At 67.9% G+C, this 227821-nt stretch carries 215 protein-coding genes, 5 tRNA genes, 1 other RNA gene and 3 pseudogenes (1 of these 224 cut by a window edge); 126 read left to right on the plus strand and 98 right to left on the minus strand.

Annotation, left to right across the window (positions count from 1 at the left end; all coding sequences use genetic code 11):
• The first annotated feature begins 87 nt into the window (after nt 1-87).
• The 21 genes and pseudogenes from NHL51_RS05055 to NHL51_RS05155 all read left to right on the plus strand — a co-directional run bounded on the left by NHL51_RS05055 (nt 88) and on the right by NHL51_RS05155 (nt 23566).
• The gene (locus tag NHL51_RS05055) at nt 88-2049 is read left to right on the plus strand and encodes a hypothetical protein (protein WP_434142212.1); all 1962 of its coding nucleotides are present in this window, start codon (nt 88-90) and stop codon (nt 2047-2049) included.
• Entirely contained in the window at nt 2049-3089 is a 1041-nt protein-coding gene (locus tag NHL51_RS05060; protein WP_434142214.1) for an HAD-IIA family hydrolase, read from the plus strand. Before NHL51_RS05055 ends, NHL51_RS05060 begins: the two co-directional genes overlap by 1 nt.
• 4 nt (nt 3090-3093) lie before the next feature.
• Nucleotides 3094-3300 (plus strand): hypothetical protein, encoded by a 207-nt coding sequence (locus NHL51_RS05065; protein WP_434142216.1) that lies wholly within the window; start codon nt 3094-3096, stop codon nt 3298-3300.
• Complete coding sequence (locus NHL51_RS05070) at nt 3293-4168, plus strand: TlyA family RNA methyltransferase (protein ID WP_434142217.1); 876 nt, start codon at nt 3293-3295, stop codon at nt 4166-4168. The genes NHL51_RS05065 and NHL51_RS05070 overlap by 8 nt, the downstream gene beginning before the upstream one ends.
• 123 nt (nt 4169-4291) lie before the next feature.
• A complete protein-coding gene (locus tag NHL51_RS05075; protein ID WP_434142763.1) occupies nt 4292-5188 on the plus strand; it encodes an NAD kinase in 897 nt (298 codons plus the stop codon).
• Entirely contained in the window at nt 5185-6876 is a 1692-nt protein-coding gene (gene recN, locus NHL51_RS05080) for a DNA repair protein RecN (RefSeq protein WP_434142220.1), read from the plus strand. Before NHL51_RS05075 ends, recN begins: the two co-directional genes overlap by 4 nt.
• A 50-nt stretch (nt 6877-6926) precedes the next feature.
• On the plus strand, nt 6927-8207 hold the full coding sequence (locus NHL51_RS05085; RefSeq protein WP_434142222.1) for an AI-2E family transporter: 1281 nt from the start codon (nt 6927-6929) through the stop codon (nt 8205-8207).
• 54 nt (nt 8208-8261) lie between these two features.
• A complete protein-coding gene (locus tag NHL51_RS05090; RefSeq protein ID WP_434142225.1) occupies nt 8262-9956 on the plus strand; it encodes a CTP synthase in 1695 nt (564 codons plus the stop codon).
• 4 nt (nt 9957-9960) lie between these two features.
• Nucleotides 9961-10623, plus strand: a complete 663-nt coding sequence (locus NHL51_RS05095) for an NUDIX domain-containing protein (RefSeq protein ID WP_434142226.1) — start codon at nt 9961-9963, stop codon at nt 10621-10623.
• Nucleotides 10623-11591 (plus strand): site-specific tyrosine recombinase XerD, encoded by a 969-nt coding sequence (locus tag NHL51_RS05100; RefSeq protein WP_434142228.1) that lies wholly within the window; start codon nt 10623-10625, stop codon nt 11589-11591. Before NHL51_RS05095 ends, NHL51_RS05100 begins: the two co-directional genes overlap by 1 nt.
• 296 nt (nt 11592-11887) lie before the next feature.
• Nucleotides 11888-12982 carry a DUF1648 domain-containing protein gene (locus NHL51_RS05105; protein WP_434142231.1) on the plus strand — a complete coding sequence of 365 codons (1095 nt, stop codon included), beginning with the start codon at nt 11888-11890 and terminating at the stop codon, nt 12980-12982.
• A 5-nt stretch (nt 12983-12987) separates the two neighbouring features.
• Nucleotides 12988-14397 (plus strand): FAD-binding oxidoreductase, encoded by a 1410-nt coding sequence (locus NHL51_RS05110; protein ID WP_434142233.1) that lies wholly within the window; start codon nt 12988-12990, stop codon nt 14395-14397.
• Between the two features lie 328 nt (nt 14398-14725).
• A complete protein-coding gene (locus NHL51_RS05115; protein ID WP_434142236.1) occupies nt 14726-15580 on the plus strand; it encodes a ParA family protein in 855 nt (284 codons plus the stop codon).
• Between the two features lie 24 nt (nt 15581-15604).
• The gene (locus NHL51_RS05120) at nt 15605-16429 is read left to right on the plus strand and encodes a segregation and condensation protein A (RefSeq protein ID WP_434142238.1); all 825 of its coding nucleotides are present in this window, start codon (nt 15605-15607) and stop codon (nt 16427-16429) included.
• A complete protein-coding gene (scpB, locus tag NHL51_RS05125) occupies nt 16422-17138 on the plus strand; it encodes an SMC-Scp complex subunit ScpB (RefSeq protein WP_434142764.1) in 717 nt (238 codons plus the stop codon). Before NHL51_RS05120 ends, scpB begins: the two co-directional genes overlap by 8 nt.
• Nucleotides 17139-17244: 106 nt before the next feature.
• Nucleotides 17245-18072: pseudogene (locus NHL51_RS05130) on the plus strand (pseudouridine synthase); the annotation flags it as partial.
• A 489-nt stretch (nt 18073-18561) separates the two neighbouring features.
• Nucleotides 18562-19050 carry an Lrp/AsnC family transcriptional regulator gene (locus NHL51_RS05135; protein WP_434142240.1) on the plus strand — a complete coding sequence of 163 codons (489 nt, stop codon included), beginning with the start codon at nt 18562-18564 and terminating at the stop codon, nt 19048-19050.
• Between the two features lie 25 nt (nt 19051-19075).
• Nucleotides 19076-20164 (plus strand): prephenate dehydrogenase, encoded by a 1089-nt coding sequence (locus NHL51_RS05140; RefSeq protein ID WP_434142242.1) that lies wholly within the window; start codon nt 19076-19078, stop codon nt 20162-20164.
• Nucleotides 20149-20907: a (d)CMP kinase gene (gene cmk, locus NHL51_RS05145; RefSeq protein WP_434142245.1), complete on the plus strand. Its 759-nt coding sequence runs from the start codon at nt 20149-20151 to the stop codon at nt 20905-20907. The genes NHL51_RS05140 and cmk overlap by 16 nt, the downstream gene beginning before the upstream one ends.
• Entirely contained in the window at nt 20904-22433 is a 1530-nt protein-coding gene (gene der / locus NHL51_RS05150; RefSeq protein WP_434142247.1) for a ribosome biogenesis GTPase Der, read from the plus strand. Before cmk ends, der begins: the two co-directional genes overlap by 4 nt.
• Before the next feature lie 236 nt (nt 22434-22669).
• On the plus strand, nt 22670-23566 hold the full coding sequence (locus tag NHL51_RS05155; protein WP_434142249.1) for a DUF817 domain-containing protein: 897 nt from the start codon (nt 22670-22672) through the stop codon (nt 23564-23566).
• Nucleotides 23567-23615: 49 nt separating this feature from the next.
• On the opposite strand, the gene NHL51_RS05160 is transcribed toward NHL51_RS05155, so the two are convergent.
• From NHL51_RS05160 to NHL51_RS05170, 3 genes are all read right to left on the minus strand, one after another.
• Nucleotides 23616-24017 (minus strand): DUF4190 domain-containing protein, encoded by a 402-nt coding sequence (locus NHL51_RS05160; protein ID WP_434142252.1) that lies wholly within the window; start codon nt 24015-24017, stop codon nt 23616-23618.
• 130 nt (nt 24018-24147) lie between these two features.
• Nucleotides 24148-25719, minus strand: a complete 1572-nt coding sequence (locus NHL51_RS05165) for an MFS transporter (protein WP_434142254.1) — start codon at nt 25717-25719, stop codon at nt 24148-24150.
• On the minus strand, nt 25716-26405 hold the full coding sequence (locus tag NHL51_RS05170; RefSeq protein WP_434142256.1) for a TetR/AcrR family transcriptional regulator: 690 nt from the start codon (nt 26403-26405) through the stop codon (nt 25716-25718). The genes NHL51_RS05165 and NHL51_RS05170 overlap by 4 nt, the downstream gene beginning before the upstream one ends.
• Nucleotides 26406-26592: 187 nt before the next feature.
• On the opposite strand from NHL51_RS05170, the gene rraA reads away from it, so the two are divergent.
• Entirely contained in the window at nt 26593-27072 is a 480-nt protein-coding gene (gene rraA / locus NHL51_RS05175) for a ribonuclease E activity regulator RraA (protein WP_434142259.1), read from the plus strand.
• A 74-nt stretch (nt 27073-27146) separates the two neighbouring features.
• Here rraA and NHL51_RS05180 read toward each other — a convergent pair whose 3' ends face one another.
• Nucleotides 27147-28046: an NUDIX domain-containing protein gene (locus tag NHL51_RS05180; protein WP_434142260.1), complete on the minus strand. Its 900-nt coding sequence runs from the start codon at nt 28044-28046 to the stop codon at nt 27147-27149.
• 209 nt (nt 28047-28255) lie between these two features.
• Here NHL51_RS05180 and NHL51_RS05185 point away from each other — a divergent pair.
• Nucleotides 28256-28329, plus strand: a tRNA-Pro gene (locus tag NHL51_RS05185).
• A gap of 202 nt (nt 28330-28531) precedes the next feature.
• Here NHL51_RS05185 and NHL51_RS05190 read toward each other — a convergent pair.
• The 8 genes from NHL51_RS05190 to NHL51_RS05225 all read right to left on the minus strand — a co-directional run bounded on the left by NHL51_RS05190 (nt 28532) and on the right by NHL51_RS05225 (nt 35693).
• The gene (locus NHL51_RS05190) at nt 28532-29755 is read right to left on the minus strand and encodes a tyrosine-type recombinase/integrase (protein WP_434142263.1); all 1224 of its coding nucleotides are present in this window, start codon (nt 29753-29755) and stop codon (nt 28532-28534) included.
• Complete coding sequence (locus NHL51_RS05195) at nt 29742-29951, minus strand: helix-turn-helix transcriptional regulator (protein ID WP_434142264.1); 210 nt, start codon at nt 29949-29951, stop codon at nt 29742-29744. Before NHL51_RS05195 ends, NHL51_RS05190 begins: the two co-directional genes overlap by 14 nt.
• Nucleotides 29948-30592 carry a hypothetical protein gene (locus NHL51_RS05200; protein WP_434142266.1) on the minus strand — a complete coding sequence of 215 codons (645 nt, stop codon included), beginning with the start codon at nt 30590-30592 and terminating at the stop codon, nt 29948-29950. Before NHL51_RS05200 ends, NHL51_RS05195 begins: the two co-directional genes overlap by 4 nt.
• 111 nt (nt 30593-30703) lie before the next feature.
• The gene (locus NHL51_RS05205) at nt 30704-31204 is read right to left on the minus strand and encodes a single-stranded DNA-binding protein (protein WP_434142268.1); all 501 of its coding nucleotides are present in this window, start codon (nt 31202-31204) and stop codon (nt 30704-30706) included.
• Nucleotides 31205-31277: 73 nt separating this feature from the next.
• The gene (locus NHL51_RS05210) at nt 31278-33083 is read right to left on the minus strand and encodes a type IV secretory system conjugative DNA transfer family protein (protein WP_434142270.1); all 1806 of its coding nucleotides are present in this window, start codon (nt 33081-33083) and stop codon (nt 31278-31280) included.
• Between the two features lie 86 nt (nt 33084-33169).
• Nucleotides 33170-33706 (minus strand): hypothetical protein, encoded by a 537-nt coding sequence (locus tag NHL51_RS05215; RefSeq protein ID WP_434142271.1) that lies wholly within the window; start codon nt 33704-33706, stop codon nt 33170-33172.
• Nucleotides 33703-34167 carry a hypothetical protein gene (locus NHL51_RS05220; RefSeq protein WP_434142273.1) on the minus strand — a complete coding sequence of 155 codons (465 nt, stop codon included), beginning with the start codon at nt 34165-34167 and terminating at the stop codon, nt 33703-33705. Before NHL51_RS05220 ends, NHL51_RS05215 begins: the two co-directional genes overlap by 4 nt.
• Entirely contained in the window at nt 34164-35693 is a 1530-nt protein-coding gene (locus NHL51_RS05225; RefSeq protein WP_434142275.1) for an ATP-binding protein, read from the minus strand. The genes NHL51_RS05220 and NHL51_RS05225 overlap by 4 nt, the downstream gene beginning before the upstream one ends.
• 298 nt (nt 35694-35991) lie before the next feature.
• Between NHL51_RS05225 and NHL51_RS05230 the strand changes: the two genes are divergently transcribed.
• Nucleotides 35992-37122, plus strand: a complete 1131-nt coding sequence (locus tag NHL51_RS05230; RefSeq protein WP_434142276.1) for a hypothetical protein — start codon at nt 35992-35994, stop codon at nt 37120-37122.
• Between the two features lie 9 nt (nt 37123-37131).
• Here NHL51_RS05230 and NHL51_RS05235 read toward each other — a convergent pair whose 3' ends face one another.
• From NHL51_RS05235 to NHL51_RS05250, 4 genes are all read right to left on the minus strand, one after another.
• Entirely contained in the window at nt 37132-38598 is a 1467-nt protein-coding gene (locus NHL51_RS05235; protein WP_434142277.1) for an SCO6880 family protein, read from the minus strand.
• 183 nt (nt 38599-38781) lie between these two features.
• A complete protein-coding gene (locus tag NHL51_RS05240; RefSeq protein ID WP_434142278.1) occupies nt 38782-40191 on the minus strand; it encodes a conjugal transfer protein TrbL in 1410 nt (469 codons plus the stop codon).
• A 30-nt stretch (nt 40192-40221) separates the two neighbouring features.
• On the minus strand, nt 40222-40545 hold the full coding sequence (locus NHL51_RS05245; protein ID WP_434142279.1) for a DUF6112 family protein: 324 nt from the start codon (nt 40543-40545) through the stop codon (nt 40222-40224).
• An 82-nt stretch (nt 40546-40627) separates the two neighbouring features.
• The gene (locus tag NHL51_RS05250; protein ID WP_434142280.1) at nt 40628-40921 is read right to left on the minus strand and encodes a DUF6112 family protein; all 294 of its coding nucleotides are present in this window, start codon (nt 40919-40921) and stop codon (nt 40628-40630) included.
• Between the two features lie 86 nt (nt 40922-41007).
• Here NHL51_RS05250 and NHL51_RS05255 point away from each other — a divergent pair, with 86 nt between their 5' ends.
• Entirely contained in the window at nt 41008-41649 is a 642-nt protein-coding gene (locus NHL51_RS05255; protein WP_434142281.1) for a DUF6226 family protein, read from the plus strand.
• Nucleotides 41650-41652: 3 nt separating this feature from the next.
• On the opposite strand, the gene NHL51_RS05260 is transcribed toward NHL51_RS05255, so the two are convergent.
• The 9 genes from NHL51_RS05260 to NHL51_RS05300 all read right to left on the minus strand — a co-directional run bounded on the left by NHL51_RS05260 (nt 41653) and on the right by NHL51_RS05300 (nt 49754).
• Nucleotides 41653-42819 (minus strand): M23 family metallopeptidase, encoded by a 1167-nt coding sequence (locus tag NHL51_RS05260; protein WP_434142283.1) that lies wholly within the window; start codon nt 42817-42819, stop codon nt 41653-41655.
• Between the two features lie 15 nt (nt 42820-42834).
• Nucleotides 42835-43524: a hypothetical protein gene (locus tag NHL51_RS05265; RefSeq protein WP_434142285.1), complete on the minus strand. Its 690-nt coding sequence runs from the start codon at nt 43522-43524 to the stop codon at nt 42835-42837.
• 73 nt (nt 43525-43597) lie between these two features.
• A complete protein-coding gene (locus tag NHL51_RS05270; protein WP_434142287.1) occupies nt 43598-44077 on the minus strand; it encodes a hypothetical protein in 480 nt (159 codons plus the stop codon).
• Nucleotides 44064-45173: a ParB N-terminal domain-containing protein gene (locus NHL51_RS05275; protein ID WP_434142288.1), complete on the minus strand. Its 1110-nt coding sequence runs from the start codon at nt 45171-45173 to the stop codon at nt 44064-44066. The genes NHL51_RS05270 and NHL51_RS05275 overlap by 14 nt, the downstream gene beginning before the upstream one ends.
• Complete coding sequence (locus NHL51_RS05280; RefSeq protein WP_434142290.1) at nt 45170-46003, minus strand: hypothetical protein; 834 nt, start codon at nt 46001-46003, stop codon at nt 45170-45172. Before NHL51_RS05280 ends, NHL51_RS05275 begins: the two co-directional genes overlap by 4 nt.
• Before the next feature lie 259 nt (nt 46004-46262).
• Complete coding sequence (locus tag NHL51_RS05285; protein WP_434142291.1) at nt 46263-46694, minus strand: hypothetical protein; 432 nt, start codon at nt 46692-46694, stop codon at nt 46263-46265.
• Nucleotides 46687-47412: a DUF2637 domain-containing protein gene (locus NHL51_RS05290; protein ID WP_434142292.1), complete on the minus strand. Its 726-nt coding sequence runs from the start codon at nt 47410-47412 to the stop codon at nt 46687-46689. Before NHL51_RS05290 ends, NHL51_RS05285 begins: the two co-directional genes overlap by 8 nt.
• Nucleotides 47413-47477: 65 nt before the next feature.
• Nucleotides 47478-48497 (minus strand): bifunctional DNA primase/polymerase, encoded by a 1020-nt coding sequence (locus NHL51_RS05295; RefSeq protein ID WP_434142293.1) that lies wholly within the window; start codon nt 48495-48497, stop codon nt 47478-47480.
• 123 nt (nt 48498-48620) lie between these two features.
• Nucleotides 48621-49754: a hypothetical protein gene (locus NHL51_RS05300; protein ID WP_434142295.1), complete on the minus strand. Its 1134-nt coding sequence runs from the start codon at nt 49752-49754 to the stop codon at nt 48621-48623.
• Between the two features lie 51 nt (nt 49755-49805).
• On the opposite strand from NHL51_RS05300, the gene NHL51_RS05305 reads away from it, so the two are divergent.
• A complete protein-coding gene (locus NHL51_RS05305) occupies nt 49806-49970 on the plus strand; it encodes a hypothetical protein (protein WP_434142296.1) in 165 nt (54 codons plus the stop codon).
• A 207-nt stretch (nt 49971-50177) separates the two neighbouring features.
• Here the strand turns inward: NHL51_RS05305 and NHL51_RS05310 are convergent, their stop codons facing one another.
• The 5 genes from NHL51_RS05310 to NHL51_RS05330 form a co-directional block, all read right to left on the minus strand.
• Nucleotides 50178-50645, minus strand: coding sequence for a hypothetical protein (locus NHL51_RS05310; RefSeq protein ID WP_434142297.1), 468 nt, complete (start codon nt 50643-50645; stop codon nt 50178-50180).
• A 93-nt stretch (nt 50646-50738) separates the two neighbouring features.
• A complete protein-coding gene (locus tag NHL51_RS05315) occupies nt 50739-51812 on the minus strand; it encodes a DNA-methyltransferase (RefSeq protein WP_434142298.1) in 1074 nt (357 codons plus the stop codon).
• A gap of 261 nt (nt 51813-52073) precedes the next feature.
• The gene (locus NHL51_RS05320) at nt 52074-53075 is read right to left on the minus strand and encodes a helix-turn-helix transcriptional regulator (protein ID WP_434142299.1); all 1002 of its coding nucleotides are present in this window, start codon (nt 53073-53075) and stop codon (nt 52074-52076) included.
• 149 nt (nt 53076-53224) lie between these two features.
• A complete protein-coding gene (locus NHL51_RS05325; RefSeq protein ID WP_434142301.1) occupies nt 53225-54022 on the minus strand; it encodes an ABC transporter ATP-binding protein in 798 nt (265 codons plus the stop codon).
• Complete coding sequence (locus NHL51_RS05330) at nt 54019-55428, minus strand: MFS transporter (RefSeq protein ID WP_434142302.1); 1410 nt, start codon at nt 55426-55428, stop codon at nt 54019-54021. Before NHL51_RS05330 ends, NHL51_RS05325 begins: the two co-directional genes overlap by 4 nt.
• Nucleotides 55429-55481: 53 nt before the next feature.
• Here NHL51_RS05330 and NHL51_RS05335 point away from each other — a divergent pair, with 53 nt between their 5' ends.
• The 5 genes from NHL51_RS05335 to NHL51_RS05355 all read left to right on the plus strand — a co-directional run bounded on the left by NHL51_RS05335 (nt 55482) and on the right by NHL51_RS05355 (nt 61877).
• The gene (locus NHL51_RS05335; protein ID WP_434142303.1) at nt 55482-56150 is read left to right on the plus strand and encodes a FadR/GntR family transcriptional regulator; all 669 of its coding nucleotides are present in this window, start codon (nt 55482-55484) and stop codon (nt 56148-56150) included.
• An 18-nt stretch (nt 56151-56168) separates the two neighbouring features.
• Nucleotides 56169-56729, plus strand: coding sequence for a hypothetical protein (locus NHL51_RS05340; protein WP_434142304.1), 561 nt, complete (start codon nt 56169-56171; stop codon nt 56727-56729).
• Nucleotides 56730-56820: 91 nt separating this feature from the next.
• The gene (gene mobF / locus NHL51_RS05345) at nt 56821-60336 is read left to right on the plus strand and encodes a MobF family relaxase (protein ID WP_434142305.1); all 3516 of its coding nucleotides are present in this window, start codon (nt 56821-56823) and stop codon (nt 60334-60336) included.
• A 27-nt stretch (nt 60337-60363) separates the two neighbouring features.
• Nucleotides 60364-61311, plus strand: a complete 948-nt coding sequence (locus NHL51_RS05350) for an abortive infection family protein (RefSeq protein ID WP_434142307.1) — start codon at nt 60364-60366, stop codon at nt 61309-61311.
• Nucleotides 61312-61511: 200 nt separating this feature from the next.
• Nucleotides 61512-61877 (plus strand): sulfate permease, encoded by a 366-nt coding sequence (locus NHL51_RS05355; protein ID WP_434142308.1) that lies wholly within the window; start codon nt 61512-61514, stop codon nt 61875-61877.
• A 21-nt stretch (nt 61878-61898) separates the two neighbouring features.
• Here NHL51_RS05355 and NHL51_RS05360 read toward each other — a convergent pair whose 3' ends face one another.
• Nucleotides 61899-62153 (minus strand): hypothetical protein, encoded by a 255-nt coding sequence (locus NHL51_RS05360; protein ID WP_434142309.1) that lies wholly within the window; start codon nt 62151-62153, stop codon nt 61899-61901.
• Nucleotides 62154-62260: 107 nt separating this feature from the next.
• On the opposite strand from NHL51_RS05360, the gene NHL51_RS05365 reads away from it, so the two are divergent.
• Entirely contained in the window at nt 62261-63061 is an 801-nt protein-coding gene (locus NHL51_RS05365) for a hypothetical protein (protein WP_434142310.1), read from the plus strand.
• A gap of 106 nt (nt 63062-63167) precedes the next feature.
• Here NHL51_RS05365 and NHL51_RS05370 read toward each other — a convergent pair whose 3' ends face one another.
• The 3 genes from NHL51_RS05370 to NHL51_RS05380 all read right to left on the minus strand — a co-directional run bounded on the left by NHL51_RS05370 (nt 63168) and on the right by NHL51_RS05380 (nt 66397).
• On the minus strand, nt 63168-63971 hold the full coding sequence (locus NHL51_RS05370; protein WP_434142311.1) for a hypothetical protein: 804 nt from the start codon (nt 63969-63971) through the stop codon (nt 63168-63170).
• Nucleotides 63968-64648 (minus strand): hypothetical protein, encoded by a 681-nt coding sequence (locus NHL51_RS05375; RefSeq protein ID WP_434142313.1) that lies wholly within the window; start codon nt 64646-64648, stop codon nt 63968-63970. The genes NHL51_RS05370 and NHL51_RS05375 overlap by 4 nt, the downstream gene beginning before the upstream one ends.
• Before the next feature lie 369 nt (nt 64649-65017).
• Nucleotides 65018-66397, minus strand: a complete 1380-nt coding sequence (locus NHL51_RS05380; RefSeq protein ID WP_434142314.1) for a PLP-dependent aminotransferase family protein — start codon at nt 66395-66397, stop codon at nt 65018-65020.
• Between the two features lie 111 nt (nt 66398-66508).
• On the opposite strand from NHL51_RS05380, the gene NHL51_RS05385 reads away from it, so the two are divergent.
• The 3 genes from NHL51_RS05385 to NHL51_RS05395 all read left to right on the plus strand — a co-directional run bounded on the left by NHL51_RS05385 (nt 66509) and on the right by NHL51_RS05395 (nt 68688).
• Entirely contained in the window at nt 66509-67705 is a 1197-nt protein-coding gene (locus tag NHL51_RS05385; protein WP_434142316.1) for a benzoate/H(+) symporter BenE family transporter, read from the plus strand.
• A 106-nt stretch (nt 67706-67811) separates the two neighbouring features.
• Nucleotides 67812-68276 (plus strand): GNAT family N-acetyltransferase, encoded by a 465-nt coding sequence (locus NHL51_RS05390; RefSeq protein WP_434142317.1) that lies wholly within the window; start codon nt 67812-67814, stop codon nt 68274-68276.
• 205 nt (nt 68277-68481) lie between these two features.
• Nucleotides 68482-68688, plus strand: coding sequence for a DoxX family protein (locus NHL51_RS05395; RefSeq protein ID WP_434142318.1), 207 nt, complete (start codon nt 68482-68484; stop codon nt 68686-68688).
• A 16-nt stretch (nt 68689-68704) separates the two neighbouring features.
• Here NHL51_RS05395 and NHL51_RS05400 read toward each other — a convergent pair whose 3' ends face one another.
• The 4 genes from NHL51_RS05400 to mobF (NHL51_RS05415) all read right to left on the minus strand — a co-directional run bounded on the left by NHL51_RS05400 (nt 68705) and on the right by mobF (NHL51_RS05415) (nt 74894).
• Nucleotides 68705-69394: a hypothetical protein gene (locus NHL51_RS05400; RefSeq protein WP_434142319.1), complete on the minus strand. Its 690-nt coding sequence runs from the start codon at nt 69392-69394 to the stop codon at nt 68705-68707.
• Nucleotides 69395-69411: 17 nt separating this feature from the next.
• Nucleotides 69412-70542 carry a hypothetical protein gene (locus NHL51_RS05405; RefSeq protein ID WP_434142320.1) on the minus strand — a complete coding sequence of 377 codons (1131 nt, stop codon included), beginning with the start codon at nt 70540-70542 and terminating at the stop codon, nt 69412-69414.
• 333 nt (nt 70543-70875) lie between these two features.
• On the minus strand, nt 70876-71205 hold the full coding sequence (locus NHL51_RS05410) for a hypothetical protein (RefSeq protein WP_434142321.1): 330 nt from the start codon (nt 71203-71205) through the stop codon (nt 70876-70878).
• A gap of 152 nt (nt 71206-71357) precedes the next feature.
• On the minus strand, nt 71358-74894 hold the full coding sequence (gene mobF, locus NHL51_RS05415) for a MobF family relaxase (RefSeq protein WP_434142765.1): 3537 nt from the start codon (nt 74892-74894) through the stop codon (nt 71358-71360).
• Between the two features lie 293 nt (nt 74895-75187).
• On the opposite strand from mobF (NHL51_RS05415), the gene NHL51_RS05420 reads away from it, so the two are divergent.
• Nucleotides 75188-76171, plus strand: coding sequence for a DNA cytosine methyltransferase (locus NHL51_RS05420; RefSeq protein WP_417218593.1), 984 nt, complete (start codon nt 75188-75190; stop codon nt 76169-76171).
• A 407-nt stretch (nt 76172-76578) separates the two neighbouring features.
• Complete coding sequence (locus NHL51_RS05425) at nt 76579-77121, plus strand: DUF6611 family protein (RefSeq protein ID WP_434142322.1); 543 nt, start codon at nt 76579-76581, stop codon at nt 77119-77121.
• A 73-nt stretch (nt 77122-77194) separates the two neighbouring features.
• On the opposite strand, the gene NHL51_RS05430 is transcribed toward NHL51_RS05425, so the two are convergent.
• Genes NHL51_RS05430 through NHL51_RS05440 form a run of 3 tightly spaced genes read right to left on the minus strand, consistent with a single transcriptional unit; the run spans nt 77195 to nt 78869 of the window.
• The gene (locus tag NHL51_RS05430; RefSeq protein WP_417218595.1) at nt 77195-77758 is read right to left on the minus strand and encodes a hypothetical protein; all 564 of its coding nucleotides are present in this window, start codon (nt 77756-77758) and stop codon (nt 77195-77197) included.
• A complete protein-coding gene (locus tag NHL51_RS05435) occupies nt 77758-78306 on the minus strand; it encodes a hypothetical protein (RefSeq protein WP_067243081.1) in 549 nt (182 codons plus the stop codon). The genes NHL51_RS05430 and NHL51_RS05435 overlap by 1 nt, the downstream gene beginning before the upstream one ends.
• The gene (locus tag NHL51_RS05440; protein ID WP_345582176.1) at nt 78303-78869 is read right to left on the minus strand and encodes a hypothetical protein; all 567 of its coding nucleotides are present in this window, start codon (nt 78867-78869) and stop codon (nt 78303-78305) included. Before NHL51_RS05440 ends, NHL51_RS05435 begins: the two co-directional genes overlap by 4 nt.
• Nucleotides 78870-79087: 218 nt before the next feature.
• Between NHL51_RS05440 and NHL51_RS05445 the strand changes: the two genes are divergently transcribed.
• The 16 genes and pseudogenes from NHL51_RS05445 to NHL51_RS05520 all read left to right on the plus strand — a co-directional run.
• Nucleotides 79088-79255, plus strand: coding sequence for a hypothetical protein (locus tag NHL51_RS05445; RefSeq protein WP_434142323.1), 168 nt, complete (start codon nt 79088-79090; stop codon nt 79253-79255).
• Nucleotides 79252-79341, plus strand: a complete 90-nt coding sequence (locus NHL51_RS05450; RefSeq protein WP_035731468.1) for a potassium-transporting ATPase subunit F — start codon at nt 79252-79254, stop codon at nt 79339-79341. Before NHL51_RS05445 ends, NHL51_RS05450 begins: the two co-directional genes overlap by 4 nt.
• Nucleotides 79341-81014 (plus strand): potassium-transporting ATPase subunit KdpA, encoded by a 1674-nt coding sequence (gene kdpA / locus NHL51_RS05455; RefSeq protein WP_434142324.1) that lies wholly within the window; start codon nt 79341-79343, stop codon nt 81012-81014. The genes NHL51_RS05450 and kdpA overlap by 1 nt, the downstream gene beginning before the upstream one ends.
• A 3-nt stretch (nt 81015-81017) precedes the next feature.
• Nucleotides 81018-83165: a potassium-transporting ATPase subunit KdpB gene (gene kdpB / locus NHL51_RS05460; RefSeq protein WP_434142325.1), complete on the plus strand. Its 2148-nt coding sequence runs from the start codon at nt 81018-81020 to the stop codon at nt 83163-83165.
• 26 nt (nt 83166-83191) lie between these two features.
• On the plus strand, nt 83192-83806 hold the full coding sequence (kdpC, locus tag NHL51_RS05465; protein ID WP_434142326.1) for a potassium-transporting ATPase subunit KdpC: 615 nt from the start codon (nt 83192-83194) through the stop codon (nt 83804-83806).
• 2 nt (nt 83807-83808) lie between these two features.
• A complete protein-coding gene (locus tag NHL51_RS05470) occupies nt 83809-86304 on the plus strand; it encodes an ATP-binding protein (protein WP_434142327.1) in 2496 nt (831 codons plus the stop codon).
• Nucleotides 86301-86993 carry a response regulator gene (locus tag NHL51_RS05475; protein WP_434142328.1) on the plus strand — a complete coding sequence of 231 codons (693 nt, stop codon included), beginning with the start codon at nt 86301-86303 and terminating at the stop codon, nt 86991-86993. Before NHL51_RS05470 ends, NHL51_RS05475 begins: the two co-directional genes overlap by 4 nt.
• A 22-nt stretch (nt 86994-87015) precedes the next feature.
• Nucleotides 87016-87411 carry a hypothetical protein gene (locus NHL51_RS05480; RefSeq protein ID WP_434142329.1) on the plus strand — a complete coding sequence of 132 codons (396 nt, stop codon included), beginning with the start codon at nt 87016-87018 and terminating at the stop codon, nt 87409-87411.
• Nucleotides 87412-87638: 227 nt separating this feature from the next.
• Nucleotides 87639-88126 (plus strand): annotated as a pseudogene (locus tag NHL51_RS05485) (transposase); the annotation flags it as partial.
• A gap of 137 nt (nt 88127-88263) precedes the next feature.
• Nucleotides 88264-89286 carry a tyrosine-type recombinase/integrase gene (locus NHL51_RS05490; protein WP_434142330.1) on the plus strand — a complete coding sequence of 341 codons (1023 nt, stop codon included), beginning with the start codon at nt 88264-88266 and terminating at the stop codon, nt 89284-89286.
• A gap of 135 nt (nt 89287-89421) precedes the next feature.
• On the plus strand, nt 89422-91077 hold the full coding sequence (locus NHL51_RS05495) for an N-6 DNA methylase (RefSeq protein WP_434142331.1): 1656 nt from the start codon (nt 89422-89424) through the stop codon (nt 91075-91077).
• Nucleotides 91067-92101, plus strand: a complete 1035-nt coding sequence (locus NHL51_RS05500; RefSeq protein WP_434142332.1) for a hypothetical protein — start codon at nt 91067-91069, stop codon at nt 92099-92101. Before NHL51_RS05495 ends, NHL51_RS05500 begins: the two co-directional genes overlap by 11 nt.
• Before the next feature lie 230 nt (nt 92102-92331).
• Entirely contained in the window at nt 92332-93117 is a 786-nt protein-coding gene (locus NHL51_RS05505) for a hypothetical protein (RefSeq protein WP_434142334.1), read from the plus strand.
• 39 nt (nt 93118-93156) lie between these two features.
• Nucleotides 93157-93795 carry a hypothetical protein gene (locus tag NHL51_RS05510; protein ID WP_434142335.1) on the plus strand — a complete coding sequence of 213 codons (639 nt, stop codon included), beginning with the start codon at nt 93157-93159 and terminating at the stop codon, nt 93793-93795.
• A 594-nt stretch (nt 93796-94389) separates the two neighbouring features.
• Nucleotides 94390-95277 carry an RNA polymerase sigma factor SigJ gene (sigJ, locus tag NHL51_RS05515; RefSeq protein WP_434142337.1) on the plus strand — a complete coding sequence of 296 codons (888 nt, stop codon included), beginning with the start codon at nt 94390-94392 and terminating at the stop codon, nt 95275-95277.
• A gap of 100 nt (nt 95278-95377) precedes the next feature.
• A pseudogene (locus NHL51_RS05520) lies at nt 95378-95617 on the plus strand (alcohol dehydrogenase catalytic domain-containing protein); the annotation flags it as partial.
• A 54-nt stretch (nt 95618-95671) separates the two neighbouring features.
• Here NHL51_RS05520 and NHL51_RS05525 read toward each other — a convergent pair.
• On the minus strand, nt 95672-95944 hold the full coding sequence (locus NHL51_RS05525) for a hypothetical protein (protein ID WP_434142338.1): 273 nt from the start codon (nt 95942-95944) through the stop codon (nt 95672-95674).
• A gap of 77 nt (nt 95945-96021) precedes the next feature.
• Here NHL51_RS05525 and NHL51_RS05530 point away from each other — a divergent pair, with 77 nt between their 5' ends.
• The 3 genes from NHL51_RS05530 (at nt 96022) to NHL51_RS05540 (ending at nt 97350) form a co-directional block, all read left to right on the plus strand.
• Entirely contained in the window at nt 96022-96249 is a 228-nt protein-coding gene (locus NHL51_RS05530; RefSeq protein ID WP_434142339.1) for a zinc-binding dehydrogenase, read from the plus strand.
• A 62-nt stretch (nt 96250-96311) separates the two neighbouring features.
• Nucleotides 96312-96749, plus strand: a complete 438-nt coding sequence (locus NHL51_RS05535; protein ID WP_434142340.1) for a carboxymuconolactone decarboxylase family protein — start codon at nt 96312-96314, stop codon at nt 96747-96749.
• A gap of 148 nt (nt 96750-96897) precedes the next feature.
• Entirely contained in the window at nt 96898-97350 is a 453-nt protein-coding gene (locus NHL51_RS05540) for an SRPBCC family protein (protein WP_434142341.1), read from the plus strand.
• 9 nt (nt 97351-97359) lie between these two features.
• Here the strand turns inward: NHL51_RS05540 and NHL51_RS05545 are convergent, their stop codons facing one another.
• Nucleotides 97360-97716 (minus strand): DUF2200 domain-containing protein, encoded by a 357-nt coding sequence (locus tag NHL51_RS05545; protein WP_434142342.1) that lies wholly within the window; start codon nt 97714-97716, stop codon nt 97360-97362.
• Nucleotides 97717-97817: 101 nt separating this feature from the next.
• Between NHL51_RS05545 and NHL51_RS05550 the strand changes: the two genes are divergently transcribed.
• A complete protein-coding gene (locus tag NHL51_RS05550) occupies nt 97818-98804 on the plus strand; it encodes a diaminopimelate dehydrogenase (RefSeq protein WP_434142344.1) in 987 nt (328 codons plus the stop codon).
• A 258-nt stretch (nt 98805-99062) separates the two neighbouring features.
• Here NHL51_RS05550 and NHL51_RS05555 read toward each other — a convergent pair whose 3' ends face one another.
• From NHL51_RS05555 to NHL51_RS05580, 6 genes are all read right to left on the minus strand, one after another.
• Nucleotides 99063-99668, minus strand: a complete 606-nt coding sequence (locus tag NHL51_RS05555; protein ID WP_434142345.1) for a YczE/YyaS/YitT family protein — start codon at nt 99666-99668, stop codon at nt 99063-99065.
• On the minus strand, nt 99665-100405 hold the full coding sequence (locus NHL51_RS05560; protein WP_434142346.1) for an aspartate/glutamate racemase family protein: 741 nt from the start codon (nt 100403-100405) through the stop codon (nt 99665-99667). The genes NHL51_RS05555 and NHL51_RS05560 overlap by 4 nt, the downstream gene beginning before the upstream one ends.
• Before the next feature lie 105 nt (nt 100406-100510).
• Nucleotides 100511-101974: an NCS1 family nucleobase:cation symporter-1 gene (locus tag NHL51_RS05565; RefSeq protein WP_434142348.1), complete on the minus strand. Its 1464-nt coding sequence runs from the start codon at nt 101972-101974 to the stop codon at nt 100511-100513.
• A 58-nt stretch (nt 101975-102032) separates the two neighbouring features.
• Nucleotides 102033-103271, minus strand: coding sequence for a M20 family metallo-hydrolase (locus NHL51_RS05570; protein ID WP_434142350.1), 1239 nt, complete (start codon nt 103269-103271; stop codon nt 102033-102035).
• Between the two features lie 11 nt (nt 103272-103282).
• Nucleotides 103283-104665 (minus strand): dihydropyrimidinase, encoded by a 1383-nt coding sequence (hydA, locus tag NHL51_RS05575; RefSeq protein WP_434142351.1) that lies wholly within the window; start codon nt 104663-104665, stop codon nt 103283-103285.
• A gap of 28 nt (nt 104666-104693) precedes the next feature.
• Nucleotides 104694-105638: an N-carbamoyl-D-amino-acid hydrolase gene (locus tag NHL51_RS05580; protein WP_434142352.1), complete on the minus strand. Its 945-nt coding sequence runs from the start codon at nt 105636-105638 to the stop codon at nt 104694-104696.
• A gap of 208 nt (nt 105639-105846) precedes the next feature.
• On the opposite strand from NHL51_RS05580, the gene NHL51_RS05585 reads away from it, so the two are divergent.
• Nucleotides 105847-107424: a PucR family transcriptional regulator gene (locus NHL51_RS05585; RefSeq protein WP_434142353.1), complete on the plus strand. Its 1578-nt coding sequence runs from the start codon at nt 105847-105849 to the stop codon at nt 107422-107424.
• Between the two features lie 73 nt (nt 107425-107497).
• On the opposite strand, the gene NHL51_RS05590 is transcribed toward NHL51_RS05585, so the two are convergent.
• Nucleotides 107498-107929 carry an OsmC family peroxiredoxin gene (locus tag NHL51_RS05590; RefSeq protein WP_434142355.1) on the minus strand — a complete coding sequence of 144 codons (432 nt, stop codon included), beginning with the start codon at nt 107927-107929 and terminating at the stop codon, nt 107498-107500.
• Nucleotides 107930-108228: 299 nt separating this feature from the next.
• On the opposite strand from NHL51_RS05590, the gene NHL51_RS05595 reads away from it, so the two are divergent.
• Genes NHL51_RS05595 through NHL51_RS05605 form a run of 3 tightly spaced genes read left to right on the plus strand, consistent with a single transcriptional unit; the run spans nt 108229 to nt 110480 of the window.
• Entirely contained in the window at nt 108229-108873 is a 645-nt protein-coding gene (locus NHL51_RS05595; RefSeq protein WP_434142766.1) for a GTP pyrophosphokinase, read from the plus strand.
• Nucleotides 108874-108911: 38 nt separating this feature from the next.
• Nucleotides 108912-109673, plus strand: coding sequence for an aminoglycoside phosphotransferase family protein (locus NHL51_RS05600; protein WP_434142356.1), 762 nt, complete (start codon nt 108912-108914; stop codon nt 109671-109673).
• Nucleotides 109674-109718: 45 nt separating this feature from the next.
• Nucleotides 109719-110480 carry a hypothetical protein gene (locus NHL51_RS05605; protein ID WP_434142357.1) on the plus strand — a complete coding sequence of 254 codons (762 nt, stop codon included), beginning with the start codon at nt 109719-109721 and terminating at the stop codon, nt 110478-110480.
• A gap of 9 nt (nt 110481-110489) precedes the next feature.
• On the opposite strand, the gene NHL51_RS05610 is transcribed toward NHL51_RS05605, so the two are convergent.
• Nucleotides 110490-111281, minus strand: a complete 792-nt coding sequence (locus tag NHL51_RS05610) for a CPBP family intramembrane glutamic endopeptidase (RefSeq protein ID WP_434142358.1) — start codon at nt 111279-111281, stop codon at nt 110490-110492.
• 245 nt (nt 111282-111526) lie between these two features.
• Here NHL51_RS05610 and NHL51_RS05615 point away from each other — a divergent pair, with 245 nt between their 5' ends.
• The 6 genes from NHL51_RS05615 to NHL51_RS05640 all read left to right on the plus strand — a co-directional run bounded on the left by NHL51_RS05615 (nt 111527) and on the right by NHL51_RS05640 (nt 119767).
• A complete protein-coding gene (locus NHL51_RS05615; protein WP_434142360.1) occupies nt 111527-113140 on the plus strand; it encodes a peptide ABC transporter substrate-binding protein in 1614 nt (537 codons plus the stop codon).
• A gap of 190 nt (nt 113141-113330) precedes the next feature.
• Complete coding sequence (locus NHL51_RS05620; protein ID WP_434142361.1) at nt 113331-114257, plus strand: ABC transporter permease; 927 nt, start codon at nt 113331-113333, stop codon at nt 114255-114257.
• On the plus strand, nt 114250-115203 hold the full coding sequence (locus tag NHL51_RS05625; RefSeq protein ID WP_434142362.1) for an ABC transporter permease: 954 nt from the start codon (nt 114250-114252) through the stop codon (nt 115201-115203). The genes NHL51_RS05620 and NHL51_RS05625 overlap by 8 nt, the downstream gene beginning before the upstream one ends.
• On the plus strand, nt 115200-116924 hold the full coding sequence (locus NHL51_RS05630; protein WP_434142363.1) for a dipeptide ABC transporter ATP-binding protein: 1725 nt from the start codon (nt 115200-115202) through the stop codon (nt 116922-116924). Before NHL51_RS05625 ends, NHL51_RS05630 begins: the two co-directional genes overlap by 4 nt.
• Before the next feature lie 223 nt (nt 116925-117147).
• The gene (gene typA, locus NHL51_RS05635) at nt 117148-119052 is read left to right on the plus strand and encodes a translational GTPase TypA (RefSeq protein WP_434142364.1); all 1905 of its coding nucleotides are present in this window, start codon (nt 117148-117150) and stop codon (nt 119050-119052) included.
• Nucleotides 119053-119131: 79 nt separating this feature from the next.
• Nucleotides 119132-119767 (plus strand): maltokinase N-terminal cap-like domain-containing protein, encoded by a 636-nt coding sequence (locus tag NHL51_RS05640; RefSeq protein WP_434142365.1) that lies wholly within the window; start codon nt 119132-119134, stop codon nt 119765-119767.
• A gap of 115 nt (nt 119768-119882) precedes the next feature.
• Here NHL51_RS05640 and NHL51_RS05645 read toward each other — a convergent pair whose 3' ends face one another.
• Nucleotides 119883-120194 carry a hypothetical protein gene (locus NHL51_RS05645; protein ID WP_434142366.1) on the minus strand — a complete coding sequence of 104 codons (312 nt, stop codon included), beginning with the start codon at nt 120192-120194 and terminating at the stop codon, nt 119883-119885.
• Between NHL51_RS05645 and NHL51_RS05650 the strand changes: the two genes are divergently transcribed.
• The gene (locus NHL51_RS05650) at nt 120181-120720 is read left to right on the plus strand and encodes a hypothetical protein (protein ID WP_434142367.1); all 540 of its coding nucleotides are present in this window, start codon (nt 120181-120183) and stop codon (nt 120718-120720) included. The genes NHL51_RS05645 and NHL51_RS05650 overlap by 14 nt on opposite strands.
• Nucleotides 120721-120832: 112 nt before the next feature.
• Here the strand turns inward: NHL51_RS05650 and NHL51_RS05655 are convergent, their stop codons facing one another.
• On the minus strand, nt 120833-121480 hold the full coding sequence (locus NHL51_RS05655; RefSeq protein WP_434142368.1) for a hypothetical protein: 648 nt from the start codon (nt 121478-121480) through the stop codon (nt 120833-120835).
• 147 nt (nt 121481-121627) lie between these two features.
• Nucleotides 121628-121704 (minus strand) — tRNA-Pro (locus NHL51_RS05660).
• A 233-nt stretch (nt 121705-121937) separates the two neighbouring features.
• On the opposite strand from NHL51_RS05660, the gene NHL51_RS05665 reads away from it, so the two are divergent.
• Both NHL51_RS05665 and NHL51_RS05670 read left to right on the plus strand, forming a co-directional pair.
• Nucleotides 121938-122333, plus strand: a complete 396-nt coding sequence (locus NHL51_RS05665) for a low affinity iron permease family protein (protein WP_434142369.1) — start codon at nt 121938-121940, stop codon at nt 122331-122333.
• A 31-nt stretch (nt 122334-122364) separates the two neighbouring features.
• Nucleotides 122365-122868, plus strand: coding sequence for a CinA family protein (locus NHL51_RS05670; RefSeq protein ID WP_434142370.1), 504 nt, complete (start codon nt 122365-122367; stop codon nt 122866-122868).
• 156 nt (nt 122869-123024) lie between these two features.
• Here the strand turns inward: NHL51_RS05670 and NHL51_RS05675 are convergent, their stop codons facing one another.
• From NHL51_RS05675 to mvk, 11 genes are all read right to left on the minus strand, one after another.
• Nucleotides 123025-125274, minus strand: a complete 2250-nt coding sequence (locus NHL51_RS05675; protein WP_434142371.1) for a hypothetical protein — start codon at nt 125272-125274, stop codon at nt 123025-123027.
• Between the two features lie 303 nt (nt 125275-125577).
• A complete protein-coding gene (locus NHL51_RS05680; protein ID WP_434142372.1) occupies nt 125578-128913 on the minus strand; it encodes a LuxR C-terminal-related transcriptional regulator in 3336 nt (1111 codons plus the stop codon).
• A 117-nt stretch (nt 128914-129030) separates the two neighbouring features.
• The gene (locus tag NHL51_RS05685; RefSeq protein WP_434142373.1) at nt 129031-129927 is read right to left on the minus strand and encodes a DUF4822 domain-containing protein; all 897 of its coding nucleotides are present in this window, start codon (nt 129925-129927) and stop codon (nt 129031-129033) included.
• 159 nt (nt 129928-130086) lie between these two features.
• On the minus strand, nt 130087-130713 hold the full coding sequence (locus NHL51_RS05690; RefSeq protein WP_434142374.1) for a response regulator: 627 nt from the start codon (nt 130711-130713) through the stop codon (nt 130087-130089).
• The gene (locus tag NHL51_RS05695) at nt 130710-131909 is read right to left on the minus strand and encodes a sensor histidine kinase (RefSeq protein ID WP_434142376.1); all 1200 of its coding nucleotides are present in this window, start codon (nt 131907-131909) and stop codon (nt 130710-130712) included. Before NHL51_RS05695 ends, NHL51_RS05690 begins: the two co-directional genes overlap by 4 nt.
• A gap of 28 nt (nt 131910-131937) precedes the next feature.
• Nucleotides 131938-133140 (minus strand): hydroxymethylglutaryl-CoA synthase, encoded by a 1203-nt coding sequence (locus tag NHL51_RS05700; protein ID WP_434142378.1) that lies wholly within the window; start codon nt 133138-133140, stop codon nt 131938-131940.
• Nucleotides 133137-134219, minus strand: a complete 1083-nt coding sequence (locus NHL51_RS05705) for a hydroxymethylglutaryl-CoA reductase (protein ID WP_434142379.1) — start codon at nt 134217-134219, stop codon at nt 133137-133139. The genes NHL51_RS05700 and NHL51_RS05705 overlap by 4 nt, the downstream gene beginning before the upstream one ends.
• Before the next feature lie 64 nt (nt 134220-134283).
• On the minus strand, nt 134284-135408 hold the full coding sequence (gene fni / locus NHL51_RS05710) for a type 2 isopentenyl-diphosphate Delta-isomerase (RefSeq protein ID WP_434142381.1): 1125 nt from the start codon (nt 135406-135408) through the stop codon (nt 134284-134286).
• Nucleotides 135401-136522 carry a phosphomevalonate kinase gene (locus NHL51_RS05715; RefSeq protein WP_434142383.1) on the minus strand — a complete coding sequence of 374 codons (1122 nt, stop codon included), beginning with the start codon at nt 136520-136522 and terminating at the stop codon, nt 135401-135403. The genes fni and NHL51_RS05715 overlap by 8 nt, the downstream gene beginning before the upstream one ends.
• Complete coding sequence (gene mvaD / locus NHL51_RS05720) at nt 136519-137508, minus strand: diphosphomevalonate decarboxylase (protein ID WP_434142385.1); 990 nt, start codon at nt 137506-137508, stop codon at nt 136519-136521. Before mvaD ends, NHL51_RS05715 begins: the two co-directional genes overlap by 4 nt.
• Nucleotides 137505-138563 (minus strand): mevalonate kinase, encoded by a 1059-nt coding sequence (mvk, locus tag NHL51_RS05725; RefSeq protein WP_434142386.1) that lies wholly within the window; start codon nt 138561-138563, stop codon nt 137505-137507. The genes mvaD and mvk overlap by 4 nt, the downstream gene beginning before the upstream one ends.
• 169 nt (nt 138564-138732) lie before the next feature.
• Between mvk and NHL51_RS05730 the strand changes: the two genes are divergently transcribed.
• Nucleotides 138733-139125 carry a TfoX/Sxy family protein gene (locus tag NHL51_RS05730; RefSeq protein ID WP_434142388.1) on the plus strand — a complete coding sequence of 131 codons (393 nt, stop codon included), beginning with the start codon at nt 138733-138735 and terminating at the stop codon, nt 139123-139125.
• A 48-nt stretch (nt 139126-139173) separates the two neighbouring features.
• On the opposite strand, the gene NHL51_RS05735 is transcribed toward NHL51_RS05730, so the two are convergent.
• On the minus strand, nt 139174-139599 hold the full coding sequence (locus NHL51_RS05735; RefSeq protein WP_434142390.1) for an NUDIX hydrolase: 426 nt from the start codon (nt 139597-139599) through the stop codon (nt 139174-139176).
• Nucleotides 139596-140456: a nitrilase-related carbon-nitrogen hydrolase gene (locus NHL51_RS05740; protein WP_434142392.1), complete on the minus strand. Its 861-nt coding sequence runs from the start codon at nt 140454-140456 to the stop codon at nt 139596-139598. The genes NHL51_RS05735 and NHL51_RS05740 overlap by 4 nt, the downstream gene beginning before the upstream one ends.
• Before the next feature lie 75 nt (nt 140457-140531).
• Between NHL51_RS05740 and NHL51_RS05745 the strand changes: the two genes are divergently transcribed.
• Nucleotides 140532-141107: an NUDIX hydrolase family protein gene (locus tag NHL51_RS05745; protein WP_434142393.1), complete on the plus strand. Its 576-nt coding sequence runs from the start codon at nt 140532-140534 to the stop codon at nt 141105-141107.
• A gap of 398 nt (nt 141108-141505) precedes the next feature.
• On the opposite strand, the gene NHL51_RS05750 is transcribed toward NHL51_RS05745, so the two are convergent.
• The 5 genes from NHL51_RS05750 to NHL51_RS05770 are packed head-to-tail and all read right to left on the minus strand — an operon-like array spanning nt 141506 to nt 144840.
• Complete coding sequence (locus NHL51_RS05750; RefSeq protein ID WP_434142394.1) at nt 141506-141970, minus strand: SprT-like domain-containing protein; 465 nt, start codon at nt 141968-141970, stop codon at nt 141506-141508.
• A complete protein-coding gene (locus tag NHL51_RS05755; RefSeq protein WP_434142768.1) occupies nt 141963-142790 on the minus strand; it encodes a spermidine synthase in 828 nt (275 codons plus the stop codon). The genes NHL51_RS05750 and NHL51_RS05755 overlap by 8 nt, the downstream gene beginning before the upstream one ends.
• Before the next feature lie 44 nt (nt 142791-142834).
• Nucleotides 142835-143098 (minus strand): glutaredoxin domain-containing protein, encoded by a 264-nt coding sequence (locus tag NHL51_RS05760; RefSeq protein ID WP_434142395.1) that lies wholly within the window; start codon nt 143096-143098, stop codon nt 142835-142837.
• 10 nt (nt 143099-143108) lie between these two features.
• Complete coding sequence (locus NHL51_RS05765; RefSeq protein ID WP_434142396.1) at nt 143109-144137, minus strand: hypothetical protein; 1029 nt, start codon at nt 144135-144137, stop codon at nt 143109-143111.
• A 22-nt stretch (nt 144138-144159) separates the two neighbouring features.
• On the minus strand, nt 144160-144840 hold the full coding sequence (locus NHL51_RS05770; RefSeq protein ID WP_434142397.1) for a phosphatase PAP2 family protein: 681 nt from the start codon (nt 144838-144840) through the stop codon (nt 144160-144162).
• Between the two features lie 359 nt (nt 144841-145199).
• On the opposite strand from NHL51_RS05770, the gene NHL51_RS05775 reads away from it, so the two are divergent.
• From NHL51_RS05775 to NHL51_RS05830, 12 genes are all read left to right on the plus strand, one after another.
• Nucleotides 145200-148697, plus strand: a complete 3498-nt coding sequence (locus NHL51_RS05775; RefSeq protein ID WP_434142398.1) for a DNA-directed RNA polymerase subunit beta — start codon at nt 145200-145202, stop codon at nt 148695-148697.
• A gap of 44 nt (nt 148698-148741) precedes the next feature.
• Complete coding sequence (locus tag NHL51_RS05780; protein WP_434142399.1) at nt 148742-152635, plus strand: DNA-directed RNA polymerase subunit beta'; 3894 nt, start codon at nt 148742-148744, stop codon at nt 152633-152635.
• 162 nt (nt 152636-152797) lie between these two features.
• Nucleotides 152798-153829, plus strand: coding sequence for a hypothetical protein (locus NHL51_RS05785; RefSeq protein ID WP_434142401.1), 1032 nt, complete (start codon nt 152798-152800; stop codon nt 153827-153829).
• Nucleotides 153826-154311: a hypothetical protein gene (locus tag NHL51_RS05790; protein WP_434142403.1), complete on the plus strand. Its 486-nt coding sequence runs from the start codon at nt 153826-153828 to the stop codon at nt 154309-154311. The genes NHL51_RS05785 and NHL51_RS05790 overlap by 4 nt, the downstream gene beginning before the upstream one ends.
• Entirely contained in the window at nt 154308-154943 is a 636-nt protein-coding gene (locus tag NHL51_RS05795) for a spermidine/putrescine ABC transporter substrate-binding protein (protein WP_434142404.1), read from the plus strand. The genes NHL51_RS05790 and NHL51_RS05795 overlap by 4 nt, the downstream gene beginning before the upstream one ends.
• Before the next feature lie 201 nt (nt 154944-155144).
• Complete coding sequence (gene eno / locus NHL51_RS05800) at nt 155145-156425, plus strand: phosphopyruvate hydratase (RefSeq protein WP_434142406.1); 1281 nt, start codon at nt 155145-155147, stop codon at nt 156423-156425.
• Nucleotides 156426-156458: 33 nt separating this feature from the next.
• Complete coding sequence (locus NHL51_RS05805; protein ID WP_434142408.1) at nt 156459-156974, plus strand: FtsB family cell division protein; 516 nt, start codon at nt 156459-156461, stop codon at nt 156972-156974.
• A complete protein-coding gene (locus tag NHL51_RS05810) occupies nt 156971-157453 on the plus strand; it encodes a DUF501 domain-containing protein (RefSeq protein ID WP_434142409.1) in 483 nt (160 codons plus the stop codon). Before NHL51_RS05805 ends, NHL51_RS05810 begins: the two co-directional genes overlap by 4 nt.
• Nucleotides 157454-157638: 185 nt before the next feature.
• On the plus strand, nt 157639-158985 hold the full coding sequence (locus NHL51_RS05815) for an NAD(P)/FAD-dependent oxidoreductase (RefSeq protein ID WP_434142410.1): 1347 nt from the start codon (nt 157639-157641) through the stop codon (nt 158983-158985).
• A 137-nt stretch (nt 158986-159122) separates the two neighbouring features.
• On the plus strand, nt 159123-160100 hold the full coding sequence (locus tag NHL51_RS05820) for a methyltransferase family protein (RefSeq protein WP_434142412.1): 978 nt from the start codon (nt 159123-159125) through the stop codon (nt 160098-160100).
• Between the two features lie 140 nt (nt 160101-160240).
• Entirely contained in the window at nt 160241-160399 is a 159-nt protein-coding gene (locus NHL51_RS05825; RefSeq protein ID WP_434142413.1) for a DUF5993 family protein, read from the plus strand.
• Nucleotides 160399-161025, plus strand: a complete 627-nt coding sequence (locus NHL51_RS05830; RefSeq protein WP_434142415.1) for a disulfide bond formation protein B — start codon at nt 160399-160401, stop codon at nt 161023-161025. Before NHL51_RS05825 ends, NHL51_RS05830 begins: the two co-directional genes overlap by 1 nt.
• Nucleotides 161026-161032: 7 nt before the next feature.
• Here the strand turns inward: NHL51_RS05830 and NHL51_RS05835 are convergent, their stop codons facing one another.
• Complete coding sequence (locus NHL51_RS05835) at nt 161033-162502, minus strand: helix-turn-helix domain-containing protein (protein WP_434142416.1); 1470 nt, start codon at nt 162500-162502, stop codon at nt 161033-161035.
• A 116-nt stretch (nt 162503-162618) separates the two neighbouring features.
• On the opposite strand from NHL51_RS05835, the gene NHL51_RS05840 reads away from it, so the two are divergent.
• From NHL51_RS05840 to NHL51_RS05850, 3 genes are all read left to right on the plus strand, one after another.
• A complete protein-coding gene (locus NHL51_RS05840) occupies nt 162619-164457 on the plus strand; it encodes a phosphoenolpyruvate carboxykinase (GTP) (protein ID WP_434142417.1) in 1839 nt (612 codons plus the stop codon).
• Between the two features lie 142 nt (nt 164458-164599).
• Nucleotides 164600-165175, plus strand: a complete 576-nt coding sequence (locus NHL51_RS05845; protein WP_434142418.1) for a transporter suffix domain-containing protein — start codon at nt 164600-164602, stop codon at nt 165173-165175.
• Nucleotides 165144-165518 (plus strand): MarR family winged helix-turn-helix transcriptional regulator, encoded by a 375-nt coding sequence (locus NHL51_RS05850; protein ID WP_434142419.1) that lies wholly within the window; start codon nt 165144-165146, stop codon nt 165516-165518. Before NHL51_RS05845 ends, NHL51_RS05850 begins: the two co-directional genes overlap by 32 nt.
• A gap of 300 nt (nt 165519-165818) precedes the next feature.
• Here the strand turns inward: NHL51_RS05850 and NHL51_RS05855 are convergent.
• Nucleotides 165819-165892, minus strand: a tRNA-Leu gene (locus NHL51_RS05855).
• A gap of 78 nt (nt 165893-165970) precedes the next feature.
• Nucleotides 165971-168109, minus strand: a complete 2139-nt coding sequence (locus tag NHL51_RS05860) for a copper-translocating P-type ATPase (RefSeq protein WP_434142420.1) — start codon at nt 168107-168109, stop codon at nt 165971-165973.
• 238 nt (nt 168110-168347) lie between these two features.
• Here NHL51_RS05860 and NHL51_RS05865 point away from each other — a divergent pair, with 238 nt between their 5' ends.
• The 6 genes from NHL51_RS05865 (at nt 168348) to NHL51_RS05890 (ending at nt 172296) form a co-directional block, all read left to right on the plus strand.
• Nucleotides 168348-168773 (plus strand): protease inhibitor I42 family protein, encoded by a 426-nt coding sequence (locus NHL51_RS05865; protein ID WP_434142421.1) that lies wholly within the window; start codon nt 168348-168350, stop codon nt 168771-168773.
• Between the two features lie 93 nt (nt 168774-168866).
• A complete protein-coding gene (locus NHL51_RS05870; RefSeq protein ID WP_434142422.1) occupies nt 168867-169130 on the plus strand; it encodes a hypothetical protein in 264 nt (87 codons plus the stop codon).
• Nucleotides 169127-169288 carry a hypothetical protein gene (locus NHL51_RS05875; RefSeq protein WP_434142423.1) on the plus strand — a complete coding sequence of 54 codons (162 nt, stop codon included), beginning with the start codon at nt 169127-169129 and terminating at the stop codon, nt 169286-169288. The genes NHL51_RS05870 and NHL51_RS05875 overlap by 4 nt, the downstream gene beginning before the upstream one ends.
• 59 nt (nt 169289-169347) lie before the next feature.
• Nucleotides 169348-169917 (plus strand): LemA family protein, encoded by a 570-nt coding sequence (locus tag NHL51_RS05880; protein WP_434142425.1) that lies wholly within the window; start codon nt 169348-169350, stop codon nt 169915-169917.
• 9 nt (nt 169918-169926) lie between these two features.
• Entirely contained in the window at nt 169927-170799 is an 873-nt protein-coding gene (locus tag NHL51_RS05885; protein ID WP_434142427.1) for a M48 family metalloprotease, read from the plus strand.
• Between the two features lie 57 nt (nt 170800-170856).
• Nucleotides 170857-172296: an MFS transporter gene (locus NHL51_RS05890; RefSeq protein WP_434142770.1), complete on the plus strand. Its 1440-nt coding sequence runs from the start codon at nt 170857-170859 to the stop codon at nt 172294-172296.
• 44 nt (nt 172297-172340) lie between these two features.
• On the opposite strand, the gene NHL51_RS05895 is transcribed toward NHL51_RS05890, so the two are convergent.
• The gene (locus NHL51_RS05895) at nt 172341-173201 is read right to left on the minus strand and encodes a fumarylacetoacetate hydrolase family protein (protein ID WP_434142428.1); all 861 of its coding nucleotides are present in this window, start codon (nt 173199-173201) and stop codon (nt 172341-172343) included.
• Nucleotides 173202-173311: 110 nt separating this feature from the next.
• Here NHL51_RS05895 and NHL51_RS05900 point away from each other — a divergent pair, with 110 nt between their 5' ends.
• Together NHL51_RS05900 and NHL51_RS05905 are read left to right on the plus strand one after the other, a co-directional pair.
• Complete coding sequence (locus tag NHL51_RS05900) at nt 173312-173683, plus strand: FKBP-type peptidyl-prolyl cis-trans isomerase (RefSeq protein ID WP_434142429.1); 372 nt, start codon at nt 173312-173314, stop codon at nt 173681-173683.
• 330 nt (nt 173684-174013) lie between these two features.
• Nucleotides 174014-175462, plus strand: coding sequence for an NCS2 family permease (locus NHL51_RS05905; RefSeq protein WP_434142772.1), 1449 nt, complete (start codon nt 174014-174016; stop codon nt 175460-175462).
• A gap of 86 nt (nt 175463-175548) precedes the next feature.
• Here the strand turns inward: NHL51_RS05905 and NHL51_RS05910 are convergent, their stop codons facing one another.
• Both NHL51_RS05910 and NHL51_RS05915 read right to left on the minus strand, forming a co-directional pair.
• Nucleotides 175549-176232: a type 1 glutamine amidotransferase domain-containing protein gene (locus NHL51_RS05910; RefSeq protein ID WP_434142430.1), complete on the minus strand. Its 684-nt coding sequence runs from the start codon at nt 176230-176232 to the stop codon at nt 175549-175551.
• Complete coding sequence (locus NHL51_RS05915; protein ID WP_434142431.1) at nt 176229-176870, minus strand: TetR/AcrR family transcriptional regulator; 642 nt, start codon at nt 176868-176870, stop codon at nt 176229-176231. Before NHL51_RS05915 ends, NHL51_RS05910 begins: the two co-directional genes overlap by 4 nt.
• Nucleotides 176871-176972: 102 nt before the next feature.
• Here NHL51_RS05915 and NHL51_RS05920 point away from each other — a divergent pair, with 102 nt between their 5' ends.
• A complete protein-coding gene (locus NHL51_RS05920) occupies nt 176973-177902 on the plus strand; it encodes an NAD-dependent epimerase/dehydratase family protein (RefSeq protein ID WP_434142432.1) in 930 nt (309 codons plus the stop codon).
• Between the two features lie 79 nt (nt 177903-177981).
• Here NHL51_RS05920 and NHL51_RS05925 read toward each other — a convergent pair whose 3' ends face one another.
• Both NHL51_RS05925 and NHL51_RS05930 read right to left on the minus strand, forming a co-directional pair.
• Nucleotides 177982-178803, minus strand: a complete 822-nt coding sequence (locus NHL51_RS05925) for an inositol monophosphatase family protein (protein ID WP_434142433.1) — start codon at nt 178801-178803, stop codon at nt 177982-177984.
• 9 nt (nt 178804-178812) lie between these two features.
• Nucleotides 178813-180024 carry an ammonium transporter gene (locus tag NHL51_RS05930; protein WP_434142434.1) on the minus strand — a complete coding sequence of 404 codons (1212 nt, stop codon included), beginning with the start codon at nt 180022-180024 and terminating at the stop codon, nt 178813-178815.
• Nucleotides 180025-180275: 251 nt separating this feature from the next.
• Between NHL51_RS05930 and rpsO the strand changes: the two genes are divergently transcribed.
• Together rpsO and NHL51_RS05940 are read left to right on the plus strand one after the other, a co-directional pair.
• Entirely contained in the window at nt 180276-180545 is a 270-nt protein-coding gene (gene rpsO / locus NHL51_RS05935; RefSeq protein ID WP_434142435.1) for a 30S ribosomal protein S15, read from the plus strand.
• Between the two features lie 178 nt (nt 180546-180723).
• Nucleotides 180724-181599: an ABC transporter substrate-binding protein gene (locus NHL51_RS05940; protein ID WP_434142436.1), complete on the plus strand. Its 876-nt coding sequence runs from the start codon at nt 180724-180726 to the stop codon at nt 181597-181599.
• A gap of 17 nt (nt 181600-181616) precedes the next feature.
• Here NHL51_RS05940 and mmuM read toward each other — a convergent pair whose 3' ends face one another.
• From mmuM to NHL51_RS05960, 4 genes are all read right to left on the minus strand, one after another.
• Complete coding sequence (gene mmuM / locus NHL51_RS05945) at nt 181617-182522, minus strand: homocysteine S-methyltransferase (protein ID WP_434142437.1); 906 nt, start codon at nt 182520-182522, stop codon at nt 181617-181619.
• A gap of 121 nt (nt 182523-182643) precedes the next feature.
• Nucleotides 182644-183147 carry a hypothetical protein gene (locus NHL51_RS05950; RefSeq protein ID WP_434142438.1) on the minus strand — a complete coding sequence of 168 codons (504 nt, stop codon included), beginning with the start codon at nt 183145-183147 and terminating at the stop codon, nt 182644-182646.
• Between the two features lie 84 nt (nt 183148-183231).
• Nucleotides 183232-184626 carry an aspartate aminotransferase family protein gene (locus tag NHL51_RS05955; protein WP_434142439.1) on the minus strand — a complete coding sequence of 465 codons (1395 nt, stop codon included), beginning with the start codon at nt 184624-184626 and terminating at the stop codon, nt 183232-183234.
• Between the two features lie 2 nt (nt 184627-184628).
• Nucleotides 184629-185096 (minus strand): Lrp/AsnC family transcriptional regulator, encoded by a 468-nt coding sequence (locus tag NHL51_RS05960; protein WP_434142440.1) that lies wholly within the window; start codon nt 185094-185096, stop codon nt 184629-184631.
• A gap of 339 nt (nt 185097-185435) precedes the next feature.
• Between NHL51_RS05960 and NHL51_RS05965 the strand changes: the two genes are divergently transcribed.
• Entirely contained in the window at nt 185436-186854 is a 1419-nt protein-coding gene (locus NHL51_RS05965) for an APC family permease (RefSeq protein WP_434142441.1), read from the plus strand.
• A gap of 18 nt (nt 186855-186872) precedes the next feature.
• Here the strand turns inward: NHL51_RS05965 and NHL51_RS05970 are convergent, their stop codons facing one another.
• Entirely contained in the window at nt 186873-187526 is a 654-nt protein-coding gene (locus NHL51_RS05970; RefSeq protein ID WP_434142442.1) for a YczE/YyaS/YitT family protein, read from the minus strand.
• A 62-nt stretch (nt 187527-187588) separates the two neighbouring features.
• On the opposite strand from NHL51_RS05970, the gene NHL51_RS05975 reads away from it, so the two are divergent.
• The 6 genes from NHL51_RS05975 to NHL51_RS06000 all read left to right on the plus strand — a co-directional run bounded on the left by NHL51_RS05975 (nt 187589) and on the right by NHL51_RS06000 (nt 194168).
• Nucleotides 187589-189025, plus strand: a complete 1437-nt coding sequence (locus NHL51_RS05975) for a PLP-dependent aminotransferase family protein (RefSeq protein WP_434142443.1) — start codon at nt 187589-187591, stop codon at nt 189023-189025.
• Nucleotides 189026-189049: 24 nt separating this feature from the next.
• Complete coding sequence (gene prfB / locus NHL51_RS05980) at nt 189050-190159, plus strand: peptide chain release factor 2 (RefSeq protein WP_434142444.1); 1110 nt, start codon at nt 189050-189052, stop codon at nt 190157-190159.
• A 128-nt stretch (nt 190160-190287) separates the two neighbouring features.
• Nucleotides 190288-191472 carry a cell division ATP-binding protein FtsE gene (gene ftsE, locus NHL51_RS05985; RefSeq protein WP_434142445.1) on the plus strand — a complete coding sequence of 395 codons (1185 nt, stop codon included), beginning with the start codon at nt 190288-190290 and terminating at the stop codon, nt 191470-191472.
• On the plus strand, nt 191469-192383 hold the full coding sequence (gene ftsX, locus NHL51_RS05990; protein WP_434142446.1) for a permease-like cell division protein FtsX: 915 nt from the start codon (nt 191469-191471) through the stop codon (nt 192381-192383). Before ftsE ends, ftsX begins: the two co-directional genes overlap by 4 nt.
• A gap of 183 nt (nt 192384-192566) precedes the next feature.
• The gene (gene smpB / locus NHL51_RS05995) at nt 192567-193046 is read left to right on the plus strand and encodes an SsrA-binding protein SmpB (RefSeq protein ID WP_434142447.1); all 480 of its coding nucleotides are present in this window, start codon (nt 192567-192569) and stop codon (nt 193044-193046) included.
• A gap of 267 nt (nt 193047-193313) precedes the next feature.
• Nucleotides 193314-194168 carry a hypothetical protein gene (locus NHL51_RS06000; RefSeq protein WP_434142448.1) on the plus strand — a complete coding sequence of 285 codons (855 nt, stop codon included), beginning with the start codon at nt 193314-193316 and terminating at the stop codon, nt 194166-194168.
• Nucleotides 194169-194257: 89 nt separating this feature from the next.
• Here the strand turns inward: NHL51_RS06000 and ssrA are convergent.
• Nucleotides 194258-194629, minus strand: a transfer-messenger RNA (tmRNA) gene (gene ssrA / locus NHL51_RS06005).
• A 159-nt stretch (nt 194630-194788) separates the two neighbouring features.
• Here ssrA and NHL51_RS06010 point away from each other — a divergent pair.
• Together NHL51_RS06010 and gap are read left to right on the plus strand one after the other, a co-directional pair.
• Nucleotides 194789-195727, plus strand: a complete 939-nt coding sequence (locus tag NHL51_RS06010; protein ID WP_434142449.1) for a GlxA family transcriptional regulator — start codon at nt 194789-194791, stop codon at nt 195725-195727.
• 157 nt (nt 195728-195884) lie between these two features.
• Nucleotides 195885-196886 carry a type I glyceraldehyde-3-phosphate dehydrogenase gene (gene gap / locus NHL51_RS06015; RefSeq protein ID WP_434142450.1) on the plus strand — a complete coding sequence of 334 codons (1002 nt, stop codon included), beginning with the start codon at nt 195885-195887 and terminating at the stop codon, nt 196884-196886.
• 96 nt (nt 196887-196982) lie between these two features.
• Here the strand turns inward: gap and NHL51_RS06020 are convergent, their stop codons facing one another.
• From NHL51_RS06020 to NHL51_RS06040, 5 genes are all read right to left on the minus strand, one after another.
• Entirely contained in the window at nt 196983-197390 is a 408-nt protein-coding gene (locus NHL51_RS06020; RefSeq protein ID WP_434142452.1) for a DUF3054 domain-containing protein, read from the minus strand.
• Nucleotides 197387-198217 carry an inositol monophosphatase family protein gene (locus NHL51_RS06025; RefSeq protein WP_434142454.1) on the minus strand — a complete coding sequence of 277 codons (831 nt, stop codon included), beginning with the start codon at nt 198215-198217 and terminating at the stop codon, nt 197387-197389. Before NHL51_RS06025 ends, NHL51_RS06020 begins: the two co-directional genes overlap by 4 nt.
• Nucleotides 198218-198296: 79 nt before the next feature.
• Nucleotides 198297-198369, minus strand: a tRNA-Lys gene (locus NHL51_RS06030).
• 114 nt (nt 198370-198483) lie between these two features.
• Nucleotides 198484-199746: a Na+/H+ antiporter NhaA gene (gene nhaA / locus NHL51_RS06035; protein WP_434142455.1), complete on the minus strand. Its 1263-nt coding sequence runs from the start codon at nt 199744-199746 to the stop codon at nt 198484-198486.
• A gap of 179 nt (nt 199747-199925) precedes the next feature.
• On the minus strand, nt 199926-200135 hold the full coding sequence (locus NHL51_RS06040; RefSeq protein ID WP_434142456.1) for a hypothetical protein: 210 nt from the start codon (nt 200133-200135) through the stop codon (nt 199926-199928).
• Between the two features lie 111 nt (nt 200136-200246).
• On the opposite strand from NHL51_RS06040, the gene ilvD reads away from it, so the two are divergent.
• The 7 genes from ilvD to NHL51_RS06075 all read left to right on the plus strand — a co-directional run bounded on the left by ilvD (nt 200247) and on the right by NHL51_RS06075 (nt 208675).
• Nucleotides 200247-201938: a dihydroxy-acid dehydratase gene (gene ilvD, locus NHL51_RS06045; protein WP_434142458.1), complete on the plus strand. Its 1692-nt coding sequence runs from the start codon at nt 200247-200249 to the stop codon at nt 201936-201938.
• A gap of 56 nt (nt 201939-201994) precedes the next feature.
• Nucleotides 201995-203818 carry an acetolactate synthase large subunit gene (locus NHL51_RS06050; RefSeq protein WP_434142773.1) on the plus strand — a complete coding sequence of 608 codons (1824 nt, stop codon included), beginning with the start codon at nt 201995-201997 and terminating at the stop codon, nt 203816-203818.
• Nucleotides 203819-203820: 2 nt separating this feature from the next.
• Nucleotides 203821-204330 (plus strand): acetolactate synthase small subunit, encoded by a 510-nt coding sequence (ilvN, locus tag NHL51_RS06055; RefSeq protein ID WP_434142459.1) that lies wholly within the window; start codon nt 203821-203823, stop codon nt 204328-204330.
• 92 nt (nt 204331-204422) lie between these two features.
• A complete protein-coding gene (ilvC, locus tag NHL51_RS06060) occupies nt 204423-205487 on the plus strand; it encodes a ketol-acid reductoisomerase (protein WP_434142774.1) in 1065 nt (354 codons plus the stop codon).
• Nucleotides 205488-205699: 212 nt separating this feature from the next.
• Nucleotides 205700-206893, plus strand: coding sequence for an SHOCT domain-containing protein (locus NHL51_RS06065; RefSeq protein ID WP_434142461.1), 1194 nt, complete (start codon nt 205700-205702; stop codon nt 206891-206893).
• Between the two features lie 34 nt (nt 206894-206927).
• Nucleotides 206928-208271, plus strand: coding sequence for a TFIIB-type zinc ribbon-containing protein (locus NHL51_RS06070; protein WP_434142462.1), 1344 nt, complete (start codon nt 206928-206930; stop codon nt 208269-208271).
• Complete coding sequence (locus NHL51_RS06075; protein ID WP_434142463.1) at nt 208268-208675, plus strand: hypothetical protein; 408 nt, start codon at nt 208268-208270, stop codon at nt 208673-208675. Before NHL51_RS06070 ends, NHL51_RS06075 begins: the two co-directional genes overlap by 4 nt.
• Before the next feature lie 13 nt (nt 208676-208688).
• Here NHL51_RS06075 and hrpB read toward each other — a convergent pair whose 3' ends face one another.
• Entirely contained in the window at nt 208689-211322 is a 2634-nt protein-coding gene (gene hrpB, locus NHL51_RS06080) for an ATP-dependent helicase HrpB (RefSeq protein ID WP_434142464.1), read from the minus strand.
• Between the two features lie 271 nt (nt 211323-211593).
• Here hrpB and NHL51_RS06085 point away from each other — a divergent pair, with 271 nt between their 5' ends.
• The 5 genes from NHL51_RS06085 (at nt 211594) to NHL51_RS06105 (ending at nt 216327) form a co-directional block, all read left to right on the plus strand.
• Complete coding sequence (locus NHL51_RS06085; RefSeq protein ID WP_434142775.1) at nt 211594-212382, plus strand: siderophore-interacting protein; 789 nt, start codon at nt 211594-211596, stop codon at nt 212380-212382.
• 53 nt (nt 212383-212435) lie between these two features.
• Nucleotides 212436-212897 carry a hypothetical protein gene (locus NHL51_RS06090; RefSeq protein ID WP_434142465.1) on the plus strand — a complete coding sequence of 154 codons (462 nt, stop codon included), beginning with the start codon at nt 212436-212438 and terminating at the stop codon, nt 212895-212897.
• A complete protein-coding gene (locus NHL51_RS06095) occupies nt 212897-213220 on the plus strand; it encodes a hypothetical protein (protein WP_434142466.1) in 324 nt (107 codons plus the stop codon). The genes NHL51_RS06090 and NHL51_RS06095 overlap by 1 nt, the downstream gene beginning before the upstream one ends.
• A gap of 178 nt (nt 213221-213398) precedes the next feature.
• The gene (serA, locus tag NHL51_RS06100) at nt 213399-214988 is read left to right on the plus strand and encodes a phosphoglycerate dehydrogenase (protein WP_434142467.1); all 1590 of its coding nucleotides are present in this window, start codon (nt 213399-213401) and stop codon (nt 214986-214988) included.
• A 478-nt stretch (nt 214989-215466) separates the two neighbouring features.
• Entirely contained in the window at nt 215467-216327 is an 861-nt protein-coding gene (locus NHL51_RS06105) for a hypothetical protein (protein ID WP_434142468.1), read from the plus strand.
• 221 nt (nt 216328-216548) lie between these two features.
• Here NHL51_RS06105 and NHL51_RS06110 read toward each other — a convergent pair whose 3' ends face one another.
• Complete coding sequence (locus NHL51_RS06110; protein WP_434142469.1) at nt 216549-217094, minus strand: MarR family winged helix-turn-helix transcriptional regulator; 546 nt, start codon at nt 217092-217094, stop codon at nt 216549-216551.
• A 128-nt stretch (nt 217095-217222) separates the two neighbouring features.
• Here NHL51_RS06110 and NHL51_RS06115 point away from each other — a divergent pair.
• From NHL51_RS06115 to NHL51_RS06130, 4 genes are all read left to right on the plus strand, one after another.
• Nucleotides 217223-217294: transfer RNA gene (locus NHL51_RS06115), tRNA-Gln, on the plus strand.
• 122 nt (nt 217295-217416) lie between these two features.
• On the plus strand, nt 217417-218865 hold the full coding sequence (gene glmU / locus NHL51_RS06120) for a bifunctional UDP-N-acetylglucosamine diphosphorylase/glucosamine-1-phosphate N-acetyltransferase GlmU (protein ID WP_434142470.1): 1449 nt from the start codon (nt 217417-217419) through the stop codon (nt 218863-218865).
• A 36-nt stretch (nt 218866-218901) separates the two neighbouring features.
• Nucleotides 218902-219879 carry a ribose-phosphate diphosphokinase gene (locus tag NHL51_RS06125; protein WP_434142471.1) on the plus strand — a complete coding sequence of 326 codons (978 nt, stop codon included), beginning with the start codon at nt 218902-218904 and terminating at the stop codon, nt 219877-219879.
• Nucleotides 219880-220033: 154 nt separating this feature from the next.
• Nucleotides 220034-220897 carry a CPBP family intramembrane glutamic endopeptidase gene (locus tag NHL51_RS06130; protein WP_434142472.1) on the plus strand — a complete coding sequence of 288 codons (864 nt, stop codon included), beginning with the start codon at nt 220034-220036 and terminating at the stop codon, nt 220895-220897.
• 11 nt (nt 220898-220908) lie between these two features.
• Here NHL51_RS06130 and aroQ read toward each other — a convergent pair whose 3' ends face one another.
• Complete coding sequence (gene aroQ / locus NHL51_RS06135; protein ID WP_434142473.1) at nt 220909-221349, minus strand: type II 3-dehydroquinate dehydratase; 441 nt, start codon at nt 221347-221349, stop codon at nt 220909-220911.
• Nucleotides 221350-221467: 118 nt separating this feature from the next.
• On the opposite strand from aroQ, the gene trmB reads away from it, so the two are divergent.
• The 3 genes from trmB to NHL51_RS06150 are packed head-to-tail and all read left to right on the plus strand — an operon-like array spanning nt 221468 to nt 224537.
• A complete protein-coding gene (gene trmB, locus NHL51_RS06140) occupies nt 221468-222214 on the plus strand; it encodes a tRNA (guanosine(46)-N7)-methyltransferase TrmB (RefSeq protein WP_434142475.1) in 747 nt (248 codons plus the stop codon).
• Between the two features lie 47 nt (nt 222215-222261).
• The gene (locus NHL51_RS06145) at nt 222262-223128 is read left to right on the plus strand and encodes a flavin reductase family protein (protein WP_434142476.1); all 867 of its coding nucleotides are present in this window, start codon (nt 222262-222264) and stop codon (nt 223126-223128) included.
• Entirely contained in the window at nt 223125-224537 is a 1413-nt protein-coding gene (locus tag NHL51_RS06150; protein WP_434142477.1) for an MFS transporter, read from the plus strand. Before NHL51_RS06145 ends, NHL51_RS06150 begins: the two co-directional genes overlap by 4 nt.
• Before the next feature lie 160 nt (nt 224538-224697).
• Here NHL51_RS06150 and NHL51_RS06155 read toward each other — a convergent pair whose 3' ends face one another.
• The 4 genes from NHL51_RS06155 to NHL51_RS06170 form a co-directional block, all read right to left on the minus strand.
• On the minus strand, nt 224698-225435 hold the full coding sequence (locus NHL51_RS06155) for a FadR/GntR family transcriptional regulator (protein WP_434142478.1): 738 nt from the start codon (nt 225433-225435) through the stop codon (nt 224698-224700).
• 99 nt (nt 225436-225534) lie between these two features.
• Nucleotides 225535-226326 (minus strand): 3-oxoacyl-ACP reductase, encoded by a 792-nt coding sequence (locus NHL51_RS06160; RefSeq protein WP_434142479.1) that lies wholly within the window; start codon nt 226324-226326, stop codon nt 225535-225537.
• Between the two features lie 47 nt (nt 226327-226373).
• The gene (locus NHL51_RS06165) at nt 226374-227729 is read right to left on the minus strand and encodes an aldehyde dehydrogenase family protein (protein WP_434142480.1); all 1356 of its coding nucleotides are present in this window, start codon (nt 227727-227729) and stop codon (nt 226374-226376) included.
• Nucleotides 227726-227821, minus strand: the end of a protein-coding gene (locus NHL51_RS06170; protein WP_434142481.1) for a gamma-glutamyl-gamma-aminobutyrate hydrolase family protein. It continues 726 nt past the right edge of the window; the window shows 96 of its 822 coding nt (coding positions 727-822); the start codon falls outside the window, past its right edge; it ends in the stop codon at nt 227726-227728. Before NHL51_RS06170 ends, NHL51_RS06165 begins: the two co-directional genes overlap by 4 nt.

A 227821-nucleotide genomic window follows, 5' to 3' on the forward strand; every position in this document is an offset into this window, starting at 1 on the left:
CGCCCTCACTTATATGAACAGCGATAGAATTCCGAAGCGTATGCCCGGTCATACGCTCGAACGCCACGGGCCCTGGAGGCAATTAGTATGAACGAACGCTCATCGCGCGATTACTCGTCGGATCGCGGACCCCGCCAGGGCGGTCACGGACCCCAGGACCGCAGCGGATCAGGCCGAGGCAGCTACCGCCCCGAGAACGAGCGCCGGGATCGGGAGCAAGGCCGTGACCGCGGCTATCGCAGCGGCGATCGTTACGACCGCGGCCAGCGCGGCGACGGCGGCACCCGCGGCGACCGCGAGCAGAACCGCGATGGCGGTTACCGCGGCGATCGAAACCGCGGTGACTTCCGTAGTGATCGTCCGCGCAAGCAGTACGGCCGCGACGATCGTCAGCGGCCGGCTTCCGAGGGCCGCGAGGATCGGGGCGCCCGTCGCCCCTACGAATCCCGCGACGACCGTCCGCGGAAGAACACCGGCGCAGGCCGTGAAGGGCGTGCCGGCTCCGGCGAGCGCACCGGTGGCCTCCGCAAGCCCTACGCCAATAGGAATGATCGCTCCGCGGGGCGGGGAGCCGGTGACCGCGATGAGCGTCCGGGCAAGCGCTACGACGACCGCGCCGACGGCGCGCAGCGCCGCGGCTTCGGCGGTCGCGATGACCGCGAGCGCCGTCCGTACTCCGGCCGCGACGACCGCGCTGGTCGCGGTGAGCGCGACGATCGGCCGCGCCGCAGCTCCGGCGACCGTTACGAACGCGATGGCGGCCGCGGCTCGTACGGCGACCGCCGGGGCAGCGACGATCGCGGCTCCGGTGGACGCCAGCAGCGCGACGAGCGCGGCTCGAACGGCCGCGGCTCCTACGATCGCCGCTCGAACGATCGCGGCGCGCAGGATCGCGGCCCCCAGGGGCGCGGCGGCACCCGCGGGGGAGGCCGGAGCGACCGCGGCGGCGCAGGTCGCACGTTCACCGAGGCCGAACGGCTGCAGCACGAACTGCGCCCGGTGCGCTCGGAGCATCAGGATCCCTGGATCCCTGAGGAGATCGAGCCCAAAGATCTGTACCCCGCAGCCCGCAACGAGCTCAAGACGCTGCAGACCGACGTACAGGAGCGCGTCGCACGTCACCTCGCGACGGCCCTGATGCTCCTCGACGAGGATCCGGCGCTCGCGCACGAGCACGCGCTGTCGGCCAGCCGCCGCGCGGGCAGGATCCCGGTCGCTCGCGAGTTCCTCGCGATGACCGCGTACCGCACCGGCGACTTCGCGCTCGCCCTGCGCGAGCTGCGCACCTACCGCCGTCTCAGCGGCCGCGACAACCACGTCGCCCTCATGGTCGAGTGCGAGCGCGGCCTCGCGCGGCCCGAGAAGGCCGTCGAGACCGGCCTCGAGATCGACGCGTCGAAGCTCGAGACCGAGCAGCGGGTGCACCTCGCCATCGCGATGTCGGGCGCGCGCCTCGACCTCGGCCAGACGCAGCAGGCGCTCTTCGAACTCGAGATCCCCGAACTGAACCCCGACCGCGGGTTCTCGTGGAGCCCCGAGCTCTTCGCCGCGTACGCAGCCGTGCTCGAGGAGCTCGGCCGGGCCGACGAAGCCGCCGTATGGACGGAGCACGCGCTGCGCGCCGAGCGTGCGCTCGAGCAGCACTTCGGCGGCTCCGACGAGATCGACGTGATCGAGATCGTCGAATACGAGTCGGCGACCGAGAGCGAGTACGGCGGTGGACCCGACGCCCCAGAACCGTCCGAGAAAGCGGAAGGTGCGAGCGGATCCGCTGAACCGGCCGAAGCGGTCGCCAGCGAGGCCGGTGCAGACGAGGCGCCTGCGGAGGGCGCGGAAACCGTCGCGACCGTACCCGACACGCTGGCGGAGCCCGCTGGCGCGCCCGTGACCGGGGCCGCGACCCCGCCCGAGGGCGATACCGCGGAGGAGCCCCAGTCGTTCGACGCCGCGATCGCCGCGGAGGTCGACGAGCTGCTCGCCGAGGCCGGTATCACCGACGACGGCTCCGACGATGGGCGCACGGACGCGGAGGAAGGGAAAGCGGACTGATGGGTCTCTTCGGGAGGAAGCGCGATGAGACCGGGCCCGCGCCCATCGACGGTCGCGAGCTCGTGCTCGCCGACCTCGACGGCGTGGTGTACCGGGGCGAAGGGGCGATCCCTGGAGCCATCGAATCGTTGAATCTCGCGGCCGAGAGCCTGCGGGTGGCCTATCTCACCAATAACGCGTCGCGCACCGATCATACGGTCGCCGAGCACCTGCAGCAGCTCGGGCTGCGCCCGACGGCGGAGGACATCGTGACCTCGCCGCAGGCGGCGGTCGCGCTGCTCGCGGAGTTCGCGCCCGCGGGATCGAAGGTGCTCGTCGTCGGCGGCGACGGTCTCATCGACGAACTCGAGAAGGCCGGCTACTCGTGGACGCGCACCGCGGAAGACGGCTTGGCGGCCGTGCTGCAGGGATTCGCGCCGCACGTCGGCTGGGAAGACCTGGCGGAGGCGTCGTACGCGCTCGCCGAGGGGCCGAACGGCGAGCAGCTGCCCTGGATCGCAACGAACACTGACTGGACGATTCCGCGGGCGCGCGGCATCGCCCCGGGCAACGGCACGCTCGTGTCGGCCGTGCATACCGCCGTGCAGCGCCTCCCGGTGTTCGCGGGCAAGCCCGAAACGCCGATCTACGAGGCCGCGTTCGACCGCTTCGGCACGCGCAACGCGCTGATGGTCGGCGACCGCCTCGACACCGACATCAAGGGCGCCGTCGCAGCCGGCATCCCGTCGCTGCAGGTGCTCACGGGCGTCGATCGCCCGAAGCAGCTCCTCGCGGCGTCGAAGGACATGCGGCCCGACTTCATCGTGCCGACGCTCGCCGAGATGCACGAGCCGTACCCGGTCGCCGAGACGCTGCGCGATGGCACCGTGCGAGTGGGGTCGGCGAAGGTGCGCATGGACGGGCATATCGTCGTCGTGGTCGCCGAGGGCGAATCTCCCCTCGACCTGCTGCGCGCCGGCTGCCTCGCGATCTGGGCATCCGGGCTGGCGATCTACGGGCTGAAGGTGCCCGAGATCCTCATCGAGGACCACTGGCGCTGAGACCATGGGCGAGACGCAGATGAACGACGACCGGGCCGATAACGGTGCGCAGGCCGACAGCGGCGCACGGGCCGACGGGCGCGGCGAGGGCGAGCTGCTCGGCCGCATCGAGCTCATCGAGTCGCAGCCGCTCGCGCAGCGCGCCGCCGGCTTCGAACAGGTGCACGACGAGCTGCTCGCCGAGCTGCAGCGCAGCGATCACGATGGCTGACAGTGCCGCGGGCGCGGCACCGGCCGTGCGATGGCAGGGATCGCCGGAGCGCCTCGACCGGGTCGTCGCCGAGACGGGGCTCGCGCGTTCGCGCAGCCGCGCCGCCGAGCTCATCGCGGCAGGCGAGGTGCGCGTCGACGGCCGGCCCGTCACGAAGGCCGGAACGAAGGTGCCGAGCGGCGCGCTCGTCGAGGTCGCCGTCGCCGACCGCTACGTCGGCCGCGCCGCGGGAAAGCTCGTCGCAGGGCTCGACCGCTTCGGCATCGACCCCGCGGGCCGGCTCGCCCTCGACCTCGGGGCGTCGACCGGCGGCTTCACGCAGGTGCTGCTCGAGCGCGGCGCACGAGCGGTGCAGGCGATCGACGTCGGCCACGACCAGATGGTGCCCGAGCTCGCCGCGGACCCGCGCGTGCACCTCGTGGAAGGCTGCAATGCGCGCGAGCTCGACCGGACCCTGCTCGAAGCGCGTACCGGCGAGACCGAGGCTCCGAGCCTCGTCGTCGCCGATCTCTCGTTCATCTCGCTCACGCTCGTGCTCCCCGCGATCGCGCGCTCCGCGGCCGCCGATGCCGACCTGGTGCTGCTGATCAAGCCGCAGTTCGAGGTCGGTCGGGTGAAGGACGGGGTCGTCACCTCGCCCGAGCAGCGGGCGGAGGCGATGCGCAGGGTACTGGCGGCGGCGGCGGCCCACGGGTACGACTGCCGGGGCCTCGAAGCCTCACCGGTCGTGGGCGGCGCGGGCAATCGCGAGGTTCTTGCGCACTTCGCGCGCGGCGCATCGCCGGATCCGACACAATGGGAGGGGCGGATCGCTGAACTGCGCGGGCCCGACGGCATCGTCGGCCCGACCGCGAACCGCACGACCTGACGGAGGAGACGCATGAGCGACGTGCACGACGCAGACGGCAGCGAAGAACGCGCAGCGCTCGACCGGCCCGCGGTCGCCGATGCAGCGGAGCCCTGCGCCGCGCGGGAGCCGTCTTGCAGGCGCATGCTCGTCGTCTCGCACGCGCACCGTCCGGAGGCGATCGCCGCGACCGTCGAGGTGGTGCGCGCCCTCACCGAGGCCGGTGTCGTGCCGGTGCTCGACGCGGAGGACCGCACGGCTTTCGAACCGCACTTCGACATCACGCGAACCGAGACGCTCGGGCGCGACATCGCGGTGGTCGACCTCGAGGTCGCGTTCGTACTCGGCGGCGACGGCACCATTCTGCGTGCTGCCGAGATGCTGCGCGGCTCGGAATGCCCCATCGTGGGCGTGAATCTCGGCCATGTCGGCTTCCTCGCCGAGATGGAGAGCCACGACCTCAGCGCCACGATCGAGCGCGTCCTCGCCCGCGACTACACGGTCGAGGAGCGGCTCACGGTCGACGTGCAGGCGATCTCGGCGGAGGGCGAGACCATCGCCGACACCTGGGCGCTCAACGAGGCGAGCGTCGAGAAGGGGCGGCGCATGCTCGAGGTCTCCGTCGGCGTCGACGGGCGGCCCCTCACCAACTTCGCCTGCGACGGCGTCGTGCTCGCGACTCCGACCGGCTCCACGGCGTACGCGTTCTCGGCCGGCGGGCCCGTCGTCTGGCCGGGCGTGCAGGCCATGCTCATGGTGCCCATCGCGGCGCATGCGCTCTTCGACCGGCCGATCGTCGTCGATCCCGAATCCGAGCTCACCGTCACGATCCTGCCCGAGAACATCGGCCCGGGGGTCTTGTGGTGCGACGGCCGCCGGCGCACCGAGCTGCCGGCCGGCTCCGTGGTGCAGGTGCGCCGCTCGGCGCTCACAGTGCGGCTCGCTCGACTCGACCGGGCCGTCTTCTCGGAGCGCCTGGTGCGCAAATTCAAGCTGCCGACCACGGGGTGGCGCGGGGAGCGCGGCGGAGGCATCGCGTGATCGAAGAACTCCGGATCAGGGACCTCGGGGTCATCGCCGACACGACGCTGCCGCTCGGGCCGGGGTTCACCGCGATCACGGGCGAGACCGGCGCCGGCAAGACGATGGTCGTGAGCGCGCTCGGCCTGCTCATGGGCGAGCGCAGCGACGCGGGCGCGGTGCGCGGCGGGGCGGCGCAGGCACGCGTCAACGGCATCGTGCAGACCGCCGACGCCGAGGTCGCCGAGATCGTCGCCGATGCAGGCGGTGACATCGAAGACGGCGAGCTCGTGCTCGGGCGCACCGTGAGCGCCGAGGGGCGCAGCCGCGCGATCGTCGGGGGAGCGAGCGCTCCGGTCGGCACGCTCGGGCGGCTCGCGGGCCGTCTGTTCGCAGTGCACGGCCAGGCCGATCAGCTGCGGCTGCGGTCGGCGGGCGAGCAGCGCGATACGCTCGATCGTTTCGGCGGCCCCGCCCTCGCGGAGGTGCTGACCGAGTACCGGGCCTGTCACGCGGAGCGCGGGGCGCTCGCCACCCGGGTGGCGGAGCTGACCGCCGCGCTCGATGAGCGCGCCGCCGAGGCGGTGCGCCTGCGCGCCGAGCTCGAGGAGATCGCCGCGGTCGACCCGCAGCCCGGTGAGGAAGCCGAGCTGCAGCAGCGCATCGAACTGCTCGGCAACCTCGAGGCGCTGCGATCGGCGACGTCGACGGCGCACGACGCGCTCGAGAGCGAATCGGACGACCCGTTCAGCCGGGACGCGACCGGCCTCGTCGATGCGGCGCTGCAGGAGCTCGATCGGGTGAGCGGCTATGACGCGCGGCTGGCAGGGATCGCCGACGTGCTGCGCGCCGCCGCCTTGCAGCTCGCCGAGGCCGCGCGCGAGCTCGCGGTCTACGCGGGCGACCTCGATGAAGACGGCCCGGGCGAGCTCGCCGCCGCCAATGAGCGTCTCGCCGCGCTCGCTCAGCTCTTCCGGGTGCACGGCGGAGACGCGGAGAGCGTCCAGGCGTACGCCGAGCAGGGGGCGAGGCGCCTCACCGAACTCGACGGCGACGATGACACCGTCGCCGCACTCGCCGACCGGCTCGATGGGCTCACGGCCCGCGAAGCGGACCTCGCCGCGCAGCTGTCGCAGCTGCGGCATGAGGCGGCCGCCGAGCTCTCGCGCCTCGTGACCGTCGAACTGCGCCAGCTGGCGCTGCCCGATGCGGAGTTCGTCGTGCAGGTGACGCCGCTGGACGCGCTCGGTTCGAGCGGGGGAGACGAGGTGCAGCTGCTTCTGAGCCCGCACCCCGGTTCGGCGCCGCGCCCCATCGCGAAGAGCGCCTCCGGCGGCGAGCTGTCGCGCGTCATGCTGGCACTCGAGGTCGTGGTCGCGGGCGTCGACCCGGTGCCGACCTTCGTGTTCGACGAGGTCGACGCCGGCGTCGGCGGCGCGGCCGCCATCGAGATCGGCCGACGGCTGGCGCGGCTGGCGCGCACCTCGCAGGTGATCGTCGTCACCCACCTGGCGCAGGTCGCGGCCTTCGCCGGCAACCACGTGCGCGTGCTGAAGGACACGGCGGGGGGCTTCACCGAGTCGAGCTGCGTCGTGCTCGACGGCGATGACCGTCTCGCCGAGATGGCGCGGCTGCTGTCGGGTCTCAGCGACTCGGGGAGCGCTCTCGAGCACGCCGCCGAACTGCTGGCGCTGCGCGAGACCGCATAGCCGGTGCGCCGCCGTTCCCCGTGTCGGGGGCGAGTGCTACTCTCGCCAGCATGGCGAAGATTTTCGGGCGCAGGCGGTCCGCCGCCGACGGCGCCGTGACGACCGGCGAAGTGCCGGCCCTCGATGACAGCCCGACGGTGAAAGCCGCGTACCTCGAGGCGCATCCCGACGTCGTGCACGCCGACCTCGAGCAGATGGACGCCGAGACGCGCCAGATGTACCGGGACGCCCGCGAGGCCGCCCAGGACGCGGCGGAGGAGCGGTCGCAGTCGCGGGCACGGGAGTTCGTCGTGCAGCATCCGTTCCAGCTCGGCTTCACGGTCACGCTGGGCGTGCTGACCGCCGTGCTCGTCGGGGCGATGATCGACCAGCTGAGCACCATCATCATGTACGTCGTGGCGGCGCTGTTCGTCGCGCTCGGCCTCGACCCCGTCGTGCGCATGCTCGAGCGCAAGGGGCTGAAGCGGCCGCTCGGCATCGGCGTCGTCTTCGGCGGATTCGTGCTGCTCATCGCGACGCTGCTCGCCATCATCATCCCGATGCTCACGAACCAGATCGCGCAGCTCGTGCGCAGTGCCCCGATGCTCTTCAGAGACATCACCCATCAGGACTGGTTCATCGATGTCAATTCGCGCTTCGGCCAGTTCGTCGACTTCGACGGCCTGCTGAAGACCGGGCAGGAGCTCGTGGGCAATCCCGAGAACTGGGCATCGGTCGCGGGCGGCGTCTGGCAGGCGGGCGTGGGCATCGCGAACGGGCTCACTGCGGCGCTCATCGTGCTCATCCTCAGCCTGTACTTCCTCTCCGCGCTGAAGACGATCAAGCGGGCGTTCTACTCGCTCGTGCCGCGCTCGGGGCGCGCGAAGGTGATGGACATCACCGAGCAGGTCACGAAGTCGGTCGGCGGCTACGTCAACGGTATGGTCGTGCTCGCGTTCATCAACGCGGTGCTCGGCTTCATCATGATGTCGATCGTGGGGGTGCCGTTCGCGGGCCTCGTCGCCGTCGGCGTCTTCCTGCTGGCCCTGATCCCGCTCATCGGATCGGTGCTGGCCACCGTGCTGGTCGGCTTCGTCGCCCTCTTCGACTCCCCGATGACCGCGGTGATCGCGGTGGGCTACTACCTGATCTACATGCAGATCGAGTCGTATCTGCTCACCCCGCGCATCATGAACCGCGTCGTCTCCGTTCCGGGCGCGCTCGTGGTGATCGGCGCGCTCGCGGGCGGCACCCTGCTCGGCCTGCTCGGCGCGCTGATCTCGATCCCTGTGACCGCCATGGTGCTCATGATCATCAAGCAGGTGTGGGTGCCCCGGCAGGAGCTGCGCTGAGCCGCCCGCCGAAGCCTCGACGTCGACGAATGACACCTGATAGGATTGAAGCCCGTGGGAATAGAGCAGAGCGCCGATACGTCAGGCACGACCAAGCACATCTTCGTCACGGGGGGCGTCGTCTCCTCTCTGGGTAAGGGGCTGACCGCCGCGAGCCTCGGAAACCTGCTGACCGCGCGGGGCCTCCGCGTCGTCATGCAGAAGCTGGATCCGTACCTCAACATCGATCCGGGCACCATGAACCCGTTCGAGCACGGCGAGGTCTTCGTTACCGACGATGGCGCCGAAACCGATCTCGACATCGGTCACTACGAGCGCTTCCTCGGCATCAACCTGTCGCAGGCCGCGAACGTCACCACGGGCCAGATCTACTCGGAGGTGCTGCAGAAGGAGCGCCGCGGCGACTACCTCGGCGCCACCGTGCAGGTCATCCCGCACATCACCAACGAGATCAAGCGCCGCATGCGCCTGCAGGCCGAAGAGGATCCGCGCCCCGACGTGATCATCACCGAGATCGGCGGCACCGTCGGCGATATCGAGTCGCAGCCCTTCCTCGAGGCCGCCCGCCAGGTGCGCCACGAGTACGGCCGCGACAACGTCTTCTTCGTGCACGTCTCGCTCGTGCCATACATGGGCGCCTCGGGCGAGCAGAAGACCAAGCCGACCCAGCACTCGGTCGCCGCCCTCCGCTCCATCGGCATCCAGCCCGACGCGCTCGTGCTGCGCAGCGACCGGCCCGTCACCGAGGACAACCTGCGCAAGATCGCGCTCATGTGCGACGTCGACGAGGATGCGGTCGTGAACGCCGTGGATGTGAAGAGCATCTACGATCTGCCGCGCCTGCTCAGCGACCAGGGCCTCGACCGCGCGATCCTCGACCGCCTGCGCATGGAAGGCCGCGCCGGCGAGATCGACTGGAGCGGCTGGCAGCCCGTGCTCGACGCCGTGCACGAGCCGAAGGGCGAGGTCACGATCGCGCTCGTCGGCAAGTACATCGACCTGCCCGACGCGTACCTCTCGGTCACCGAGGCGCTGCGCGCCGGCGGCTTCGCCCACGCGACCAAGGTCAACATCAAGTGGGTGCCCTCCGACTCCTGCGAGACCCCCGAGGGCGCACGTGCGCAGCTCGGCGAGGTCGATGGCATCTGCGTGCCCGGCGGCTTCGGCATCCGCGGCATCGAGGGCAAGCTCGGCGCGCTGCGCTTCGCCCGCGAGAACGGCCTGCCGACGCTCGGCCTCTGCCTCGGCATGCAGTGCATGGTCATCGAATACGCACGCAATGTCGCCGGGCTCGCATCGGCGTCGTCGACCGAGTTCGACCCCGAGACCGCGCAGCCGGTCATCGCGACCATGGCCGAGCAGGTCGACATCATCGACGGCGGCGACCTCGGCGGCACCATGCGCCTCGGCCTGTACGAGGCGAAGCTCGCCGACGGATCGCTCGCCGCGGAGCTCTACGGCGCCCCTTCGGCCTCCGAGCGCCACCGCCACCGCTACGAGGTCAACAACCGCTACCGCGACCAGATCGCGGCCGCCGGGCTGAGCTTCTCGGGCACGAGCCCAGACGGCGAGCTCGTCGAGTACGTCGAGCTGCCCCGCGAGCGGCACCCGTTCTACATCGCGACCCAGGCGCACCCCGAGCTGCGCTCGCGCCCGGGCACGCCCCATCCGCTGTTCGCCGGTCTCGCCGCTGCCGCGATCGAGCGCCGCGACGCCGCGCACCTGTTCGAGGTCGAGGAGGCCGAGTAGCGCCATGACGCTCGGGCATCAGGCGGTTCCGGGGCGGCTCGCCGACGAGGTCGCAGACGATGTGCGGGTGATCGAGAGCGAGAAGCTCGTCACCGGGCGGGTCTGGGATATCAGGCGCGATCGGTTCGAGCTGGGCGGGCACGAGATTGTGCGCGACTACGTGGATCACACCGGCGCGGTCGCCGTGCTCGCGCTCGACGAGGCGGGGCGCGTGCTGCTCATCAAGCAGTACCGCCATCCCGTCGCGCACCGCGACTGGGAGATCCCTGCCGGCCTCATGGATGCGCCCGGCGAGAGCGGCCTGGTGTCGGCGCAGCGCGAGCTCGCCGAGGAGACCGACCTGCAGGCCGCGCGCTGGGACCTGCTGCTCGACCTGTTCCTGTCGCCCGGCGGTTCGAGCGAGGCCATGCGCATCTTCCTTGCCAGGGATCTCTCGCCCCTCGAGCACGACTACGTGCGCACCGAGGAAGAGGCCGAGATCGAGCCCCGCTGGGTCGACCTCGACGAGGTCGTGGCCGCCGTGCTCGACGGCCGGGTGCAGAACGCCGTCACCGCCGGCGCGGTGCTCGGCGCTGCGGCCGCACAGGCGCGGGGCTGGGACACGCTGCGCGACCCGCTGCTGCCCTGGACGGGGCGGGAGGCCGTGCGCGGCGAACGGTCGCGCTGATGGCCCTCGCGCCCGCGGCCGGCATCGAACGGTACCTCCGCCACGTCGCTCTCGAACTCGGACTGTCGCAGAACAGCCAGGACGCCTACCGGCGCGATCTGGGCGCGTACGCCGCCTGGCTCGAGCAGCGCGGACTCGAGGCACTCGACGACATCGTGCCCGGCACCCTCGCCGAGTACGTCGCCGGCCTCGGGGGCGCGGACGGCGAGACCGCCCGGCTCGCCCCCGCCTCGATCGCCCGGCGCCTGTCGACCGTGCGCAGCATGCACCGCTTCCTCTACGACGAGGGGCTGCTGGCCTCGAACGCCGGTAGCGCCGTGCGCACCCCGAAGCGGGCGCAGCGGTTGCCGAAGGCGCTGCCCATTGCAGACGTCGAAGCGCTGCTCGCTTCCGCCAGCGGCGACGACCCCGTGTCGCTCAGGGATCGCGCCCTGCTCGAACTGCTCTACGCCAGCGGCGCGCGCGTCAGCGAGGTCACCGCCCTCGACCTCGACGACCTCGTCAGCGGCACCGAGCACGGCGACGCCCTGCAGCACCCGCTGGAGGCGCTCGGCGAGGGCGGGTTCCTCCGCGTGCTCGGCAAGGGATCGAAGCAGCGCTTCGCCCCGTACGGCAGTTACGCGGGCCGCGCTCTCGCCGCCTATCTCGTGCGCGCGCGTCCCGGCATGGTCGCACGCGGTAGGGGCACTCCGGCGCTCTTCGTCGGCCCGCGAGGCGCCCGGATGTCGCGCCAGAGCGTGTGGCTCGTGATCCGCGCCGCCGCCGAGCGTGCCGAGATCACGGCGGAGGTGTCGCCGCACACGCTGCGCCACTCCTTCGCCACCCACCTGCTCGCGGGCGGCGCTGACGTGCGCACTGTGCAGGAGCTGCTCGGTCACTCCTCGGTCACCACCACCCAGATCTACACCCAGGTCACCGCCGACACGCTGCGCGAGCACTACCTGACGGCGCATCCCCGGGCCCGCTGAGATCCGCAGTGGTGCGGCGGTACGGCGGTGCGCCCGTGCGGCTCCGCGGCGGTGCGCCCGCGCGGTGCGTTGCGCTCTCGTGCCGCGGATCGTGCGAGGTGTGGAGTCGTATGCACCATCAGCCCGACCCGGGTGGTGCATTCGGCTCCACGCCAGCGGGTATGTGAGGCGGGGCGGAGAAAAGATCGAGCGCGATGAGTTCCTGGCGAGAGACGTGCCGGGTTGTGCGAGTCGTGAGGCCGCCCCGATAGCTTGGAAGGGCACATGCAGTCCAAAAGCGAGGAGCTTCGCCCGACATGACCCCGATTCAGCCACTGCCGGCACCGGTGCTCACCGAGGTGCAACGGGCGGATCTCGCCCGTGCGAAGCGTGCCGCGAGGTGGCTCGGAATCATCGGGCCGCTCGGGGTGATTACGATCGGCGTCATCGTGCTTCTGGCGTGGCTGCCGCGGATGCCCGACCCGGCGGGTACCCACTGGGGGTTCAGCGGCGGCCCCGACGGCTTCGGCGCGCCCGCGACCTTCGTGTGGTTGCAGGCAGGCGTCGGCTACGTCGTCGTGCTGCTCATGGGAGCGATGGCGGCCGTCGGCCCGATGAAATCCGGGCAGCCCGTGTGGGGCGGCTACCAGCGCTTTCTGGCGGCCTTCGGCGCGGGGTTTGCCGTCTTCACCACGATCAATAACCTCACGAGCGCGGGCGTGCAGCTCGATGTGGCGGATGCGGCGAAGGCCCCTGGCATCGGCGGCATGATGGCCGTGAGCTTCGTATCGTGGGTGGTCGTGGGCGCGATCGTGTGGTTTGCGCAGCCGGGCGTCACCGTGCACCCTGCGCGCACCGCAGCGCAGTCGGCGGCACAGTCGGTCGATGCGGTTGATGCAGGGGCGCATCCCAGCGCAGAAGCTGGCGCGGTCGATGCCGCCTGGCAGGGCAGGGTGAATCCCAGCCGAGGCTACCTGTGGCTTGTCGGAGGCACAGTGGCGCTGCTTGCGGCCGTCACGGTGCTCGTGGTCGTTCTGCCGGGCAGTGAACGCGTGGCCATGGCGATCTCCGCGGCCGTGCTCGTGATCGTGGTGGCGCTGCTCGCAACGATGTCGTGGTTCACGGTGCGCATCGACGCCTCGGGGCTCGAGGCGCGCTCGAGGCTCGGCTGGCCGGTGTTCAGGCTGCCCGCGGACGGCATCGCGAAGGTCGAAACGCAGCACATCTCGCCGTTCGCCGAGCTTGGCGGGTGGGGCGTGCGCGTGGCTCCCGGCCGCTTCGGTATCGTGATGCGCGACGGGGCGGGCATCGTCGTCACCCGCGAGAACGGCAAACTCTTCTTCATCACGCTCGACGACGCAGCGGCCAGGCTCGCAGAGGCTGCTGCGGCGGCGCACCACGAGAAGGGCTGACGCACATGGCGCACCGAACGGCGATCAACACCGCGATGAACACCTCGCTGAACAGCGCGCTCCGAGAAGCGCTGTCGGGCGACACCTCGCGGCTGGTCATCGAGGCCGAGGCGCTGCGCGCGCACGAGAGCGACCGGTCGCTCCAACGACAGGGCTCAGCGGCAGCGCTGGTCGTACCGCTCACGACAGCAGAGGTGCAGGCCGTCGTGCGCGCGGCCAGCGCCCACGCGGTGCCGATCGTGGCGCAGGGCGCTCGCACCGGCCTCGCCGGCGCAGCCTCGGCCGCCGCAGGCGCGATCCTCATCGACTTCTCGCGCATGAACCGCATTCTGCGCATCGACCCCCTCGAGCGGCTCGCCGTCGTGCAGCCCGGCGTGATCGTCTCGGACCTCGCGGCGGCCGTGGAGGAGGAGGGGCTCTTCTACGCGCCCGACCCCGTGTCGGCGCAGTGGGCGACGGTCGGCGGCACCATCGCCACGAACGCGGGCGGCATGCGCTGCATCAAGTACGGGGTGACGCGCGATTCGGTACGATCCCTCGAGATCGTGCTCGCCGACGGCAGCGTCGAGCGCACCCGCCGCGACACCGTCAAATCGGTGACCGGCCTCGACCTCACCTCGCTCATCGTCGGCTCGGAGGGCACGCTCGCGCTCGTCACCGAGATCACCGTGAGCCTGCGCTCGGCGCCCGGACCCGCACGCGGAGTCGCGGCCATGTTCCCCGACCCAGAGTCGGCGCTCGCCGCAGCGAACACCATCGCGGCGGGCGCCGCACTGCCCGCCGTGCTCGAAATGCTCGACGATGTGGCCCTCGACAGCATCCGCCGCACCGCCCCCGAGGCCTCGGCACCCGCGGCAGCGCGCGCCTGGCTGCTCGCCGTCACCGATGCCCGGGTCGGCGCCGACGACGAACTCGACGCGTTCGAGCGGGCGTTCGCCGATCACGGCGCGATCTCCACGAGCCGCGCCGACACACCCGATGCGCTCGAAGAGCTCTTCGCACTGCGCCGTCTGCTGCAGCCCGCCATGCAGGCCTACCGCGGCGACGCCCACCACGGCGACATCGCGGTACCCCGCGCGGCCCTCGGCGAAGTAGTGCGCCGTGCCGACGAGATCGCGCGGCGCCTGGACGTCATCATCTCGATCGGCGGTCACGTCGGCGACGGCAACCTGCACCCCATCATCGCGTTCGATCCGCACGATGCCGAGCAGGTGCGTCGCGCGCACGAGGCGCACGACGAACTGCTCGCCGCCGTGCAGCAGCTCGGCGGCACCGTCTCGGGGGAGCACGGCATCGGCACCGAGAAGCTCGCGGCCCTCGACGGCGAACTCACCCCGCGGGTGCGCGAACTGCAACGGGCGATCAAGACCGCCTTCGACCCGCAGGGCATTCTGAACCCCGGCCGCAAGCTGTAGGTGACCGGGGCCCGGCCCCGCGCTCGGGGCCCGGCCCGAGCTTCGACCTCGCGCCCGCCCGAACTTCGACCTCGCGCTCACCCGAACTTCGGCTCTCACCCGAACTTCGGATGGAAAACGCGGTTCTGCTCCGAACGACGGGTGAGAGCCGAAAATCGGGTCGCGAGGTCGGCTTCGCGATGGTGCGGATCGAGGAGCTCCGCTCCTCGCGGTATTGTTTCGGCGCCGTGTGCGCCGACTTCGCGTGCGGATCGAGGAGCTCCGCTCCTCTCCTGCCGCACGCGCGATAGGATGGGGCGTTAGCGACGGCGAGCGGTAAGGAGCGGGAATGGCGGACACTCTCTTCGAGTTGGGCCCGACCGGGCGACCCGAGCGCATCATTCCGGCGCCGAAGAAGCTCGACCGGCACGGCCCGGCGCGCATCATCGCGATGTGCAACCAGAAGGGCGGCGTCGGCAAGACGACTTCGACGATCAACCTCGCGGCGGCGCTCGCGCGCTACGGGCGCCGGGTGCTCGCCGTCGACTTCGACCCGCAGGGCGCGCTCTCGGCCGGCCTCGGCGTCACGGCGCACGACGTGCCCACCATCTACGACCTCATGCTCGGCAAGGTGAAGGATCCGCAGGAGGCGATCCAGAAGACCGAGACCGACGGGCTCGACGTGATCCCTGCCAATATCGATCTCTCGGCCGCCGAGGTGCACCTCGTCACCGAGGTCGCCCGCGAGCAGATTCTCGCCGGCGTGCTGCGCAAGGTCTCGGGCGACTACGACGTCATCCTCGTCGACTGCCAGCCGTCGCTCGGCCTGCTGACCGTGAACGCCCTCACCGCCAGCCACGGCGTGCTCATCCCGCTCGCCTGCGAGTACTTCGCGCTGCGCGGCGTCGCCCTGCTCGTCGAGACCATCGACAAGGTGAAGGATCGTCTGAACCCGGCGCTCGAGCTCGACGGCATCCTCGCCACCATGTACGACGCCCGCACCCTGCACGCGCGCGAGGTGCTCGAGCGCGTCGTCGACACCTTCGGCGACAAGGTCTTCGACACCGTCATCGGCCGCACCGTGAAGCTGCCCGACGCGCAGATCGCCGCGAAGCCGATTCTCGACTACGCGCCGGCGAACCCGGCGTCGGAGGCCTACCTGAAGCTGGCCCGCGAGCTGGTGCAGCGCGGTTCGGTCGCCTGATGAACGGCCCGGAGCGCGAGAGCCATGGCCACCGCGACTGACCCGGCACCGGAAGCACCCGAGAACAGCGGGTTCCATGTCTCGCTCGACATGTTCGACGGGCCGTTCGACCTGCTGCTGAACCTCATCGGCAAGCACGAGCTCGACATCACCGAGGTGTCGCTCAGCCTCGTCACCGACGAGTTCATCTCGTACCTCGACACGCTCGAAGGGGAGGGCATCGGCCTGCTCGACCGCGCCTCCGAGTTCCTCGTCGTGGCGGCGACGCTGCTCGACCTCAAGATCGCGAGCCTGCTGCCCCAGGGCGAGGCCGTCGACGCCGAGGACATCGCGCTGCTCGAGGCGCGCGACCTGCTCTTCGCCAGACTGCTGCAGTACCGCGCCTTCAAGCAGGCGAGCGCCTGGTTCCGCTCGCGCTTCGACACCGAGAGCGCACGGCACCCGCGGCTCGTGCCGCTCGACACGAAGTACCGCGAGCAGGCGCCGGAGCTCGTCTGGCAGCTCACTCCGGAAGATTTCGCCGCCGTCGCGATGCTCGCGTTCGCGCCGCGCGAGATCCCGACCGTCGGACTCGAGCACCTGCACGCGCCGCTCGTGTCGATCCGCGAGCAGGCCGCCGTCGTGGTGTCGATGCTGCGCACGGGGAGCGCTCGCAGCTTCCGCGAGCTCATCGCAGGAGTGTCGGAGCGCGGCGTCATCGTGGCGCGCTTCCTCGCCATCCTCGAACTGTACCGCCGCGCGGCGGTCACCTTCGACCAGGCCGAACCGCTCGGCGAACTGCACGTGCAGTGGAGCGGTGAGAGCTGGTCCGACGACGAACTGGCTACGCTGGGCAATGACTATGACTGAAGAGCACGAACCGATCGCGGCGGCAGCGGGGGCAGGGATCCCTGTCGATGCCGCGCCCGACGAGACCCCCGAGACCGCGCTCGAGGAGGCGCCCGGCACCGAGGCGCCCGACACCGAGCTTAGTCGCGCCCGTGACGCCCACACGCTGCAGCAGCAGCTCGAGGCGCTGCTCATCGTGGCCGATGAGCCGCTCAGCGCGGTGGCGCTCGCGACGGCGACGGCCCGGCCGATGCGCGAGGTGCGCGCCGCACTGGCCGCCCTGATCGCCGACCTCGACGGCGCGGGCACCGAGCTCGGCAGCAGCACGAACCCCCGAGGCTTCGAGCTGCGCGAGGTCGCGGGCGGTTACCGCTTCTACGTGCGCGAGAGCCTCGACCCCGTCGTCGCCGATTTCGTGCAGCAGCAGACCCCGTCGAAGCTGTCGCAGGCGGCGCTCGAGACGCTCGCCGTGATCGCGTACCGGCAGCCGATCTCGCGCGGAGCCATCGCCTCGGTGCGCGCGGTCAACGTCGACTCGGTCGTGCGCACTCTGCTCGGCCGCGGTCTCATCACCGAGGTCGGGCACGACCCCGAGACGACGGCGACGCTCTACGGCACGACCGAGGCGCTGCTCGGCCACCTCGGCATCGGCGACGTGTCGGAGCTGCCGCCCATCGCCCCCCTCCTCGATGACGGATCGGAAGGATTCGAGCATGAATCATTCGCATGACCGCGACCGCGACCGCGCCCGCGCCCGTGACCGCGACCGCGACGCGGGCGGACGGGCCGGGAGCGGCGGGAGCTTCGAAGTCGATGGTCGGGCGATCGAGATCGACATGGCGGAGTGGGGATGGGACCGCCCGGTCGCGGCCGCGAGCTCCGAGGCCCCGGAGGAGGACGACGGCCGGGTGCGGCTGCAGAAGGCGCTCGCACATGCCGGTGTCGCTTCGCGCCGCGCGTGCGAGGCGTTCATCACCGGCGGCCGCGTCACCGTGAACGGCGAGGTGCAGCGCGAACTCGGGTCGCGCATCGACCCCGAGCGCGACGATGTGCGCGTCGATGGCGTCGTCGTGCAGCTCGACGTGTCGAAGCGGTACTTCGTGCTGAACAAGCCCCGCGGCGTCGTCTCGACGATGCACGACGAGAACGGGCGCCCCGACCTGCGCGAGTTCACGAACTCGGTCGAAGATCGGCTTTACAACGTCGGTCGCCTCGACACCGACACGAGCGGACTGCTCATCCTGACGAACGACGGCGAGCTCGCGCATCGTCTCGCGCACCCGAGCTTCGGCGTGCAGAAGACCTACATCGCGAAGGTGCGGGGGCGCATGACGCCCGCGACGATCCAGCAGTTGAAAGACGGCGTCGAGCTGAAGGACGGCCCGATCAAGGTCGACCGCGCGAAGCTCTTGCCCGGCGGCGCGAGCAAGTCGCACTCGCTCGTGGAGGTCACGCTGCATTCGGGGCGCAACCGCATCGTGCGGCGCATGCTCGCCGAGGTCGGGCACCCGGTCGACGAGCTCGTGCGGCGCCAGTTCGGGCCGCTGCATCTCGGCACGCTGCGCGTCGGCGAGATGCGCGAGCTCTCGGCCGCCGAGCGCGGTGCGCTCTTGAGCGCCGCGGAGGACGGCGGCGCCGGCGACGCGAAGACCGGGGCCGGCGATGCCGGTGCCGGCAAGGACAGTAAGAACGGCAAGACCGGGGGAGCGAAGCGCGGTCGCGGCGCGGTCACCGGCGGAAGGCCGGGCGACGGAGTCGGCGCCCGAGGCATGCGCGGGGTCGCCGCGAAGGGAAACCCGCATAACCGTCGCGGCGCTGCCGCGGGCGGGAAGCGGCGGAAGCCGCGCCCGCCCGCGAATTCGTAGGCCGTCGGGCTGCGGTGGGCCGCACTGCGTGACGCCACCGAGGAAGTCTCGAAGAGCGCGCTTGCGCGGTATCGACGTGCGAGCGGGGTGGTGCTCGGTGTTGTCTGCCGATGCGACCGGGGTGCTGGTCTCTCGGCGTCGCTCGCGCCTGGTGCGGCGGTCTGCGGTGAGAAGCGGTGTGGTGTTCGCTTCCTGATGATCATTTAAATAGTCTCGAGCGAATCGCACAAACGACTACTCTTAGATTGAGCATTTTGCATAGTGAAGCCTCGAGGGGAGTGGCAGAAAATGGACAAAGTGACGGAGCTCGACGGCATCGACCGGAGAATCCTCGAGCAGCTCGATATCGATGCCCGCATGCCGGTCGCGATGATCGCCCAGAAGCTCGGTCTCGCCCGCGGCACGGTGCAGGCCCGGCTCGACAAGATGCAGGAGCGCGACGCGCTGCGCCCCCACAGCGCCCGGGTGAAGCCGGCCGCCCTCGGCCGCCCTGTCGCGGCGATGGTGCAGGTGCAGCTCGACCAGCACCTCATCGCCGAGGCGGTGCGCGCGCTCGCCGGCATCCCCGAGGTGCTCGAGTGCTTCGCCCCCGCCGGCGACACCGACCTGCTGCTGCGCGTCGTCGCGCGCGACCCCGACGATCTGTACCGCGTGAGCGAGGAGATCAGGCTCTGCCCGGGCATCAATCGCACCTCGACCAGCCTCTACCTGCGCCAGGTCATCCCGTACCGCGTCACCGGACTGCTGCGCGAGGGGGCCGGAGTACGGCAGAATTGAACCGGCACGGCGGGAAGGGCGGTCTATGAACGAGCTGCAGGCGCGCACACAGGGATCGATCCACATCATCGGCTCCGGACTGCTCGGGGCGAGCATCGGCCTCGGCCTCCGCGAACGCGGCGTCGACGTGACGCTCGAAGACCTCTCGCCGACGACCGTCGCGCTCGCCGCAGACTACGGCGCGGGCCGTCCCCGCGCCGCCGACGACGCCCCGCCCGCCCTCGTGGTCGTCGCGACGCCGCCCGACGTCGTCGCGGACGTCGTCGAGCGCGCGCTCCAGGCCTACCCCGACGCGATCGTCACCGATGTCGCCAGTGTGAAGCTCGCCCCGTACCGCGCGCTCATGGAGCGCGGCGTCGACCTCGTGCGCTACGTCGGCTCGCACCCCATGGCCGGGCGCGAGCGCGGCAGCGCGATCATGGCCCGCGCCGACCTCTTCGTCGGCCGGCCCTGGGTCATCTGCCGCGACGGCGAGACCCCCGCGGCCGCGCTCGCCCTCGTCGAGGGCATCGCGCTCGATCTCGGCGGTGTGCTGCTCGAGATGGCGCCCGAGGAGCACGACCGCTCGGTCGGGCTCGTCTCGCATCTGCCGCAGGTCGTGTCGAGCCTGCTCGCCGGCCGCCTCGTGCCCGCGAGCGAGCCGGCGATCGCGCTCGCCGGCGCCGGCCTCCGCGACACGACGCGCATCGCCTCGAGCGACCCGGAACTGTGGGTGCAGATCCTCGCCGCGAATCGCGAACCGATCGTCGGGCTGCTCGATGCGCTCGCCGCAGACATCGCCGGGTTCACGGAGGCGCTGCGCGACCCGTCGCAGGCGGGCGCGAAACGGCGCATCGCCGACCTGCTCTCGGCCGGCAACCGCGGCGTCTCGCGCATCCCGGGCAAGCACGGCTCCTCCGAGCGGTTCGCCACGATCTCCGTCATCGTCGACGACCGACCCGGCCAGCTGGCGCGCCTGCTCACCGAACTCGGAGAACTGGGCATTAATATGGAAGACTTGCGCCTCGAGCACTCGCCGGGCGCTCAGATCGGTTTCGCGGAGATCGCGGTGCTGCCCGAGGTCGCCGAACGCGCTGTCGCCGATCTCGCTGATCGCGGATGGAGGACCTTGTGAATGTTGCGCATGCGGCCGATGCCACGGCCGGCGCCGTCGCGCCCATCCTCGTCGCGATCGACGGGCCCGCGGGCAGCGGCAAATCGAGCGTATCCCGCGAGGCCGCTGCGCGCCTCGGGTTCGGCATTCTCGACACCGGCGCGGCGTACCGCGCGCTGACCTGGGCCTCTGCGCATACAGGGATCGACCTCGACGACGAGGCGTCCGTGGCGGGCCTCATGGAGCGCTGGAACTACCGGACGACGCTGCTCGGCGAGCAGCGGGTCGGCGTGCTGCTGCCCGGTGGGCGCAGTGACGAGACGCACGACCTGACGGCGGCGATCCGCGACCCCGAGATCAGCGGGCAGGTGAGCCGCGTGTCGAAGCACCCCGAGGTGCGCGAGCGCCTCAACGCGATGTTCCGCGCCATCGTCGCGGAGTCGGGGCTGCCCGGCGTCGTGATCGAGGGGCGCGACATCACGACCGTCGTGGCCCCGGACGCACCCGTGCGCATCCTCATGACGGCATCGCCCGAAGTGCGGGCGCAGCGCCGCGCGGGGGAGCTCGACGGGCTGTCGCACGAGCAGGTGCTCGCCGACATCGTCGCACGCGACGCACGCGACGCGCTGGTCGTGGACTTCTTCAACCCGGCGCCGGGGGTCGAGCTCGTCGATACGAGCGACATGGATTTCGAGCAGTCGGTTCAGGCTGTGGTCGACATCGTAGGAGCGGCGCAGCGCGCCGCAGAAGAGAGTAAGAGATGAGCACCGAGCACACCGAGGCGGAGTTCCCCGGCGACGACATCATCGAGGGCGAGGGCTTCGACGCCGCGCTCGCAGGCGATGACGTGACCGACGAGGAGCGCCTGCGCGCCATGCGCTCGAGCCTGGACGGTTTCGATCTCGAAGAGGACGATCTCGCGATCATCGGCGAGAACGGCGAGTTCTTGGGCTTCGAGCACGCCCTCACCGAGGCGCTGCCGGTCGTCGCGATCGTCGGCCGCCCGAACGTCGGCAAGTCGGCGCTCGTGAACCGCATCCTCGGCCGCCGCGAGGCCGTCGTGGAGGATGTGCCGGGCGTGACGCGCGACCGTGTGAGCTACCCTGCGGAGTGGAACGATACGCGCTTCACCCTCGTCGATACGGGCGGGTGGGAGCCCGACGCGAAGGGCATCGACGCGTCGGTGGCACTGCAGGCCGAGGTCGCCATCGAACTCTGCGACGTCGTCTTGTTCGTCGTCGACTCGCGCGTCGGCCCGACCGCGACCGATGAGCGCGTCGTGCAGCTGCTGCGCCGCACGAAGAAGCCGGTCTTCCTCATCGCGAACAAGGTCGACGATGCCGCGTTCGAGCCGGAGGCGGCGCAGCTGTGGTCGCTCGGTCTCGGCGAGCCGCACGCCGTGTCGGCGCTGCACGGTCGAGGCGTGGCCGATCTGCTCGACCGCGTCATCGACGCGCTGCCCGAGGAGTCGGCGGTCGCGCAGCCGAAGCTCGCCGGCCCGCGCCGCGTCGCCATTCTCGGCCGCCCGAACGTCGGCAAGTCGAGCCTGCTCAACAAGGCCGCCGGCGAGGAGCGCGTGGTCGTGAACGACCTCGCGGGCACCACGCGCGACCCGGTCGACGAGCAGGTGGAGATCGCGGGCAAGGTGTGGACCTTCGTCGACACCGCCGGCATCCGCCGCCGCGTGCACCTGCAGAAGGGCGCCGACTTCTACGCGTCGCTGCGCACCGCGACCGCGCTCGAGAAGGCGGAGGTCGCGATCGTCGTGCTCGACGTCACCGAGGAGATCAGCGACCAGGATCTGCGCATCATCGATCTCGTGCTCGAGTCGGGGCGCGCGCTCGTGCTGGCGTTCAACAAGTGGGACCTGCTCGACGACGATCGTCGCCGCTACCTCGAACGCGAGATCGACCAGGATCTGGCGCACGTCGCCTGGGCGCCGCGAGTGAACATCTCGGCGCGCACCGGCCGCCACCTCGAGAAGCTGGTACCGGCGCTCGAGGTCGCGCTCGAGTCGTGGGATACGCGCATCTCGACGGCGAAGTTCAACGCGTTCATCGCGGAGCTGACGCAGGAGAACCCACACCCGCTGCGCGGCGGCAAGCAGCCCCGCATTCTCTTCGGCACGCAGGTGCAGAACCGCCCGCCGACCTTCGTGCTGTTCACGAGCGGCTTCCTCGACCCCGGCTACCGCCGATTCGTGCAGCGCCGCCTGCGCGAGAACTACGGTTTCGAGGGCACCCCCATCCAGATCAACATGCGCATCCGTGAGCGGCGTCTGCGTCGCTGACGCCGCTCCTCGGAGGCCATTTCTGGCCTCCGAGAGGATGCGCCGCGCGGCTCTGCTCGCGCGGTGAGCATCGCGTAGCGATTCCGTAGAACCGTGAGCGCAGGCTGCGGCGGTAGCCGCGGCCCGCGCTCCGCGATCCCTGTCGAGCCTCGCGTGCCCGATCTGATGCACAATCGCACCGGAATTCCGCACTATTTCCTGCATTCGGTCAGGGAGGCCCCCGTTACTCTCGGAGCATGGCCGAGGAACCCCGTGAACTGACCCGCCTCGAACAGGCGATCGACCGGGCGGCGCACCGCATCCTCGCGGGCCGGCCCGAGAGCGGCCCCCGGGCCGTCGCGATCGAGTGCGCGGTGTTCGTGCTGAAGCAGGCGTGGGCGTGCGTGTTCGGCGCGCTGCTGCTCGCGGTGATTGTCGCGGCCAGGCTCTGGTACCCGGACGACGCGGTGCTCGCCCGCAACGACGCCCTCACGATCGCGGCGATCGCGATCCAGATCGGCATGCTCGTGTTCCGGCTCGAGAGCGGCCGCGAGCTGTGGGTGATCGTGCTGTTCCACATCACCGGCACCGTGATGGAGCTCTTCAAGACCGACGTCGGCTCGTGGAGCTACGGCGTCGAGGGGGTGCTGCGCATCGGCGCGGTGCCGCTGTTCAGCGGGTTCATGTATGCGGCGGTCGGCTCGTACATGGTGCGCGTGACACGCCTGCACGCGCTGCGCTTCACGCGGTATCCGCCGGTATGGGCGACGGCGCTCGTCGCGGCCGCCATCTACGCGAACTTCTTCACGCACCACTTCACCGTCGATCTGCGCTGGGCGCTGCTCGCCGCCGTCGTCGTGCTGTGGGCGCGTACGACGATGGTGTTCCGGGTGTGGCGGTCCGAGCTGCGGGTGCCGCTGCTCGCGGTGTTCGCGGGCGTCGCCGTGTTCATCTGGTTGGCCGAGAACATCGCGACGTGGGGCGGGGCCTGGCTCTACCCGCACCAGCAGGGCGGCTGGGAGCTGGTGTCGCCGCAGAAGCTCGTCTCGTGGTTCCTGCTCATGATCATCTCGGTCGTGCTCGTCACGTTCGTCTACCCGCCGCGACCGCCCGCGGTCGGGCAGGCGCCCGGCGGCGCGCGGCGGTCCCGCTGAGGCGAGCACAGAGATCGCGCCCAGCGGGACCGGGGAGAACGGCGGCCGGTCAGCTCGCCGCGAGCGGCAGCGCGATGAGGCCGAAGCCGACGACGGCAATGACCGCGACGATCGCGATCGCGACGAGCGCGAGCAGTACCCCGTTCAGCCAGACGCCCCAGAGGGCCAGCGTCCGTTCGGCGGTGCCGCGACGCAGGGCGAGCATGCCGAGCACGAACCCGACGATCGGCACGAATAACGACCAGCCGGCGGCGATCGAGACGATTCCGATGACGAAGCTCGCGAGAGCGAAGGAACTCGCGCGCGACTCATCGGCCGCGGGGGTCTGCGTCGCGGCGGGGGCGGGGGCGGGTGCGGGTGCGACGGACGCGTCCGGTGCGGCCGAGCGGTTCTGGAGCTCCAGTTCGACGGTCTGGTCGGGGAGGATCGCGGTCACTGCGGTGGTGGTCATGTCGACGCCTTTCGTGCAATCGCAGGGCACTGGGTGCGGCCCCTGCGTGATGATTCCACGTTACGAGCGTGCGGCATCCGGGCGCGTCCTGCCCCGGTATCGGCCGGGTGGTACCGCGGTACCGTCTCGCTCAGACTGCGCGCGATGCGGTATCGGGCAGTGCGGATGCCGCTTCCGCTTCTTCGGCCCCCGACACGTCGGTGCCCTTCGGCGTGACGCAGAAGACGAGCACGGCGACGGCCACCATGAGCAGCCCGCCGACGATCCCCGTGAGCTGCAGCGAGCGGGTGAACGCCTCGCCCGCCGAGGCGATGAGCTCGGGGGATGCGGCGTGCTCGCCGATCGCCACCGCTGCGCCGAGCGATTCGCGCGCCTGCCGGGCGAGCTCGGCGGTCAGCCCGTCGAGCGATGCGCCCGCCGCGAGCTCGGTGCGGTAGACGAGCGCCGAGACGCTGCCGAGGATGGCGACGCCGAGCACCGACCCGAGCTCGTACGAGGTCTCCTCGAGCGCTCCGGCACTGCCCGCCTTCTCGAGCGGCGATCCCGACATGATCATCGCCGAGCCGATCGCGAGCGACCCCATGCCGATGCCGATGAGGGCGAGCGACAGCAGCACCGCCACGAGGTTCAGCCCGCCGGGAACGACCCCGAGCACGAGCATGCCGAGCCCCGCCGTCGCGACGCCGCCCGCGAGCACGGCGCGCGTGCCGATGAGCCGTGCGAGCGGGGGAGCGGCGAGCGACCCGAGTGCGCTCGTGATCGCGATCGGCAGCATCTGGATGCCCGCCTCGAAGGGAGTGGCTCCGCCGACGAGCTGCAGCCACTGGGCGAGCAGCAGCATCGCGGCCGCCATGGCGAACATCGAACCGAGGGCGGCGATGATCCCTGCCGAGAAGACGCGGCTGCGGAAGAGCGCGAGGTCGATGAGCGGATGCGTGCTCCTCGCGCAGCGCGCCCCGAACCAGGCGAGCAGGGCGAGGCCGATGAGCCCCGCGACCCAGGCGGCGGGGTCGGCGAGCGTCGCCAGCTTGCCGAACGTCTTCACCGACCACACGGTGAGCGTCATGCCGCCGAGAGCGAGGGCCGCCGCGACGAGGTCGAGGGGGCCGGGGTGCGAGACCCGCGACTCGGGCAGGATGACGATGCCGGCGACGAGCGCGACGAGCATGAGCGGCACGTTCACGAGGAACGCGGCGTGCCACGAGAAGTGCTCGAGCAGGAAGCCGCCGAGCAGCGGGCCGGTCGCGGCGCCGAGGCCCGACACCGCCGCCCAGATCGAGAGCGCCGTCGCGCGTTCGCGCGGGTCGGTGAAGATGACGCGGATGAGGGAGAGCGTCGCGGGCATGATCATCGCGCCGCCGAAGCCGAGGAAGGCGCGCACCGCAATCACGGCCCCGGCGGTCGGGGCCCACAGCACGAGGAGGGATGCGACGCCGAAGATCGTGTAGCCGAGCAGCAGCATGCGCTTGCGGCCCCACCGGTCGGCGACCGCGGCGAGCGGCACGAGGAGCCCTGCGAGGATGAGGGAGTAGACGTCGATGATCCAGAGCTGCTGGTCGGAATCGGGGTGCAGCTCGGCCGCCATCTCGGGCAGCGCGATGTTCAGGATCGTCATGTCCATCATGATCACGAGCAGGCTCGCGGTGAGAACGGCGACGGCGCTCCAGCGGCGGGCGCGGCTGAGCTGGTTCGCGGGGGTCATGGTCGTGCTCCGGTAGTGGGTGCGGGGTCGTGCATGGTGAGGATGGCCTGCAGAGCCGTGGTGAGCTCGTCGCGGCCGAGGGGTTCGTCGTTGATGCCGGCGTGCACGGTCGCGCCGTCGAGATAGACGGTGACGGCTGCGGCGCAGGCCTGGCCGAGGTGCGGGGCGAGCATGGCGGTGAGGCGGTCGTTCCAGCGGCGGGCGAGACTGCGCATGCGCGGGTCGACGGTGGCGCTCGAGATGAGGGCGAGGTCGGCGGCGACGGCGCGGCGGTCGAGGAGGAAGTCGTGCAGCGAGTCGACGAACCGGTCGAGCGCGATGCCGGTGGCGGCCTCGGGGTCGCGTGCGGTGCCTGCGGCGGTGCCGGCGGCGGTGCCTGTCGTAGTGTCGGTGGCGGTGCCGGCCGCGGTGCCGGCGTCGATGCGGGGGAGCAGCGCCTGCACCTCGGCGAGCTGCTCATCGACATCGTCGGCGAGCAGCTGCAGGGCGAGCTCGCGCAGCTCGTCGAGCGATGCGAAGTACTGCGTGGTCGAGCCGAGCGAGACGCCGGCGCGTTCGGCGATGCTGCGGTGCGAGATGCCGGCCGGGCCGTTCTCAGTGATGAGCTCGGCGGCGGCGCGCACGATGGCGCGTTTGCGGCCCTCGGGGTCGCGGCGGCCGGGCGACGGGAGCGGTGCGGCGGTCATGGTGCTTTCTCGACAGGGATCATCGTGTACAAACGTACATGTACATTTGTACACGAGTTCGTTCGCGTGGGCAATCCGCGGGTCCGGGCGCGCCGGAGCAGGGCCGAATATTACGGGCCGCATCGCGCAATGTCAGCGGCGGCATGTAGCGTTACTCGGACGCAAGCAACCTCCGAAGGAGCACCCCATGGTTCTCACCACGCCGCTCAGCACCGCCGACCTCTACGACGAGCGGGGCAGCGAGCTCGACTCGGTATCGCTGCAGTTCCTGGATCTCGGGGGAGTGACCGCGTTCAGCGGCCCGGTGCGCACGGTGCGCTGCTTCCAGGACAACGCGCTGCTCAAGAGCATCCTCGGCACGCCCGGCGACGGCGCTGTACTCGTGATCGACGGCGGCGGCTCGCTCGAGACCGCGCTCGTCGGCGACATCATCGCGGGCCTCGGCGTCGACAACGGCTGGGCCGGGCTCATCGTCAACGGCGCCATCCGCGACCGCGTCGCGATCGGCACCCTGCCCATCGGCGTGAAGGCGCTCGGATCGAACCCGGCGAAGTCGACGAAGACCGGCGCCGGCGAGGCCGACGTCACAGTCACGATCGGCGGTGTGGATTTCACTCCGGGGGCGACCGTGTGGGCCGATGAGGACGGTATCCTCGTCGAGCGCTGAGCTCGTGCCCCGCGCAGGCGAGCGCGCCCTGCCGGCGCCGATGAGGACTGTCGAACGGCGATCCCTGGCGAGCGCTACGAGACGCGACCGAGCTGCTTCAGCAGCTGCTTCGAACCGCGCACCCCGGTGACGCCGGCGGAGAGGCAGCGTGCCCGCAGTTCGGCATCGCTCGTGGCGACCGTGACGCTGCGGCCGCGGGCGATCTCGGCCTGCGCCTGAGCGACGATCTCGTCGTCGCCGATCTCGACCGCGTCGACCACGCGCACGTGCGGGGTGCTCTCGATGCCGCGAGCGACGCCCTCCGTCACGAAGATCCAGCTCGGGAAGGCCCGATCGAGCCCCGGTACCACGGTGGCGGGCAGCTCGACGAACCCGGCGCGAATGCCCTTCCCGGTCGCCGCACGCTTCTCGATGCGGTCGCGCAGCTTGGCGGCCGCGCCGCGACGATCCTTCCACCACCCGTCGGGCACCGCGCCCACGACGTTCGCGGCATCGACCACCACGGTCGGGCGGGCGGCGAGCAGCGGGCGCAGCAGCGGCCAGCTCGCCGCGAACGCCGGGTGCAGCTCGCGCCCGTCGACCTCGTCGACGCGCACCCACTCGAGCGCGTGGCTCTCGGCATCCGTGATCTCGGGCTCGAACGGCTCGACGACCTCGGCGATGAGGGTCGTGTACGTCCAGCCGCCACGGTCGAGCACATGCGTGAAGAGCGGTTCGACGGCGCCGTCGGGCACCCCCGCCTCCTCCTGCGATTCGCGGATCGCGCCGACGATCGCGGCCTCGCCCTCATGCCGCGCACCGCCCGGGATGCCCCACGTGTCGCCATGGTCGCTCCAGGTGACCCGATGCTGCAGCAGCACGGCGTCGAGGTCGCGGTCGTAGGCGATCATGCCCGCCGCGCCGTAGCGGCCCCAGTAGCGAACCCCGTCGTCGGCCGTCACCCATGCGTCGCCGGGGTCTCGAAGGTCGCTCATGGGCTCCAGCGTAGCAACGCGATTTCGTGGGTCACATGTATCTTCCGGGCGCGATCGACCGAGTGGTCATTCGCGCCTCCGAAGTATGAGTAAGATAGAGGAGTTGTCTCGCAGAGGCGTGATGGCAACGGGCTGTGGCGCAGCTTGGTAGCGCACTTGACTGGGGGTCAAGTGCGGTAACGACTCGGTACGGCTCGAAAATAGAACAACGGGATGTGGCGCAGCTTGGTAGCGCACTTGACTGGGGGTCAAGGGGTCGCAGGTTCAAATCCTGTCATCCCGACAGAAAAGCCCAGGTGAGAGCAGGTTTCTCACCTGGGCTTCGTCGTTTCTGTTGTCCTTTTCGGAGGGGTTTATGGAAGCATCCGACCGCGGGTGCTGATGCCTTCCGAGATGCTTGGATTGCGGCTGTTGCGACGAGCCGGGACCTGGCCGGGACCTGGCCGGGACCTGGAGCCCGCTTTGGCTGAGATCCGCGACCGTTTTCATCGCCGAGGCGCAGTCGTTCGAGCGGAAATGGCGGGGGCCTCGCGGTCGGGGTTCTCGTGTCCGTCGAGGAACGCGTTGGCGCGTGCGGCAGCGTCGGTGAGGTGCCTGGTGTCGGGGTGGAGGTAGCCGCGGGTAGTCTCGATCGATTTGTGGCCGAGGATGCCTTGGAGGACATGGAGTGGGATGCCTGCGTCGGCGAGCCAGGTCGCTCCGGTGTGGCGGAGCCCGTGCCGGGTGAGGCTTGGTAGCTCGAGCTCGGTGACGAGCTGGTCCCACTTTGTCGCATCTCGCACGGACGCTGTGGTGAGGACTCCGCCGCGGGGACCAGTTAACAGGCGATCCTCGGGCTCACGGTCGTTGGTGAGACGTTCCAGTACGGGTGTGAGGGCTTGCAGGATGGGGACGTGGCGGATGTCGCGGCCCTTGGTTTGTTTGGTGACGAGGCCGCCTGCACCGGGGTAGGTTTGGCGGCGGATCGTGACGATGCGTTGATCCCAGTCGATGTCGCCGACTTGGAGGCCTGAAATCTCGGAGCCTCGCGCGGCGAGGAGAGCTCCGAGCATCACGAAGTCGGAATAGCTCTGATGCACCTCCCCACACCGATCCGCCAGAGTCGTGAGGGTCGCGAGGTCTTTGAGCGCGTGCACGCGTGGCGAGAGGTCGTTCTCTTTGAGAGTGAGAGCTGATTTACCGAGAGAGCGCCGGGAGCGGTTGCGGGCGGGGTTGCTGGGCAGGAGGTCGTCGCGGACGGCTTCATCGAGGACACGGACGAGGGGCGCGATGGTGTTCTTGATCGTTGACGCGGAGTGCTGGGTCTCCCACTGGTCGATGGTGCGGTCGATCATCCCGGCCGTGATCTGCGACAACGGCAAATGCCCCAGTGCGGGGAGCACGCGGAGGCGGAGGCCGAGCTTGTAGCCGTCGACGGTGGAGGTGGGGTCAAGACCGCGCTGCCACCGGTCTCCGATCATCTCGACGTAGTCAGAGAGCAGGATGCGTTTGTCGATCCCGAGCTCGGCGGAGGCTTGCAGGTACTGGAAGAACTCGTCCGCTGCTTCCTCGTCGGGGACAACGAGTGCGCGGGTCACGCGCTTGCGGGTGTGCGGGTCGATCCAGCGGGCGCGGGCACGGATCCCGGAGGTGCGGTGCTCGAGATCGGTGGTGACTTTCACCCCGATCGGTGGCACCGGCAGCCGCGCGGTGGGTTCAGGCGTGCTCATCGGTATCGAGGGACGCAAGCCAGTGTTCGACCTGTTCGATGCGATACCTCGTCACACCACCGATCCGGATGAACGGCGGCCCCTTCTTCTCGGCCCGCCACCTCGACAGCGTCGATTCTGAAACCCGCAAGAACGCCGCAACCTCGCGGCTATCCCGCAGCGGTGAAACGAGCACGTCATTTGCCGGTTCGGTCATGACTGTTCACTCCAATCGATGTTCACGATCTCCCGGATCGTCGCGTCCTGCTCCGCAGTCCGGGCCGCTACTTGCTCCTCGACGAACGCAAGGAAGTCCTTCGCGCGTTCGGTCACGGGCCGTTCGGTGGTGTCGGGCGCGACCCAGCCTTCGGCCTCACCGCCGGGCCACGCCGTGACGCGGGTGGGACGGTCGCGGTCGAGGCGAGTACCCGAGATCGTGACCCAGTCGCGCAGACGTTCCCTAGCGATGGCGAAGTCGTGGTGCCAGGCGAGGGCCTGGTTGCCCTTGGCCTGCGGGTCGAAGGAGAACAGCCAGTGCTGCCTGAGTGCCGATAGCTCCCAGAGTAACTCTGGGTGGCGGTGCCACATTGGTGGCACGACCTGGGCGGGGAGCCCGTAGGTGTGGCGGAGCCAGTCGATCCAGGCGTTCAGATCGAGGAGTTCTTGTTCGAGGTCATCAGGTGGGAGGGTGCGCCAGTTGATCGGGCGAGGCACCGCGCCGAGCGTGGCGGCGATGTCGTTCGCGTAGGCCTGCCTCGCGATCTCACGAGTCTTCGCCTCGATCTCAGACGGTAGTGCCGGGCCGTCGCCGTCTGGACGATCCCCGGTTTCATCGGAGGGGGTGGTGTCGGCGTTCATCAGAAACCTCCAACGAGAGAAGGAAAAAAGGGACGCACCGGCAGTCGGTGCAGGAATCTGGCGGGTGCGGCGACCACGAGGAAGCATGGATCGGTGGTCGCCGCACCCGGGTCAGCGGGCCACGGCTTCGCGCTGCACTTGGCCCGTGCTCGCGGTCGCTGCCGCTTCGGGGTCCAGTTCGGCTTCTCGCTCGGCGAGGGCCTGCTGCACCTGCTCACGGCTTGCGGTGTCGCGCTGCGCGGTATCGCGTTCGGGACGGCTACGGTCAACGTTGTAGCGAGTGATGTTGTTGTCGTGGCCGATACGCGAAGCGACGAACTGGTCGCGTTCCACCTCTCCGCCGTCGACGGTCTGGGTGTAGCTGCGGGTCTCGCCCTCGGCGATGAAGTTGTCGCCCTTGCGGAACTGGTCGTGTGCGCGTTCGGCAGACTTGCGGAACATCACCAGGTCGGCGAACGTCGGGTCGAGGGTCGTGAAGCTGCCGTCGTCTTCGAGTCGTGATTGCGGTTGCCCGATCCGCATGTACAGGCGTGCGTCGCCCTTGCTCGTGAACGTGAGCTCCGGGTCGGAAGCGATGAATCCGGAGAGGGATTCCTTCGTATGGATCGCCATCAGCGTTACTCCTTGTCTCGCGCCCCGTCACCGTTGTGCGGGATCATGAGACAGGTAGGAACGACGACCGGGCCTATGCCGCCTCGTCCTCCTTCGCGTCGGGTCGTGCGTCGTTCGAGGAGCCCTGCTGCAGGGCCAGTTCGATCTCGGCACGGTCGGCGCGGAGCTGCTTCGCATCGGCACGCGAAGACCAGGGGCGAAGCCTCGTGATGATGGGGCGTGCGGTGCGGAGCATCACCACCCCGGTGCCGAACGGGAGGGTCCGCAGCACATCCGGTGGGAGGATCGGCACGCGCCGGATCGATCGCTGATTCGAGTGCGAACCATATGCGTCAGTTGTGACGGAATCGGTGGTCTCATCTCGCTCACCGATCAGGGTCGAGAGGTCTTGCAGATCGCGGGAGTTGGATGCGCCGCCGAGGATGATCTTCACGATCGCGGCATCCCAGATCGCGCTCGCCTGGTTCTCGCCCCACTTCTCCCGCGCCTGCGCGAGGGACTGCAGCACCGGCAACGGCGTAATCCCGGTTCCGCCGCCTTCCGCCATGAGCGTCGGGAGCGAGGGCAACGGAGCCAAGTTCCCGATCTCATCGAGGGCGAGTAGCAGCGGCGGATCCAGGCGTGCGCCGGGTGAACGGGCGGCGATCTTGCGGGCGGTCTCGACGAGGTCTTCGATGAACGCAGCCACCAGCGCCGACGACGCACCAGCCCCTGCCCCCGTCGCCAGCAGGTACAGCGTCCCGTTCCCGAGGAGGAACTCTTCGGGATCGAACTCCTCACCCGGCGCAGGGCTGACCGCGTCGAGCACGCGCGGATCCGCGAGCGCAGAGAACGCCAAGGACACGCCTTGCCAGATCGAGTCTCTCGTACGAGGGTCGGCCTGCACCATCGCATCCAGGGAGTCCGCCCATCCTTCTGCCGCGCCCGGATGGGATGAGAGGATCCTGACCGCGTCGGCTGCGAGCGTCGGGTTCAGCGCCCACTGATACAGCGTCTTCGCATCCCGACCGTCGAGGGCTGCAGCGTGCAGGAGGCATTGGATCGCGGCGGTCGTTTTCCCTTCCCAGAAGCCCGCGTCCTGCACCCCACCGAACCCGGTCGCGGTGGCGAGGCCTTTCGCGCGGATCATCGCCGTGAGCGGATCTTGACACCCGCGCACGGGCGACCAGCGCATCCCCGCCGGGAGGCCGAGCGCGAGCTGCTGCGGATCGAACACCGCGACCTTGCCCTTGCGGGCGCGGGCCTGCATCGTCGCGGTGAGATTGTCGGGCCGCGTCGAGGTCGTGATCACCGCGCCAGGAGCATCGAGGATCGCATTCACAGCGACCAAATATCCTTTTCCTGCACGCGGTGGCCCAATGAGCAGGATCGAATCCTCCACGGTCGCCCAGACCTGCCCGCCCTTCCCGTAGCCGAGGAGATACCCGACCTCCTGCGGCGACACTTTCCCGGTGAGTGAGGGGCGCAGCGTCCGGGCTTTCTGTATGAGCACCTTCGGGGATGCGACCCGTGCGATCTCGATCGCGGTCGCGGTGCCCTGCAGTCGGTGCGGATCCGTCGTCGCACGGGCACGCAGGATGGCTCGCGCCACGAGGAACCCCGCCCCGATGAGGGTGAGGAAGAACACCGCGACGACGATCCAGTACAGGATCGGGCTCAGCCCTTCCGCGCCGAGCGCCGCTCCCGGATCCAGCGGGGTGGCGAGCACGCCGAGGCCGGAGGTCAGCCCGCCGGAGGGCTCTGGGAGGCCGGTGAGGAACGCGGTCACGGAGCCCGCGACGCGCAGCAGCCCGGTGAACCCGGCCGCGGTGATGAGTGCGCCGAGGGCGAGATTGATGAAGACGTCGTTGGCGGGTTTCGCCTGCACGGGTCCGGACATGACAAAGCACCTGCTTCCCGACCCCGAGGAAGAAGATGAGTGGGGTCAGGAAGCAGGTGCGGCAGCAGCCAGGGACCAACCTGCGGTTAGTCGATGCGCTGCACCGACACGGTGCCTGAGATCCTGCCGAGCAGCAGCACCTCGCCTGCAAGCTGCGGGATCTCGCCGCGATCCACAATGGTGCGTGCGGCACCGGTATGGTCGGCGGAAGCGTGGCGCACAATGAGCGCGAGCGCGACGTCCTCTCCGGGAATGAACCCCTCCGCGGTGAACTCCACCAGGTTCGGCACCGAGACCGGGCTCTCAGCATGTTCGGGCGGTGCGAACGGTGAGCGCGGGGCAGGTGGCGTGAGGATATCCGCTTGCACGCTGCCGTCCATCTCCCGCACCTCGACCCGCGTCGGCGACCCGAGACGCGCAACGAGCTCGGTCACGGTCTGCGCGATCGCGTCCCTGCGGATCGGGGTCGCGGCGAGCTTGTTGCCATTGACCGTCACGATCAGCGTGTCTGCGCTCACGGCCTCGAGCAGGATCTGCGGCAGCACCGGAGGCACCACCACCGCCTGCATCTCGGATACGGAAGGTGAAGGGGTCTGCTTACGGGGGCGACGTCGAAGGCTCATGTCAGGAAGGTGCGGCCCTCGAACTCCTGCGCGACCGAGGACTGTTCGACAGCTTCGGGTGAGAGCGACACCTCTCGCTCGGCAAGCGCATGGATGGCCCCGGCCCAGCCCTCCGCGATGTTCAGCAACCTGGCATAGTCGGCGGAGGCGACCTCTCCTTCCGCCAGCGTCACCCAGGGATGCCCGTGGCCCGGCTGGGTGACTCGGGCTTCTGCTTCCCAGCTCCACGACGTCGGGACGCGTTCGTCGTCTGACCAGTCAGTGCCCGCGTACTGCTCCGTGATGGAGAGGCGCACCGTCGACCCCTCGACAGGGTAGAGCACATAGTGCCCGGCCCCGAACACGACCGGATCCTCATCCCGCAACTGCACATGCTCACCGAACGTCTCCGTGATCCGGTGCAAACCGGCATCGAGCGCCATCATGTTGCGCGTCAACTCGTCGATCGCCGCGTCGTTCATCGCTCGCCACCCGCCTCGCCTGGATCCGCCTGTTTCCGCGGATTTTGGCCCTGCGTCATACGCTGAGTCGTGTCGAAGGCCCGAAACTCATCCGGGTGCAACTGATGCTGAACGACGTAACTGGATTCCTTGATCCGCCACAGCCCCTGACCTGTCCCCAGCGACGGGAGGAGCTTCTGCTCGGTGCCCGTCAAGCCCAGGGTCTTCCCGGTGGTGCCGATCTGGTCGGACTCTTGCCGGTAGATGATCCGCGACTCTGCATTCGCCAGCAGCGAGTTCGCCAGCGACCGCATCGCGGAGCCCTGGTCGCCGACGTTATCGAGGTCGGTGAGCTTGTGGAAGATCAAGAGGTTCGCGATTCCGTAGTGGCGGGCGAGCCGCCAGTGCGCGTCCATCCGCTTCAACAGTGCGGGATGCGACATCAGCCGCCATGCCTCGTCGTACACGACCCAGCGTTGCCCGCCGTTCGGATCCAACAGCGCCGACTCCATCCACGCGCTGGAGCACGTCATCAGCACCGAGATCAGCGTCGAGTTCTCCACCACCCGCGAGAGATCCAGCGTGATCATCGGCAGCGTCGGATCGAAGCTCACCGTCGACGGGCCATCAAACAACCCGGCAAGATCGCCGGAGACGAGCCTGCGCAGCGCATGGCCGACCATGCGGCCGTCTTCCGCGAGGCGTTCATCGCCACCCGCGTCAGGGGTGAGGATGCGGTCGACGACCATCGGGAGGATCGGCACCGACGCAGAGGCGACGACCGCTTGGAGTGCGATATCGATGACCGTGTGCTCCAGCGGCGACAAGGAACGCTCGAGCACCGTCTCCGCCAGCGCCCCGATGAGATCGCGACGGCGGGACGCGACGGTCGCCGCCCACTCGCTGTCGGAGATCCCGGCAGGACGGTACCCCTCGTCCAGTGGGTTGAGGCGGTTGCGGAGTCCATGCCCGAGGACGATCGCTTTCCCGCCGACAGCTTCGGCGACTGCGGTGTGCTCGCCTTTCGGGTCCCCGGGGACATAGACGCGTCGCCCGAACGGGATCGACCTCGTGTACAACGACTTCGCAAGCGACGATTTCCCCGAACCGACAATGCCTGCCAGGACGAGGTTCGGGGCGGTGATGATGCCGCGCTGGTAGAGCACCCACGGGTCGTACACGAACGAGCCGCCCGAGTACATGTCCTGCCCGACGAACACGCCCTGGGAGCCGAGTCCGCCCTCTGCGAGGAACGGGTATGCGCCCTGCAATGCCGCAGAGGTGTCCTGATGGGTGGGCACTCGGAATCCGCGATAGGAGCGGAGCGCTGCAGCGCCAGGGTCGCCGCCTTTGGGGAGGTAGTTCGTGGAGCGGGCCTCGGCACGTTCGGCTGCGAGCTTCGTTCGGATCGCGTGCCGTTGCTCGGCGTGCTCGCGGGCGATGACCTGTCGGGCGGCGCGCTCACGTTCGTGGCGGGCGCGCCGCCCGGTGCCGTCCTCGACAAGAACGGTGGAGTAGAGCCTTCTTGAGCCGTCTTCTGCGTGCATGGTCATCTGCCTCTCAGCTATCGGGATACGCACCAGGTACGTCCGCAGGGGCAGTTAGGAACAGGCAACTTGCAAGTTGGATAGGGTGCTCTTAACGCACTGCAAGAACCTGACGACTCCACGAACAAACGCTCGAAACCCTCGAAACGCTACGGAGTTCAAGGATGAGGAAGGCCTAATGGACGCTGATAGAGCCATCGAGCTTATTTGTGAAACGTTGCTCGTGAGGGCTTCAGTAGATTTCCAACAAGTTACTCTCACGAGTCGAAGGAACCTGAGCGGTTCCAGGACTATACCTATGGTGGATATTGAAGGGGTCCTTGAAGAAATAGGCCACTACGACCTCAACGAAGAAACCCAGATTTTTAACGAAACGGCGGCAGAATTTCTTGTTGTTTACTCCGGCCCGCCACGACCAGTCTGGTCACGAGCCGACCTCGAGATAGAAGATGAAGTAGACGGGTACAAGTACCGGCTTGGAAAGCCGTCCCTGGCCTTTGCGCTTGCGATTGCGGACAGGATATATAGCTCAGATGCGGAGTTTGCTAGGCGACATCGAGCACCATCGCCCATGGCACGTCAAAGGTTCTTCGATAGCGAGGACGCGCCTCTCGACCTCTTCGTTGACAACCTCCGCATCACCTCATTGCGTATCGAATCAGATGAGAAGACTTCACACAGTACTTTTCAGGCATTAGCGGATTCGTTCTATTTTCATGTTGGTTACAACTTGGACTACCCAGTCGTACCGCGGCCAACCTTGCAAGAGAGCCTCCGTCGCCATCGCATCCAGTATCTGCGAAGAGGAAAAGCAGATAGCCTCGACGCCCCACACAAGAGATACATTCCGGATCTAGTCCACAACTACCAGCTTGCGCTGTCCACCGACAGCCCAATGCTTTCCTATATTTCTTATTATCATGTCGCCGAACACTGGTTCGAGGAAGTGTTTCAGAACGACATCGCAGTCAAACTGCAAGCAGTGATTACATCACCCGGCTTTTCATACAGACGGATGAAAGACATGCGGCGCTTGATTAAGACTGTCAGCGAGGAACTCAAAACCAGAGATGACGAGGTCGTGATTAACGAGCTCAGCGCCCTCAAGCTAACCCTCATGAGGTATGTCAATATTTCCGAATTGGCAGATTCCATCGACGCATTTGATTCATCACTTCTTAAGCACTACTCCGATGGCGCTGTGGCTTTCTCTGGTGGCGATGCCGTCAACTTACGAGATACACCGGATGAGAAACTCTACGGGAGGTTGGCGCGCAGAATCTATAAGAACAGGAACGCGCTCGTACACCGCAAGAATGGGGCGAAGAGCAGGTTCGCGCCGTTTCGGGACGACCACGCACTGGATCCGGAGGTGCCCATAATGCGATTCATCGCGGAGCAGATCATTATCTCAAGCGCGACAGTCTAGCTCGGTGGCTCAGATGCCGCGGCAGAGCGGCAGTGCCGCCGCGACGAACGCTTGCGCCTGCTGACCGACGAGACGCCGCGTCTCGCAGGACGCCTGGATCGCTGCCTGCTCGATCGCTGACACCGCCGCCTCGAGCTCGTCCTCGGTGGTAGCCGAGACTGCGATGAGGCCGGTGTAGCGCAGCACGCCGTGCCCGCTGGTGAGGTCTGACTCCTGTTGGAGGACGTCCTGGTATTCGGCGGTCTGCTGGGCGTCTTCGATCTGCCCGACCTTCTGCCTCTGGGCCGCGTCGGAGATGTACTCGGTCTTCTTCTTTCGGATATCGCGGGCTGCCTGATCCGACCGCACCGGGTCGCACAGCAGGGTGAACGAGCGGCGGATCCCGCTGGAGAGCAGCAGCGGGGCGAGGAACCCGGGGTAGACGAGCGAGCGCGGCCATTCACTGATCCACAACACCGCATGATGCGCGCTATCCGATCGCAGCCCGTCCCACGTCTCCTCAACTGCGACCGGGCCTGCGGCGGCGAGTTCCTGCCCGATATCGCCTGAGCGCTCCAATGTGGCGGCGATCGCGGGATCGTAGGCGCTTCGGAGCATGACGGCGAGCTGTCCGGGCGTGTACCAGTCCGACGGTTTCAGGTCTGCGGTGCGCAGCGCGGTGGTGAGGGTCTGCATCTCCTGCCGGAGCACGACCGCAGCACCTTTCAGGCCTCCGCCTGCGGTGCGGATCGCGCGGGATGCAGTCTTCATGTCCAGGGAGAGGGAGATCGTGGAGATGTGCCGTTCCCCGGCGGGGCCTGCCCGGTCGATGAGCTCACGGTAGGTGCGGGCCACCCAGGAGTCGTCATCGTTGCCGTGCTCCGCCCACCATTGCGCGAGCCCGGAACCAGAGTCGGGGACGGTGCGCTCGAGCACCTGCAGGCGGGCGATCCGGGTGGAACGGCACGCGGTGGAGAGCACTCGGCCCCAGGCGTGGACGCGGCGTTCCTGCTCTCCGGGGTCGAGGAGGATGAACGAGGGATGCGTCACCTCCAGCAGCGCCGTGAGGGTCTGTTCGTGCGGGTCGTGCACCATCACCGCGCCCGACTCGGGATCCTGGTACTGCCGCAGCGGTGCCGCATCCCCGGGCAGTGCGAGGGTCCCCGCGGGCCGGGGCTTGACCACTCGTTTCCGGTACTGGGTTTGCCGCAGGGCCTGCCGGAGCAGCCAGTGCAGGGTGATGGGCACCCATTCGACGAGCTTCCTCCCACCGACCGGCACCGCGGCCAGGGCGAGGGCGGTACCCCAGATCGGGGCCGTGTAGAGCGCGGCCGGGCCGCCCGCATAGAGCGAGGCTACGAACACGGCGACCGCGACACTCAGGGCGATCACTTGCGGGAGGGAGAGGCCGAGGATGATGCCCCGTCGGGTGAGGCGGGAGAACTTCACCGGGGACAGTTCGAACTCGGTCGACGTGGTGGAAGCGGTAGTCGCCATGAGGATGCTCCTGAACAGGCAGAGAAGTACGGACGCCGATCAGGTACGAGCACCAGCAAGGGAAGGGCGATGGTGCGGGACGCCGTCGCAGACCAGGTCGCTAGTGACCTGCGAAGACTGTTCCCGCACCACCGCCCTCATCGACGGGGTTCCACCTCCTTTCCGAGCTGCTCGATTGACGGTCTAGGGTTTCGGGTCGCCAGATGGTGGCGGGCTGCTCGTTGGCGGTGGGGCCGCAGGCTTGGCAGTCGACTGCGCGGGCGCGTTCGGCGGTGGCGCCGACCGATCAGGTGGGGGCGGCGGGCTCTGTCCTTCCGCGGCGGCTCCCGCATGCCCGTCGGCCGTGCGTCCGATCGCGCCGCCGAGCTTGGGGCCTGCCTCCGCTGCACCCTTGGCGACTTTCGCGCCCGCGACCGCGACGAGTCCGATCGGGCCTGCTGCAGCGCCTGCCCCGGCCCCGCCTGCCGCAGCACCGCCACCACCCGCCGCAGCACCACTGCCACCCGCCGCACCGCCACCGGCAGCGCCGCTACCTGCAGCACCAGCGCCAGCTCCGCCTCCGGAGGGAGGCTTCGGCGAGGTCTCTGGGGGCGGCGGGCTCCCGCCTCCCTTGGTGTCGCTTCCGCCCTCGAGCACCTTCTGAGGCTCCTTACCGCCGGATTTCCCGGGCATCGGGACGGGCCGGTTCATGGCCTGTTTGGACTCCTGCTCTGCGCTCATGACGTGATACATGTCGAAGCCGACGAAGCTGATGAACTTGTAGACCATGTACGGCGCGAATGCCGCGATGAACATGAGCACGATGCCTGCGATTGGATCCGCGATCGAGGCGAGATCGAGGTCGATGGGGGCGTTGACCTGGTTGATCGCGACGAGGAACACGATCACGATCACGAGCTTCGAGAAGATCAGCGCGAGTACGAACGACGCCCATTTTCCGAACCAGCCCTTCGTCGCGTCCCACGACGCCCCGGCGAGCGCGATCGGTGCCATCACGACGGCGACGAGGATGAGGGCTTTGCGGATCAGGAGCGAGAACCAGACGATCGCTGCCGCGCAGATCGCGAGGAACGACAGGAAGATCGTGATGATCGCTCCCGCGCCGGGTGCGGTGAGGTTGATCGCGGTGAGCCCGGCGACGAGGACGCCGATCTTCCCGCCCATCTCCTCGAGCGTGGTGCCGGTGGCTTGGATGATGCCGATGCAGAGCTGATCGACGACCTCGAGCAGTGTCGCGGTGATGGTGATCACCAGGAACGAGCCGAGCACGCTCTTGGCGAGCCCGAGGGCAGCGCGGGAGAGGGCTGCGGGGTCGCGTCGGATGAGGCCGGTGATCAGTTGCAGGCAGAAGAAGATCAGCATGATGAAGATCGCGATCCCGAAGATCACGTTGTACACGCCGATGTAGCCGCTGCCGGTGATATCGACCAGGGTCGTCGTATCGAACAGTGCCCACACGCCCTGGAAGATCCACGACGCGGCCTGCCCGATGGCGTGTGCGAGCCAGTCAAACGGTGCCGAGATCAGCGTCGCCGCAGTCTCACCGACGACGTCGCAGACATTGCTGATGATGGGGACGTCACAGAGAGCCACAACACCCCTCCCTCCTGTAGATCGGGCCGGTTAGGAGACGGTCTGGCCCACGTTCCAGAAAAAGTTGATGAGCGTCACCGATGCGCCGGTGATGATCGCCGCCCCGCAGGAGATCAGCACCCCGACCTTGCCCCGCGAAGCCAGGTGCGGGTTCGAGCTGTTCGAGCCGAACCCCCAGACCACCGCCGACACGATGAGCGCGAGCACCGACAGGATCAGGCCGATTGTCATGACCGCTCCGACGACGGTGCGCAGCGCGCCGATCCCGGGCAACCCGGAATCGTTGGGGCTGATGTTGATGTTCGCGGGCAGCACCGCAGCGACAGCGGTGAGGGTGTCGAGGATGACAAGCATGATGGGGCTCCTTCTAGGCGTGCGCCCCGTCCCCGGATGTAGGGAGGGGTCACCTGGACAGGTGCGATCCGAACCGGATGAGTTAGAGGGTGTCGCCGAGGCGCAGCAGGAAGTTCATCCACGCCACCCCAGCACCTGCGAGTGCGGCCGCGCCGAGCGCGACCAGCACCCCGACCTTGCCCTTCTGCGCGGCCTGCGCATTCCCGCTCGAAGACGACACCGCCCACACGACACCCGAGATGATGATCATCAGCACCGCGACAATCAAGACGAACGTGAGCAGCGCGCCGACGATCGACACGAGCGTGGTACGGCCTCCGACACCGGACAGATCCGGGTAGACGTTCTCCGTGAGAACCAGGGCGAGAGATAGCATGTGGGGCTCCTGACGTTCGGGTGCATGCGTGCACGTCAGGTGCGTGCCTCCCGGTCGCCCCGCTGGTTTCGCGAGATGATGGAGGGGTGAGTTCCTACCTGCGCCCCGTGATCGACGCGCCCGTGTTTCGGGACGCCGACGGGGTCGTGATTGAGTACGGGAACCGATGGGCTGGTGGCTCCCCGCCGGAAGAGACCTACTCGGTGGACAAGCATCCCGAACGCTTCGCCCCGATCCACGCCATCGCTGACGCGCTCATCGCTCACCTCAACGACGTCTACGACGTCGAGCTCACGGCCCATATCGAGGTTGCCACCGATCTGATCCATCCGGCACCAGATGTGACCCGAGCGGTTCGGGTGACACCGAACGACCCCTCGTGCGCGGCGTTGACGTTCGTGTTCACCTCGTACCCGGGCGTATTCCTGCATGCCGGGCTGCTGCATGATTTCCACTACCCGGTATGTGGATGCGACGCCTGCGACGAGACGTGGGAGTCAGTGGCGGACGAACTGGAACAGCAAGTGCTCGCGGTGGCGACCGGGAACTATCGAGAAATCGTCGAACGGGGGCTGCGCCCCGGAGTGGGGTACGCCTTCACCTACCCGGACGGGGCCGCGTCCGGGCGAGCCCGCGCACAAGATCTCCCCAAGCCTCGCCTCCAGAAAGCGAAGCCCCTCCTCCAGGCACTCCGCGACGGGTGGAGCGCCTGGCCACGACGCTCCTGAGCTCTACGCAGCGCAGCCGGGGCCGCCGCCGGTGGGTGCGTCGATGCCTTCGACGCCGCGACCTGCGAGCCACGGCTCAGCATCGATCGCGGGTGAGCCTGCGCCCCCGGGGTGGACTTGGAAGTGCAGGTGTGGGCCGGTCGAGTGCCCGCTGCTGCCGACGTCGCCGATGTGCTGCCCCGCGGTGACGCGGTCGCCCGCAGTGACGTGGATGCCGTGCGACCACATATGGATGTACTTCGTCGCGACCTTCTCGCCACCGATGGTGTGTTCGATGGTGATCTGCCCGGAATAGCCATCGACCATGCCCGCGTAGGTGACGAGCCCGTCGGCGAGGGCGAAGATCGCCGTCCCATCGGGGGCTGCCCAGTCGGTGCCGGAATGGAAGCTCGCCTCCCCCGTGATCGGGTCGACCCGCGGCCCGAACTGCGACGTCCTCACGTAGGAGCCGGTCGGCAGCGGGAACACGAGCCGCGTCGTTTCCGGGATCGTCTCATCGCCCGGCACACCGCTGCCGCCTCCGCCCGGAATGGTGAGGGCATCAAGGATCGTGCGGGCAACGGGCTCATAGTTCTGATACCTGTCCGGGTAGGCGCTCACCTCGACGGCTTGCGCCGCTTCGCCCTTGTCCATCTGCTGCCAGCCAGGAATGTCCAAGAGCCCTCTGGGGCTGGGATAGTTCGGGCCGTCGGGTCCGCCGTAGAACGCGCGCGCCTGATACGTCGTATCCATGAGCTCTGCGACGGTGCCCCACCCGGCCTGGGGGCGCATCTGGAACAGGCCCAGCGAGTCATGATCTGAGCCGTTGCCATCGTTCGGGTAGTCGCCGGACTCGGGGTAGGTGCCGGTGTTCGCGAGCTGCCGCAGCGTCGACTCGGTCAGCGCCGCCATCAGCGCGATGAGGATCCCGTCCCGGCCGACCCCTGGGATGTTCGCGCCGACCGTGATGATGGTGCCCGCGTGGGTGAGCTGCTGTCTGTTCAGCGTGAACGTGGTGCCGTCTTTCGTGGTCACCGTTAGCTCGTCGGGGATGGGGCCGAGGATCACGCCGGAGGCGATGCAGTTTGCCTGGTTCGTGACGGCGGGATTCATCAGCACCCCGATGCTGAGCAGCCCCAGCATCGGGGCAAGCAGCATCCCGACAATGCCGAGGGCGAGGAGCTTTTTCATGCGCGCGGCCCTCGTTTATCGGAGGGGGTTGTCGAGCTGGGACAGGCGCAGCAGGTGGCAGCGGTCGAACACCGGTTCACAGGAGATGAACAGGGTGAACGCGACCGGATGCGCACTCGTCACGGGGTCGTCGTACCAGACGCCTGCCCGGTGTCGGGTGCCCTCGATCGTGTAGGCGATGGTGCCGTCTGCGATCTGCCCTGCCGATGCTGCGACTGCTTCCTCCCACTGGGCGGGGACGTAGATGCGGTCGATCTCCAGGTGCTGGCGGGTGCGGTACTCGGCGAGATCCCGCCAGGTCGACGCGGACGGGAAGTAGCCGTCGAGGTCTGCGATGAACCCCGGGGTTTCGGTGCCGGTAGGGTCGGCGTCCTCGATCAGCACGGCGCGATGATCGGCAGGCGTCAGGAGCGTGAAGGTGTCCCAGTCGAACAGCGCCAGTGCGACCGCCCGCGCATACCGCTCCGGATCATTCGTGCGCGGCAGCGACGGCAGTACGGGAGCGCCGGGCTCTTCACCTGGCGTCTGCGGCGCGGTCGGTGACGTGCGCGGCGCATCGCTGTCGGGTGCGGACTGGGTGGGGCCGGTGATCAGGCCGTAGATCCCGATTCCGGCAAGGATGAGCAGGATCAGGCCAGCGGCGATCAGGGAGATGATCAGGCGACGGCGGCTGCGCAGACGCTGATCGGTGTGCGGTGAGGACATGGCGGCGGGCCTTCCGGGAAGTCGGGCATCGGTCAGCCGATAGGTGCGGCACCCGCCGGGAGCCCTCACCGGGTCAGCGGGTCACGCCTCGCCCAGGCTCCGGCCCATCACCCGTGGATGGCGGCTCCACGCCGAGCTCTGCCTCCCGGTCGCGGAGCGCGTCGACGAGTGCGGTCAGGTCTTCTGAGCTGATGACGCGGGATGGGGGTTCGTGCCAGGCGATGCGCCCGTTCTCGCCCTGGGCGCGCATCACGAGGTCGACGACCTGGTTGAGGGATGCGGCAGCGACCTGCAGCCAGCCGCCCGCCTTCTCCGCGTGCTCGTGCCCGGCCTCAAGGTTCCCGTCGTCGGTGGCCGCGTTCGTGCGGTGCTGGTGATGCCAGGACGCCAACTGGTTCAGTGACTGCTGCACGTTCGTGAGCGCGTAGTGCAGGGAGCCGAGCATCTGGTAGGTGTCTGCCGGGCGGTCGATGTGCCGGGTGGTGTGCGCGAGACTGCGGGCGACTTCGCCGAGCTCGTCGGCGTCCTGCTTCGGATCCTCATACGACGGCATCAGCGGTCTCCGTTGCGCGGGCGTCTCGGGCGATATCGAGGAACCGGCCCGACTGGGTGATGCTGGTCTCGACGAGTTCCCACTGCTCCTCGTCGGCATACTTTCCGAAGTCCTCCGGGGTGTAGCGGTCCCACCAGCCGTGCTCGCGGCGCAGCAGATCGACGAGCTTGCGGATCTGATGCTTCTGGCGCAGCAGCGGGTCGACGTCCTTCCACCCCTCCCGCGGAGCAAGCGCCGCAGCGTCTTTCCGCAGCTGGGTGAGGCGTGCGATCGCACGCGTGGCTTCTTTCAGCGCGTCTTTCGGGTGCTCCTGTGCCTGCACCTGGGCAAGCTCCGCTGCTGCCGCGTGACGGATCGCGTCGGGCTCGTCAGGATGCTCCGCCCAGCGGTTCAGCAGGGTGATGGCTTGGAGGAGTTTCACGCGCAGGTAGCGGCCGTTCACTTTCCCGTCGGTGTTGAGCTCCAGCAGCGCTTCGGCAGCGGCTTGCCGCACCTCGGGGTGTTCGTCGTCTGAGGCGGCGATCTGTTTCAGTTCGACGACCTGGTCGAGCATGCCGTGCGAGTCTCGTCCGGTGACGGCTTTCGCCGCCTGCACCCGCGTCTTCTGCCCCTCACCCCGCGGGGCGGTGTGCGGTGGTGTCGAATCGACACCACCGCTCTCACCGCCCGGAGTGTTCGCCGGAACCCCGGCTGCGGGAGCGCGGGATGCGGCACCGAACTGGGTGGCTTCCTGCTTGCGGGTGTTCTCTTCCGCGTAGAGCTGCTTGAGTTCGTCGTAGAGTTCGGCCTGCTCGATCGGGGTGAGCATCTTGTGCAGCGTGTTCTCGTCCTGGATCGCGAGCACCGTGGAGAGCTTGTCCGACACCCCGGGCACTACCCACACCGGCACCGTCCGAAACCCGAGCGTACGCATCACAGCGAGGCGACGGTTGCCGGAGATCAAGACGTTGCCGGTGGTGATCACGATCGGTGAGAGCAGCCCGAACCGTTCCACCGACTCCCTGAGCTCGGCAAGGTCGCCGAGGTCGCGCCGGTAGGAGTGCCCGTCGATGATCTCGTCGATGGTGTGCTCGAGCACCAGATGCCCGCGACTCATGACCCACCCCCGGCTCCGTCCTGCCCGCCTGCCGGGGCGCTGCGCCTGGAAGCGGTCACGAGCGTCTCGTCACGCAGCAGGTCTGCGACATCGTCACCGAGGAGCACCCGAGCGAACAGCCCGTACTGGCCGCGCTGTCGTTTCCCGGTCTGCGTACCCACGACCAGGCGCACCAGCGCCGCCCACGCGTCGGGGGTGTAGCCGAGCCGGATCGCGATATGCAGTTCGTTCGACACGATCTCCATCGCAGAGCCGCCCGAGGAGAGCCCGGTGACGCGGTGCGCGATGTAGTCCACCGCCTGCTCCACCGGGCGGGCAGGCCAGTCGGTGAGGACGAGGAACACGCAGGTCGCCCGGATGACGCGGTCGACGGAATGGTCTTCGCCGCCGTGCTGCACTAGCGAATGGGCGTGCGGGTGCACGTCGTAGAAGAACTCCTCGTAGTGCCCGGCGCGCATCGGTTCCTCTTTGGGGCGCTTCGAGGGGCGGCGGGCCTTGTCCTGGCTGGTCATATTGCGGTCGGCGTGCACCTCGGCGGCGATGCCGAGCGCGACCGCGCGGGTGATGACCGCCCACGGATCGTCCGCTCGCAGCGTGGTCGGGGTGCGCATCGCGAGGAACGCTTCATAGGCGGCGTCCGAGGGGTCGCGGTGCCAGGCCTTCGCGATCGGCGTGTACTTCTGTGTGGCGTAGAGCATGAGCTCGGCCGCGACCGGGCTCGTCGCCCACGCGTTGTGCTCATTCAACTCCGTGAGCAACGCTCGCAAGCCTTCACCCGTGGTGAAATCCGGGGCGTGGTCGTGGGACTGGTGGTGAGGATGGGGGTTCATAGCGACTCCTGAAGAGAAAGATCCGTCGATGGAAGAGAGGTACGACCCCCTACCGGCAAATCGGATTCACCGCGTCAGATTCGCTCGCAAACGGCAGCACAGAGCATCGCGCGGAGGCAGCACGAACCAGCCAGACCGCCCTATCGGAAGGTCTGTCGTCGTGCCGTCCCCGGGATTCTTTGCGTCCTGGGCGGCGTGATTGGTGGTTAGAGGGTCTGGGGGTTGTCCGGCACTCGGGTGGTGCCGGGCCACGAATCGGTCATCGGCTCACCCCCGTCCTCCCGGCCACGCGATGCTGCGCCGTGTCTCGGGTCGTTGTCTCGGGGTCGAGTTCGTGCTGCCTGCGCGTGAGACGCTCGTGAAGCTGGGCGCGGCCCTCGCGGATGCCATCGAGGGCGGCGTCGTGCAGGTGCGTGTTCCACTCCGCTCCCTTGCCGACGACCGCGCCGCCTGCGCGAGCAGCAAGATCGGTCGGGCGCACCCACTGCACCCCGGAACGTTCCGCCTCTGCGCCCTCCGCGTCTTGGGTGAGCGTGGGGTCTCCGTGCGTGGCGAACTGCGACGCCCGCTCCTCATCGCGAGTCCTCGCGGTCGTGTCCGTGCGATCGGTCTGCGCCGCGTCGCTGCGGTCAGCTCCGTGTCGGAATGCTGCCGCGCTGCGGAGAGGGTCGGTTCCGGTCGGGTTAGTCATGATGTGCTCCGTCCTGTCGCATCTCAGGTGCGTTCACCCAGCGGCCCACCGTCGTTGGATGGACCCCTTCTTCTGCCGCGATCTCCCGCAGCGGGACGCCCTGCGCGTAGCGTTCCAGCGCACGAGCACGCGCCTCTTCCCGTCGACCCGAAGAACGCCCGCGCGATGCCACCGAAGTCGCCGCTGGCTGGCTCGAACCCGGTGCGAGAGTTCTCGTCGCGGGCCGATCCGCGCCGGTCACGGGTGCCTCCGCGACATCGGCATCTGCAGCGACCTCCGGCCAGGCCGCGTTCTCACCCGGTGCAGCGGTCTTGGGTGATGGGCTGGCGTTGCGGGTGAGTTCGACGGTGAGATGTGTCATCGCCAATAACACCAGCGGTGGGATCGATGCGACGACGGCCGCGATGAGTGCGGGCACGCGGATATCGGAGCTGATGACCGCGTGCGTGACATTCGCTGCGACCGACACTGCGGCCCCGGCTGCCAGGAGCAGCCACGCGAAACGGCGCGCAGCAGGCGCAGAGTTACGGAGGGCGACGACGCTGATCGTGGCCTCCAGAATCACGCCGTCCACAATGAGCGGCCACACCCAGGCCTGCCCCGCCGGGATCCCGGAGAGGATCGCGAGGTCTTGGAGGGTGGTGAACGAGAGCCAGAACGCCCCGAGCGCGAGCAGGATCGTGCCCGTCACTGCGAGCCCGATCACCAACTTGGACACTCCCGTCTCAGGCGTGCCGCCCCGGTACGGCTGGTGTTCGTGCAAGTCCGGGGCATTCATGACGGTTACCGACTCAGTCCAGTGAGCGCACCCGGTGTGTCGGGTATCGCATCTGCGGGACGGTAGGCGAGCTGTGCGGTGCGATACGCGGAACGGATCGTCGCGACGATCTCCCGGGTCTCCAACGCGGTCGCAGCCGCAGCGGGCTCGAGCACACCGCGCAACTCTGGCTCGGTGAGACCGGCCTCTGCAAGACGGCAGGCGGCCCAGAACAGGCCCGAGTTCCGGTTCCCCTCGGGGAGCCGCGACACCCAGTTCGCCAACCGTCCCACGCTCTCCACGCTGCGCGGGAACACGACGGGCCTGGGCAGGGCGGGCGGCGGCGGGGTGAGGAGTGCACGGATTGCGTCGGCATCGAACAGGCGTGGCGTGCGGCCATGCGCGATCACCTCGTACCGTCGTAGCCCGTGGCCGGTCGCGATGCGTGAGGGCGGGGCGATGATGTAGCCGCCGACGCCTCGGAAATCCATATGCGAGGTGCCGCGCGACCACGATCGCTGCTCCCGGTCAGGGTCGGACGGATAGTAGAAGTGCACGCCACCTGACGGGGAGCGCACCGCCTGCCCCCAGCCGCCGATGAAATCCTCACGCTGCAAAGTGCGCAGCACCTTGAACCCGGTGCCGATGGCATGCACATCCACGTCGAGCACATCGAACCCTGTGCCGGTGGCGATACCGATGTTCGCCTCCGGGGTGCGCCACCACCACCGTCTCACCCGCGCAAGATCGGTGCTCGCATCACGGTAGCCGTGCGTCGTCAGCGGATGCTTCGCGCCCGGCACGCAGGGGAAGACCGGGAGGCCTGCCGCCGCATACGCTGCGGCAGCGTCCGTGAGTGTGCCGGGCAGATTCCGGGGCAGCGGCCACACGGTAACCTCGTGATGAGACACGAACACCACCCCCTCCTTCTTCCTCGACGTCGCAGCGGCTGTGCGGCTTGTGAACGGCGTCTTCCAGAAGGTGCGGCAGCGCTGCTGCGTCGGCTTGGGGAGAGTCCGCTGGCAAGCATTCTCTGAGACCTCCACCCTTACCCGGCAGGTGCTGCCTGGGCGAGCGTTCCGGGGCAGGATGCGCCGAATCGTCAAGAACCTGCGCCGCACAGTCAAACCCGCCGACCCTCATCTTCCGGGCGACAGCGGGGTCGTGTGCTACAGGTTTCGCTCTGGCCCCGCCCCCGGCGAGCGCGGCTCGGGGCCATCGGAGGGGTCGTCGAGATGTTGTTCACGTTCGGCGAGTAGTTCGTTCAGTAGCACGCCCTGCTCGAGCTGCGTCAGTGGTTCCGGCGCATGGTCGAGGTCGGTGGGCAGCGCTCCGATGCGGCCGGTGCGCTCAATGGCCGCGTTGACGCGCGCGAGCACCATCTGGGGGTCGTGGAGTTCGGTGTCGTGTTCGAGGATGTGGGCGATCTCGCCGAGTACGGCACTGTCATGCTCGGCTACAGGGAAGGCCGCGGATGCGGTGACATCGTCACCGGCCGGGACAGAGCCGACGACGAGTCGGAACTCGCCGGTGCCTTCCGGCCCGGTCGCCTCGTACACCCCGGGCGGCAGCCAGTCATGCGCTTCCGACGCTGGCCCCGCATAAAGCTCGACCCCTGCGGGATCGTCGGGGGCGGTCACGCGGATCTCGGGATCTGAGGCGGCCAGGAGCGCCTCGAGCATCTCCGACTGCTTCGGTTCGATCGGTACCCCGAGTCCTGAGTGCTCCGCGTCAACGATCGAGCGCAGCGTGTGCAGCGCGACGAGGTCTGCAGGGATCCATTCGCGGTGGAACTGCTCGGGCAGATACGTTGTGCGTGGGCCGCCCTCAGCGATCATGCCTCGCAGTGCGTGGTCGTGGCGCTTTGCGGCGGCGGTGAAGTCTGACCGCCACTGGGAGTGATCCCATGCGAACCGCATGTCTTCGAACTCACCCTCGAACGACGGCGCGACCGTCACCAGGTAGTCTTCCCGGCGCGGTTCCAGCGGGAGCGGGTCTCGCTCGAGCAGATCGATGACTGCATCCCGCACCTGCTCAGCCTGCGTGATGCGAGCACTCCGCTCCTGCACGTTCTCGAGATTTTCGAGCTGTCGCAGGATCTCTGGCAGCCGAGCGGCCTGGAACGCGAGCGTCAGACACTCGTCTCGCCAGTCCTCGTAGGCGGCGGCGAGACTGTCCTCGTCGACACTGCCGTCGGGTCGGAGATGGTTCTGTCGCTCGGGTTCGGGCGGGAACATCTCGGCGACGATCTCCGGGATCCCTGACTCCTCAAACGGCTCCCACTCCAGCGACGGCACCGCCACCGTTCGCGGTGCCGTCGCTGGAGTGGGAGAGGTCGGTGCCCAGGAGTGAATGTGTGCGACATCGTCGCCGAAGTCTTCCCCGAAGACGCGGTCGCCGTCGGTGCGGAGCTGCTCGGGCGGGCCTGCGAGTTCTTCGATCAGCATCTCCCGTATGAGAGCGTTCGCCTCGGCTCGGGAACGAGCCAGGACATCGAACTCGATGATCACCCGGTGTGAGCTCAGCGGTGCAGGCGTCCCGGGGCCGGGTGGGAGGGTCGGATCGGACATGGGTATACTCTTTCGGTCAGGGAACAGCGGGCTGAAGCTTCAGTGCGGCGATCGCGGGGAATCCTGCCGCTACTACCGGGATAGGGGTGGCAGGCGGGTGCTGTCGAGCAGGTGCGGGGAAGCTGCGTCGTGGTGTCGAAAACTTGCGCGGTATCGTCATCTCTCCAGCGACCGGCCGGGATCCGATCGCAGCGAGGAAGTGTCGAGATCGTCGGGAGCGAGCGCCTGTTCTCGTTCGTGCAGTGCCTGTTCCAGGTGACGGCTTACGGCCAGGTGGCCCGTGCCGTCGACGCCGCCGGTGATCGGTATTTGGTGGAACGAGTACGCGGGATACGGGGTGGTCTCCTGCAACGCGTCCAACCATCTATCGACGTCTTCGGGGAGCAGCCAGTCCTGGGGTGGAGGCTGCTCCGCGAGGAACTGTGTTGCACCCGCGTAGAGGTGCGGGTCGACGAGCATCTCGTGGATCGTCAACGCGACGGCGCGTGCCAGAGCGACGGGGTGCCGGTCGGCGATGACTGTCGGGCCGACCTCTGGGTCGTCTGACCACACGATGACGCCCAGAAACAGGAATCGTTCAGATGGCGGGCGTGCCGCCTGCTCGCCTCGTTCGGTGCTGGTCATAGGTTCCTCCGCTCAGGGATCCGCCGCTCGCTGAAGCGGCGGTATGCCTGACAGGTAGGGCCTCGTTGAGACGGGTCGTGTCGGCACGGCTGGTTACTGCTCCATGCGTGAGCGGATCAGCGGCAGGTAGTCGGCGTTCTTCTCGATCGCGATCACCTGGTACCCCGCCCCTGCTGCGGCCTCCACCGTGGTGCCCGAGCCCGCGAATGGCTCGAGGACGACCCCGCCGACCGGCGCGACGAGCGTGACCAGCCACCGCATCAGCGCGAGGGGTTTCACCGTCGTGTGCGAGACGCCGTAAGCACGCGGGCGTTCACGGGCTGCGGGTTTGTGCTCGAACCGGAAGATCGGGAACCTCCGCGACATCGACCCTTCCTGCCACGTCCCCGTCAGCATGTCGAGCGCGTCAGCCTGTCCTGGGTCGAGTGCGACGTTCGTGGGCCACCGATCATCGGCGAACCGACCGCCGTCGATGTTGAGCCCGCCGACACCGTGTGAAAGGACGTTGCCGACGATGCTCCCGGCGAGGGGTTTGCGGGCGATGATGATCGGCTCAAACGCCGGCCTGAGCGCGGTGCCCCACCCTTCCCAGCGTGCAGCGTCCTCGGTGACCGGTGTGCCCTTGGAGAGCACCGTGCGGGTTGCGCCGAGAACCCCATCGTGCTCACTCGTCTGCACGATGCGATCCGTACGCTGCACGCCGTGGTGCTTATCGATCGCGTGCGAGAGATCCATGCTCTTCGGCATCCCGGTGGTGTGCAGCCACGCAATCTGATCGCGAATCTCAAACCCTGCATTCTCCAGGCCGCGCACCATGCGATGCCACGTGCGTGCACCACCGAACGCTGCAACATGCGCGCCCGGCTTCAACGCGCGCAGCGCCCCCGCAGCCCACTCCGTGCACCACACCTCGAACACTTCGGGTGCGCTCATCGCCGTAGTGTCGACGTGCGGAATCGACTCACGGAACCCGGCCGCATCGTCCCAGGCCTGCCCGTTGAAGCTCAACCCATACGGCGGGTCCGACACCAGCGCGTCGACGCTGGCTCCGGGGAGGAGCCGGAGCAGCTCGACGGCATCACCGTGGAAGAGCGTCACCCGCGGGTCGGTGAAGACCGGAGCAGGAAGGATGGCGGCGCGCGGGCCGGGCGGCGTGGGGTCTGGCATGGTGAGGGCTCCCTGCTGTTCGGGTCCTGTTCGCCGCCGTGTGCGACGAACAGGAACACCCAGCAGGTACGAGCCATCCCAACCATCCCGAGCCCCCGTTGCGGCACCGTCACCGAGTCACGAGAACCGAGATACGAAACGACGCAGCCAGTCGCGAGCCGCCTGCACGACCCTGAGATCCAGAGCTCTACTTCTCCCACACACGATCGGCTATCAACGAAATCACACCCTGGAGAGCGTTATCGTGACGAGCCTCGCCCGTCAACGAATGGGCTCCGGCACCACGAGAGACTCAACCGTAGATCGGCGATACGAACTCGCATAGGTGCTTGGCGGCACCCCGTATCGCTGCTTGAACGAGCGCGATGCCATCGCCATATCGTGCCAGCCCACCGCACTTCCCGCGTCACCCACGGTCAAACTCGTGGTCGCGAGGAGTTCCGCCATTTGATCAGCACGGAGCTGACGAAGAAACGCTGCTGGCGAGATGCCGGTCTGGGCACGGAACAGCCGGGCGAGATGTGACGGCGATACGGCGACTTCGCGGGCGAGTTCTTCGATCCTCCAGGCGCGGGCCAGATCGGAGCGCAAGAGCGCGATTGCCGTGGCGACCTCGCGTCGCGGGAGCGTCCTTGCAGTGTCGATGCTCCCAGTGCGCATGCCGCTCAATCGGCCGACTGCATCGAACACGTCGAACGCCATCGAGAGTCGCGCGAAGTCTCCGACATCCGCGGAAGCCTGCGACAAGCGTGCAAGCACTGGAGCGAGGTCATGCATCGCAGCAGCGGGAAGCTGCAGGGTGTGCAACCGCGGGACGCCCTCGAGAGCGCGATGCAGATGGTGCACCAGCGGATGCGACAGCGGTAGCCATCGCATTTGATCAGCCAGATACTCGGGCTCCAGATAGAACGTCATTGTCCGTGCGTGCCGTGCAGGAACGCCTTGGCATTCGAGATTCGCAGGGATCGTGAGAATGGTGCCTGGCTCGAGGAGCACTTCGTTGAACGGTGCTTGCACTCGAGCCCATCCCGAGATCGTGAACACGACTTTCACTGCAGGCGTCGACGTTCTGCCCGAGGGCGTATGCGCGGTGTGGTCTCGCACTATGAGAGGCGGCCCGCCCGGTTCGAACAAGCCTGCAGTCGATGTGATCTTCACGGTTCCCACCCGCCTCGATCGGGCGAATGGCAGCATGAACGCCGGGCCGCGGCGAGCTCGGATGAGGTCGTCGCAGCCGTCCGGCACGCCGCGAATCCCGGGCATCCTCCATGCGTTTGAGGATGCGACCGCGATCGTGGGTACCAGGCGAACGACATGATCCGTGCTCCGTTAACTCATCAGAGGGGATCCTCGATTGGGAGCACGAGCGCCAGCGTTCGGGCTGTCTGGCGTTACGGGCATGACGTCGGCATTCATCTCGGCACCGACGCTCGGACGGCACGGGCCTGCCAGCGCTGGTCGCGGTACTCGATCTGAATCGGATGCTCGAAGCTCTCGGACACGAGCTCAGTGGTGAGTACTCCGCGTGCGTCACCAGCGGCGAGCACGCGACCGTTCTTGATGAGTGCCGCGTGCGACGTGGTTTCCGGCAGTTCCTCGAGATGATGGGTGACCAGCACGGTTGCAAGCTCCGGCTGTGAGCGGTGCAGGTGGTCGACGGTCTCGAGGAACTGCTCACGTGCGGCGACGTCCAAGCCGGTCGAAGGCTCGTCGAGCAGCAGGAGCGGTGGGTTGGTGACGAGCGCCCGGGCGATCAGGGTTCTGCCTCGTTCGCCCTGCGACATCGTGGGCCAGGTCGCGCCCTCGATCGTGTCGAGGCCGAGCATGTCGATGAGATAGTCCGCGCGTTCGATCACCTCACGGCTGGGCTCCCAGCGCGCCATGAGCTCGGTCGTGCCGGTGGCCCCGGTGAGCACGACCTGCCGCACCGTAAGCGCGGAGCGCAGCGGATGGCGCGGGTTGACATGCCCGATCGACTCGCGCAGCTTCCGGATCTCGACCCGCCCCAACTGGTGGCCGAGGACATGCACGGTGCCGCGGGTGGGGTGCTTCTCCGCGCCACACATGCTGAGGATGGTGCTCTTGCCTGCACCGTTCGGCCCGATGAGCGCCCAGTGCTCTCCGGCGTTCACGGTGAGGTTGATGTCCGTGAGGATCTGCCGAGACTGGCGCACGAAGTCAACGTTCTGCAGACGCAGGATCTCCGTCATGCGCGGGCCTCCTCGGTCTCGTCTGCGTCGTCGGCGGTCGTGAGAACGTGATGGGGCTCGATGGAGCGCTCTTTCAGGACGAACGACAGCGCGAAGCCCACCGCAACGAGTACCGTCATGACGACGAACACCAACTGGACGCTGTTGTGGTCGGCGATCTTTCCGAGCAGCGGGCTGACGACACCGCCCAGGGAGAGTGTCAGCCCGAGGGTGACGCCCGAGGCGACGCCGATGCGGTTCGGCAGGTACGAGTGCGACAGAGTGATCTGCGCGGCGAACGGGATGAACAGGCTCACACCCAGCGCGGCGGTTGCGACGATGACGATGACCGAAGTCGGGGCCAGCACGATCGCAGCAGTGGAGAGCGCGGCCACCAGGTAGCCGGTGCGAACTGTGCGCAGGCGTCCGAAGCGGTCGGCCAGCCACCCGCCGACCAGGGTGCCGATCGCTCCGGCAGCCGGGAATAGTGAGAGCGCGATTGAGGCGAACTCGGGCGTGGTGTGGAAGCGTTCGATGGAGTACAGCGACACGAACGTCGAGGTGCCGACGTAGGCGATCGACCACATCGCCAGCACCAGGGTCAGCCATCCGAACGCTCGCCAATCGTCACCGACCTTGACCTGCTTCGCCAGGTCGTGCGTGGCAGCCGCGGCAGGCTTGGTGCGGGCGAACAGGTGCCGCCAGGACATGATCGCGTAGACGAGGCCGAGCACGATCGCTGGTATTAGCAACAGCCAGGTACCGTTCAGTCCGTACCAGCCGACCACGAGGATCACCGCTGAGGGTGCGAGAGCGACGCCGACGTTCCCGCCCACGGAGAACAGGCTCATCGCGCCGCTCGTGCCGCCACCGGCTTCGCGTGCTTCCATCGTCGCGGCGGGGTGATAAGCGGCGACGCCGATGCCTGAGATCGCGATCACGATCCAGACCGCGAGATATGAGTCTGAGACGAGGCCGCTGATGGCGACGCCGATGCCTGCCGCGAGGAGTCCGGCCAGGCTCATCCAGCGCATCCCGTATTTGTCGCTGAGATGCCCGAACATCGGCTGCGCGACGCTCGACAGGGCGGTCGCGGCGAGCGTGATGCCTGCGACGGCGGCATAGGTGTAGTTCGCATGGAGCACGAAGAACGGCAGCAGGGCGGCAACCGCGCCGGTGTAGAAGTCGTTCGCGGCATGGGTCGCCGTCAGCGCCCACAGGCCCGCCCGATTACGAACGGGAGATGCGGTCTGGCTCATGGGGTTCCTTTCAAGATGCGCCGCACGCCGAGCGACCCTCACCGCGCGGGAGGCTCGGTGCGGTGGCGTGGCGGCAAAGCACGCGGGGAAGATCGGCCAGGCGTGGCGCTCCGTAGCAGGGACGCCGATCCGCCTAACCCCTGCTACGGCAGAGAAGAAGTCTTCCAATCATGGGATAAACTATACACAACACCTCAGACAAGTTGAGAAGTGAGGCGAATATGGTGCGGATCAAGCGAACGCCGCTCGCAGACCAGGCGGCCGATGTGCTCATGGAGCGGATCCGTGCTGGCGAGTGGCCGCTCGGCGCGAGACTCCCTGGCGAGACGACGCTCGCGCCGCAACTCGGCGTCGGGCGCTCGACCGTGCGCGAAGCGATCCGGCAGCTCGCGGGCAAGGGTGTGCTTGAGACGCGCCAAGGTGCAGGAGTGTTCGTCACCGCGCTCGACGTCACCGAGGACTGGGATGCTGTCTTGCAGCGGGCGGGGATCATCTCCGTGATCGAAGCCCGCATCGCCATCGAAGCCGAGGCCGCTGCCTACGCAGCCGAACGTCGTAGCCCGCAGGCGCTCCGCGCAATCCGCAAGGCGCTCAGTGACCGCCAAGAACACCGCGGCAGCACAGAGGAATACGTCGATGCCGACATGCGGTTCCACCGCTCGATCGTCGCCGCAGCCGAGAATCCCGTGCTGCTCGAACTCTTCGACAGCTTCGTGCCGAGACTGCGCCAGGCGATGATCGACATGCTCCGCCTCGGCCGAAGCCTCTCCGAGGATGAAGATCATGACGCGCACGCCGATCTGACCGAGGCCATCGCCTCCCGCGACGCCGAAGTCGCACACCGGCTCAGCCGCACCCATCTCGAATCCCTCAAAGCCGCACTCCAATAGACGAACGGAGGACGCACCGTGACCGCGAAACGAACCTGGTCTCAGCGACTTGACGAGGCGCTGATCGCCCCGAACGCCACGCCCGGCGAGCGAGCCTTCGGGTACGGTGCCGCCGTTTTCGGCGCAATCTTCGCCGGTGCGCTCGCGTTCAGCGCTGACTTGAACGTGTGGATCTCGATCGTTCTCATCATCGTCGGCTTCGATATGTTCGGAGGCGTCGTCGTCAACGCCACCGTCTCCGGTTCGCGTAGATTCCATGCACCTGGCACGCCACGATGGAACGCGCTCGGTTTCGTCGCCTGCCATGTCCACCTGCTGGCGCTCGCGCTCCTGATGCCAGAGATGCCGTGGACAACCGCGATCGTCGGCTATGTAGGGCTTATGCTCGCCACGATCGTCGTGACGCTGACACCAGACTCGTTCAAGCAGCCCGTCGCGTTCCTCTGCGCCGCCGTCCTGATCGCAATCACAACCTCGGTGTTCGTCCCAGCCTCAGTTATCGCATGGGTAGCGCCAATCTTGATCGTGAAGCTCCTGCTCTCACATCTCTTGCCACATAAGTCGCCAACCGACGCGTGATTGAACATTGACGCGGTACTATCTCGAAGCGGGAACCCTGCGCTCGATGTAGCTCCGACAGTTCTTCAGCGTCATCGCGCACCTGCCTGGTGTGACGGTGTCGATCAGGGTGATGGCGGCCGGTGATGGGTACCGGTATCTGCTGAACTCTGTCGTCATCGGCGACGGTGACCGCGACGCTGCCTCGGCGCTGACGAGGTACTACCTCGAAGCGGGAACGCCTCCCGGGTTCTGGGTCGGATCCGGCCTCCCCGGTCTTACTGGCGACGTCTCGGCGGGTGGCCCGGTTGGTGAGGAGCAGTTGCGGCGACTGATGGGGCACGGGCAGGATCCCAACACGGGCGAGCAGTTGGGTCGCCCGTACCGGAAGTTCGCAACCGCTGCCGAGCGGACACAGCGCCGCATCGATAAGCTTCCGAAATCCCTCACTACAGGTGACCGAGCAGCGCAGCAGGCCCTCATCGAGGCCGAGGAAGCACAGAAGCCAACGAACGCTCCGGTCGCGGGCTTCGACCTGACCTTCTCCGTCCCGAAGTCCGTCTCGACCTTGTGGGCGGTCGCCGACGGCGGAACGCAAGCACTGATCGCCCAGGCCCACCATTCCGCGATCGGCGACGTGTTCGAGCTGTTCGAGCGTGATGTCGCGATGACCCGAATCGGTGCGAAAGGGCCACGGGGCGCGGTCGCGCAGGTCGATGTGCGGGGCGTGATCGCGACAGCCTACGACCACTACGACTCGCGTGCTGCTGATCCGCAGCTCCATACGCACGTCGTCGTCGCGAACCGTGTCCAAGCCGCACATGACGGGAAGTGGCGCACCCTTGACTCGCGTGCCGTTCATGCCGCGGTGACCGGCCTGTCGGAGCATTACAACGCGGTGCTTTCCGATCATCTCGCCCGGATCCTTGGTGTCGGGTGGGAGGCGCGGGAGCGTGGTGCGGGGCGTTCGACCGCGTGGGAGATCGCTGGGGTGCCGCAGGAGCTGATGGACGAGTTCTCCTCCCGCACCCGAGACATCGAGCAGGTCAAAGACCGCCTCGTCGCCGACTACGCCCAGAAGCATGGCAGACAGCCGTCCCCGAAGCTGTTGTGGCAATTCCGGCAACAGGCCACCCTCGAGACCAGGCCCCCGAAACAGTACCACTCGCTCAGCGACCTCACCGCCCAGTGGCGGGAACGTGCGGCCCGGATGCTCGGTGAAGATCCCCCCACTTGGGCGTCCGCGCTCCTTGCGGGAAGCGTCGCGGAGCCGTTGCTGCGAGCAGATGACATTCCCCTGGAGGATTTGGAGACGGTTGCTGAGGCCGTGGTGGAGCAGGTCGGTGACCGGCGCGCGACCTGGAAACGATGGAATCTCCATGCCGAGGCGGTCCGTCAAACGATGGATCTCCGGTTTGCGTCCCCGAAAGATCGTGACCTCATCACCCGGCAGATCGTCGACGCGGCCGAGCGTATCTCGCTGCGTCTGACCCCGCCGGAGTTGGCGTCGACCCCATCGAGGTTCCGCCGTCAGGACGGGACGAGCGTATTCCGTCCGAAAGCGTCGACCGTGTACTCCTCGGAACAGGTGCTTGCCGCAGAGGGTCGCCTCCTTACCGCCTCGAGTACGCGAACCGCTCCGACGGTGCCGCTCGGGTGGATCGAGCAGGCCGCCCAGACGAAGAACCGAGACGGGCACACCCTCTCACCGGATCAGGAACAGGCGATCGCGAAGATCGGCGTCTCCGGCCGCGCTCTCGACGTTCTGGTCGGTCCGGCAGGGACAGGGAAAACCACGACGATGTTGGCCCTGCGCCGTGCGTGGGAGAGACGCTACGGAGCAAAGTCCGTCGTCGGGCTCGCGCCGTCAGCTGCCGCTGCCGATGTGCTGGCTGGGGATCTGGAGATCGCGACGGAGAACACCGCGAAATGGTTGCACGAGCACCGCCGCGGGAACTGGAACCTCACGGCCGGGCAGCTCGTGATCATCGATGAAGCCTCCCTCGCAGGAACCTTCGCACTCGACGCCATCACCGCACACGCCCAAGAAGTGGGTGCGAAAGTGCTGCTGGTGGGTGACTGGGCGCAACTCGCCGCCGTGGATGCGGGCGGCGCGTTCGGGATGCTCGCCCGTGACCGCGGCGACGCCCCGGAACTCGCCGATGTGCGCCGGTTCCAGAACGAGTGGGAGAAGCAGGCCTCGCTACAGTTGCGGATCGGCGACACCGACGTCATCGACACCTACATCGCGCACCAGCGGGTCACGCCAGGCGGGTACGACGAGATCCTCGAAGCCGCCTACCAAGCCTGGAAGACAGACCAGGCTGCGGGGAAGAAGACCGTGCTGATCGCGGAAACCCTCGACACGGTCTCCGAACTCAACACCCGTGCCCGCACCGACCGGATCCTCGCAGGCCAGGTCGCCCTCGGCGGAGTGCGGTTGCACGACGAGAACGAAGCCTCCCGCGGGGATCTCGTCATCACCCGCCAGAACGAGCGCCGCCTGTCCTTGGGACGGGGCTGGGTGAAAAACGGTGACCGTTGGCAGGTCGCCCGCGCGAACGATGATGGATCGCTCACGGTACGGCGGGCAGGATCGAAGTGGCGCACCACGATCACCCTGCCCGCAGCCTATGTCGCCGAGCATGTCGAACTCGGGTACGCCGTCACCGCACACCGCGCCCAAGGCTCCACCGTCGACACCGCGCACGCAATCGTCCACTCACCAGAAGTCACGAGGGAATCCCTGTACGTTGCGATGACGCGCGGCAAAGAATCCAACCGGGTCTATGTCGCAACCGACCAGCATCACCTCGAAGAGCACCAGCACCGGGACGACCTGCAGAACACTGCCCGAAGCATCCTCTACGGCATCCTCCAGCACCCTGGCGCGGAACTCTCCGCGCACGACACGATCGTGATGGAGCAAGACTTCTGGGGGTCGCTCGAGCAACTCGCCGCCGAGTACGACACCATCGCCCAAGAAGCCGGGCTTCAACGCTGGGTCAATCTTCTCGAAGCCGGGGGTCTCACTCCGGAGACGATCGACGAGCTCGTCGACTCCGACGCGTTCGGGATCCTCACCACCGAGCTACGCAGGCTCGAAGCCGACGGCCACCACATCGATGACCTCCTGCCGCGCATCATCCAAGCCGGAGGCCTCGACGACGTTCACGACCTTGGCTCCCTCCTGCGCTACCGCCTCCAACGCATCACGACGGCATACCAGCCCTCCCCGCAGCGCGCCGCCGGGCTGATCGCTGGCCTCATCCCACGCGCCACCGGGATCACCGATCCCGACATGCAGCAGGCACTTACCGAGCGCGAACAGCTCATGGAGCAGCGCCTCGACGCACTCACCCAGAAACTCCTCGACGACGAAGCACCGTGGATGGCAGGCCTGGACGATCTGCCACCGGAATCGCGGACGGCGGCGGTGCGAGTAGTAGCGGCGTATCGGGATCGTTGGGGCATCACCGCGTCCACTCCGCTGGGTGCGAGCCCGCTGGATGATGCACAACGCATCGATTACGAACGCACCCATATTCTGCTGGTGAAAGCTCTGCAGAACGAGCACAGTCACCCCGACACCCCGCCCAGCCGGAGTCAGGGGCGCGCGATCCTCTGACACTTCATTGGCCGATATTCTGAGGGTATGACGTCAATGAGCCCCGCGGGAATCAGCCGCGACACGCGCTCCAACGTGCTCGACTGGTTGTCGCTATCCGAGTACGACTGGTCGGGGCGGCTCGAGCATCCGCAGTTCCTTGCCCGTATCTACGATCTTGATGCACTGCCGAGCAATGACTACAGATATAAGAATGCGGCCGGTGATATACGCCAGCACATGGTCAACAACTGGGACTGGGAAGACGACTGGGTTTTCGACGACGAACGCTTTCAGCTTCGTGACGGGGACGATGAGGTCTTCCTCAAGTTTCTCGTCGAGACAGTCCACCCGAGAGTGCGTGACGACAGGGACGCTGCAGCGGCGATGGTGGCTGCCTACAACGACACCCTGCGCCGTGACGGATACGAGTTGTTCGAGACAGGCCGCTTCGGAGATCGCATCATTTACGGATGGCGTCAGATCGCCGCATATCACGCTCCGGCAACCTTGAAATTGACTCAGACACCAGACCTCACTGAGAACGCCGTCCTCCGTCGCCACCTCGACCTGATCGAGCGCGACTTGAACTCAGATCCCGCCGCAGCGATCTCATCATGCAAGAACCTCCTCGAAAGCCAATGCAAGATTGTGCTCACTGACCTCGAGGTCGAGTTCTCTGAACGTGATGAACTCCCAGGTCTCTTCTCGAGCGTCGCATCCGCGCTCGCCATTAACGCCGGATCTGTGGACGGCAGCAAGCGCGGCAGTGAGGCAGTGCGCAAGGCCATGCGTGCTCTCTCCACGCTTGTACAGTCCGTCGCCGAAGCACGGAACTCAATCGGCGACGGGCACGGCTCAGTGAACGAAAGCCCGGCCACATCTCGACACGCGCGTCTCGTGTTTAACTCGACCGTAGCTGCGGCTCAGTTCATCGCTGATACCTGGCACGAAACTTCTCCCAAGCAAAGCGAGAACGTACCCTTCTTTACGTAGTACCTCAACGTATTCGGCTTACAGCCCACGAGCGCAGCACTTCCGCCCTTCGAAGAAGCGGCGTAAAGTGGATGACGGCAGGAAGAACCACGCGCCGAGCTCCTCACAGAGGGGCGGAGCAGACCGCCCGGGCAGGCTCGGGCACTCACTCACACAGGGCCAGCCACATCGAAGTGTTTCCGTGTGAAAGTGAAGCCATCATGAATCTCATACAGCGTCTGTGGAACGCGAGCATCCGCACCCGAGCGTTCTTACGCCGCAGGATGCCGACAAACATTCTCCTCGACAAGATCCCCACCCGCCGAGGCCTCAAATGGGGAATCCCGGCCATGCTCCTCGGCGGCATCTACGTCTTCGCCGCAGCAATGTGCATCACCCTCATTGAGCATGGCTGGAGCGGCTGGCTGTATCTGCTGTTCGCGCTGCTGCTGTGGAACGGGCTGAAGTTCCTCTTCATGGGGCCGTGGAGCCTCATCCTGCTGCTACGCGTGCGCAGGCAAGAGGCACGCGCCCGCAAACGAAACCGCGCCACACCCACCCACGTCGCTACCGCGTCAGCGGAATAAGCCCCGATCCTGGCCGGAGGGTCAGGGCTCTCGGCCCACCTCGCCGCTCGTGGCGAGCAGGCGCTCCCAGTCGGTTGGGTCAACGATGCCTGGCATGGTGGGCTCGATGCGTCCGGTGTCGATGACGTACTCGTGTTCGCGGCGGGTGGCGTGAAACGTCGCAAGCACGGCCTCCCGCGGAGCCGTAATCTCGTAGATCTGATGGTCGCGACCGCCGAGCGCACCCAGACGGGTCGCGAACCAATGCGCACGCTCGAAACTCAGCGTCCACGACAACCCCGTCTGATGCCCTTCTGCAGCCGCTCGGTACAGGTGCACCGTGTCCGGCAGCAGTGCCCGGGAAGCAGCGCGACCGTAGGAAACGCGAGGACCTGGCAACCACGATGACGCGGCTCGCAGGAATGCTGAGGATCGCTCCACCTCATGTGATCGTGCCGTGGGAGATCAAGCGGGCGCTGATTGACTCTTTCGGCCTGGATGTCCCTGTTGAGGAGCTCGACCTGTTCGGTCTTGGGGTCGCTCACGCGGCAGCATCACCAAGCCTGCGGTACGTGGCACCCACCGAGTATCGCGGGCTACCTCTCCCCGCAGATGTGCGGCAGGAGATTCAGCGCCGAGCTGAGCCAGAGTACGAGCGCGTGATCCTGGCCGGCGCGACACCGGACGGGATGCCTGATGACCGACGCATCGTGCTGAACGACATGAAGCACCTCACCGACGACCGCTTCGTAGACGGCCAACGCAACGTCGCGGATGTACTCAAGAGCCTCGGGAGAGGCCGCCTCAACGATGTCATGGTGGCAACAGCGATCGCCGACATCATCGACCCCCTGCTGCGGATTAGCGGACAACTCGGCGTAGATTTCGACGAGATCGTTGATCGACTGGCGCATCTTGTCGAAGCCATGCCATCTCGCTGGGTCGAGATGAGCCTCAGACAAGCACGGCAGGCGAACCCGCAGAAGGAGTGGAGCGGGAACGATCTCAACGACGTCACCGCCCTCGTGATCGCCGTGCCCTACTGCGACATAGTCGTCACGGAAAAGTCATGGGCTGCGATGCTCACAGATGCGAAGGTTCCTGCACGATTCGGCCATGTCGTCACCGCAAGTCTCGATGAGCTCGTCAACCACCTCACGGCCACGCCGCACCCGCGATCGCAACAGGCGAACGTCGAGGAGTGAGGACGGATCATCTTGGCTGTCGTTCGCCGCTCCTCGCACCAGGATTAGCTGCAGACGTCCCGTCGCTGTTCGTCCAGAAGGTGCTTCGCATGAGCAGTTCGCTCCATCACGCGGTTCGACTAGCGTCCTCTGTTGACTGATTTCGTGGTGGGAAGTCGATCCATGCCCACAGGCCGTTGCGGAACGAGAGGTAGCGGTGCCAATAGTTGGACCAGATCCAGAGCGCATCGATGGACTCGAAGCCGGCCGGCGTCGAGGTCGGCAGTTGGAAGTCGTCGGCGAAGAACCGGGCGGGCAGCGCGTCGTCCGTGGGGACCAAGAACAGGTGACGTTCCGAGACGTCTGCTGTGCGCCCTAGTTTGTTGAGATGCGACGCCATGTGCGGTTTGCCATGCCAGGTCTCGACGACCCGAGCGAAGTCGGAGGGGGCGCTATCTACGAACTCTGCGCGTACGGACTGGTAGATGACCACACCCGGATCAAGACGAGTACGTCGAAGCGCACCGAGATCGTCGGCAAGGAACCGCGCCAAGTCAACTTCTGCATCAAGCACCACCGAGGGCAAGTCGGAAGGTTTGTCTACCCCGTAGGTATCGCATAGCTCAACAGCCCGCAGGACGGCCTGCCGTACGAACCTGTACGGGAAGCTCGTCGCAGCAGCGCGGAACTCCCACGAGCTGGTCGCCGGCCAACGCCAGCCCTCTTTCATCGCCATCCCTTGCCAGGCGATAGATGCCTTTTCAGTGACGAGCGTGACCTCAAGAGCACCCCGCCGTCCGTCGGGCCATTCAAGGAGGAAGTCCACTGCCGCCTGGCGGCCGTCCGTGTCGTGAAGGTGTACCACGGCGCCGGTTTCGTAGCCGACCAAGTAGGCCGCGATTTGCTCGGCCCTGTCAGCAAGCCCCGTCACGCACGCGCCTTACCTCGGAGGCTGGCGAAGTACTCAGTGGTCCAATGATGGTCGTGGAACCCGGAACTGTTGAGGCTGTGCATCGCGGGAACGATCGTGGGCGAGGTGAGAATGGAATCGCACAGTGGCGTCAGGGCATCTACAACGATCTGGCCAGGATATCCAAGGATCTCGATCTGCCCAGTGGTGTTGCCCAGCAGCACGGGACTCATCTTGCTCATCGCTTCTTGGCCGTCTTCCTTCGGGTCACCAAAGTGGACTCCGCCTTCAACGTGGGCGTAGTAGCGGATGACCAGCTTGGCCGAGAGGTCACGACCCTCAAGCAGACCGACTCTCGCCGCAAGGAACTGGTCCGCCGTCAGCGCCTCAGTCTCAGCGTCGCCGACGAGCTCGCGCCCGCTCAGTCGAACCAGATACTCAAGCGAATCGTCGGCGCCGACAGGCGCCTGCCACGGTCTGATTCGGAACTCGGTCTTGACTTCCTGTCGAGCCCGCTTGACCGTGGCAAGTAACGGCTCGCCGCGATCAGTAAGGAGTTTCCGAAGCAACGGCGCAATGCCGAGCAGCTCGTACCGGCTCCGAGAAGCTGGGGCATCACTGCGGTCGCGCAGATCAGCAACTGTTTCCACAAACAGCCATTCAGCCAACATCATTTGCGGACCGATGTCTCGTGCCACCGCGGCCTCCTCCCGTCCGCAGGCTGGCCTACCGCTTGGATGGCGTAGGCGCTCTCAGGTGTGCAGGATCGCCCGTAATCGACATCGAACCGGCTGGACGAGAATCAAGACCAGTCACACCCCGCGCTTGGCCTGCGCTCTCAGTTTACGAGCGCATCGCGCGTCTCAACTCGTGCCACAGCCGCCCGAGTCATTGCAGCGCCGTTGTAGCGCTTCGGTTCCTATCAGCAAGGAATGGAAAGTACACCCCGATGTGTGCTACCAGTTTACGCGAACGACCACCCTTGGATCTACGACTGCGTAGCTTGCGTTCGTTCAAACGAACAGGGGTGAAATCGAGCCGTTGAGCCGTGTCGATTCGGCGGCGCGTTAGGCGATGATGCGAGCGAGTCGTGCGATGCCTTCAGTGATCTGGGCGGGGGTGGCTGCGCCGTAGGAGAAACGGAGGAACGGGGCTGGGGGCTCGTCGACGAAGAAGTGTCGCCCGTCTCCGACGATTACCCCGACGGCGTAGGCGTCGGCGCTAATCTGCCTGGTATCGGCCCCGTGAGGTAGTCGCACCCACAGGTGGATACCTCCGCTCGGTACGCTCTGGATTCGAACGCTCGGCAAGACCTGACGGATCGTAGCAACCAGGGCGTCGCGGCGTTCTGCGAGTTCGGTGCGCAGGCGCTTGAGGTGTCGTGGCCAGATGTTCGAGGTGAGCAGGCTCAGGGCGATCTCTTGCACCATGGGAGCGACGCAGAGGTCGTCTGCGGTGCGGGAGGCGCGGAGTCGGTCACCGGCGGGGCCGCGTGCGATCACCGCACCGAGCCTGAGCCCTGGAGAGGCGGCCTTCGAGAGCGTGGTGACGGTGACGACGTGGCCGTTGGCGTCTTCGGTGATGAGCGCTGGCGGTGTGCGCCCGTCGATGCCGAGGTTCCTGGCCCAGTCGTCTTCGATGATGAATGCCCCGTGTTGAGCTGCGAGTTCGAGTACCTGGGTGCGGCGTTCCGGGTTGAGCACCGCGCCGGTCGGGTTCGCGTAACTGGGTTGCAGGTAGATCACGCGGGCGCGGGTGCGTTCGAGCGCGTCAGCGAGACGCTCGACGATGATTCCCTCTTTGTCGGCAGGTACGGACGCGATGGTGAGGCCCGCACTTTGTGCCGCGAGGATCGCGCCGGGGTAGCTCGGACTCTCGGTGATCACGGTAGAGCCCGGCTCGGCGAGGGTGCGCATCGTGAACACGAGACCCTGCTGACCTCCAGAGACGATGAGCACGTCGCTGGGATCAGCTCGATACTCGGCGGCGAGTACGCGGCGAAGCTCCGGCGATCCTGCGGGCGAGGTCATCATCCATGCCCTGTTGCTTTTGGCCGCTCGCGAGCCGATCCTGTGCAGGTCGTCGTGCGGGAGGAGTTCGGGGGCGAGGTACCCCCATGAGAGCGGGATGTGCTCGGGCGTGCCGTAACCGCCCAGGCGCGATGCCCGGTCGGCGTCTACACGGGCGGGGCCGAGCGCCTGCGACTGCCACGCGAAGTCCGGCTCGGCGAGCCGCATGCGCTCGGCCACGAAGGTACCCCTGCCGGGCTCGGCACGCACCAGTCCCATGGCGCTGAGCTCGGAGAGGGCAGCGGAGACTGTGGCGGCGCTCGCCTGGAATTCCCTGGACAGTTCTCGCACCCCGGGGAGCTTCTCTCCGGTAGGCGCCGCTGCTACCCGCTGGTGCAGCCGAGCCGCGATCTCCGACGCTCTGTTATCATTGGACATGAAGCTAGTAGATAACGTTACTCACTATTTGACAAGTCCGTTACCGCCATGCCCAGTTGTCGTCACGGGGTCTGCACGGGTATGAGCCGGGTAGCTGCTGTCCTGCGGGATGTGTCCATCTCCGCCGTGGTCGCGGGGTTCCTCTCGGCACTCATCAACTTTGCCGGGCCATTCTTGATCGTGCTCGAGGCGACCAGAGCGGCGGGCCTTGATGAAGTGCAGACGGCTTCCTGGGTGTGGGCGTTGTCGATCGGCAACGGCGTCTGCAGCATCGTGCTCAGCCTCTTCACTCGCATCCCGGTCATCGTGGCCTGGTCGACGCCGGGAGCCGCGCTCCTCATCGCCTCCCTCGGCGGCTTCTCATTCGCCGAGGCCGTCGGCGCATTCCTCGTGGCGTCGGTTGCTGCGGCGGTCGTGGGGTTCACGGGTTGGTTCGGGTGGTTGCTCGCCAGGGTGCCGGGCCCCGTGTTGCAAGCGTTGCTCGCCGGCATTCTGCTTCCCTTTGTTGTGACCGCGGCGGGAGCGTTCGCGAGTGCTCCGCTGATCGCGGGCAGCATCGTGGTCACGTTCTTTCTCGGTAAGCGTTTCTTCGATCGCTTCGCGGTGTTGGCGGCGCTCGTGGCGGGTCTCGCAACGACCTGGGCCTCCGGGGCGTTCCATGACGTCGCGCCAGTGCTCACCCTGGGTGGCCCGGTGTTCACGATGCCCGTCTTCACGCCCGCCGCGCTGGTGAGTGTGGCACTGCCGCTGTTCATCGTCACGATGGCGTCGCAGAACGCGCCCGGCCTCGCGCTGCTGCACTCGCAGGGCTACAAGCCGAGCGACCGCCTGCTCGTTGGCACGATCTCCGCAGTGTCGGCGGCCTTGGCGCCGTTTGGCGCGCACGGCATCAACCTCGGCGCGATCACCGCCGCAATCGCGCTCGGCCCCGAATCCCACCCCGACCGTACCAAACGCTACATCGCGGGCCTCTCGGGTGGCCTCACGTATCTGCTGGTCGGCTCGTTCGGCGGCGTGCTGGTCACCGGGTTCCAGGCGATCCCCAGCGAAACCGTCGCTGTTGTTGCCGCCGTCGCGCTGCTGGGTTCAGCGCTCACCGCGCTCACGAGTGCGATGAGCGGTGACACCCGCACGGGCATGGCCGCGATCACGACACTCGCGGTCACCATGTCGGGGGTCGTCATCCTCAGCGTGGGCGCGGCGTGCTGGGGTCTGCTCGCGGGCAGCGCCGTCTACCTCGTGCTGGCCCCGCGCCGAGAGCATGCGCAACGGCCCAGCGCGGGAAACGAGGCTGTCATGACGCAATAAGCGAGCAACCACAATCCCACTTCGAGGAGTCGGCGCTCATCACACGCCCGCTCCGCGGGACGCCGTTGCAGCGGCGGCCCACAACCCACCACTGAAGGACCCCTCAATGACTACCACGATCGCACCGACCGTTCGTTTCCTCTCGTCCGCCGATGAGGATCAGTGGCGCGTCCTCTTCCGCGCCTACCGCTCGTTCTACAAGCTCGAAGCATCCGAAGAAGTCGTTTCCCGCGCATGGGGCTGGTTCATGGATCCGACCCACGAGTGCAAAGCACTCGTCGCCGAAGCCGACGGCGAGATCCTCGGCTTCGCACATCACCGCCGATTCTCGTCGCCCTACACCGGCACGAGTCACATTTTCCTCGACGACCTCTTCACCGTTCCCGCCGCTCGCGGCCACGGCGTCGGACGGGCACTCATCGGACGCCTCACCGACATGGCCGCCGCAGAGGGGCACGCTGGGGTGCAGTGGATGACAGCGGAGGACAACCACCAGGCCCAAGCCCTCTACAACACCCTCGCCACCCGAACCGCCTGGGTGACCTACGACGCCGAGTCGACACGAAAGTGATGCGTGAACTTCGCCGAATCATCGCCATAGTCAGCACCGACGAGGAGCTCCCGTCATGATCTTGATCCCCGATCCCTGGTGACTCCCGGCGATTCTCGCCGCCGCGCTCCTCTTCGACGTTATCGCCTCGATTCAGCCACCGAAGTCCATTCGAGACTGTCTCGACGGGGTCGGCGTGCCCTGAGACTGGTGGTGGGCACTGATCGTGATCAAGAATCTTGCAACCGTCGGCCTGATCGTCGGCATCTGGGTGCCGAGGATTGCCTTCGCGGCCAATGTCGGGGTCGTGGTCTACCTCATCGCGGCGGCCGCCGCACACATCCGAGCGCGGTTCACCGGTCAATCTTTCTGGGTGAACTGCCTGGGCATGCTCACTCTTTCCTTCGCTGTGCTGATCTTCACTTTCCTGTAATCGAATGGGCCCGTCGTCAAGTTCGCAGGGTACCTTGCAGTCCGCGTGCGAATTCGGTGAGCGCTTTCAGAGTCGCGATGGCGTAGGAGACGATCTGGCTCCGCAGGACACCGTCGATGTCGCGGGGCACGCCTTGGCGTGTAAGTACCCAGATCGCGCTGTTCTGAACGCCAACGTCGTCCCCGACGATGTGGCCGGAGATGGTGTTCCGTATGAGACGCAGAGTCTTGTTGAACTCTTTGTCATCCCTCATCTCGGACATCGCCTGCTTGAACGCGCGGACTGCTTCATCGAACTTCGCAATATCGAACAGATGGGCGCCGGTGTCATTGGGGAGACTCCGCATGGCCTTGGATACGGCATTGACCATTCTCCCGGCTGACTCTTCCGCCTCTTCGAGTGTCAGGGCAAGGAACTTCTCGGCGGTGAGCCGGTTCTGCGGGTCCGCGAGTAACGCACGGAGCATGACCCGCATGTCGAAGTCGACGGTAAGGATGAAGAACTGGAGCTGCGTGAAGCGGCGATAAATCTCGGAGTCCCGTTCGAGGCCAAGCTTGACGTTCTGAGCAGCCTGTTCCAGCACGCGCTCCTGCTCAGGCAGTATTGCGTCGAACCCCGCGATAATGTCCGCGGCACTGCCACCCGAACTCTCACTCATTCTCGTTCTCGCTCCCGCGCCAATGTCGCTGTCGATATGTGCCTGCACTGCTGTTCCTCGCCTCGTCAGATGACGGGGTCGCGTTCCCAGTTTGGCGATCGCGGGAAGTCATCGTCTGAGCGCCACCCCGCTGCGTTCGCCCACGGTGATGCGCGGGGCACATCGAACGCGTCCCATCGCCATACGTCAGGATGTCGTCGTTCGGTGCTCGTTGTCGGACGAGCCGCGTAACCGAGTGTCTGTCCCGCGGGGACGGTGTAGTGCCACCAGCAGCCAACCTGATCTTGGCCTACGGCGAATGAGTCGGGATCGAGGTTGTGTTTTCTGGCAACCTCTATGAGCGTCGCATGCACGTCGAACGGGCCGGGGCGAAGCAACACAGCGTTGAGGTACTCGGTGTCGAAGTCGTAGGCAAAGTTGAGCAACTCAGGGATGTGCCGATCATCGACCAGCCGACCAGACTCATCAAGTTCTCGCGAGCCCGCGACGGACTCTTCATGAAGCCTGCGCAGTCGAGCGCCGGCGTCGTCCGCAATGCGCGGGAAATACTCGGCCAGCGCGGCGACGAGCACGATCGTCTTGGTCGAGTTCACCCGTGTCGCGTAGCCAAGGTCTCGGCCGTGTAGGACGCCGTGGCGCGAGACGAGGCCGAAACTGCCGGACTCATCGACGTTCTCGGAAAAGACACGGCGGACGACCGGCAGGTTCGCTTCAATCCCCGCCAGTGTCGCGTCATCAAGATAGGGGTCCGCGTTGGCCTTGGAGAAAAAGGACTGCCCGGTAAGATCGCGGCTCATCCCATCGATCTGCGCGAGGATGATTGGGATCGACGCCTCGTAGGCTCCCGCGAGATGATGCTGAATCGCCTTCTCGATGAGCGCGACACGATCCCAGATGACCTGCTTGAACGGGTAGTGAGAGTTTGACCACCGGCGTATCGGTGCCGCTGCATGCCGGAGAAGAACCTGATTGTCGGAGTTCCAGACCTCAGTGATCGCCTCATCAATGGCCGTGGGCCCAGCACCCTTCGCGGCGAGGCGTAGGACCCCGACTGTACCGGCCTGATGCCAGCGATCGCACATCGCCCACCCCAGCGGGGCAAACAGCGCGACCGCCTCGGCGATCTGAGCGACGGCGGGGTGCGCGACGACTCCGAGGCGTCGCGCCACCTCAGCCGCCAACTCAGCTTGCGTCATGTTTCATCCCTCCGCTCAACGGTCTCCCTCAAGGATGACAGGCCAATGCGATCCGCCCCAGAGCCCGCGCCCGCGAGTCATCTGCCTGACACCGACGGTCCTTCTCCGACGCCTCGTACGATGGGACAGCTACTGCGCTCGACCATGCTTCCGATCAATCAGATCGCCGCAGATGTGGGATGGGCGGATGCCGGCTTCGCGGCCCGCCAGTTCCGACGGAGCCTTGGGGTAACGCCAGAGGCTTACCGGCAGTTCGTGTGTGGCGCCGGTTCGGACGACGCGACGTAGCGGTGCCGCAGTGGTCTGTCAGACCGCTTGCTTGACCAGTTCGGTTCATGCTCGTCGTTCGGCGCGAGCGGCCACGGCCTCCCGCACACGAGTACGGGCGAGCAGGATCAGGCTGATGGGTCCCATGATGACGAGCTTCATCGTGTTCCACAGGCAGAGGAGGACGAGGAAGTTGAGCCATCCGGGTCCGCCGTCTGCGATGAGGGTGGTGAAGGTGCTCGCGGCTAGGAGGTAGGGCACGGCGAGGAGCATCGCGGGGACTCCCCATTTGAGTCCTCGGCGGGTGCGGATGGCGTCGAGGAGGATGTTGGTGGGCATGTAGCGGCGCAGGAATGCGTGGGTGTAGACGCTGAGGGTCCAAAGCTGGCGGATCATAACGGGGGTTACCTCTCACATGCACGACGGATCGTCGGAGGCGGTGCGTGTGTGAGTGGCCTTGCGGCCTGCCCCGAGGAGCGTCATATCAAGGAGAAATCCGCCTCACCACCAGGGTACGACGCACCAGCGGCATTCGGAAGGGCAACCGATCACAGGCCCCGGCTCGCACCCTCGCGCCGCATCACCCGCGACGGAGCATCCTGACCATCACTGCTAGCCAGGTCGCGGAGCCTCGCAAGTGCTGCTTTCGCCCGTGCCGCGTCGATCTTCTGCGCATCGCTATCGAGGGCGGGGCCGAGCGGAGTGCGTGTGGTGATGCCGTAGCGGTCGCGGTACGCGGCGACGGTCCGTGCCTGCCGTTTCCACGCTGCCGCGGCTCTCGTCTCTGCCGGTGTGTCTCCGAGCGCGAGCGCCCATTCCTGCCGTTCGGCGATGGCCTGGTCGAGGACGGCTTCGGCACGTTGCTGGATCAGCTCGCCCCGCTCAGTGAGGGCCTTCCGCATCTCGGAGCTCATGGGTCCGGTTGCTTCGGGGATGAGGCCGGCGATCAGACGGGGTGCCTTGCGGGTACGACCAGAACCCACCGGCCTCTCGGTGGCGCGGGCGAGGCGGTAGTGAAGGACGGAGGCGATGTCATCGGCGTCACCGAAGCCGCGGACCGCGACCAGCCGTGGCATGAGGGCGTCGATGTCGTGGTGGTTCGCTTCCGCCCGCCGCAGTTCGGCGGTGAGTGCGCCGAATATATCGGAGTGGATCGTGTCTTCAGCTTCCTCTGGGGTGAGGCCGGATTCGCGGATGAGGGTGGCGAAACGGTCGTGTTGGGCGGCTTGCGCGATCGTCTCGTACTCAGCCGCGAGCTGCCCCACCGACCCCCAGGCTTCTTGTTCGGCGGTGATCGTCTGGTGTGCGGAGAGTTCCGCGCCGGTGTGCTGCAGGACCCCGTAGAGGATGCTCCGCGCGGTCGCATCAGGATCATCCGCGGGGTGCGGGGTGGTGTGGTTGTCGTCGGGGCGGTCGGTGGCGACGTAGACGAGGTTCGTGTGCCGGCCGCGAGTCATCGCGACATATAGGTTCTCCCGCGTCGTAGACGGATCAACGAGCACACGAGAGGTGTCGGTGGTGATGCCTTGCGCCCTATGCGCGGTCACTGCGTATCCCAGATTGACGTGGTCGGAGATGTAGTCGGCGGGGAGGATCACGGTGCCGCGGCTGTCGGCGCGTCGAGCGGTGAGTGATCCGTCGTCGCGAATGTCAGTGACGGTCCAGCGGTCCCCGTTGCGCACCCAACCTCGCGGGGTGCGGAGCCGTCGGTCGTTCTTCCTTGTGATGATCGTGTCCCCGACCCCGGCGCGAGCATCTCCTTGGAGTTGGACTTCGCGGCGGGCGTTCACGGTCCCGTCGAGGATGAGGTCGGCGCGGGCGCGCTGGTTCAGGGCGTGGACGGATTCGTTCGAGTCCGCGATCAATACGGTTGAAGCCCCGGCGAGAGTGTCGGCTCGCCAGGCGGTGTAGGCGGCGTCGATCATTGCCTCGGTGTTCCCGCCGTTGATGCGGTCGTGGGCGGTGTAGGTGTCGATGGCTTCTGGGCGGCCGTGGCGGAGGTCGAGGGAGGTGGACTTTTCCCAGTCGTTGACGAAGCGGTGCACGTCGAGCAGTTCGGGGGCGTCGTTGCGGTCGTGGACGAGGAGGGAGAACGCGCCGCCGGCGGTAACGGATTGCAGTTGCGCCCAGTCACCCACCAACAGCACCTTCGCACCCACCTCCACCGCGTGCGCCGTGAGTCGATCGAGTGAGAGGGTGCCTGCGAGGGAGGCTTCGTCCACGATCACGAGCTGGCCCTTACGGAACGATGCACCGGTGTTCTGGTGGTCGTGCCACCATTTCGCGGTGTTCTCCGTCCGGATGCCGAGATCATCGGCAAGGGCCTGCGCGGCAACCGCGGACGGTGCCAACCCGACGACGCTGCCGCGCCCATGCTCCCGCTCCCACGCGGTGCGCAGGGCGCGCATCGCCGTTGTCTTCCCAGCCCCCGCCGGGCCAACCAGCACATCGACTGCGCGACCGGAGATCGCGACCCCGGTGAGGGCTACTGCTTGATCATCGGCGAGGAACCTACCGTCGCCGTCCGGGCGACGGGTGACCTTCTCGATCACCTCGACCGGGACGGTGGGTGAGGTCATGCTGCGGGCGCGCTCGAGGAGCCTATCTTCCGCCGCCAGGATTTCAGGCGACGAGTACACCGTCGACGCGACAGGCCGGAACCTGCTGCTGCCGTCGGCCCGACGGAACACGGCAGGGCTGGACGCGAGCTCGGGCGGAGTGAGCTGGATCGATGCGCGCTCGGCACCGTCGACCACCATTCCAACGACAGCTTCACGATCCTGCGTGGTGGCGAACCGGTACGGCATCGTTAGCCGTGCGGCTTCAGCGGTGAGGTTCCATCGCCGCCAGGTCGACCGCTTCTCACCAACTGTTTCGACCACGCTGCGCCCGAGCAGGTCGAGCACATCCAAAGGCACATCATCAGCACGCAACAACAGCGGGGCGTCGTTGGCGGTGACGGTGCGCGCCCAGCGGGTGGCGTCTTCACCAAGAAGGTGCGACGCACGATCTCGCCACTCACCGGTAAGTTCCACGAGGGAACGGACCTGCTTCTCCGGCCTGGTTGCCAACGTCGCCTGCGCACGCAACTTGATGACCGTCGTCAACGACGGTTGCCGACCGTGACGCGCAACGTACTCGGCAATGAGACGGTTCTTCTCCTCGTCAATCTGCCGTGACCTCGATGAGAACTCCGCAACCAGTCGCTCCGGCACCGTCGTGATCGCCCAGGCAGGGTTGCGGTCACGTCCCATGTCGCGCGCTTCCCACTCGACGCCGAAGGTGCGGGTGAGGTGGTCGGCGAACACGGCTTCGTGGAGCTCGGAGAGAGCGACGGTGGCGACGTGGAGGGGGCGTCCGTCGAGGGAGCGCCATTTGCCGTCGTGGACGGTCTGCACCTTGTTCGAGATCACCACATGCGTGTGCAGATGCGGATCACCCGCCCGCGAATCGTAATGATCGAACGCGGTGGCGATCACCCCGGACACATCAGCCTGCGCAACCGCCCCATTGCGTCCAGCCGCACCGACACGAGTTGCCGCAACCTCGCGCTCGATGAACGCAACCATCTCCGCAACCGCTGCGTGATGCGCGTCCGCAATCAACGATTGCGTACCCGCATCCGACACCGCCCACAGCACCGACGCAGACTTCGGAATCGAGAACGTGAAATCAAACCCCGCAACCGCCTTCCGCACCCCACGAGCGCTCTCCTCCGCCTCGATTGCAGCAACCGCCTCGGCACGCTCCGTCACCGGGAGGTCGACGTCGAGCCTTGCGGTGCGACGTTCGATCCGCTCGGCCACCGTCGGATACTTCCGATACGGACTCCCAAGCGCCTGATCAGTGACGGGATCGCACCCCTGCCCAATCAGCCGTTGAAGCTGCTCCTCCGTGACTTCATCGTCAACGACGATCGAACCGCCACCGAGCGCGGTGACCGCTGACCCAATCCACCGCCCAGGGGGTGTTCCTTCCTCCGTGTAGTACCTCGTGAGCGGCGTGGAGAGCACCCGGTCGCCGTCACCGGTGGCGACAGTGCGCAGGAGGTACTTGTAGCCGTCGCCGGCGGACATCACCCGCATCGAAACCGTCACCGCTCACCGTCCTGTCTTGGTGAGGAGGTGAGCGTCAGGACCCGCCGGCACGGTCAACTCTGAGTTGACTCACGCGACGGCGCGAACCTCGCTTGCAAGACGCGTGACAACCCGTTTGAGCGAACCGCGAAGGGGTCAGACGAGCGAACTTTTGGGCGCGGCACGCGGGGGCGTGGCGAGCGGCCTGGGCGTAGGCCGGTGGGGCCGACCGTGCACCTCGTTTGTGACCAGCTCGGAGCAGCATCACGGCTCCGAGGATCACCGACCCAGGAGGCTCGCCGATGGCAAATATGGTTCCAAGCGACCCGGCCGCGCCGCTACGCGTCGGGTCGCTGTTCTCTGGCTACGGCGGACTCGATCTCGCCGTCGAGGAAGTGTTCGGGGCGAAAACGATCTGGTTCTCTGAGATAAACGAACCCATTGCCCGCGTCTTCTTCCACCACTGGCCCGACGCCCCCAACCTCGGCGACATCACCACCATCAACTGGAACACTGTCCCGCCGGTGGACATCCTCTGCGGCGGGTTCCCCTGCCAAGACGTATCCACGGTCGGGAAGATGGCCGGCCTGAAACTCGGCACTCGATCCGGACTCTGGGCGCACATGGCAGCAGCGATCGACGTTCTGCAACCGGAACGGGTGGTGATCGAGAACGTGCGCGGGCTGCTATCTGCACCCGCGATCCGCGCGATTCCCGAAGGAGACAACGATGAGCAGCGCAACCCCAAAGACGCAACCCCCAGCGACGCAGCCTCTCGCAGTGTGGAATCCGATTCGTGGCATTTGGGAGAAACCGCAACTCGACCTCTTCGGGCAGCGGGAGCAGTTTTGGGAGACCTGGCCGACCTCCGGTATGACGCGCAATGGATCGGTTTACCCGCTTCCGCTATCGGCGCACCTCATCCCCGATACCGGGTCTTCATCCTCGCCCACCGCGCTGTTCCGGACCCCACTCGCGTCGGACGCGTCTCGGGGCGGGGAGACCCTGCAACAGGTGAAAGCACGGCGGGGCACGATCGCTCTGAGCCATCAGATTATCGACCTCGCCCTCCACGGACCACACGGATACCCGCGCACCCAGGAGCCCGAGAGCCTGTGGTCGTTGATCGGGCAGCTCTTCGACGCTGGGGACGATACGCCGAAGCCGTGACCAGATGGGAGCGAATCACTGGCCGCTCCGCTCCGTCACCGGCGCTTCTGAGCGACAAGACCGGTCCGCGTCCGGCGCCCCCGTTCGTCGAATGGGGCTACCGGCCGGATGGGTGACCGATGCGTGTCATGGGCTGACCGCCAACCAACAACTTGCGTCGCTCGGGAACGGTGTTCTCCCGAGGCAAGCTGTCGCGGCTTTGGGAACGGCCCGGAAGATGCTCAACTTCTGAGATACACCAGCACTGTGAGGACCTGCTTGTTGCCAGCATGCTCACCGACGCGGAGCATGGCGAAGCTGCTGCCGATATCGCGCTCGATCCGTACGCGAGAGCCAAGGGATTGGGAACGATCAGCGGCTCCGGCTGCCCCCTGCGGCGCGGTGCTCGGGCGTCGGATGTGCCCGGTAAACGGGGGCGTTAGTGTTGGGAATGCGTTAGCGAACCGCGGTGATCTGCCGGTTTGCTGCATGGGCTCCGTATGGCGCTCTCGCGGCGGTCCCGTGAGCGGGTGAGCATCAGTGCATGTCTCGTGTAAGTCCCACAGCTGGCCGGTCGCGACAGCCCAGCGGTTCCCGGTTGCCGCGACCCGTGCGCTGGGGATCCGTTTGTCACACTGTCGCGCGTCACGGTGTGGGGACGTCCCGCCTGGTCGTGTATTCGCCGGTGTCGTCGGAGCGTGAACGGTTCTGGGCACGGTTGGCGAGTGCTTTCGTGCCGGCGGCCCTGAGCATGGGTCTGCTGCTGTGGCTTGTGCTTATCGCGGTTGGCGCGTCTCCTGAGGTGTCGGCGGTCGGGATCGTGCTGGTGGGGGTGTCGGCCGGAGTGTTCCTTTGGTGGAAGGCACGTCCGCTTCGTGGACGGGTGGCAATGGCGTGGTCGAGCCGATTCGTGTTCTGGCCTCGTCGTGATGATGAGGATCGTGAAGAGATGATCACGACGCTGTCGTTGCTGATGGAGCGCGCAACAGAGGATCTTCGTCACGGGAGGATCACGCGAAGCGTGTACGACCGCGTGTGGATGGCCGTCTACGAGGAGACGCATGCACTGTCTCCCGCGCGAGATTAGTAAGCACGCGGATTCGCGCTGGGAGCTGGCGCCCGTGACCATCGATGGGTCCACGGGTAGGGATTCGGCGACGCTAGAGAAGTGCTTCTGCGGCGGCGGCGGCAATGGATCTGTGTGCGATTTGGTCCCAGGAGGTCGCGTAGTAGCTCTCGAAGGGTGTGGTGGTGATCCTTTGGTGTACGCGTTCGGTGAGTGTCACGGGGTCGGTGTGGGGGGTGGTGATGATTCCGGTGATGCAGATGTCGCGGCCGTGGCGCATTTCGATCTCAGCGTGGTGTGCGCAGATCGCTGCGGACAATGCGTTGACGGCGCGGTCAGGGGTCGGTGAGTCAGACGGGACTTCGACGATGTAGAAGATGTGCCGCACCAGGGGGTGCGTGCGCAGCGGCTTCGTGAGGATGTCATGCGCTGCCCGGAGCTGACTCCGGAGCGCTTGCCGAGGGTGGTTCGTGTCGGGCACGCGGATTCCCACGATCATGGTTCGCGCTCTCCGGTTGTCGAGTGCGTCGTGATCGTAAGGAACGGGCATGGCAAGATAGGCGAGGCTGTCGAGCGAGTCGCCGTAGAGGAGCAAACGAGCCTTCCCAGACTGCGGGCCTGCCGGGGACGAGCGGGTGGTGTGTCGGATGGTGTCCATTATTTGAGGCACCTGCCTTGCCACTCCTCGTCGTCACTGCCCGGGTGGATGCGGGTGGGGTGGCTGGTGATCTGCCCGAGTGCGATCGTGCCTTCGCAGGTGAGGGCGAGGAGGTCACCGGGGGCGCAGGTCTGCGGAAGCAGCACCCTGATGGCGGTCTGCGTGTGCGGGGAGCGCAGCAGGGTCGTCTTGCGGTGCCGCGCGTTCGGGCACTGCAGGGGCAGGACGTCGAGGACGCGGGAGTCGAGGGCGGCCAGGTCGCAGTCGACCGTCAGTTCCAAGGGGTGCCGCAGCCCGCGGCGCGATGTGCGGGCGAGGATGGTGGTGACGATGACGGTGCGGTACTCTTCTCCTCGCGCCGACGCGCTGCTGGGCGCGATCAGGACACAGGGGGTGCCGCGCTGTGCTGCGAGGGCGGTGAGTGATTGCGCGCCGATGCTGATGTCGCGGTCGGCGAAGGCGGTGTCTGCGGGCCAGGGTGGGCAGTCCTCGTACAGGGCGGCAAGAGCCATCGCCCGGGACGAGATCAGGGTGTGCATGATGCTCATCGGGTCACCGCGAGTTCCCGGACCTGATCTGCGCGTACGAAGGCTTCCTGTGGGCGTGGGCGCACGTCGCTGAGCGTGACCGCGCCGGCGCAGGGGACGGCGAGAAGGTCGCCTTGGTGGATGTCTGCGGGAAGGGTGACGATCGGGTACGGCCACGGCGCAGACCCGGTTTCGCCGGGGATGAGTTCGATGGTGGTGTTCTTCGCCGTCGACGTGCGGCCGATGAGCCGGCACTCGTCCCAGTAGGGGGCCACCCGGTCGAATCCGCAGTCGGTGAGGGCGACGCGTTTATCGGTGTCGGTGTCGACGCGGAGGGTGACCTGGAAGACCAGGACGGTGACGTCGTTGCCGATCCCCTGGGCGTGCGCCTGGGCCGGTTTCGGGTGCGGCAGGTCCCCGGTGAGTAGCGCCGGGGTGCCGGTGATGTCCACCAGTCGCCTCAGGGACACTCCGCCGATCACGACATCCGAGACCGTGGGGACGGTGTGCTCGGGCCAACGTCGGGGTTGGAGAGGGTCGGGGATGCTGCGTCTGAGGGAGGGGAGGATGGCGGTGAGGGTCATGCCTCCACTTCTACGCGGCAACCACCGGGCAGGGAACAGCCCCTCACGGAACTCATGCGCCTTCTCGGCCTGCCGCTAACAGCACCACGCAGAGGGCGCGGCCACTCGCGTCCGTGCCGTCGGCGCGCTCTGCGAGCCTGTCGTGTTAGCGGCCCGTCAGAGTCCGCCCGATCCTCGTATGGGTTCTGTTAGGACGCCTGTTTCGGGCGTGTGGGCGGGTGTTTGATCGTGAGTTGCACCCGCTGTTTCGGGTTGCGCGGCTAGTGGTCCTGCTGTCGCTTGTTATCCGAATGGAGCTTGTTGTGCTTGACATCGTCTACGCGCTCGGCGTGATCGCCTTGTTCGTCGTCGTCGGGCTGCTGGGGAAGGCGGTGGAGAAGCTGTGATCGTCTTCGAACTTCTCGCCGCCGGTCTCGGGGTCGCGGCGATCGTGTATCTCGTGTTCGCTCTCGTGAAACCGGAGCGCTTCTGATGACCTGGGTGTACGCGCTTCTCGCCCTCGCCACCGTCGCCATCATCCTGGGCATCCTGCACCGCCCGTTCGGTGACTACATGGCCTGGGTCTACACATCCCGCAAGGACTGGAAAGTCGAACGCGGGATCTACAAGATCATCGGCGTCGATTCCAAGACCGAGCAGACCTGGCAGGCCTACCTGCGCAGCGTGCTCGCGTTCTCCGCGATCGGCCTGCTGATCGTCTACGGCCTGCAACGCCTCCAACAGTGGCTGCCGTACTCGCTGGGCCTGACGGCTCCCTCGGAGCATCTGTCGTTCAACACCGCGGCATCGTTCGTCGGCAACACGAACTGGCAGTCCTACTCGCCGGAGCTCACCGTCGGCTACACCGTCCAGTTCGCCGGTCTCGCGGTGCAGAACTTCGTGTCCGCCGCAGTCGGTATCGCGGTCGCGATCGCTCTGGTGCGCGGTTTCGCCTACCGGCGCTCAGGCACGATCGGGAACTTCTGGGTCGACCTGATCCGCGGCACCCTGCGCATTCTGCTGCCGATCGCCGTGGTCGGTGCGATCGTGCTGATGATCGGCGGAGTGATCCAGAACTTCAACGGGTTCACCACCGTCACCACGATCACCGGCGCCACACAGACGATCCCCGGCGGGCCGACGGCGTCGCAGGAGGTCATCAAGCTGCTCGGCACCAACGGCGGCGGGTTCTTCAACGCGAACTCGTCTCACCCGTTCGAGAACCCCACCGCGTGGACGAACGTGTTCCAGGTGCTGCTGATGCTCGTCATCCCATTCTCCCTGCCCCGCACCTTCGGGCGGATGGTGGGTGACAACCGTCAGGGTTACGCGATCCTCTCCGTGATGGCGATCCTGTACGTGGCGTCGTTCAGCATCCTCACCGCGCTGGAATCGGCCGGCATGGGCACCGCCCCCGGCCTTGCCGGCGGCGCGATGGAAGGCAAGGAGCAGCGGTTCGGGATCATCGGATCGACCCTGTTCGCCACCACCAGCACCGGCACCTCCACCGGCGCGGTCAACTCGATGCACGACTCGTACACCGGCCTCGGCGGGATGATGCCGATGCTGAACATGATGCTCGGCGAAGTCACCCCCGGTGGCGTCGGCTCCGGGATCTACGCGATCCTGATCCTCGCGGTCATCGCCGTGTTCATCTCGGGTCTGCTGATCGGACGCACCCCGGAATACCTGGGCAAGAAGATCGGGCCGCGCGAGATCAAGCTCGCCGCGCTCTACATTCTCGTCATGCCCACCCTGGTGCTGGCCGGCACGGCGCTGAGCTTCGCGATCCCCGGCGTCCGGGAAGAGGTAGAAAGTACGTCGATCTGGAACCCCGGCATCCACGGCATGTCTGAGGTGCTGTACGCGTTCACGTCCGCGGCGAACAACAACGGTTCCGCGTTCGCAGGGCTCACCGCGAACACTCCGTGGCTGAACACCACGCTGGGGCTTGCGATCCTGCTGGGTCGATTCGTACCGATCGTGTTCGTCCTCGCCCTGGCCGGCTCCCTCGCAGCGCAGGATAAGGTTCCGACCACCTCCGGCACCCTCCCCACGCACCGTCCGATGTTCATCGGGCTGCTGACCGTGGTCACGATCCTGGTGACCGCACTGACCTTCTTCCCCGTTCTCGCGCTAGGTCCGCTAGCGGAAGGGCTGATGTAAACCATGTCCACCATCACCGAACCCCGCCCGAAAACCGCGGGCACCCCCACCCGGAAGGGCGGGTTCACCTGGGAACAGGTCCGGGCAGCCCTGCCCGGAGCATTCCGCAAACTCAACCCCAAAGAGCAGTGGCGCAACCCCGTCATGTTCCTCGTCTGGGTCGGCGCCGCGCTCACCACGGTCCTCGCCGTCACGGAGCCGTTCATCGGCGGACCCGCCGATTCCGGCGGCACGGTCGTGCCGTGGTCGTTCACCTGGGCGATCGCGGTGTGGCTGTGGCTCACCGTGCTGTTCGCGAACCTCGCCGAGTCCGTCGCCGAAGGTCGCGGTAAGGCACAGGCGGAAACGCTCCGCAAGACCCGCACCAGCACCATGGCCAACCGCGTCACCGCCTACGACCCGAAGGCGGACGCCGCCGCGGAGCGGGCCTCGACCACGCAGGTATCGTCCTCGGACCTCACCCTCGGCGATGTCGTCGTCGTGACTGCGGGCGAACTGATCCCCGGCGACGGGGACATCGTGTGGGGCATCGCCTCTGTCGACGAGTCCGCCATCACGGGCGAATCCGCCCCGGTGGTGCGCGAGTCCGGCGGCGACCGTTCCGCCGTGACCGGTGGCACCCGAGTGCTGTCGGATCGGATCGTGGTGCGGATCACCTCCAAACCGGGTGAGACGTTCGTGGACCGGATGATCTCCCTCGTCGAAGGTGCCGCACGGCAGAAGACGCCGAACGAGATCGCGTTGAACATCCTGCTCGCGTCCCTGTCGATCATCTTCGTCGTCGTCGCGCTCACCCTGAACCCGATCGCGTCGTACGCTGCCGCCCCCGTGAGCGTCACCGTCCTGGTCGCGCTGCTGGTGTGCCTGATCCCGACCACCATCGGGGCGCTGCTGTCGGCGATCGGTATCGCCGGGATGGATCGGCTCGTACAGCGCAACGTGCTGGCGATGTCCGGGCGCGCGGTCGAAGCCGCGGGCGATGTGACGACGCTGCTGCTGGACAAGACCGGCACCATCACCTACGGCAACCGGCGCGCGAGCGAGTTCGTCCGCCTCGTCGGAGTGAGGGAGCAGGAGCTGATCCGCGCGGCCGCGCTGTCATCGCTGGCCGACCCGACCCCGGAGGGCGTGTCGATCGTCGAGCTCGCCGAGCAGGAGCACGGAGAGTTCGACCGGAACACCACTGGGGAGATCGTCCCGTTCACGGCGCAGACGCGCATGTCGGGCCTGGACCTGCCCGATGGCACCCAGATCCGTAAGGGCGCCGGCTCCGCCGTGATGGCGTGGCTGGAAGAGGGCGGGAACCGGTTGCCGTCGTCGCTGGTCGCGGAGCTCGACGAGCATGTCGAGCACATCTCCCAGTCCGGCGGCACCCCGCTGGTCGTCGCCACCAAGGACGCGACCGGTGCGGGGCACCTCCTCGGGGTTGTGCATCTCAAGGATGTCGTCAAGGAGGGGCTGCCGGCGAAGTTCGCCGAGATGCGGGCGATGGGTATCCGCACGGTGATGATCACCGGCGACAACCCGCTCACTGCGGCCGCCATCGCGAAGGAAGCCGGTGTGGACGATTTCCTTGCCGAAGCCACCCCGGAGGACAAGCTCGCCTACATCCGTAAGGAGCAGGAGGGCGGGAATCTGGTAGCGATGACCGGTGACGGCACCAACGACGCGCCCGCGCTCGCGCAGGCCGATGTCGGGGTCGCGATGAACTCCGGCACGTCGGCGGCGAAAGAGGCCGGGAACATGGTCGACCTCGACAGCGACCCTTCCAAGCTCATCGACGTGGTGCGGATCGGGAAGCAGCTGCTGATCACCCGGGGAGCGTTGACGACGTTCTCGATTGCGAACGACATCGCGAAGTACTTCGCGATCATCCCCGCCATGTTCATGGGCGTGTTCCCGCAGCTCGCCGCACTGAACATCATGGGCCTGCACTCGCCGGCCTCGGCGGTGCTGTCGGCGATCATCTTCAACGCGATCGTGATCGTGTTCCTCATCCCGCTCGCACTCCGCGGAGTGAAGTACCGGCCCGGGAACGCGTCCAGCATTCTCGGCCGCAACCTCGCCATCTACGGGCTGGGCGGCGTGATCGCCCCGTTCGTCGGGATCTGGCTGATCGACCTGCTCGTCCGCCTCATCCCCGGCTTCTGACACACCTTCGGAAAGAAGAGAACATCATGAACACGCAAGCTCGTGGAATCGGGCGCACCATCTGGGTAGCCACCCGCGCCATGGCGCTCCTGACCCTCGCCCTCGGTGTCGGCTACACCCTGCTGATCACCGGCATCGGGCAGGTCGCCCTGCCCGCCCAAGCCAACGGGTCGATCATGACCAACCAGGACGGCGACCCGGTCGGGTCGTCGCTGATTGGCCAGTCCTTTACCGATGCGGACGGCAACCCGCTGCCGGAGTACTTCCAGCCGCGGCCCTCCGCCGCAGGCGACGGGTACGACGGCGGCGCCTCCTCCGGGTCGAACTACGGTCCGGAGAACGAGGACCTGATCGCCGCGATCACCGAACGCAAAGCCCAGGTTGCGGAGTTCAACGGCGTCACCGAGGCCGAAGTACCCGTGGATGCGGTCACCGCGTCCTCGTCGGGACTGGACCCGCACATCAGCCCCGCCTACGCGCAGATCCAGATTGACCGGGTCGCCGACGCACGCGGGATCCCCGCCGAGCAGGTGCGGGAACTCGTCGCGGCACACACCCAGGGCCCGGATGCAGGGTATTTGGGAGAATCGAGGGTGAACGTTCTGGAACTGAACCTCGCCCTGGACGAGTTGGAGGACTGATCATGCCGAAACGGGGGCAGCTTCGGGTGTTGCTCGGCGCTGCCCCCGGCGTCGGCAAGACCTTCACCATGCTGGAAGAAGGGCGACGCCTCCTCGGGAACGGGAAAGATGTCGTCGTCGGGATCGTGGAAACCCACGGCCGCGCCGCGACGGCGGCGATGACCGCGGGAATCCCAGCCGTCCCGCGCACACGCATCGAACATCGCGGGGTCACGCTCGAGGAGATGGACCTGCAGGCGGTGCTGGACCGCCGCCCCGAGATCGCGCTCGTCGACGAGCTCGCGCACACCAACGCGCCCGGCTCGAAGAACGACAAACGCTGGCAAGACGTCGAAGAACTCCTCATCGCAGGCATCGACGTCATCTCCACCCTCAACATCCAGCACATCGAATCCCTCAACGACGTCGTCGAACAGATCACCGGCGTCCCCCAGCGAGAGACCGTCCCCGACAGCTTCCTCCGCGGCGCGGAACAGATCGAGGTGGTCGACCTCGCACCGCAAGCGCTCCGCGACCGGCTCAGCGGGGGGGTCGTGTACCCTGCCGAACGCATCGACGCAGCCCTGTCCAACTACTTCCGCCTCGGGAACCTCACCGCGCTACGCGAACTCGCCCTCATCTGGCTCGCAGACGAAGTCGATCAGGCGCTGAAGGGATACCGCAAAGACCACGGCATCGACAGCACCTGGGAAGCCCGCGAACGCGTCGTCGTCGCCCTCACCGGCGGCCCCGAAGGCGAGACGCTGCTGCGCCGCGGCGCGCGGATCGCGGCCCGCTCCGCCGGCGGCGAGCTCATCGCCGTGCACATCACCAGTCAAGACGGACTCCGCACCGGGAACCCGGCGACCCTTGCCGAGCAGCGTGCGCTCGTCGAAAAACTCAACGGCACCTACCATCAGGTCATCGGGGAAGACATCCCCACCGCGCTGGTGGAGTTCGCCCGTTCTGTCAACGCCACCCAGCTCGTCTTGGGTGCCAGCCGCCGTGGACGTGTCACCGCTGCGTTCACCGGCCCCGGGATCGGCGCGACCGTCGTCCGTGAGTCCGGCGACATCGACGTGCACATGGTCAACCATGCCGCAGCCGGCAGACGTTTCGCCCTGCCCCCGCTGACCGGGGCGCTCACCCGCAAACGCCGCATCCTCGGCTTCGTCGCTGCGCTCCTGGGCGGGCCTGCGCTTACCACCCTACTGAGCGTGTTCCGCAGCGAGGATTCGATCACCACGGATGTCCTCAGTTTCCAGCTCCTCGTCGTCGTCGTCGCGCTCGTCGGCGGCATTTGGCCGGCCCTGTTCGCTGCGGTGCTGTCGGGGATCACACTCGATTTCCTGTTTATCGAGCCGCTGTTCACGATTCACATTTATCAGCCGCACCATCTCGCGTCCTTGATCCTGTATGTCTTGATCGCGAGCCTGGTGAGTTTCGTCGTTGACCGGGCGGCCCGGTACACCCGCGCCGCCCGCCGTTCCGCCGCCGAATCCGAACTCATCCAGACCATCGCTGGCAGTGTGCTGCGCGGAGACAACGCGATCCAAGCACTCGTAGACCGCATCCGCGAAGCCTTCCAACTCCCCGGGGTCCGGCTGATGCGCGGCGAGGACGTCCTCGCCCGGTCCGGGGAACCGCTCCCGAATAACCATCACGCCAGCATACGGATCACCGACGACACCACCTTAGAACTGCACGGTCGGGACCTTGCCGCGTCCGAGCAGCGCCTCCTTGCCGTCGTCACCGCACAACTCGCCGCAACCCTGGAACACGAGCACCTCACCGAGACAGCGAGACAGATCGAGCCGATCGCTGCATCGGATCGGGTGCGCGGCGCGCTCCTCTCGGCGCTCAGCCATGATCTGCGTCGCCCACTCGCGGCCGCGTCCGCCGCTGTCGGGGGTCTCAAAGCGGCAGGACACGACTTGGCGTCCGCGCAGAAGAGGGAACTGCTCGACACCGCCGAAGAAAGCCTCGGCGCACTCGCGACTCTGGTCACTGACCTCCTCGACGTCAGCAGGCTGCAGGCGGGCGTACTCACTATCGCGGAGATCCCGACCGATCCCGCCGAGACCATCGCGCCCGCCCTCGACGAACTCCACCTCGGCCCCACCGATGTGACCCTCGCGCTCAATCACGGTGACGCGGTCGCGCACGCCGACCCTGTCCTGCTCCAACGCGTGCTCGTCAACCTCCTCACCAATGCGCACCGCTACAGCCCGGCCGGCACCCCCATCCACGTCAGCACCAGCACGTTCGCAGACCGGCTCGAAATCCGCATCATCGACCGCGGCCCCGGCATCCCGCCTGAGAAACTGGACGACATCTTCCTGCCCTTCCAACGCCTCGGCGACACTGACAACACCACCGGCCTGGGACTCGGCCTCGCCCTATCTCGCGGATTCATCGAAGCCATGCACGGCACCCTCACCCCCGAAGACACCCCCGGTGGCGGACTCACCATGGTCATCTCCCTCCCTACGATCCGCACGAGCCAGGAGCCGTCATGAAAATCCTCATCGCCGACGACGACCCCCAGATCCTTCGCGCCCTGCGCATCACCCTCACCGCTAAGGGGTATGAGATCTTCACCGCAGCTGACGGTGCCCAGGCGATCGCTGCCGCCATTGACCATCACCCGGACATCTTCCTCATCGACCTCGGCATGCCCGAACTCGACGGTATCGAAGTCATCCACGGCATCCGCGGCTGGTCCCAGGCGCCTATCCTCGTCGTGTCCGGGCGTGCCGGCGCCGCCGACAAGGTCGAAGCCCTCGACGCCGGCGCCGACGACTACATCACCAAACCCTTCGCCGTCGAAGAACTCCTCGCTCGCATCCGCGCCCTGACCCGACGTGTTCCCCAAGAAGACGCCACGCCCGTGGTGCACCTCGGCAGCGTCACCATCGACCTCGCCGCCCGCAGCGTCACCCGCGACACCTCCGAAGGGGAACGTCAAATCCGGCTGACCCCCACAGAGTGGCAGTTCATCGAGATCCTCATCCGCAACGCCGGGAAACTCGTCACCCGCCAAACCATCCTCACCACCATCTGGGGCACCGAACACGCTGAAGACACCGGATATCTCCGTCTTTACGTCTCCCAACTGCGACGGAAGCTCGAAGAAGACCCCACCAGTCCCGTGCATCTCCTGACCGAGCCTGGCATGGGATACCGTCTCGATGGCATGACCACCTGACCTTCATGACGTGCCGGCAACGATGAGCACCCTCGACACCATTGGCATCATCGGTGAGATGCTTGCTTGGGTCGGTGCGATCATCGGCGTCCCCGTTCTTGCCGCCGGTCTCATCATCCGCACCGTCGGTGGAGCCCGCCTCCCCACGAACGTCACGATCGTCGATGATCTCGACCAGCAACCGATCGCGATATGGAGTGTCAAAGACCGCACCTACACGCGCCCCGTCACAGCACACGACGATCTCCACGTCGAGGACTCGACGAGCGTCATCGGGTTCGTGCCAGAACGCGATCCCCGTCGGCTTGACTTTCACAGGCGCTCCCACGCCGAGCGCCTGTGCCGTACCCTCGCGATCACCATGCTCAGCACCTCGACAGTGGGGTTCCTTGTTTCGCTTCTGCCGATGTTCTGGTGACGAAGTCAGTCCTACATTCACGCGGCCAAGTCCAGCGTCAGCTCAGCGTTAGGGTTACCGGCGCGTGGCGCATGAGTACCGTTAGGGGTACTCGATTCTTCACTGCGGCTCGCCTTCGATTAGCAACTATGACGGTCGATGGTCTGGGCTGACCCCGTTTCGTAGGTCCGGCGGTTCTGAGAGTCGTCCTGTTGCCCGAGGGTTCGGGCAGGGAGACTGGTCAGATCATGTCGAACAGTAGGAAGCGTCACACCCCGGAGCAGGTCGTCCGCAAGCTCGGGCAGGCCGACAGGTTGCTCGCCCACGGGCAGGACGTCGCGGCGGTGTGCCGGGAGCTCGGGGTGTCCGAGCAGACGTACTACCGGTGGCGTAACCAGTTCGGCGGGTTGAAGGCCGACGACGCGAAGCGCCTGAAGGAGCTCGAGAAGCAGAACGCGACGCTCAAGCGGCTGCTCGCGGAGGCGGAGTTGGAGAAAGCCGCGCTCAAGGAGCTGGCTGAGGGAAACTTCTAGGCCCGGGCAGGCGCCGTGCCGCCGTCGCTCACCTGATCAGGACACTGCAGGTGAGTGAACGGATGGCGTGCCGTCTGGTCGGGCTGTCCCGCTCCGCGTACCGCCGCCCACTCAACGCCGACACGGTCACGGACCCGGACCGGGCGTTGCGGGACTGGCTGCGTGCCTGGGCGAAGAGCCACCCCCGCTACGGGTACCGACGGGGTCTGCTGAAGCTTTGGTTGAGTCCGCGCGCACCCCCGGCGGACGCTACGTCGCTCGCACCCGATATCGCGACTGGGACGGGAAGAGCCGACATGTCCAAATCACCGGAGAAACAAGGCCCGCTGCCGAACGGTCGTTGAAGAAGAAGCTCGCCGAACGTGACCTGTTCCAACCCGGATTCTCCGGAATGACCGCCGACAGTCCGTTCCCAGCGTTGGTGTCGTCCTGGCTCGAAGACATGGATCTGGAAGACAGGCTCTCGCGGACGACGAAGCTGCTGTATGAACGCAACATGCGCACCCTCGTGCTGCCGTTCTTCAAGGACGTCACACTCCGCGAGATCGGGGTCGCCCGCTGCGACTACTTCCTCAAACAGCTCGCGAAGCAGAGCTACAACCGGGCACGCCAAGCCCGCGTCGTCCTCCGCCTCGCCCTCGCGCTCGCGGTACGCCACGAAGTCATTCCACGCAAACCGATGGATCATGTCTCCAGGCTCCGCCGCCCGGTCCGCACGCCCGACATCTTCTCCTGGGACGAGCTCAAAGCCATCCGTGCAGGCATTAGCGCTTGGGAGCACCGCCCGATCAAGGCAGGCCCGAAACCCGACGGGCAACTCAGCCAGATCGTGGAAGTCATGCTCGGCACCTCAGCACGCATCGGCGAGCTCCTCGCGATCCGCCTGGGAGACCTCGACCTTGAGGCCCCGATCCCGTCGGTACGGATCTCCGGAACGATCGTCAGCCGGAAGGGAGAACCCACCCATCGGCAGGATCACCCCAAGACAGCCCGCTCTGTGCGTCGTATCGCTCTGCCCGGCTTCGCGCTCCGAGCGATCCAGGAACGGCTTCGGACGATCCGTTTCACCCACCCAGACGCGTTGCTGTTCTCCACCCGCGTCGGGACACCACACACGACCAACAACATCCGCAGGCAGCTTCGCGACGTGATGGAGAAAGCCGGGGTTGCTGACGTCACCCCGCACCGATTCCGCCGCACCGCAGCGACCGCGATCAACGAGATCGGGGGACTACAGCTCGCCTCCGAGCTCCTCGGACACAGTGACCCCTCGATCACGAGGGAGCACTACATCCGCCGCAACGAGACTGTGAACCCGATCACCGCGGACTTCCTTGAGCAAGCGTTCGGAAGACCAGCGTGATGGCGCGGCAGATCGCGGCCAGGGCGTGCGAGCTGGCGCGTTTCGTCGCGCAAACTGGCGGTTTTCCGCTGGCGAGAGCACGCCATGCTGAGCAGCATCCCCGTGTCTGTCGGGGGTGTGCGGCAGAATGGAGGCATGCTTGAAACCGCCGCACCTCCTGCCGACACGGCAGAACTACGCAAAGCTCGCGGCGCGTTCTTCACGCCCGATGCGATAACGCGCTATGTGACCGACTGGGCGATCCGAAGCTCAACGGACACCGTCCTCGAACCCTCCGCTGGTGATGCTGCGTTCCTCGTCCAAGCAGTGCGCCGCCTCCAGGAGCACGGCTCTGGCACGCCCGTCGTAGACGGTGTCGAGATCCACGAGCACAGTGCTGTAGTCGCACGCCGTCGGGTTGAGGAAGCCGGGGGCAGCCCAAGCATCACGGTTAGCGACTTCTTCCTCGTCGAACCAGAAGCCCGTTACTCCGTCGTGGTCGGCAATCCGCCTTACATCCGCTACCAGGACTTCACCGGCGAGTCTCGAACCAGGTCACGCGCAGCAGCCCTGAAAGCCGGAGTCTCTCTGACCGCGCTGGCATCAAGCTGGGCAGCGTTCACGGTCCACTCCGCCCTCTTCTTGAAGGACGGCGGGCGGATGGGGCTCGTGCTCCCCGCAGAACTTCTCAGCGTGAACTACGCGGCGGCTGTTCGACAGTTCCTCTTCGACCGATTCCGCAGCGTTGAACTCGTTCTATTCACCGAGCAGGTCTTTCCCGAAGCGGAAGCCGATGTCGTGCTGCTCCTCGCAGACGGGTTCAACGAGGGACCGACCGATCACGCGACGATCTACCAGGCTCAAGACGCCGATGCTCTCGCGTCTCTGAGTGGTTCGCTTACCTGGAAACCTACCGATCCATCAGCGAAATGGACGGGACTACTGGTAGACCCTGACGCGGTGGAGCCCCTTCGCACGCTCCGAGCAGAAGGCCACTTCACAAGCCTTGACACCTGGGGTGACACCACTCTTGGAATGGTCACTGGCAATAACCGGTACTTCGCACTCTCACCGGCACGAGTCAAAGAGCTCGGTATTCCTCGCAAAGACGTCGTGCGGCTCTCGCCGCCAGGGAGCTCCCATCTCAGAGGCCTTGAACTCTCAACTGGTGCAATGACCAAGCTTGGGCAACAAGGCAAATCCACCTGGCTGTTCCGCCCAGCTGGCAAGCCGTCTCCGGCTTCGCAGGCATATATCGATGCTGGACATCTCGCGGGCGTCGATGAAGCATACAAATGCCGTGTGCGGAAGCCGTGGTACCGAGTGCCGCTGCTGCCACCCGCCGACTTGATGCTGACGTGCATGAACGCCGACACTCCCAGGCTGACAACGAACACGGCGGGCGCGCACCACCTCAACTCTGTCCACGGCGTCTACCTCAATGAGCAAAATCGGGAGCTGGGGCGCGACCTTCTGCCTATCGCGAGCCTCAACTCGGTTACTCTTCTCAACGCCGAAATGGTGGGGCGCTCGTATGGGGGAGGGATTCTCAAGCTCGAGCCGCGCGAGGCCGACGTCTGGGCGATGCCCTCACCCGCACATGTACAAGCTTGCGCCGAGCAACTGCGTCTCATCAAGCAGGACGTCGCGAAGCTCCTCCAACAAGGAGACCTCATCGCAGCAGTCAAGCTCGTGGACGACGTACTGCTCATCGACCCCAAGCTCGTTACAGAATCCGAACTCGACCATGTGCGAGACGCCCACGCCGCCCTGGCTGGCCGACGCCAAGCAAGGGGACGAAGTGGCCACTGAACCATCGACAAAGGCGAAAGCGTGGGCGATTTTTGATCGCATCGTCGCTGATGCCGCCCCCAGCGGGGAGCACAGCAACCCTTGGGTAAGAGACGAGAGCGGAGCTCTCTCTTATGAGCCCGACTATGACACGCTCATCAAGCTTCTTGGCGTCCCTCTCTACCTGAAAGCCCCCACTACAACCGGCGTACCCGCTCTCGCGTTGGACGTCTGGCTTTCGTATGAGCTCCGTCGCTCCGGGTTCGATGCTGACGCCGCTTGGCCGCGTCCTTCGGCACCGCGAATCTTGCCCGGCCCCATCGTGAGCCTGCTCAACAAGGTCACGGCCAAGGAACGCGATGCGCTCTGGAAGAGACTTCAGGCAAAGACACCACCCACCGGAGCAGCCGCATCCTCGGCAAACATCCTTGGCAAGAACTACCTCAAACAGGTCGACGTCGTCATGTCGAACTGGGCGGCAGGACCAGAGCTCCTCATCAGCACAAAACGGATGGACTCCAGCTTCGGTAAGAACGCCGCCAACCGGGTAGAAGAATCATACGGCGATGCGAAGAACCTCCGCCTCCGCCACCCCCTCGCCGCACTCGGCTTCGTCTACGGGCTCCGATCCACCATCTTTGACGAGTCGCCCGATAAGGCGGAATGGCTCATCGACCTGCTCCAGAAGCTCGGACGAGAAGACGACGCCTATCACGCAGTCTCCCTCATCGTCATTGAGTACGGCAGTCACCTCTCCGTTGAAGAATCGGATGATGATCAGGGTGATGGCGAAGATCCACTCGCCGAGGCAGGTGTCGAAGGCAGCGAAGACTCAGACGACGACATCGAAGAACATGTCGAGCAGTCGGATGTCGAGGTGGCACTATCAAGCCTTCCTCCGGTGCACCTTCCTTGGGGTAAGGTGCCGGTTGATTTACGACCCGACCGATTCATCGCTGAAATGGTCCGCCGAGTGATCGACGCAACTCCAGTGAACATGCACACAGAGGCCCGTTCCCGGCGTGCTCGAGCTTCACTCCGGTAATAGTCACGAATGTTGCGAGGATGGCGCGGCAGTGCTGAAAGCTACTATGAGCCTTACTGGGTGCTTTTGTGCCCGAGCAGTGCCTTGTACATCGCTGTTGATGTATATCCCCGCCGTGGGGCAAACCGATTGGAAGTGAATTGGCTAGAAAACGTACCCAGATGAGAAGCGTCGCGGCTTACTCAATTCATGGTCGAGACGCGTCTGGAGTAATTGATTACCCAGAGTTCGTGAATGTGGTTGCAGATCTTGCTTCCGCGCGCGAGAGCCGCAAGGTCGTGCTCGGACAGGTTGTCGCAGTGACGCAGACCAGCCGCATCAGCGAGGACGTCACGGCTCTGAGGTTCATCTCTGGCAGTGAAGATCAGGTGCCGGTCTTCTACAACGAACGGACTGGCTCCGAAGAGTCGGTCGAACGAGATGAAGGCGTATTTGCGGTCGCGGTCTGGGCGATTTTCAACACGACCTCGCGCCTCGTTGCGATTGAACGTAAACGGCCAGGCGTCTCCACCGCAATCATCGAACGATACCTGCAGGCTCTTGGGCGAGATGCCGGTTATGACAGGCTGACGATCGACCTCAATCAAGTCACCTCCGAGGAGTTTGATAGGGCGGTTCAAGAACTCGAGACGGTCAAGAAGGTAACCGTTGCCGTTAACCAGCCCAACTTGGACTGGTCAGACGACAGCAACGAAATTCATAAATATGCTGAAGAATCCAGTGCGGCAAGTGCTCGCGTTGAACTTGTCGCACCAAGGGGTGAGGGCCTTTCAAAGAAGAAGGGTATTGTGCAGGACATTTTGGGTCTTGCTCGCAAGAAGATTTCCTCGCTGAAGAACGTCATCGTTGTCGGCCAAGCTCCCGGTGAAGCCGGGAACAAGACGATCAACCTTGAGAGGTATGCAAGGAAGACTCAGGTTGAGGTTGAGCGAGGAGCTACCGCGTTCGAGGAGCTCGATGCGATCAGGGAGTCCTCTTTGGAAATGATCGCAGAAGACGAAGGTGCAACTGCGTAGTCAATTCCGTTGCTCATCGCGCAACCAAGGAGGTGGGGCATGGGAAAAAAGCGGACGCAAGGTTTCTGGAGTGGAGAAGTTTGGGGAAGGCGTAAACAACTCCTGAAGGATCCCGCGCTCTGGGTCTCTTTGGTTCTCGCCTGCGTTACAGGCCTTATAGCGCCATTTATTCCGCTCGGTGCACTGTATGTTCAGGACCTAGCGAATTATGCACTCCTCTATGCTGCGCTGAGTTTTGGAGCTGCGATCGCTGGGGCGGGTATCGCGTTGGGTGTTCCTGGTGATAAACGTGTTCGCAGGTGGTCAAATCTGAAGCCTCAAGGGTCCAGGTACTCCTCTTTTCAGAATTTGCTTTTCACCTTCGCCTGGTCGGCAATGATCCAGATCGGTCTGGTCTTAGTTTCGTTTCTGGCGATCGCGTTCGGGACGGGATTCACAGTAATCCCACTCGGAGTTGCGTTTTCTGACGCCTGGTTTCACTACTTCGCGGTTTATCTAGCGTTTTGGCTTTGGTGGTATGCATTGTTCGAGCTATCGGCCGTAGTGAGGATTTTCATGCAGGTCGCTGGCGCGATCGTAAAGGAGAATGTGTTGAACGTTGATGAGGGGGGCAAAGAAGAGTCGGCTACCGGCGGAGGGCCGGAAGCGAAGAAGTCTCTCATCTTGCCGCATGATTAGTGTTAGATTCGGGACAGGCGATTGCTAGCGTCCAGGGTTCGCAGTCCCGACTGTCGCGACCCACGATCGCGGAGCACGCCTTCCCAGTCGGAGACCTTCGGCGGTGTCTCCGTAAACCCCACGTAAACCCCTGACGAATCTGTCATTGGCTACCAAGAGCCGGGACCTGATGCATGCAAACCATGCAATCCATGTGAACCGCCCTGGGTTTGTTGGCCCCTGACGGATCTGCCGGTGGCTACCAAGAGCCGGGACCTGGCCGGGACCTGACGCATGCAAATCATGCAATCCATGACGTGAAAAGGGACCTTCTGAGGGGCAGAAAAGCCCGGAAAATCAAGGATCTGGGCTGAACCGTCTACCTGGGGGTCAGGGGGTCGCAGGTTCACACCCTGTCAGCCAGACAGAAAACTCTGATGAGAGAAAATTCTCGTCAGAGTTCTGTCGTCTCTGCAGCTTCGAAGACTGGTTATGCGCAGCGCCCGGTACGGCAGGTGCCCGGCGCCATTGGTTCAGTTCTTCGCGGCCCAAACGCGCGACTTAATGAGAAGCTGGTGTCATCAGCGCGGTGTCGTATCGGAGAGTAGAGGCGTGATGGCGGGACCAGACCGAGAAGCCGAGGCCGCACGCGAGCATCTCATGCGCGTCGCGTTCCGCATGCTCGGCACGGTCGCCGAGGCCGAAGACGCGGTGCAAGAGGCGTACGTGCGTTGGGTTCGTCTGAGTGACGATGAACGCCGGGGCATTCGCAATCCGGCCGCCTGGCTCACCACGGCAACGACCCGTGTCTGCCTCGATATGCTCGGGTCGGCTGCCCACCGCCGCGAAGCCTATGTCGGGCCGTGGCTGCCCGAAGCGCTGCCGGTGCGCACGCCGCTCGTCGACGGCGGCGACCCCGCCACTCGGGCGCAGCTGCGCAGTTCGGTGAGTACGGCATTGCTGCGGCTGATGGAGCAGATGACCCCGGCCGAACGGGTGGCGGTCGTGCTGCATGACGTCTTCGGGTACTCATTCGCCGAGATCGGCGAGATGCTCGCGCGCTCCGCCGGTGCCGCACGCGAGCTCGCGTCATCGGGGCGCAAACACCTTGCGGCTCACAAGCGGAACGACGTCGACGCGAAGCTGCACCGCGAAACCGTCGCGGCCTTCCGCGGTGCCTCCGAAAGCGGGGATGTTACCGAGCTCGTGCGGCTGCTCGACCCGCGGGTCGTGCTCACCTCGGACGGCGGCGGGCTGGTCCGCGCAGCGCTCAACCCGATCCACGGCCCCGACAAGGTCGCGCGCTTCCTCCTCGGTGTCGCCCAGCGCCGCCCGGATGTGCGCACCGCGCTCGGCGAGACCGCCGACGGCGCCGCGGTCCTGTTCATCGACGGCAGCGGCGTGAGCGCCGTCGTGAACTTCGAGGTCGGCGAGGCGGGCGTCACGCAGGTGTGGATCCAGTGGAACCCGCGGAAACTGGGGGAGTGGGCGAAGCGAACCTGACATTTCCTCCGGCTGCGTCGTCGAAACAGTGACGGCACATTTCAGAAGGAGACCCATGCAGGCAATCATCGTCACCGACCGAGAAGCGGGTACGGAAGGGATGCGGCTCGCCGAGCGCCCGCATCCCCACGCCGCTGAGAACGACGTCGTCGTGCGCGTCAGAGCGGCGGGCTTCACGCCTGGCGAGCTGTCGTGGCCGGGCACCTGGGAAGACCGTGCCGGCAGGGATCGCACCCCGTCGATCCCTGGACACGAAGTCGCCGGGGTCGTCACAGAACTCGGCTACGGGACCACCGGCCTCAGCATCGGGCAGCGCGTCGTCGGGTTCACCGATTGGACCCGAGACGGTTCGCTCGCCGAGTACGTCGCGGTGGAGACCCGAAACCTGACAGCGCTACCGGCCGACATCGACTTCGTCACCGGCGCGAGCCTGCCGATCTCCGGACTGACCGCCTGGCAGGGGCTCTTCGTGCACGCGGGAGTACAGCCCGGGCAGAGCATCATGATCCACGGGGCGGCCGGCGGGGTCGGTTCGGCCGCCGTGCAGCTCGCGCGCGAGGCCGGCGCCTACGTGATCGGCACCGGGCGCGCCCGGGACCGCGAGACGATCCTCGGTCTCGGCGCCCACGAATTCCTCGACCTCGGCGCCGAAGACTGGCAGACGCACGAACCCGTCGACGCCGTCTTCGACGTGATCGGGGCGCGATCGGCGAGGCCTCGCTCGCGCTCATCCGCACGGGCGGCGTGCTGGTCACGATCGCCGCGCCGCCACCCGGGCGCCCCGAGGGCGGCCGGGCGGTGTTCTTCGTGGTCGAGCCGAATCGGCATCAGCTGCAGCAGATCATCGAACGCGTACGCGCGGGCCGGCTCCGCGTCGCCGTCGGAACCGTGGTCCCGCTCGCCGAAGCCGCCTCCGCATTCACGACCGGTAGCCGCGTGCCCGGGAAAACCATCATCGGTATCGATTTGTAGACCCCGGCAGCCAGCAGCCGCATCCCCTCACGAAGAAGAACAGAGAAGAAGGAACATCAGCAATGAACACCGTGAACATCACCAAGCTCAGCCCCGCCGCCTACCGCAAGGTGCTCGAACTCGACGGAGCGGTCGGCGAAGCGATCGCCGCAGCGGGCCTCGACGAGAAGCTCGTCGAGCTCGTGAAGATCCGCGTCTCGCAAATGAACGGCTGCGCGTTCTGCCTGCGCATGCACACGCGCGACGCGATCGCGAAGGGCGAGACCACCGATCGTCTCGCGGTCGTCGCGGCCTGGTGGGAGTCCCAGTACTTCACGCCCCAGGAGCAGGCCGCGCTCGCGCTCGCCGAAGAGGTGACCGGGCTGCCGCGCCCGGCGCGGGCCGAGTGGGACGACGGATCCCTCACGCCCGAGCAGGTGTCGGCCATCAGCTGGCTCGCGATCGTGATGGGAGTGTGGAACCGCGTCGCGATCCGCAGCCACTACGCGGTCGCCCCTTGAGCTGACCGGTGTCGGCAGCTTCGAGGAGGCGGGTCGCGACGCATTCGACAGCGGTCAGCGCCGGACCTCTACGCGTCGCACAAGGGGAGCGCGCTGAAGCTGATCGAGGCGCTGGTGCACGGCGACCCGGGCCGGTAGGTTTGAGCGCATGACAGGGATCACCGACGACGGCATCCGGATCGACCGCGAGATCGCGGCCCCGCCCGAGGCGGTGTTCGCCGCCCTCACGACGGCCGATTCGTTCGCTCGCTGGTTCGGCGGCGACGCGGTGCAGGTGCCCGCCGACCGGCTCGACTACCGTGCCGAGGCCGGGCGGGGTTGGGCGGCCGTCATGGTGCTGCCCGATGGCGGCACCATGGACTGGGCCGGAACGTTCATCGAGGTCGACGCGCCGATGCGCCTCGATATGACGATCACCGACCAGCCCGACGCCGAGAACGGCGCCCGGCTGACCTTCGAACTCGCGGCCGCGGCAGACGGGGAGGGGACTCGGCTCATGATGACGCAGCAGGCGCCGGGCTTCTCAGACGAGCAGAAGCACGCCACCATCGCAGGGTGGCAGGGCTTCCTCGACGTGCTCGCGCAGATCGCCGCGGCCTGAACGCCAGGGCTACGCGCGCAGGATCTTCTCCATCGGGCGCCCCTTCGCGAGCTCGTCGATGAGCTTGTCGAGGTAGCGGATCTCGCGCATCAGCGGGTCCTCGATCTCCTCGATCCGCACACCGCAGATGACGCCTTTGATCAGGTCGCGCGACGTGTTCAAGAGCGGGGCCTCGCCGAAGAACTGCTCGAGGTCGACCGGGTTGCCGGGAGCGATCAGCTCGTCGAGCTGCGCCTGCGTGTAGCCGGTGAGCCAGCGGATGATCTCGTCGACCTCCGCCTTCGTACGCCCCTTGCGCTCGGCCTTCGCCGTGTAGTTCGGGTAGAGATCCGAGAAGGCGAGCTTGTAGATGCGATGTCCGGCCATGAGCCCAGCATAGATCGGATCCCTGTCGATGCCCCGACCGCATCGCTAGAATTGTCGCGTCACGCCCGCCAGGGCATCTTCTCGGCTGAAAGGCAGCATTCGTGAGCGCTCCGATCCGCATCGGCATCGTTGGTTACGGCAACCTGGGGCGCGGCGTCGAAACCGCGATCGGCCTGAACCCCGACATGGCGCTCGTCGGCGTCTTCAGCCGCCGCGACCCCGCGAGCGTCGCCACCGTGCACGAGAGCACCCGGGTGTTCTCCATCGCCGATCTCGACAGGGATCGCGACGACATCGACGTGCTCGTGCTCTGCGGCGGTTCGCGCAGCGACCTGCCCGAGCAGAGTCCCGCGCTCGCCGCACGGTATTCGATCGTCGACAGCTACGACAACCACGCCCACATCCCCGAGCACTTCGCCGCCGTCGATGCGGCGGCGACCGCCGCCGGTACCGCGGCCGTCATCTCGACGGGCTGGGACCCGGGCATGTTCTCGCTGAACCGCGTCTTCGGCGAGGCGCTGCTGCCGCAGGGATCGACCTACACGTTCTGGGGCCGCGGGCTGAGCCAGGGCCACTCCGACGCGCTGCGCCGCGTGCCGGGCGTCGCCGGGGGAGTGCAGTACACGCTGCCGTCCGAGGACGCGATCGCGCGGGTGCGCGCCGGCGAGAACCCCGAGCTCTCCACCCGCGAGCGGCACACTCGCGAGTGCTTCGTCGTGCTCGAAGAGGGCGCCGACGCCGAGTCCGTGCGCGCCGAGATCGTGGGCATGCCCGACTACTTCGAGCCCTACGACACGACCGTCCACTTCATCTCGGCCGAAGAGCTCGCCCGCGATCACCAGGGCATGCCGCACGGCGGCTTCGTGATCCGCAGCGGCCGCACCTCCGACGCACAGCGGCAGGTGATCGAGTACCGCCTCGCGCTCGATTCGAACCCCGAGTTCACCGCGAGCGTGCTCGTCGCCTACGCGCGTGCCGCGGCGCGTCTCAGCGCCGCCGGTCAGCACGGGGCGAAGACGGTCTACGACATCGCGCCGGGGATGCTGTCGCCGAAATCGGCGGAGGAGCTGCGCGCCGGCCTGCTGTAGGCCGGCATCTCCGGTGCGCTGTAGGCCGGCACCTCCGGCGCGCTGTAGGCCGGAACCTCCGGCGCGCTGTAGACCGGCACCTCCAGCACGCTGTATAGCTTTCGCACGACCGTGTAGGCGAAGCGCGGTGATCGGGCTACACGGCGGTGCTTCGCCTATACACCGGGCAGGTGCCCGGGCCGGCACCGAGCCGGCACCGGCCCCGCTGCCGGAGCCGGCACCGGCTCGTGTGCGTGCGGGCATGCAGAACCCCGGGCCCTACACCCCCTTGACGGTGAAGATCTTCAAGAAGTACTGGCAGAGCGGCCCGATCGTGAAGACGAAGACGACGGTGCCGATGCCGACGAGCCCGCCGAGCAGCCAGCCGACGGCGACGACGCCCACCTCGAGGGTCGTGCGCACGACCCAGATCTGCAGGCCCGTGACCCGGTTGAGCCCGGTCATGAGCCCATCGCGCGGGCCCGAGCCGAACTTCGCTCCGATGTACATGCCCGTCGCGGCTCCGAGCAGTACGAGCCCGATGAGGTAGTAGAGCACCTGCACCCACAGGTTCGGCGCCTCCGGGATGAGGAGCAGCCCGACATCCGCCGACGGCCCGACGAGCAGCGCGTTCAGCAGGGTAGCGATGCCGGGTCGCTCGCGCAGCGGGATCCAGAGCAGCAGCACGATCACCGAGACGACGACGTTCATGACGCCGAAGGTCAGCGGGAAGTGGTTGATGAGACCGAGGGTGAGCACATCCCACGGGGCCGCTCCCAGCTCGGCGACGACCATGAACGCGATGGCGATGCCGTAGAGGAAGAGCCCGAGCAGCAGCTGCACGATGCGGCGGGGCAGCTGCCGATGGGCCCGCGGCCCGGTCAAGCGCCGAACGCTCTGCTGAAGTCGGGCATGCCCACGTACTCCTTCGCGGGCGGCGAGGAGTACGACAGCACCTTGCTGGTCGAGACGCCGTAGCCGATGCACGCCTCGGCGAGTTTGACCGCGCACCCGCAGCCGTCGAGCACCGGCACCCCGAGGCGGGCCTGCAGCTCTTTGTCGAGGGGGCCGAGCCCGGCGCATCCGAGCAGAATGGCCTCCGCGCCGTCCTCCTCGATCGCCCGTCGCGACTCCTGCTCCATCGCGGCGAGCGTGGCGTCGATATCCTCTTCGAGCCCCAGCACCGAGAGATCGATGGAGCGCACCGAGGCGCAGCGGTCGGCGAGCCCGGACCGGTCGATCGTCGCGGCGATCTGGTGCTCGAGTCGGCGCATGACGGTGACGACCGAGAATCTGGGGGCGACGAGCGCCGCGAGGTGCGCCGCCGCCTCTGCGATGCCGATGACCGGTACGTCGACGATCTCGCGGATCGCCATCAGCGCCGGGTCGATGAAGCAGGCGACGATGATGGCGTCGTATCCGTCCTCCCGGTGCTTCAGCACCGCATCGATCGTGGCCGCCGCCGCGATGGCGTCCTCGGTATGGGTCTCGATCGATCGGGGGCCGTACTCCGGCGAGATCGCATCGATGATCGTGCCGGGAGCGGCGACCTTGCGGCATTCCTCGGCGATCGCCGCGGTCATGCCGGCCGAGGTGTTGGGGTTGATGACGAGAAATCTCATGCCGTCCTCATCGTCGGTGCGGGTATTGACAGGGTCGTGTGCGGGGAGACCGGCGACGGCGTCTGCCGTCCGTGCAGGAACGGCAGACGCCGCCGTACCGAGCCGTCAGATGACGACGTTGATCTCTTCGGTCACGGTGCGGGCCTCATCGACCGAGATGCGGTCGTTGCGGCTGAGCAGGTAGTACACGCCGCCGGAGACGATGACACCGACGGGCCAAGCGAACGGCGCGACCATCGAGATCGCGGGAATGATGCTCATGATGATGGTGAGCACGCCGCCTACGATCAGTGCGGCGATCGCGCGCGGGTTGTAGCCGCGCCGGTAGTAGTAGCGACCGCGCGGGTCTTCGGTGAAGAGATCGCTCTTCTTGAAATGGCGTCCCTGGATGAAGTAGTAATCAGCGACGACGATGCCGACGAGGGGGCCCATCAGGGCTCCCACGCCGCCGATGAACTGATTGACGAGCACAGGGTTCGAGAACAGGTTCCACGGCAGGATGACGATCGACAGGATCGCGACGACGGCGCCCGACGTTCGGAACGTGAACGCCTTCGGCCACACGTTGATGATGTCGTACACCGGCGACACGTAGTTCAGGATGATGTTGATTCCGGCGGTCGCGATGCTCACGGCGATGATGGCGATGAGCAGCAGTGCGACGCTGTCGATATCGCCCATGAGATGGATCGGATCCTTCAGCGCATCGCCGTAGACCTTCAGCGAAGCCATGGCGATGACCACCGAGATGATGCCGAACGCCGTCGCGTTGATCAGCAGGCCGAGCGCATTGCCCTTGCGCACCATGGCTTCGCTCGGCGCATTGCGGGTGAAGTCGGCAAAGTTCAGCGTGGGGCCGGCCATGTAGGCGACGGTCAGGAAGACCGCGGCGAGCATGCCGTAGGTCTGCAGGCCCGGCGACACGCCTTCGGAAAGCCGTGCGCCGAGGTCGATGGACCAGTCGGCCCTCGCCAGCATCCAGATGGCGAGGGCGAACATCGCGATCCAGATCGTGGGGCCGGCGAAGTCCGACAGCCGGCGCACCGACTCCATGCCGAGCATGAGCACTGCGAGCTGGACTGCGGAGAGCGCGAGGAAGCAGATCCAGCCGAGCGCCGAGAGGCCGAGGAAGCTGTTCTCCGCCATCCCCGCGGTGCCGGGGAACACCTTCACGATCAGCAGCATAACTGCGGCCGAAGCGAGGTAGGTCTGGATCCCGTACCAGGCGATCGCGACGATGGCGCGCAGAATCGCTGGGATGTTTGCGCCGAAGATGCCGAAGGAGCCGCGAGCGAATACCGGGAACGGTACTTTCTCCCGCTGTCCGGCCGTACCCGTGAGGTTGTTCACGAAGTAGAGGATGAGCACGCCGATTGCGAACGCGATGATGACTTGCCAGCCGGAGATGCCGAAGACCAGCAGGCCGATGGCCATCGTGTAGCCGCCCAGGCTGTGCCAGGCCGACATCCACCAGTTGAAGAGGTTGACGGTTTTCCAGGTACCGGTCGCTGATTCCGGTGTGAGTTCGGTGTTGTACAACCTCGGTGAACGAGGATGGCGTTCGGACATTGAAATACTCCTTCGTATTCAGGCGAATGGGCCGGTGTTCATGAGACTAGCGAGAGAATTACCGCAGGCGGTCGATTTCGACCAGGGATCCCGCGAGCATCGCCGTGCCCGCGGAGATATCGGCGAGGTCGGTCCATTCGTCGGGGCAGTGGCTGCGGCCGGCTGCGGACGGGATGAAGATCATGGCGGAGGGGACCAGGGCGCCCATGATCGCCGCATCGTGCTCCGCGCCGCTGTAGAGCTTGGAGGCGGTGAGGTCGAGGTGCGCGGACGTCGCCTCGATGGCCTGCTGCAGCGGCTCGGCCATAGGCACCGGCGCCTGGGTGGGCAGCCAATCGATGGCGACATCGACGCGGCGCTTAGCGCCCTCGGCAGCCGCGGCCTCCTGCAGCTGATCCTGTGCGAAGCTCAACCACTCATCATCCGGGCTGCGGAATTCGCCGGTGATCAGCGCCTCCTCCGAGACGACGTTGACGGCGTCGGGCGTGAACAGCACCTGCCCGGTGGTGCCTCGGCCTGTTTCGTGGGCGCCGGCGATGCGCTCGACCGCGAGCACGACGCCGGCCGCCGTGCAGCCGGCGTCTCGACGGTCGAGCATGCTGGTGGTGCCGGCATGGTCCTGCCGCCCGCGGAAGAGCGCCTCGAAGCGGGTGACGCCCGTGATCGAGGTCACGATGCCGACCTGGCTGCCGACGCGCTCGAGCACCGGGCCCTGCTCGACGTGCAGCTCCACGAACGAGCGGAGGTTCGAAGCCTGCAGATACGCATCGACCCCCAGCATGCCGCTGGGGTCGATGCCGACCCGCTGCAGCGCGTGGCCGAGCTTCTCGCCCTGCTGGTTCTCCCGGTCGAAGTAGTCCTTCGGCAGCGCGCCGGTGAGGGCGCGCGAGCCGAGGCAGCTGGTGCCCCACGAGTTCGGCTCCTCGTTGAAGAACACGATGATCAGCAGATCGTGGTTGAGGCGAATGTCGTTCTCGCGCAGCATCCGCACGGCTTCGAGGGCGCCGATCACTCCGACGATGCCGTCGAAACGGCCACCGCCTTCGACGGTGTCCGTGTGCGAGCCCGTGGCGATCGCCCCGAGCTCCGGATGACGGCCCGGAAGGCGGCCGATGATGTTGCCCGCCGCATCCTCATGCACTTCGAGGCCCTCGGCCCGCAGCTGATCGGCGGCCCAGTGGCGGCCGACGATGTCGAGCTCGGAGAACGCCGCCCTGGTCCATCCGGGCATCGAGGTGTCCGTCATCGTCGCGAGCGACTCGAGGTCGTGCGAGATGCGTTCGGTGACTGGTTGCATGGCCCGGCCCCTCAGTAGCCGCTGCGGTGCAGGTACTGGCCGTGGCCCGCTCTGCCGACGAAGTTGCCGTTGTCCGCGACCAGGGCGCCGCGCGAGTAGACCCGTTTGATCCTGCCCGGCAGCGACCAGCCCTCGTAGAGCGTGTAGTCCATGTTCTGGAACTGCGTCTTCGCCGAGATATCCGTCGTGCCGTTCTCGTCGAAGACGACGATATCGGCGTCTGCTCCGACACCGATGTGGCCCTTACGCGGGTACAGCCCGAATTGCTGGGCCGGGGTGGTCGAAGTGAGGTCGACGAACCGTTCGATGGTCAGTTTGCCGTCGGCGACACCGCGGGCGTATACCACCGACATGCGATGCTCGACCCCGGGACCGCCGTTCGGGATGGTGCGGAAATCGTCGCCGCCGAGCTTGCGCTTGTCTTCGAAGCAGAACGGGCAGTGGTCAGAGCTCACGACGCTCAGGACTCCGGAGTTCAGGCCGCGCCAGAGCGCCTCGCGGTGCTCGAAAGTGCGCAGCGGCGGTGTCAACACGGCCTTTGCGGGTTCGAAGCCGGGCTCGTCGTAGATGGAGCGGTCGAGAGTCAGATAGTGGGTGCAGGTCTCGGCTGCGACCGGCTGGCCCACTGCGCGGGCGGCTGCGACCGCTTCGACCGAGCCCTCGGTCGAGAGATGCACGAAGTAGATCGGCGCCTCTGCGATGTCTGCGATGCGGATCGCCCGTTCGACCGCCTCGACCTCGGTCTTCGGGGGCCGCGAGATCTCGTGGTACCCCGGCCCGATCTTCCCCGCTGCCGCGAGGTCGGCCGACATCCGGTCGATGATGTCGCCGTTCTCGGCGTGGATGCACACTTGGCTGCCGGTCTTCTTCGCGCCGCGGAGCACGTCGAACAGCTCCCCGTCGTTGATCATGAGGCTGCCGCGGTAGGCCATGAACACCTTCAGGCTGCTGACCCCCTCCTCCTTGATCGTCGAAAGGTCTTCGATCGCGCCCTTGTACAGGTTGTTCACGACCATGTGCATGCCGTAGTCGATCGCGGCCTTACCGGCCGCCTTGTCGCGGTGCGCCTGCAACGAGTTCGGCAGTGTCTCGTCGGGCAGCTGGGAGGCGAAGTCGACGACGGTGGTGGTGCCGCCCATGGCCGCGGCGATCGTGCCGGTCTCGAAGTCGTCGGCGGTCGTGGTGTTGAACATCGGGGCATCGAGATGCGTGTGCACGTCGACGCCGCCGGGCAGGAGCAGCATGCCGGTGCAGTCGACGATCTCGGTGTTCTCGGGAGCGACTCCCGGAACCTCGCCGACCGCGATCACGGTGCCGTTCGATACCAGAACGTCGGTGCGGGTCTTGCCCGTGCTGCTGACAACGGTGCCGCCGCGGAACAGGGTGTAGGTCATGTGTTTCTCCTCGTCGCAGTGCTGGGGGCTAGAATCCGGGGACCGGGAGCGGTTCTCCGCGGCCTGTGCGTTCGGTGATGAGCGAGTAGAACTCTGGGCGGCGATGCGCCGCGAAGTCGAAGACGCTCTCGCGGAACGGGGTCGATAGGTCGAGATCGATATGCGAAACGAGCACTTCGTCGCCGTCGGAGATCGCCTTCGCCACGATCTCGCCGCTCGGCGATGCGATGGCCGATCCGCCGATCATATAGACGCCATCCTCGGTGCCGCTCTTGCCGGCGGCCGCGACCCAGAGCGCGTTCTGGTAGGCGCCCGCGGCGAGCGACAGCAGGTGGCTGTGCATCTTCGTATGCGGCTCCTCCTGCCAGCCGGGCACCACCATCGGGGTATTGAACCCGAGGACGACGAGATCGGCGCCCTGCAGCGCGAGCATGCGGTAGACCTCCGGCCAGCGGCGGTCGTTGCACAGCGCCATACCGATCTTGAGCCCCTGGGACTCGAATACTCCGAAACCGAGATCGCCGACCTCGAAGTACTTCTTCTCGAGGTGCTGGTGCGGGAGCTCTGCGCGGTTGTCGTCGTGGCCCGGCAGATGGATCTTGCGATACTTGCCGGTGATGCTGCCGGTGCTGTCCACCAGGATCGAAGTGTTGTAGTGGTGGCCGTCCGGAGTGAGTTCTGCGTAGCCGAGGTAGAAGCCGCACTTCAGCTCTGCCGCCGCAGCGAAGAGCGGCGCCGTCTCGTCGCTGGGCATCTCCCGCTCGAAGTACTGGTCGGCTTCGCCCTGGTCCTCGAACCAGTAGCGCGGAAAGAACGTCGTGAGGGTGAGTTCGGGGAAGACGACGAACTCCGCTCCGCGCGCGCACGCCGTGCGCAGGTGGGCGACCAGGCGGGCCACCACATCGGTACGGCTGTCCTCAGGCTGAATGCCGCCGATCTGGACGACTCCTAATCCGAGTGTGCGTGGTGACATGTGCTTCCTCCTCGAAGCTTCGGGTTCGCGGGCCTGCGGGGCCGCCTGCACCGGTGCGGCGCGGCCGTCTGCACTGGTACGGGCAGGGGCCGCCTGGCCTAGGCGAACGATTGTGCTGCACTCACTCTAGGTACGGCGCTCGCCATAAACTCTGGTGATTCGACTAAAGTTCAGAGCAGAAAAACAGTCGATCGACCAAAGGAAGTGAATGGAGCTCATCGCGCTGGCGACACCGTTGCCGCTCGGCCGCATACTCGATGCGCTCGAGGATCTGCCGGAGCAGGTCTCGCTGCACCGGCGCCCGGCGCCCGTGCAGCGCATCGCAGTCGAGACGCGAACGCTCGCGGGTGCCGCCGAACTGCGGGATGCGTACGGGCAGGCATGCGCAGCCGGGGCGGAGCTCGTCATCGTCGTGGGCGCGAAGCCCCTGCTTCCGGAGCTGGGGCCCACGGACACCCCCGTCATGGCGGTTCGAGCCGAAGCGACACCGGCCTCGATCTCCCGCCTCGTGAAGCAGCTCAAGTACGACTCTCCGGTGCCCGGTATCCTCGAGGACGAGCAAGCGCAGAGCGAGATCGTGGATATCGTCGATCGCGCCGCGGACTCGCTACGGGGCCACATCATCGTGGAGGACCAGGACTTCCAGATGCTCGCGTACTCGCGTTTTGCGGCGCCGATCGACGAAGCGAGGCGCAACGCCATCATGCAGCGGCGCATGCCCGGATACCTGCAACAGGTGTTCAACGCGCAGGGCGTTCAGGCCAGCCTGATCCGCGGCGAGGACGTCCTTGAAGTCGCGCCCGATGCAGCCGCGGGCCTCGGGCCGAGACTGGTCGTCGCGATCCGGTCGCGCGGACGGCTGGTCGGGACGATCTGGTTCGCCCGCGCGTCGCCGGCGTTCGCCGAGGACGACACCGCGACGCTGCAGGCGGCAGCAGCGCAGATGAGCGAGATCCTCGTGGCCGACCTGCGGCGGCGCGAGGACGAGCGGATCACCCGGGACGACGCGGCGCTCGATCTGCTGGCGGGGAGACGAGTGGAGGCGGCGCTGCTGGAGCTGGGCGTCACCGGGCGCTCGTTCGGCCGCGGGGCGCACGTCATCTCCTTCACCGTTGCACCCGAGCATCCGGAAGCCCAGTCCATTCGCCTCGCCGACTTCCGCGTGCTCGTCGCCAACTCCTCATGGTCGGTGCAGAACGAGGCGGTCACGGTCGCCGACGGCGACCGCCTGCACATCGTGCACTTCGACTGCGGCGGCGACCCGCACGAATGCGACGCGACAGGCGCGCGCCTGCTCGCCGGCTACTTCGTCGAGAGTCTGCAACGCGTCGACATCGAAGTCGCCGTCGGTATCGGAAGTCATGCGAATGCCCCGCACGACGTCGCGGGATCCGCCGCCACCGCCGACCGCGTGCTGAACGCGCTGCTGCGCGAAGGGCGGAGCGGGGTCGCGACGCCGGGAGAGTTCTGGGCTCCACTGCTGCTCGATCAGCTCCTCGCCCAGCAGCTGCCGATCCGCGGCCGAGTGCCCCGCGGGCTCGAGCAGATGCTTGCGAGCAATGTCGCGAAAGACCGCGACCTGCTCGCCACCGTGCGGGTGGCGATCGATCACTGGGGCGATATCGGGCGAGCGGCGCGGCGCCTGCATGTGCACCACAACACCGTGCGATACCGGTTGCAGAGATTCGCGGATCTCACCGGTGTCGATCTCGATATCCCGGACATGCGCTTCGCCGTATGGGCGCTGCTGCGGCAGCCCGAGACGGCCCCTGCGATCGCGCCCTGAAACGGCGACGGCCGCCGGGCCTCGAACACCGAGGTCGCGGCGGCCGTTCGGCGGGCGCAGCCCGCGATGATCCCTATGCCAGCGACGCCGTCAGCGAGATGTCGACCGCGGCGAGCGCCTTCGATACCGGGCAGTTCACCTTCGCATCGTTCGCGATGCGCGCGAAGTCCTCTGCGCTGATGCCGTCGACGGTGCCGACGACGGTGAGGCGGATCGCGGTGATACCCGTGCCCGGGGTGAAGTCGACTTCAGCCGCGGCGTTCAGCTGCGTCGGGGGAGTGCCGTTCTCCGTGAGCATGTTCGAGAACTGCATGCAGTAGCAGGTCGCGTGCGCCGAGGCGATGAGCTCTTCCGGCGTGGTCGTCGAGCCCGATTCCTCACCGCGGGCCTTCCAGCTCACCGAGAACGTGCCGGCTCCCGAGGAGTCGAGGCTGGTGGTACCCGAGCCGGTGAACAGCTCTCCGTTCCAGACGGCGCTGGCCTTGTTCACGATGGTGTTCGGCATAATTCCTCCAAGCGAGAGCGTGCTGAGTTCGTGCCGGGCCCGTGGCGACGGTACCCGGTCATCGCCACGCTAACAGAAGCGGGTGGCCGAGAGGCAGACTCTTCCCCGCAATCCCGGCCGATCATGCTGTGAGCGAACCGTCGGCCGCGATTCCGGGCCCATCGTCAGTGGCGGGGGCTACCCTGGACGATATGAGCAGCTCAGCGACCGGCCCGTTCGATGCGCCGCAGTTCGACAGTGCAGGCGAAGGCGACGAGATCACGATCTCGGCGAGCGCGCTGCGGACTCTCGGCGATCAGATGCAACGGTTCCTGCTCGAGTACCGCTTCGCGATGCAGGAGGTCGAGACGAAGCTCGCGATCCTGCGCGAAGAGTTCTTGCACATGCACGAGTACAACCCCATCGAGCACGTGTCGAGCCGCGTGAAGAGCGTCGACAGCCTGGTCGAGAAGATGGACCGCCGCGGCGTCGCCACCGACTTCGACGCCATTCGCGGTCAGATCTACGACATCGCCGGCGTGCGCGTCACGTGCGCCTTCATCCGCGACGTCTACCGCCTCTTCGACCTGCTCACGCAGCAGGACGACATCACCATCCTCGAGGTCGAGGACTTCATCAAGCACCCGAAACCGAACGGCTACAAGAGCCTGCACACCATCATCTCGGTGCCGGTGTTCCTATCGAGCGGCCGCGTCGATGTGCCGGTCGAAGTGCAGTTCCGCACGATCGCGATGGATTTCTGGGCGAGCCTCGAGCACAAGATCTACTACAAGTACGCCCGGCATGTGCCGAGCACCCTGCTCGACGAGCTGAAGAACGCGGCCGACACTGCGGCCGAGCTCGACACCCGCATGGAGCGACTGCACGTGCAGGTGCACGGGCTGCCCGAAGCGGCCCCGGCGCTCTCGCTGCGCGAGGTCGAGGAGCAGGTGCACCGCACCTGAACGGACGGCGCGCAGGCGGCACGCATTACAGTCGAACTGTGACGAGCGAAGAACACCTTCCGGGAGGGTCGGGCGGAGTCTGGCGCATCCAGAACTCCGACGGCACCGTCAGCGTGCACCGGCCCGTCGGCCCATGGACGACGGCGGTGCATGCGCTGCTCGCCCACCTGCACGAGCGCGGCCTCGACGGCATCCCGCGGGTGCACGGATTCGACGACGACGGGCGCGAAGTGCTCGACTACTTGCCCGGACTCACGCTCGACCCCGAGAAGCAGCAGCCCGATGACCGCGCGCTCGCCGCAGCGGCCGCCTGGCTCAGACGGTTCCACGACGCCGTCGCCGACTTCGACGCGCGGGGCCTCGAGTGGCGCCAGGGGGCTCGCCCCCTCGACCCCGGCGAGATCATCTGCCACAACGACCCCGGCCTCTACAACTGGGTGGTCGTCGACGGGGAGTTCTCGGGCATGATCGATTGGGATCGGGCCGGCCCCGGTCGCCCGATCGACGACCTCGCCTTCCTCTGCTGGTCGGGAGTTCCGCTGTTGCGGGAGATCCCGACCGCGGAGGCCGCGGGTCGCATCGGCCTCGTCTGCCAGGCGTACGGCGGGGTGGCACCCGGTGAGCTGCTCGATGCCGTCGACACGCGCATGGCGCTCATCGCCGAGCGGTGGCGGGCGGGAATCGAACGGGGCGACGCCGGCACCATTGCGCTGCGCGACGCAGGAATCATGGACCGCCATTTCGCACGGGTCGCGGGCTTCGCAGCGCGGCGCGAGACGATCGGCCGGGCGTTCTCCTAGGCGCCCGATGCGGAATATGAGCTGTGGCAGGGTTAGGGTGGGGGCGTGAGTAAGGACCCATTCGAGGAGCTCTTCGGCCCGGCGGAGCCCGCAGCCGGCGAGTCGCAGCCCGTGCCCGCACGCGACCGGCTCGCCTTCGAGCAGGCCGAGCGCATCAAGACGTCGCCTCTGCCGACCACGAAGCCCGAGCAGCCCGAGGGCGCCCCGGGCCCAGCGCAGCCGCCGGCGAAAACTCCTCGCGGCGGAGGCAGCACGCGATCGGCGAACGCGAAGCCGTGGATCATCGTCGGCCTCGTGACGGTATTCGCACTCATCGCATCGATCGTCGTGATGAATCTCGCGCGAGCGGGCGACGATGCGGCCACGGCCGAGACCACTGCCCCGGCGAAGACTTCGGAGCCCGCGACGAGCGCGAAGCCCACGACGGAGACCGAAGGCAAGGCCGACGGCGAGAAGAAGGACACAACGAAGACCAAGGAGGCGGCCGACGAGCCGCCGGCGGTCGACCCCGGCCCGACCGGCGACATGAACGTGCCCCTGTGGGGCATCACGGCGCAGATCTCGGGCAAGTTCGGCTGGCCCCAGTACGAGATCAGGGGCGAACAGCTCGTGCTCATCGGTTCGCCGCTCATCGACCAGCTGCCCGATTCCTGCTCGGCGATGCGCGAGCAGTGGGGCATCGAGCGCACGGCGACCGGCTCGTACACGGTGCTGAAACCGGCGCACAGCTGCGCCGCGGCCCCTGAACTGTACGACGAGATCTGGGGCCTTACCGCGGCCATGGTCTCGACGATCCAGCCCGGGTAGCGATCCGCGCTACGGCGTCGGCGCCGCGAAGACGCCCGGCCACAGGGCGAGCGCGACCGCGTAGCCGGCGAAGCTCACGATGTCGAGCACCCAGTGCGCGACGATGAGGGGCAGCGATCGCCCCCATCTGCGATACGCGTAGCCGAAGACGAGACCCATCACGACGTTGCCGATGAACCCGCCGAAGCCCTGGTAGAGGTGGTAGCTGCCGCGCAGCAGCGCGCTCGCGACGATGGTCGCGAGCGGCCCGACGCCGAGCCGGCGGAGCCGGTCGAAGAGGTAGGCGACCACGATGAGCTCCTCGCCGAGGGCCGCCTTCAGCGCCTGCAGCACGAGCACGGGCACCGTCCACCAGTAGGCGTCGAGCGCCGCGGGCACCACGGTCGTGTTGATGCCGATCTGCTTCGCGAAGACGTAGAAGACGAGACCGGGGACGCCGATGATCGCGGCGAGGGCGAAGCCCGCACCGGCCTCGCTCGGCCAGCGCCACCGGCCGCCCGCGCTCGGTGCTCCGAGGCCGAGTCTCCCGAGGCGAGGCGCGCGTTCGCGCCAGAGCAGGAACACGACGAGCGCGACCGGCGCGAGCCCGAAGACGAACGAGAGCAGCTGGAAGATCAGATCGAATACCGGCCGCTCGGCGAGCGATGTGTTGATGCTCGCGGTCTGCTCGGCCAGCGCGGTGTCGCGCGTGACCCGTTCGACGATACGTACGATCGCGTACACGCCCGAGGCCCCGAACGAGAGGGCGAGCACGATAGCGACCTCCCACCGGAGGCGATTGCGGATTGCGGGTCGGTGCACTGCCCCAGCGTATCGTCGAAGCCTCGAGGAATGTCGGATTCGCACAGTTCCCGAGCGGTCGTCGGGTCGCCTTTTGCAGGGTTCTGCACAACCGAATCACGATGGAGTCACGGCTCCAGGAAGTTCGCAGGTGCGGCTCCACCGGAAAGCTAGGGTGGTCCCCGTAACAATCGATACCCATCGGCGAATAGGCGCGACAAAGACTGTCCGCCGCGACCGGATGGGGATTTCAAGGAGGAAACGAAGTGAAGCGATCACGGAAGGGTCTCGCGTTCATCGCGCTGGCCGCTGCCGGCGCACTCGCGCTGTCGGGCTGCTCATCGAGCGGTGGCAACAGCAGCGAGGGGACCTCGGGCAACGTCATCACCGTCAACAACACGGAGCCGCAGAAGGCTCTGATTCCGGCGGCCACCTCTGAAGTCGGCGGCGGCAAGGTCGTCGACGCGCTCTGGGAAGGCTTGGTCTACTACGATGCCGACGGCGCGACGCAGATGGGCGTCGCCGAGTCGATCGAGCCGATGGACGATGCGAAGACCACCTGGGAAGTCAAGCTGCGCGACGATGCCGTGTTCTCGGACGGAACCCCGGTGCTCGCCAAGAACTTCGTCGACGCGTGGAACTACTCCGCGAACATCGACAACGCGCTCGACAACCAGTCCTTCTTCGGCACGATCAAGGGCTTCAGCGAGACCGAGCCCGTCGAGGCCATGGAAGGCCTGAAGATCGTCGATGACCACACCTTCACCGTCGAGGCGAGCCCCGACTTCCCGGACCGACTGGGCTACTCGGCGTTCTACCCGCTGCCCGATGTCGCATTCGAGGACATGGAGGCCTACGGGCAGGCGCCCATCGGCAACGGACTCTACAAGTTCGCGAGCGACGACGCCTGGAAGCACGACGAGTCGATCAGCCTCGTGAAGAACGACACGTACGTCGGCCCCCGCAAGGTGGCGAACGACGGAATCGAGTTCAAGGTCTACGCATCGCTCGACGCGGCGTACACCGACCTGCTCGCCGGCAACCTCGATGTCCTCGACCAGATTCCCGACACCTCGTTCGCCGTGTTCCAGGACGAGCTCGGCGACCGGGCGATCAACCAGGCGGGCGCACTGACTACGACGCTCTCGATCTCGACGAACCTCGAGCATTTCAGACTGGACGAGGAAGGCAAGAAGCGGCGTGCTGCGCTCTCGATGGCCCTCGACCGCGAAGAGATCATCGACGTCATCTTCGAAGGCACGAACGTGCCCGCCGAAGACTTCACCTCCCCGGTGGTCGACGGCTACGCCGAGGGGCTCGCCGGCTCGGAGAAGCTCGACTTCAACCTCGACGAGGCCAAGAAGCTGTGGGCAGAAGCCGACGCGATCAGCCCCTTCGAAGGCACGCTCGAGGTCGCGACGAACTCCGACGGCCCGCACCAGGTATGGGTCGAAGCCGTAGCGAACCAGTGGTCGACGAACCTCGGTATCACCGCCGCACCGAAGCTCTACCCGACGTTCGCGGCGTTCCTCGACGATCGTGAAGCCGACACCGTCGGCGGGCCGTTCCGTGCCGGTTGGCAGGGCGACTACCCCGGTGCGTACAACTACATGCAGCCGCTCTACTACACGAACGCCAGCTCGAACCACGGCTTCTACGCGAACCCCGCGTTCGACCAGGTGCTCGACGAGGCGGTGCAGGAGAGCGACCCGGCAGCCCGCAATGAGAAGCTGAACCAGGCGCAGGAGATCCTGTTCGAGGACATGCCTTCGATTCCGCTCTGGTACCAGGGAACCACGGGCGGCTACGGCGAGAACGTCGACAACGTCACGTTCGGCTGGAATTCGGTGCCGATCTTCAACGAGATCACGAAGAAGTAGCGCACCCACCCAGAAACGGAGGCCCCGGGCGCTGAGCCCGGGGCCTCCGCGCTGGACGAGACGTCGAATCCGTCTCGTCCAGCCCACGTACCGGCGGGATCGGACAACGTCGTCCGCGGCCCGGCTCGCATAGCGATTGCGAAAGATCGACAGACATGTTCAACGACCTCACGGAGAAGGGCAGCGCAACATGCTGAGATACCTCTTCTTCCGAATTCTCCAGGTGGTCCCGGTGCTCCTCGGCACCACCTTCCTCATCTACTTCATGGTGTTCGCCATGCCCGGCGACCCGATCGCCGCGATGTTCGGCGACAAGCAGCCGAGCGAAGCGGTGCTCGAGCGCCTGCGCGAACAGTACCACCTCGACCAGCCGTTCTTCGTGCAGTACCTGCTGTACCTGAAGGGCATCCTGGTCGGCGACTTCGGTACGAGCTTCTCCGGCGAACCCGTATCCCAGATCCTCGCCCGGACGTTCCCCATAACGATCAAGCTCGCCGCGATGGCGATCGTCATCGAACTCGTGCTCGCGGTCGTGATCGGACTCTTCTCGGGACTGCGCAAGGGCAAGCTGTTCGACAACGTGAACCTGATCATCGGGCTGCTATTCCTGAGCATCCCGATCTTCGTGATCGCGTTCATCGCCCAGTTCGGGCTCGGGCTGAAGCTGGAGTGGTTCAGCCCGACCGTCGGCTCGGGCGCACCGACGCAAGACCTGATTCTGCCCGCGATCGTCCTCGGTACGAGCCTGTATGCGACGAGCATGCGACTCACACGTTCCTCGGTGATCGACACGCTCAATCAGGACTTCGTGCGCACGGCGTACGCCAAGGGCCTGAGCCAGCGACGGGTCGTTCCCGTGCACGTGCTGCGCAACTCGCTGATCCCGACGATCACGAACACCGCGACCGACTTCGGCGTCCTCATGGTCGGTGCGACCGTCACGGAGGGCATCTTCAACGTCCCCGGTGTCGGCAATGTGCTCTTCCAAGCCATCCTCAAGGGCGAGAATGCGACCGTCGTCTCATTCGTCACCCTGATGGTGCTGATCTATCTCGGCGTCAATCTCGTCGTCGACCTCCTCTACGCCGTACTCGACCCGAGGATCCGTTATGCCTGAGCCGCAGCGCCCCGCCCTCGTCCATTTCGTCGCTCCGTTCGAAGAGACCCCGGTCGACGCCGTCGACGCCGTCAAGATCGACGACAAGAAATCGAACCTGTGGCTCGATGCCTGGCGCGACATGCGCCGGCGCCCCATGTTCTGGATCTCGGCCGTGATCATCTTCGTGGTGATCCTCATCTCCCTGTTCCCCTCGGTCTTCGCTCACGTGGACCCGAGGGCCTGCACCTTGGCGAACTCGAACGGCGACCCGAGCGCCGGGCATCCGCTGGGATACAACAAGCAGGGCTGCGACGTGTACTCGCGCATCATCTACGGCACTCCCACATCGGTATCCGTCGGCCTGATCGTGATCATGATCACCTTCGTCGTCGGAACGATCATGGGCGCCCTTGCCGGATTCTTCGGCGGGCCCCTCGACTCGATCCTCTCCCGCATCGGCGATATCTTCTTCTCGATCCCGTACATCCTCGCCGCAGTCGTCGTGATGAGCGTGCTCTCGGCGCACCGCAACCCGCTCGTCATCGCGCTCGCGATCGGCGGGTTCTCGTGGCCCATCACCGCCCGCATCGTGCGAGGCGAGATCCTGCGCGTCAAGAACGCGGACTTCGTGATGGCGTCCCTAGCGCTCGGCCTGTCGCGTTTCGCGACGCTCCTGCGTCACGTGCTGCCGAACGCGCTCGCCCCGGCGATCGTCGTGACGACGCTTTCGCTGTCGTCCGCGATCGTCGCGGAATCGGTGCTCTCCTTCCTCGGCGTCGGCCTGCCGCCCGGGCAGTTCATCAGCTGGGGCAACGACATCAGCGCGGCGCAGCTCTCGCTGCGCACCGATCCGATGCCGCTGCTCTACCCCTCACTGGCGCTCTCCATCACGGTGCTCGGCTTCGTCATGCTCGGCGAAGTGGTGCGCGACGCCCTCGACCCGAAGGCGAGGGCCCAGCGATGAGCGAGACGACCGAGAACAGCAAGGGAGCCATGGTGGAACCGCTGCTCAGCGTTCGCGACCTGCGCGTCGCGTTCGGCAAGAAGAAGGACCCCAACGAGGTGCTCCACGGCGTCGGCTTCGACGTCTACCCGGGTGAGACGGTCGCGATCGTCGGCGAGTCGGGGTCGGGCAAATCGACGACCATGCACGCCGTCATCAACCTTCTGCCCGGCACCGGGCGCATCACCGACGGTTCGGTGCTCTGGAAGGGGAGCGAGATCGCGAACCTGCCGCGACGCGAGATGGAGCGGCTCCGCGGCCGCGAGATCGGGCTCGTGCCCCAGGACCCGATGTCGAACCTCAACCCGGTCTGGTCGATCGGGTTCCAGGTCGAGGAGGCGATCCGCGCCAACGGCGTCGCCACGGAGCGCAAGGAGGTCAAGCGGCGCGCCGCCGAGGTGCTCGAGCAGGCCGGTCTGCAGAACGCTGCGCAGCGGATGAAGCAGTACCCGCACCAATTCTCGGGCGGCATGAAGCAGCGCGCGCTGATCGGCATCGGTCTGGCAGCGAATCCCGACCTGCTCATCGCAGACGAGCCCACATCGGCGCTCGACGTCACTGTGCAGAAGGTGGTGCTCGACCATCTCGCGTCGCTCACCAGCGAGACCGGCACGGCAGTCGTCTTCATCACGCACGACCTCGGCCTCGCGGCCGAGCGCGCCGAGAAGCTCATCGTCATGTATCGGGGCGACATCGTCGAGTCCGGGCCGAGCCGCGAGATCCTGCAGAACCCGCAGCATCCTTACACGCGCCGACTGGTCTCGGCGGCGCCGAGCCTCGCCTCGCGCCGCATCGGAACCGAGCCGACCCTGCCGACCGCGCCCACGTCGACGTTCGACCTCGCGGCCCTCGCCGAGACCGAACGGCCGCAGGCGGGTCATGGCGAGCCCGTGATCGAGGTCTCCGGCCTCGGGAAGATCTACAAGCTGCGCAAAGGCAACTTCGGGTCCGAGGATTTCCACGCCGTCGCCGATGCCTCGTTCACCGTGAACCGCGGCGAGACGATGGCGCTGGTGGGCGAATCCGGTTCGGGCAAGTCGACCATCGCCAAGATGGTGCTGCAGATCGAGAAGCCGTCGTCGGGTTCGATCCGCATCGCGGGTCAGGAGACCGCGGGCCTCTCGGGCCGCAAGCTCTTCGATCTGCGGCGCACGCTGCAGCCGGTGTTCCAGGATCCGTACGGATCGCTCGACCCGCTGCACAACATCGGCAACACGATCATCGAGCCGTTGAAGATCCACGGCGTGGGCGACCAGACGAGCCGCAAGGCGCGCATGCTCGAGCTGCTCGACCAGGTGGCGCTGCCGCGCGAGCTCGCGACGCGCTACCCGAACGAGCTTTCGGGCGGCCAACGCCAGCGCGTCGCGGTCGCGCGCGGTCTCGCACTGAAGCCCGACATCCTCGTGCTCGACGAGGCGGTCTCGGCGCTCGACGTGCTCGTGCAGGCGCAGGTGCTCGACCTGCTCGCCGAACTGCAGCGCGATCTGGGGCTCACCTACCTCTTCATCACGCACGACCTCGCCGTCGTGCGCCTAATCGCCGACCGCGTCTGCGTCATGCAGCAGGGCCGCATCGTCGAGCAGTCGACGACCGACGAGGTGTTCGAGTCTCCGCGCACCGAGTACACGAAGAATCTGCTCGCGGCGATCCCTGGCGCGCAGATCGAGCTGGGAGCGGGTTAAGCACCCGACGAGCCGCGCACGGGGAGTGCGGGCGAGCGGCGGCGGGCGGCCCGTCGCATCGCGCCCGCATTCCCCGATTCCGGTCGAAGCTGGGAGACGAAACGCCCCGCGATCCGTTAAGATTGTACGTCGGCCTTCATTGTGCCATGCGGGAATCGATCCCCATCGCGCCCGGCATCCCGCCACGCCGACGCTCCGCCCGTCTCGTTAGGACTCCACTTCTATGGCTCTCGCAACTCGCGAAGACCTCCGTAATGTCGCAATCGTCGCACACGTCGACCACGGCAAGACCACTCTGGTCAACGCCATGCTGACGCAGACCAACTCGTTCGACGCTCACGAAGAGGTCGGCGACCGCGTGATGGATTCGAACGATCTCGAGCGCGAGAAGGGCATCACGATCCTCGCGAAGAACACGGCCATCTCGTACGAGGGGCTGCACGCGGAGAACGGTGCCATCACCATCAACGTGGTCGACACCCCGGGCCACGCCGACTTCGGCGGCGAGGTCGAGCGCGCCCTCTCGATGGTCGACGGCGTCGTGCTGCTCGTCGACTCGGCCGAGGGCCCCATGCCGCAGACCCGTTTCGTGCTGCGCAAGGCGCTCGAAGCGAAGCTCCCCGTGATCCTCGCGATCAACAAGACCGATCGCCCCGACGCCCGCATCGAGGGCGTCGAGAGCGATGCGCAGGATCTGCTGCTCGGTCTCGCCTCGGATCTCGCCGAGGATCACCCCGACATCGATATCGACTCGGTGCTCGAAGTGCCGACCGTCTACCTCTCGGGCCGCGCCGGCGCAGCGTCGCACAACCGCCCCGCTGACGGACAGCTGCCCGACAACCCCGATCTCGAGCCGCTGTTCGAGACCATCCTGGCCCGCGTGCCCGCCCCCGTCTACGATGACGAGCACCCGCTGCAGGCGCATGTCACCAACCTCGACTCCTCGCCGTTCCTCGGCCGTATCGCGCTGCTGCGCGTGCACCACGGCGAGATCAAGAAGGGCGAGACCGTCGCCTGGATCAAGCACGACGGCTCGGTGCAGAACGTGCGCATCACGGAGCTCATGCTGACCAAGGCGCTCACCCGCTACCCGGCCGAGCGCGCCAGCGCGGGCGACATCGTCGCCATCGCGGGCATCGAGGACATCACGATCGGCGACACCATCGCCGACGCCGCCGATCCGCGCCCGCTGCCCATCATCACGGTCGACGAGCCGGCGATCTCGATGACCATCGGCGCGAACACCTCGCCGCTCGTCGGCAAGGTGAAGGGTCACAAGCTCACCGCCCGCATGATCAAGGATCGCCTCGACCGCGAGCTCATCGGCAACGTGTCGCTGCGCGTGCTCGACACCGGCCGTCCCGATGCGTGGGAGGTGCAGGGCCGCGGCGAGCTCGCCCTGTCGATCCTCGTCGAGAACATGCGCCGCGAGGGCTTCGAGCTCACCGTCGGCAAGCCCCAGGTGGTCACCAAGGTCGTCGACGGCAAGACGCAGGAGCCGTACGAGCACCTCACCATCGACACCCCCGAGGAGCATCTCGGCGCGATCACCCAGCTGCTCGCGGCGCGCAAGGGCCGCATGGAGAACATGGTGAACAACGGCACCGGCTGGGTGCGCATGGAGTTCATCGTTCCGTCTCGCGGCCTCATCGGCTTCCGTTCGGAGTTCATGACCGAGACCCGCGGCACCGGCATCGCGAACGCGATCGCCCACGGCTACGGCGAGTGGGCCGGCACCATCACGACCCGCCACAACGGTTCGATCGTCGCCGACCGCGCCGGTGTCGTCACCCCGTTCGCGATGATCGCCCTGCAAGAGCGCATGAGCTTCTTCGTGGAGCCGACCGCCGAGGTGTACGAGGGCATGGTCATCGGCGAGAACTCGCGCGCCGACGACATGGACGTGAACATCACCAAGGAGAAGAAGCTCACGAACATGCGTTCGGCGAACGCCGACAACTTCGAGTCGATGACGCCGCCGCGCATCCTCACTCTGGAGGAGTCGCTCGAGTTCGCCCGCGAGGACGAGTGCGTCGAGGTGACCCCTGAGGTCGTGCGCATCCGCAAGGTCGCGCTCGACGCGACGACCCGCGCCCGCGCGGCATCGCGCCTCAAGAACCAGAAGTAGGTTTCCTCGGCCGAAGGCCCCGCACCCCGCCCGTTCGCGGCAGGGTGCGGGGCCTTCGCGCATGCTCTAGGGTCGAGTCATGGCACTGATCTACGAGACCACCATGAGCCCGTCGAAGCTCGAACTGCTGGCGGCCTGGCTGCCCGAGCAACCCTGGTTCACCGGCGATATCGCCGCGCTGACACCGGTCGGCGCCTACCGGTTCGACGACCCCGATGGCGAGGTCGGCATGGAGGGCCATCTGCTCACCGCCGGCGACGGCACCGTCTACCACGTGCCCCTCGTGTACCGCGGCGCTCCGACGGAAGCGGGGGAGCGGTTTCTGCTCGGCACCTCTGATCACGGGGTGCTCGGCGAGCGCTGGATCAGCAATGCCGTCGGCGACCCCGTGTTCCGTGCGGTGCTCGCCCGCACCATCGCGGTGGGCGGGCGCGAGGCCGACGAGGTCGGCGTGAACCCGGCAGGCGAGCATCGCGACCGCGAGATCAAGGTGAGGGTGCGCGGCTCGGGCGAGTCCGGTGCCGTCGTGCCCGACGTGACCTCCGCCCAGGTCGGTCTCGACGGCGACGTGTCGGTGCTCGAGAGCGAGTCGGCGACCCTCACCGTGCGGCGTGTGCTCGACGCGTCGTACGTCGAGCCCGAGGGCGTGCTGACGCTGCGCGCGACCTGGCCGGGGCAGGTGCTGCCGGTCGTCATCGCCACGCTGGCGGTGTAGTCGAAGGGGAGTTCCGCCTCAAGGTGCAACCGGAAGCTTGCTGCACGGCCTGTATCCAGCGCGCTCATCATGAGATCGAACCCGAAGCCGTACCTTGCTATGGTCATCGGTGATGCTAGTCTTCGCAATTCCCGTCATTATCATTTTGGTGACGCTTCTTCTGAAGATCGCGGTCCACCCAATTCGGACGCTGTTTCTCGTCTTGCGGGTACTCTTCTTCATATTCGCAGTCGGTGCGTGGGTAATGTTTTTCATTCTGCGCTCCGAGCTGGACCGGCCGGTGGTCTTTCAAGACCTGCTGCTGCCCATCTTGTTCACCATTCCCTGGCTTCTGACGTTCATTCCATCGCGCCGGCAAAAGCAGAGCCAATAGAACTGCTCGAAGCGGGTCGAAACCGATCAGTAAGCGCTGGGTGATTGCCTGCAAATTGCGTGTCGATGGCAAGCCGGGCGTTTGGCGCGAACTTTCCGACGGCGCCGGTGTCATCGGTACCTGGCAACCTGGTCAGCAACTGCACCACGGAGAGGACTGCATAATGCTCGCCTTCTATACGCACTTGAGTTGGACTGACGAGGCCGGCACGGCACACCCTCTGCCCGGCTGGGACTCGGGCCTCGGAACACTCGCCGCACCTGCCTACGTTCACGAAGACGGCAGCTACGTCTACTGCGCCGAGCGCTTCTCCGGTGGGGTCTGCGAGTGCCCGGAACCGCACGAGTGGCGAAGTATCGCTGGGCCGGGCGCACTCCTATCTCATGCCGGCGATGACTTCCCGACGACCTACACAATGCATGTCGACGCGCTGATCGCGATTTACGAGCGGGCGGACGAGTACCGCTTCCGCGCCCTCACGCTCAGCGGAGAGCCGGTCGACGCGGAGCAGCGCATCGCCGAGCTACGCGCGCTGCCAGCGGGTACGGTGGTCACAGTAGACGAATGGGATCAGTCGTAGGTTTCGCACCCCAGCGAGCACTGGTTGTAGAAGTCGACGAGTGGGCTGCCCGCCCGACAGGCGTAGTGAGCGATGCCCGAGACAAGACGAACCGATGGGCTGACATCGGTCTCTAGCCGCGCGTCGCCTGCACAGTCTTCCAAGCGTCGCGCGCGAAATCTCCGCTGATCGTATGCGTCACCGCGATGAGCAGGTCGCCGTCGATCACGATTGCGTCTACGTACCTGTGCTCCGGCGACTGGGACTGTTGGAATGCAGCTTCTGCCCCGTCTGCATCCACTTCGACGTATACGGAGTCTCGGAGGGCGGCAAGGAGCTCGGCCTTCGACGCCTCGTCTATGAGTGCGACGCCCATGTAGGCAATCGCGTCGGAGCGATCGATGCCCCACCCGCAGTATTGCGGCTCGACTCCCGCTCTGATCGTCGCCATCGTCACCGGTCCGAGCAGGCTGGCGAGCTTCTCTTCCGCCGGTGCCCCTTCCATATACAACTGCAGTTGATCGCTGTAGTCGCGCACGATCTCGAGAGGGAGAATCGCGTTGCATCCCGCTGGAACCGGCGCGCCTGCCTCCTCGGCAGAGCTGGTGGGCGCATCCGTGTTCAGCTGAGGCGGCACTTGCGTGCTCTCTGCCTGCTGCGAGATCTTGGGCCGTTGTGGATCGGGCGACGTTTCGGCGCACCCGGTGAGTGTCAGTCCGAAGAGTGCGGTCGTGGAGATCAGGGCAGATAAACCGGCTAGCCGAGGACGAGTTGCGGTCATGGCGCCAGCTTAGCGAGCTCCTCCCGCTGATTCATTCGGTCCGCGGGCGTTAATACCGAACCATTATCGGAGCCGTGCTCCGGCTCCCGGCGAAACGAGAAAAGCCCCGGAACTTCCGCATCATTCTGCGGATGTTCCGGGGCTTTCTGGTCGGGATGACAGGATTTGAACCTGCGACCCCGTCGTCCCGAACGACGTGCGCTACCAAGCTGCGCCACATCCCGATTGCGTTTTCACGCAGGCTCCAGCTTAACGGGTTTCTGTGCGAGTGAGAAATCGGTGCGGTACCGGCGGTCCGTGCGCTGCACCCCGGGCGCGTCATAGCATCACGGACTGCAGCGCATCAAGGGGCTTTCCGGTACGCGAGGGCGGCGGGAGACTCGGAGGAAGCGCCCTGCCGGCGCGGAAACCTGCAGCTCCACAGTGCGTGGAATGCGATGTCAGAGAGGAGTCGCCCATGGCGAGCAAGGCGCCGCAGATGCCACATGAGGTCTCCGATGAGGTCGGTGCTTTCGACCGTTTCGCCGAACGGGCATCGGCACTTGCGAGTAGGGCGTGGTTCTTCTGCTTCTGCGTGCTGCTCGTACTGCTGTGGGCCCCCTCGATCTTCCTGATTCGCAGCATCGACACCTGGCAGCTGATCATCAACACGGTGACGACGATCGTCACCTTTCTGCTCGTCGCGCTGCTGCAGAACAGTCAGAAGAGATCCGACCAGGCGGTGCAGCACAAGCTCAACGCGATATCGGATGCGCTGAGCGACTTCATGCACGAGGACGGGCACGAACGGGATGCCGAAGAGCTCCGAGACGCCGTCGGGATCGAGAACCGAGAGAGCTCCGGCGGTCAGTGAGCGGGCCCGGCGGATCGGAAGGAGCGGTGGGATGGCCGAAAGCGCTCGGAGCGTACGCAGCGATCGTCTCGTCGAGCAGATCGCGGAAGCGGCAGCTCGGCTCGGTGCGACGATCGCCGTCGCCGAATCGTTGACGGGCGGCCAGCTCGCCGCGGCGCTCGCCGCCGGGCGCGATTCCGGCTCGTGGTTTCGCGGGGCGGTCGTGGCGTACCACCCGGAGGTGAAGTTCGGGTTGCTGGGCGTGCCCCGCGGCCCGGTCGTGAACGAGCGCACGGCCGCGTCGATGGCACTGGCTGCGCGAGATCGGCTCGGGGCGGACTACGCCGTGAGCGCGACCGGGGTGGGCGGGCCGGGTGCCGAGGAAGGGAAGCCCGAGGGCACCGTCGTCATCGGGGTCGCGACGCCCGACGGGAGCGTCCGCTGCTCCGAATACTGCTTTCCCGGATCGCCGATCGAAGTACTGCATCGCACCATCGAGTGCGGGCTCGAACAATTGCGGATCGAGATGCGCGCCGGCGCGACGAAGGGCGAATGACGGATGCATCGAGGAGTGCCGGCCGTTCGGTTTCGGGCCGCCGGCGCCCCCACGTTGATGCGGCGAGCCTGCGGGCTACTCGGGCGCTTGCGGCACGAGAAGCGGGGTGTCTCGAGACCGATCGGTCCCGAGACACCCCGCTTCATGCTGTCCGGGCTACCTCCTGCCGATTCTGCGGGTCTCGCGGTATCCGAAGGCGAGTGCGCCGATGCCGGCGAGTACGAGCAGCGCGTCGAGCAGCAGCACCGACCCCTGCGAAGCCGAGCCCGTCGTGGCGAGCAGCCCGGGCGCCGGGGTCTTCACGACCGGGGTCGCGGCGGGCGTCACCGGCGGCGGGTTCACGGCCGGCGGGGTCGCCGGCGGCTCCACCGGGGGAACGACGGGCGGAGTGACGGGGGTCGTCGCGCTCGAGCAGTCGTTGCCGGGGTCGGTGTCGCCGCCGCCGACATCGGCGAGAGCGACCGTCGGCACGACCGGTACGGTCACGCACGCCGTGTTCGTGAGATCGGTCGTGCCCTCGGGCACCGGACCGACGACCGCTTCGAGCACGATCGACGCACTCGCGCCCGCCGCGAAGCTGCCGGAGTACGCGAATGCGATGAGCGCCCCGCCGCCGGCCGAGACCGACCAGCCGGCCGGCAGGCTCACGACCTCCCCGCTCGAAAGGCCTGCGGGGAGCAGGTCGTTCACGACCGGGTCGATCGCCGCGGCCGGGCCCGCGTTCGTGATGGTGAGGCTGTACCGGATGGTGTCGCCCTCCCAGACGCCCGCACCCTCCGCGCTCGCGGTCTTCACGATGCCGAGGTCGTACCCCTGCGGCGGCGGGCACGCTTCGACGTCGTCGCTGCCCTCGGCGAGCACGGTGCCCGAGTCGTCATCGCCCGAAGCGAGGGCCGCGGTGTAGGTGCTCGCGTCTTCGACGTAGAACGTGCGGGTGAGCTCGGAGCCCGGAGCGACGAAGGCGTCGGTCGTTACCGGGCCGTCGCTATCGCTCAGCGTCAGCGTATACGAGGCGCCCGGCTGCAGGCCGGCGAGCACGACTTCGATCGCGCGAATGCCGGCATCGGGTGCTCCCGGTGCCGGGCAGGGCCCCGTCGTCATCACGAGCGTCGGAGCATCGGGGCACGGCGCGAGGTCGACGGTGAAGGGGCTCGCCTCGATCGTGGTCGTGCGGTCCAGGAGCGTGGCGGTGTAGGTGCCCTCGCCGCTCAGCGGCAGGTCGAGGTCTCGCTGCGTGCTCTGCGCGGTGAAGCTCTCGGAGAAGGCGGGCTCGCCGTTCGGTCGTACGACGCTGACGGTGTAGTCATCGCCCACCGTCAGGTTGCGGAGCACGATCTCGCCGGTCGTCGGTAGGCCGCCGCCGGGCACGGTGCACTGATTCACGAGCAGCGCCACTACCGGGGTGCCGGCCGGAACGGGGCAGGGGGTGACGGTGAACGCTGCGCTACTGCCCTGGCCGCTCACCGCATCGGTGACGGTCGCGGTGTACTCGCCGTCGCCGCTGATGTTCATCTGCAGGGTCTCCGTCGCGCCGCTCGAGGTGAACGAGGTCGCGGAGACGACGGCACCGCCCTTCTTGACCACGACCGAGTAGGTCCGGTCGACGCTGAGACTGCTGAGTTCGAGCGTCACCGTCAGCGGCAGAGTCTCGCCCGCGGCGACGCACTGGTCGACGACGACGTCGACAGCGGGGGTCGGGATCGGGGCCGTGCAGTTGTTATTGAAGACGGCCTGGCCCGCGGCGTCCCAGTTCTGGCCGGGGAAGTGGGCCTCGACGCCGTCGTGGGTGTAGTCGAACGGCGGGATGATGTCTCGTCCGTTCTGGTGATGCGCGCCGGCGTGGCCGCTGGCGTCGCCGTTCGCATTCGGCGAGATCACGATGAAGCCGCCGTTGCCGAGAGCGTGGCAGATGGTGATCTTCTTGCCCGGGTTGTCGTTGCCCTTGTTGCCGGATGCGTCGGCGGTGCTCAGGGCGGCGGTGGTCGGGGCCTGCATCGACCGGGTCGATGCGGCCGGGTCTGCGCTCGCAGTATCGTCCGCACTGTCGGCGGTGGTCTTCTGCTCCGCTTCGGGAGCCGCCTCCGCGGGCGCCGGGGCCTCGACCGTGGGCGTCTCGGACGGCGCTGCCGGAGGCGTCTCGACGGGAGCCGGTGCGAGTTCGGGGCCCGGTGCGGGCTCGGGAACGGGGGCCGGCTCTGGTGCCGATGCGGGCTCGGGGGCTGGCTCGGGAGCCGGTGCGGGTTCGGGTGCCGGGGGCGGTTCGACCGGCGCCGTTTCGACGGCCGGTGCCGCCGCATCGGCAGCGACCGTCGCTGCAGCGGCGGGGTCTACGGGCGGCTCATCGGCGAACGCCAGCGTCGCCGGCGCGAAGGTGAGGGCGGCGGCGATGAGCGCTGCGAGGCCCAACCGCCGGTGCTTGCCTCGCGTCGACTTCGTCGTCGACCGTGGAGACGGGTCTGCGAAAGAAGACTTTCGCGCATTACGTGGCATCAGAATTCCCCTTGTTCGTGGTCCAGTGGGTTCCCCGCCGAAGTCAGTACGGCTGACCCGGTTATGCGGCACCTTAGAATTCGGTTGCCGTCGGGCTCGGGCGCTCGTCAGAAGTCCGGTACTCATTGCCAGGTGTTTCGCCAGGGATCGCCGAGCGGCGCTCGGCGGGCAGGGCAAGTCGCACGAAGAGGCGTACCCAGGAGCGGAGCCCGCCCGGGGTCAGAGCGCCGCGAGCTGCCGGCGGCTCGAGAGGCCGAGCTTGCGCAGAATATTCTCGATATGGAATGCGACGGTGCGGTAGCTGACGCCGAGCTCGTCGGCGATCTCCGCATTCGTGCGGTCGGCCTGCGCGAGCCGCATCACTTCGGTTTCGCGCCGGGTCAGCCGTGCCGAGCCGCGGCGCGGCGGCAACACGCTGACGAGCCGCAGCTCCGCGGCGACCCGGGGGTCGTGCAGTTCGCGTCGCGACGCCATGCCGAGCTTCCCGAGCACGTTCGTCATGTGGAAGCCGACGGTCGAAACGCTGATGCCGTAGCGGGCAGCGATCTCGGCGTTCGATGATCCCTGGGCCGCGAGCAGCACCACATCGCGTTCGCGGCCGGTCAGGTGCTCGGCCCCCGGCACCGAAGACATGACCTCGGCGCGCCGATGCTCGATCGGCCCGAGCGCGCTGTCGACCCCCGCGCGACTGCGATCGAGCAGCCCGCCGATGCGCACTGCGGCGGGCACCATGTTCAGCCGCGTGTACGTGTCGAGTGCGCTGCGCAGGTAGCGGCGCGCTCGCCGCAGGTCGCTTCCGACGTCGAGCATGAGCCGGCCTGCGTCGGCCGCCGCCCGAGCCGTCGCCACGGGGAAGGCCGAGTCGTGCCCCACCGAGTTCGCCGCCGCCACATAGGCGCGGATCGCCTCGCGTGTGTGCCCGTAGGCCTCTTGCACCCGGCCTTCGAGCCAGTCGAGCGACCCGTGCACCCCTTCGTAGGCGGGGGAGCGCAGCGCGCGGAGCCGGGCGAGCTCGCGATCGGCTGCTTCGGCCCGGCCCAGGGCCGCGAGCGCGTCGACCTTGAACGCGAAGATGTTCTGCGACCGCAGCAGCCGCTCCGAGAACTCCCCGTCGGCGGCGAATACCGCGAGCTGCGCCGCCGGGTCATCGGTCATGCGCGCATAGGCGACCTGCGCCCACATCTCGAACTCGGCCCCGAAGATGTCGTAGTCGGTCGTGCGCGTCTGCTCCATGAGCTGCGCCGATGCCTGCCAGCCGGCCCCATTGCCGGCCTCCGCAGCAATGACCGCGAGCAGGGCGTAGAACGACGGCCTGCTGACGGCATCCATCGCATCGAGGATCGTGGCAGAGGACTCCTGCACGATCGCGGGGATCTCGGTCGACTTGCCGAGCAGGTAGGCGCAGTAGAGGAACATCGTGCGGCCCGTGCCCTCGCCCCAGCCCGCGACACCGGCTGCGAGCATGGCCTGGGTGCACTCGAGGTCGTTGTAGGCGAGCGCGATGCGTCCCTGGCTCGCGTGCACCCCCGCTCGAATGACGTACGCATCGAAGAGCGTCGCGGTCCGTTCAGGGGCGGCCTCGATGCGCTGCGCGAGCGTGACGTATTCGAGGTGGGCGAGCTCGAAATCGCCGGCGGTGCTCGCACCGTAGAAGATCAGCCCCGTCGCGCGCAGTACGATGTCGGAGGCGCTCGGCAGCCAGCGCAGCCGTCGGTCGACGGCTGCCCAACGCGCGGCCGGCAGCGCGGCGAGCTGCAGTGCGAGCTCCCGGGCCTGACGCAGCGGAGCGAACCCGAAGTCGCTGCGCAGCGTCGCCTGCGGGGCCATCATGCCGAGGATCAGCAGCACGTGGGCGCGGATGTGCAGAGCTTCGAGCAGAGCCGTCTGCTCGGCAGGGGCAGCGCTGCGGAAACGACCGCCGCCGGTGCCGCAGAGTTGTGCGGGGAGCTCGGACAGCATGCGCGCGCCGAACTCGCGCGCCCAGGCGTAGTCGCCCCGGAATTCGCGCATGTGCAGCAGGGCGAGATCTCGCAGCGGCGACGGCGGCATCGCTTCGAGCGTCGGCACGAAAGGGAGGAGCCGGGGCAGCGCCGAGAGCGCCATGGCGAGCGTGTAGAGCTCGAGGACGAGGCCCTCGGCGATGCGCGGCGCCGGCCGGCGTGCGGCGTCGATCGCCAGCTGCATGATGCCCAACACGCGCTCGACGAGCCTGCGCTCGGCCGATTCGGTCACGACTGCGCGCAGCCGCTCGAGGGTCGGTTCGGCAGGCGCTGTGCCTGCGATCCCGTGCGCTTCGAGCGCCCAGACGAGCGCACGATACCTGCTCTCGGCATCGCTCGCGGGCAGCACTTCGGCCGCCGCCCGCAGGATGCGCGCGCGCCGGCGCGCCGACAGGCTCTTCGCGATCTCCTCGGCGAGCAGATCGTGATGCACGACGTACCCTTCGACGGTTGCATCGGCGCCGCGCCGGCCGCTGCGGCCGGCCGCCACGAGCACTCCGTCGGCGATCGCCTGTGCGGGTGAGGCACCCGCGTCGAGCGCCCCGTCGAGCTGCGCGAACGCGCTCTCGGACAACGGGGCATCGAGCACCGATGCGATCTCGACCGCTGCACGGGCTCCCGGCCGGAGCCGCTGCACGTGCTCGTCGATCGGCGACTCGAGGGCGGGCATGGCCTCGGCGATCAGTGCGTCGGTGATGTCCTCGTCGAAGCGGGGCCGCTGCACCCGCTCCGCTGCCTGCCTCCGCTGCCACACCGAATGAAGCGACGCGAGCACGTGGTCGAGCAGCAGCGGCAGCCCCCGCGACACGGCCGTCAGTCGAGTCGCGAGGGCGAGCGAGAGCTCGAGGTCGTGCACGCGCGAGATGTAGGTGCGCGCCTGCGAGGGGTCGAGGGGGAGGAAGTCGATGCGGCGCTTCGCGCCCCACGGGTGCCGCGCCGCCGTCGCGATGATCTCGCTCGTCTGCGGCGTGCGCGGCGTGCGGCCCGCGAGTACGAGGCACAGCCCGGTCGGCCAGTGCTGCGAGACCACTGCGCGCAGCACCTGCAGCGAAGCGTCGTCGATCCACTGTGCATCGTCGATGATGAGCAGCAGTCGGCGCCTGCTCGACAGTCCCTTCGTGAGCGCGCGGCGGCAGTCGTTCGCGGTGCCGTTGATCGCGGCGTCGGAATCGGGGTCGGTCTCGGCGTCGGGATCGGGGCGGGCGCCGCCCGCGGTGACGATGATGCGGCGTGCGAGCGCGAACGGCACCTGGTGGTCGTGCTTCGTCGCGCTGACATGGACGACGCGCCACCGGTCAGCGTGCGTGCGCGACCACGCCCGCGCCGCCTCGTCGAGCTGCTCGGCCCACACCGTCTTGCCCGAACCGGAGGCCCCGGTCGCGCTGAAGAGCGCGGTGCGCGCCTCGAGCGCCTCGGCGAGGACCGCTGCGGGCGCGTCCTGCCAGTGCAATGCGGGCAGTACCGCGCGATGCCGGTTCGGCTTGCGCATCGCCGCCCCGATGGGGTTCTCCACGAGCGTGGCGGCTCCCAGCGGCGGCGTCACCGTGGTTCCCATGGAAGCTCCTCTGCTTCCCCCCTGAGGTCTCCAGAGTACCTCCGAAGCATACGCCGGTCCACAGCGGAGGCTGTGAACCGGCTCTCCGGCGCTTCGGCGTGCGCCCGCAGCCTGCGATCAGATCGCTCGGCGGCGCACCGCACGCACGACGAACATCGCCGCACCGCTGAGCAGCGCGAGCAGTGCACCGCCGAGGGCCAGGCCCTGACCCGCACCGCCGGTGACGGCGAGAGCGCCCGGCTGCTTCGCGCCGGCGTTCGCTGCGGGTGCGGTCGGCGCTTCGGCGGGAGTCTCGCCCGGAGTCTCGCCTGCACCTTCGGCGGGTGCACCGCCGGCGCCGTTCGCATCGTCGGACTCGGCGGTACCGTCGTCGTCGCCGTCGCCGGGTGTCTCGCTGCCGGGCTCGGCGTGGTCGGTGGGGGTGTGGATGATGTCGACCCACTGGGCCGGGTCGCCGGCGTCGACGACGCGGTAGGTGAAGACGCCGGAGTCGAGCTGCACGATCGGGACGATGCGCTGCCAGAGCACGTCGCCGGCAGTGCTCTTCGCGTTGATCCAGCGGGCCAGCTGGCCGTTCACGATGCGCATCTCCCAATCGCCCTGGAGCTTCGGGGTGTCATCGAGATTGAACATCGTGTAGGTGCCGTCGGCGTGGAAGTACGCGTTGCCGACGAAGTTCGCTGCGCGGGGGTCGTCGAGGGCGACGTCGCTGCCGTTCTGGTCAACTGCGCCGGTGGTCGCCCACGGGGTCGCTGCGAGAGCCGCGGCCGCTGCGTCGATATCGACGGGCAGCGCCTGCGGCGCGGAGGCTTCGACGGCGGTTTCGTCTGCCGCAGCGGTTTCCGCGACCGTGCTCTCCGTGCCGGCAAGCCCGGCGATCGCCGTCTCGGTCGTCGCAGTCCCGGCACCGGTCTCGGCGGCGGACGCTCCCGCGGCGGGCAGCACGCAGAGTGCGGCGGCGAGAGCCGAGGCGGCGATGAGCGGCAGGCGCGCGGGCTTCTGGCGGTGGGTCATGTACAGTCCTTCGGTCGGAATCGGGGCAGCGCACTGCCCGGAGGGTCGATCCCAAATTACGGCCGGCGCGAGCACGGGGCATCAACCGATCGGTTGAACCGGCCCGCGGCGCGCTTCCCGGTGACGACCGGCAGCGTTCGCCGCCCGGTACGGACCCCGCTACAGGCGGATCAGCCCGCGCTTCACCGCCACCGCGATCGCGGCCTGGCGATTGTCGGCCCCGAGCTTGATGAAAGCGTGGTGCAGGTGGGTCTTCACGGTCGCCTCGCTCACGTGGATCGTGCGCGCGAGATCCCGATTCGACAGCCCGGAAGCCGCGAGCGTCAGCACCTCGAGTTCGCGGGCCGTGAGGGCTTCTTCGGCGAAGCGGCTGCGGTGCAGCAGCCGCTCGGCGATCGGCGCGGATACCGCGTCGCGCCCTTCGGCGGCGGATCGGATCGCGGCGAACAGCTCGGCCGGTCGGCTGTCTTTCACGAGGTAGCCGGCGGCACCGGCATCGAGGGCGCGCACCACGTCGGAATCGGAATCGTAGGCGGTGAACACGATGACCCGCGTCCCGGGAGAGGCCTGCACGATCGCACGGGTCGCGTCGAAGCCGTCGGGCGCATCGGCTCCGAGGTCGAGGTCGACCAGGGCGATCGCGACCTCCGCGCCCGACACCGCGGTCACCGCTCCGTCTGCGGAGCCGGCTTCGGCGACGACCTCGAAATCGGGCTGGGTGTCGAGCAGGGCTCGCACGCCATGGCGCAGCACGGGGTGGTCGTCGACGAGCAGGATGCGGATCACGGGTGCGGAACCTCCGGGACGGGAACGGGCTGCGGGGTCTCGGGCGAAGGGAGCACCGCGCCGACGACGGTGCCCCGGCCGGGCGCCGAATCGATGGTGAACTCGCCTCCGCGGCTGCGTACCCGCCACTCCATGGCGCGCAGCCCGAACCCTTCCGTCGTACCGTCGTGTTCGAAGCCCGCGCCGTCATCGGCGATGTCGACGCCGACGGCATCGGAGAAGTAGGTGAGCGTCACGTGCACGGCAGCGGACCCGGCGTGCTTGCGCGCATTGATGAGTGCTTCGCGGGTCACCCGCATGAGCGCGTGCGCCACCGGCTCCGCGACGTCGCGCTCCTCGCCGACGAGTTCGTACGCGGCACCGGCCTCGGCGGCCTGCGCCCCGAGCAGCGCCGACAGCCGCTCGGCGTCAGCGCGCGGCGACGCCAGTCCGTGCATGAGCCGGCGAGTCTCGACGAGCGCTTCGCGCAGCGCCTCGCGCACCTGCTCGATGCGCGCCGCGTCGCGCCCGCCGCCCTCCGATTCGAGCAGCAGCAGCGCGCCGGCGGTGCGCTGCACGACGGTATCGTGCAGTTCGCTCGCCACACGGCCGCGTTCGGCGAGCGCCCCGGCCTCGCGCTCGCTGCGCGCCAACTGCTCGCGGGCCTCGACCAGTTCGTCGATGAGCCGCTGCTGCTCGGACAGGGCGCGATCGAGGGCGGATTGCGCGTACGAGAGCACGAGCCCACCGAAGAACGGGCCGAGCACGAGCCCGAGATCCTGCCCCGACGACATGAGGTAGAGGCCGCAACTGACGGCGACGACGATGAGGCCCGAGACGACGAGCGCGGCCCGGCCGCTCAGCACGCGACGCACGGCGAAGAAGAGCGCGAACGCGCACCACCCGAACGACGGCGCCAGCACCACGAGCGGCAGCCAGCACGCGATCGCGACGAGCAGCCCGACCCCGAGACGGGTGCCGAGCATACCGGTCGGGTGCGGGATGCGGGGCCTGCGCGGTCCGGTCACGGCGCAGGCGTAGGCGATCCCTGTCGAAGCCGCGAGCGCGAGCACGACCGTGCCGATGCCCGCGCTCGAATGGTAGGCGAAATAGCGAATGCCGCAGACGACGAGCAGCACCGCGAAGCCGATGTCGACCGCGAGGTCCATGGCCCGCAACCGGGCGAGCGGCTGCGGGTCATGGCGCGGGTCGGTCATCGGCTCGGGCTTCCGGGATGAGCCGGGGTCAGCCTTCGGTGCGCTCGTACTGGCGGGCGCGGCCGCGGATGCCGGCGAAGCGGAACGGGGCCCGGGTCACGCGCGGGGTCTCGAAATCAGGAGCGCTCGGGTAGCTGCGGTCGTGCAGCTCGCGGTATTCGGGGATCTCGAGCGACGCGCGCGCATCGAGCGAAGCGGTCACGGCCGCGGCCGCCTCCGGGCGGAAGTAGCCCGGCTGCACGACGCCCGTGAAGAACTCGCTGACGCTGCCCGAACCGTAGCTGAAGAAGCCGAGGCGACGGCCCGCGAGGTCGGGGTCGTTGTGCAGCAGCGCGGCGAGCGCCGAGTACAGCGACGCGGTGTAGCTGTTGCCGAGGCGACGGTTGTAGATCGACCCGGTGAAGAGCCCCGTGTCGCGCGCCTCGCCCGCGGCCTCCTGCTCGGCCCGCGTGAGCGCCGCGCTGATCGGGCTCCCGGTGTGCTTCGCGAGGTGCCGCTGCCCCTTCTGCGCCATCTTCGTGAACGGCTGGTGGTAGAGCAGCCGGTCGATGTCGTCGATGCCGGAGCCGCCCTGCGCCTGCAGATCGTCCCACGAGCCGCTCAGCGCGTCGAGGTAGGCCGATACCGACAGTGCGCCCTCGACGACGGCGGTCGAGAGGTCGTTCGGCCGCCAGAAGTCGTCGACGTCGGCGGTGTAGAGCCCCGTCGCCCGTTCGATCTCGACGAGTGCCGGGTCGGCGCTGACGAGCATCGCGACCGCGCCCGCGCCCTGCGTCGGTTCGCCGGGGGAGTCGAGCTCGTACCGGGCGACGTCGGCGGCGATGACGAGCACCCGCTCCTCGGGGAATCGGCTGACGATGCCGAGCGCCGCCTGCAGCGCAGCGGTGCCGCCGTAGCAGGCCTGCTTGAACTCGGTGACGCGGACGTGGTTCGGGAGCCCGAGCAGCTTGTGCACCGAGACGCCGGCGGCCTTCGACTGGTCGACGCCCGTCTCGGTCGCGAACAGCAGCGTGCGGATCCCCTCGAAGCCGTTGCGCTCGATGATGCGCTGGGCGGCCGTGGCACCCATCGTGACGATGTCCTCATCGGGGGCCGGGAAGCCCATCTCGTCCTGCCCGAGACCGAGATGGTACTTGTTCGGGTCGGTGCCGTTCGACTCGGCGAGGCGGGCCAGGTCGATCACGTGATGCGCCGACGAGATTTCGAGGTCGTGAATGCCGATCGCGGTCATGCTGACGGCTTCTCCTTCCGCTCCATGAGCAGGTGGGCTGCCATGAGCTCACCGGGGTTGGTCTGGGCTGCGAGGAGCGACAGCTCCCCACAGAGGACGGTGGCGGCCATGAGCGCCGCGAGCCTGCGCGCATTCGCGCCGGGCTCGCGCTCCTCGCGGCAGCCGAGCCGATCGAGGTTGACGTTCACATGCTCCAGGTGCTTGCCGTTGCCCACGGTGCCGACGATGAGATGCGGCAGGGTGCATGAGAAATAGAGCCCGTCGGGGCGCTCCTCGGCGTAGGTGATGCCCTGCGACCCCTCGACGATGTTCGCCGCATCCTGGCCCGTCGCCAGATAGAAGGCGAGCAGCATGTTCGCGTAGTGGGCGTTCGCCGAGCGGATCGCGCCCGCGATCGTGCTGCCGACGAGGTTCTTGCGCACGACCAGGTCGGCGATCTGCCGGGCCGAGCTGCGCAGGCGGCGCTCGACGACCTCGTGGGGCAGCACGATCTCGGCGACGACATTGCGGCCGCGCCCGAGGATGCCGTTGACAGCGGTCGCCTTCTTGTCCGAGCAGAAGTTGCCCGAGATCGAGCCGTAGTCGATGCCGAGGCCCCACGACAGGATGCGCTCCATCAGCGCATCCGCCGACTTCGTGACCATGTTGTGGCCCGAGGCGTCGCCCGTGAGGAAGGCGAAGCGCACGAACAGCAGGTTGCCGACCACCTCGGTATGGGCCTCGAGCAGCTGCGCGTGGAGGCTGCCCGCCGAGGTGACCTCCTGCAGTTCGCCCAGGCGCGCCCGAATGGTGCGCGCCGCGGAGTCCGCGAGCACGGCGCCATCGGCGACGAAGATGACCGAACGCGTCATGCGCTCCCCGAGCACGACGGTGCGGATGCCGCCCTCGATCTCGCGCGAGATGCTCGCGCCGCGGCCGACGGAAGGCCACAGCGGCGTCTCGTACGTCGCGAGCGGCACCGAGATCTCGGCGAAGGGCTCGTCGGCGGTGATGGCGTCGCCGCTGACGCGCAGCGGGCCGACCCAGCGCGTCGGGATGAGCGTGGGCGGCGTCTCGGAGGGGCGATCTCGGTCGGTCACGGCGTCTCTCTATCTGGAAGGGTTCGGGGCATGCGGCGGGTTCGGGGCCGGCAGCGGTCGAGGGTCATGCGGTCGACCTCGTGGCGAGCGCCGCGAGGTCGATGCCGCGCAGTCGGCAGAACTCGCCGAGGCGGCCGCGTACGAGCAGGTCGGTGCGGGCGAGGTCTGCGGGGGTCTGCGCGCCGAGCAGTGCGAGGATCGCGGTCGTCTGCGCGCGCCAGCGTTCGATCGCGGTGATCAGCGCCTCGGCGCCGCCCTCGAGCACGACCTCGAGGAAGGTGCCGGCCACGCCGACCGCCCGAGCGCCCGCGGCGAGCGCTTTGACGACGTCGAAGGGGGTGCGCACGCCGCCGGAGGCGAGGAGCGCGGGGCCCTCCGTGGGCGCGTCGAGCAGGCAGGCGAGCGCCGACTGCCCGAAGCCCGAGAGCATCGAGAAGTCGTCGCCCGCGAGCTGGGCCGCGGATTCGTGGCGGGCGTTCTCGATGCGCAGGAAGTCGGTGCCGCCGCGTCCGCTGACATCGGCGTATCGGGCTCCGAGTTCGACGAGGCGCCGCAGCGTCTCGCGGCTGAGCCCGAACCCGACCTCTTTCACGACGACCGGCACCGGCGAGGCCGCGACGATCTGCTCGACCGAGCGCTGCCACGACGAGAAGTCGCGAGACCCTTCGGGCATCGCCGTCTCCTGCACCGCGTTGATGTGCAACTGCAGCGCATCGGCCTGCAGCAGTTCGACCGCGCGCACCGCGTCGTCCGCGCTGCGGCCCACGCCGATATTGGCCATGACGAAGCCGTGCGGGTTCTCGTCGCGGATCACCTGGAAGCCGGAGGCGGTCTCGGGGTGGTCGAGCGCGACCGAGACGGAGCCGCTCGCCATCGCGATGCCGGTCTCCCGTGCGGCGATGGCGATCTCGCGGTTGATGCGGGTGGTCCACTCGGTGCCGCCCGTCATGCCGTTGACGTAGAAGGGCAGCGGCCAGCGGGCGCCGTCGACGCCGGCTCCGAGCTCGACGCCGAGGTCGACGAGCGAGGCGTCGATGCCCGCGAGCGCGTGATGCACGAACTCGAGGTCGTCGAACTCGTTGAGCGAGCGGGCGTCGCCGTGCTGCGCGGCGGCCAGGCGCACGTGGTCGTCCTTGCGGGTCGCGCGGACCGCGTCGGGCGCCGCGGCGTTCGAGGCGGGCTCAATCATGCTGCCCCTCCGCACTCGCGAGCGCCGGTGCCACGGTGAGCGGCAGCCGCAGAATATCGTTCGATTCCCACTCCCGCAGGATACCGCCGAAGTCGCCGCCGGTGGAGACGAGCGCGATGCCGCAGTCGCCGCCGCCCGCGCCCGACGGCTTGGCGGCGGCGGCGTGCGTCTCCGCGGCTTCGCACAGCCGGCGCAGCTGATCGGTCTCGATCACGATGCCGCTCGTCTCGCCGAGCTGCTGCAGCAGGCGCCGCGCGCGCGACACGGCGCGCAGAGAGCGCGACGGGTCGTCGCCCGCAATGCCCGCCACCAGTTCGGCGACGCAGTCCCGGCTCTGCTCGATGAACGAGAGCTCCTGCCGGCCCGTCGCCGCGGTGCCGGCCGACCGGCCGACCTCGGCGACGAGACGGTCGGTCGAGGCGGGGGAGCCGGTCCACCCCACCAGGAGCTCGAGCGACGCCGGGGCGGCGAGCGGGGTCACCGCGAAGCCGGCCCAGGCCTCCCCCGACCGCAGCGTCGCCTCGACGCCGTGCGCCGCGCGATGCGCGCGCAGAGCGCCGCGGTCGGGGGAGCAGTAGCGCACCCATCCGCCGAACGTGCTCGCCGCGAGGTCTCCGCCCGAAGCGCGCGGCGAGATCTCGATCGTCGCCAGCAGGGCGAGCCGGCAGCGCTCCTCGAGGCCGAGGCCGAGGCCGTAGAACTCGTTCAGCACGGCGATGACCGCGACCGTGACGGCGCCCGACGAGCCGAGGCCGAACTTGCGCCCGCTCTCGTCGTCGAGCTCGCTCACGATCTCGAGATCGAAGTAGCGCGGGGCCACGCCGCGTTCGGCGCGCAGCTCTTCGACCGCGTCGATCGCCGAGAAGACGTAGTCGAGCTGCTCGCGCTCGTGCACGATGCGGCCGGTTTCGCGATCCCTGACCCAGGTCAGCGGGCTGCCCCCGTAGACCCGAGAACGCACGTGACCGGCCCCCTTCGCCTCGACGAGGCGCGCGGTGAGGGTGCGGTCGACCGCGACGAGCACGGCGGGCTCGCCCGGCTCGACGACGGCGTACTCGCCCGCGATGTAGAGCTTGCCGGGAATGCGGGCCTCGATCGTGGGGCCCTCGGTCATGCGGTCTCCGCGCCGGGCAGCAGGTGCGCCCCGCGGCCCGGGCCGACCGCGCGCACCCGGCCGTACTCGCGCAGCGCGTCGGCGACCGTCGCGGCGTCTTCCGGCTGCACCAGCACGGCGATGTTCGGGCCGGCGTCGGCGGTCGAGTATGCCTCGATGCCGCGCTCGCGCAGCCCGACGACCGCGTCGAAGATCGCGACGCTCGTCGGGGTGAGATAGCGCACGGGCGGGTCGTTCGACTGGATCACCGCGTGCATGCGCAGCGCATGCGATTCGGTGATGCGGCCGATGCGCGTGAAGTCGCGATCCCTGCAGGCCTCGAGCATCGCCGCGAGGCTCGCCTCGGTGCTCCTGACCCAGCCCTCGTAGAACGGCGAGGTGAGCGCGCTGCTGCGCATCGCCACGCGGCTCGATACGGCCTTCTGCCGCTCGTCGACCGTCACGATGACCATGTGCATCTCGGGCGCATCGACGGGCTCGGCGAACGACGTCCCATCGCCCTCGCCGGCGTGCCAGACGGCGATGCCGTCGATGACCGAACGCGCGGCCGATCCCGAGCCGCGGCGCGCCAGCCGGCTGAGCGACGGGGTATCGCCGGGAAGTCCCGCCGCTGCGGAGGCCGCCGTGGCGAGCGCCGCGAACCCCGAGGCCGACGACGCGAGCCCCGCGCCCGTCGGCGCCTCGTTCTGAGAGACGACGCGGGCGTGCGCGGTCGACCCGGCGCGCTCGCGCACGAGGTCGAGGAAGCGGGTCACGCGGCTCAGGCTGTCGCCGCTCTGCTCGACGCCGTTCAGCTCGAAGGAGTCGTGCGCCGCGCTGCCCGGCGCATCGTCGAACGCCACGGTCGTCGTCGTCGCGTAGGCGTCGAGAGTCAGCGAGAGGCTGCCGGCGGCCGGGAGCATGAGGGCCTCGTCGCGCTTGCCCCAGTACTTGACGAGCGCGATGTTCGGAAAGGCGCGGGCGGTGGCGGTGCGTGCGGCGGTCATGCGGCGGGCACCGTGGTCGTCCAGGTGCGGCGGGCACCCGCGGCGCGCAGCGCCAGTGCGATGTGCTCGGCCTGCTCGGTCGATTCCGCGAGCGCGAGCACGCAGCCGCCGAGGCCGCCGCCCGTGAGCTTCGCGCCGTCGGCGCCCGCGGCGTGCGCCGCCGCGACCAGGGCGTCGAGCTGCACCGTGCTCACGCCGAGCGAACCGAGCAGCCGGTGCGCCTCGAGCATGCGGGTGCCGAGCGCCGGGCGGTCGCCCAGGGCGAGATCGAGCACCGACCCCTCGGCGATCTCCGCCAGCTGCGAGATGGTGCGGTCGACCGTCGCCGGGTTCGCCGCGCGCAGCTCGCGCACGCCCGCGACGGCCTGCGCCGTCGACCCCGGCACTCCGGAGTCTGCGAGCACGAACGTCAGGGGCGCGCCGACCCCCGTCGGGCGCACCTCGCCGCCGTGGAACCGGATCGGCCCCGAAGCCGCCACCGCACGGGCGTCGATGCCGCTCGGGTTGCCGTGCGCAACGCGCTCGGCGCGCTGCACGACTTCGTGGAACTCGTCATCGGCGAGCTCGACGCCGCGCAGATCGGCGACCGCGCGGGTGATGGCCGCGGCGACCGCGGCGCTCGAGCCGAGACCGCGGCCGTGGGGGATCGCGCTGCGCACGAGCACCTGCACCTCTTCGCTCGCCGCTCCCGTGCTCGCGAGCGCGACGCGCACCGCGGTCACGACCGGGCGCAGCTCATCGGGTGCCGACGACGCGGTGCCCGCGAAGAGCTCGCTCTCGATGCGCATCTCGCCGCCCGGCGTCGGGCGCACGATGGCCTCGACCCCGAGCTGGTGCAGCGGCATCGCGATCGCCGGAGCGCCGTAGACGACGGCGTGCTCGCCGAAGAGGATCGCCTTCGCGTGCGCGGTGCCCGTGCCGGTGCGCGCGGGGGCGACGGCCTCGGCGGTGCCGTGGAACGCGCCGGCAACGGGCGCTTCTGCGGCGAGCGCCGCATCCGCCGCATCCGCCGCGCTCGCCGCAGGGCGCGGGCGCATCGATTGAGAGAGTTTCATGCCTATCCGTTTCGATCGACCTTCGCCCCGGTGGCGCCGCGTCGATGTGGAGGTCGACGCGGCTGCGGTGACGATGAAGGAAGAGGTGGACGGACGCGCCGTCCCTCCTCCGCAAGTCCAGCTGTCTAGTTTAGAGCATGAACCCCGAATGCGAGCATATGCTTGCCGTATGAGCACGCGAGCCGAGACCGTCGAGTTCCTCATCGACCAGTTGAGCGCCCTGCCCGGCATCCGCACCCGCCGCATGTTCGGCGAGTACTGCCTCTACTCCGACGAGAAGCCCGTCGCCTTCGTCTGCGACGACGAACTCTTCGTCAAGCCCACGGAGGCGGGCCGCGCCTACATCGGCGTGCCCGATGAAGCGCCCGCCTATCCCGGATCGAAGCTCTACTTCCGCGTCTCGGGCGACCTCTGGGAGGAGCGCGACTGGCTCTCGGGCCTCATCGCCGAGACCGCCGCGGCGCTGCCGGAGCCGAAGCCCCGCAAGCCGAAGCCCCGCAAGCCGAAGGCCGCGAACGCGGCGAAGGCGGCCAAGGCCGCCGAAGCTCTGCGAACGGAGTAGCCGCAGAAGTTCTGCACGCTGCCCGGATCGCGGAGCGGGCGCGATCGCCTAGGCGGGCGCGGCGCTGCCCGCGAGCAGTGCGGGGAAGACGAAGTCGGTGTTCAGCGGGGCGATATCGTCCCGCCGGGAGCTCGGGTCGACCCATTCGAGGTGCTCGATCTCGGCCCGCGGTTCGGCCGTGAGCGCCGCCTCGAGCAGCGGGTGCTCGAATACGGTCGCCTCGACGACGTGGCCCGGCTCGTTCGCCGCCGCGGCCCGGAAGACGCCGAGCGGGCGCAGCAGCGCGCCGTCGAGCGCCAGTCCGAGCTCCTCGGCGCACTCTCGCACCGCGGTGTCGCGCGGATGCTCGTCGGGCTCGTGCTTGCCGCCCGGCAGCATCAGCGAAGCGGTGCCGCGCTTGCGCACGTTGAGCACGCGGCCGGCGGCGTCGCGCATGACGACCGCGCTGACGCGGATGATGCGTTCGCCGCTCATGCGCGGGCCTCGGGCGCGTCCCCGGCGGCGACGGCCTCGGCGCCGGGGTCGGCCGACAGCGCCGAGTAGTCGGCGAGGGTCAGCCGGTCGGCGATCACCGGGAACTCGGCCCGCACCTCGTCCACGCGGCCCGTATCGATCTCGACGACGATGGTCTCCTCGCCGTCGCCGCACTCGGCCACGACGCGCCCCGTCGGGTCGGTGACCCGGCTGAACCCGCCGAGCTGCACGCCGCCCTGGCTGCCGCAGGCGTTGCAGGCGAGCACCCACAGCTGGTGCTCGACCGCGCGCGCCTGCGTGAGGGTGCGCCAGTGCTCGCGCCGCGCCGCGGGCCAGGCCGCCGGCACCGCGACCGCCTCGGCCCCGCGCGCGCTGATCTCCTGCCACAGGCCCGGGAACCTGAGGTCGTAGCACGTGGTGCTCGCGAGCTCGCCGATGGGGCTCGGTACGACGCTCAGCGTGCCGCCGGGGGTGAGCAGCTCGGTCTCGCGCGACTGGTATCCGAACACGTGGATCTTGCGGTAGACCTGCGCGATGCGCCCTGCCGCGTCGATGAGCGCGGTCGTATTGCTGAGCCCGCCGTCTGGGCCGCGTTCGATGAAACTGCCGAGGTGCACGGACGAGCCGAGATCCTGCGCCACCCGACGCGCCATGGTCACTGTCGGGCCGTCGAAGTCCTCCGCGAGCTCGTCGTAGCGGTCGAACGAGAAGTAGCCGGGGCTCCACAGCTCGGGCAGTACGAAGAGGTCGACGCCGTCGTGCGCGCGCAGCAGCGCCTCGACGCGCGCGATGCGGGCCTCCCGGCTCTCGTCATCGGGGCTGGCGATCTGCAGAAGGGCCACAGTGCTCGTACTCATGCTCCCAGCCTACGACCCCTGCGCTGCATTCTGCAGGGATCGCCGGCCTCTGCGGTCGGGTGCAAGAATGGCAGCATGAGCATCGACACCGCCGAGCTGCCCGAACCGGAGGGGCCCGAGGATCGCCCGTCGCCCCCGGGGAATCCCGGTTGGCTGAGCGAAGACGAGCTCGCGTTCGTGCGCGGCCGATTGCCGGTCGTGTACGTCGAGGCCGTGCCCGTGCGGCTCGACGGCCTCGGGCGGGTCGCCGAGGTCGGCCTGCTGCTGCGCGGCACCCCGGAGGGCGGCATGACGCGGGCCCTCGTCTCGGGCCGTGTGCGCTACGGGGAGACGCTGCGCGAGGCGCTCTTCCGCCACCTCGAGAACGATCTCGGCCCGATGGCGTTCCCGCAGATGCCGTCGGCGCTCGTGCCGGCGCAGGTCGCCGAGTACTTCCCGATGCCCGGCATCTCGGCGTACGTCGACGAGCGCCAGCACGCGGTCTCGCTCGTGTACGTCGTGCCGGTGACGGGGTCGTGCAGCCCGAGGCAGGATGCTCTCGAGGTGACGTGGATGTCGCCGGAGGAGGCGCTGTCGCCCGAGATGCTCGACGAGATGTCGGGCGGCCGCGGCGCGCTGCTCAGGCAGGCATTGAGCACCGTCGGCTGCTGACCCCGTGAGTTCATTCGGATTTGCGATCTCATTCGGATGGAACCCGGTCGAATCGTCCGAGTGAGCTCGCAGATCCGAGGGAACACACGGGCTGCAGCGGGTCGGCCGGCGCCGACCCTTGCTGCGAGCGGCGGACGCTCACGGCAGTGGGCGACTCCCGCGAGGGTTCGGGACCGAAACCGGGTTGGGAGCAGCGGAGAAGTCCGCGGGCATTCCCTCCCCAGCCGCCTTCGGCCCTCGGCAAGCCCTGCGGAGCCGGGCGCGGCAGCCGCACGGTTCGACCCGGCGAGGTGGAGGTTCCCTTCGAAGCGCGGAGCCGTATGCACCACCGTGAGGGGCGCAATGGTGCTTTCGGCTCCACATGAGCCGATGATCGAGCTCGTGGGGGTATTGCGCCCCTACCCCTGGTATTGCCAGGTGATGATGTGCTCGCGCGAGAACCCCTTCGTGCACTGCCCGCAGGAGGTGACGCGGGTGGGTCTGCGGAACCGGTAGTGCCGATGCCCGGAGGGGCAGAGCCCGGCCCAGGGGGCGTGCTCGTGGGCGATGTCGCCGTCGTGGGTGCGACCGCCGACATAGCCGATCTCGCCCGCCGTGCGCTTCCACTTCGCCCCGTGGCCCGCGGCATGGCCGACCATGGCGTGGGCGATCTCGTGCAGCAGCACCTGGTGGATCTCGTCGTCGTCGAACTTCGCGGTGAGGTACCGGGACACCGTGATACGCCGGTCGGTGTAGTTGCAGAGGCCCGCGCGGCGCTTCGCGTGATCGAAGTCGAACGTCCACGAGCCCTCGCCGAAGAGGGGGTCGAGGTGCATCTTGATGAGCGCCCCGGCCCAGACCCGTACCCGTGCGAGGTCAGCCACGTTCGAACAGCTCCTTCGCGGGGAGCGGCGACGCCTGCGCGGTCGCGTCGGTGACGGCCTTCGCGCCGCGCACGAAGTCGTCGAGCTCGCGACCCACGAGCATGCGGGCGGGATGCGGGCCGCCCGCGAGCAGGCGCGGCAGCCAATCGAGGGGCTCGAGCTCATCGGCGGCCGTCGTCCCCGGTGCGCCGGCGGCGACGAGCACCACGTTGCCGAAGCGGCGGCCCTTGAACACCTGCGGTTCGGCGATGGCGGCGACCGCCCCGAAGAGCGTGCGCAGGGTCGCGACCTGGCCGCGCACGAAGTGCTGCCCGGCGCCGTCGGCGGCGTTGATGACGACGACGCCGTCGGGGGCGAGGAACGGGCGCAGCAGCTCGTAGAACTCGGTGCTCGAGACGTGCGCGGGAGTCTGCGCCCCCGCGAAGATGTCGACGACGACCGCGTCCATGGCGCCGTGCATGCCGGCGGGCAGGCGCTCGAGCACGGCTCGCGCATCGCCGCGCCGCACGCGGATGCTCGCGCGGCGCGGCAGCGGGGCCGCCCCGCGCACCAGGTCGACCAGCGCGCCCTCGAGCTCGATGACCTGCTGCCGGCTGCCGGGCCGGGTGGCCTCGACGTACCGGGGCAGGGTGAGGGCCCCGCCGCCGAGGTGCATGACCGAGATCGGCTTCCCCGGGGGCGCGATGAGGTCGAGTACGTGCCCGATGCGGCGCACGTACTCGAAGAAGAGGTCGGAGGGGTCGCGCAGGTTCACGTGCGACTGCGGGGTGCCGTCGACGACGAGCTGCAGGCTGCCCGGCACCCAGCGGTCCTCTTCCATCGCCGCGACGAGGCCCGACGAGAGCACGACGGGCTCGGGGAGGTTCACTCGGGTTCCCGGCCGGCGAGCCCGAGCTCGTCGATCTGCCGCAGCATGTCGGCGTTCGAGGGTTCGACCTGGTGGCTCGAATCGGGGTAGACGATCACCGGGATGTTCGTGCGGCCGCTGATCTCCCGTGCGATCTCCGCTGCGGCGGGTTCGGCGACGAGGTCGACGTAGCGGTACGGGGCGCCCGCGCGATCGAAGATGAGCTTCGCGCGGCGGCAATCGGCGCACCAGTCCGCGCCGAAGATGATGGTCTCGGTCATGCCGTCCAGCCTACGCTCGGCCGCCGGCACGATGGTTCGGCGCTGCCAGAGCCGCGTTGCGTAGGCGGAGCAGTTGTCTGTCTGTGAGGAGGTTCCATCGCCGCCAGACGAGTTTCCCGATGATCAGCGCGATCGCTGCGGTCAGGGAGATCGCGCCGGCGACGATCGAGACGATCGTGCGGTCCGTTGCCGCGACGTCGAGTACCGCGGCGAAGGTGAAGGTCCAGATCATTCCGAGGAAGAGGAGCGTGAAGCACAGTATCGTGCTTCGTTCGAGAGGACCGCCGGATGAGAAGTCTGCGGCGAGGCGCAATGCGAGTGAGAGGCTGATGATTCTCAGGGCGGCTGAGAGCACGGCCGCCCACACGCCGACCTCATGCAGCACGATATCGAAATCGGTGCCGAGGCCGAGGGCCAGGATGCAGAGCAGCACTGCGATGCGCCTATCGGCTCGAGGGTGAGGATGACGGATGCGCCAGAAGTTCTTGACGCGCCTCCGAGCGTTCTCGTTCTCGAGAATTCCCGGGTCGCGCCAGAACGCTGTGAAGAAGCTGCACGTCTCGAAGATGAGGAAGAGCACGAATGCGAGTAGCGATAGGGCCTGCAGCCACGTTCCTTCGAGGAGGAGCGAGTAGCAGATGAATGCATTGAGCGCTGCGAAGAAGACGAGTACGAGAGTGAGGGCGAGCCCGAGGGCCCGGGCGTCCGCGTATTCGCTCTTGATGTCGAGGACATCGTCGGCGTTCGCCTGCGCAGGTGCTCGAACGATCTGCCGCCACTGCTGGAACAGCCGTTCGCAACGACCTGCCACGCGGAGCAGCGAAACCGTGATGGCGACGCCGACCGCTGCCACGCCGGCGACCGCTGACCATGCGGTGCTGTCCCGGGTCTCCGGCTCGGAGAAACCGAGCGAGGACGGATACTCGGGAATGCTCGAGTATGCGATCATCGTGAGCAGCACCGCGAGCATCAATACGATGATGGAAACGGCGATCAAAGCGGGCAGCGCCTGTCCGGGGTGCGAAGTTCGCGAGGTCATACGAGGATTCTCGCGCAATAGGTCAATTCGGTGCGCGTGCGGGCTCGAGGCGAGGGGCCGGCCGAGTCCAGAGCGCGCGGGCGAGAATCGCGGCGGCGGCGCCGAGCAGGGCGCCCCCGATCGTGTCGCTCAGCCAGTGCGCTCCGAGCGCCGTGCGGCTCCACATCATGAGCACCGCCCAGGCGACCGCGGCGACTCCAGCGGCTCTGCGGGTGCGCGCGGATACCCCTTCGGCATATGCGAGGACGAGTGCGATCGACACCGCGAGCGCTGCGGCGCCCATCGAATGCCCCGAAGGGTACGAACTTCCGTGGGTCGGGTAGAGCGCTCCGCCCGGTCGGGGTCGGAGCACGAGCGACTTGAACAGCTCGGAAGCGAGTACGCCGAAGACGAGTGCGGTCGCGAGGGCCGCCGCGTCGCGCGGGCGGCGCTTCACGAGCAGCAGCGCGGCGCCGAGTGCCCCGGTCGCGGCGACTCCGGTGGCCGCCCCGATCTCGGCGCAGAACACGGCGACGGCGTACGGTGCCGATCCCTGCGCAACCGCCGCGACGCCGCGCCACCACGAGTCGATGCCGAGCGGCGATGCGTCGACGAATCTCAGGTACGCTCCGAACGCCGCCACCGCTGCGATCGCGATGATCGCGACAGGGATCGCCGCGGCCGGGAGAGATGGGACGTGCGGGCGGGCGGGGGAGCGGTGCATGCCGACACGATAGCCCGCGGCCGGAACGCCGGGCTGGGAACAGGGGAAGCGCCGATCCCCGGCGAGCCGACCGTCGCCCGCATCTCTGCACCTGTGCCGCGCCCGCTCGGTCGGGGCCCGCGCACCGCCGCTCGGACGGGTATCGGTAGCGCGGCGCAGAATGATAACGACTCGCGCTAGACAGGTCAAGACGAGCGTGTTAGTGTTGATAGCTGCACTACGGACACCAGTGTGCCTTCATATAGCGGAGGGCCTCGGGAGCTGGCGCGAAAGCGCAGATGAGCCTCGCCCGCGTGATCCGATGCACTTCTCGCAATACCAGGTCAACCGGCCCGACGGGGCCCACGGAGGTAGTTTCCTTGGCTGCTGCGCGCAACGCATCGTCAACTGATAACCCGAAGAACGGTCGCAACCACTCGCGACTCTCCTTCGCCAAGATTTCCGACACGCTGTCGGTGCCGAATCTTCTGGCACTGCAGCTCGAGAGCTTCGATTGGCTCGTCGGCAATGATGTGTGGAAGGAGCGCGTCAAACAGGCCCAGGCCGAAGGACGCGACGACATCGCACTCAAGAGCGGACTCGAGGAGATCTTCGACGAGATCTCACCGATCGAGGACAACGCCGGCACCATGCAGCTGTCGTTCGAGAACCCGATCCTCGACGAGCAGAAGTTCACGATCGAGGAGTGCAAGGAGCGCGGCAAGACCTACGCGGCACCCCTCTACGTCGAGGCGGCGTTCATCAACGCCGAGACCCGCGTCGTGAAGAGCCAGACGGTCTACATGGGCGATTTCCCCATCATGACCGACAAGGGCACCTTCATCATCAACGGCACCGAGCGCGTCATCGTGTCGCAGCTCGTGCGCAGCCCCGGCGTCTACTTCGAGCGCGCCCAGGAGAAGACGTCGGATAAGGACGTCTTCACCGCACGCGTGATCCCGAGCCGCGGCGCATGGCTCGAGTTCGAGGTCGACAAGCGCGATCAGGTCGGCGTGCGCATCGACCGCAAGCGCAAGCAGTCGGTCACCGTCTTCCTCAAGGCGCTCGGCATGACGAGCGAGGAGATCCTCGAGGAGTTCGCCGGCTACGAGTCGATCGCGCTCACCCTCGAGAAGGACGGCATCCTCACGCAGGAGGAGGCGCTCAAGGACATCTACCGCAAGCAGCGCCCGGGCGAGCAGGTCGCCATCGAGGCAGCGCGCGCCCTGCTCGACAACAGCTACTTCAACTCGAAGCGCTACGACCTCGCGAAGGTCGGCCGCTACAAGATCAACCGCAAGCTCGGCATCGACGCGCCCATCACCGATTCGGTGCTGTCGCTCGAGGACATCGTCGCGACGATCAAGTACCTCGTCGGCCTGCACGCCGGTACCGAGACGCTTCCGGGCGTGCGCGACGGCAATGAGGTCGAGGTTCGCCTCGACACCGATGACATCGACCACTTCGGCAACCGTCGCATCCGCGCCGTCGGCGAGCTCATCCAGAACCAGGTGCGCACCGGCCTCAGCCGCATGGAGCGCGTGGTGCGCGAGCGCATGACCACGCAGGACATCGAAGCGATCACCCCGAACACTCTGATCAATACGCGCCCCGTGCTGGCCGCGATCAAGGAGTTCTTCGGCACCTCGCAGCTGTCGCAGTTCATGGATCAGAACAACCCGCTCGCGGGCCTGACCAACAAGCGCCGCCTCTCGGCGCTCGGCCCCGGCGGCCTCTCGCGAGACCGCGCAGGCGTCGAGGTGCGAGACGTGCACCCGTCGCACTACGGCCGCATGTGCCCGATCGAGACCCCTGAAGGCCCGAACATCGGCCTGATCGGCGCGCTCGCGACGTTCGCGCGCATCAACGCATTCGGTTTCATCGAGACGCCGTACCGCCGCATCGTCGAGGGCAAGGTCACCGACCAGGTCGACTACCTCACCGCGCACGAGGAGGACGAGTTCCTCATCGCCCAGGCCGGCGCTCCGCTGACCGACGACGGCAAGTTCGCCGATGCCCAGGTGCTCGCGCGCCCCCGCGGCTCCGAGGTGATGCTCGTCGATTCCGAGCGCGTCCAGTACATGGACGTCTCGCCGCGCCAGATGGTGTCGGTCGCGACATCGCTCATCCCGTTCCTCGAGCACGACGATGCGAACCGCGCGCTCATGGGCGCGAACATGCAGCGCCAGGCCGTGCCGCTGCTGCGCAGCGAGTCGCCGATCGTCGGCACCGGCATGGAGGGCTACGCCGCAGTCGACGCCGGTGACGTGATCACCGCGCAGCGCGCTGGCGTCATCGCCGAGGTGTCGGCCGACTTCGTCACCGTCCAGGAGGACGAGGGCGGCACGAAGAGCTACTTCATGCGCAAGTTCGACCGCTCCAACCAGGGCACGAACTACAACCACCGCGTCATCGTCAAGGTCGGCGAGCGCATCGAGGCCGGCGAGGTCATCGCCGACGGCCCCGCGACCGAGGACGGCGAGCTCGCGCTCGGCAAGAACCTGCTCGTCGCGTTCATGTCGTGGGAGGGTCACAACTTCGAGGACGCGATCATCCTGAGCCAGAACCTGGTGAAGGACGACACCCTCTCGTCGATCCACATCGAGGAGTACGACATCGATGCGCGCGACACCAAGCTCGGCAAGGAGGAGATCACCCGCGATCTCCCCAACGCCAGCATGGAGGCGCTGAAGGATCTCGACGAGCGCGGCATCATCCGCATCGGCGCCGAGGTCAAGCAGGGCGACATCCTCGTCGGCAAGGTCACCCCGAAGGGCGAGACCGAGCTCTCTGCGGAGGAGCGCCTGCTGCGCGCCATCTTCAACGAGAAGAGCCGCGAGGTGCGCGACACGTCGCTCAAGGTGCCGCACGGCGTCTCGGGCACCGTCACCGCCGTCAAGGTCTTCGACGCGGAGAACGACAACGACGACGACCTCGGGTCGGGCGTCAACCAGCGCGTGGTCGTCTACATCGCCCAGAAGCGCAAGATCACCGAGGGCGACAAGCTCGCCGGACGCCACGGCAACAAGGGCGTCATCTCGAAGATCCTCCCGGTCGAGGACATGCCCTTCCTGGAAGACGGCACCCCGGTCGACGTGATCCTGAACCCGCTCGGCATTCCCGGCCGCATGAACTTCGGCCAGGTGCTCGAGATCCACCTCGGGTGGATCGCGAAGCAGGGCTGGAAGATCGACGGCAACCCGGAGTGGGCGGCCAACCTCTCGGAGGCCGCGCGCCAGGCCGCAGCCGGCACCAAGGTCGCGACCCCGGTGTTCGACGGCGCGACCGAGAAGGAGATCGCTGGTCTCCTCGACTCGACGCTCCCGACCCGCGACGGCGACCGCCTCGTCGACTCCAGCGGCAAGACGCGCCTCTTCGACGGCCGCTCCGGCGAACCGTTCCCGTACCCCGTGTCGGTCGGCTACATGTACATCCTGAAGCTGCACCACCTCGTCGACGACAAGATCCACGCGCGTTCGACCGGTCCGTACTCGATGATCACCCAGCAGCCGCTGGGCGGCAAGGCGCAGTTCGGCGGCCAGCGCTTCGGCGAGATGGAGGTGTGGGCGCTCGAGGCGTACGGCGCGGCATACGCGCTGCAGGAGCTGCTCACCGTCAAGTCCGATGACATCCTCGGCCGAGTCAAGGTCTACGAGGCCATCGTGCGCGGCGAGAACATTCCGGAGCCGGGCGTGCCCGAGTCGTTCCGAGTGCTCATGAAGGAGATGCAGTCGCTCTGCCTGAACGTCGAGGTGCTCGGCGCCGACGGCCAGGCCGTGAACCTGCGCGACAACGACGACGAGGCCCACCGCACTGCGGAGGAGCTCGGAATCAACCTCTCCAGCCGCTTCGAGACCTCGTCGGTAGACGAGATCTAAGCGATCGCCAGACTTACAGTTTTCTTTTACCCCAAGGAGAAACATTGCTCGAGGGAACAGATTTTAACGAGCTGCAGATCCGCCTCGCGACCGCTGAGGACATCCGCAGCTGGTCGTTCGGCGAGGTCAAGAAGCCGGAGACCATCAACTACCGCACGCTGAAGCCGGAGAAGGACGGTCTGTTCGGCGAACAGATCTTCGGCCCCAGCCGCGACTGGGAGTGCGCCTGCGGCAAGTACAAGCGCGTGCGCTACAAGGGCATCGTGTGCGAGCGCTGCGGCGTCGAGGTCACCAAGTCCTCGGTGCGCCGCGAGCGCATGGGCCACATCGAGCTCGCCGCCCCGGTGACGCACATCTGGTACTTCAAGGGTGTGCCGTCGCGTCTCGGCTACCTGCTCGACATGGCGCCGAAGGACCTCGAGAAGGTCATCTACTTCGCCGCCTACATGATCATCGACATCGATGACGAGGGCCGCCACGAAGACATGGCTGAGCTCGAGGCCGAACTGCGCCTCGAACTCAAGTCGCTCGCCGATCAGCGCGACATCGCGATCGCCCAGCGCCAGCAGCAGGCCGAGCAGGATCTCTCCGCGCTCGAGGCCGAGGGCGCCAAGGCCGACCAGCGCCGCCGCGCCGAGCAGTCGGCCGAGAAGGAGATGTCGGCGATCCGCAAGGGCTTCGACGACGACATCGCGCGTCTCGAGCGCGTCTGGGAGGACTTCCGGGGCCTCAAGGTGGGCGACCTCAAGCCCGAGGACGCGGTCTTCGCCGACCTCATGGACCGCTACGGCGACTACTTCGAGGCCTACATGGGCGCCGAGGCGATCAAGAAGCGTCTCGAGACCTTCGATCTGGAGGCCGAGAGCGAGGCGCTGCACCTGCAGATCGCCGAGGGCAAGGGCCAGAAGAAGATCCGCGCGATCAAGCGCCTGAAGGTCGTCAACTCGTTCCTCATCACGGGGGCGAGCCCGGCCGCGATGGTGCTCGACGTCGTCCCGGTCATCCCGCCGGAGCTGCGTCCGATGGTGCAGCTCGACGGCGGTCGCTTCGCGACCTCCGATCTGAACGACCTCTACCGTCGCGTCATCAATCGCAACAACCGTCTGCGCCGCCTGCTCGATCTCGGTGCCCCCGAGATCATCGTGAACAACGAGAAGCGCATGCTGCAGGAGGCCGTCGACGCGCTGTTCGACAACGGCCGCCGCGGCCGCCCCGTCACGGGCACCGGCAACCGCGCGCTGAAGTCGCTCTCGGACATGCTCAAGGGCAAGCAGGGCCGGTTCCGTCAGAACCTGCTCGGCAAGCGCGTCGACTACTCGGGCCGTTCGGTCATCGTCGTCGGCCCGCAGCTCAAGCTGCACCAGTGCGGTCTTCCCAAGCAGATGGCGCTCGAGCTGTTCAAGCCGTTCGTCATCAAGCGCCTCATGGATCTGTCGCACGCGCAGAACGTGAAGGCAGCGAAGCGCATGGTCGAGCGCGCGCGCTCCGAGGTGTGGGACGTGCTCGAGGAGATCATCCGCGAGCGCCCCGTGCTGCTGAACCGCGCACCGACGCTGCACCGTCTCGGCATCCAGGCGTTCGAGCCGCAGCTCGTCGAGGGCAAGGCCATCCAGCTGCACCCTCTCGTCTGCACCGCGTTCAACGCCGACTTCGACGGCGACCAGATGGCGGTCCACCTGCCCCTGTCGGTCGAGGCCCAGGCCGAGGCGCGCGTGCTCATGCTCGCCTCGAACAACATCCTGAAGCCGTCCGACGGCCGCCCGGTGACCCTGCCCTCGCAGGATATGATCATCGGTCTGCACTACCTGACCACGGTCAAGGCGGATGCGGCCGGCACCGGCCGCGCCTTCGGCTCGATCTCCGAGGCGATCCTGGCGATGGACGAGGGCACCCTCGACCTGGCCGCTCAGGTGAAGATCCGCCTCGAGGGCTACGCCGACGCGTCGGGCGTCATCTCCGAGAAGCCCGTCATCGTCGAGACGACCCTCGGCCGTGCCATCTTCAACGAGGCGCTGCCCGCCGACTACCCCTACTTCGAGCGCGTGGCGGACAAGGGCAGCCTCTCCGGGCTGGTCAACGACCTCGCCGAGCGCTACCCGAAGGTGGAGGTCGCGGCGACGCTTGACCGCATCAAGGACGCCGGTTTCCACTGGGCCTCGCGCTCGGGCATCACCGTCGCCCTCTCGGACGTCGTCACGCCCAGCAACAAGGGCGAGATCATCGCGACGCACGAGAAGCGCGCCGCGAAGGTCCAGCGCGACTACGACCGCGGCATGATCAGCGATTCGGATCGCCACAAGGCGCTCACCGAGATCTGGACCGAGGCGACCGACGAGGTCGCTCAGGCCATGCGCGACGCGTTCCCCGAGGACAACACCATCTTCCGCATGGTGTCGTCGGGCGCCCGTGGTAACTGGCTGCAGATCCGAAACATCGCCGGTATGCGCGGCCTCGTGTCGAACCCGAAGGGCGAGATCATCCCGCGCCCGATCATCAACTCGTACCGTGAGGGCCTGTCGGTGGCGGAGTACTTCATCGCGACCCACGGTGCGCGCAAGGGCCTCGCGGATACCGCGCTCCGTACCGCCGACTCGGGCTACCTGACCCGTCGTCTGGTGGACGTCTCGCAGGACGTCATCATCCGCGAAGAGGACTGCGGCACGAAGCGCGGTCTCGATCTGCCGATCGCGGCGGAGGACGCCGCGGGCGTGCTCGTGCGCGACGAGAACGTCGAGAACTCGGTCTACGCGCGGACCCTCGCGGTCGACGCGGTGGCCGCCGACGGCGCCGTCATCGCGACGGGCGGCGAGGACGTGGGCGATGTGCTCATCGAGAAGCTCGTCGCCGCGGGCGTGAACGAGATCAAGGTGCGCTCGGTGCTCACCTGCGAGTCGGCGGTCGGCGTCTGCGCCACCTGCTACGGCCGCTCGCTGGCCACCGGCAAGCGCGTCGACATCGGCGAAGCCGTCGGCATCATCGCGGCCCAGTCGATCGGCGAGCCGGGCACCCAGCTGACGATGCGTACCTTCCACACGGGCGGTTCGGCATCGGCGGACGACATCACGCAGGGTCTGCCCCGCGTGCAGGAGCTCTTCGAGGCGCGTACCCCCAAGGGCGCATCCCCGATCGCGGAGGCCGCAGGCCGCATCACGATCGAGGACACCGAGAAGAGCCGCCGCATTCTGCTCACGCCGGACGACGGCACCGAGGAGAAGCAGTACCCCGTGCTGAAGCGCGCCACGCTGCTCGTCGAGGACGGCGACCACGTCGAGCTCGGCCAGCCGTTCCTCCAGGGCACGCTCGACCCGAAGGACATCCTGCAGGTCGGCTCGACCGAGGCCGGCAAGCACATCCCGGGCGAGCGCGCGGTGCAGAAGTACCTCGTCGAGGGCGTGCAGGGCGTGTACCGTTCGCAGGGCGTGCCGATCCACGATAAGCACATCGAGGTCATCGTGCGCCAGATGCTGCGCAAGGTCACCGTCGTCGATCACGGCGAGACCGACCTGCTGCCGGGCGAGCTCGTCGACCGTGCGCGCTACCAGCGTCTGAACCGCGAGGCTCTGCTCGAGGGCAAGCGCGCCGCGACCGCTCGTCCCGAGGTCATGGGTATCACCAAGGCCTCGTTGGCGACCGAATCGTGGCTGTCGGCCGCATCGTTCCAGGAGACGACCCGCGTGCTCACGCAGGCTGCGATGGAAGGGTCGAAGGATCCGCTCATCGGCCTCAAGGAGAACGTCATCATCGGTAAGCTCATCCCGGCCGGTACCGGCCTGAGCGTCTACCGCGATATCGAGGTCGCGGCCACGGAGGAGGCGAAGGCGGAGCGCTACCCGAACCGCCTGTTCTCGACCGAGGGCACCTTCGACGAGAACGATCTCTCGTTCGTCGACTTCGACAGCTTCACCGCCGACGAGTTCAACCCGGGCAACTACAGCTAGCGCTGCAGTTCTCCAGCGAAAAGGCGTCCGCACGACCGTGCGGGCGCCTTTTTCGCGCCTTGCCGACGGCGGAACACGAAATCCGGGGCGCCGCATTGTACGGTGACGGGCAGATATATGTGTTCGAGGGATCGGACGCACCGCCCGACGAGAGGTACAGCGATGAGCGAGGACCGCGACACCCCCGCGCCGACGAGGGCAGCCGAGGCGCCGGAGACCGCAGGCAATCCCGGGGCGCCGGTGGAAGAGGTCGAGGCGAGCCGCACGGAGGTGCTCGAGGCCGTCGAGCGTGCGAAGGGCGCGGGCGACACCGCGAACCCCGCCGCTGCAGATGCGGGCGAAGCCGGCGATGCGGGCGACGCCGGCGACGCGGCGGGCTCCGCCGCCGAGGCGAAGCCGGCCGAGGCCGCCGATGGTGCGCAGCATGCCGACGCCGAGCAGCGGCACCGCGAAGAGGTGTCGCAGGTCGACACGCAGTTGGACCTCGAGATGCCCGGCAAGACGGATCGGCCCCGCATCGCCGAGACCGACGAGATGCCGAGCGCAGCGGCGAGCCCGCTCGCGAAGAAGCTCGAGGAGACGCCGGTGCGCGACGGCGAGATCCGCATCAGCGCCGACCACCCGATGGCCGCCCTCTACACGCAGACCCCGGCACCGCCCGAGATCAAGGGCAACCGCGGCGCGGGCGTGCTGATCTCGGTGCTCGCCGCCATCGGCTTCGCCGTCGTCTACGCGGGCGCGACCGCACTGCTGCTCGCGACGAGCTACCCGCCGTCGACGTTCCTCGAGCAGGGGCTGCTGCCGGCGGTGCTCTCGATCGGCTTCGGCGCGGCCGTCGCCGGCTTCCTGCTCGGCATGATCGTGCTCGTGCTCATCGCGGGCCGCGCGGGCTGGTGGGTGTACGCGATCGGCGGCTTCTTCGTCGGCGTCGCGGTGTGGGCCGCCACCGCCGTGGGCACGGCGCTGCACGATCGCTTCGTGCTCGGCCAGAACGTGTCGCTCGACGTCTTCGACCTGGTGCAGGATTACGGTCTGACGATTCCGGTGCTCGTGGCCGCGGTCGTGGCGCGCGAGGCCTGCGTCTGGTTCGGCGCCTGGATCGGTGCGCGCGGCCGCCGTATGAAGGCGCGCAACGCCGAGGCGCTCGCCGAGTACGAGCAGGCGCTGGCAGAGGTCCAGGCGCAGCCGCGATGACCCCGAGCGCCCCTCGTCGTGTGACACGCGGCTATGCGGCGGCGCTCATCTTCGCAGCCGTCATCGTGGCGACCGCGCTTCTCGTCGCCGTGTGGGGGCTCCTATCGGCGTTCGCCGGCCGCGACCCGGTGACGAGCCAGGTGAGGTTCTGGGCGGCCCCGTTCATCGTGCTGCTGCTGCTCGGCGTGCTCGCGGCCGCTCTGTGGCAGCAGACGCTGGTGCTGCTGCGCGGTCGGCACCGGCCCTCCTGGGGCATCATCGTCTCGCTCGGCGGGGGCGCCTACCTGCTGTGGTGCCTGCTCGGCATGCTCTTCGGCATGGACATCGCCGATACCTGGACCAGCCCGTTCGCGGGCGCCCTGGCCGCGGTCTGGGCGTTCGCATCGCTGCTCTTCTGGGCCGTGCTCGCCAGGCGGGTGTACACCGAACGGCCGCCTCCGCGGTGGCCGTGGGAACGCGATGGGGAGAACGACCGGCCGTGACGAATGGAATCGAGGGGCGCGTCGGCGTCGCTGTCGATGCGTGGCTGCGGTGGGTGCCGGGCTGGGCTCCCGGGTCGCAGCGCACCCGCGCCAGGCTGTGCCGGCGATGCACGGGCTCGCCCGTCGTGGCCGCTGCAGGGATCGGCCGGGACGTGCCGCATCAGGTGACGCACGCGCTCGTATCGCGCATGCAGCGCATCATCGACAAGGAGGTCGACGAGTTCACGGAGCGCGAGCTGCCGACGCTGCACGCCGAACTCGCGGGGGAGGACCTGTGGCGGGCGGGCGGGTACGACCCGTCGCACGGTCTCGAGCCCGAGCTCGACGGCGTCGATCTCGACCCCGACCCCGATGAGCAGGGGCAGCCGTTCCTCTTCACGCTCGCGGGGCTCGCCGAGGATTCGAAACCCGAGCCGCCGCTGCCGCGCCCGCCGCTCAGCGCGGAGGAGAAGCGCGCACTGCGCCACGAGATCGAGCTCGCCGACGCGCACGCGGAAGACGCCGGGCGATCCCTGTGCCTCGCCCTGGTGAGCCATCGGGGCCGTATTCAGACCGCGATCGCGCGCTTCGTCGAGCCGCAGATCGAGAGCATGCTCGACGAGCTGTCCAAGCACCTCGAGCCGCCGCAGTAGGCGGGGAGCGGCGCCGCGGGCCGAGCGCGGGCGCAACGATGCGGGCACCGATCGCAACAATGCGGCCCTTGCGGCGGGATTCAGGCCCCGCGCGCGGAGGAACCTCTAAACTGGGAGGCGGTGCTCGGATCAGACCCGGCACCTCGACGAGCGAGGCGACGACGTCCAGGGCGCGCCCGCACGAACCCCAAGGAGCGCATGGTGGCATTTATCGACGCGGTGATCGCCCGCGAGATCCTCGATTCTCGAGGCAACCCGACCGTTGAGGTCGAGGTCGGGCTCGACGACGGCTCGGTCGGACGGGCAGCGGTGCCCTCCGGTGCATCGACGGGCGCATTCGAAGCCTACGAGCTGCGCGACGGCGACCAGGATCGCTACCTCGGCAAGGGCGTGACGAAGGCCGTCGACGCGGTGTTCGACGAGCTCGGACCGGCGATCGAAGGCTTCGCAGCCGACGACCAGCGCATCATCGACTCGGTGCTCATCGAGATCGACGGCACCGACAACAAGTCGCGCGTCGGCGCGAACTCCATCCTCGGCATCAGCCTCGCGGTCGCCCAGGCGGCGGCCGACGCGGCCGACCTGCCGCTCTACCGCTACCTCGGCGGCCCGAACGCATCCACCCTGCCCGTGCCGCTCATGAACATCATCAACGGCGGTGCGCACGCCGACACCGGCGTCGACATCCAGGAGTTCATGGCGGTGCCGCTCGGTGCCGAAACCTTCTCGGAAGGCCTGCGCTGGGGCGTCGAGGTCTACCACGCGCTCAAGGCGCTGCTCAAGGAGCAGGGCCTCTCGACGGGTCTCGGCGACGAGGGCGGCTTCGCCCCCGATCTGCCCCACAACTCGGCAGCGCTCGACCTGATCGTCGAAGCGATCAAGCGGGCCGGGCTCGAGCCCGGACGCGATGTCGCCGTCGCTCTCGATGTCGCATCGTCCGAGTTCCACGAGAACGGCGTCTACAAGTTCGAGGGCCAGGACCGGACGGCCGAGGAGATGACCGCGTACTACGCCGATCTGCTCGACCGCTACCCGCTCGTCTCGATCGAGGACCCTCTCGACGAGAGCGACTGGGACGGCTGGAAGCACCTCACCGACGCGCTCGGCGACCGCGTGCAGCTCGTCGGCGACGACCTGTTCGTCACGAACCCCGAGCGTCTCGCCGACGGCATCGAGAAGGGCACCGCCAACTCGCTGCTCGTCAAGGTCAACCAGATCGGCACCCTGACCGAGACGCTCGACGCCGTGCAGCTCGCGCAGCGCTCGGGCTACACCGCCATCCTGTCGCACCGCTCGGGCGAGACGGAGGACGTGACGATCGCCGACCTCGCCGTCGCGACAGACTGCGGCCAGATCAAGACCGGTGCACCCGCGCGCTCGGAGCGCGTGGCGAAGTACAACCAGCTCCTCCGCATCGAGGAAGAGCTGGGCGGCGCAGCCGAGTACGCGGGGCGCGCGGCGTTCCCGCGCTTCTCGGCCTGATCGCCGAAACGCGCAGAGGGGCGGGCGAGCACGGTGGGACGCCGAACGGATGACCTCGGGGCATGGGCCTCGAGCGTGCGCTTCAGCGGCTTCACCGTGCTCGTCGTCGCCCTGATCGCGGCCGGCGCGGTCATCATCAGCCCCAGCCTGTCGACGTACGTGCAGCAGCGGCGCGAGGTCTCAGAGCTGCGCGCGAGCGTCGAGGAGCACCGCGGAGCGGTCGAGGACGTCGATGCGGAGCGCGCGCGCTGGAAGGACCCGGCCTACGTGCGCGCGCAGGCCCGCGACCGCCTCTTCTACGTGATGCCGGGTGAGACCCAGCTGAATGTGATCGACGACATCATGATGCCGGTCGAATCGTCCGAGGAGACGAGCGCCGAGCTCTCGCGCATCGACCGCAACTGGGCCCGCACCCTCGTGGGCTCGTTCATGATCGCCGGGACGACGGATCAGGCTCCGGACGCCGCAGCAGATACTCCGGCAGCAGAGACCCCCGCCGCGGAGACCCCGGCGGCAGAGACCCCCACAGACGAGGAACCCGCACCATGACCCGCCCGCCCTACGACCCGCCGACCGAAGCCGATATCGCGGCGGTGAGCGAACAGCTCGGCCGCGAAGCCCGCGGCGTCGTCGGTATCGCCGCACGCGCCGCAGACGGGTCGCCTGCGGTCGTCGCGACCGCCCCGCGCCTGCCCGACGGGTCGCCGTTCCCGACGTTCTACTACCTGTGCCACCCCGGAGCGGTGGCCGCGGCCTCGCGTCTCGAGGCGGTGGGCGTCATGAACGAGTACAACGACATGCTCGCGGAGAGCGAGGAGCTGCGCGAGGAGTACGCTCGAGCCCATGAGCAGTACATCGCCGACCGCGACGCCGTCGGCGAGGTGCCCGAGGTGGCCGGGGTCAGTGCCGGCGGCATGCCGACGCGCGTGAAATGCCTGCATGCTCTGATCGGCCATGCGCTCGCTGCGGGGCCCGGGGTCAACCCGATCGGCGATCTCGCTCTCGAGCGCAGCGGCTGGGGCCGATAGTCTCCGCATAAGTCGGCCAGTCTTCGTCGAACCGTCGCATTTTCGTCGGAAATTCGAACGATTACCGCCGATGTGGCTTCATCGACGGCTTTCCGGGGGTACTATAACCTGGTGGGCTGTAAGGGCCCGCTTTTTTACGTGCCTGCATATTTTTCTGATCAACGCATCAACAAGGAGACCGCTTCGTGGCGAAGAAGATTCTGATCGTTGGCGGTGGCTACGCTGGTTTCTACACCGCGTGGAAGCTCGAGAAGCTCCTTCGCGCCGGTGAGGCCGAAGTGACGATCGTCGACCCGCTGCCCTACATGGCCTACCTGCCCTTCCTCCCGGAGGTCGCCGCAGGTTCGATCGAGCCGCGTCACGCGATCGTCGCGCGCCGCCGCCATCTGAAGAGCACCGCGAACATCGCGGGCAAGGTGACGGGCATCTCGCACGCCACGAAGACGGCGACCATCACGCCGAACGACGGCGAGGCATTCGACTTCTCGTACGACCACATCGTCGTCACGACCGGCTCGGTCTCGCGCACCTTCCCGATCCCCGGCATCGCCGAGAACGCGATCGGCATGAAGACCATCGAAGAGGCCGTCGCCGTGCGCGACCGCCTCGTCGGCAACTTCGAGCGGGCCGCGTCGCTGCCCCAGGGCTCGGCCGAGCGCGAGCGCCTGCTCACCGTCACCGTCGTCGGCGGCGGCTTCGCCGGCATCGAGACCATCTCGGAGCTGCGCTCGTTCGCGACCGCGCTGCTGCGCCGCTACCCCGAGATCACCTTCGACGAGACCAAGTTCCACCTGGTCGAGGCCATGGGCCGCATCATGCCCGAGGTCACCGAGGCTCTCGCCGACTGGGTGGTCGCCGACCAGACCCGTCGCGGCGTCGACATCCACCTGAACACCCAGCTCGGTTCTGCCGTCGACGGCAACATCGAGCTCTCGACCGGCGAGAAGTTCGAGTCCGACCTCATCGTCTGGACCGCCGGCGTCATGCCCCGCCCGTTCCTGCGCGGCACCGACCTGCCGATCGGCCCCCGCGGCCACGTCATCGGCAGCCCCGAGCTGCGCATCACGACCGAAGAGGGCGAAGCCCTCGAAGGCGCATGGACCGCGGGCGACACCTCGCAGACCCCCGACATCTCGTCGACCCCCGGCCCCGGCGGCTTCTGCGTGCCCAACGCGCAGCACGCCGTGCGCCAGGGCCGTCTGCTCGCGAAGAACATCGCGGCCGACATCCGCGGCGAGGGCGTCACGCAGTACAACCACAAGAACCAGGGTGCGGTCGCCGGTCTCGGCGTCAACACCGGCGTGTTCAAGTCGGGCGGCGGCTTCGCGCTCAAGGGCTACTTCGCGTGGCTCGCGCACCGCTTCTACCACGGCCTCGCGATCCCCACGTGGGAGCGCAAGTGGCGCGTGTTCGGCGGCTGGGTCGGCCACTTCTTCCTGGGCCGCGACATCGTCAACATCGAGGCGGTCACCGAGCCGCGCGCGATCTTCGAGGAGTTCGCTTCGCGCCCGAAGCCCCCGGCAGCCGACTGATCGCGGCATGAGCCTGGGCCGATCCAGGCATCGAACGGCGCCCCGCCGAGCACTTCCGCTCGGCGGGGCGCCGTCGTATCCGCGCGGGTTCCCGCCGTCGCACGGACGGGAGCGCTGCTCCCCAGTACGCTGATGGAATGACGACGAGCGAACGGACCGGGCGCGTGCGCGGCTTCTGGGTGACGCCGTCGATCCGCGCCCGCACCGTCGGGCGCGCGTATTTCGCAGTGCAGGCCGGCGCAGGGCTGCTGTGGTGGGTCGGAGTCTTCGCGGTGCCCGGAGTGCGCGAGGCGACGCTCGGCGGCATCGAGGCCGTGCCGATGGCGATCGCCGATGTGCCGCTGTTCGTGGTCGCATCGGCGATCGCCGCGTCTCTCGGGCCGCGGGGAGCACCCGTCGCGGCGGGAACGGCAGCGATCTGGACGCTGCTCGTGACCCTCGGGCTCGCCGTCTACGCGACGATCACGGGAAGCGCGGGGTGGGGCGCGCTGCTGATGGCTGCGGCGTCTATCGGCGGGCTCGGATCTTGGATGCTGCTCGTGTTCGATCGGATCCCTGCGGACCGCGTGCTCATCGGCGCGCTCGGCATCCGGACGTCGCGTTCGGCCCCGCCGGGCTTCCAGCTCGCCCGCACGCTGCTCCAGCTCCTGGCGTTCTGGCTCATCTTCCTGGCGATACTCCCCGGGGCGATCCTATTCTTCGAGCACCGGTGGGGCCTGCATGCCGACTTCCCCGACCAGGCGGGCCCCGTCGGCGCCGCACTGCTGCTGCTCGCCAGTGCGCTCGGGCTGTGGGCGGCGTTCGCGATGTCGCTGAACGGCGACGGCACGCCGCTGCCGTCGGCGACCGCGAACCGTCTCGTGATCGCCGGACCCTACCGCTTCGTGCGCAATCCGATGGCGCTCGCGGGCATCGCGCAGGCGATGGGCGTCGGTCTGCTCGTGGAGTCCTGGCTCGTCGTGCTCTATGCGCTGGCGGGCATCGCCTACTGGAACGAGCTCGTGCGGCCCTTCGAAGAGGCCGATCTCGAAGCGCGCTTCGGCGATGACTACGCGCGGTACCGTGCGCAGGTGCGGTGCTGGGTGCCGCGCGTACCGCCCACCGCCGGCAACTGAGGGAAAGCGCGTAATCGGTGGCGTCGTGCGCGACCGACTGGCATGCTGTGGGGCAAGGGATACGTGGGCGCCGCCCGGCCGAAGCGGGCCGAGCGGCGCGGCGTCCGTAGATCAGCGGGCGCAAGACCGTAAGGGGTGCGATGGATGCGATCGTCTTTCTGCTGATACTCGGGGCGACGGGCGTCGCCGTGTTCGACGACCGGAAGTGGGTCGTGCTCGGCTCGTTCGCCATCGCTTTCGTCGCGGCCGCGGCGCTCTTCATGCATCACGTCACCGACCAGCTGCCGGTGAGTCTCTGATGACCGCCGCGCAGCAGGTCGCCGTCGAGCGCACTCCGTTCGGCGCGCTCCTCGGCGCGCTCTCGTTCTGGGCGCACGTGGCATTCGTCGTGGCGTATCTCGGCATTCTCAGCACCGCGATGTTCTGGTTCCAGTTCGGCCAGGGCGAGTATCCCTGCCCGCTCTGCATCACCCAGCGCATGGCGATGATGCTCGTCGTGATCGGCCCGATCTCCGTCGTCGTCCGCGCGCTCAAGGGGCGGGGGTCGCTCCAGACGGTCGCTACGGGCGCGGGCATCTCGATCATCAGCGCAGTGCTCGGCATGGCGATGTCGTCCCGGCAGGTGCTGCTGCACATCGCCCCGGGCGACCCCGGCTACGGCACCGCCGTCATGGGCATGCACCTCTACACCTGGGCGCTCGTCACCTTCGTCGTGGTGCTCCTGTTCTGCGGCGTCGTGCTGGCCTGCGGCGAGACCTTCGTACCGGTCGCCCCGAAGTCCCCGGCGCTGCGGGGCATCGCCCGAGTCGTCATCTGGCTCTTCATGGCGACGATCCTCATCAACGCGGTCGTCGTGTTCGCGGAGTCGGGCTGGCACTGGTACCTGCCCGATGACCCGACCGGCTACCGTCTGTTCGGAGGCTGACCGGCCGCTACGCCTCGTGCGAGTGCTTCTCGAGGAACTGGTACATCTCGGAGTCGTCGACGCCCGGGAAGGTGCCGGTCGGCAGCGGCGAGAGCACATGCGCGTGCATGCGCGCGCTCGGCCAGGCCTTGCCCTGCCAGCTGTCGAGCAGGGCCGCCGAGGGGGCGCGGCAGCAGCTCGGATCGGGGCAGGTCGACGATGCGCGCACGTGCGTGTCGCGGCCGCGGAACCAGCGGGCATCGTCGAAGGCGACGCCGCACGAGATCGCGAACGGCTCGTGCTCGGCCTCTCCGGTCTGCACGCTCTCCCAGAACGTGCCGTTCGGGGTGTCGGTGTACTGGTAGAACTCGCTCGTGCGGTTGCGGCGGTCGAACGCCGTGCGGCCGCCCCACTTGCGGCAGAGCATCTCGCCCTCGATCGAGGCCGACGGGTCGGCGGGGAAGGGCATGCCGTTGTTCTCGTAGCCGCGCAGCAGCGTGCCCTCGCGGTCGGCGCGGTAGTGGTGCACCCGGAGATCGAGATGGCGCGTCGCAAGATTCGTGAAGCGGTGCGTGGCGGCCTCGTGGGTCACGCCGAACGCGTCGCGCAGATCCTCGATCGCGAGGTTTCGGTTGCGCTTGGCCTGCTGCAAGAACTCTGCGGTGCGCATTTCGGGCATGAGGCAGGCAGCGGCGAAGTAGTTGATCTGCAGCCGCTGCTCGAGGAACTCGGCATAGCTCGCGGGTTCGCGGTGGCCGAGCACGCGGTGCGCCATGGCCTGCAGCGACAGGGATCGCAGGCCGTGCCCGCCCGGGATCGACGCGGGCGGCAGGTAGATGCGCCCGTTCTTCAGGTCGGTGATGCTGCGCGTGTTCGAGGGCAGGTCGTCGACGAAGATCAGAGTGAAGCCGAGCAGCTCCGCGAGCACTGCGACCTGGCGGTGCGTCACGGCGCCCGTCGTGTGGCCGATGCGGCGCATGAGGTCGGAGGCGATGACCTCGATCTCCTGGATGTAATTGTCGCGCTCGCGCATCTGCATGCGGATGACGGTGTTCGCCCGGCGCGCCTCCTCGGAGGTCGTCGCGGCGACTCGCGTGCGGCGGGCGAGCTCGCGGTGCAGCCCGACGAGCGCCTCGAGCGTGTCATCGTTCAACGAACGCGGGGTGCGCACGTGGGGGAGCGACAGGCTCGTGTAGGCCGGGGCGCTCTGCGCGCGCTCGAGCTCGACCTCGAGTGCGCTGCGGCGGTCGGGGGCCTCGCCCTTCATGAGCTCGGTCGTCGAGATGTCGAGTTCGCGCGAGATGGCCTGCAGCAGGCTCAGCTTCGGTTCGCGGCGGCCGTTCTCGAACAGGGAGAGCTGGCTCGCGACGACCCCGACGCGTTCGCCGAGCTGATCGAGCGTGAGGCCGGCACGAGTACGGAAGTGCCGGATGCGCTTGCCGAGCAGCAGACGGTCGAGGTCCGCCGAGCTCATGGAGGGTGTCGAGTCCTGGGTCATAAATTGACTATACGGCAAGAATTCAATTTTTTCTCTAACGAAATGGTGTCTTGGGGGTGAATGGCGCCCGCAAGATAGTTCTAAAGGCACATTCTTACCAACCCAGGAGTCGCACCATGAGCACGGCAGTCCTCCAGCAGTCCATCGCAGACCTGGTCCTCGAAGACGCGCCCACCACGAACCCCGAGGTTCTGCAGTGGGTGCTCGATGTCGCGAAGCTGACCCAGCCCAGCGATGTCGTGTGGTGCGACGGCTCGCAGGCGGAGTGGACCCGCCTCACCGACGAGATGGTCGAGGCCGGCTCGCTGATCCGCCTCAACCAGAACCTGCGCCCGGGCAGCTTCCTGGCGCGGTCGCACCCCGCCGATGTCGCACGCGTAGAGGATCGCACCTTCATCTGCTCGGAGCGGGAAGAGGATGCGGGCCCCACGAACAACTGGGTCGCGCCGGCCGAGATGAAGGCGGAGCTCATGCCGCTCTTCGAGGGTTCGATGCGCGGTCGCACCATGTACATCGTGCCGTTCTCGATGGGTCCCGTCGGCGGAGCCATCACCCAGCTCGGCATCGAGCTCACCGACTCGCCCTACGCCGTGCTCAACCTGCGCATCATGACCCGCATGGGGCAGGCCGCCCTCGCCGGCATCAAGCCGGGCGTCGAGTTCGTGCGCACCGTGCACTCGGTGGGCGCGCCCCTCGAAGCCGGGCAGGACGACGACGCCTGGCCCTGCAGCGACACGAAGTACATCACGCACTTCCCCGAGACGCTCGAGGTCTGGTCGTACGGCTCCGGCTACGGCGGCAACGCCCTGCTGTCGAAGAAGTGCTTCGCTCTGCGCATCGCCTCGGTGATGGGGCGCAAGGAGGGCTGGCTCGCGGAGCACATGCTGCTGCTCAAGCTCACCAACACCGATACCGGCAAGGCATACCACCTGACCGCGGCTTTCCCGTCTGCCTGCGGCAAGACCAACCTCGCCATGCTCCAGCCCACCATTCCGGGCTGGAAAGTCGAGACCATCGGCGACGACATCGCCTGGCTGCGCCCCGGTGGCGACGGCCGTCTCTACGCGATCAACCCCGAGGCCGGCTTCTTCGGCGTCGCGCCCGGCACCGGCGAGTCGACCAACCCGGTCGCCATGGAGACGCTGTGGGGCAACACCATCTTCACCAATGTCGCGCTGACCGACGACGGCGACGTGTGGTGGGAGGGCAAGACCGACGCCGTGCCCGAGCATCTCATCGACTGGCGGGGCGATGACTGGACGCCCGATTCGGGCCGCGTCGCCGCGCACCCGAACTCGCGCTTCACCGTGCCGATCCAGCAGACTCCGACGCTCGCCCAGGAATGGTACGAGCAGCACGGCGTGCCGGTCGACGCCATCCTCTTCGGCGGTCGCCGCGCCACGAACGTGCCGCTCGTCACGCGCTCGCTCTCGTGGGAGCACGGCGTGTTCATGGGGGCGACCATCTCGTCCGAGAAGACCGCTGCTGCCGAGGGCACCGTCGGGGAGCTGCGCCGCGATCCCTTCGCGATGCTGCCCTTCTGCGGCTACAACATGGCCGACTACTGGGGGCACTGGCTCGAAGTTGGCGAGAAGCTCGGCGAGCGGGCTCCGAAGATCTTCCAGGTGAACTGGTTCCGCAAGGGCGCCGACGGCCGCTTCCTGTGGCCCGGCTTCGGCGACAACTCGCGCGTGATCGACTGGATCATCCGCAGCGTCGAGGGCGAGCATGCCGGTCGCGAGATCGCCCTCGGCACCGTGCCCGCCGCCGGCGAGCTCAACCTCGACGGCGTCGAGATGCCCGAGGCCGATCTCGAGGAGCTCTTCGCGGTCGATGCCGAGTCGTGGTTCGCCGAGGCCGACATGACCGAGGAGTACTTCGCCCGGTTCGGAGATCGCCTGCCCGCCGAGATGCGCCAGCAACTGGTGAATCTCCGGGCCCGCCTGGGCGCGTAGCGCACCGGCTCCAGAGACCGTAGACCCCGCCGTTCTGCCCGACGGCGGGGTTTACTATTCCCGCGGCGTTGCTGCAGGAGACGCCATCGAAAGTGGTTTAGGTATCTTGACCATTATTAATTTAGGCGCCTAAACTAGATGTGTGACGCATCACACCATCACCTCCGCGCACGGCGGCCCGCGCAGTCCGAAGCCGCTCCGCTTCAAGATCGGCATCGGGCTCCTCGTTCTCTATCCGTTCCTGTACCTCGTCATCCCGATCGGGCCCTTCCTGCCGATCGCAGTCGGGGCCAGAGTCGGCGTCATCGCAGGCGTGCTGGCCGCCGCAGAAGCGATCTTCGTGCTCGGAGTCGCCTGCGTGGGCAAGGAGGCCTACCGGGCGATCAAGGCCAAGCTCGGGCTCGGGAAGAAGAAGCGCGCCCGTGAAGCAGCACGGCGCCTCGCCGCGGAGGCTTCGGTCGAGACCGAGACCGAGACCGAGGTCGAGGCCGACGTCGACCGCGATGAGCCGGCGCGGGCCGCGGGCGGATTCGGGGCGTCCCGCGATACGGTGGAGAGGGCTGCCGGTGACATCGTCGAACCGGCAGCTGCTCTCGAACACCACACGGAGAACGACCATGCCACAGCAATCGCCCGAAGCCCACGCGTACGCGATGCAGATCAATCAGCTGATCGTGGAGCTCTGGATGGCGACCGAGGGGCAAGCGCCGCGGCCTGAGGATTTCGAGCTCACCGGGCAACAGCACGCGGTACTCGAACTCATCGCCGCCGACTCGTCGCTCACGCCGCGTCTGCTCGCCGAAGCCCTCGGGGTCTCGAAGGGAGCGATCAGCCAGCATCTGACCGCGTTGGAGAACGGTGCCTACATCACCCGCACGCGCAGTGCCGTGGATGGCCGGGTGCAGGTGCTCCAGCTGGGAGTGCGCGGCGAGGAGTACCGCGAGAGCATGAACCGCTATGAGCAGTACATCGCCGACACCGCCGCGGAGAAGCTCTCCGCCCGAGACCTCGCGGAGATCGTCGCGGCCCTCGAGAAGCTCAAGTCGGCCTTCGCGCCCTGACCTGCGCCGGCGCGGGTCGCGGGGCAACGCTGGCGCGTTCCCTCCCGAGCGATCCGCGCGTGGGCAGCTGCGGTGGCGGCTGGGGCCACCTCGCAGGCAAAGCGGTGCTTTGCAAGACGCGAGGTGCCCTGCCCCTCGCTGCGCTCCGTGGGCAGCCGCGGTGGCGGCTGGGGCCACCTCGCAGGCAAAGCGGTGCTTTGCAAGACGCGAGGTGCCCTGCCCCTCGCTGCGCTCCGTGGGCAGCTGCGGTGGCGGCTGGGGCCACCTCGCAAGCAAAGCGGTGCTTTGCAAGACGCGAGGTGCCCCCACAGGGATTCGAACCCTGACTGTGCCGATTTTAAGTCGGCTGCCTCTGCCAGTTGGGCTATGGGGGCGGCGGGACCATCCTCCCACATCGCGCACGATGCGATCGCACGGTCCAGAAGAGACGGCCCATGCGCCGACCCTGGGCGCTACCGGGTGCGCAGCACGGCGCGAGTGCTCGCCTCCGGGCCGAGATCGAGCCGGCGCAGCAGCTGCGCATTGAGCGCGACCACGACGGTCGAGAGCGACATGAGGATCGCGCCGACGGACATCGGCAGTACGAAGCCGATCGGCGCCAGGATCCCTGCTGCGAGCGGCACCGAGAGCAGGTTGTAACCGGCGGCCCACCACAGGTTCTGCCGCATCTTCCGATACGCCGCGCGCGAGAGCTGGATGACGGAGAGCACCGAGCGCGGGTCGGAGCTCGCGAGGATCACACCCGCCGAGGCGATCGCGACGTCCGTGCCCGCTCCGATCGCGATGCCGACGTCGGCCTGCGCAAGCGCGGGAGCGTCGTTGACTCCATCGCCGACCATCGCGACCATGCGGCCCTCCTGCTGCAGCCGGGCGACCTTCGCGGACTTGTCCTCGGGACGTACCCCGGAAAACACGCGGGCGATACCGAGCTCCTTCGCGACTTCCTGCGCCACGGCGTCGGCATCGCCGGTGATCATGACGACCTCGACGCCCAGTTCGTGCAGAGCATCGACGGCCTCGCGCGACTCGGGGCGGATCTCGTCGGCCAGCTTCAGGCCGCCGATCACCTCGCCGTCGCGGAGCACGTGCAGGATGATGGCTCCCTCCTCGCCCCACTGCGCGGCGGCGTCGATCGCGGCCCGGCCCTCCTCGTGGAGCAGATGCGGGCCGCCGACGCGGATCTCGCGGCCGCCGACCATCGCGGTGACACCGACCGCGGGCGACGAAGCGAACCCGGTCGCGGGTTCGAGCGTCAGGCTCCGGGCCGCGGCGGCGGAGACGATCGCCCGCGCGAGCGGGTGCTCGCTGCCGGCTTCTGCGGAGGCCGCGAGCGCGAGTACCGCGTTGGCCCCCAGAGCGCCGGCCGGGGCCACCTCGATGACGGTCGGGTCGCCCCGAGTGAGCGTGCCGGTCTTATCGAACAGCACCGCGTCGACGCGGCGCATCGACTCCAGCGCGAGGCGATCCTTCACGAGCACCCCTCCGCGGGCGGCGCGCTCCGTGGCGATCGATACGACCAGGGGGATCGCCAGGCCGAGCGCGTGCGGGCAGGCGATCACCAGTACGGTGATGGTGCGCACGACGGCGTCGTCGGGCTGCCCGAAGAGGGTCCACACGACGGCGGTGATCAGGGCGGCCCCGAGAGCGAACCAGAACAGCAGCGCGGCCGCACGGTCGGCGACGCGCTGCGCACGCGAGGTCGAATTCTGAGCGGTCTCGACCAGGCGGTTGATGCCGGCGAGAGCGGTGTCGTCGCCGGTGGCCGTGACGCGCAGGCGCAGACCCGAGTCGGTCGCCACGGTGCCCGCGGTGACCGGGTCGCCGACTCCCCGGGAGACGGGGCGCGATTCGCCCGTGAGCATCGACTCGTCCATATCGGCGCGACCGTCCACGATCTCGCCGTCGGCCGGAACGCCGCCGCCGGGGCGCACGATGACGATATCGCCGACACGGAGCGCACCGGGAGAGACGGTGACGACCTCATCGCTCTCGATGCGCTCGGCTTCGTCGGGCAGCAGCGCGGCGAGGGAGTCGAGCGCCGAGGCGGTGCGGGCGAGGGAGCGCATCTCGATCCAGTGGCCGAGCAGCATGATGACGATCAGCAGTGCGAGCTCCCACCAGAACTCCAGCTCGTGGTGCACGAGCCCGAGGGTCGCCGCCCAGGAGGCGATGAAGGCGACGCTGATCGCCAGCGCGATCAGCAGCATCATTCCGGGCCGCCGGCCTCGCAGCTCCGACCAGGCTCCGGTGAGGAACGGGCGACCGCCCCACACGTACATGACCGTGCCGAGCACGGGCGCGACCCAGGTCGCCCAGCCGGGCACCGAGTACCCCAGCAGCATCGCGAACATGGGGGAGAGGGAGACGACAGGGATCGCGATGACGAGGTTGATCCAGAACAGGCGACGGAACTGCGCGACGTGGTCGCCATGCCCGCTGTGCCCGCTGTGCCCGCTGTGGTCGCCGTGCATGCCGCCGTGCCCGGTCGAGTGCTCGTGCGCCGTCACCGGTGCCGTCGAACGTTCGCCGTGCGGTCGGCTATCGCTGCCATGGTGGTGCTCGTGGTGCTCGTGGTGCTTGTGCTCGTTCATCGCTCTGCATCCTCGTTCCGGCCGCCGCGTCATCGGCGATCAGTAGCTCCAACCATATACCCCTATGGGGTATTCCGGGGGCAGTGGGGCGGGAACCATTCTCGCGTCGCTGTTCCGGCTTGCCGCAGCATGCGCCCGTGACGCCATTCGCGCCGGGCGACGAGCGGCACGGCGGGGGAGCGGCGGGTGGAACCGCAGCAGTCGCCCGCTTCGCAGAACAGATCGTTAGAGTGGGCGCATGAGAACCCGCGCCTTCGCCGCCACCGCGCTCGCCGCAGCCGCAGCCGCAGCTGCTCTGATCGTGCTCGCCGTGTCGGGGTGCACGGCCGGCCCGGCCGAGACGGTGGTCGACGCGCATGCGGGCAGTGCGACGGTCGCCCCGGGCGGCGAGCTCGTCGTCGATTTCGGCGAGGTCAACTTCTCGGTGGGCGACTCCTGGGAGATCGTGACCGCGCCCGACCCGATGGTGCTGTCTCCGGGCGAGATGGAGTCGGAGTACATCGGGCCGAAGAACAGCGTCGGCGGGCCGAGCGAGATGGTGTACCGCTTCGAGGCGATCGCACCGGGCACGACGGTCATCGAATTCGAGTACCGGTTCCGCGGCGGGGTGCCCGAAGACGCAGCCGACCAGGATCGGGCCCGCATCGAGGTCGTCGTCGAATAGCGCCATATACCCGTGAAGCGCTGAGCGCAAGGGGTATCGGCAGGCGCTGCCGCTCTTCGAGACTGGAGGTTCTCGAACTGGAAGGGGCGCAGGATGGACACTCAGAAGCACGTGAAGAGGGCGGCCGCGGCGACGGCGTGGAATCCGATGCGGATGCTGAACGGATGGGGCGTGAGGAGCTCGCACGCGTACAGCCTCGGACTGATCTCGGTCGGAGTCTCGTTCCTCGCGTGGATGCTGTCGCGCGGGAAGGGCGATGCCCGACCGCAGTCAGATCGCTGGGGCCTCTTCCTCGGCGAATGGGCGCCCACATTCTTCGCGATCGGAGTGGGCCTGAAGCTTGAGGAGGAATCATGAACGGCATATTCATCGCGATCATCATCATCGCGATCATCCTGGCGCTCGTCGGCGGCTTCGTGAAGGCGGTGAACTTTCTGCTCTGGGTGGGCCTCGTGCTGCTCATCATCGCGGTGATCGCGTGGCTGCTGCGCACCATCTCCGGGCGTAACCGGTAGCGGTATCGACGCGGCCCCGAACACAGGGTTTACCGGGGCTGCGTCGATATGATTCAGGCATGTCTCCCGGATGGATTGTCGCGCTCATCGCGATCGGTGTTCTCGTACTGCTGGTCGGCTATGTCTGGATCACGTACAACTCGCTCGTCACGCTGCGCGTGCGCGTCGACGAGGCGTGGAGCGACATCACCGTGCAGCTGAAGCGCCGGGCCGATCTGATCCCGAGCCTCGTCGAGACGGTGAAGGGCTACGCGGCTCACGAGCGCGGCGTCTTCGAAGAGGTCACCCGTGCGCGAGCCGAGACGATCTCGGCTCAGGGGCCGGCTGAGGCATCTGCGGCCGAGGGCCACATGCAGTCCGCGCTGAAGAGCATCTTCGCGGTCGCAGAGGCCTACCCGCAGCTGCAGGCGAGCCAGAACTTCCTGCAGCTGCAGAGCGAGCTCGTCGACACCGAGAACAAGGTGCAGGCGGCGCGGCGCTTCTACAACGGCGGGGTGCGCGAGTACAACACGAAGATCCAGGTCTTCCCGAACACGATCTTCGCGCGCGGCATGGGCTTCACCGAGCGCGAGTTCTTCGAAGTGGACGACGTCGCGTCGATCTCGGAGCCCCCGCGCATCCAGTTCTAGGCGGTCGCCGTGTATCGCGCAATCCGACGCAACAAGGTCAACAGCGCGCTGATCATCCTGCTGTTCATCGGCATCGTGGGCGGGCTCGGGTGGCTCGCGGCATCGATCTGCCGATCTCCAGGGATCATCGTCGCCGTACTCGCCGGCGCGATCCTCTTCGCCGTCTTCCAGTACTTCATGGCCGGCCGGCAGGCGATCTCGATGAGCGGCGCTCGCCGCATCACCGAGGCGGAGCACCCGCGGCTGTACCGCATCGTCGAGAACCTCGCGATCACGACCGGCACGCCGATGCCCGAGGTGTACATCGTGAACGACCCGGCGCCCAACGCCTTCGCGACCGGACGCGACCCCGAGCACGCCATGGTCGCGGCGACGACCGGACTGCTCGACATGATGACGGACGCCGAGCTCGAGGGCGTCATGGCGCACGAGCTCGGGCACGTGCGCAACTACGACATCCGCGTCTCCATGATCGTGTACGGCCTCGTCGTCGCCGTCGGCATGATCTCCGATGTGCTCGTGCGCATGGCGTTCTTCGGTCGTAACAACAGCAACGGCAATCCGGTCGTGCTGGTGTTCGGGCTCGTGGCGATGCTCGTCGCCCCGATCATCGCCACCGTGGTGCAGCTCGCGGTCTCGCGCCAGCGGGAATACCTCGCCGATGCCACCGGTGCGCTGACGACGCGGCACCCCGAGGCGCTCGCCAGCGCACTCCACAAGCTCTCGGAGTACGGGCAGCCGATGCAGCGGCAGCAGTCGAGCATGGCGCACCTGTGGATCGCCGACCCGCTGCGCCCGGGCGTCGTGCAGCGCCTCTTCGCGACGCACCCGCCCATCCCGGAGCGCATCCGCCGCCTGCTCGACATGGGCGGTAAGTTCTAATCATGCGTTGAACGCCCGCCAGTCGAAACCGAAGGAGGCCGTCCGGTCGTGTCGAAGATGTTTCGATCCCTGTCGGAGCGCAACTACCGAATCTGGTTCGGCGGCGCTCTCGTCTCCAACATCGGCGCCTGGATGCAGGCGACGACGCAGAGCTGGGTGGTGCTCACCGAACTGACCGACAACAACGCAGCGGCCGTCGGCACGACGATGGCGCTGCAGTTCGGCCCGCAGCTGCTGCTCGTACCGTTCAGCGGGGCAGTCGCCGACCGCTTCGACCGACGCCGGGTGCTGCTCGTCACGCAGAGCCTGCTGATGCTGCTCGCGGCAGGCCTCGGCGCGCTGCTCATCACCGGATCCGCCGAACTGTGGCACCTCTACGCGTTCGCGCTCGGCCTCGGCATCGTGAACTCCTTCGATACGACTTCGCGGCAGGCCTTCGTGTCCGATCTCGTCGGCACCGACAACCTGGCGAACGCGGTCGCGCTGAACTCGGCGTCGTTCAACTCGGCGCGCCTCGTGGGGCCGGCGGTCGCCGGCGTCCTGATCGCGGCCGTCGGGTCGGGCTGGGTGTTCGTGATCAACGCCGCGTCGTTCCTCGCGGTGCTCGGCGCGCTGCTGCTGATCGACACGGTGCATGAGCGGCCGCTGCCCGGCGCGCGGCGGGAATCCCAGGCGCAGCAGCTGATGGCGGGGTTCCGCTACGTGCGCCGCAGGCACGACCTGGTCGTGATCTTCATCATCGTGTTCATCGTCGGCGCGTTCAGCATGAACTTCCCGGTCATCTCGTCGACCATGGCGGTCGAGTTCGGGAGGGGCGCGAGCGACTACGGGCTGCTCTCGTCGGTGCTCGCGATCGGATCGCTCGCAGGGGCGCTGCTCGCCGCGCGGCGCACGGATGCGCGCATGCGCGTGGTGATCCTCTCGGTCGGCGCGCTCGGCGCCGTGAGTCTGCTCGCCGCGTTCATGCCCACGTTCTGGACGTTCGCGGCGACCCTGATCTTCTTCGGCTTCGCAGTCTCGACGATGCTGACGACCGCGAACGGGTTCGTGCAGACGACCGCCGACCCGGTGGTGCGCGGGCGCGTGCTCGCGCTCTACTTCGCCGTGCTGCAGGGAGGCACGCCGATCGGTGCCCCGCTCGTCGGCGCCGCGGCCGACGCGCTCGGGGCGCGCTCGACGCTCGTGATCAGCGGCGCGGCGGGACTCATCACCTTCTGCATCGGCGTGGGGTGGCTCATCACCGAACGGCAGCTGAGATTCCATCGCCGCGGGGGCCTGCGGCTCGGGGTCACCCACGCCGGCCGGCCGGGCATCGACGACGACCCGTCTCTGCAGTCCGAGACGCTCACCGCGCCGATCTCGGTGCTGCGCCGCGCCCCCGCGTCGAGCGGCCTCGGCGATTCCGCGCCGCAGGAGGGGGCGATCACCGCGACCGGCACGATCGACCTGAACGATGTCGACACCGGACCCGTCGGCACCGGCGGAACGCGGGACTAGACTCGGTCGCCGAGCCGGGGCATCGAAGCGCGACCGGCCCTGTTCTAGACGCAGTGCGTGCTGAGCGAGCCGATGCCCTCGATGGTCACCGTGACGTCCATACCGGGCATGAGATAGAGCGGCGGCTTGCGCGACCGGCCCGCGCCGCCGGGCGATCCGGTCGAGATGACCGTGCCGGGCAGCAGCGTCAACGACTGCGACAGCGCGGCGATCAGCTGTGCGACCGGGCGGATCATGTTGCCGGTCGTCGAATCCTGCACACGCAGCCGGCCGACATCGGTCGTGAGGCGCAGCGCCTGCGGATCGGGGATCTCGTCGCTCGTAACCACGACGGGGCCGATGGGTGTGAAGCCGTCGAACGACTTGCAGCGCGACCACTGCGGCTCCTGGAACTGGATGTTGCGCGCGGTGATGTCGTTGATCGCGGTGTACCCGAAGACGTAGTCGAGTGCCTCTTCGACCGGCACGTCCTTCGCCGCCTTGCCGATGATCACGCCGAGCTCGCCCTCGTAGTCGACCTCTTCGCTGAGGTGCAGCGGGATCGTGACCTCGCCGTCGTGGCCCGCCAGCGAGTTCGGGAAGAGGGAGAAGAGCACGGGGCCGGAGTCGTTGTCGAGATTCAGCTCGCTCGCGTGCTCGCTGTAGTTCAGGCCGACGGCGAGCACGATCGGGGGTCCGGTGACCGCCGGGCCGTAACTCGCGCCCTCGAGCGCCGAGCCCGCGGAATCGGGCTGCGCTTCGTACGCCGTGCGGACGGTGGCGAGGGCCTCGGGGCCGGCCTCGATCAGCTCTTGCAGCGTGGAGAACTCTGCGCCGAGCTCGGACATCGTGAAGTAGCGGTCGCCTCGTACGGCGACGAGCAGAGCAGGCGAATCGGGGGCGATGTTCAAGTGCGCGAATCTCACACCTCAAGGGTAGCCGACCCCGGCCCGCGGGCGGGAACGCGCATGATCGACGAGTTCCCTGAGAGCGAACGGATAGACGGCGAGCGCCAAACTCGGTCAGGATGGAACGCATGAGTGAATCAACCAGCACCAAGCCCGAGATCGAGTTCCACGAGGGCCCGGCTCCCGCCGAGCTCGTGATCGAGGACATCGTCGTCGGTACGGGCGAGGAAGCCGTCGCGAGCTCGACCGTCGATGTGCACTACCTCGGCGTCGACTACGAGTCGGGCGAGGAGTTCGATTCGTCGTGGAGCCGCGGCCAATCGATCAACTTCCCGCTGCGCTCCCTGATCCAGGGCTGGCAGACCGGCATCCCGGGCATGAAGGTCGGCGGCCGCCGCAAGCTCATCGTGCCGCCGGCTCAGGCCTACGGCACCTCGGGCGGGCACCCTCTCTCGGGCCGCACCCTCATCTTCGTCATCGACCTGCTGGGCGCCAGCTGATCAGCAGAGGCGATTTCTCGCCTCTGCAAGCTGGCGCCGAGCCCGTCTCGGGCTCGGTCGTCGGAGGTCGAAGCGCAGCTTCGTCTTCCAGTGGCTGATCAGCAGAGGCGATTTCTCGCCTCTGCAAGCTGGCGCCGAGCCCGTCTCGGGCTCGGTCGTGGGAGGTCGAAGCGCAGCTTCGTCGCCCAGGGGCTCAGGAGCTGCCTCTGCGAAGGCCCGTCCGGGTTCGCCGGGCGGGTCTTCGTGCGCCTGCGGGCGTGATAACGTTCTTCATGTTTTGCAACAAAACCTGAGGGGTGGAATATAGTGGCCGAGGCACCTGGCGCGGTAGTGGCGGATAGCGAAACAGGAGCCTCCGGCCCGCCGGCGAAGCGGGCGGGTGCGGTCGACCGCTACTTCAAGATCACGGAGCGCGGCTCCAGCTTCGCGGCGGAGATCCGCGGCGGTCTCGTCACCTTCGTCACGATGGCCTACATCGTGATCCTGAACCCGATCATCCTCACGAGCAGTGCAGATGTCGCGGGCGTCACCCTCGACTTCGGTGCGGTGAGCGCGGTCACCGCGCTGACCGCGGGCGTGATGACCATCCTCTTCGGCGTCGTGTCGAAGCTGCCGTTCGGTTTCGCCGCCGGCCTCGGCATCAACGCGTTCCTCGCGTTCTCGGTCGTGGGCCAGGTGACCTGGCCCGAGGCGATGGCCATCGTCATGATCAACGGTGCGCTGATCGTGCTGCTGTCGGCGACCGGCCTGCGGCGCATGATCTTCGATGCCGTTCCCGTGCAGCTGAAGCTCGCGATCACCGTCGGCATCGGCCTCTTCATCGCGTTCATCGGCTTCGTGAACTCGGGCTTCGTCACCGCGACGAAGCAGTCGTCGCCGCCCGTCGGCCTCGGCATCGGCGGCTCCGTCGTCACTATTCCGACGCTGATCTTCGTCATCACCCTCATCCTGACCGGCATCCTCGTCGCCGCGAAGGTGAAGGGCGGCCTGCTCATCGGTCTCGTCTCGGGCACCGTCATCGCGGTCGTCGTCGAGTCGATCTGGAAGCTCGGCCTCGCCGTCGACAACCCGGGCGGGTGGGGCCTCACCGTGCCGACGCTGAACGGCTCGCCCTTCAGCACGCCCGACCTGAGCCTCATCGGCGCCGTGAGCTTCGACTTCGGCCGCGTCGGTTTCGTGACCGTCGTCATGCTCGTCTTCACGCTGCTGTTCACGAACTTCTTCGACGCGATGGGCACCATGACGGGTCTGTCGCGCGAGGCCGGCCTTTCCGACCAGCACGGCAACTTCCCGAACATCAAGTCGGCCCTCATCGTCGAGGGCGTCGGCGCGGTCGCCGGCGGCTACACCTCGGCGTCGTCGAACACGGTCTTCATCGAGTCGGGCGCCGGCATCGGCGAGGGCGCCCGCACCGGTTTCGCGAACCTCATCACCGGTGGGGTGTTCCTGATCGCGATGTTCTTCACCCCGCTGACGCAGGTCGTGCCGACCGAAGTCGCCGCTGCGGCGCTCGTCATCGTCGGTGCGCTCATGATGGCGCAGATCAAGCACATCGACCTCACCGACTTCCGCGTGCTGCTGCCGGTGTTCCTCACGGTCAGCGTCATGCCGATGACCTACTCGATCGCGAACGGCATCGGCGCGGGCTTCATCGCCTGGGTCATGCTCCACGCGTTCAGCGGCAAGGCGAAGCAGGTGCACTGGCTGCTGTGGATCGTCTCGGCCGGGTTCGTCGTGTTCTTCGCGCGCGGCCCGATCGAGGCGCTCCTCGGAGTGTAGCGCCCGACTCCCACGGCGCCGCTCCGGAGGCGCCGTGGGAGTCAGACCGACGGCAACGCGCGAGCGGCGCATCTCCGGGCGCGCTCCTACAGCAGTTCGACGACCTTCCTGGCGGTCTTTTTCGCCGAGCCCGGGTTCTGGCCGGTGACCAGCCTGCCGTCGGTCACGGTGTAGGGGACGAAGGGGAGCCTCGCCTTCTCGTAGTGCGCGCCGCGCTGCTCCATCTCATTCTCGGCGTTGTAGGGGACGAGCTCGTCGACGCGGGCGAGCACCTCCTCCTGCCAGGCGAAACCGGTGACCTTCCGGCCGGCGACGAGCAGCGAGCCGTCGGACAGCCGGGTGTTGAGCAGGCCGCAGTACCCGTGGCAGACGGAGGCGACGATGCCGCCGTGCTCCCAGATCTCGCGAGCGATGCGCTGCAGGCCGGCGCTGTCGGGGAAGTCGTACATGACGGCATGGCCGCCGGTGAAGAAGACGGCGTCGTACTCGGCCGGGTCGACCTCTTCCGGGCTGAGGGTGGTCTCGAGCAGTGTCATCCGTTCGGGGTCGTCGTGCCAGGCTCGGGCCGTCCTGTCGTAGTTGGGGAACTTCAGCGATCGCGGCTCGAGCGGGGACGCGCCGCCCATCGGGCTGACGATGGCCTGTTCGAACCCGTGCGCCGCGAACACCTTCCAGGCGTGCGCGAGCTCGGACAACCACAGGCCGGTCGGACGGGCCGGGTCGTCGTAGTGGGAGACGTTCGTGACGACGTGCAGGATCTTCGTGCTCATGGGCGGGGTCCGATCTCGGTCAGACGACCCGTCGGCGCCGGTGCAGGGGAAGCCGGGCGGCCTTCGGGCAGGATCGCGGTGATGGCGGCACGGACACGGTCGGCGACTGCATCGGCGGGCGCGGGGCGGTACTTGCCGTCGAGGTGGAGGAATGCGAGCCCGTGCGCGAGGCCCCACAGCGCAGTGGCGAGCTCGGGGGATGTCCGATCCGGTAGGAGCCGGGCGAGGGCATCGCCGAGTGTCGTGCGCAGCGCCTGCGCGGCGCGCACCCGCTCGTCGTTCTCGTCGTCGCAGGGGTTGCCGAACATCAGGCGGAACATCGCAGGCCTTCGTAGGGCGAAACCGACGTAGACGACTCCCAGCTCCGCGAGCACCTGCGCGGCATCCGACGGGGTCGCTGATGCGCCGATGGCGTCGGCGAGCGACTCGCCGAGGTCGCGGAACCCTTCGACGGCGAGGGCGGAGTCCAACGCGTCACGGTCGGCGAAGTGCCGATACGGTGCGGTCGCCGATACTCCGGCATGGCGCGCGACGGCGCGCATCGAGTACATCCCATCGGTCTCCAGCAGTGCTGCAGCGCTGGTGACGAGTGCGGCCCGCAGGTCGCCGTGGTGGTATCCCCGTGGTGATGTTGACACTGCTCACTTCTCCTCGTATCCTCGATGTAAGCACTGCAAACATACTTCGTGATCGGCTTGATGTCCAGCACGACCGAGCGGTAGGAGAGGACGAGACCGAAAATGCAGACCATTCTGGGGGCGAGCGGACAGATCGCGATCGAACTGGCGCGCGAGCTCGACCGTGCGCATGGCGGAGCACTGCGCCTCGTGAGCCGCAATCCGAGACCGGTGAACGACACGGACACAGTGATGCGGGCCGATCTCCTCGACGCCCAGCAGACCCGAGCAGCCGTCGACGGCAGCGAAGTCGTCTACTTCACCGCAGGGCTTCCCGCGCGTACGGAGCTGTGGGAGGAGCAGTTCCCGACCATGCTGAGGCATGCGCTCGACGCCGCCCGGGATGCCGGCGCCAGGTTCGCCTACTTCGACAACACCTACATGTATCCGCAGGATGATCGCGTGCAGACCGAAGAAACCCCGTTCGAACCGGTCGGTCGCAAAGGCAGGGTCCGTGCCCGGATGGCGAGCATGGTGCTCGAAGAGATGGAGCGGGGCGAGATCCCTGTGCTCATCGCACGTGCCCCCGAATTCTACGGGCCCGGGCGCACGCAGGGATTCACCAACTCGCTCGTCATCGACCGGTTGAAGGCCGGCAAGAAGCCCCTGGTGCCGGTGCGCGACGATCGCCGACGCAGCCTGATATGGACGCCCGATGCGAGCCGCGGTCTGGCGGCCCTGGGCAATGCGCCAGATGCCTACGGGCAGACCTGGCACCTGCCGGTCGACGAGAGCCGGCCCACCTACCGGCAGTTCGTCGCGATGGCGGACCGAGAGCTCGGGTCTGATGAGAAGTACACGGTGATCCCGAAGCGAGTGCTCCGCGCGGCCGGTCTCTTCTCGCCGCAGGCGCGCGAGATCCGGGAGCTGCTGCCGAGATACGCGCACGACAACGTCTTCGATGCGACGAAATTCCGAACGCGGTTCCCGGATTTCGCCGCGACGCCGATCCGCGAAGGGCTTGCGATGATCCGCAGCGAACTGGAGCGGTGAGAGGCCCGTCCCCGGATGCACCGAGTCTCTGCTCCACGGTGCCGCTACTCCACTGCGTCGCTACTTCTCCGTGCCGGTACTACTCCGTGCCGGTCGCGATCGCGCGGAGGTTCTCTGCGAGCCCCGGGCTCGCCGCATAGAGCATCTCGGTGCCCGGCGGAGTGAGGGGATCCCGTCCGATGACCGCGGCCCCCGCCTCCTTCGCGATGAGCATGCCAGCGGCGTAATCCCATGCGTTCAGTCCGCGCTCGTAGTAGGCGTCGAGCCGTCCGCAGGCGACGAGGCACAGATCGTAGGCCGCCGAGCCGATGCGTCGCAGATCCCTGACCCTCGGCAGCAGCCGCTGCACCATCTCGAGCTGCTCGACCTTGCGCTCGACGGTGTAGCCGAAGCCGGTGCCGACGAGCGAGACCGCCGGGTCCGCCGTGCCCGACGGTGCGATCGCATCGCCGTTCAGTCGCGCACCGCCGCCCTCCCATGCTTCGAAGAGCTCGCGGGTGCTCGGGTTGTACACGGCGCCCGCGATGGTGCGGAAGCGCTCGTTCGACCACTCGGGGTCGGCGACCGTCGCCGCGATGCTGACGGCGTAGGCCGGGATGTCGTAGAAGTAGTTCGTCGTGCCGTCGATCGGGTCGATGATCCAGGTGATGCCGCTCGTGCCTTCGGTGTTCGACCCCTCCTCGCCGAGCACGCCGTCGTCGGGGCGTTCGGCGAGCAGCGCCGAGACGATCATGCGCTCGGCCTCCTGATCGGCTTCCGTCACCATGTCGACGGCGCTCGACTTCAACGCGGCGACGGCGACACCCCGACGACGCAGCTCGTAGATGCGGTCGCCGGCCGCGAGAGCGATGCGGGCGGCGATGCGCGTGAGGGCTTCGGGCGACGCGACGTACTGGTCCATGCCTCGACCTTAACGCCCGGGGAGTTCGTAGGCGTATGCCTCCTCGCCGTGCGCTCCGGAGTCGATGCCCTGCTCCTCGACCTCCGGCGGAACCCGCAGACCCGTGAGGCGCTTGACTCCGAGCGCGATGAGCAGGGAGGCGACGAACGAGTACGCCGCTACCGCGGTCACCGAGATCGCCTGCACGACCAGCAGGCCGAGGTCGCCGCCGGTGAAGAGCCCGTCATCGAATGCGAAGAAGCCGAGATAAAGCGAACCGATGACGCCCGCGACCAGGTGCAGGCCCACCACGTCCAGTGAATCGTCGTATCCGAGACGGTACTTCCACTCGATGGCGCAGGCGCAGGCGCTTCCGGCGATGAGGCCGAGCAGCAGCGCCCATAGCGGCGACAGATCCGCCGCGGCGGGGGTGATCGCGACGAGGCCCGCCACTGCGCCCGAAGCGGCGCCGGTCACTCCCGGCTTCTTGCCGCGCAGCGCGTCGACGAAGATCCAGCCGATGATGCCGGCGGACGGTGAGGCGAGCGTGTTCACGAGGATCAGGCCGGCCTCGCCGGCGCCCGAGGCCAGCCCCGAGTTGAATCCGATCCAACCGAACCAGAGCAGGGCGGCGCCGATCGTGACGAGCGGGATGCTGTGCGGCCGGTGCGATCCGCGAGCGAATCCGATGCGCTTGCCTACGACGATGGCCAGGGCGAGAGCCGCAGCGCCGGCATTGACGTGAATGACGGTGCCGCCGGCGAGGTCGATGGCATCGGGCATGCCGAGCGCGCTGCCCAGGTGCTCGATCCAGCCGCCGCCCCATACCCATGCGGCGACCGGAAAGTAGACCAGAGATGCCCACACGCCCGCGAAGAGCACCCACGAACCGAGCCCGACGCGATCCGCGATCGCACCCGAGATGAGCGCCGTCGAGATCATCGCGAACACCGCGCCGAACCCGACGCCGATGAACTCGTCCGGGGGAGTGCTCAGCAGACCGAAGTCCGCAAACGGGTCGCCCGCGAAACCGGTCGCTCCCGGAGCGAAGCTGTTCATGCTGTACCCGAACAGCACCCAGAGCACGCCGACGACGCCCATCGCGCTCACGCTGAAGAGCATCATGTTGACGACCGAGCGCACCCGCACCAGCCCGCCGTAGAAGAGGGCGAGCCCCGGGGTCATGACGAGCACGAGGGCCGTGCTCGTCAGCGTCCATACGTCCTGCGGGGTGAGATCCATGGCGTCTTCCTCTCCGTCGGGGACCCGTGCTGCGGGTCGTCGCTCCAGTGTCGGCCGGCTATGTTTCGCGACGGTCGCCGAACGGTTTCCGGCCCGTCGCCGGTGCGTTTCGGGATGGGTCTCAGGGTATGGGCTTCGAACTTTCGCGGGGAGGTGCTAAGCTGTTCAGGTTGCCGTCAGAACGGCCGCGGATCAAGAGAGCCCCAGCATTCGGCTGAAGGCGCCGCGCAGCAAGAGGAAAGGGGATCCCTATGGCACTGAGTGCAGAAGCCAAGAAGGCGATCATCGATGAGTACGCGACCAAGCCCGGTGACACCGGTTCCCCTGAGGTCCAGATCGCGATGCTCTCGCAGCGCATCAAGGACCTGACGGAGCACCTCAAGTCGCACAAGCACGACCACCACTCGCGCCGCGGCCTGCTGCTGCTCGTCGGCCAGCGTCGTCGTCTGCTGGGCTACCTCCAGAACGTCGACATCAACCGGTACCGCTCGCTCATCGAGCGCCTGGGCCTTCGCCGCTGAGCGAAGCCATTCGGCTTACTGCGAAACGCCCTCGATCCGCTTTCGGATCGGGGGCGTTTCCTGTTTCCGGAGCCGTGCCCGGCCCGTTCGAGCCCACCGGGCGTTACACGACGTAACCCGAATCGAGTAGACGGTGCCGACCGCGCGAGAATTGAGCGTTTCCTTCAGAAAGGCTCTCATGAAGCTCCGTCATCTCACCCCCGCGCTCCTGGTCGCGGCCGCCGTACTGCTGACCGGTTGCGTCAACGACGACGCGGGCGCATCCTCGACGAGTCAGACCGATGCACCCAGTGCCACGGTCGCACGTTCTTGGGAAGAGATCGAGGCGTCGGGCACGCTGCACGTGGGCACCATCGTCGATTACCCGCCGAACGAATTCAAGACCGACGACGGTACGCCGACCGGTTGGGCTGTCGACCTGGTCTCGGCGATCGCCGACGAGCTGGGACTCGACGTCGAATGGGAGATCCTGCAGTTCGACGGGATCCTGCCGCGCCTCGAGACGGGGAGCATCGACATGGGCGTCGGATCATTCGGCGACACCGTCGAACGGCAGGAAGTCGTCGACTTCGTCAACTACTACAACGCGGGCTCGTTGTGGGCGGCGAAGCCGGGAAGCGGCGTGGACCCCGATAGCGCGTGCGGTCTCACCGTCGCCGTCATGACGGCCGGCACCCAGCATCTCGTCGAACTGCCCGAGCGAAGCGCGCAGTGCGAGGCCGACGGCAAAGCGCCGATCGAGATCATGCCGTTCACCGGTCAGCCCGAGGTCACGAATGCGGTCGTCGTCGGCAAGGCAGACGCCTTCTCAGCGGATTCGCCCGTCACCCTCGATGCGGTCGCACAGCTCGACGGCGACCTCGAGGTCGTGGGCGACCTCTTCGACACGATGCCCTACGGCTTCCCCATCGTGAAGAACAGCGAGCTCTCCGAGCACGTGCGCGGTGCGCTGCAGACGCTCATCGACAACGGCACCTATCTGCAGATCCTGCAGTCGGGCCACTCCGAGCTCGGCGCGATCACCGAGGCCACGATCAACGCCGGCACCGAGTAAGCGGGCAGCGGCAGGGATCAGCGCGCGGCTGCCGCCACACGCTCGGCCAGACGCGCGATATCGGTCGTCGTCACCCGGCAGCAGCCGCCGATGAGCGCGACGCCGCGCGACAGCCAGGCATCGACGTAGTCGTCGATGCGCTCCGCCGAACCCGACCAGCTGCGGGTCTCCGGGTTCCAGACCTCGCCGGTGTTCGGGTAGACGAGCAGCGGCTTCGCGGAGGCGCCGGCGAGTGCACGGAGCGCGGCGTCCGCGTCGGGGAGCGCCGAGCAGTTCACGCCGATCGCGGAGATCTCGTCGACGCCCTCGGCGAGCGCGGCGAACTCCTCGAGGGAGCGCCCGGCTCGCAGCCCGGCGGAGTCGACGGTGACGCTGATCATGCTCGATACGCCGGTGCCGGCCATCTCGGCGCAGATCGCCTCGACTTCGTCGAGCAGCGGTACCGTCTCGAAGAGCAGTACGTCGGCGCCGGCCTCGGCAAGCGCATCGATGCGCGGTCGGTGCCAGGCGCGGAGCTCGGCGACGCTCAACCCGTAGTCGCCGTCGTACTCGGTGCCGCACCCCGGGCTCGACCCGTACGGGCCGACGGAGGCGGCGACCCAGGCCTCATCGGGGGAGAGGCCGGCATCGGCGCGTGCGAGCCCCGCGAGCTGCACGCTGCGGCGCAGCAGCGCGTTCACCTCGTCACGGCTCTCGGAAGCGAACCCCTCGTAGCTCACCTGGTACGAGCATGTAGTCGCGATGCGTGCACCGGACTCGAAGAAGTCGCGATGCGCGGCGCGCACCTCATCGGGGTCGTCGCGCAGGATCTTCGCCGACCAGAGCGCCGACGCGACGGAGTTTCCACGCGCCTCCAGATGGGTGCCGAGGCCGCCATCCAATACGACGGGGCCGGCTTCGATCGCTTCGAGCAGAGTGGGCATGGAATCAGCGTAGCGAAACCGAGCGCTGCGGCCCGACACTGCGCGTCGCGGGGCGTGCGTGCTGCGGCTATCGCGGAGGGAGGCTGCGCATGCGTTCAGAATGTTCGGATGTGCTCGCGCATCAGTAGAAGAGCGGCGCGAGCAGCCCGCTGAACAGGGAGAAGACGAACGAGATGATACCGAGCCCGGCCGAGACGACCGCGCCGATCGCCGTCCAGCGCAAGCGCGGCTGGTCCTTGCGCATCAGACCGAAGAGGCCGAGCACGCCGACCACGAGGACCCAGAAGAGATTGACGGCGCCGAGGACCAGGCTGATGGCCGAACTGTCCAGGTCGAGGTCGAAGGACAGTCGGAACACGAAGGCCGGCGTGAGGACGGAGAGCGCGGAGTGCAGGGCCGCGATGCTGAGCGCGACGACGCCGAGCACGTTCACGCGCTCGGACGCCGCGTTCCCGACCAACGGCGCAACCTGCGGCTGCGCGTACGACTGATCGTACTGCGGTTGCGAGTACTGCGGCTGTGCGTACTGCGGCTGCTGCTGCTCATACTGTGGCTGTGGCTGTGGCTGTGGCTGTGGCTGCGGGAACTGGTGCTGCGGGTCCTGGGGCGGGTACGGCGCGCTCATGGGCCCAGCATAGCCCTCGGTGGAGACGGCAGGGGCCGTGCGCATCGATGGAACGATACGCACGGCCCCTGCCGTCCGCGAAGACTAGATCTTCGAGGAGGCGTCCTTCAGCACGCTGCGGAGGATGCCGCCGATCTCAGCGAACTCCGCCGGACCGATGGTCAGCGGGGGAGCGAGCTGGATGACGGGGTCTCCGCGGTCGTCGGCGCGGCAGTACAGACCGGCTTCCCACAGCGCGGGCGTCAGGTAGTCGCGCAGCAGACGATCCGACTCCTCGTCGTTGAACGTCTCCTTGGTGGCCTTGTCCTTCACCAGCTCGATGCCGAAGAAGTAGCCCTCGCCGCGCACGTCGCCGACGATGTCGATGTCGAGCAGCTTCTCGAGCTCGGCGCGGAACAGCGGGCTGTTCTCGCGCACGCGGCCGTTCAGATCCTCTTCCTCGAAGATGTCGAGGTTCTCGAGCGCCGCGGCAGCCGCTGCCGGGTGACCGGCGAAGGTGAAGCCGTGGTAGAACGTGTTCTCGGTCGAATTGAACGGCTCCGAGACCTTGTCCGAGACAATCATCGCGCCCAGGGGCACGTAGCCCGAGGTGATGCCCTTCGCCGAAGTGATGATGTCGGGCTCGTAGCCGAGGGCCTTCGAAGCGAAGAACTCGCCGACGCGGCCGTAGGCGCAGATGACCTCATCCGAGACGAGCAGCACGTCGTACTGGTCGCAGATCTCGCGCACGCGCTTGAAGTAGCCGGGGGGAGGCGGGAAGCAGCCGCCCGAGTTCTGCACCGGCTCGAGGAAGACGGCGGCGACGGTCTCGGGGCCCTCGAAGAGGATGGCCTCTTCGATGCGGTTCGCGGCCCACTGGCCGAAGGCCTCGAGGTCGTCCGAGGGTGCGCCCATCTCGGCGGCGCGGTAGAAGTTCGTGTTCGGCACGCGGTGACCGCCCGGGGTCAGCGGCTCGTAGAACTTCTTCATGTCGGGGATACCGGTGATCGCCAGGGCGCCCTGCGGGGTGCCGTGGTACGCGACCGAGCGCGAGATCACCTTGTGCTTCATCGGCTGGCCCTTGATCTTCCAGAAGTGCTTGGCCAGCTTGAATGCGGACTCGACGGCTTCGCCGCCGCCGGTGGTGAAGAACACCTTGTTCATCTCGCCGGGGGCGTACGACGAGAGGCGCTCCGACAGCTCGATCGCTGCCGGGTGCGCGTACGACCAGATCGGCATGAAGTCGAGCTGCTGCATCTGCTTGGCCGCAGCCTGCACGATGCGCTCGCGGCCGTGGCCGGCGTTCACGACGAAGAGGCCCGCGAGCCCGTCGATGTACTCCTTGCCGGCGGCGTCGTAGATGTGGTGGCCCGATGCCTTGGTGATGACGGGGATGCCGTCGTTCAGCACCTTGCGGTTGGTGAAGTGCGGCCACATGTGGCGCTTGGCCGAGGCCTGAAGGGCGGCGGTGTCGACCGCTGCTGTCGGATCGAATGACATGGTTATCGTGTTCCCCAGTCGTATTTCTGTTTGTTGAGTTGGAGGTAGACGAAGGTCTCCGTCGAAGCAACGCCGCTGATGGTGCGAATCTTCTCGTTCAGCAGCTCGATGAGGCCGTCATCGTCCTCGCAGACGACCTCGACGAGGATGTCGAACGTTCCGGCGCTCAGTACGACGTAACTGATCTCCGGAATCTCGGCGAGGCGGTCTGCGACGATTCGGGTATCGCCGGATACGCGGATGCCGAGCATCGCCTGCCTGCTGAAACCGAGCCGCATGGGATCGGTGACGGCGACGATCTGCATCACTCCGGCGTCTGTGAGCTTCTGCACGCGCTGGCGCACCGCGGCCTCGCTGAGGCCGACGGCTTTGCCGATCTCGGCGTACGAACGGCGGCCATCGATCTGCAATTGCTCGATGATCGCCTTCGACGTCGAGTCGAGTGTCGGAGTACTTCGTTTTGTGCTCACGCAACTGATTCTTACAGCAAGAGAGTGAAAAAGCAAAGGATTCCGCAGAAATTGATATTCAATACTTTGCATATGCGCACTTCTGGCGCAATTCTGAGGCGAAGGAATGTGTCTGCTGCGGGCTTCGGCGTGAGTTTCTTAAACCGAAGCCAAAATGCGACTCGGCAGTGCTTTTCGGCTTAAAAAGAAAATTTTGACACTGATTTCTAGAGATTGTATGCAGAAAACGACGAAAGGGCTATGCCGGTGGAGTGAGATGTGCCATATTTCCTCTATCGGTTCGTGACGGCGCGGTCGAAGCGTCGACGAGGCGCGCCGCAGGTTCTTAAAGGAGAGAGCATGACGAGTACCAAGACGGGTGTAGCGCGCGGCGCCTCCCTGAAGCGCAATCTCGGGCTCTGGGCCATCGTCGGCCTGGGGCTGGGATACATGACCCCGACAGTGGTCTTCGATACCTTCGGCATGGTCGCCCGCGACACCAACAACGTCGTGCCGCTCGCGTACCTCGTGGCGCTGATCGTGATGGTCTTCACCGCGATCAGCTACGGCAAGATGTCGGGCGCCATCCCGAGCGCGGGCTCCGCCTACACCTACGTGCGCGAGTCGATCCACCCGAACGTCGGCTTCCTGGTCGGCTGGACCTCGCTCATCGACTACATGCTGCTGCCGATGGTGAACTGCCTGATCATCCGCAGCTACCTCGAGGCCGTGTTCCCGTCGGTGCCCGGCTGGATCTGGGTCGTGCTCTACTGCATCCTCACGACGGGCATCATCTACTTGACCATGCGCGGCACTTCGAACGTGAACATGATCCTGCTCGTCTTCTCGATCGTCGTCATGACGGTGTTCGTCATCATGGTGTGGGCGCAGCTCGCCGGCGGCGAGGGCGTCGGCACGGTGGCCTCGATGCAGCCGTTCTTCCACGACGGCGTCACCGCAGGAGCGGTGCTCATGGGAGCGACGATCGTCTGCTTCTCGTTCATCGGCTTCGACGCGGTCACGATGTACGTAGAGGAGGCCCGCACGCCGAAGATCGTTCCGCGCGCACTGATTCTCACCGTGCTGATCGGCGGCGCCATCTTCCTCATCGCCGGGTACTTCACCCAGCTGCGCTTCACCGATTGGAATTTCTTCGCCCCCGGCGGCGACATGCAGTTCGTCGAGGATTCGACGCTGCCGATGATCGGCGACGCCGTCGGCGGCCCGGTGCTCATGGCCGTGCTGACCGCCGCGGGTTTCTGCGCGACCCTCGCCTCGGGCCTCGCCTCGCACGCCTCGGTCTCGCGCATGCTGCTCGTCATGGGCCGCAACGACGTGCTGCCCAAGAAGTTCTTCGGCTACATCAACCCGAAGACGCACACTCCGACGTTCAACATCGTGCTCACCGGCATCGTCTGCCTGACGGCCGTGGTGTTCACGCTCGAAATGATCGCCGCGTTCATCAACTACGGCGCCCTCATCGCGTTCTCGTTCGTGAACATCTCGGTGATCGCCTGGTTCGCGATCCGCCAGGGCCGCCGCAAGACGCCGAAGGACATCTTCAACTTCATCGTGCTGCCGCTCATCGGCGTCGCCATGACCGGTCTGCTCTGGGCGAACCTGCACGCCGATGCGCTCATCGGCGGTGTGATCTGGACGCTGCTCGGGCTCGTCTACCTCGTCTTCCTCACCAAGGGATTCAAGAAGAAGGTCGCCGCCTTCGACGAGGATCAGGCCGTCACCGGCTACAACAAGGTCGTCGGCTCCGACACCGAATAGCACCGCCACCGGTGCCCGTCACGAACGGCCCGTCGTCTCGGCCGGAGAGCGCAGGCTCTCCGCGCCCGGGGCGGCGGGCCGTTCGGCCTTCCGCCCGTGGCGCTCCGCATCGAAGAGGGGCAGGGTGATGCTGCAGAGCGGGCCGATGAGGAGGGCGAATGCGACGGTGCCCACGCCGGCGTTGCCGCCGAGCAGCCAGCCGATCGCGAGCACGGTGAGCTCGACCGACGTTCGGCCGGCCCAGACCGGCATACCGAATCGGGCATGCAGTCCCGTCATGAGGCCGTCGCGCGGGCCCGGCCCGAGTCGAGCCCCGATGTAGACGCCGCTCGCGATGGCGAGCAGCAGCATGCCGGTCGCGAAGAAGAGTACGCGCGCCCAGAGCGTTCCGGGCGAGGGGAGCAGCCAGAGCCCGAGGTCGATGCCCGGGCCGACCAGCAGGATATTGAGCACGGTGCCGAGCCCGGGCTTCTGGCGCAGCGGGATCCAGAGGAGGAGCACCGCGAGCCCGATGAGGTTCGTGAGGAGCCCGATGCTGAGCCCGGTATGCAATGAGACGCCCTGCGCGAAGACGGTCCAGGAGTCGACACCGATCGCCGCACGGATCATGAACGCGTCGGCGATGCCGTAGAGGAGCAGACCGGGAACGAGGCGGGCGAGACGGAAGAGCATAGTGATCAGTCCACTTCAGTTTGGACTGGTGAACAAGATGCCAATCTGCATATAGTGGCCATATGATCTCGCAACGACTCTCAGCACGTCGGTTCGCGCGGCTGCTCGGAGACTGGCGCGGAGACGGCTTCGGATACCAGGAGCTCGCCGACAGCGTCGTGCTGCTGATGCGCGACGGAGCGATCGCTCCGGGAACGTCGCTGCCCGCCGAGCGCGGGCTCGCGGAGGAGCTCGGCATCAGCCGCACCATGGTCGCGGCGGCCTATCGCATGCTCCGCGAATCGGGCCTGGCGCTCTCGAAGCAAGGGTCGGGAACCATCGTACGGGCGCCCCGCCGGGCGGATCTGGACGCGGCGGACGCAGCGGGAAGTGCGGCGATCGACCTGTCGACGGCGTGCCCCGAACCCTGGCCGGGCATGGAGGCCCTCGCCGCGCAGTCGCTGCACGCGGCCCCCGGGCTGTTCGCGCAGTCGGGCTTCGACACCATCGGCAGGCCCGATCTGCGCGCGGCGCTCGCCGACCGCTATACGAGGCGCGGCCTCGTCACGACGCCCGATCAGATCATGGTGACGCTCGGCGCCCAGCATGCCATCCACCTCGTCGCGCGCACACTGCTCGGACGCGGCGATCGCGCCCTGATCGAATCGCCGAGCTACCCCCACGCGCGCGAAGCGCTCGCGAGCACCGGCGCCCTCGTCGCCGAACTGCCGGTGTGGCAGCGCGAATACGACGCCGCGGGCATGCTCGACATCGCCGCTCGCGTGGCACCCCGCCTCGCATACCTCATCCCCGACCACCACAACCCGACCGGGCAGAGCATGCCGCGCGGACTCCGCACGCGTCTGATCGCAGCGCTCAGCGCGTCGGGCGCGCACATGCTGGTGGATGAGACCACCGCAGAGCTCATGCTCGGCGAGCACCGGCTCGTCGAACCCTTCGCGGCGGCCGCCGAGCAGCCGCATCAGCGCGACGCCATCATCACCGTCGGGTCGCTCGGCAAGACCGTCTGGGGCGGGCTGCGCATCGGCTGGATCCGGGCGACGCCCGACCTGATCGCACGCCTCGAAGCCGCTCGACGTGTCGGCGATCTGGGAACCGCCTCGTGGGAGCAGGTGGCCGCGGCTCTCGCACTCGAACGGTACGACGAGATCCTCGACTTCCGCACGCGCGAGCTCACGAAGCGGCACCGAGTACTCACGGAGCAGCTCGCCGCCCGGCTTCCCGACTGGCGAACGACCGCGGCAGTCGGAGGCGTCTGCCTCTGGGTCGACATCGGCGAGCATCGGAGTACGGCCCTCAGCCGCGAGGCCGCGCGTCGCGGAGTACGGCTGCCGCCGGGCCCCCGCTTCGGCAGCCCCGGGATGTTCGAACGGTTCGTGCGGCTGCCGTTCTCGTTGCCCGAAACCCGGCTGATCGATGCCGTGGCCGTGCTCGGCGAGGCCCGCGAAGCCGCGCCGTCGACGAGAACGGAGCCGATCGAGATGGACGCCGTCATCTGACCGGGACGGTAGAGTTGGTGCATCATGCTTGATCTCGATTTCAACGCCCGCTTCAAGGCGCTGCGCGCCACATACGCCGACATCGCGGCGGTGTCAGACCTGCCCCGCCTCGATCGCGAGATCGCGGAGCTCGAGGAGCAGGCCGCCGCCCCCGGCCTCTGGGACGACCCCGCCGCCGCCCAGAAGGTGACGAGCGGCCTGAGCCACCGCCAGGCCCGCGTGAAGCGCCTGCGCGGCGTCGAGAGCCGCCTCGACGACCTCGAGGTGCTCGTCGAGCTCTCGCAGGAGATGGAGGACGCGGATTCCGAAGCCGAAGCGACGCAGGAGCTCGCCGACCTCGAAACCGTGCTGCAGGATCTCGAGGTGCAGACCATGCTCTCGGGGGAGTACGACGAGCGCTCCGCCGTCGTCACCATCCGTTCGGGCGCGGGCGGCGACGACGCCACCGACTTCGCCGAGATCCTGCTGCGCATGTACCTGCGCTGGGCCGAGCACCACGACATCCCGACCAAGGTGCTCGACACCTCGTACGCCGAGGGCGCCGGTATCAAGTCGGCGACCTTCGAGGTCGACGCGCCCTACGCGTTCGGCAAGCTCTCCGTCGAGGCCGGCACGCACCGCCTCGCCCGCATCAGCCCGTTCGGCTCCGCAGACAAGCGGCAGACCAGCTTCGCCGGCGTCGAGGTCATCCCGCTGCTCGAAGAGGCGACCGAAGTGGACATCCCCGAGACCGACATCCGCGTCGACGTCTACCGCTCCTCGGGCCCCGGGGGCCAGTCGGTGAACACGACCGACTCCGCGGTGCGCATCACCCACCTCCCCACGGGCATCGTCATCTCGATGCAGAACGAGAAGTCCCAGATCCAGAACCGCGCCGCGGCGATGCGCCTCCTGCAGACCCGCCTGCTCCTGCTGCAGAAAGAACAGGAAGCGGCGAAGAAGAAGGAGCTCGCGGGCTCCGTCACCGCCAGCTGGGGCGACCAGATCCGCTCCTACTTCCTTTACGGCCAGCAGCTCGTGAAGGATCTGCGCACCGGCCACGAATCCTCGCAGCCCGATGCCGTGTTCGACGGCGATCTCGACGGTTTCATCGCCGCCGGCATCCGCTGGCGATCCCTGTCGAAGAACGACTGAATCGCCGCTGAGATCGCCCCGCTCCGCGCGCCGCCGCGGCCCCTCCCTGCGACTTCCCGCAGAATGGCTGCAGAAGCGCCGCGTGGCTGCGTGTCGCGCGCAGACCAGAGAGTAGGGTCGAACCCGTCATGATCCTCTTCGAGAACGTCACCAAGAAATATCGCGGCACGGCGAAGCCCGCGCTCGACGGCATCGACCTCAAAATCGATCGCGGCGAGTTCGTGTTCATCGTCGGCGCTTCGGGCTCAGGCAAGTCGAGCTGTCTGAGACTCATTCTGCGCGAAGACCAGCCGAGTGCGGGCAAAGTGCACGTGCTGGGGCAGGACCTCAGCAAGATCTCGTCGCGCAAGGTGCCCTACTTCAGACGCAACCTCGGCACGGTCTTCCAGGATTTCCGACTGCTGACCAATAAGACCGTCTACGACAACGTCGCCTTCACGCTGCAGGTCATCGGCAAGTCGCGCGGATTCATCCAGGAGGCCGTGCCCGACACCCTCGAGATGGTCGGGCTCGCGAACAAGGCCAAACGCTACCCCCACGAGCTGTCGGGCGGCGAGCAGCAGCGCGTCGCCATCGCGCGCGCGATCGTGAACAAGCCCGCCATCCTGCTCGCCGATGAGCCGACGGGCAACCTCGACCCGGCCACCAGCCTCGGCATCATGCAGCTGCTGCGCGCGATCAACGCGGCCGGCACGACCGTCGTCATGGCGACACACGAAGCCGCATTCGTCGACATCATGCAGCAGCGCGTCGTCGAGCTGTCGCAGGGCGTCGTCGTGCGCGACGAAGTCGGCGGCGGCTACGGCGAGACCGCATCGATCCCTGTCGCCGATCTCTCGGCCGAAGGCATGCAGGTGCTGCGCACCACCGAAGCGGTCGTGCGCGCCGCCCTCGCCCCGGACGATGCAGCGGCCGCAGCGGCAGCCGCGGAAGCCGTCGCGGAGAGCACCGCGACGGTGGAGGCCGCGGCCTCGGCCGTCGCCGCCGAAGTTCTCGCAAGCGCTGATCGGTCGCAGCCCGTCGACGGGAACGACCGCATCGAAGCCAGCGTCTTCGAGGAGCCGAACCCGTTCGACGACCAGCACGACGACGAGGACGACTTCGACGACACCCGCCGGGCGGGGGACGAGAGGCGCATTCCCGCCTTCCTCGAACCCGCCGATGCCGCGGACGAGCAGGCGAACCGGAAACCCCGCGGCCCGCTGCCGCCCATGGACCCCGTGCGCATGTCCGAGACCGGCAACCTCGCCGAAGCACTCGGGCTCAACCGCAAGGACAATGGCGATCAGACTGATGTGGGGCCGGTGCGATGAGATTCGGTTTGGTGATCGGCGAGGTCTGGAACGGCCTGCGCCGCAATATGTCCGTCGTCATCTCGGTGGTGCTCGTGACCTTCGTGTCGCTCACCTTCGTCGGCGCTGCCATCATCATGCAGCTGCAGATCCAGCAGATGAAGACCTTCTGGTACGACCGCGCCCAGGTGGCCGTCTACCTGTGCACCGAGTACGACGAGAGCGCGACCTGCTCGGGCACCGACGCCGGCGAGGCCGAGATCACGGCGGTCGAGGATGCGCTGAACTCCGAGACGCTGCAGCCCTACGTCGACGACTACTTCTTCGTGGATCACGAGCAGGCGTACGACGAGTTCACGAAGCAGTTCGCAGGCAACCCGATCGTCGACATCACGAAGCCCGAGCAGCTCAACCAGACCTTCTGGCTGAAGCTCAAGGACCCGTCGCGCTCCGAGATCATCCAGGAGACCTTCTCGGGCATCCCCGGGGTGCAGAGCGTCTCCGATCAGCGCAGCCTGCTCGACCGCATCTTCCTCTTCCTCGGCGTAGCGAGCTACACCGCGATCGCGATCGCGGGCCTCATGCTCATCGCGGCGATGCTCCTGATCTCCACGACCATCCGCCTCTCTGCATACTCCAGGCGCCGCGAGATCGGCATCATGCGGCTCGTCGGCGCCTCCAACAGGTTCATCCAGACGCCGTTCATCATCGAAGGCATCATCGCGTCGCTCGTCGGCGCCGTGCTCGCGAGCGCGGCATCGGTGTCGATCGTGAAGTTCTTCGTACAGGATTTCCTGGTGCAGGAGATACCGTTCACGAGCTACATCACCGTCGAACAATCGCTCATCGTGCCCCCGGTGCTCATCGTGCTCGGCGTCGCGCTCTCGGCGATCGCGGCGAAGATCGCGATCACCCGGTACCTGCGCGTATAGCGGGACTGCCGTCCGCATGCGATCTGCCGAGAATCTGACTTCTGCCGCGATCCGGCCCCAGATACTCGGCAGATCGCATATCGACGGGCGGGCGTTCGCCCGGCGCCGGCCGGGCCCGCCCGGGGAGTCGGGGCGCGTCGGTGCGGTATGCTGATGGACTGCGCTACCGGGAGAGGATGTGACATGAGCCCCAAGGAAACCGGTGAGAAGCTCGTCGCCTCGAACAAGAAGGCGCGGCACGAGTACCTCATCATCGACACCTACGAGGCCGGAATGGTGCTGACCGGCAGCGAGGTGAAATCGCTGCGCATGGGGCGGGCATCGCTCGTCGACGGCTACGTGTTCATCGAACGCGGTGAGGCCTGGCTCGATGCCGTCTACATCCCCGAGTACCTGAACGGTTCGTGGACCAACCATGCGCCGCGCCGCAAGCGCAAGCTGCTGCTGCACCGGCAGCAGATCGACAAGCTCTTCCAGAAGACTCGCGACGGCGGAATGACGATCGTCCCGCTGCGGCTCTACTTCCTCGATGGTCGCGCGAAGGTCGAGATCGCGCTGGCCAAAGGCAAGAAGGAATACGACAAGCGCCAGACACTGCGCGAGCGGCAGGACAAGCGCGAGGCCGAGCGGGCCATGCGCACCAAGAACCGAATGGGCGAGTAGCGCTCGGAGAGAACGCCCATTTCTGGGCGTTCTCGCGCTACTCGCCGGGGCCGTCTCGGCCCGGGGTCTAGCTCAGAGGAAACAGCCGTTTCTGGCTGTTTCCGCGTCACTCGCCGGGGCCGTCCCGGAATCGGACGTCGATACTGCACCAACTGCGCGCGGCCAGGCCGATGCACCTGCTACATTGCGTGCTAGGGGCCCGCGCGGGCGGAGCTCCGCGACGTGCGAGCGTCGGCGACCGTCGGCTTCGATGCGAGGGGGCATACGATGACGGATACCGGGATCAGCGGACCCCCGGCCGAGACTGCTCCAGTGGGGGAGTCGAAGCCCAGACGGGCGGCTTCAGCGCTTGTCATCGTGCTGGCCGCGCTCTGCAGCATTCTGCTCCTCGCATCCGTCGGCCTTACGGTCGCCGTGGTCGCGGTCGCGCAGGATCGTGCGAGGCAGACGGCCGAGCTGAGCAGCGTACGGCAGGAGCTGAGCGAGCGCACCCACGGTACGGTGCACGAGGTCGACGGCATCGAGATCCGAGTGATCTCGGACCTCGAATTCGAGTCGCCGTCCATCATCCAAACGGAGGAGTCGGAGTACTGGTCGCTCGTCACTCTGGTCGCGAACGCCGACGAGCAGCAGGCGGCGGAGGCGTTCTTCGATGTCACCGCGTACGACGAGAACGGCGCCATCCTCGACCGGGTGCCGGCGATCAACTATCTGCTGCCCGGTCAGCGGTCGGTCTTCGAGGGGGCGTTCACCTCGGAGTCGCTCGAAGCTGCGTCCATCGTGATCGAGCAGACCCGCCTCGAATTCGGTGAACCGAGCGTGCCCGGCGGCTATTCGGTGGGGGAGTTCTCGGGGACTCCGCAGGGCAGGGTCGAGGTCGAGATCACCTCGTCGCTCGGCGCGGTCGCAGAGTTCACGAGCATCTACATCGTCGGTTTCGTCGGCGACGAGATCTTCGCCGTGTGCGATGACTATCAGGATGTTCCGGCGGAGGGCGCCTTCACTGCAACGTGCGTGCTGGACATCAGCAAGGAGGTCCCGATGGCGGAGGGGGCAGACGGGCCGGCGATTCCGGAGAACGCGGAGTTCGGGGCATACCTCGCGCTCGACCTGCCGTTCTGAACGCGAACCCGCGGAACCCGCAGAGGCCGCCCGGCGCGGAATGCGTTGGGCGGCCTCTGCAGATTCCGCAGTGCGTGATGCGAATAGCTCGGTGGAGCCGCGGGGAATCGAACCCCGGTCCACTTCGACGATTCCGTGCCTTCTACGAGCGTAGTTCGTGAAAACGTTCTACTCGGCCCCGTTCTTTGTCGCGAACACCTAGAACGACAGGCCCAGCCTCAGTGAAAGTCCCGGCGCGCCCTGAGACACGACGCACCAGCAAGCCCCCTAGATGACGCCAGGAAACCGGGGCGGAGGCCCACCCGACCTGACGGACTCGGTCTCGTGCTTAGGCAGCGAGAGCGAAGTCGGTGCGCTTAGCGTTGGCACCTATGATTTGCGAAGGGCGTTAACGAGATAACTCCGCATCCTCGGCCCGCTTCTCACAGTCTCAAATCGACGTGTCGAAACCGATCGGCCCCGTGCACTGCGCCGGTGAGGGCCCAGTCGAGGTATTCGCATCACGCACTGTGGAATTGTCAAACCAGGGCGAACCCCGGCCCTACAGGATACCTCTTCGCGCGGGCAAAACCAAGCCCGGCAGGAAACCGCTCCGTGCGCAGGCGGTAGACTGGTTCACCGTGAGACGGGTGGCGGTGGTGGTGCTTGAGGGGGCGAAACCTCTCGACGTCGGCATTCCGGCGCAGGTGTTCACGACCCGCGCGAGCATGCCCTATACGGTCGATGTCTGCGGCGTGCGCCCGGGCCTCATCGCGGGCGGCGACGGGCTCTCGTACCATGTCGAGCACGGGCTCGAAGCGTTGGAGATCGCCGATCTCATCTTCGTGCCCGGGTACCGCGTGCCCGACCAGGATCCGCCCCCGCAGGTGCTGTCCGAGGCGCTCGGCCGCGCCCACGCTCGGGGGGCGCGCATTGCGGCGATCTCGACCGGCGCGTTCGCGCTCGCGGCGGCCGGGCTGCTGAACGGGCGGCGCGCGACCACGCACTGGCACTATTCGCGTACGCTCGCCGAGAAGTATCCCGAGATCAATGTCGATGAGCGCGTGCTCTTCGTGGATGAGGGATCGGTGCTGACCTCCGCCGGCGCGGCGTCGGGCATCGATCTGTGCCTGCACATCCTGCGCAAGGAGGCGGGGATGGCGGTGGCGAACCATGCTGCGAGGCGCCTCGTGGCCGCGCCGTACCGCAGCGGCGGCCAGGCCCAGTACGTGCCCCACAGCGTGCCCGAGTCGCACGGCGAGCGGTTCACGCACACCCGCGACTGGGCGCTGCAGCACCTCGCCGAGCCGCTCGCGATCGAGGAGCTCGCGGCGCACGCGCGGGTCTCGCCGCGGACGCTCTCACGCCGATTCCGCGACGAGACCGGGTACACGCCGATGCAGTGGATCATGCGCGCGCGGCTCGACCGGGCGCGCGAGCTGCTCGAAGAGACCGATCTGAGCGTCGAACTGATCGCGGTGCAGGTCGGCCTCGGCACGGCCACGAACCTCCGCCGCTACTTCCGCCGTGTGCTCGGCACGACGCCGACCGAGTACCGGCGTACGTTCTCCGACGCATGAGCGGCTCGGCACCGACCCGTTCCCCATCGGATACCGCGCGTTCAGAGTTTGGCGCGAATCGTTTGCACTGTGGCATTACTGCCACTGGTGATCGGTGGAGGATCGCGAGAAACTTGAACCAGAATCAATCCAGTGTTGTCGAAAGGGACTGAACTCCATGACTGGACGTATTGCGATCAACGGCTTCGGGCGCATCGGCCGCGGCGTGCTCCGCGCCATCCTCGCGCAGGATGCCGACATCGAGGTCGTAGCGATCAACGACCTCACCGACGGTGCGACCCTCGCTCACCTGCTCGAGTGGGACAGCGTGTACGGCCGCCTCGGCACCGAGGTCTCGTACGCCGACGGTGAGCTGCACGTCGGCGATCGCAGCATCAAGGTCTACGCCTCGGCCAACCCGGCCGAGCTGCCCTGGGGCCAGCTCGGCGTCGACGCCGTGCTCGAGTCGACGGGCCGCTTCACCAAGGCCGCCGATGCGAACAAGCACATCGAGGCGGGCGCTCGCCGCGTACTCATCAGCGCCCCCGCGACCGGTGCCGACCTCACCGTCGTCGTCGGTGTGAACGACCACCTGTACGACCCCGAGAAGCACACGATCGTCTCGAACGCATCGTGCACCACGAACGCCTTCGCGCCGCTCGCCGACGTGCTCGACAAGCTCGCGGGCATCGACCACGGCTTCATGACCACCGTGCACGCCTACACGCAGGATCAGAACCTCATCGACGGGCCGCACAGCGACCCCCGTCGTGCGCGCGCTGCGGCGCTCAACATCGTGCCGACGACGACCGGCGCCGCGAAGGCCATCGGCCTCGTGCTGCCCCAGCTCGACGGCAAGCTCGAGGGCACTTCGATCCGCGTTCCCGTTCCCGTCGGCTCGATCGTCGAGCTCAACGCGACCGTGTCTCGCGACGTGACCCTCGAAGAGGTGCTCGCGGCATACCGCCAGGCCGCCGACCACGGGCCGCTCAAGGGCATCATGCAGTACTCGGAAGACCCGCTGGTCTCCTCCGATATCGTCGGAAACCCCTACTCGTCGATCTTCGACTCCGACCTCACGCAGGCCGGCGGCCGCTACGTGAAGGTCGTCGCCTGGTACGACAACGAGTGGGGCTTCTCGAACCGAGCAGCCCACATGCTCGAAAGGCTCTCGGCCTAAGCGTTTAGTCCGAGAACACGAAACCCCCGAGGGCAGTCGGGGGTTTCGTCATTTTCGGGGCCCGTTCCGGAGCTCGGGCGCTGAGCGCCCCGCGTGCTACTCCGCGCGGCGGCCGCGCAGTCGCAGTGCGAGCAGCGCGATGGCGCGCCATCCGATGAACAGCACTCCGATCGCTCCGGTGGCGACGAGTACGAAGGGGAGCGCGGTGCCGGCCCCCGATACGAGGCGCAGCAGCATGCCGATGAGCACGGTGCCGAGCCAGAGCGGGATGCCGATGCGCACGATGCTCAGCGGGCGTCGCCAGGCGAGCAGCACGAGCCACATGAGGCCGAGGCCTGCCAGAAACGGCCAGGCGGTCTGCAGCAGGCCGACGAGTGTCGCGTCGCGCGCATGGCTGCGGCGTCCGGACGCGGCGAAGACCAGCACGAGCGCCGCATCGCACAGCAGTGCGAGGAGTGCTGTGCGGGCCGTGGGCACGGCGCGGCCGGCGTTCGCAGTGCTCATCGCGCGCCCTCGGCCCGGGCTCGCGCGATGGTCGTGATCACCGCGTCGTGCAGTGCACCGTTCGTGGCGAGCGAGCTGCCGTTCCAGGCGCTCTCGGCGCCCGTGACGTCGGTGAAGCGGCCGCCGGCCTCGCGCACGATCGGGATGTGGGCGGCGAGATCGTAGGCCTTCACATCGAACTCGGCGACGATATCGAGGAGGCCCTCGGCGAGCAGCATGTACGACCAGGCGTCGCCGTAGGCGCGGTCGCGCCACACCCGCTCTTCGAGGGCGAGCAGCGACGGCAGGTGGCCTGCGAGGCGCCATTGCTCGATCGACTGGAAGCTGAGCGAGGCGTGCTCCAGGTCGGCGATGCCGCTGACGCCGATGCGCCGGGGTGCGGTGGCGGCTCCCGTGGCGCGGTGATCCTGCCGCCACGCGCCGCCGCCGGTCTCCGCGAACCAGCGCGATCCCATGGCGGGCATGCTCACGACGCCCGTCTCGACGACGCCGTCGACTTCGAGGGCGATGAGGGTCGCCCAGTTGGGCACGCCGCGCAGATAGTTGGAGGTGCCGTCGATGGGGTCGAGGATCCACCGGCGCGCGCCCTTCTCGGTGCGGCCCGACTCCTCGCCGAAGAAGCTGTCGTCGGAGCGGTGGTGTTCGATGCGCTCGCGCAGTGCGTCTTCGACCGCCTTGTCGGCGTCGGTGACGAAGGTGCGGTCGGGCTTCGTCTCGATGGTCAGGTCTGCCGCGCGGAATCGCGGCAGCGAGATGGAATCGGCGAGATCGGCGAGTTCCAGGGCGAACGCGAGATCTGCGGAGGGGAGTGGGGGAGCGACTGCCATCATGACCTTCCCGCAAGGACCCGGACGTGCTCCGGATACAAGAAAAGCCCCACTGGTCAGTGGGGCTTTTCTCTTGCTGTGCGCCCTCACGGGCTCGAACCGTGGACCCGCTGATTAAGAGTCAGCTGCTCTACCAACTGAGCTAAAGGCGCCTGCTGCTCCCTGAGCAACAGAACTAAGTTAGCACAGCTTTTCGGGAGGGCTCAAATCGTGGCCGGATGCGCGGTTCGCCGGGTGTGTCGGTGCACCCGCCCGGTCGCGGATCGCTACTTCTGCTTGCGCTTCGGACGCACGAGGAGCGTCGCGGCGACGACGATGGAGAGGAGCGAGCCGACCATGACCGCGAGCGCACCGGTGTCGGCGTGGGTCTCGTCGGTGAAGCTCAGGTCGGCGACGAGCAGTGCGACGGTGAAGCCGACACCCGCGAGCGCCGCGACGCCGATGAGCTGGCTCCACTTCACCGAATCGTCGAGGCGCGCCCGCGTGAACTGGGTCACGAGCCAGGTCGTGAGCGTGATGCCGATCGGCTTGCCGAGCACGAGGCCCGCCATGATGCCGAGGGCGATCGGGCTGAACGGGAACTCGGAGTTGCCGCTGATGGCCACGCCGGCGGCGAAGAACGCGAACACCGGCACCGCGATGCCGGTCGACAGCGGGCGGAAGCGGTGCTCGAGCGTCTCGGCGAGTGCGACGCCCTTGCCGCGCACGGGTACGAGGAAGGCGAGGATGACGCCGGCGATGGTCGCGTGGATGCCCGAGGCGTGGAAGAGGCCCCAGGCGACGATGCCGATCGGCAGCAGCACGAGCCACGGCCCCCACATCGAGCCCGCGAGCTGCTGCGGCAAGCGGCGGGCGACGAAGGCGTAGAGGGCCATCGGGATGAGCGAGAGCAGCAGGGGGACGAAGTTCACACCGCCGGTGTAGAAGATCGCGATGATGGCGATCGCGATGAGGTCGTCGACGACGGCGAGGGTGAGCAGGAACATGCGCAGGGCCGCCGGCACGCCGGGGGCGATGAGGCCGAGCACGGTGACGGCGAAGGCGATATCGGTGGCGGTCGGGATCGCCCAGCCGTGGGCCCCCGGGCCGCCCGCGTTGAACGCGACGTAGATGAGCGCCGGCACTGCGACACCGCCGAACGCCGCGGCGACCGGCACGATCGCGGTCGAGAACCGGCTCAGCGCGCCCTCGACGAACTCGCGTTTGAGTTCGAGGCCCGTCATGAAGAAGAAGATCGCGAGCAGGCCGTCGGAGGCCCAGGTGCCGACGGTGAGGTCGAGGCCGAGCGACTCGGGCCCGATGCGGAAGTCGCGCAGCGCGAAGAACCACTCCGCGAGCGGGGAGTTCGCGGCGAGGAAGCCGAGCAGCGCCGCGCCCATGATGATGACGCCGCCGATGAGCTCGGCGCGCAGCAGACGCGCGACGCGGTTGGCCTCGCGCCGGTTCACCAGGGTGAAGATGCGGATCGTCCGTGTACGGGTGCTGGGCGCACCGGGCAGATGGATCGGTGAAGTTTCATTACGGTTCATTAATCTTGTCCTCTTCGACGGGGCTCTGAAACGCTCGTCGACCAGACTTCCCGACACACCGTGTTCACATAGTACGGCATCGACGGCGCCCGAGAACCATCGACAGGGATCGGCGGTCGCAGCGACGCGCGATCCCTGGAGGCCCGGCGCCGAGGCGACGCCCGGAGCGTGCTGCAGCGCTAGCGGCCAGAGCCCTCCGCGGCGTACTCCTCGTCCTGCTCCTGCATGGCGACGCTCGCGACGGCGAGTGCGAGGCCGGCGAGCCAGACGCCCCAGACGAGGAAGCGGCGCCAGTCGTTGCGCATCGACTTCGTGCGGCGCGCGGTCGTCATCGCGCCGAAGGCCGCGCCGATGACTCCGGGGTTGGTGACGTACTTGCCGATCTGCACGACGTGTCCCTCATTCCTATTCGCTGGTGCTCGCGTCTTCGGGCTTCCCACCACACTACCCGTGGCCGGTGCATCGTCGTGGGGCATCGGGAGAGGGATAGACTGGACGACATGGCAGAAATCGATATCAAGCCGCGAAGTCGCGACGTCACCGATGGCATCGAGAAGGCCGCAGCGAGGGGCATGCTCCGCGCGGTCGGCATGGGAGACGAGGACTGGGATAAACCCCAGATCGGTATCGCGAGCTCGTGGAACGAGATCACGCCGTGCAACCTCAGTCTCGACCGTCTCGCCCAGGGCGCCAAGATGGGCGTCCATGCGGGCGGCGGCTACCCGATGGAGTTCGGCACCATCTCGGTCTCGGACGGCATCTCGATGGGGCACGAGGGCATGCACTTCTCGCTCGTGTCGCGCGAGGTCATCACCGACTCCGTCGAGACCGTCGTCATGGCGGAGCGTCTCGACGGCACCGTGCTGCTCGCGGGCTGCGACAAGTCGCTGCCGGGAATGCTCATGGCGGCCGCGCGCCTCGATCTGTCCTCGGTCTTCCTGTACGCCGGTTCGATCGCGCCCGGCTGGGTGAAGCTCTCGGACGGCACCGAGAAGCAGGTCACGATCATCGACGCGTTCGAGGCCGTCGGCGCCTGCGTCGCGGGTACCCTCAGCGAAGAAGACCTGAAGCGCGTCGAATGCGCGATCGCGCCGGGCGAGGGCGCCTGCGGCGGCATGTACACCGCGAACACGATGGCGTGCGTCGCCGAGGCGCTCGGCATGAGCCTGCCGGGTTCGGCCGCGCCCCCGAGCGCGGACCGCCGCCGCGACTACTTCGCCCACCGCTCGGGCGAGGCCGTCGTCGAGCTGCTGCGCCGCGGCATCACCGCGCGCGACATCCTCACGAAGGAAGCCTTCGAGAACGCGATCACCGTGGCGATGGTGCTGGGCGGTTCGACGAACGCCGTGCTACACCTGCTCGCCATCGCGCGGGAAGCCGAGGTCGAGCTCACGCTCGAGGACTTCACCCGCATCGGCGCGACGACGCCGCACCTCGCCGACATGAAGCCGTTCGGCCAGTACGTCGCCGAGGACTTCGACCGCGTCGGCGGCATGCCGGTCATCATGAAGGCCCTGCTCGATGCCGGCCTGCTGCACGGCGATGCGCTCACCGTCACGGGCAAGACCGTCGCCGAGAACCTCGCCGACGTCGACACCGCGATCGACGGCAAGGTGATCCGCCGACTCGACGACCCGCTGCACGCCAACGGCGGGCTCACGATCCTCTCGGGCTCGCTCGCGCCCGAGGGCGCCGTCGTGAAGACCGCGGGCTTCGACGCCGAGCACTTCGAGGGCCCCGCACGCGTCTTCGAGCGCGAACGCGCCGCGATGGACGCCCTCGAGAACGGGAGCATCCAGAAGGGCGACATCGTCGTCATCCGCTACGAGGGGCCGAAGGGCGGCCCGGGCATGCGCGAGATGCTCGCGATCACCGCGGCCATCAAGGGCGCGGGCCTCGGAAAAGATGTACTACTATTGACGGACGGACGATTCTCAGGCGGCACAACCGGCCTGTGCATCGGCCATATCGCACCGGAAGCGACGGACGGTGGTCCGATCGCCCTGGTCCGCGACGGCGACCTGATTCGGGTCGACATCGTCGCACAGACGCTCGACCTGCTGGTAGAACCCGCTGAGCTCGAGGCCCGCAGAGACACCTGGGCCCCGCTACCCCCGCGGTACACACGTGGCGTTCTCGCGAAGTACGCGAAGCTCGTCCGGTCCGCCTCCGAGGGTGCCGTCACCGGCTGATCCTCGCCCGACCGACGAGCGGTTCTCCCGTGCGTCCGCACGCCCGAAGCGAACCGATACCCCCATCGAGCCAAAGAAAGCAAGCAATGACCTCGGAATCGAGTGCAAACCCCTTGAAGAATCCGCCCCAAGGCGAACGGATCACCGGCGCGCAGGCCGTCGTCCGCAGCCTTGAAGCGCTGGGAGTGACCGATGTCTTCGGTCTTCCCGGCGGCGCGGTGCTTCCGCTCTACGACACCCTCATGGGCGATGAGCACCTCCGTCATGTGCTCGTGCGCCACGAGCAGGGCGCCGGCCACGCCGCCGAGGGCTACGCCTCGGCCAGCGGCCGCGTCGGCGTGTGCATCGCCACCTCCGGTCCGGGCGCGACGAACCTCGTCACCGCCATCGCCGACGCCTACATGGACTCGGTGCCGCTGCTCGCGATCACCGGCCAGGTCTTCTCGCACCTCATGGGCACCGATGCCTTCCAGGAGGCAGACATCGTGGGCATCACGATGCCGGTGACGAAGCACTCCTTCCTCGTCAAGCGGCCCGAGGAGATTCCCGGCGCCATCGCGGCCGCCTACCACCTGGCATCGACCGGCCGTCCCGGCCCCGTGCTCGTCGACATCACGAAGGACGCGCAGGAGGGCGAACTCGACTTCGCCTGGGACCCGCGCGTCGAGCTCGTGGGCTACCGTCCGATCACGAAGGCCAACAGCAAGCAGATCCAGGCCGCCGCCGAACTGATCGCCGAAGCGAAGAAGCCCGTCTTCTACGTGGGCGGCGGCGTGATCCGCGCCCGCGCTTCGGAGGAGCTGCTGCAGCTCGCCGAGCTCGTCGGCGCTCCCGTCGTGACCACGCTCATGGGCCGCGGCGCATTCCCCGACTCGCACGAGCAGCACCTCGGCATGCCCGGCATGCACGGCACGGTCCCGGCCGTGCTCGCGCTGCAGGAATCCGACCTGCTCATCACCCTCGGCGCCCGCTTCGACGACCGCGTCACGGGCCGTGCGGCGCTCTTCGCGCCCGAGGCGAAGATCATCCATGCCGATATCGACCCGGCCGAGATCGGCAAGATCCGCGCCGCGGATGTGCCAATCGTGGGCGACGCCGCCGAGGTGATCGCCGACCTGATCGCGGCGGTCTCGACCGCCAAGCTCGCGCGCGACTTCGCCGACCTGACGCCGTGGTGGGAGCGCCTGAGCCAGTTGCGCGAGACCTACCCGCTCGGCTACCAGCCCACGAGCGACGGGCTGCTGTCGCCGCAGCACATCATCCAGCGCATCGGCGAGCTCACCGGCCCCGAAGCCGTCTACGCCGCCGGCGTGGGCCAGCACCAGATGTGGGCCGCGCAGTTCATCAAGTACGACCGGCCGAACTCGTGGCTGAACTCGGGCGGCGCCGGCACCATGGGCTACGGCGTTCCGGCCGCCATGGGCGCCAAGGTCGCCGAGCCCGACCGCGTGGTCTGGGCGATCGACGGCGACGGCTGCTTCCAGATGACGAACCAGGAGCTCGCCACCTGCGTGGTGAACAACATCCCGATCAAGGTCGCGGTCATCAACAACTCCTCGCTCGGCATGGTGCGCCAGTGGCAGACCCTCATCTACGACGGCCGCTACTCGAACACCGACCTGAACACGGGGCACGGCTCGCAGCGCATCCCCGATTTCGTGAAGCTCGGCGACGCGTACGGGTGCCTCGCGATCCGCGTCGAGCGCGAGGAGGAGATCGACGATGCGATCAAGCTCGCGCTCGAGACGAACGATCGCCCCGTCGTCATCGACTTCGTGGTGAGCGCCGACGCCATGGTGTGGCCGATGGTGCGCCAGGGCACGTCGAACAGCGATATCCAGTACGCCCTCGAGAACAGCCCCGAGTGGGGAGAGGAGTAATCATGAGCCGCCACGTACTCAGCCTCCTCGTCGAGGACAAGCCGGGTCTGCTGACCCGAGTCGCCGGGCTCTTCGCCCGCCGTGGATTCAACATCGAGTCGCTCGCCGTCGGCCCGACCGAGATGCGCGGACTCTCGCGCATCACCGTCGTCGTCGACGAGGACGAGGTGCTGCTCGAGCAGGTCACCAAGCAGCTGAACAAGCTCGTCAACGTCATCAAGGTCGTCGAGCTCGACGATTCGAGCTCGGTGCAGCGCGAGCACGTGCTCATCAAGGTGCGCGCCGACAATCAGACCCGTTCGCACGTGCTCGAGGCGGTCACACTGTTCCGCGCTCGGGTCGTCGACGTCGTCCCGGATGCCCTCACGATCGAGGTCACCGGCGACACCGGCAAGATCGACGCCTTCCTCAGGGTGCTCGAGCCGTACGGCATCAAGGAGATCGCGCAGTCCGGACTCATCGCTCTCGGCCGCGGCGCGAAATCGATCAGCGAGCGGGTCTTCAAGAACTGACGCCCGGCCGCGCCGAACGGCCTCTCGGCCCCGGATCGGACCGAGAGCTCCATATTCCACCAGCACCAGCGGGCACTGCGGATTCCCGCAGCATCGCCCGAGAAACCAACACAACACAAGGAGAAACCCAAGTGGCAGAGATGTACTACGACGCTGACGCCGACCTCTCGATCGTCCAGGGCAAGAAGGTAGCCGTCGTCGGCTACGGCTCGCAGGGCCACGCGCACGCGATGAACCTGCGCGATTCGGGCGTCGAGGTCGTCATCGCGCTCAAGGAGGGCTCGAAGTCGATCCAGAAGGCCGAAGAAGCGGGCTTCGAGGTCAAGAACGTCGCCGACGCATCCGAGTGGGCCGACCTCATCATGATCCTGGCGCCCGACCAGCACCAGCGCTCGATCTACAACGATCAGATCAAGGACAAGCTGACCGCGGGCAAGACCCTCGCCTTCGCGCACGGCTTCAACATCCGCTTCGGCTACATCGAGACCCCCGAGGGCGTCGACGTGATCCTTGTCGCCCCGAAGGCTCCCGGCCACACCGTGCGCCGCGAGTTCGAGGCCGGCCGCGGCATCCCCGACATCATCGCCGTCGAGGTTGACGCTTCGGGCACCGCATGGGAGACCGCGAAGTCGTACGCCAAGGCGATCGGCGGCACCCGCGCCGGCGTCATCAAGACGACCTTCACCGAAGAGACCGAGACCGACCTCTTCGGCGAGCAGGCCGTGCTCTGCGGCGGCACCAGCCACCTGGTGCAGGCCGGCTTCGAGGTGCTGACCGAGGCGGGCTACCAGCCCGAGATCGCCTACTTCGAGGTGCTGCACGAGCTGAAGCTCATCGTCGACCTCATGTGGGAGGGCGGCATCGCGAAGCAGCGCTGGTCGATCTCGGACACCGCCGAGTTCGGCGACTACGTGTCGGGCCCGCGCGTCATCGACGCCGGCGTCAAGGAGCGCATGCAGGGCGTGCTCGCCGACATCCAGTCGGGTGCGTTCGCGAAGCGCTTCATCGACGATCAGGATGCTGGTGCGCCCGAGTTCACCGCGCTGCGCGCGCAGGAGGAGCAGCACCCGATCGAGAAGACCGGTGTCGAACTGCGCAAGCTGTTCGCCTGGCAGCAGAGCGATTCGGACTATGTCGACGGCAGCGCCGCGCGCTGACGCGACGGAGTCGCAGACCAGCACTGCTTCGCGCAGGCCGCGTGCGGTATGCGCTCGTCGACGGCAGCGCCGCGCGCTGAGCTGCTGAGTTCGAGCGGAGGGTCCGGGAGCGAATCGCTCCCGGACCCTTTGCGTTCACCGGGCGCTTGCTCTCAGCACTCCGTTTCTCGCTACACTGTGACTCAATCACTGCGAGGAACGAGGATGATCTCATGGGACTGCTGAAGGCTGCGACTGGTGCGATCGGCGGTACTCTCGCCGATCAGTGGAAAGACTTCTATACGGTGCCGACGGGACTCGCGCCGACCGCCGCGCTGTTCGCCGCGGTGCCCCAGGGCACGAATGCCGGCCGCGGTTCGAACACCAGCGGCTCCGACGGCGTCATCACGAACGGCAGCCGGATCGTCGTGCCCGAGGGCTACGGCCTCATCCTGATGCAGGAGGGCGCGATCACCGGCTTCACTTCCGAGGCCGGCGGCTACGAGTGGAACTCGGAGGCGCAGGATTCGCAGTCGATCTTCACCGGCGGCGGCTTCGTGAGCGCGCTCATCAAGACCTCGTGGGAGCGCTTCAAGTTCGGCGGGCGGCCCGGGGCGCAGCAGCGCGCCTACTTCGTCGCGCTCAAGGAGCTGCCGAACAACCGCTTCGGCACGCAGTCCGAGATCTACTGGGATGACGCCTACATGAACGCCCAGGTCGGCGCGATCACTCGGGGCACCTACACGCTCAAGATCTCCGACCCGATCCTCTTCGTCAAGAATTGGCTGCCGGCGAAGTACCTCGAGCCGGGTCAGGTGTTCGACTTCACCGATATCGACAACGATGCGGCGTCGCAGCTCTTCAACGAGGTCGTCGGTTCGCTCGCGCCCGCGTTCTCGATGTATACGAACGACCCGGCCAAGGGCAACCGCATCACCAAGATCCAGCAGGATTCGGTGGGCTTCGCGCAGAGCCTCTCGGCCGCCGTCGAGGCCAACTACCAGTGGAGCACCGGCCGCGGCCTCGAGATCGCGAGTACCGCGATCGTCGCGATCGAGTACGACGAGAACACCCGCGAACTGCTGAAGAACGTGCAGCGCGCGGATGCCCTCGCGGGCGCGCGCGGCAACTCGAATCTGCAGGCATCGGTCGCCGCCGGGTTCGAGTCGGCGGGCGAGAACGCCGGCGCGGGCGGCATCTTCGGTATGGGCATGGCCGCGGGCCAGGCCGGTCTTGGCGGGCTGCAGCAGCCGGTGCCGGGAGTGGGGGCGCAGTCGGCACCGGCACCGGCGCAGGCGCCGGCCGCGGCGGAGCCTGCCGCCGACGACCCGATGGCCAAGCTCACCCAGCTGAAGAGCATGCTCGACGCCGGGCTCATCACCGAGGACGATTACAACGCTGCGAAGGCGAAGGCGCTCGGCCTCTAGCCGCGGCCCCGACCCTCGACTGTTCGGATCAGGTATGAACGAGATTCCCGATCCGGCGCGGGGCGGCGCTGTTCCGGCGCCGGGTGCTCCAGACCCGGTGCCGGCGGCGTCGACCGCGCCGGTCACACCGTCGCCGGCCGATGCGTCCGCTCCATCCGCGCCGCACCCGGCGCCCGATGCGGCGCTGCCCGATGCGCTCGCCCCGCAGGGGCCGACGACCATCGACACCCGGAACGACCGTCTCGGCGACGGCGTGAACCGGTGCCCGCGCTGCGGCTCGACCGAGATCCAGCTGCGCCCGGCCACGGGCATGCTGATCTGCCTCTTCTGCCGCTACGAGTGGACGGAGGCGCAGATCGCCGAGGCGCTCCCGGAGGAGGTGCCGCTGAGCGAGCTCTCGGGCACGACCATCGCGTCGGGCGCCGCCGACATCGACCCCGCGGTCGCGGGGGTGCTGACGCTCAAGTGCGGCGGCTGCGGCGCCGAGGTCGTCGTGAACACGGCAGAGGCCATGTCGTCGCGCTGCCACTGGTGCCGCCATGTGCTGACGGTCAACGAGCAGGTGCCGAACGGCGCGGTGCCCGACGCGGTGCTCCCGTTCCAGCTCACCCACCAGGAGGCGGTCGAGCGCATCCGCGCGTTCGCCGGCAAGCGCCGCACCTTCGCCCATGCGCGCTTCAAGCGCGAGTTCACCCCTGAGAACGTCGTGGGCGTCTACATGCCCTACATGGTCGTCGACGGCAACGCTTCGGCCGATGTCGCGGGCTACGGCGAAGTGCTGACGCGCCGTTACACCCGCGGCAGCGGCGATGACGAGGAGACCTATTACGACGCCGACATCTACCAGGTGCAGCGCCATGTCGACTTCACTGTCGACGACCTCACGATCGAGTCGTCGGCCGAGCGGGCGAACATGGACGCGCTCGTGAACACGAACAACATCATCAACACGATCCTGCCGTTCGACACCAAGAACGCGGTGCAGTGGAACGCGAGCTATCTGACGGGCTTCACCTCGGAGCGCCGTGATCAGGACGTCTCGCAGATCGAGCCGGTGCTCGAGGGCCAGCTGCTCTCGATCGCGCGCTCGGAGGTCTCGCCCACGCTCGCCGGCTACAACCGGGGCGTGCGCTGGGAGACGGAGCGGCTCGACGTGCATGGCACGCGGTGGGTGTCGATGTACTTGCCGGTGTGGCTGTACTCGTACTACCAGGAGAAGGGCGGTCGCGGCATGGTGCACTATATCGCCGTTAACGGCCGCACTGGCGAGACCATGGGTAGCGTGCCGGTCTCGCAGGGGCGTCTGCTCACCGCCGCCATCACCGCGGGTACCGTGGTCGAGGGCCTGGCCATCGCGATTCTGGTGGCGACGGCATGAGCGCGCTCCTCCTCGACCTGGTCGACGCGCTCGGCGCCGTCTCCCCGCAGTCCGCAGCGCTGGTCGCGCTCCTCGCACCGTTCGCCGATGCGGTTCCTGCGGTCGCGGCCGTGCTGGTCGATGCGGGCGTCTCGGTCGGCAACGTGCTCGCCTCCTCTGACGAGGGCAGCCCGGCCTGGCTGCTCGCGGCGGGCCCGGCAGCCGGCGGCGGCATCTACTGGACCCTGTTCCGCTACTACCGCAACACCGACAAGTCGCACCAGTTCGAGCGCGAGACGATCATCGAATCGCAGCCGGTGCAGGGCTCGGATGTGAAGGTCGACGAGGTGCGCGGTACGAAGCGCAGCCGCATCGACGGCGACAACGGCAGCAACTACCGGCAGCGGGTGCAGCGGGTGAGGTAGCCCGCGTCGCGGGTCAGGCCCGTCCGCCGCCCGCGCGAGTGGTGCGGGCGGTGGCCTGCGCCGTCCACGGGTCTTCGGGCCACGGATGCTTCGGATATCTGCCGCGCATCTCCTTGCGCACCTCCTGGTAGGGGCCGTTCCAGAACGATGACAGGTCGCCGGTGACGGCGAGGGGACGCCGCGCCGGCGAGAGCAGGTGGAAGAGCACGGGCACCCGGCCGTCGGCGAGGCGCGGCGTTTCCGCGAGCCCGAACGCCTCCTGCAGCTTCACGGCGACGACCGGCAGCGCTTCGGGGTCGTCGGCCGTCGGGTAGTCGATGCGCACCCGCGATCCCGACGGCACGGCGAGGCGCTCCGGGGCCAGCTCGTCGAAGCGTGCAGCCTCCGGCCACGGCAGCAGGCGTCTGAGCGCGGCCGCGGTGTCGAGCTGCTGCAGCGAAGCCGCAGGGTGCAGCCGTGCGAGGTCGGGGCCGAGCCAGTCGGCGAGGCGCGCGAGCAACGACTCGTCGTCGACTTCGGGCCAGGGATCGCCGAGCGTGCGGCGCAGCAGCGCGAGGCGGCCCCGCAGCGTCTGCGCTTCGGCGGGCCAGGCGAGGGCGCTGAGCCCCGCTTCGCGCAGGTGCCGTGCGAACGCGGGCTCCGTGTCGGCGCTGGTCGGGCTGACGGGGGCCGAGGCGAGCCCGATCGCGCCGAGCCTGCGCTCTTCGCGCACCCGGACGCGTCCGTCGTCGATGCGGGCGATGCGTTCGGCGACGAGGAGGGACCGGCCGATGCGCAGAGCGGCATGCTCGTCGAGCGGTGCGGCGAGGCGGATCACGGCGCCGGTGCCGTCGGCCGCGCGTCCGGCGGCGCGCTGCACCTCGTGGACGGCGAGCCAGTCGACGCCCGCGAGCCCGCTGCCCTCCGGGAGCGCGGCGCGGGTGCCGCTCGCGAGCAGGTAGCCGCGGCCCCGCCGGTCTTCCCCCGGCACGCGGCGCGCGATCCACTCGGGGCGGGCGAGCGCGACGATGGTGCCGGGGCCGTGCTCCCGGTCGGCGATGCCGACCTCCGCTCCGGTTCGGGCTCCGGAGCCGGTCTGCTCCCGGCGCGCGAGATCGAGCAGCCGTCGCGCCTCTCGTCGCCAGCGGTCCGCCCCGGGAGCGCGGCCGGTGCGCAGCTCGCGCATGAGCCGGGTGAGGTCGGCGCCCGCCTCGCGATGGTCATCGCTGATCGCGGCGACGATCTCGGCCGCGACTCGCGCATCACCGAGTTCGTCCGCGCCGGCGATGAGCGCTCGGGCAGTGCGAGCGCCGATCGGGAGCCGGGCGATGCGTGCGCCGGCCGCGGTGACCCGGCCCGACGCATCGACGAGGTCGAGCGACCGCAGCACCGATTCCGCCTGAGCGATCGCTGCCGGCGGGGGAGCGGTCGGCAGCCGCAGGCCCTCGCCCCGCGGGGTGCCCCAAGCGGCGAGCAGCAGCGCCGAGTCGACGAGGTCGGCCGAGGCGATCTCGGGAGCGGAGGCCTGCGGCATGCGGGCGAAGTCGGTCTCGGCGTACGCGCGCACGGCTCGGCCCGGCCCCTGGCGCCCGGCGCGGCCGGCCCGCTGCTCGGCGCTCGCGCGCGAAGCGCTGACGGTCACGAGCCCGGTCATATCCCGTGCGCGGTCGCGCCGGACCTCGCGGGAGAGCCCGGCGTCGACGACCACGCGCACTCCGGGCACCGTGAGCGAGCTCTCGGCGAGAGCGGTGCTCACCACGATGCGCGGCGCGTCCTCCGGGCCGCGGCCCGATACGGCGCGATCCTGATCGCGCGCGGGCAGGCGGCCGTGCAGGGGGAGCACCTCGACCTCGCCGGCCCGCCCGGCGTTCGGCGCCTCGCGCAGGAGCCGCACGACCTCGTCGACCTCGCGCGCTCCGGGTACGAACACGAGGGCGTCGCACGCGTCGGGGTGCTCCGTCGCCGCTCGGGCCTGCGCCTGCCGCGCGGTTCGGGCCACATGGGCGAGGTACCCCCGGGTCACCCCGCGCTCGTCGAGGCGCGCCTCGACGGCGGGCGCGTAGTCGATGCGCAACGGGTGCAGCGGCGATGGCACGTCGATGACAGTCGCTGGTCGCGATCCCTGGCCAGACCCCAGTACCTCGGCGATGCGCCCGGCGTCGAGCGTCGCCGACATCGCGATCACCAGCAGATCGTCGCGCAGCTCGCGCACCTCGGCGAGCATGCCGAGCAGCAGATCGCCGTCGACCGAGCGCTCGTGCACCTCGTCGAGGATGACGGCGCCGACGCCATCGAGCCCGGGGTCGGCGAGGAGCCGGCGCAGCAGCACGCCGGGGGTGAGGGCCTCGATGCGCGAGCGCTCGCCGATCTTGCGTTCGCCGCGCACGGTGAAGCCCACCGGCCCGCCGACCGGGCTGCCGTCGAGCGCGGCGATGCGGTGCGCCGCTGCACGGACCGCAACGCGACGGGGCTGGGTGAGCAGTACGCGGCCGCCGGCCCGCTCCGCGAGGAGGTTCGCGAGGAGCGGCGGCACGAACGTCGTCTTGCCGGTGCCCGGGGGAGCGGTGATGACGAGTGCGCCCGTCGCGGCGGCCTCGATCTCGCTCCGGGCGGAGGCGACCGGCAGCTCCGCGCCGATGCGATCGAGGTCGAAGAGATGCGGCGTCACCCGTCCAGCCTACGGCGCGCCGCGCCGATCAACCGCCCTGCGGTCGCGCTCGCGGATGGCGTCGTGGAGGGGCAGGGCGGCCCGAATCGGCTCGGCAGGCACCGTCGGTGCCGCCTCGACCGGTTCTTGCGCCGGTATCGAAGCCCGGGCCGGACCGGGCCGGGCCCTCCCGAACCGGCCGCCTCCTCTGCGACCCGCTCGCAATCGCAGACATGCTTAGGTATGCTTCATTAACATCAGATGAAGTGCGTTGAAGGGACACCCCTTGGCAGTGAGCAATATCGCGGTCGATCATGCCGATACCGGATTGATGACCGCAGCAGTCGAACGGGCGGAACGCATCTCACCGCATTTCGTGCGCGTCACACTCGGCGGCGAAGCTCTGGAGCACTGGCGCCACCTCGGCTTCGACCAGTGGTTCAGACTGGCGCTGCCGGTTTCGAGCGCCACGACCCTCGATGGCCTCGGCGACCGCTTCGACATGCGCGGCTACCTGCGGTATCTCGCTCTTCCCAAGGCCACGAAGCCGGTGATCCGCAACTACACCGTGCGCGAGTTCCGCCCCGAGGCGCTCGAGCTCGACATCGACTTCGTCGTGCACGGCACCGCCGGCGTCGCAGGCCCCTGGGCCGCGTCCATGCCGGTCGGGGCGACGGTCGGGCTCATCGACCAGGGCTGCGGCTACCGCCCGGTGCCCGGAGCCGGCGAGGTCGTGCTCGCGGGCGACGAGAGCGCGATGCCCGCCTTGCTCGGTATCCTCAGGGATCTCCCGGCCCGCACCACCGGCAGCGCCATCATCGAGATCCCGGACGCCGCCGACCGGCAGCCGACGATCGCCCCCGACGGCGTCGACGTGCACTGGATCGTGCGCAGCGGCAGCCGGCGCCCGGGCGCCGAGGCGCTCGACGCCCTGCGATCCCTGCAGAAGCCCGCGGGCCCCGTGTCGGCCTTCATCGCCGGCGAGCAGCAGCTCGCGACCGGCGGGCGCCGCCACCTCGTGAACGAGCTCGGCGTCGACAAGAGCGCGATCGACTTCTCGGGGTACTGGCGCCAGAAGTAGCGGCGCGAAGCGCCCACAGCGATTCGGGAGCGCGCTGCCGATACGCTGGGGGAATGCGCAAGAAGAGACCCGAGGAGCCGCGGGAGAGCCTGATCGCGAGCGGGTGGACGGTCGAAGCCGAGCCCGTGCAGGAGCCCGCCGCAGCACCGGTCGACGCGCCCCTCGCGGCTTCGGACGACGCCGAGGCGCTCGCCGCAGACCCGCGCCCCCAGTACTCGAACGCCGCGCTCGTCGTGCTCGGTCTGTGCGGCGGTCTCTACCTGCTGTACGCCTGGATCTGGCTGAGCTGGGCCCAGTACTACGCGCCCGTGAACGCGAATCTCGCGGCATCGGCCGGTGCGCTCGGCGGCACCGCCCAGAACATCGTCTACTGGATCGCACCGCTCGCTCCGATCCTCTGGTTCCTCGCCGCGCTGCTCATGAATCGCGGCCGGCTGCGCGCGCTCCTGCTCTGGATCGGTATCGGCGCTGTCGTGCTGGTCCCGCTGCCCGTGTTCGACGGATGGAGCTTCTGATGGGGTCGAAGATCACCGCCTGGGTGCTCGGGGCCCTCATCACCCTGCTCTACGCAGCCACCGTCGCGGCCGCGGTGGGCAATCTCGTGCTGCTGCCGCGCATGGGCGCCGAGATCGGTTACGCGATCAGCGCCTTCGGCTGGTTCTGGCTGTGGTTCGGCATCCTCGTGCCCGTCGTCGTGTTCGGCCTCGCTCTCGTCATCGCGCGTGGGCGGCGCGCGGCCATGCGGCTGCTCGTGCTCGTCGCGGGTCTCGCCATCGTCGGCATGATCCAGCTCGAGGTCATGCACCTCGTGCCCCAGTCGCTGTTCTTCACCGCCTGACGGGTGCGCACGGGGCGTACGCCGCACCCGTCGGCCGCGCTCGATCCCGGCGCCCGGTCCCGGCGCCCTCGGGTCGCACCGCGACACATTCGGGGCTGCGCACGACCGGGAGTCTAGACTGGGACCCGGCCCTTGCGGCCGAATCCCGCAGATCGCCCATTCCCGGAGGAACCATCTGATGCCTGCGCCGGTCGTATTGATCGCCGAACAACTCTCGCCCGCCACGATGGCCGCCCTCGGCCCCGACTTCGAGGTGGTGCACGCCGACGGCACCGACCGCGATGCGCTGCGCGACGCACTCGCGAAGGCCGACGCCGTGCTCGTGCGATCCGCGACCCAGCTCGATGCCGAAGCGATCTCGTGGGCCCCGAACCTCAAGGTCATCGCCCGCGCCGGCGTCGGCCTCGACAACGTCGACATCAAGGCGGCGACCCAGGCCGGCGTGATGGTGGTCAACGCCCCGACCTCGAACATCATCAGCGCCGCGGAGCTCACGGTCACCCACATCCTGAGCCTCGCACGCCACGTGCCCCGTGCGCACGCCTCGCTGTCGGCGGGGGAGTGGAAGCGCTCCGCCTTCACCGGCATCGAGCTCTACGAGAAGACGATCGGCATCATCGGCCTCGGTCGCATCGGCGGCCTCGTCGCCGAGCGCCTGCGCGGCTTCGGCGTCGAGCTCATCGCATTCGACCCCTACGTCACCGCCGCCCGAGCGCAGCAGCTCGGCGTGCAGCTCGTCACGCTCGAAGAGCTCGTCGAGCGCTCCGACTTCCTGACCATCCACATGCCCCGCACCCCCGACACGCTCGGCATGATCGGCGCCGAGCAGCTCGCCGCGATGAAGCCGACCGCCTACGTCGTCAACGTCGCCCGTGGCGGACTCATCGACGAGGCGGCGCTCGCCGAGGCGCTCGCCGACGGGCAGATCGCCGGTGCCGCCCTCGACGTGTTCGTGCAGGAGCCGCCGGCCGACGGCGCGCTCACCTCGCTGCCGAACGTGAACGTCACCCCGCACCTCGGCGCATCGACCGCTGAAGCCCAGGAGAAGGCGGGCGTGGCCGTCGCCAAGTCGGTGCGGCTCGCCCTCGCCGGCGACCTCGTGCCCGACGCCGTGAACCTCGCCGGCGCCAGCATCGACGAGTACGTGCGCCCCGGCCTGCCCCTCACCGAGAAGCTCGGCCAGGTGTTCGCCGGCCTCGCGAACGGCCCCATCGCCTCGCTCGACATCGAGGTGCACGGCGACCTCTCCGAGCACCGCGTCGGCGCACTGCGACTCGCAGCGCTCAAGGGCCTCTTCTCGAAGATCGTCAGCGACCCCGTGTCGTACGTCAACGCTCCGCTCATCGCCGAGCAGCGCGACCTCGAGGTGCGCTTCACGGTCGACGCGGTGTCCGAGAGCTACCGCAACGTCATCACGCTGCGAGGAGCGCTCACTGACGGCCGTCAGATCTCGGTCTCGGGCACGCTGACCGGCCCGAAGCAGATCGAGAAGATCGTCGAGGTCAACGGCTTCGAAGTCGAGCTGCCCGTGCCCGCGCACCTGCTCGTGCTCAGCTACAACGACCGCCCGGGCGTCGTCGCGGCCTACGGCGGGCTGCTCGGCGAGGCCGGTGTGAACATCGCGGGCCTGCAGATCGCGCGCGACGAGAAGGCCGGCACGGCGCTCTCGGTGCTCTCGGTCGACGCTCCGGTCTCGGAAGGCCTCGTCGAGGGGCTGCACGGCGCCGTCGACGCGGAGTACCTCTGCGTCATCGATATCGACGCGTAGTCCTCGATTCCGAGATTTCTCTCGACGCTTTCGGCCGGGTCCGCATCGCGCGAGCCCGGCCGTTGCTCGTCGCGCGTCGCGCTTTGCTCGTCGCGCGCTGGTTGCTGGTTGCTGGTTGCTGGTTGAGTGTTGAGTGTTGAGTGTTGAGCGCCGCCGCTCGCGCTTCGCCGTGTGGAGCCGGATGCACCACCGAGGCCCCTCGAACGGTGCATCCGGCTCCACACCTCGCAGCATGAGCGACAGGGATCGCCTTCCTCCCCAAGGCCGTTCCCGGCCCTTTTCGCGGTGACCTCTCCACAATCGGCGAAACGCACTGGCCCATCGCTGCCGAACCGGCGACGATGCATGCATGTCGCCCGCCCGTTCACCGATTCCCCGAGGTCTTCGAGGGAGCGCGTTCACCGCCGCCGGCGCTGCGAGATTCGGCGTCGGGAGAGCGAAGCTGCGCGGTCAGCAGTATCGACGGCTGCATCGCGGCGTGTATCGCGTCGCGGAAGAGATCGAGACGCCATCCCGTTTCGTGGAGGCGCGCGTGCTCCAGGCCGCGCGAGACTATGCACCGCTGCTGAGGAGCGGTGAGGCGTTCAGCCACACCACGGCGCTGCTGCTCTACGGCGCTCCCATCGACGCGACCGATGCACTGCATACGACGACGCACTGGTCGCAGTCGCCGGCGAGGGGAGCCGCGGTTCGGGGGCACCGTACCCGTATCCCGTTCGGGCCCGGAGCCGCACCGCACGGGCTCATCTGCGTGCCTCCCGAACTCGCCCTGGTGCAATGCGCGAGGCTGCTGCCGTTCAGAGAACTCGTGGTCGCGATCGACGCGCTGATCCTGCCGCAGCGCGGCCCGCGCGGTCGAGCGATCGTCAGTCGGGAAGACCTCGCGATACGGCTGCGCGAGATCTCGGCACCCGGTATCGATCGGGTTCGTGCAGCCCTCGAGGTATCGCGCGTAGGCGCTGAATCCCGGTACGAGACCCTCATGAGGTTCGAAGCGGCTCGTGCCGGCATCGATCACCTCGAGCTCCAAGGCGACCTCTTCGACGAACAGGGCATGTGGATCGGCCGGTTCGATCTCGTGGATCGCGTCACACGCAAGATCGCCGAGTTCGACGGTGAGCAGCACCGACTCGACCGACGCCAGTACCTGAAAGATCTCCGACGGCTGGAGCTCGTTCGCACGGTCGACTTCGACGTGCTGCGCCTGCACGCCGAGAACTTCGCCCCGGGCGAGCTCGCCGCGACGCGGTTGCGACTCTGCTCGTTCTTCGAAGTGCACCCCCGATCCCCGGCACCGCATCTCGCACGGTACTTCGCCGAATCCACCGATCTCCGGTGAGTCGTGGAGCTGAACGAACCATCAAGGCCCCTCGGGCGGTGCATTCGGCTCCACGCTTCGCACGGCAACGGACCGGGGCGAGTCGGAGCGTGCCGGAGCGGGCGTCAGTGGGCGGAAATGCGCGGGAGGTGCGCGGGGGAGGGAGGGAGGGAGGGAGGGAGGGAGGGAGGGAGGGGCGAGAGGGAGGGGCGAGAGGGAGAGGGATTCGGGGCGTCGGGCGGTCAGAGCATCTCGGGGTCGGGCAGCGTGATGGGCCCCGTCAGCGGCTGTTCGAAGCGGCCGACGCTGATCGCGAGGCGCCGCAGCAGCGTCGCGAGGCGATCGCGCTCGGAGCGCGGCATGCTGCCGAGCAGACGCTCCTCGGCATCGCTGAGTCGGGTCATCGCGGCGTCGACGAGGGTCTGACCGAGAGGCAGCATCTCGACGAGCACGCCTCGACCGTCGTTCGGGTCGGTGAGCCTGCGCACGAGGCCGCGCTCCGCGAGACGGTCGATGCGGTTCGTCATCGTGCCGCTCGACACCATCGTCTGCTGCACCAGCACCTTCGGGCTCTGCCGATATGGGGCGCCGCCGCGTCGCAGCACCGCCAGCACGTCGAACTCCCACGACATGAGCCCCGAACGCTCGAACGCGTGCGAGCGGGCCCGGTCGAGATGCTTCGCGATGCGCGAGAGCCGCGAGAACACGGCGAGCGGAGCGAGATCGAGGTCAGGCCGAGCGGCTTGCCATTCGGCCAGAATGCGGTCGACCTCGTCCTCGTGCTTCATAGGCTCATCTTATTCGAGCGCCGTGCGCGGCACCTGACACACGGGTGCCGGCGGGCGCCCGCTTCGTCCGACGCGTACGGCGACGGCTCCGAGATCTGGCAGACTATTATGCGTGCCCACGGGCATGTTCCGCCTTGGTGTAATGGCAGCACGACAGCCTTTGGAGCTGTGAGGTCCAGGTTCGAGCCCTGGGGGCGGAGCGGGTGAGCAAGGCGCAGCCTTGATCACTTGCTCCGAAAGCGGCGCCCACAGGCGCCGTGCATTGGGGGAGGCGTAGCCTCTTCGGTGTGTCGGGAGCGGCGCCAATGAAAGGGAAAAGCACATGGCAGAACGTTCACTCGCCGTCGTGATCCTCGCAGCAGGGCAGGGCACGCGCATGAAGTCCCACCTGCCGAAGGTCCTGCACCCGATCGGCGGTCGATCCCTGATCTCGCACGTGCTCGACACCGCATCGGCGCTGTCGCCCGAGATCGTCGTCTCGGTCGTGCGCCACGACCGCGATCGTGTCGCGGCGGCGATCCTCGAGCATGCACCCGATACCCTCATCGTCGACCAGGATGCGGTGCCGGGCACGGGCCGCGCCGTGGAACAGGCGCTCTCGGCCCTCCCCGACTCTTTCGCCGGCTCGGTCGTGGTGCTCTCGGGCGATGTTCCGCTGATCGACTCCGCGACGCTCGAGCGCCTGATCGGCGGGCATCTCGAGCAGAACCGCAGCATGACGATGCTCTCGGCGATCTACGAGAATCCCACGGGGCTCGGCCGTATTCTGCGCGGCGGCGACGGCGCTGTCACGGGCATCGTCGAGGAGAAGGATGCGACCGAGTCGCAGCGCCGCATCACCGAGATCAACGGCGGCATCTACGTGTTCGCGCGCCGCGCGCTCGAGGAGGCCCTTTCGGGCATCGATACGAACAATGCGCAGGGCGAGAAGTATCTGACGGATGCTGCGACGCGCATCCTCTCGACCGGTGGCATCGTCGAGGCGATCGCGACCGACGACCCATGGCTGATCGCCGGCGTCAACGACCGCGCCCAGCTCGCCGAAGCGGGGCGCGAGATGAACGCCCGCATCGTGCGTGCGCACCAGCGCGCGGGCGTGTCGATCCAGGATCCGGCGACGACGTGGATCGAGGCGGACGTCTCGATCGGCATGGACGCCGAGATCCTGCCCGGCACCCATCTGAAGGGCGCGACCTCGATCGCGAGCGGCGCCATCGTCGGCCCCGACACGACGCTCGTCGACTGCGAGGTGGGCGAGGGCGCCCGCATCCGCCGCAGCGAGGCCACTCTCGCGGTGATCGCCGCGGGCTCGGAGGTCGGACCGTTCGCGTACCTGCGCCCGGGCACCGAGCTCGGCGAGAACGGCAAGATCGGTGCGTACGTCGAGACGAAGAATGCGAAGATCGGCGACGGCAGCAAGGTGCCGCACCTCAGCTATGTCGGCGACGCCGAGATCGGCACCGGTTCGAACATCGGCGCCGGCACGATCTTCGCGAACTACGACGGGGTGAACAAGCATCGGGCGGTCGTCGGCGATGCCGTGCGCATCGGCTCGAAGAACGTGCTCATCGCACCGGTTACTATTGAAGACGGAACCTACACGGCGGCGGGAACGCTGGTGCGCAAGAACGTGCCGGCGGGTTCGCTGGCGGTCGGTGTGATGCCGCAGCGCAACATCGAGGGCTGGGTCGCCGAGAACCGGCCCGGCACGTCGACGGACGCGGCGGCGCGAGCGGCCAAGCCCGAGGCGACGCAGACCGATTCCGAATGAACAGCTGAACAACGACAGATTGAGGAACCAGCGTCGATGAGCCAGATCGAGATGGCGGGACAGAAGAAGCTCGTCTTGATTACGGGCCGGGCCTACCCGGAGCTCGCAGAGCAGGTCGCGGAGGAACTCGGCGCGGAACTCGTTCCCACTGATGCGCGCACCTTCGCGAACGGCGAGCTCTACGCCCGCTTCGATGAGAGCGTGCGCGGCTCCGACGCGTTCGTGATCCAGTCGCACACGAACCCGATCAACGAGTGGCTCATGGAGCAGCTCATCATGGTCGACGCGCTCAAGCGCGCTTCGGCGAAGCGCATCACCGTGGTCGCTCCGTTCTACCCGTACTCGCGCCAGGACAAGAAGGGGCGCGGCCGCGAGCCCATCTCGGCGCGGCTCGTCGCCGACCTCTTCAAGGCCGCCGGTGCCGACCGCATCATGTCGGTCGACCTGCACGCCCCGCAGATCCAGGGCTTCTTCGACGGCCCCGTAGACCATCTGTTCGCGATGCCGGTGCTGCTCGAGCACTTCAAGAAGACCATCGGCCGCGACGACATCACCGTCGTCTCGCCCGACATGGGGCGCGTGCGCGTCGCCGACGTGTGGAGCGACAAGCTCGGTGCGCCGCTCGCGATCATCCACAAGCGCCGCGACCCGAAGGTCGCGAACCAGGCTTCGGTGCACGGCATCGTCGGCGACGTCAAGGATCGCTGGTGCATCATGGTCGATGACATGATCGATACCGGCGGCACCATCTCGAAGGCCGCGCAGGCGCTCAAGGACAACGGTGCGAAGGGCGTCACCATCGCCTGCACTCACGCGATCTTCTCGGGCAGCGCGATCGAGCACCTGTCGCAGGAGTTCATCGACCAGGTCGTCGTCACCGACACGCTGCCGCTGCCTCCCGAGAAGCGCTTCGAGAAGCTCACCGTGCTGTCGATCGCTCCGCTGCTCGCGAAAGCGATCCACGAGGTATTCGAAGACGGTTCGGTCACCAGCATGTTCGAGGGTGCGGCGTAGCCGAAATCGCGGACCAGCGATTCTTGCTACGCCGCGCGACGCCACAGCGTCGCCGGAGAACAGCGTCAGCGTTTCGCCAGGCTGCGGTGCCGCACACGGCGGCAGCCCAGTGCGCACGGAGCGCTAGCGACGTACTGGATGGCAGCATAGAGGTGTGACCTCGCACATCGAGCCCCGACCGCTGCTCGCGGCGGGGCTCGTCGTGCTCTCGGCCCCCGCGTTCTTCGTGTTCGGGTGGACGCTCGCGGGGGTCGCGCTGCTCCTCGCCGGCCTCGCCATGGCCTGGTGGGCGGAGCGGCGGCGATCCCTGGCGGGCGATGCGCCTGCGCGTGCCGAACCGTCGCTGCTGCGGGACCTGTCACTCATCGCGGTCGGGCTGGCCATCGTGCGCAGCATCCCGCTCGCGGCGGAGCTCGACGACTGGGCGATGGGGCGCTTCACGCTCGCGCTCGGCGGGGCCGTGCTCGTGCCCTATCTCGTCTCCCGAGCGATCTACAGGGATCGCGCCATCCGTTTTCCGTGGCGCACCGGCCACGACGGGCGGCCGAATCCGCGCTGGGGCTGGCTGCACTGGGGGTGGCTCGCGGCCGTGCTCGTGCTCGGCTGGCTGATCCTGCCGTGGTACTTCATCGGCTCGGGCGTGTATCGGAACTGGCCGGTCGTCGAGACGCCCGACCTCGTCGCGCGTCTGTTCGTCGGGGTCGGTGCCGTCGGCATCTGGGACGAGCTCTTCTTCATCTGCACCGTGTTCGCCGTGCTGCTGCGGCACTTCCCGGCCTGGACCGCGAACGCGCTGCAAGCCGTAGTCTTCGTGTCGTTCCTCTGGGAGCTCGGCTATCGGGCCTGGGGGCCGCTGCTCACCATCCCGTTCGCGCTGGTGCAGGGATTCATCTTCCTGCGCACGCGGTCTCTGTCGTACGTCGTGGCAGTGCATCTGCTCTTCGACGCGGTCGTGTTCGCAGTGCTGGTGCACGCGCACCACCCCGAGCTCTTCGACATCTTCCCGACCGCGCCGTAGCCGGCGGGCGGTTATCCCGCGATGAGCGCGGCGAGACGGCGTACCGCGAACTCGTAGCCCTGCAGGCCGCAGCCGACGATCGCGCAGGAGGCGATGCCCGAGATGTACGAGTGGTGTCGGAACTCCTCGCGTGCATGCACGTTCGAGATGTGCACCTCGGCGACGGGCAGTGCGACCCCGGAGAGCGCGTCGCGCAGCGCGATCGAGGTATGCGTGAGGGCTCCCGGGTTGATGATGATGGCATTGCAGGTGCCGCGCGCCGCATGGATGGCGTCGATGAGCACGCCCTCGTGGTTCGACTGCACCGCGTGCACGCCGAGCCCGAAATCGCCGGCGACCCGCTCGACGAGCGCCTCGACGTCGGCGAGCGTCTCGTTCCCGTAGATCTCGGGTTCGCGAGTGCCCAAGAGATTCAGGTTGGGCCCGTTCACCAGTAGGATCTTCCCGGTCATGATCGTTCTCCTCCGATGGATAGCCGTCCACTCATCGTAGCGTTGCCGGCCATTCGTGCCCGGAGGCGGTGCGCGGGGCGAGTCGGGGTTTTCGCGCCGCATCGGTTACCGTAGACGGGTGACCGAGCAGACCTCCCCCTCGCGCAAGAGCTTCGACCCCACCACCTTTCGGGACAAGCCCGTCTCGTTCGTACGCCGCGGCGGTCGCATGACGGCCTCGCAGGAGTACGCGTGGGAGCACCTGCGCCCCCACTACGTGCTCGACATCGAACACGGGCCGGCCGCGACGAGCGTCGCCGACGGCGCGCACGGCGACCCGGCCGAGATCTTCGGCCGGGAGGCTCCGCTCGTCGTCGAGATCGGTTCGGGGCAGGGCCACGCCATTCTCCACGCCGCCGAGCAGCATCCCGGCACGAACTTCCTCGCCGTCGAGGTGTTCCGCGCAGGTCTCGCCCGTACCATGCTGCGCGCCGAGAGCGCGGAGATCGACAACCTGCGCCTGGCCGAGGTGAACGCCCCCGAGCTGCTCGAGAAGTATCTGCCCGCCGGATCGATCGACGAGCTGTGGGTGTTCTTCCCGGACCCGTGGAAGAAGACGCGACACATCAAGCGCCGCCTCGTGAACGACGACTTCACGCGCATCGTACGCGGTGCCCTGCGCCCCGGGGGCGTGCTGCGCCTGGCGACTGACTGGGAGGACTACGCCGAGCAGATGCGCCGGGTGCTCGACGAGGCCGAAGGGTTCGAGCGGGAGTTCGCGGGGGAGTGGGCCGAGCGCTTCGACGGCCGCGTGCTGACCGCGTTCGAGCGCAAGGGCGCGGAGAAGGGCCGCGAGATCCGCGATCTCGCCTACCGCCGCATCTGATGTCATAATCCGGCGGCGCTCCTCGCCGGAGGAGTACTTTGGGTGGTATGACCGACCATGCCACGCACCGCGTCATCGACCCGAGCGTGCTCTATCTGGGCACGCCCGCATACCTCGTCGCAACGCTGAACCCCGACGGCACCCCGAATCTGGCGCCGGCATCGAGCCATTTCGCGCTCGGCCGCACCATCGTGCTCGGGCTCGAGGAGGGCGGGCAGTCGCTCGACAATGCGCGCCGGCACCCGCAGCTGACGGTGAACTTCCCGTCGGCCGGGCAGTGGCAGCACGTCGAACGGCTCGCGGGCGTGACCGGCAGGGATCCGGTGCCCGACGAGAAGCGTGCGGGCTACGTCTTCGAGCCACGCAAGTTCGAGCGGGCGGGGCTGACCCCGGCGCCGTCCGACCTCGTGGCCCCGCCGCGGGTGGAGGAGGCGCCGATCCAGCTCGAGGCCGAGGTGCGGCGCATCACGCCGAGTCTCGACGGGGCCTTCGGCATCGTCGAGGCCGAGGTCGTGCGCGTGCATGCGGCGAGCGAGGTGGCCGTCGACGGCACGGATCATATCGACCCCGAGGCCTGGCATCCGCTCATCTACGCCTATCGGCACTTCTACGATCGCGGCGCCGAGGTCGGGTGGACGCGCAAGAGCCCCATCGCGCAGCTGCCCGCCGCGGTCGACCGCTGGGATCTCGCCGGCGGCACCTGGCGCGTCGTATCTGCGGACGACGAGTCGGCGGTCGTGGACCTGATGCGCTGCGACGGCGGAGAGGTCATCGAGCAGGTGAGGCTCGACGACCCCCGGGAGGTGCGCTGGGCGCAGGTGCAGCAGGCGGCCGCCGCGCCGACGGCCTCCGCCGAGCCGGGAGCCTCGGCGACTGTGCGGCCTGGCGCTCCGACCTCTACGATGAACTCATGACCTCAACGACGTCGCAGCGGCAGAACTCGATCGCGGAGCGGCTCGATGGGCTCCCGTTCACGCGCAAGCACGGCAAGGTGCTCACCGGCTCGGGCATCGGCTGGGCGCTCGACGCCATGGATGTCGGGCTCATCTCGTTCATCATCGCGGCGCTCGTCGAGCACTGGGGCATCACGAAGGGCGAGAGCGGGCTCATCGCGTCGATCGGCTTCGTCGGCATGGCGATCGGTGCGAGCTTCGGCGGGTTGCTCGCCGACCGCATCGGCCGCCGCCAGGTGTTCGCGCTGACGCTGCTCGTCTACGGCATCGCCACGGGCGCGAGCGCGCTCGTCGGCGGCATCGGCATGCTGCTCGTGCTGCGCTTCTTCGTGGGGCTCGGTCTCGGCGCCGAACTGCCGGTCGCCTCGACCTACGTCAGCGAGCTGGCGCCCGCCCGCATCCGCGGCCGCCTCATCGTCATCCTCGAAGCCTTCTGGGCCGTCGGCTGGACCGCCGCGGCGCTCATCGGCTACTTCGTCGTGCCGAACAGCGCCGCGGGTTGGCGCTGGGCTTTCGCCCTCGGCGCGATTCCCGCGGTCTACGCGCTCATCGTGCGCTGGGGCCTGCCCGAGTCGGCGCGCTGGCTCGCGAGCCGTGGGCGCACGGCCGAAGCCGAGGCCGTGGTCGCCGATTTCGAACGTTCTGCAGGGATCGCGGCCCTGAGCGGCACGGCCGACCCGGAGGCGGCCGATGCCTCGGCTGCATCGGCGAGCGCCTCCGCGGCCGCGGCCGAGACTGCCGTGCCTGCCGCGCCGCAGCGGGCCCGGCCGGGCAACCGCATCGCGGCGCTCTGGGCGCCGGAGTTCCGCACTCGCACCGTGTCGATCTGGCTGACCTGGTTCTGCGTGAACTTCGCCTACTACGGCGCATTCATCTGGATCCCGAGCATCCTCGTCGACGCCGGCTTCAGCCTGGTGCGCTCGTTCGGGTTCACCCTGCTCATCACGCTCGCCCAGCTGCCCGGCTACGCGGTCGCCGCCTGGCTGATCGAGGTGTGGGGCCGCCGGCTCACTCTGTCCGTGTTCCTCATCGGTTCGGCGGCCTCGGCGATCGTGTTCGGCACGGTGCACACGGCGCCGGCGATCATCGCCTCGGGCATGGCGCTGTCGTTCTTCAACCTGGGCGCCTGGGGCGCGCTCTACGCCGTGACGCCCGAGCTGTACCCGACGTCGTTGCGGGGCACGGGTTCGGGCTGGGCGGCCGGCGTCGGCCGCATCGCGTCGATCATCGCGCCGCTCGCGGTGCCCGCGATGCTCGTCGCGGGCGGTGCGGGCCTCACCTTCACCGTGTTCGCGGTGTTCTTCGTGGTCGCGGCCGGGGCGGCGTGGGGGCTCGTCGAGCACAAGGGGCGGCCGCTCGACGACCGCTAGGATCCCTGGCGGCGCGGCGCGGCGTTGGTCTGCCGGCTTGGGGCTTGCCCTGCCCCGTGAGCCCACTCGGAGCTGCGAGCTCGTTCGGACGTTTTTCGCCAGAATCGGTCCGAGCGAGCTCCAGGATCCGAACGAACGCACGCCCGCCGGATCGCATCAGTCAGTCGTCGTCGACGGTGTCCGAGAGGAAGCCGCGCAAGAGCGCCGCAGACCCCTCGATGTGCTCGGCCATCGCCTCTGCGGCGGCCTCGGGGCGCCCCGCCAGAATCGCCGTCACGATCGCCGTGTGCTGCTCGGTCGAGTGCACGATGTTGGGTTCGAGCACCGGGATGGCCTCGAGCAGCGCGTTGACGCGGGTGCGGATGTTCGCGGCGAGCGGCACGAGGCTCGGCGACCCCGAGAGCTCGGCGATGAGCAGGTGCAGGCGCGAGTCGAGCCGGCGGTGGTCGTCGGGCGGGCACGACGTGCAGGCCTCGAGCGCCTGCGTCAGCGAGGAACGCTCGACCGAGGTGAGATCGCGGGCGGCCGCCTCGCGGGCCGCCCCGATCTCGAGCACGCGGCGCAGCACCGACACGTCTTCCACCTCTTCGGCGGTGACGACCGCTGCGGTGCCGGTCAGCGGCCCGTGCGGCAGCTCGTCGACGACGAAGGTGCCCCCGTACCGGCCCCTGCGCGAGATCACGTACCCCGCATCGGCCAGCGTCGAGAGCGCTTCGCGCACCGTGTCGCGGCTGACCTTGAGCATTCCGGCGAGGTCGCGCTCGGCCGGCAGCCGCTGCCCGGGTGGGATCACTCCGAGCCTGATCGACTGCAGCAGGCGCTGCATCGACTCCTCGTACGCATTGGTGGGCCGCACCGCCCTGATGAGCAGTTCGGCTTCATCGCCCGTGCGCTCCATCGGTTCCTCCTTGAAACGAGCACGGGGTTCGCAGGGAGACCTGCGAACCCCGTGAGTACGAGTCTATCCGGGCGCCTGTTCGCGACCGGACGGCTCGGCTCAGAGCGGCGTCGTGTACGCGCTCGACAGGCCGCCGTCGACGAGGAACGTCGACGCGGTGATGAACGAGGCGTCATCGCTCGCGAGGAACGCGACCGAGGCCGCGAGCTCCTCGGGCTTCGCGAAACGGCCGACCGGCACGTGCACGAGACGGCGTGCGGCGCGCTCCGGATCCTTCGCGAACAGCTCCTGCAGCAGCGGGGTGTTCACCGGCCCGGGGCAGAGCGCGTTCACGCGGATGCCCTGGCGGGCGAACTGCACGCCGAGCTCGCGGGTCATGGCCAGCACGCCGCCCTTCGACGCGGTGTACGAGATCTGCGAGGTGGCGGAGCCCATCACTGCGACGAACGAAGCGGTGTTGATGATCGAGCCCGACCCCTGCTGCGTCATGTGGCGCAGCGCGGCGCGCGAGCACAGGTACACGCTCTTGAGGTTGACGTCCTGCACCTTCTGCCACGCGGGCAGCTCGGTAGTCTCGATCGAGTCGTCGTCGTCGGGCGAGATGCCGGCGTTGTTGAAGGCGATGTCGACCGAACCGTACTCGCGGGCGGCCGTGTCGAAGAGATTGTTGACCTGATCCTCGTCGGTGACGTTGACCTGCACGAAGAGGCCGTCGACCTCGGCGGCCGCGGCCTCGCCCGACTCGGGGTTCATGTCGCCGATGACGATCTGGGCGCCCTCGGCGCGCATGCGCTTCGCGGTGGCCAGGCCGATGCCGCTCGCGCCGCCGGTGATGACGGCGACCTTGCCGGCAAGCCGCTGGGTGAGGTCGATGGGGGTGATATCGCTCATAGTCGTTTCCTTGAGTGTGAGGTGGTTCTGGAGAAGAGGGGAAGTGGTTATTCGGAGGCGAAGAAGACGTTCTTCGTCTCGGTGAAGTGCTCGGCGGCATCGGGGCCGAGCTCGCGGCCGAGCCCCGACTGCTTGAAGCCGCCGAAGGGGGTCGAGTAGCGCACCGAGGAGTGCGAGTTGACCGAGAGGTTGCCGCCCTCGACGCCGCGCGCCATGCGGATGCCGCGGGCGAGGTCGTTCGTCCAGATCGAGCCGCTGAGGCCGTACTCGGTGTCGTTGGCGATGCGCAGCGCATCGGCCTCGTCATCGAAAGGGATGACCGAGACGACCGGGCCGAAGATCTCCTCGGTCGACAGGCGGTCGCCGTGGCTACCCTCGACGACGGTCGGCGCGAACCAGGCGCCCGGGCCCTCGGGGGCCGAACCGCGGAAGGCGACCTTCACGTCATCGGTGATGAACGAGGCGACGCTGTCGCGGTGCGCGAGGGTGACGAGCGGGCCGACCTCGGTGTCTTCGAGCGAGGGATCGCCCACCTTGACGCCCTTGACCGCCTGTTCGAAGTGTTCCATGAAGCGGTCGTAGGCGCTGCGCTGCACGAGCAGGCGGCTGCGTGCGCAGCAATCCTGCCCGGCATTGTCGAAGACCGAGTAGGGGGCGGTGGCCGCCGCCTTCTCGATGTCTGCGTCGTCGAACACGATGTTCGCGCTCTTGCCGCCGAGTTCGAGGGTGACGCGCTTGACCTGCTCGGCCGCGCCCGACATGATGCGCTTGCCGACCGCGGTCGAGCCGGTGAAGACGAGCTTGCGCACCGAGGGGTTGGTGACGAAGCGTTCGCCGACGACCGAGCCGCGGCCCGCGAGCACCTGGAAGAGGCCCTCGGGGAGCCCGGCCTCGAGCGCGAGCTCGCCGAGACGGAGGCTCGTGAGCGGGGTCCATTCGGCGGGCTTCAGCACGACCGCGTTGCCGGCCGCGAGGGCGGGGGCGAAGCCCCAGGCCGCGATCGTCATCGGGAAGTTCCACGGGGTGATGACGCCGACGACGCCCAGCGGTTCGTGGAAGGTGACGTCCATGCCGCCGGCGACGGGGATCTGCTGGCCGATGAGGCGCTCGGGCGATGCCGAGTAGTACTCGAGCACGTCGCGCACGTGGCCGGCCTCCCAGCGCGATTGCGAGATCGGGTGGCCCGAGTTCGTCGTCTCGAGCGAGGCGAGGTGCTCGATGTCGGCGTCGACCGAGGCGGCGAAGCGGCGCAGCGCCTTCGCGCGGTCGGCCGGGGCGACCCTGGCCCATTCCCGCTGCGCGGCGACGGCCGCGGCGATGGCGCGATCGGTGCCCTCGATGTCGAGGTGCTCGACCTCGGCGACGACGGATTCGTTCGCCGGGTTGATGACGGTGTAGCTCATGCGTTCTCCTTGCGGACTGCGCCCGATGCTCGGGCGGTGCGGGAAGTGCTGGTGGCGCGGTATTCGCGCGCGGCATCGACGAGGCCCTGGAA

Source organism: Leucobacter sp. gxy201 (assembly GCF_051043335.1).
In the GTDB taxonomy this organism is placed as follows: domain Bacteria; phylum Actinomycetota; class Actinomycetes; order Actinomycetales; family Microbacteriaceae; genus Leucobacter.

Excerpts from the sequence above, each read along its gene's own strand:
- NHL51_RS06095 (WP_434142466.1), top strand. The coding sequence starts at position 212,897 with ATGGGGTCGAAGATCACCGCCTGGGTGCTCGGGGCCCTCATCACCCTG.
- NHL51_RS05155 (WP_434142249.1), top strand. The coding sequence starts at position 22,670 with ATGGCCGAGGAACCCCGTGAACTGACCCGCCTCGAACAGGCGATCGAC.
- NHL51_RS05135 (WP_434142240.1), top strand. The coding sequence starts at position 18,562 with ATGGACAAAGTGACGGAGCTCGACGGCATCGACCGGAGAATCCTCGAG.
- NHL51_RS05765 (WP_434142396.1), bottom strand. The coding sequence starts at position 144,137 with ATGACCTCGCGAACTTCGCACCCCGGACAGGCGCTGCCCGCTTTGATC.
- NHL51_RS05745 (WP_434142393.1), top strand. The coding sequence starts at position 140,532 with ATGAGCATCGACACCGCCGAGCTGCCCGAACCGGAGGGGCCCGAGGAT.
- hydA (WP_434142351.1), bottom strand. The coding sequence starts at position 104,665 with ATGACCTACACCCTGTTCCGCGGCGGCACCGTTGTCAGCAGCACGGGC.
- NHL51_RS05835 (WP_434142416.1), bottom strand. The coding sequence starts at position 162,502 with ATGACCCAGGACTCGACACCCTCCATGAGCTCGGCGGACCTCGACCGT.
- NHL51_RS05430 (WP_417218595.1), bottom strand. The coding sequence starts at position 77,758 with ATGGACACCATCCGACACACCACCCGCTCGTCCCCGGCAGGCCCGCAG.
- NHL51_RS05220 (WP_434142273.1), bottom strand. The coding sequence starts at position 34,167 with ATGAACGACGCGGCGATCGACGAGTTGACGCGCAACATGATGGCGCTC.
- NHL51_RS06125 (WP_434142471.1), top strand. The coding sequence starts at position 218,902 with ATGAGCCAGATCGAGATGGCGGGACAGAAGAAGCTCGTCTTGATTACG.
- NHL51_RS05970 (WP_434142442.1), bottom strand. The coding sequence starts at position 187,526 with ATGCTCTTCCGTCTCGCCCGCCTCGTTCCCGGTCTGCTCCTCTACGGC.
- NHL51_RS05210 (WP_434142270.1), bottom strand. The coding sequence starts at position 33,083 with ATGTCCGGACCCGTGCAGGCGAAACCCGCCAACGACGTCTTCATCAAT.
- NHL51_RS05625 (WP_434142362.1), top strand. The coding sequence starts at position 114,250 with ATGCCTGAGCCGCAGCGCCCCGCCCTCGTCCATTTCGTCGCTCCGTTC.
- NHL51_RS05115 (WP_434142236.1), top strand. The coding sequence starts at position 14,726 with ATGGCGGACACTCTCTTCGAGTTGGGCCCGACCGGGCGACCCGAGCGC.
- NHL51_RS06070 (WP_434142462.1), top strand. The coding sequence starts at position 206,928 with ATGAACGAGATTCCCGATCCGGCGCGGGGCGGCGCTGTTCCGGCGCCG.
- NHL51_RS05065 (WP_434142216.1), top strand. The coding sequence starts at position 3,094 with ATGGGCGAGACGCAGATGAACGACGACCGGGCCGATAACGGTGCGCAG.
- NHL51_RS05565 (WP_434142348.1), bottom strand. The coding sequence starts at position 101,974 with ATGTCCGAACGCCATCCTCGTTCACCGAGGTTGTACAACACCGAACTC.
- NHL51_RS05350 (WP_434142307.1), top strand. The coding sequence starts at position 60,364 with ATGACGTCAATGAGCCCCGCGGGAATCAGCCGCGACACGCGCTCCAAC.
- kdpC (WP_434142326.1), top strand. The coding sequence starts at position 83,192 with ATGAACACGCAAGCTCGTGGAATCGGGCGCACCATCTGGGTAGCCACC.
- NHL51_RS05830 (WP_434142415.1), top strand. The coding sequence starts at position 160,399 with ATGACCGCCGCGCAGCAGGTCGCCGTCGAGCGCACTCCGTTCGGCGCG.
- NHL51_RS05410 (WP_434142321.1), bottom strand. The coding sequence starts at position 71,205 with ATGATCCGCCAGCTTTGGACCCTCAGCGTCTACACCCACGCATTCCTG.
- NHL51_RS06020 (WP_434142452.1), bottom strand. The coding sequence starts at position 197,390 with ATGAGCACTGCGAACGCCGGCCGCGCCGTGCCCACGGCCCGCACAGCA.
- NHL51_RS05890 (WP_434142770.1), top strand. The coding sequence starts at position 170,857 with ATGTTTCGATCCCTGTCGGAGCGCAACTACCGAATCTGGTTCGGCGGC.
- NHL51_RS06000 (WP_434142448.1), top strand. The coding sequence starts at position 193,314 with ATGACGGATACCGGGATCAGCGGACCCCCGGCCGAGACTGCTCCAGTG.
- NHL51_RS05580 (WP_434142352.1), bottom strand. The coding sequence starts at position 105,638 with ATGTCACCACGCACACTCGGATTAGGAGTCGTCCAGATCGGCGGCATT.
- NHL51_RS05335 (WP_434142303.1), top strand. The coding sequence starts at position 55,482 with ATGGTGCGGATCAAGCGAACGCCGCTCGCAGACCAGGCGGCCGATGTG.
- NHL51_RS05920 (WP_434142432.1), top strand. The coding sequence starts at position 176,973 with ATGCAGACCATTCTGGGGGCGAGCGGACAGATCGCGATCGAACTGGCG.
- ilvN (WP_434142459.1), top strand. The coding sequence starts at position 203,821 with ATGAGCCGCCACGTACTCAGCCTCCTCGTCGAGGACAAGCCGGGTCTG.
- mvaD (WP_434142385.1), bottom strand. The coding sequence starts at position 137,508 with ATGACCGCCGCACGCACCGCCACCGCCCGCGCCTTTCCGAACATCGCG.
- smpB (WP_434142447.1), top strand. The coding sequence starts at position 192,567 with ATGAGCCCCAAGGAAACCGGTGAGAAGCTCGTCGCCTCGAACAAGAAG.
- NHL51_RS05405 (WP_434142320.1), bottom strand. The coding sequence starts at position 70,542 with ATGACGCAAGCTGAGTTGGCGGCTGAGGTGGCGCGACGCCTCGGAGTC.
- NHL51_RS05100 (WP_434142228.1), top strand. The coding sequence starts at position 10,623 with ATGGCCCTCGCGCCCGCGGCCGGCATCGAACGGTACCTCCGCCACGTC.
- NHL51_RS05755 (WP_434142768.1), bottom strand. The coding sequence starts at position 142,790 with ATGGAAGAGGACCGCTGGGTGCCGGGCAGCCTGCAGCTCGTCGTCGAC.
- NHL51_RS05630 (WP_434142363.1), top strand. The coding sequence starts at position 115,200 with ATGAGCGAGACGACCGAGAACAGCAAGGGAGCCATGGTGGAACCGCTG.
- NHL51_RS05590 (WP_434142355.1), bottom strand. The coding sequence starts at position 107,929 with ATGCCGAACACCATCGTGAACAAGGCCAGCGCCGTCTGGAACGGAGAG.
- NHL51_RS05160 (WP_434142252.1), bottom strand. The coding sequence starts at position 24,017 with ATGACCACCACCGCAGTGACCGCGATCCTCCCCGACCAGACCGTCGAA.
- NHL51_RS06160 (WP_434142479.1), bottom strand. The coding sequence starts at position 226,326 with ATGAGCGATATCACCCCCATCGACCTCACCCAGCGGCTTGCCGGCAAG.
- NHL51_RS05620 (WP_434142361.1), top strand. The coding sequence starts at position 113,331 with ATGCTGAGATACCTCTTCTTCCGAATTCTCCAGGTGGTCCCGGTGCTC.
- NHL51_RS05665 (WP_434142369.1), top strand. The coding sequence starts at position 121,938 with ATGGCGAGCAAGGCGCCGCAGATGCCACATGAGGTCTCCGATGAGGTC.
- NHL51_RS05075 (WP_434142763.1), top strand. The coding sequence starts at position 4,292 with ATGCTCGTCGTCTCGCACGCGCACCGTCCGGAGGCGATCGCCGCGACC.
- NHL51_RS06065 (WP_434142461.1), top strand. The coding sequence starts at position 205,700 with ATGGGACTGCTGAAGGCTGCGACTGGTGCGATCGGCGGTACTCTCGCC.
- NHL51_RS05670 (WP_434142370.1), top strand. The coding sequence starts at position 122,365 with ATGGCCGAAAGCGCTCGGAGCGTACGCAGCGATCGTCTCGTCGAGCAG.
- NHL51_RS05740 (WP_434142392.1), bottom strand. The coding sequence starts at position 140,456 with ATGAGTACGAGCACTGTGGCCCTTCTGCAGATCGCCAGCCCCGATGAC.
- gap (WP_434142450.1), top strand. The coding sequence starts at position 195,885 with ATGACTGGACGTATTGCGATCAACGGCTTCGGGCGCATCGGCCGCGGC.
- NHL51_RS06025 (WP_434142454.1), bottom strand. The coding sequence starts at position 198,217 with ATGGCAGTCGCTCCCCCACTCCCCTCCGCAGATCTCGCGTTCGCCCTG.
- mvk (WP_434142386.1), bottom strand. The coding sequence starts at position 138,563 with ATGAAACTCTCTCAATCGATGCGCCCGCGCCCTGCGGCGAGCGCGGCG.
- NHL51_RS05355 (WP_434142308.1), top strand. The coding sequence starts at position 61,512 with ATGAATCTCATACAGCGTCTGTGGAACGCGAGCATCCGCACCCGAGCG.
- NHL51_RS05730 (WP_434142388.1), top strand. The coding sequence starts at position 138,733 with ATGAGCACGCGAGCCGAGACCGTCGAGTTCCTCATCGACCAGTTGAGC.
- NHL51_RS05230 (WP_434142276.1), top strand. The coding sequence starts at position 35,992 with ATGGTGGATATTGAAGGGGTCCTTGAAGAAATAGGCCACTACGACCTC.
- NHL51_RS06150 (WP_434142477.1), top strand. The coding sequence starts at position 223,125 with ATGACCTCAACGACGTCGCAGCGGCAGAACTCGATCGCGGAGCGGCTC.
- NHL51_RS05695 (WP_434142376.1), bottom strand. The coding sequence starts at position 131,909 with ATGACCGACCCGCGCCATGACCCGCAGCCGCTCGCCCGGTTGCGGGCC.
- NHL51_RS05070 (WP_434142217.1), top strand. The coding sequence starts at position 3,293 with ATGGCTGACAGTGCCGCGGGCGCGGCACCGGCCGTGCGATGGCAGGGA.
- NHL51_RS05365 (WP_434142310.1), top strand. The coding sequence starts at position 62,261 with ATGACGCGGCTCGCAGGAATGCTGAGGATCGCTCCACCTCATGTGATC.
- prfB (WP_434142444.1), top strand. The coding sequence starts at position 189,050 with ATGCTTGATCTCGATTTCAACGCCCGCTTCAAGGCGCTGCGCGCCACA.
- NHL51_RS05170 (WP_434142256.1), bottom strand. The coding sequence starts at position 26,405 with ATGACCGCCGCACCGCTCCCGTCGCCCGGCCGCCGCGACCCCGAGGGC.
- NHL51_RS05700 (WP_434142378.1), bottom strand. The coding sequence starts at position 133,140 with ATGACCGCGATCGGCATTCACGACCTCGAAATCTCGTCGGCGCATCAC.
- NHL51_RS05420 (WP_417218593.1), top strand. The coding sequence starts at position 75,188 with ATGGCAAATATGGTTCCAAGCGACCCGGCCGCGCCGCTACGCGTCGGG.
- NHL51_RS05825 (WP_434142413.1), top strand. The coding sequence starts at position 160,241 with ATGGATGCGATCGTCTTTCTGCTGATACTCGGGGCGACGGGCGTCGCC.
- serA (WP_434142467.1), top strand. The coding sequence starts at position 213,399 with ATGCCTGCGCCGGTCGTATTGATCGCCGAACAACTCTCGCCCGCCACG.
- NHL51_RS05140 (WP_434142242.1), top strand. The coding sequence starts at position 19,076 with ATGAACGAGCTGCAGGCGCGCACACAGGGATCGATCCACATCATCGGC.
- NHL51_RS05570 (WP_434142350.1), bottom strand. The coding sequence starts at position 103,271 with ATGCAACCAGTCACCGAACGCATCTCGCACGACCTCGAGTCGCTCGCG.
- NHL51_RS05265 (WP_434142285.1), bottom strand. The coding sequence starts at position 43,524 with ATGTCCTCACCGCACACCGATCAGCGTCTGCGCAGCCGCCGTCGCCTG.
- NHL51_RS05495 (WP_434142331.1), top strand. The coding sequence starts at position 89,422 with ATGCTTGAAACCGCCGCACCTCCTGCCGACACGGCAGAACTACGCAAA.
- NHL51_RS05060 (WP_434142214.1), top strand. The coding sequence starts at position 2,049 with ATGGGTCTCTTCGGGAGGAAGCGCGATGAGACCGGGCCCGCGCCCATC.
- kdpB (WP_434142325.1), top strand. The coding sequence starts at position 81,018 with ATGTCCACCATCACCGAACCCCGCCCGAAAACCGCGGGCACCCCCACC.
- NHL51_RS05640 (WP_434142365.1), top strand. The coding sequence starts at position 119,132 with ATGGCACTGATCTACGAGACCACCATGAGCCCGTCGAAGCTCGAACTG.
- kdpA (WP_434142324.1), top strand. The coding sequence starts at position 79,341 with ATGACCTGGGTGTACGCGCTTCTCGCCCTCGCCACCGTCGCCATCATC.
- NHL51_RS05930 (WP_434142434.1), bottom strand. The coding sequence starts at position 180,024 with ATGGATCTCACCCCGCAGGACGTATGGACGCTGACGAGCACGGCCCTC.
- NHL51_RS05200 (WP_434142266.1), bottom strand. The coding sequence starts at position 30,592 with ATGAACGCCGACACCACCCCCTCCGATGAAACCGGGGATCGTCCAGAC.
- NHL51_RS05810 (WP_434142409.1), top strand. The coding sequence starts at position 156,971 with ATGACCCGCCCGCCCTACGACCCGCCGACCGAAGCCGATATCGCGGCG.
- NHL51_RS05560 (WP_434142346.1), bottom strand. The coding sequence starts at position 100,405 with ATGAGATTTCTCGTCATCAACCCCAACACCTCGGCCGGCATGACCGCG.
- NHL51_RS05770 (WP_434142397.1), bottom strand. The coding sequence starts at position 144,840 with ATGCACCGCTCCCCCGCCCGCCCGCACGTCCCATCTCTCCCGGCCGCG.
- NHL51_RS05275 (WP_434142288.1), bottom strand. The coding sequence starts at position 45,173 with ATGAGTCGCGGGCATCTGGTGCTCGAGCACACCATCGACGAGATCATC.
- NHL51_RS05250 (WP_434142280.1), bottom strand. The coding sequence starts at position 40,921 with ATGCTATCTCTCGCCCTGGTTCTCACGGAGAACGTCTACCCGGATCTG.
- NHL51_RS05790 (WP_434142403.1), top strand. The coding sequence starts at position 153,826 with ATGACCCCGAGCGCCCCTCGTCGTGTGACACGCGGCTATGCGGCGGCG.
- NHL51_RS06155 (WP_434142478.1), bottom strand. The coding sequence starts at position 225,435 with ATGGAGCGCACGGGCGATGAAGCCGAACTGCTCATCAGGGCGGTGCGG.
- fni (WP_434142381.1), bottom strand. The coding sequence starts at position 135,408 with ATGATTGAGCCCGCCTCGAACGCCGCGGCGCCCGACGCGGTCCGCGCG.
- NHL51_RS05095 (WP_434142226.1), top strand. The coding sequence starts at position 9,961 with ATGACGCTCGGGCATCAGGCGGTTCCGGGGCGGCTCGCCGACGAGGTC.
- NHL51_RS05310 (WP_434142297.1), bottom strand. The coding sequence starts at position 50,645 with ATGACCAGCACCGAACGAGGCGAGCAGGCGGCACGCCCGCCATCTGAA.
- NHL51_RS05860 (WP_434142420.1), bottom strand. The coding sequence starts at position 168,109 with ATGAACGAGCACAAGCACCACGAGCACCACGAGCACCACCATGGCAGC.
- NHL51_RS05110 (WP_434142233.1), top strand. The coding sequence starts at position 12,988 with ATGGCGCACCGAACGGCGATCAACACCGCGATGAACACCTCGCTGAAC.
- nhaA (WP_434142455.1), bottom strand. The coding sequence starts at position 199,746 with ATGAACCGTAATGAAACTTCACCGATCCATCTGCCCGGTGCGCCCAGC.
- NHL51_RS05165 (WP_434142254.1), bottom strand. The coding sequence starts at position 25,719 with ATGACCCCCGCGAACCAGCTCAGCCGCGCCCGCCGCTGGAGCGCCGTC.
- NHL51_RS05085 (WP_434142222.1), top strand. The coding sequence starts at position 6,927 with ATGGCGAAGATTTTCGGGCGCAGGCGGTCCGCCGCCGACGGCGCCGTG.
- NHL51_RS06165 (WP_434142480.1), bottom strand. The coding sequence starts at position 227,729 with ATGAGCTACACCGTCATCAACCCGGCGAACGAATCCGTCGTCGCCGAG.
- NHL51_RS05735 (WP_434142390.1), bottom strand. The coding sequence starts at position 139,599 with ATGAGCGGCGAACGCATCATCCGCGTCAGCGCGGTCGTCATGCGCGAC.
- NHL51_RS05940 (WP_434142436.1), top strand. The coding sequence starts at position 180,724 with ATGAAGCTCCGTCATCTCACCCCCGCGCTCCTGGTCGCGGCCGCCGTA.
- NHL51_RS05425 (WP_434142322.1), top strand. The coding sequence starts at position 76,579 with ATGTCTCGTGTAAGTCCCACAGCTGGCCGGTCGCGACAGCCCAGCGGT.
- NHL51_RS05715 (WP_434142383.1), bottom strand. The coding sequence starts at position 136,522 with ATGACCGAGGGCCCCACGATCGAGGCCCGCATTCCCGGCAAGCTCTAC.
- glmU (WP_434142470.1), top strand. The coding sequence starts at position 217,417 with ATGGCAGAACGTTCACTCGCCGTCGTGATCCTCGCAGCAGGGCAGGGC.
- sigJ (WP_434142337.1), top strand. The coding sequence starts at position 94,390 with ATGGCGGGACCAGACCGAGAAGCCGAGGCCGCACGCGAGCATCTCATG.
- NHL51_RS05440 (WP_345582176.1), bottom strand. The coding sequence starts at position 78,869 with ATGACCCTCACCGCCATCCTCCCCTCCCTCAGACGCAGCATCCCCGAC.
- NHL51_RS05910 (WP_434142430.1), bottom strand. The coding sequence starts at position 176,232 with ATGAGCACGAAGATCCTGCACGTCGTCACGAACGTCTCCCACTACGAC.
- NHL51_RS05900 (WP_434142429.1), top strand. The coding sequence starts at position 173,312 with ATGAGTGAATCAACCAGCACCAAGCCCGAGATCGAGTTCCACGAGGGC.
- NHL51_RS05820 (WP_434142412.1), top strand. The coding sequence starts at position 159,123 with ATGACGACGAGCGAACGGACCGGGCGCGTGCGCGGCTTCTGGGTGACG.
- NHL51_RS05535 (WP_434142340.1), top strand. The coding sequence starts at position 96,312 with ATGAACACCGTGAACATCACCAAGCTCAGCCCCGCCGCCTACCGCAAG.
- NHL51_RS05225 (WP_434142275.1), bottom strand. The coding sequence starts at position 35,693 with ATGCACGCAGAAGACGGCTCAAGAAGGCTCTACTCCACCGTTCTTGTC.
- NHL51_RS05955 (WP_434142439.1), bottom strand. The coding sequence starts at position 184,626 with ATGTCATTCGATCCGACAGCAGCGGTCGACACCGCCGCCCTTCAGGCC.
- scpB (WP_434142764.1), top strand. The coding sequence starts at position 16,422 with ATGACTGAAGAGCACGAACCGATCGCGGCGGCAGCGGGGGCAGGGATC.
- NHL51_RS05205 (WP_434142268.1), bottom strand. The coding sequence starts at position 31,204 with ATGGCGATCCATACGAAGGAATCCCTCTCCGGATTCATCGCTTCCGAC.
- rpsO (WP_434142435.1), top strand. The coding sequence starts at position 180,276 with ATGGCACTGAGTGCAGAAGCCAAGAAGGCGATCATCGATGAGTACGCG.
- NHL51_RS05260 (WP_434142283.1), bottom strand. The coding sequence starts at position 42,819 with ATGAAAAAGCTCCTCGCCCTCGGCATTGTCGGGATGCTGCTTGCCCCG.
- NHL51_RS05105 (WP_434142231.1), top strand. The coding sequence starts at position 11,888 with ATGACCCCGATTCAGCCACTGCCGGCACCGGTGCTCACCGAGGTGCAA.
- NHL51_RS05865 (WP_434142421.1), top strand. The coding sequence starts at position 168,348 with ATGAGAACCCGCGCCTTCGCCGCCACCGCGCTCGCCGCAGCCGCAGCC.
- NHL51_RS05215 (WP_434142271.1), bottom strand. The coding sequence starts at position 33,706 with ATGAGCCTTCGACGTCGCCCCCGTAAGCAGACCCCTTCACCTTCCGTA.
- NHL51_RS05595 (WP_434142766.1), top strand. The coding sequence starts at position 108,229 with ATGCAACGGTTCCTGCTCGAGTACCGCTTCGCGATGCAGGAGGTCGAG.
- NHL51_RS05285 (WP_434142291.1), bottom strand. The coding sequence starts at position 46,694 with ATGACTAACCCGACCGGAACCGACCCTCTCCGCAGCGCGGCAGCATTC.
- NHL51_RS05585 (WP_434142353.1), top strand. The coding sequence starts at position 105,847 with ATGGAGCTCATCGCGCTGGCGACACCGTTGCCGCTCGGCCGCATACTC.
- NHL51_RS05435 (WP_067243081.1), bottom strand. The coding sequence starts at position 78,306 with ATGAGCATCATGCACACCCTGATCTCGTCCCGGGCGATGGCTCTTGCC.
- NHL51_RS05850 (WP_434142419.1), top strand. The coding sequence starts at position 165,144 with ATGGCGACCGAGGGGCAAGCGCCGCGGCCTGAGGATTTCGAGCTCACC.
- NHL51_RS05840 (WP_434142417.1), top strand. The coding sequence starts at position 162,619 with ATGAGCACGGCAGTCCTCCAGCAGTCCATCGCAGACCTGGTCCTCGAA.
- NHL51_RS05180 (WP_434142260.1), bottom strand. The coding sequence starts at position 28,046 with ATGAGCGACCTTCGAGACCCCGGCGACGCATGGGTGACGGCCGACGAC.
- NHL51_RS05680 (WP_434142372.1), bottom strand. The coding sequence starts at position 128,913 with ATGGGAACCACGGTGACGCCGCCGCTGGGAGCCGCCACGCTCGTGGAG.
- NHL51_RS05235 (WP_434142277.1), bottom strand. The coding sequence starts at position 38,598 with ATGGCGACTACCGCTTCCACCACGTCGACCGAGTTCGAACTGTCCCCG.
- NHL51_RS05880 (WP_434142425.1), top strand. The coding sequence starts at position 169,348 with ATGTCTCCCGGATGGATTGTCGCGCTCATCGCGATCGGTGTTCTCGTA.
- NHL51_RS05655 (WP_434142368.1), bottom strand. The coding sequence starts at position 121,480 with ATGACCGCAACTCGTCCTCGGCTAGCCGGTTTATCTGCCCTGATCTCC.
- NHL51_RS05380 (WP_434142314.1), bottom strand. The coding sequence starts at position 66,397 with ATGTCCAATGATAACAGAGCGTCGGAGATCGCGGCTCGGCTGCACCAG.
- NHL51_RS05685 (WP_434142373.1), bottom strand. The coding sequence starts at position 129,927 with ATGACCCACCGCCAGAAGCCCGCGCGCCTGCCGCTCATCGCCGCCTCG.
- NHL51_RS05760 (WP_434142395.1), bottom strand. The coding sequence starts at position 143,098 with ATGACCGAGACCATCATCTTCGGCGCGGACTGGTGCGCCGATTGCCGC.
- NHL51_RS05545 (WP_434142342.1), bottom strand. The coding sequence starts at position 97,716 with ATGGCCGGACATCGCATCTACAAGCTCGCCTTCTCGGATCTCTACCCG.
- NHL51_RS05470 (WP_434142327.1), top strand. The coding sequence starts at position 83,809 with ATGCCGAAACGGGGGCAGCTTCGGGTGTTGCTCGGCGCTGCCCCCGGC.
- NHL51_RS06090 (WP_434142465.1), top strand. The coding sequence starts at position 212,436 with ATGCGCAAGAAGAGACCCGAGGAGCCGCGGGAGAGCCTGATCGCGAGC.
- NHL51_RS05510 (WP_434142335.1), top strand. The coding sequence starts at position 93,157 with ATGGGAAAAAAGCGGACGCAAGGTTTCTGGAGTGGAGAAGTTTGGGGA.
- NHL51_RS05195 (WP_434142264.1), bottom strand. The coding sequence starts at position 29,951 with ATGACCGAACCGGCAAATGACGTGCTCGTTTCACCGCTGCGGGATAGC.
- NHL51_RS05540 (WP_434142341.1), top strand. The coding sequence starts at position 96,898 with ATGACAGGGATCACCGACGACGGCATCCGGATCGACCGCGAGATCGCG.
- ftsE (WP_434142445.1), top strand. The coding sequence starts at position 190,288 with ATGATCCTCTTCGAGAACGTCACCAAGAAATATCGCGGCACGGCGAAG.
- NHL51_RS05475 (WP_434142328.1), top strand. The coding sequence starts at position 86,301 with ATGAAAATCCTCATCGCCGACGACGACCCCCAGATCCTTCGCGCCCTG.
- NHL51_RS06110 (WP_434142469.1), bottom strand. The coding sequence starts at position 217,094 with ATGAAGCACGAGGACGAGGTCGACCGCATTCTGGCCGAATGGCAAGCC.
- mobF (WP_434142765.1), bottom strand. The coding sequence starts at position 74,894 with ATGCGGGTGATGTCCGCCGGCGACGGCTACAAGTACCTCCTGCGCACT.
- cmk (WP_434142245.1), top strand. The coding sequence starts at position 20,149 with ATGGAGGACCTTGTGAATGTTGCGCATGCGGCCGATGCCACGGCCGGC.
- NHL51_RS06145 (WP_434142476.1), top strand. The coding sequence starts at position 222,262 with ATGACCGACCATGCCACGCACCGCGTCATCGACCCGAGCGTGCTCTAT.
- NHL51_RS05270 (WP_434142287.1), bottom strand. The coding sequence starts at position 44,077 with ATGCCGTCGTATGAGGATCCGAAGCAGGACGCCGACGAGCTCGGCGAA.
- typA (WP_434142364.1), top strand. The coding sequence starts at position 117,148 with ATGGCTCTCGCAACTCGCGAAGACCTCCGTAATGTCGCAATCGTCGCA.
- aroQ (WP_434142473.1), bottom strand. The coding sequence starts at position 221,349 with ATGACCGGGAAGATCCTACTGGTGAACGGGCCCAACCTGAATCTCTTG.
- NHL51_RS05120 (WP_434142238.1), top strand. The coding sequence starts at position 15,605 with ATGGCCACCGCGACTGACCCGGCACCGGAAGCACCCGAGAACAGCGGG.
- NHL51_RS05390 (WP_434142317.1), top strand. The coding sequence starts at position 67,812 with ATGACTACCACGATCGCACCGACCGTTCGTTTCCTCTCGTCCGCCGAT.
- NHL51_RS05325 (WP_434142301.1), bottom strand. The coding sequence starts at position 54,022 with ATGACGGAGATCCTGCGTCTGCAGAACGTTGACTTCGTGCGCCAGTCT.
- NHL51_RS05280 (WP_434142290.1), bottom strand. The coding sequence starts at position 46,003 with ATGAACCCCCATCCTCACCACCAGTCCCACGACCACGCCCCGGATTTC.
- ilvD (WP_434142458.1), top strand. The coding sequence starts at position 200,247 with ATGGCAGAAATCGATATCAAGCCGCGAAGTCGCGACGTCACCGATGGC.
- NHL51_RS05925 (WP_434142433.1), bottom strand. The coding sequence starts at position 178,803 with ATGGACCAGTACGTCGCGTCGCCCGAAGCCCTCACGCGCATCGCCGCC.
- NHL51_RS05870 (WP_434142422.1), top strand. The coding sequence starts at position 168,867 with ATGGACACTCAGAAGCACGTGAAGAGGGCGGCCGCGGCGACGGCGTGG.
- NHL51_RS05480 (WP_434142329.1), top strand. The coding sequence starts at position 87,016 with ATGAGCACCCTCGACACCATTGGCATCATCGGTGAGATGCTTGCTTGG.
- NHL51_RS05950 (WP_434142438.1), bottom strand. The coding sequence starts at position 183,147 with ATGAGCGCGCCGTACCCGCCCCAGGACCCGCAGCACCAGTTCCCGCAG.
- rraA (WP_434142259.1), top strand. The coding sequence starts at position 26,593 with ATGGTTCTCACCACGCCGCTCAGCACCGCCGACCTCTACGACGAGCGG.
- NHL51_RS05055 (WP_434142212.1), top strand. The coding sequence starts at position 88 with ATGAACGAACGCTCATCGCGCGATTACTCGTCGGATCGCGGACCCCGC.
- NHL51_RS05245 (WP_434142279.1), bottom strand. The coding sequence starts at position 40,545 with ATGCTTGTCATCCTCGACACCCTCACCGCTGTCGCTGCGGTGCTGCCC.
- der (WP_434142247.1), top strand. The coding sequence starts at position 20,904 with ATGAGCACCGAGCACACCGAGGCGGAGTTCCCCGGCGACGACATCATC.
- NHL51_RS06075 (WP_434142463.1), top strand. The coding sequence starts at position 208,268 with ATGAGCGCGCTCCTCCTCGACCTGGTCGACGCGCTCGGCGCCGTCTCC.
- NHL51_RS05975 (WP_434142443.1), top strand. The coding sequence starts at position 187,589 with ATGATCTCGCAACGACTCTCAGCACGTCGGTTCGCGCGGCTGCTCGGA.
- NHL51_RS05190 (WP_434142263.1), bottom strand. The coding sequence starts at position 29,755 with ATGAGCACGCCTGAACCCACCGCGCGGCTGCCGGTGCCACCGATCGGG.
- NHL51_RS05875 (WP_434142423.1), top strand. The coding sequence starts at position 169,127 with ATGAACGGCATATTCATCGCGATCATCATCATCGCGATCATCCTGGCG.
- NHL51_RS05315 (WP_434142298.1), bottom strand. The coding sequence starts at position 51,812 with ATGCCAGACCCCACGCCGCCCGGCCCGCGCGCCGCCATCCTTCCTGCT.
- ftsX (WP_434142446.1), top strand. The coding sequence starts at position 191,469 with ATGAGATTCGGTTTGGTGATCGGCGAGGTCTGGAACGGCCTGCGCCGC.
- NHL51_RS05320 (WP_434142299.1), bottom strand. The coding sequence starts at position 53,075 with ATGCCCGGGATTCGCGGCGTGCCGGACGGCTGCGACGACCTCATCCGA.
- mmuM (WP_434142437.1), bottom strand. The coding sequence starts at position 182,522 with ATGCCCACTCTGCTCGAAGCGATCGAAGCCGGCCCCGTCGTATTGGAT.
- NHL51_RS05785 (WP_434142401.1), top strand. The coding sequence starts at position 152,798 with ATGAGCGAGGACCGCGACACCCCCGCGCCGACGAGGGCAGCCGAGGCG.
- NHL51_RS05965 (WP_434142441.1), top strand. The coding sequence starts at position 185,436 with ATGACGAGTACCAAGACGGGTGTAGCGCGCGGCGCCTCCCTGAAGCGC.